This is a genomic window from Myroides sp. LJL116 (genome assembly GCF_054871685.1).
Genome location: NZ_JBTXLR010000006.1, coordinates 1 through 176,002, shown reverse-complemented (window position 1 = coordinate 176,002; position 176,002 = coordinate 1). Strand labels below are relative to the sequence as shown.

140 protein-coding genes, 3 tRNA genes and 1 other RNA gene are annotated in these 176,002 nt (G+C 32.8%); 86 read left to right on the top strand and 58 right to left on the bottom strand.

The window, feature by feature from the left end; translation table 11 throughout:
* Window positions 1-142: 142 nt before the first annotated feature.
* On the bottom strand, window positions 143-1,657 hold the full coding sequence (gene gltX, locus ACYSNM_RS07125; protein WP_461756253.1) for a glutamate--tRNA ligase: 1,515 nt from the start codon (window positions 1,655-1,657) through the stop codon (window positions 143-145).
* Window positions 1,658-3,868: 2,211 nt separating this feature from the next.
* On the opposite strand from gltX, the gene ybeY reads away from it, so the two are divergent.
* From ybeY to ACYSNM_RS07100, 5 genes are all read left to right on the top strand, one after another.
* Window positions 3,869-4,288 (top strand): rRNA maturation RNase YbeY, encoded by a 420-nt coding sequence (ybeY, locus tag ACYSNM_RS07120; protein WP_461756252.1) that lies wholly within the window; start codon window positions 3,869-3,871, stop codon window positions 4,286-4,288.
* Window positions 4,289-4,328: 40 nt separating this feature from the next.
* Window positions 4,329-6,206 carry a tRNA uridine-5-carboxymethylaminomethyl(34) synthesis enzyme MnmG gene (gene mnmG, locus ACYSNM_RS07115; protein WP_461756251.1) on the top strand — a complete coding sequence of 626 codons (1,878 nt, stop codon included), beginning with the start codon at window positions 4,329-4,331 and terminating at the stop codon, window positions 6,204-6,206.
* Window positions 6,207-8,276: 2,070 nt separating this feature from the next.
* Window positions 8,277-9,137, top strand: a complete 861-nt coding sequence (locus ACYSNM_RS07110; protein ID WP_461756250.1) for a class I SAM-dependent methyltransferase — start codon at window positions 8,277-8,279, stop codon at window positions 9,135-9,137.
* Between the two features lie 243 nt (window positions 9,138-9,380).
* Complete coding sequence (locus tag ACYSNM_RS07105; protein WP_461756249.1) at window positions 9,381-9,944, top strand: OmpH/Skp family outer membrane protein; 564 nt, start codon at window positions 9,381-9,383, stop codon at window positions 9,942-9,944.
* Between the two features lie 121 nt (window positions 9,945-10,065).
* The gene (locus tag ACYSNM_RS07100; RefSeq protein WP_461756248.1) at window positions 10,066-12,342 is read left to right on the top strand and encodes a helix-turn-helix domain-containing protein; all 2,277 of its coding nucleotides are present in this window, start codon (window positions 10,066-10,068) and stop codon (window positions 12,340-12,342) included.
* A gap of 50 nt (window positions 12,343-12,392) precedes the next feature.
* On the opposite strand, the gene ACYSNM_RS07095 is transcribed toward ACYSNM_RS07100, so the two are convergent.
* Window positions 12,393-13,535, bottom strand: coding sequence for a DNA polymerase III subunit (locus ACYSNM_RS07095; protein ID WP_461756247.1), 1,143 nt, complete (start codon window positions 13,533-13,535; stop codon window positions 12,393-12,395).
* Window positions 13,536-13,838: 303 nt separating this feature from the next.
* Here ACYSNM_RS07095 and ACYSNM_RS07090 point away from each other — a divergent pair, with 303 nt between their 5' ends.
* Window positions 13,839-15,029 (top strand): phosphoglycerate kinase, encoded by a 1,191-nt coding sequence (locus tag ACYSNM_RS07090; protein WP_461756246.1) that lies wholly within the window; start codon window positions 13,839-13,841, stop codon window positions 15,027-15,029.
* A 63-nt stretch (window positions 15,030-15,092) separates the two neighbouring features.
* Window positions 15,093-16,598 carry a lytic transglycosylase domain-containing protein gene (locus tag ACYSNM_RS07085; protein ID WP_461756245.1) on the top strand — a complete coding sequence of 502 codons (1,506 nt, stop codon included), beginning with the start codon at window positions 15,093-15,095 and terminating at the stop codon, window positions 16,596-16,598.
* A 65-nt stretch (window positions 16,599-16,663) separates the two neighbouring features.
* Here the strand turns inward: ACYSNM_RS07085 and ACYSNM_RS07080 are convergent, their stop codons facing one another.
* The 5 genes from ACYSNM_RS07080 to ACYSNM_RS07060 form a co-directional block, all read right to left on the bottom strand.
* Window positions 16,664-17,461 carry a tyrosine-protein phosphatase gene (locus ACYSNM_RS07080; RefSeq protein ID WP_461756244.1) on the bottom strand — a complete coding sequence of 266 codons (798 nt, stop codon included), beginning with the start codon at window positions 17,459-17,461 and terminating at the stop codon, window positions 16,664-16,666.
* Window positions 17,462-17,543: 82 nt separating this feature from the next.
* Entirely contained in the window at window positions 17,544-17,942 is a 399-nt protein-coding gene (gene rnpA / locus ACYSNM_RS07075) for a ribonuclease P protein component (protein ID WP_461756243.1), read from the bottom strand.
* 64 nt (window positions 17,943-18,006) lie between these two features.
* Complete coding sequence (locus ACYSNM_RS07070) at window positions 18,007-19,902, bottom strand: M1 family metallopeptidase (protein WP_461756242.1); 1,896 nt, start codon at window positions 19,900-19,902, stop codon at window positions 18,007-18,009.
* Window positions 19,903-19,967: 65 nt separating this feature from the next.
* Window positions 19,968-21,596, bottom strand: coding sequence for a S8 family peptidase (locus tag ACYSNM_RS07065; protein WP_461756241.1), 1,629 nt, complete (start codon window positions 21,594-21,596; stop codon window positions 19,968-19,970).
* Window positions 21,597-21,671: 75 nt separating this feature from the next.
* Window positions 21,672-22,532 (bottom strand): MBL fold metallo-hydrolase, encoded by an 861-nt coding sequence (locus ACYSNM_RS07060; protein WP_461756240.1) that lies wholly within the window; start codon window positions 22,530-22,532, stop codon window positions 21,672-21,674.
* A 414-nt stretch (window positions 22,533-22,946) separates the two neighbouring features.
* On the opposite strand from ACYSNM_RS07060, the gene ACYSNM_RS07055 reads away from it, so the two are divergent.
* The 4 genes from ACYSNM_RS07055 to sufD all read left to right on the top strand — a co-directional run bounded on the left by ACYSNM_RS07055 (window position 22,947) and on the right by sufD (window position 27,004).
* Entirely contained in the window at window positions 22,947-23,276 is a 330-nt protein-coding gene (locus tag ACYSNM_RS07055; protein ID WP_461754475.1) for a HesB/IscA family protein, read from the top strand.
* A 107-nt stretch (window positions 23,277-23,383) separates the two neighbouring features.
* The gene (gene sufB, locus ACYSNM_RS07050; protein WP_461754474.1) at window positions 23,384-24,832 is read left to right on the top strand and encodes a Fe-S cluster assembly protein SufB; all 1,449 of its coding nucleotides are present in this window, start codon (window positions 23,384-23,386) and stop codon (window positions 24,830-24,832) included.
* A 58-nt stretch (window positions 24,833-24,890) separates the two neighbouring features.
* The gene (gene sufC, locus ACYSNM_RS07045; protein WP_461756239.1) at window positions 24,891-25,637 is read left to right on the top strand and encodes a Fe-S cluster assembly ATPase SufC; all 747 of its coding nucleotides are present in this window, start codon (window positions 24,891-24,893) and stop codon (window positions 25,635-25,637) included.
* 47 nt (window positions 25,638-25,684) lie between these two features.
* The gene (sufD, locus tag ACYSNM_RS07040) at window positions 25,685-27,004 is read left to right on the top strand and encodes a Fe-S cluster assembly protein SufD (protein ID WP_461754472.1); all 1,320 of its coding nucleotides are present in this window, start codon (window positions 25,685-25,687) and stop codon (window positions 27,002-27,004) included.
* A 200-nt stretch (window positions 27,005-27,204) separates the two neighbouring features.
* Here the strand turns inward: sufD and ACYSNM_RS07035 are convergent, their stop codons facing one another.
* The 6 genes from ACYSNM_RS07035 to ACYSNM_RS07010 form a co-directional block, all read right to left on the bottom strand.
* A complete protein-coding gene (locus ACYSNM_RS07035; RefSeq protein ID WP_461754471.1) occupies window positions 27,205-28,896 on the bottom strand; it encodes a ribonucleoside-diphosphate reductase subunit alpha in 1,692 nt (563 codons plus the stop codon).
* A 34-nt stretch (window positions 28,897-28,930) separates the two neighbouring features.
* Window positions 28,931-29,908, bottom strand: coding sequence for a ribonucleotide-diphosphate reductase subunit beta (locus tag ACYSNM_RS07030; protein WP_461756238.1), 978 nt, complete (start codon window positions 29,906-29,908; stop codon window positions 28,931-28,933).
* A 353-nt stretch (window positions 29,909-30,261) separates the two neighbouring features.
* Window positions 30,262-31,302 carry a hemin-degrading factor gene (locus ACYSNM_RS07025; protein WP_461756237.1) on the bottom strand — a complete coding sequence of 347 codons (1,041 nt, stop codon included), beginning with the start codon at window positions 31,300-31,302 and terminating at the stop codon, window positions 30,262-30,264.
* Window positions 31,303-31,311: 9 nt separating this feature from the next.
* Window positions 31,312-32,088, bottom strand: a complete 777-nt coding sequence (locus ACYSNM_RS07020; protein WP_461756236.1) for a heme ABC transporter ATP-binding protein — start codon at window positions 32,086-32,088, stop codon at window positions 31,312-31,314.
* A 3-nt stretch (window positions 32,089-32,091) separates the two neighbouring features.
* Window positions 32,092-33,123: a FecCD family ABC transporter permease gene (locus ACYSNM_RS07015; protein ID WP_461756235.1), complete on the bottom strand. Its 1,032-nt coding sequence runs from the start codon at window positions 33,121-33,123 to the stop codon at window positions 32,092-32,094.
* Window positions 33,124-33,135: 12 nt separating this feature from the next.
* On the bottom strand, window positions 33,136-33,912 hold the full coding sequence (locus ACYSNM_RS07010) for a heme/hemin ABC transporter substrate-binding protein (protein WP_461756234.1): 777 nt from the start codon (window positions 33,910-33,912) through the stop codon (window positions 33,136-33,138).
* 252 nt (window positions 33,913-34,164) lie between these two features.
* Between ACYSNM_RS07010 and ACYSNM_RS07005 the strand changes: the two genes are divergently transcribed.
* Genes ACYSNM_RS07005 through ACYSNM_RS06985 form a run of 5 tightly spaced genes read left to right on the top strand, consistent with a single transcriptional unit; the run spans window position 34,165 to window position 37,592 of the window.
* Window positions 34,165-35,379, top strand: coding sequence for an aminotransferase class V-fold PLP-dependent enzyme (locus ACYSNM_RS07005; RefSeq protein WP_461756233.1), 1,215 nt, complete (start codon window positions 34,165-34,167; stop codon window positions 35,377-35,379).
* 33 nt (window positions 35,380-35,412) lie between these two features.
* Entirely contained in the window at window positions 35,413-35,832 is a 420-nt protein-coding gene (locus tag ACYSNM_RS07000) for a SufE family protein (RefSeq protein WP_461754464.1), read from the top strand.
* An 18-nt stretch (window positions 35,833-35,850) separates the two neighbouring features.
* A complete protein-coding gene (locus ACYSNM_RS06995; protein ID WP_461754463.1) occupies window positions 35,851-36,171 on the top strand; it encodes an iron-sulfur cluster assembly protein in 321 nt (106 codons plus the stop codon).
* A 2-nt stretch (window positions 36,172-36,173) separates the two neighbouring features.
* Window positions 36,174-36,689, top strand: a complete 516-nt coding sequence (locus ACYSNM_RS06990; protein ID WP_461756232.1) for a DUF2480 family protein — start codon at window positions 36,174-36,176, stop codon at window positions 36,687-36,689.
* A 57-nt stretch (window positions 36,690-36,746) separates the two neighbouring features.
* Complete coding sequence (locus tag ACYSNM_RS06985; RefSeq protein ID WP_461756231.1) at window positions 36,747-37,592, top strand: DUF3078 domain-containing protein; 846 nt, start codon at window positions 36,747-36,749, stop codon at window positions 37,590-37,592.
* Window positions 37,593-37,645: 53 nt separating this feature from the next.
* Here ACYSNM_RS06985 and asnA read toward each other — a convergent pair whose 3' ends face one another.
* On the bottom strand, window positions 37,646-38,650 hold the full coding sequence (asnA, locus tag ACYSNM_RS06980; protein ID WP_461756230.1) for an aspartate--ammonia ligase: 1,005 nt from the start codon (window positions 38,648-38,650) through the stop codon (window positions 37,646-37,648).
* Window positions 38,651-39,136: 486 nt separating this feature from the next.
* Window positions 39,137-40,378 carry a GTPase HflX gene (hflX, locus tag ACYSNM_RS06975; RefSeq protein ID WP_461756229.1) on the bottom strand — a complete coding sequence of 414 codons (1,242 nt, stop codon included), beginning with the start codon at window positions 40,376-40,378 and terminating at the stop codon, window positions 39,137-39,139.
* A 213-nt stretch (window positions 40,379-40,591) separates the two neighbouring features.
* Here hflX and ACYSNM_RS06970 point away from each other — a divergent pair, with 213 nt between their 5' ends.
* Window positions 40,592-41,923, top strand: a complete 1,332-nt coding sequence (locus tag ACYSNM_RS06970; RefSeq protein WP_461756228.1) for a hypothetical protein — start codon at window positions 40,592-40,594, stop codon at window positions 41,921-41,923.
* Between the two features lie 83 nt (window positions 41,924-42,006).
* Here ACYSNM_RS06970 and ACYSNM_RS06965 read toward each other — a convergent pair whose 3' ends face one another.
* From ACYSNM_RS06965 to trpS, 4 genes are all read right to left on the bottom strand, one after another.
* Window positions 42,007-42,801, bottom strand: coding sequence for a S1/P1 nuclease (locus ACYSNM_RS06965; protein ID WP_461756227.1), 795 nt, complete (start codon window positions 42,799-42,801; stop codon window positions 42,007-42,009).
* A 7-nt stretch (window positions 42,802-42,808) separates the two neighbouring features.
* Complete coding sequence (locus ACYSNM_RS06960; RefSeq protein ID WP_461753257.1) at window positions 42,809-43,324, bottom strand: acyl-CoA thioesterase; 516 nt, start codon at window positions 43,322-43,324, stop codon at window positions 42,809-42,811.
* 74 nt (window positions 43,325-43,398) lie between these two features.
* On the bottom strand, window positions 43,399-44,322 hold the full coding sequence (locus ACYSNM_RS06955) for an HU domain-containing protein (protein ID WP_461756226.1): 924 nt from the start codon (window positions 44,320-44,322) through the stop codon (window positions 43,399-43,401).
* Window positions 44,323-44,616: 294 nt separating this feature from the next.
* Window positions 44,617-45,603 (bottom strand): tryptophan--tRNA ligase, encoded by a 987-nt coding sequence (gene trpS / locus ACYSNM_RS06950; protein ID WP_461756225.1) that lies wholly within the window; start codon window positions 45,601-45,603, stop codon window positions 44,617-44,619.
* Window positions 45,604-45,740: 137 nt separating this feature from the next.
* On the opposite strand from trpS, the gene ACYSNM_RS06945 reads away from it, so the two are divergent.
* Window positions 45,741-46,508 (top strand): lysophospholipid acyltransferase family protein, encoded by a 768-nt coding sequence (locus ACYSNM_RS06945; protein ID WP_461756224.1) that lies wholly within the window; start codon window positions 45,741-45,743, stop codon window positions 46,506-46,508.
* Between the two features lie 64 nt (window positions 46,509-46,572).
* Here ACYSNM_RS06945 and recA read toward each other — a convergent pair whose 3' ends face one another.
* On the bottom strand, window positions 46,573-47,580 hold the full coding sequence (gene recA, locus ACYSNM_RS06940) for a recombinase RecA (protein WP_461756223.1): 1,008 nt from the start codon (window positions 47,578-47,580) through the stop codon (window positions 46,573-46,575).
* A 371-nt stretch (window positions 47,581-47,951) separates the two neighbouring features.
* On the opposite strand from recA, the gene trhO reads away from it, so the two are divergent.
* The 7 genes from trhO to ACYSNM_RS06905 all read left to right on the top strand — a co-directional run bounded on the left by trhO (window position 47,952) and on the right by ACYSNM_RS06905 (window position 55,098).
* On the top strand, window positions 47,952-49,310 hold the full coding sequence (trhO, locus tag ACYSNM_RS06935; RefSeq protein WP_461756222.1) for an oxygen-dependent tRNA uridine(34) hydroxylase TrhO: 1,359 nt from the start codon (window positions 47,952-47,954) through the stop codon (window positions 49,308-49,310).
* Between the two features lie 14 nt (window positions 49,311-49,324).
* Window positions 49,325-49,681 carry an arsenate reductase family protein gene (locus ACYSNM_RS06930; RefSeq protein ID WP_461756221.1) on the top strand — a complete coding sequence of 119 codons (357 nt, stop codon included), beginning with the start codon at window positions 49,325-49,327 and terminating at the stop codon, window positions 49,679-49,681.
* A 698-nt stretch (window positions 49,682-50,379) separates the two neighbouring features.
* Window positions 50,380-51,228, top strand: coding sequence for a YicC/YloC family endoribonuclease (locus ACYSNM_RS06925; protein WP_461756256.1), 849 nt, complete (start codon window positions 50,380-50,382; stop codon window positions 51,226-51,228).
* A 33-nt stretch (window positions 51,229-51,261) separates the two neighbouring features.
* On the top strand, window positions 51,262-51,834 hold the full coding sequence (gene gmk / locus ACYSNM_RS06920; protein ID WP_461753250.1) for a guanylate kinase: 573 nt from the start codon (window positions 51,262-51,264) through the stop codon (window positions 51,832-51,834).
* A 15-nt stretch (window positions 51,835-51,849) separates the two neighbouring features.
* Entirely contained in the window at window positions 51,850-52,437 is a 588-nt protein-coding gene (nadD, locus tag ACYSNM_RS06915; protein ID WP_461756220.1) for a nicotinate (nicotinamide) nucleotide adenylyltransferase, read from the top strand.
* Window positions 52,438-52,920: 483 nt separating this feature from the next.
* Window positions 52,921-53,916, top strand: coding sequence for an NAD(P)H-dependent glycerol-3-phosphate dehydrogenase (locus tag ACYSNM_RS06910; protein WP_461753248.1), 996 nt, complete (start codon window positions 52,921-52,923; stop codon window positions 53,914-53,916).
* 198 nt (window positions 53,917-54,114) lie between these two features.
* Entirely contained in the window at window positions 54,115-55,098 is a 984-nt protein-coding gene (locus ACYSNM_RS06905; RefSeq protein ID WP_461756219.1) for a TerC/Alx family metal homeostasis membrane protein, read from the top strand.
* Between the two features lie 177 nt (window positions 55,099-55,275).
* Here the strand turns inward: ACYSNM_RS06905 and ACYSNM_RS06900 are convergent, their stop codons facing one another.
* On the bottom strand, window positions 55,276-55,683 hold the full coding sequence (locus ACYSNM_RS06900; protein WP_461756218.1) for a hypothetical protein: 408 nt from the start codon (window positions 55,681-55,683) through the stop codon (window positions 55,276-55,278).
* Between the two features lie 354 nt (window positions 55,684-56,037).
* Between ACYSNM_RS06900 and porW the strand changes: the two genes are divergently transcribed.
* The 10 genes from porW (at window position 56,038) to atpG (ending at window position 65,036) form a co-directional block, all read left to right on the top strand.
* Entirely contained in the window at window positions 56,038-58,689 is a 2,652-nt protein-coding gene (gene porW / locus ACYSNM_RS06895) for a type IX secretion system periplasmic lipoprotein PorW/SprE (protein WP_461756217.1), read from the top strand.
* Window positions 58,690-58,710: 21 nt separating this feature from the next.
* Entirely contained in the window at window positions 58,711-59,163 is a 453-nt protein-coding gene (locus ACYSNM_RS06890; RefSeq protein ID WP_461756216.1) for a bactofilin family protein, read from the top strand.
* Window positions 59,164-59,173: 10 nt separating this feature from the next.
* Window positions 59,174-59,395, top strand: a complete 222-nt coding sequence (locus tag ACYSNM_RS06885; RefSeq protein ID WP_461753243.1) for an AtpZ/AtpI family protein — start codon at window positions 59,174-59,176, stop codon at window positions 59,393-59,395.
* Window positions 59,396-59,408: 13 nt separating this feature from the next.
* Window positions 59,409-59,798, top strand: a complete 390-nt coding sequence (locus tag ACYSNM_RS06880) for a hypothetical protein (RefSeq protein WP_461756215.1) — start codon at window positions 59,409-59,411, stop codon at window positions 59,796-59,798.
* A 114-nt stretch (window positions 59,799-59,912) separates the two neighbouring features.
* Window positions 59,913-61,094, top strand: coding sequence for a F0F1 ATP synthase subunit A (gene atpB, locus ACYSNM_RS06875; protein ID WP_461756214.1), 1,182 nt, complete (start codon window positions 59,913-59,915; stop codon window positions 61,092-61,094).
* A 53-nt stretch (window positions 61,095-61,147) separates the two neighbouring features.
* The gene (gene atpE, locus ACYSNM_RS06870) at window positions 61,148-61,342 is read left to right on the top strand and encodes an ATP synthase F0 subunit C (protein ID WP_461753240.1); all 195 of its coding nucleotides are present in this window, start codon (window positions 61,148-61,150) and stop codon (window positions 61,340-61,342) included.
* A gap of 95 nt (window positions 61,343-61,437) precedes the next feature.
* Window positions 61,438-61,938 (top strand): F0F1 ATP synthase subunit B, encoded by a 501-nt coding sequence (locus ACYSNM_RS06865; RefSeq protein WP_461753239.1) that lies wholly within the window; start codon window positions 61,438-61,440, stop codon window positions 61,936-61,938.
* 10 nt (window positions 61,939-61,948) lie between these two features.
* Window positions 61,949-62,485 (top strand): ATP synthase F1 subunit delta, encoded by a 537-nt coding sequence (gene atpH / locus ACYSNM_RS06860; RefSeq protein ID WP_461756213.1) that lies wholly within the window; start codon window positions 61,949-61,951, stop codon window positions 62,483-62,485.
* 42 nt (window positions 62,486-62,527) lie between these two features.
* Window positions 62,528-64,102 carry a F0F1 ATP synthase subunit alpha gene (atpA, locus tag ACYSNM_RS06855; RefSeq protein ID WP_461756212.1) on the top strand — a complete coding sequence of 525 codons (1,575 nt, stop codon included), beginning with the start codon at window positions 62,528-62,530 and terminating at the stop codon, window positions 64,100-64,102.
* 67 nt (window positions 64,103-64,169) lie between these two features.
* A complete protein-coding gene (gene atpG, locus ACYSNM_RS06850; RefSeq protein WP_461756211.1) occupies window positions 64,170-65,036 on the top strand; it encodes an ATP synthase F1 subunit gamma in 867 nt (288 codons plus the stop codon).
* Between the two features lie 212 nt (window positions 65,037-65,248).
* On the opposite strand, the gene ACYSNM_RS06845 is transcribed toward atpG, so the two are convergent.
* From ACYSNM_RS06845 to ACYSNM_RS06835, 3 genes are all read right to left on the bottom strand, one after another.
* Window positions 65,249-66,976 (bottom strand): thiamine pyrophosphate-dependent enzyme, encoded by a 1,728-nt coding sequence (locus ACYSNM_RS06845; protein ID WP_461756210.1) that lies wholly within the window; start codon window positions 66,974-66,976, stop codon window positions 65,249-65,251.
* Between the two features lie 129 nt (window positions 66,977-67,105).
* On the bottom strand, window positions 67,106-69,184 hold the full coding sequence (locus ACYSNM_RS06840) for a DUF5689 domain-containing protein (protein ID WP_461756209.1): 2,079 nt from the start codon (window positions 69,182-69,184) through the stop codon (window positions 67,106-67,108).
* Between the two features lie 14 nt (window positions 69,185-69,198).
* Window positions 69,199-71,973: a carboxypeptidase-like regulatory domain-containing protein gene (locus tag ACYSNM_RS06835; RefSeq protein WP_461756208.1), complete on the bottom strand. Its 2,775-nt coding sequence runs from the start codon at window positions 71,971-71,973 to the stop codon at window positions 69,199-69,201.
* Between the two features lie 128 nt (window positions 71,974-72,101).
* On the opposite strand from ACYSNM_RS06835, the gene ACYSNM_RS06830 reads away from it, so the two are divergent.
* Window positions 72,102-73,169, top strand: a complete 1,068-nt coding sequence (locus ACYSNM_RS06830; RefSeq protein ID WP_461756207.1) for an endonuclease/exonuclease/phosphatase family protein — start codon at window positions 72,102-72,104, stop codon at window positions 73,167-73,169.
* 68 nt (window positions 73,170-73,237) lie between these two features.
* Here ACYSNM_RS06830 and ACYSNM_RS06825 read toward each other — a convergent pair whose 3' ends face one another.
* Window positions 73,238-73,999 (bottom strand): 5'-methylthioadenosine/adenosylhomocysteine nucleosidase, encoded by a 762-nt coding sequence (locus ACYSNM_RS06825; RefSeq protein WP_461756206.1) that lies wholly within the window; start codon window positions 73,997-73,999, stop codon window positions 73,238-73,240.
* 265 nt (window positions 74,000-74,264) lie between these two features.
* Between ACYSNM_RS06825 and ACYSNM_RS06820 the strand changes: the two genes are divergently transcribed.
* From ACYSNM_RS06820 to ACYSNM_RS06800, 5 genes are all read left to right on the top strand, one after another.
* A complete protein-coding gene (locus ACYSNM_RS06820) occupies window positions 74,265-75,854 on the top strand; it encodes a PSP1 domain-containing protein (protein WP_461756205.1) in 1,590 nt (529 codons plus the stop codon).
* Window positions 75,826-76,335, top strand: coding sequence for a gliding motility lipoprotein GldH (locus ACYSNM_RS06815; RefSeq protein WP_461756204.1), 510 nt, complete (start codon window positions 75,826-75,828; stop codon window positions 76,333-76,335). Before ACYSNM_RS06820 ends, ACYSNM_RS06815 begins: the two co-directional genes overlap by 29 nt.
* Before the next feature lie 18 nt (window positions 76,336-76,353).
* Window positions 76,354-78,669, top strand: coding sequence for a penicillin-binding protein 1A (locus ACYSNM_RS06810; RefSeq protein ID WP_461756203.1), 2,316 nt, complete (start codon window positions 76,354-76,356; stop codon window positions 78,667-78,669).
* A 73-nt stretch (window positions 78,670-78,742) separates the two neighbouring features.
* The gene (locus ACYSNM_RS06805) at window positions 78,743-79,444 is read left to right on the top strand and encodes a CoA transferase subunit A (RefSeq protein WP_461753227.1); all 702 of its coding nucleotides are present in this window, start codon (window positions 78,743-78,745) and stop codon (window positions 79,442-79,444) included.
* A 20-nt stretch (window positions 79,445-79,464) separates the two neighbouring features.
* Complete coding sequence (locus ACYSNM_RS06800; RefSeq protein WP_461756202.1) at window positions 79,465-80,121, top strand: CoA transferase subunit B; 657 nt, start codon at window positions 79,465-79,467, stop codon at window positions 80,119-80,121.
* Window positions 80,122-80,158: 37 nt separating this feature from the next.
* Here the strand turns inward: ACYSNM_RS06800 and ACYSNM_RS06795 are convergent, their stop codons facing one another.
* The gene (locus ACYSNM_RS06795; protein WP_461756201.1) at window positions 80,159-81,031 is read right to left on the bottom strand and encodes a universal stress protein; all 873 of its coding nucleotides are present in this window, start codon (window positions 81,029-81,031) and stop codon (window positions 80,159-80,161) included.
* 86 nt (window positions 81,032-81,117) lie between these two features.
* Complete coding sequence (locus ACYSNM_RS06790; protein ID WP_461756200.1) at window positions 81,118-81,909, bottom strand: NAD-dependent epimerase/dehydratase family protein; 792 nt, start codon at window positions 81,907-81,909, stop codon at window positions 81,118-81,120.
* 99 nt (window positions 81,910-82,008) lie between these two features.
* On the opposite strand from ACYSNM_RS06790, the gene ACYSNM_RS06785 reads away from it, so the two are divergent.
* Complete coding sequence (locus ACYSNM_RS06785; protein ID WP_461756199.1) at window positions 82,009-83,277, top strand: alkaline phosphatase family protein; 1,269 nt, start codon at window positions 82,009-82,011, stop codon at window positions 83,275-83,277.
* Window positions 83,278-83,333: 56 nt separating this feature from the next.
* Here the strand turns inward: ACYSNM_RS06785 and ACYSNM_RS06780 are convergent, their stop codons facing one another.
* The 3 genes from ACYSNM_RS06780 to ACYSNM_RS06770 form a co-directional block, all read right to left on the bottom strand.
* A complete protein-coding gene (locus ACYSNM_RS06780) occupies window positions 83,334-84,113 on the bottom strand; it encodes an outer membrane beta-barrel protein (protein ID WP_461756198.1) in 780 nt (259 codons plus the stop codon).
* A gap of 11 nt (window positions 84,114-84,124) precedes the next feature.
* Window positions 84,125-85,294: a PCMD domain-containing protein gene (locus tag ACYSNM_RS06775; protein ID WP_461756197.1), complete on the bottom strand. Its 1,170-nt coding sequence runs from the start codon at window positions 85,292-85,294 to the stop codon at window positions 84,125-84,127.
* 275 nt (window positions 85,295-85,569) lie between these two features.
* Window positions 85,570-87,099, bottom strand: coding sequence for a bifunctional GNAT family N-acetyltransferase/carbon-nitrogen hydrolase family protein (locus tag ACYSNM_RS06770; RefSeq protein ID WP_461756196.1), 1,530 nt, complete (start codon window positions 87,097-87,099; stop codon window positions 85,570-85,572).
* 136 nt (window positions 87,100-87,235) lie between these two features.
* Between ACYSNM_RS06770 and ACYSNM_RS06765 the strand changes: the two genes are divergently transcribed.
* The 7 genes from ACYSNM_RS06765 to pafA all read left to right on the top strand — a co-directional run bounded on the left by ACYSNM_RS06765 (window position 87,236) and on the right by pafA (window position 97,658).
* A complete protein-coding gene (locus ACYSNM_RS06765) occupies window positions 87,236-87,922 on the top strand; it encodes a response regulator transcription factor (protein ID WP_461756195.1) in 687 nt (228 codons plus the stop codon).
* Window positions 87,912-89,279: a sensor histidine kinase gene (locus tag ACYSNM_RS06760; protein WP_461756194.1), complete on the top strand. Its 1,368-nt coding sequence runs from the start codon at window positions 87,912-87,914 to the stop codon at window positions 89,277-89,279. Before ACYSNM_RS06765 ends, ACYSNM_RS06760 begins: the two co-directional genes overlap by 11 nt.
* Window positions 89,280-89,553: 274 nt before the next feature.
* Window positions 89,554-90,672, top strand: coding sequence for an efflux RND transporter periplasmic adaptor subunit (locus ACYSNM_RS06755; RefSeq protein ID WP_461756193.1), 1,119 nt, complete (start codon window positions 89,554-89,556; stop codon window positions 90,670-90,672).
* A gap of 15 nt (window positions 90,673-90,687) precedes the next feature.
* Entirely contained in the window at window positions 90,688-93,798 is a 3,111-nt protein-coding gene (locus ACYSNM_RS06750; RefSeq protein ID WP_461753216.1) for an efflux RND transporter permease subunit, read from the top strand.
* A 4-nt stretch (window positions 93,799-93,802) separates the two neighbouring features.
* On the top strand, window positions 93,803-95,095 hold the full coding sequence (locus ACYSNM_RS06745) for a TolC family protein (RefSeq protein WP_461756192.1): 1,293 nt from the start codon (window positions 93,803-93,805) through the stop codon (window positions 95,093-95,095).
* Window positions 95,096-95,102: 7 nt separating this feature from the next.
* On the top strand, window positions 95,103-95,783 hold the full coding sequence (locus tag ACYSNM_RS06740) for a porin family protein (RefSeq protein WP_461756191.1): 681 nt from the start codon (window positions 95,103-95,105) through the stop codon (window positions 95,781-95,783).
* Between the two features lie 225 nt (window positions 95,784-96,008).
* Window positions 96,009-97,658, top strand: coding sequence for an alkaline phosphatase PafA (gene pafA / locus ACYSNM_RS06735; protein ID WP_461756190.1), 1,650 nt, complete (start codon window positions 96,009-96,011; stop codon window positions 97,656-97,658).
* 141 nt (window positions 97,659-97,799) lie between these two features.
* On the opposite strand, the gene ACYSNM_RS06730 is transcribed toward pafA, so the two are convergent.
* From ACYSNM_RS06730 to ACYSNM_RS06720, 3 genes are read right to left on the bottom strand one after another with little or no spacing between them, the layout of a single operon-like run.
* A complete protein-coding gene (locus ACYSNM_RS06730; protein ID WP_461756189.1) occupies window positions 97,800-98,492 on the bottom strand; it encodes an HAD family hydrolase in 693 nt (230 codons plus the stop codon).
* 33 nt (window positions 98,493-98,525) lie between these two features.
* Complete coding sequence (gene mfd / locus ACYSNM_RS06725; protein ID WP_461756188.1) at window positions 98,526-101,876, bottom strand: transcription-repair coupling factor; 3,351 nt, start codon at window positions 101,874-101,876, stop codon at window positions 98,526-98,528.
* Between the two features lie 16 nt (window positions 101,877-101,892).
* Window positions 101,893-102,477 carry a hypothetical protein gene (locus tag ACYSNM_RS06720; RefSeq protein ID WP_461756187.1) on the bottom strand — a complete coding sequence of 195 codons (585 nt, stop codon included), beginning with the start codon at window positions 102,475-102,477 and terminating at the stop codon, window positions 101,893-101,895.
* A 153-nt stretch (window positions 102,478-102,630) separates the two neighbouring features.
* On the opposite strand from ACYSNM_RS06720, the gene ACYSNM_RS06715 reads away from it, so the two are divergent.
* A complete protein-coding gene (locus ACYSNM_RS06715; protein ID WP_461756186.1) occupies window positions 102,631-103,584 on the top strand; it encodes an NAD-dependent epimerase/dehydratase family protein in 954 nt (317 codons plus the stop codon).
* Window positions 103,585-103,823: 239 nt separating this feature from the next.
* On the opposite strand, the gene ACYSNM_RS06710 is transcribed toward ACYSNM_RS06715, so the two are convergent.
* The gene (locus ACYSNM_RS06710) at window positions 103,824-103,994 is read right to left on the bottom strand and encodes a hypothetical protein (RefSeq protein ID WP_461753208.1); all 171 of its coding nucleotides are present in this window, start codon (window positions 103,992-103,994) and stop codon (window positions 103,824-103,826) included.
* 92 nt (window positions 103,995-104,086) lie between these two features.
* Between ACYSNM_RS06710 and ACYSNM_RS06705 the strand changes: the two genes are divergently transcribed.
* The 3 genes from ACYSNM_RS06705 to ACYSNM_RS06695 all read left to right on the top strand — a co-directional run bounded on the left by ACYSNM_RS06705 (window position 104,087) and on the right by ACYSNM_RS06695 (window position 106,206).
* On the top strand, window positions 104,087-105,379 hold the full coding sequence (locus ACYSNM_RS06705; RefSeq protein WP_461756185.1) for an NAD-dependent succinate-semialdehyde dehydrogenase: 1,293 nt from the start codon (window positions 104,087-104,089) through the stop codon (window positions 105,377-105,379).
* Window positions 105,380-105,406: 27 nt separating this feature from the next.
* Complete coding sequence (locus ACYSNM_RS06700) at window positions 105,407-106,045, top strand: trimeric intracellular cation channel family protein (protein ID WP_461756184.1); 639 nt, start codon at window positions 105,407-105,409, stop codon at window positions 106,043-106,045.
* A gap of 87 nt (window positions 106,046-106,132) precedes the next feature.
* Window positions 106,133-106,206 (top strand) — tRNA-Asn (locus ACYSNM_RS06695).
* Between the two features lie 165 nt (window positions 106,207-106,371).
* Here the strand turns inward: ACYSNM_RS06695 and ACYSNM_RS06690 are convergent.
* Genes ACYSNM_RS06690 through panC form a run of 3 tightly spaced genes read right to left on the bottom strand, consistent with a single transcriptional unit; the run spans window position 106,372 to window position 108,556 of the window.
* The gene (locus tag ACYSNM_RS06690) at window positions 106,372-107,334 is read right to left on the bottom strand and encodes a lysylphosphatidylglycerol synthase transmembrane domain-containing protein (RefSeq protein WP_461756183.1); all 963 of its coding nucleotides are present in this window, start codon (window positions 107,332-107,334) and stop codon (window positions 106,372-106,374) included.
* 10 nt (window positions 107,335-107,344) lie between these two features.
* Complete coding sequence (gene panD, locus ACYSNM_RS06685) at window positions 107,345-107,695, bottom strand: aspartate 1-decarboxylase (RefSeq protein ID WP_461753204.1); 351 nt, start codon at window positions 107,693-107,695, stop codon at window positions 107,345-107,347.
* Between the two features lie 12 nt (window positions 107,696-107,707).
* Entirely contained in the window at window positions 107,708-108,556 is an 849-nt protein-coding gene (panC, locus tag ACYSNM_RS06680; protein WP_461756182.1) for a pantoate--beta-alanine ligase, read from the bottom strand.
* A 110-nt stretch (window positions 108,557-108,666) separates the two neighbouring features.
* Between panC and ACYSNM_RS06675 the strand changes: the two genes are divergently transcribed.
* The 7 genes from ACYSNM_RS06675 (at window position 108,667) to ACYSNM_RS06645 (ending at window position 118,091) form a co-directional block, all read left to right on the top strand.
* Window positions 108,667-109,470 (top strand): glycogen/starch synthase, encoded by an 804-nt coding sequence (locus ACYSNM_RS06675; RefSeq protein ID WP_461756255.1) that lies wholly within the window; start codon window positions 108,667-108,669, stop codon window positions 109,468-109,470.
* A gap of 32 nt (window positions 109,471-109,502) precedes the next feature.
* Window positions 109,503-111,185, top strand: coding sequence for a DUF4270 domain-containing protein (locus tag ACYSNM_RS06670; RefSeq protein WP_461756181.1), 1,683 nt, complete (start codon window positions 109,503-109,505; stop codon window positions 111,183-111,185).
* Between the two features lie 12 nt (window positions 111,186-111,197).
* Window positions 111,198-113,042: a glutamine--fructose-6-phosphate transaminase (isomerizing) gene (gene glmS / locus ACYSNM_RS06665; protein WP_461756180.1), complete on the top strand. Its 1,845-nt coding sequence runs from the start codon at window positions 111,198-111,200 to the stop codon at window positions 113,040-113,042.
* A gap of 154 nt (window positions 113,043-113,196) precedes the next feature.
* Window positions 113,197-114,708 (top strand): F0F1 ATP synthase subunit beta, encoded by a 1,512-nt coding sequence (atpD, locus tag ACYSNM_RS06660; protein ID WP_461753199.1) that lies wholly within the window; start codon window positions 113,197-113,199, stop codon window positions 114,706-114,708.
* Between the two features lie 22 nt (window positions 114,709-114,730).
* A complete protein-coding gene (locus tag ACYSNM_RS06655) occupies window positions 114,731-115,012 on the top strand; it encodes a F0F1 ATP synthase subunit epsilon (RefSeq protein WP_461753198.1) in 282 nt (93 codons plus the stop codon).
* Window positions 115,013-115,108: 96 nt separating this feature from the next.
* Complete coding sequence (radA, locus tag ACYSNM_RS06650; RefSeq protein WP_461756179.1) at window positions 115,109-116,482, top strand: DNA repair protein RadA; 1,374 nt, start codon at window positions 115,109-115,111, stop codon at window positions 116,480-116,482.
* 10 nt (window positions 116,483-116,492) lie between these two features.
* Complete coding sequence (locus tag ACYSNM_RS06645) at window positions 116,493-118,091, top strand: DUF4139 domain-containing protein (protein ID WP_461756178.1); 1,599 nt, start codon at window positions 116,493-116,495, stop codon at window positions 118,089-118,091.
* A 56-nt stretch (window positions 118,092-118,147) separates the two neighbouring features.
* On the opposite strand, the gene ACYSNM_RS06640 is transcribed toward ACYSNM_RS06645, so the two are convergent.
* A complete protein-coding gene (locus ACYSNM_RS06640; protein ID WP_461756177.1) occupies window positions 118,148-119,608 on the bottom strand; it encodes a lipopolysaccharide biosynthesis protein in 1,461 nt (486 codons plus the stop codon).
* Window positions 119,609-119,642: 34 nt separating this feature from the next.
* Window positions 119,643-120,392 (bottom strand): PdaC/SigV domain-containing protein, encoded by a 750-nt coding sequence (locus tag ACYSNM_RS06635; protein WP_461756176.1) that lies wholly within the window; start codon window positions 120,390-120,392, stop codon window positions 119,643-119,645.
* A 276-nt stretch (window positions 120,393-120,668) separates the two neighbouring features.
* On the opposite strand from ACYSNM_RS06635, the gene recO reads away from it, so the two are divergent.
* The 4 genes from recO (at window position 120,669) to ACYSNM_RS06615 (ending at window position 125,953) form a co-directional block, all read left to right on the top strand.
* Window positions 120,669-121,382 carry a DNA repair protein RecO gene (gene recO / locus ACYSNM_RS06630; RefSeq protein WP_461756175.1) on the top strand — a complete coding sequence of 238 codons (714 nt, stop codon included), beginning with the start codon at window positions 120,669-120,671 and terminating at the stop codon, window positions 121,380-121,382.
* Between the two features lie 100 nt (window positions 121,383-121,482).
* A complete protein-coding gene (gene ileS / locus ACYSNM_RS06625) occupies window positions 121,483-124,884 on the top strand; it encodes an isoleucine--tRNA ligase (protein WP_461756174.1) in 3,402 nt (1,133 codons plus the stop codon).
* A 7-nt stretch (window positions 124,885-124,891) separates the two neighbouring features.
* Window positions 124,892-125,278: a TraR/DksA family transcriptional regulator gene (locus tag ACYSNM_RS06620; RefSeq protein ID WP_461753191.1), complete on the top strand. Its 387-nt coding sequence runs from the start codon at window positions 124,892-124,894 to the stop codon at window positions 125,276-125,278.
* An 81-nt stretch (window positions 125,279-125,359) separates the two neighbouring features.
* On the top strand, window positions 125,360-125,953 hold the full coding sequence (locus ACYSNM_RS06615) for a lipoprotein signal peptidase (protein ID WP_461756173.1): 594 nt from the start codon (window positions 125,360-125,362) through the stop codon (window positions 125,951-125,953).
* A 43-nt stretch (window positions 125,954-125,996) separates the two neighbouring features.
* On the opposite strand, the gene ACYSNM_RS06610 is transcribed toward ACYSNM_RS06615, so the two are convergent.
* The 3 genes from ACYSNM_RS06610 to ACYSNM_RS06600 all read right to left on the bottom strand — a co-directional run bounded on the left by ACYSNM_RS06610 (window position 125,997) and on the right by ACYSNM_RS06600 (window position 130,725).
* Entirely contained in the window at window positions 125,997-129,128 is a 3,132-nt protein-coding gene (locus ACYSNM_RS06610) for a S41 family peptidase (protein ID WP_461756172.1), read from the bottom strand.
* Window positions 129,129-129,209: 81 nt separating this feature from the next.
* Window positions 129,210-129,779 (bottom strand): 5-formyltetrahydrofolate cyclo-ligase, encoded by a 570-nt coding sequence (locus ACYSNM_RS06605; protein ID WP_461756171.1) that lies wholly within the window; start codon window positions 129,777-129,779, stop codon window positions 129,210-129,212.
* 1 nt (window position 129,780) lies between these two features.
* Window positions 129,781-130,725: a succinylglutamate desuccinylase/aspartoacylase family protein gene (locus tag ACYSNM_RS06600; RefSeq protein ID WP_461756170.1), complete on the bottom strand. Its 945-nt coding sequence runs from the start codon at window positions 130,723-130,725 to the stop codon at window positions 129,781-129,783.
* Between the two features lie 171 nt (window positions 130,726-130,896).
* On the opposite strand from ACYSNM_RS06600, the gene uvrC reads away from it, so the two are divergent.
* The 10 genes from uvrC (at window position 130,897) to ACYSNM_RS06550 (ending at window position 146,358) form a co-directional block, all read left to right on the top strand.
* Window positions 130,897-132,693 (top strand): excinuclease ABC subunit UvrC, encoded by a 1,797-nt coding sequence (gene uvrC / locus ACYSNM_RS06595; RefSeq protein WP_461756169.1) that lies wholly within the window; start codon window positions 130,897-130,899, stop codon window positions 132,691-132,693.
* A 22-nt stretch (window positions 132,694-132,715) separates the two neighbouring features.
* Window positions 132,716-134,953 (top strand): patatin-like phospholipase family protein, encoded by a 2,238-nt coding sequence (locus tag ACYSNM_RS06590; RefSeq protein ID WP_461756168.1) that lies wholly within the window; start codon window positions 132,716-132,718, stop codon window positions 134,951-134,953.
* A 206-nt stretch (window positions 134,954-135,159) separates the two neighbouring features.
* Entirely contained in the window at window positions 135,160-136,326 is a 1,167-nt protein-coding gene (locus ACYSNM_RS06585; protein WP_461756167.1) for a homogentisate 1,2-dioxygenase, read from the top strand.
* A 37-nt stretch (window positions 136,327-136,363) separates the two neighbouring features.
* Complete coding sequence (hppD, locus tag ACYSNM_RS06580) at window positions 136,364-137,524, top strand: 4-hydroxyphenylpyruvate dioxygenase (RefSeq protein ID WP_461756166.1); 1,161 nt, start codon at window positions 136,364-136,366, stop codon at window positions 137,522-137,524.
* Between the two features lie 261 nt (window positions 137,525-137,785).
* Entirely contained in the window at window positions 137,786-138,559 is a 774-nt protein-coding gene (locus ACYSNM_RS06575; protein WP_461756165.1) for a DUF3108 domain-containing protein, read from the top strand.
* A gap of 1 nt (window position 138,560) precedes the next feature.
* Window positions 138,561-139,472 (top strand): tryptophan 2,3-dioxygenase family protein, encoded by a 912-nt coding sequence (locus ACYSNM_RS06570; protein WP_461756164.1) that lies wholly within the window; start codon window positions 138,561-138,563, stop codon window positions 139,470-139,472.
* A 29-nt stretch (window positions 139,473-139,501) separates the two neighbouring features.
* A complete protein-coding gene (locus ACYSNM_RS06565) occupies window positions 139,502-140,743 on the top strand; it encodes a peptidoglycan DD-metalloendopeptidase family protein (RefSeq protein WP_461756163.1) in 1,242 nt (413 codons plus the stop codon).
* Window positions 140,744-140,746: 3 nt separating this feature from the next.
* A complete protein-coding gene (pgi, locus tag ACYSNM_RS06560; RefSeq protein WP_461756162.1) occupies window positions 140,747-142,357 on the top strand; it encodes a glucose-6-phosphate isomerase in 1,611 nt (536 codons plus the stop codon).
* A 120-nt stretch (window positions 142,358-142,477) separates the two neighbouring features.
* Window positions 142,478-145,303: a TonB-dependent receptor gene (locus tag ACYSNM_RS06555; RefSeq protein ID WP_461756161.1), complete on the top strand. Its 2,826-nt coding sequence runs from the start codon at window positions 142,478-142,480 to the stop codon at window positions 145,301-145,303.
* Between the two features lie 101 nt (window positions 145,304-145,404).
* Window positions 145,405-146,358 (top strand): aldo/keto reductase, encoded by a 954-nt coding sequence (locus ACYSNM_RS06550; RefSeq protein WP_461756160.1) that lies wholly within the window; start codon window positions 145,405-145,407, stop codon window positions 146,356-146,358.
* Window positions 146,359-146,395: 37 nt separating this feature from the next.
* Here the strand turns inward: ACYSNM_RS06550 and metG are convergent, their stop codons facing one another.
* The 5 genes from metG to ACYSNM_RS06525 all read right to left on the bottom strand — a co-directional run bounded on the left by metG (window position 146,396) and on the right by ACYSNM_RS06525 (window position 151,467).
* On the bottom strand, window positions 146,396-148,456 hold the full coding sequence (gene metG, locus ACYSNM_RS06545; protein WP_461756159.1) for a methionine--tRNA ligase: 2,061 nt from the start codon (window positions 148,454-148,456) through the stop codon (window positions 146,396-146,398).
* Between the two features lie 135 nt (window positions 148,457-148,591).
* Window positions 148,592-148,843 (bottom strand): hypothetical protein, encoded by a 252-nt coding sequence (locus ACYSNM_RS06540; RefSeq protein ID WP_461756158.1) that lies wholly within the window; start codon window positions 148,841-148,843, stop codon window positions 148,592-148,594.
* Window positions 148,844-148,855: 12 nt separating this feature from the next.
* Window positions 148,856-149,308 carry a hypothetical protein gene (locus tag ACYSNM_RS06535; protein ID WP_461756157.1) on the bottom strand — a complete coding sequence of 151 codons (453 nt, stop codon included), beginning with the start codon at window positions 149,306-149,308 and terminating at the stop codon, window positions 148,856-148,858.
* 3 nt (window positions 149,309-149,311) lie between these two features.
* Window positions 149,312-149,872 (bottom strand): hypothetical protein, encoded by a 561-nt coding sequence (locus ACYSNM_RS06530; protein ID WP_461756156.1) that lies wholly within the window; start codon window positions 149,870-149,872, stop codon window positions 149,312-149,314.
* A gap of 131 nt (window positions 149,873-150,003) precedes the next feature.
* Window positions 150,004-151,467, bottom strand: a complete 1,464-nt coding sequence (locus ACYSNM_RS06525; RefSeq protein ID WP_461756155.1) for a DUF5074 domain-containing protein — start codon at window positions 151,465-151,467, stop codon at window positions 150,004-150,006.
* Between the two features lie 243 nt (window positions 151,468-151,710).
* Between ACYSNM_RS06525 and ACYSNM_RS06520 the strand changes: the two genes are divergently transcribed.
* Window positions 151,711-152,820, top strand: a complete 1,110-nt coding sequence (locus ACYSNM_RS06520; RefSeq protein WP_461756154.1) for a DUF2891 domain-containing protein — start codon at window positions 151,711-151,713, stop codon at window positions 152,818-152,820.
* Window positions 152,821-152,886: 66 nt separating this feature from the next.
* Here ACYSNM_RS06520 and ACYSNM_RS06515 read toward each other — a convergent pair whose 3' ends face one another.
* The 7 genes from ACYSNM_RS06515 to ACYSNM_RS06485 form a co-directional block, all read right to left on the bottom strand.
* A complete protein-coding gene (locus ACYSNM_RS06515; RefSeq protein ID WP_461756153.1) occupies window positions 152,887-154,431 on the bottom strand; it encodes a glycine--tRNA ligase in 1,545 nt (514 codons plus the stop codon).
* 201 nt (window positions 154,432-154,632) lie between these two features.
* On the bottom strand, window positions 154,633-155,790 hold the full coding sequence (locus ACYSNM_RS06510; protein ID WP_461756152.1) for a pyridoxal phosphate-dependent aminotransferase: 1,158 nt from the start codon (window positions 155,788-155,790) through the stop codon (window positions 154,633-154,635).
* A 526-nt stretch (window positions 155,791-156,316) separates the two neighbouring features.
* A complete protein-coding gene (locus tag ACYSNM_RS06505) occupies window positions 156,317-157,858 on the bottom strand; it encodes an acyl-CoA carboxylase subunit beta (RefSeq protein ID WP_461756151.1) in 1,542 nt (513 codons plus the stop codon).
* Window positions 157,859-157,863: 5 nt separating this feature from the next.
* The gene (gene accC, locus ACYSNM_RS06500) at window positions 157,864-159,303 is read right to left on the bottom strand and encodes an acetyl-CoA carboxylase biotin carboxylase subunit (RefSeq protein WP_461756150.1); all 1,440 of its coding nucleotides are present in this window, start codon (window positions 159,301-159,303) and stop codon (window positions 157,864-157,866) included.
* A gap of 6 nt (window positions 159,304-159,309) precedes the next feature.
* The gene (locus ACYSNM_RS06495; protein ID WP_461756149.1) at window positions 159,310-159,795 is read right to left on the bottom strand and encodes an acyl-CoA carboxylase biotin carboxyl carrier protein subunit; all 486 of its coding nucleotides are present in this window, start codon (window positions 159,793-159,795) and stop codon (window positions 159,310-159,312) included.
* A 396-nt stretch (window positions 159,796-160,191) separates the two neighbouring features.
* Window positions 160,192-161,250: a thiamine-phosphate kinase gene (gene thiL, locus ACYSNM_RS06490; protein ID WP_461754136.1), complete on the bottom strand. Its 1,059-nt coding sequence runs from the start codon at window positions 161,248-161,250 to the stop codon at window positions 160,192-160,194.
* Window positions 161,251-161,327: 77 nt separating this feature from the next.
* Window positions 161,328-164,534 (bottom strand): glycosyltransferase family 117 protein, encoded by a 3,207-nt coding sequence (locus ACYSNM_RS06485; RefSeq protein WP_461756148.1) that lies wholly within the window; start codon window positions 164,532-164,534, stop codon window positions 161,328-161,330.
* A gap of 177 nt (window positions 164,535-164,711) precedes the next feature.
* On the opposite strand from ACYSNM_RS06485, the gene ACYSNM_RS06480 reads away from it, so the two are divergent.
* The 3 genes from ACYSNM_RS06480 to ffs all read left to right on the top strand — a co-directional run bounded on the left by ACYSNM_RS06480 (window position 164,712) and on the right by ffs (window position 165,427).
* A tRNA-Gln gene (locus tag ACYSNM_RS06480) sits at window positions 164,712-164,782 on the top strand.
* Window positions 164,783-165,011: 229 nt separating this feature from the next.
* Window positions 165,012-165,082: transfer RNA gene (locus ACYSNM_RS06475), tRNA-Gln, on the top strand.
* A gap of 246 nt (window positions 165,083-165,328) precedes the next feature.
* Window positions 165,329-165,427: signal recognition particle sRNA small type (ffs, locus tag ACYSNM_RS06470), an RNA gene on the top strand.
* Between the two features lie 82 nt (window positions 165,428-165,509).
* On the opposite strand, the gene ACYSNM_RS06465 is transcribed toward ffs, so the two are convergent.
* The 4 genes from ACYSNM_RS06465 to ACYSNM_RS06450 all read right to left on the bottom strand — a co-directional run bounded on the left by ACYSNM_RS06465 (window position 165,510) and on the right by ACYSNM_RS06450 (window position 168,912).
* Window positions 165,510-166,295, bottom strand: a complete 786-nt coding sequence (locus ACYSNM_RS06465) for an enoyl-CoA hydratase/isomerase family protein (RefSeq protein WP_461756254.1) — start codon at window positions 166,293-166,295, stop codon at window positions 165,510-165,512.
* A 177-nt stretch (window positions 166,296-166,472) separates the two neighbouring features.
* The gene (locus ACYSNM_RS06460) at window positions 166,473-167,018 is read right to left on the bottom strand and encodes a CopD family protein (RefSeq protein WP_461756147.1); all 546 of its coding nucleotides are present in this window, start codon (window positions 167,016-167,018) and stop codon (window positions 166,473-166,475) included.
* A 2-nt stretch (window positions 167,019-167,020) separates the two neighbouring features.
* On the bottom strand, window positions 167,021-168,037 hold the full coding sequence (gene hemH, locus ACYSNM_RS06455) for a ferrochelatase (protein WP_461756146.1): 1,017 nt from the start codon (window positions 168,035-168,037) through the stop codon (window positions 167,021-167,023).
* Between the two features lie 8 nt (window positions 168,038-168,045).
* Entirely contained in the window at window positions 168,046-168,912 is an 867-nt protein-coding gene (locus ACYSNM_RS06450; protein WP_461756145.1) for a helix-turn-helix domain-containing protein, read from the bottom strand.
* A gap of 230 nt (window positions 168,913-169,142) precedes the next feature.
* Between ACYSNM_RS06450 and hemA the strand changes: the two genes are divergently transcribed.
* Genes hemA through ACYSNM_RS06410 form a run of 8 tightly spaced genes read left to right on the top strand, consistent with a single transcriptional unit; the run spans window position 169,143 to window position 175,843 of the window.
* Window positions 169,143-170,402: a glutamyl-tRNA reductase gene (hemA, locus tag ACYSNM_RS06445; RefSeq protein WP_461756144.1), complete on the top strand. Its 1,260-nt coding sequence runs from the start codon at window positions 169,143-169,145 to the stop codon at window positions 170,400-170,402.
* A complete protein-coding gene (gene hemC, locus ACYSNM_RS06440) occupies window positions 170,395-171,324 on the top strand; it encodes a hydroxymethylbilane synthase (protein WP_461756143.1) in 930 nt (309 codons plus the stop codon). Before hemA ends, hemC begins: the two co-directional genes overlap by 8 nt.
* Before the next feature lie 3 nt (window positions 171,325-171,327).
* Window positions 171,328-171,990 (top strand): uroporphyrinogen-III synthase, encoded by a 663-nt coding sequence (locus ACYSNM_RS06435; protein ID WP_461756142.1) that lies wholly within the window; start codon window positions 171,328-171,330, stop codon window positions 171,988-171,990.
* A 38-nt stretch (window positions 171,991-172,028) separates the two neighbouring features.
* Window positions 172,029-173,057, top strand: a complete 1,029-nt coding sequence (hemE, locus tag ACYSNM_RS06430; RefSeq protein WP_461756141.1) for a uroporphyrinogen decarboxylase — start codon at window positions 172,029-172,031, stop codon at window positions 173,055-173,057.
* Between the two features lie 11 nt (window positions 173,058-173,068).
* Window positions 173,069-173,428: a hypothetical protein gene (locus ACYSNM_RS06425; protein ID WP_461756140.1), complete on the top strand. Its 360-nt coding sequence runs from the start codon at window positions 173,069-173,071 to the stop codon at window positions 173,426-173,428.
* 32 nt (window positions 173,429-173,460) lie between these two features.
* Complete coding sequence (gene hemF, locus ACYSNM_RS06420; RefSeq protein WP_461756139.1) at window positions 173,461-174,366, top strand: oxygen-dependent coproporphyrinogen oxidase; 906 nt, start codon at window positions 173,461-173,463, stop codon at window positions 174,364-174,366.
* A 54-nt stretch (window positions 174,367-174,420) separates the two neighbouring features.
* Window positions 174,421-175,413, top strand: a complete 993-nt coding sequence (hemB, locus tag ACYSNM_RS06415; RefSeq protein WP_461756138.1) for a porphobilinogen synthase — start codon at window positions 174,421-174,423, stop codon at window positions 175,411-175,413.
* Window positions 175,414-175,444: 31 nt separating this feature from the next.
* Window positions 175,445-175,843: a c-type cytochrome gene (locus tag ACYSNM_RS06410; RefSeq protein ID WP_461756137.1), complete on the top strand. Its 399-nt coding sequence runs from the start codon at window positions 175,445-175,447 to the stop codon at window positions 175,841-175,843.
* The last annotated feature ends 159 nt before the right edge of the window (window positions 175,844-176,002 follow it).

The following is a 176,002-nucleotide window of genomic DNA, read 5'->3' as shown; positions in this document are numbered from 1 at the left end:
CAGATGTTCGCAACTAGAAATCAAAAGTTTAAGACCTATAAAAAAATGGTAGTAAACTAAGATGTCTACTACCATTTTTTAGTATTTTTATAATATTAATCCTGTATCGTTATTTCAGGACTTGACAGATAAAGTAATAAGATTACTTTATTGTATTTATAGCATTTTGAATTCTTTGGATTGCTTTTTCTTTTCCAATCATTTCAATGATTTCAAATAAATCAGGTCCTTTTAATGCTCCAACCATACAAACTCTTAATGGTTGCATTACTTTCCCCATACCAATTCCTTGCTCACTAATCCATTGTTTTAAAGAAGCTTCTATATTTGTAGCTGAAAAGTCTTCAATATTTTGAATTTCATTGGCTACATTACCTAAAATATCAGGTGTATCCTCTTTCCAATTCTTTAAAGCTTTAGGATCATATGAGGTAGGATCTACAAAGAAAAAGTCAGATAATTCATAGAAATCACTTACAAAAGTAGCTCTTTCCTTAATTAGGGAAACTACTTTTTCTATATATTCTATAGATGGACTTAACTCTTTATCTTCTAATACTTTTAAAAACTCTTGAGCTAGATCCTTATCCGATTGTAACTTTAAATAGTGTTGATTGAACCATTTATTTTTCTCTGGATCAAATTTAGCTCCTGCTTTATGTACACGAGATAAATCAAATTTCTCCACTAATTCTTCTAGTGAAAAAATTTCTTGCTCACTTCCGTCATTCCAACCAAGTAATGCTAAAAAGTTTACCACTGCCTCTGGGTAATAGCCTTTTTCTCTATATCCACTAGATTGTTCCCCTGAAATTGGATCTTTCCAATCTAATGGGAATACAGGAAATCCTAATTTGTCTCCATCTCTTTTAGATAGCTTCCCATTTCCAACAGGCTTTAAAATCAATGGTAAATGAGCAAATTTTGGAGCTTCCCAACCAAAGGCTTTATAAAGTAATTCATGTAAAGGTAAAGAAGGTAACCATTCTTCCCCACGAATTACGTGAGAAGTTTCCATTAAATGATCATCTACAATATTAGCTAAATGGTAAGTAGGCATACCATCACTTTTATATAAAACCTTGTCATCCAACAAGCTAGTGTCAAATTTCACTTCACCTCTAATTAGATCATTTAAAACTAGAGTTTCTCCTACAGGCGTTTTGAAACGGATTACATAAGGTTCTCCCTTCTCAATTCTATTAGCAACTTCTTGAGAGTCTAACACTAGAGAAGTTTTTAAATTTTCTCTAACTGTGTGATTATAAATGAAGGTCTCTCCATTTTTTTCTTTTTCGCTACGCATAGCATCTAACTCCTGTGCAGTATCAAAAGCATAATATGCCCAACCTTTTTCAATTAACTCTTTGGCATATTTTGCATATAATTCTTTACGCTCACTTTGTCTATATGGTCCAAATTTTTCATTCAATCCAATAGTCTCGTCAGGAGAAATACCTAGCCAATTTAAAGCTTCCATAATATATTGTTCTGCGCCAGGAACAAATCTATTTTGGTCAGTATCTTCAATTCTTACATAAAAAATTCCATTATTTTGCTTAGCAAATAGGTAATTAAACAACGCAGTCCTAACTCCTCCTATATGTAAAGGTCCAGTTGGACTAGGTGCAAAACGCACACGAACTTGATTAGCCATCTTTTAAATTTTTACAAAGATAATATACAAAATAATTACAAGGACATTATTTCGAAAATTATCCTAAAATCTTTAATTCCAATAGTTTTAAATCAAAAGTAAAATAGAACCTACAAAAGAGAGGAAAAACACTTTTCAAATTCCAACTTAATATTAAAATACTCGTAAATATCGTCTCTAAAAAGGGTTGTTTTTATTTCCATTTTTTACATATACAGCCTTTTTTTAATCTAAAACTATTCAAAAGTTGATTTTTGAATTTTAATGCTATATAGTTGATTTAAAGCATTGTAACACTTATCAACAACTATGTTTGTCCAATTCTCTAAATGCTTAGTTTTCAAGCTTATAATAAATCAACAATTTTGTTGATAACTATGGAAACAAAACAATAACTATTTTTTGTTTTATTCAAAATTTTTGCAATACACTACATACAAGGACATTTCCAAATTTATTTACAAAAAAGAGTTGTGGAGATATCCATACTGTTATACACACTTATCCACAAAAAAAGGGGTAACAAATTATCAAAAAACACCTGTTGATAAGCTAAATAAGGCCTGTTAATAACTTATCTAAAGCACTGTTAGTCAAAAAACTAAAAAATGATAATCTGTTGATAAGATTTAATAATTAATATAAAGAAATTTTCAAAAAAAAGTTATTGTACATATTAACAAGCTATATATACCATACCATTTTTTTTATTTTTAAAAATCTTTTATTATTTATTATTAGTATTGTTGATAAGGTTAATAAGTGAAAAAAAACTTTTTCGCTAAAAAAAAAAATAAGCCCTTAGAAGGCCTTAAAAAGCTTTTTTTTTTTTTGGCTGTAGAAGTATAAATTTTGCCGGTTTCATACTACTTTTTTTTTAAAAAAAATAGCCGTTATAATTTCGTTATTTGGACATACACTTGGAGTAATTTTAAATATCGCAAGTATAAAGGCTTGTAGATTAAAAAAATTGCAAGAGTATACGTTTAGTTGTTTTAGTATTTTTTTTAAAAGGGAAAATGGAGCCCCATAATTTTGTTATCTGGCCACAAGGCTTACTTAATTTTTTATATGACAAACAAATGGGCTTGATTTTTTTTAAAAAAGGATAGATCTGTTGCCATCCAATGAAGAGAATTTTAAAACTTTGATATTTGATATTTGATATTTTTATTTTTAAAATTAGAAATATCAAAGTTGTGGAATGGAGTTTTTATTATATGGATCAAAGCAAATACTTATATGCTACTAGTAAGTAGTTCTTGTATCTATCATATTTGATTTTATTTCTCATAATTTTTTTTTTACGCGAAATATAAACGCTTACTTATCTTTTTTAAGTAGCTTCTATAAATGTCCTATTTAGTTTTTTTGTACAGTGGAATTTGTTTATTGAAATTACAAGCTGCAAAAATTTAGTGCGTTTGATTTATTTTTTTTTAAGACTGTCTGTAGTTTGGTTATTCTGTTTTTTTTTATAACCGGAGTGTTTTATAGAAAATACAGAGGGATTAGAAAACTAATTATATAATATAATTAGTTGGAAAAGATTATGTGGCTAATAACAGAGGTCTTATAGTTTTTTTTTTCTAGTTTATTGAAAACATGATGTGCTATTTAAATTAGGCCATTTAGATAAAATTACATTTTCCATTCCCTTACGTATAGTTAGCGTATTTCATTTTTTTTTTTTCTAAAACTTTTTTATGCAAAATAGGAGCAATAGAAAAATAAGTTTGGATTCTTTTTGGTAAATATTTTACCAGTTGGATCTTTTCGAACTTTGATTAATAAAATGATTAAACACATTTTAATTTCTGCACCTAGAGAATAGGGGAGAGGTTATTTTTTTTGGTGAAAATTCTTTTATTCATTTTTAAAAGACTAATTTTACCTTATGTCTACTAGTAGAAAGTTTATTTTTTGAAGGCTTTGAGAGTAGCATATTTATAATTTTTTTTTATTCGTTTCGAAATATGCAATTTTCAGGAAACTATTTTTTTAATTTAGTTTCCTCTGGAAGGAATTTGCATTCTGGTGAATCTAATCCAGGATATTTTTTTTATCTGTAAGACTGCAAAACTAAATATATTTAGTAGGCTGATTTACTTATGATTATGTTAAAGAATTCATTTTTAGTCTCTTTTTTATTCTCCTTTTTAATTTTCATCGTACCTTTGCATATATTATAATTTTAAGATAAAAATTCATATGATAATTTTTAACTACGAGTCTGATTTTCAATTGTTTAACGAAAATAAATATAGAGAGTGGATTTCAAAAATTATTTCTTCTGAGTCTTTTATAGAAGGAGATATCAGTTATATTTTTTGTGATGACGAATATTTACATAAAATAAATGTAGAGTATTTAGATCATGATACTTTAACGGATATAATTAGTTTTGACTATACGGACGGAGATACCATTTCTGGAGATATCTTTTTATCTGTAGAAAGAGTAATGGATAACGCGAAGGAATTTGATGTAGAATTTGAGCACGAATTACTTAGGGTGATGGCGCACGGAATTTTACATTATTGTGGGTATGGAGATAAAGATGCAGAGGAAGAGAGAATAATGCGTAGTAAAGAGGAAGAGAAAATAGCTATGTTCCACGTGGAACAATAGTATATTTTTAGTTTTTAATTTTAATGTTTCACGTGGAACAATGAGTATATTTCAAGATACATATGATGTAATAGTTGTAGGAGCTGGTCATGCTGGTTCGGAAGCTGCTGCGGCAGCTGCGAATATGGGATCAAAGACTCTTCTTATTACAATGAGTTTACAAAATATAGCACAGATGTCTTGTAATCCTGCTATGGGTGGGATTGCAAAAGGTCAAATTGTTAGAGAAATCGACGCTTTAGGAGGTTATTCTGGGATTGTATCCGATCAGACAGCTATACAGTTTAAAATGCTGAATAAATCTAAAGGACCTGCTATGTGGTCTCCAAGGGTTCAATCAGATCGCATGCGCTTTTCTGAAACTTGGAGACTAATGTTAGAGGGGACTCCTAACTTGGATTTTTATCAAGATATGGTGAAATCCATTTTGATCGAAGACAATAAAGTTAAAGGAGTTGTTACAAATTTAGGAATAGAAATTAAGGCCAAAACTGTAATTCTTACTAATGGTACTTTTCTAAATGGATTGATTCACATTGGTGAAAAACAATTTGGAGGGGGTAGAGCTGGAGAAGGAGCTGCCTTTGGTATTACGGAGGACTTAATTCAATCTGGTTTTGTTTCAGGTAGAATGAAGACAGGAACACCACCTAGAGTAGATGGTCGTTCTTTAGATTATTCTAAAATGGAAGTTCAACCAGGAGATGCTGTTCCGGCTAAGTTTTCTTATTTAGATGTAACTAGTCCATTAAAGCATCAAAGAGACTGTTATATGACTTATACTTCTCCTGAAGTACATGATTTATTAAGGGAGGGGTTTGACCGCTCTCCAATGTTTACAGGAAGAATTCAAAGTATAGGACCTCGTTATTGTCCGTCGATTGAAGATAAAATTAATCGTTTTGCCGATAAAGATAGACACCAAATTTTTGTAGAGCCAGAAGGTTGGAATACATGTGAGATTTATGTAAATGGTTTCTCTACTTCTTTACCAGAAGAAGTGCAATTTAAAGCCATTCGTTCTGTTGCAGGTTTTGAAAATGCAAAGATTTTTAGACCAGGATATGCTATAGAGTATGATTATTTTCCACCTACTCAATTAAAACATACTTTAGAAACGAAGCTTGTAGAAGGGTTATATTTTGCTGGGCAAATAAATGGAACTACGGGTTATGAAGAAGCAGCTGCTCAAGGTTTGATGGCTGGTATGAATGCTCACTTAAAAATCAACGATAAAGAACCTTTTATTCTTAGAAGAGACGAAGCTTATATAGGGGTACTTATTGATGATTTAATTACAAAAGGGACAGATGAACCTTATCGTATGTTCACTTCACGTGCTGAGTATAGAACTTTATTGCGTCAAGATAATGCTGACTTTAGGTTAACGCCTAAGAGTTATGAATTGGGACTTGCAAGCGAAGCTCGCTTAAGAAGAATGGAGCACAAGTTAAAAGAGTCTGAAAACTTCGTACAATTCTTTAAAGAGACTAGTGTGAAAATTCAAGAAGCAAATCCAATTCTTGAAGAAAAAGGTTCGTCTTTAATGGTTCAACCAGATAAAATGTTTAAAGTATTTTCAAGACCTCAAATAGAGTTAGAAGATATTTTGAAGTTCGAAAAGGTTAAACAATATATAGAAGAGAACAATCTAGATCAAGAAATTTTAGAGCAAGCTGAAATTCAAGTGAAGTATTCCGGATATATTGAAAAGGAAAAAAACAATGCGGATAAGCTTACTCGTTTAGAAGATGTAAAGATTCCAGAGAACTTTGATTATGATAAAATAGTTTCATTGTCATTTGAGTCTCGTGAGAAACTTAAAAATATTAGACCTGTAACTATATCTCAAGCATCTAGAATTAGTGGAGTAACTCCTACGGATATTTCGATTCTTTTGATTCATATGGGAAGATAAAATAAATAACATATTTTAGTTGAAGGGGTTTGTTCCACGTGGAACAAACCCCTTTTTTATATGCTGTAAATAAAGATCTTTCTTATATTATTTTTGGGAATGGATATACTCAGGTGTATAGTTACTGTGTTTTTTATTATTTTTTTTGCTCTCAAAATATAGGAAAGGGGGGACTTTTACTTCCTAATCTGAAGTAATCAGTAAGGGGTTTTAAGTATATTTTGTAGACTATTTCTAGTGAATTATATGCAGGGTTTTTAGTAGTATGTTCTAGGTGTATTTTAATAAGCTATATTACTTAGTTAGGATATCAAGTCTCAAAATATTTTGCTTATTGTAATTATAGATGAACTTTGGCAAGTTTTCCTTCTTCTACGTATCAAAATTTAATTCTCAGAAAATCTTATTTAGTAGATTGTATTTTTGTTTAAGGGTAGGAAGGATAGCCTTATTTGTAGTTTTAAACGGATAGAATTTATTCAAGATTATTCCAATAAGTAAACCTATTTACTAAACCATACTTGTCTTTCTAGCCAATCAGGTAAGATGTAAATTACCAAGATATACTTTAAGTCTAGTTGTAAGAAGGCTTGTTCTAAAGGTTTATTGATACTTATATTTTCTTGTCCTATAAGCCTATTTTTTATTCTTTATATTTTATTCGAATTGTAATTACACTAATTCGCTGGTATTATTATGTAGTATATTTACTTACCTAAAAGTGCCTATCTACATTTTCTTTTTTTATTTCTTTAGTAAAAAAGCTCATCTTTTAGGTATTGACCTATTGCTCCTTTAAAAGATTTATAGAACCATTTAGGCTGTTTTAAGGGATGGTTAGAGTTATGATGTAATAGATCCATTGGTTATATTTTAATCTATATTCTGGTTCTTTATAGGAGCTTCTTTGTTATTCTATTTTACAGTTTGAATTATGATGTAATAGATCCATTGGTTATGTTTTAATCTATATCCTGCTTCTTTAAAGGAGCTTCTTTGTTATTCTATTCTACAGTTTGAGTTATGATGCAATAGATCCATTGGTTATATTTTAATCTATATTCTGTTTCTTTAAAGAAGCTTCTTTGTTATTCTATACTATAGTTTGAATTATGAATCAATAGATGTGTTGTAGTATTTTAGTCTATGTTCTGTACCTTTGAAGTACTCTGTTTGTTTTTTATTCTATAGTTTGAATTATGAATCAATAGATGTGTTGGTAGTATTTCAATCTATCTTCCTGTACCATTGAAGTACTCTGTTTGTTTTTTTATCCTATGGTTAGAGTTATGATGCAATAGATCTATAGGTTATATTTTAATCTATCTCCTGTACCATTGAAGTACTCTGTTTGTTTTTTATTCTATAGTTTGAATTATGAAGCAATAGATGTGTTGGTAGTATTTCAATCTATCTTCCTGTACCATTGAAGTACTCTGTTTGTTTTTTTATCCTATGGTTAGAGTTATGATACAATAGATCTATAGGTTATATTTTAATCTATATCCTGGTTCTTTATAGGAGCTTTTTTGTTATTCTATTCTATAGTTTGAATTATGAATCAATAGATGTGTTGTAGTATTTTAGTCTATGCCCTGTACCTTTGAAGTACTCTGTTTGTTTTTTATCCTATGGTTAGAGTTATGAAGCAATAGATCTATAGGTTATATTTTAATCTATATCCTGGTTCTTTAAGGGAGCTTCTTTGTTATTTTATTCTATAGTTTGAATTATAAATCAATAGGTGCTTTGGTTCTATTTTTGTCTGTATCTAGATGCTTCAAAGAAGCCTCTTTATCTTTTAGATATAAATTATAGGATTGTTTTTTTATAATTTCTGGGAGTTATTTTACATCTAAAATAGTAGGCCTTGTTCTAGATTTATATAGAATAGATTCTTTAAAGAAGTTGTAGAAAGTAATTTATTATTAAGAGAACTATTTATTCTAGTAATATTTTATTGAGTGTGATATTGAATTAGGGTATCAAAATAAATTAGGACTCTCTCGCAATGGAGGATGTACTATTTGTTTTACTTCGTTATATTTGTTTTTCTTTTAAAGTAACAAAATGAATAAATTGGATGATAAGAAGTTTTTAGATGTAGAGGATTATAGTATATCTAAAGAAAAATTCAGTATCTATTTAGATAAAGAATTAAATATTTTAAAAACAATTCCTCAGCCAAAGGTGGAGGAAATGCATAGATACTACCAAAGTGAAAACTACATTTCTCATTCCGATAATTCACGTGGATTATTTAATCGCATTTACCAAGTAGTCAAAAAAAATGCAATTCAACGCAAACTTCAATTCATTCAAAGTTTACGTCCACAAGCAAAAAGTATTTTAGATATAGGTTGTGGTACAGGAGAGTTTCTACTACATGCTAAAAATAATGGTTGGAAAACTACTGGATTAGAACCTAGCGATCAAGCAAAGAATTTAGCTAAACAAAAAGGCCTGGAATTAGTGGAACATAGTAGTGAATTAAAAGATGCTTCTTTTGATGTTATTACCATGTGGCATGTTTTAGAACATGTTGCTGATTTAGATTTTCAAATAAAAGAACTCCGTAGACTTTTAAAAAAAGATGGAATAATTTTAATAGCTGTACCGAATCACGAATCTTATGATGCGCAATACTATAAACAATTTTGGGCAGCTTATGATGTACCTCGTCACTTATGGCATTTTTCTAGATCTTCAATAATTAATTTATTTGAGAAATATCATTTTTCAATTCAAGGTCTTTATCCATTAGTTTTTGATAGTTTTTATGTAAGTCTACTTTCTGAGGAATATAAAACGGGAAAGAAGAATTGGTGGAAAGCATTTTGCATTGGTTTAAAATCAAATGTAAAAGCTAAGCAAACATTAAATTACTCTTCTATCACTTATATATTTGAAAAACTAGAGAAAGGGGATTAATCTTTTATAATTTCATATTTCCAAGGTTAAAATTGATTTTAAAGGCTCCTATTTAGTTATTACATATCCACCGGCAAGTAATTATGGGGTTTTTTAGATAATGCATTAAAAGGCTTTAAAAAAGGTCATTAATAATAGCTTTTAATTATTTTTTATTTTGCAATCATAGATTTTTTTGATAGATAACTTTTTTTAACTTTCGTCTAAAACTTTTACTATTTTTACGTACTAAATAAAACGGAAATGAAAAAAGGTATTTTAATGTTAGGTTTAGCTGCAATGTTTGTAGCTTGTAATAATCCTAGTGCTACAAGTGAGTTTAAAACTGCTTATGTAGATTCAACTATTCTATTAAAGGAATATAACGAAGTAAAGAATATTGAAGCTGATTTTAAAGCAAAGTCTGAAGAAAAAGGAAAAGCTTTAGAAACTGAAATTGCAGCATTCCAAAAAGAGGTGCAAGATTTTCAAAAGAACGCAGCTGCAAAAGGACAAGCTTGGGCACAAAGTAAAGCAAATGAGCTTCAACAAAAAGAAGAAGAGTTACAGTATAAGCGTCAGTCTTTAATGCAAGCTTTACAACAAGAAAGCGGACAAGCAATGGAAGAGGTTATAACCAAAGTTAAAAACCATATAGCTGAATACGCTAAAACAAATAACTTAGATTACGTTTTTAATACCGAAGAAGCGTCTACAGTTCTTTTTGCTAAAGAGCAATATAACATTACAGATATTATTGTTAAGGAGTTAAATGCAAACTACAAGGGAGCAACTCCTGTAGAAGAAAATACAGAAACAGCAAAGTAGGAATACCTTGTATATATAAAGAGAGAAATATTATTTCTCTCTTTTTTTTTTGCTATTCTATAAATGGATAAAGTATTATAGTTGTGGATTTTTTTGTTGTACTTTGCTAAAAACTTTTACAATGACTACTTTCTCTGAAGAAGCACAATATGTTTTAGATTTCGTAAATCAAACAAATCGTAATATTTTCCTTACGGGTAAAGCTGGAACTGGAAAGACAACTCTTTTAAAGGAGATTATCAAAACCTCCCATAAAAATGCTGTTATTGTGGCGCCCACTGGTATTGCTGCTCTAAATGCAGGAGGGGTAACTATCCATTCATTTTTTCATCTTCCATTTGGAACCTTTATTCCAGATGTTGTTAATCCACCTATGTTTGACGATCGTATGAAGATTGAAAACAGAATTTCTTTAAAGAAGCATATGCGTATGAATAATGCTCGACGTTCTTTATTTAGAAATATGGATTTATTAGTTATAGATGAAGTAAGTATGTTGCGCTGTGACGTATTAGATGCAATGGACTTTATGCTTCAATCTATACGTAAAAATAAACAAGCTTTTGGGGGTGTTCAAGTTTTATTTATTGGTGATTTATTACAGTTGCCTCCTGTGGTTAAGAATGAGGAATGGGAAATTCTAAAACGTTATTACGATGGTGTTCACTTCTTTCATTCTGAGGCATTACGATCTAACTTACCTTTATATATTGAGTTAGAAACAATATATCGACAAAGTGACCAAGTTTTTATATCCATTTTAAATAATCTTAGAAATAACACTGTAACCCAAGGGGATTTACAAACTCTTAATACTTATATAAAGCCTGATTTTGATGTAATGAAGAATCCAGGTTATATTACTTTAAGTACACATAATGCTAAGGCCGATTCAATCAATGAACAAGCTTTAGAATCCTTAGATGGAAAACTGTTCTCTTATACACCTGAAATAGTAGGAGATTTTCCTGAAAAGATCTATCCTTTAGATGCTGTTTTATCTTTAAAAGTAGGAGCACAGGTTATTTTTATTAAGAATGATATTTCTGTAGAAAAGAATTTTTATAATGGAAAAATGGGTGTGATAAAGTCTTTGTCAAAAGATCAAATAATCGTTCATTTTCCCGAAGAGAATCTTAGTATTGAAGTAGAGAAATACGAATGGGAAAATATTAAATATTCGGTTTGTGAAAATACTAAGGAAATCAAGGAAGAGATATTAGGAACTTTTACCCAATATCCTATTAAATTAGCTTGGGCTATTACAGTACATAAAAGTCAAGGATTAACCTTTGATAAGGCTGTGTTAGATGTTTCAAGAGTATTTTTACCTGGCCAAGCTTATGTAGCATTATCTAGATTACGTAGTTTAAAAGGTTTAGTACTACTTTCAGCCATTCAAATGAATGGATTGACAAATGATATGGATGTTATGATGTTTGCCGGTAATAAGGCAACAAACGAGCAATTAGAAAGTGAATTGTCCCTTCATGCGAAAGAATTTTTAGAAGGATTTTTAAAGGATGCTTTTTCTTGGAACAGTTTATCGCATTTATGGCATACACATGCTAATACTTATTTTTCTGAAACCCAAAAAAGTCCTAAAAGTGCTTATAAGGCTTGGGCAGATAAGGCTATTGTAACAATTGATACGATGCTTGTACATTCTAATAAGTTTGTCATGCAATTACATGCTCTATTTAACAGCGAACCCTTTCGATTTGAGTATACTAAACAAAGGGTACAAAAAGCTTATGAATACTTTTTCCCTATGATGGACCATTTGGTTTTCGAACTACTTTTTACCATTGCTCAAGTTAAAGGGAAGAGAAATTTAAAAACTTTTTTTGATGAATTAGTCGTTTTAGAAGATGATTTATTAGCAAGGGTTTTAAAAATGAAAAAAGCTTTGAAGATGCTAGAGATTATCGACAGCGGGCAAAAAGTTTGTAAAGATACTTTACAAAGTGAAGATGTTGCTTCTTATAAAATGAATCATTTAGTAAACATCGCCTCTTTAATTCGTAGTACTCATTTAGACTTAGATCCTTCCGATGAAGATGATTTATCTTTATATAGCTCTAGTAAAAGCGAACCTAAGCAGAAGAAAAAGCCAACCGTAACTATAACCTACGACTATTATAAAGCTGGTAAAAGTATTGAAGAAATCGCGGAAATAAGAAAGTTAACTACAACTACTATTAACTCGCATATTGCTAAGTTGATAAAGGATGAAAAAATAGATATAAAAGAAGTCCTTAGCCCTGAGAAACTAGAGGCATTAGCCAAGGCGTTTGCTTCCAGACAAGAAATGAGTTTAACAGAGATTAAAGCTCAAGTTAAAGATGAATTTTCTTGGGAAGAATTAAGACTCTATCAAAGCTCTATTAAAGCCTAAGTGAAGATATTTCTACAATAAAAAGTAGTTAGAAATCAAGTTATTTCTAACTACTTTTTATGTATTAGTCTAGTTAGTTTTATAGATAAATCTGTAAATATCATTCTTGAACTACCATTTCTCTCTATATGGTAGATGGCCTGAGATAACTCATCATAAATAGAGATTATATTGGACCCGTTAACAAAGGGAGCAAATTTTTCTAGTTTGAAATTGTCAACTGTAGTTTGGTAGTATACTAAGTTGGGTGTTTGGTAATTTAATAATAAAGCTTGTCTGAATAACTCAATACAAAATTCTAAAAATTGTTTTTGTTGTTCTCTTCCCAAACTAGATAGTTCCTCACTCCATAGAATTAAATCTTGGATTACAGCAGCATTTCCTTTTGCTCTAAAGGCTGCTCTAACCCATTGAACAAACCATTTTTCAAAAGGTTCCACACTATCTTGACTTAATAAAAGTTTTAATGCTTTATTATAATTTCCTTGAGCCTGATGGGATAGCATTAAGGCCTGATTTTGGGGACAATTATGTTTTTGTATTAAAGCTTGTTCAATGTCTTTTTGACCAAGGCTATTAAAATTTACAATTTGGCATCTTGATAAAATGGTAGGAAGGATATTTTTTTGGTTTTCTGCAATTAGAATAAACAGTGTTTTAGCAGGCGGTTCTTCCAGTAGCTTTAGTAATTTATTAGAAGCTTCGATATTTAATTTATCTGCCATCCAAATGATGCAAATCTTATATCCACCTTCATAGGATTTTAATGCTAGTTTTTTTGAAATTTGAATTGCTTCATCTACACCTATTTGGCCTTGTTTATTTTGTATATCCATGTGAGTATACCAATCAAATAAATTTCCATAAGGCGTTTTATCTAAAAAGGTAATCCATTTAGATAAAAACAGATCGGATGTAGGATTCTTCTTAACCATATCCGTTGTACTTACTGGATATATAAAATGTAAATCAGGATGTGAAAGATTATCCACTTTTAGGCTACATGCATCAAAAGTTGCTGGGTCTAATTTTGAATTACACAATACATATTTTGCATAAGCAATAGCCATAGGCAAGGTTCCACTTCCATCAGGCCCAATGAAAAGTTGAGCATGAGGAATTCTACCTACTTGTGCGTTTTGCATTAATGCATTCTTTATGTGATCTTGACCAATTATATGTGAAAATTCCATAAAGCAAATATAAAGTAAATCCTCGTGGATTGTAAATAAATCTTTTAGTGCTGAATGTTTATTTATTTTGGACAGAGAGAACCTAATTTTTACTTAAAATATGTAATAAGTTTGTAATTGCTTGTTTTGGTTTTATTTTATAGTTGTAAAATAGGTTATATGTATACTGTTTTCCTTGTTATTTAACTAAAAAATAGAAAAAATAAAATTGCAAAACAATTGAGTATTAGCTTTGTGGAGTGTTTGGTGAATAAAAATAATTATATTTGTAAGCATTAATATAAAAGCAGAATATTTTAAGCAATGAAAACAGTAGATAATTTTAATTTCAAAGATAAGAAGGTTCTTGTTCGTGTTGATTTCAACGTTCCTTTAGATGACAATGGTAATGTTACTGATACAAATAGAATTGAAGCTGCTAAAGCGACAATCGAGAAAATCACTAAAGACGGTGGAATAGCTATTTTAATGTCTCATTTAGGACGTCCTAAAGGAGAAGTTAATCCAAAGTATTCTTTAAAGCAAATTGTTTCTAAAACAGAAGAAATCTTAGGTAAACCAGTAACATTTGTAGAAGATTGTATTGGAGATAAGGCACAAGATGCAATTAAGAATGCTAAAGCAGGGGATATTATCTTATTAGAAAATCTACGCTTTTATGCAGAGGAAGAAAAAGGAGATACAGATTTTGCAAAGCAATTAGCTGATTTAGCAGATTTCTATGTAAATGATGCTTTTGGAACTGCACATAGAGCACATGCTTCAACAACTGTTGTAGCTCAGTTTTTTAATGATGCTAAATGCTATGGTTATTTATTGGCTAAAGAAATAGAGAGTTTAAATAAAGTTTTAAATAGTACTTCCAAGCCTGTTACTGCAGTTTTAGGAGGGTCTAAAGTATCTTCAAAAATCACTATTATCGAGAATATCCTTGATAAGATTGATCATATGATTATTGGTGGAGGAATGACTTTTACTTTTATCAAAGCCTTAGGTGGTAATATTGGTAATTCATTGGTAGAAGATGATAAATTAGAATTAGCGTTAGATATTCTGCAAAAAGCTAAGGAGAAAAATGTACAAGTACATTTACCAATTGATATTATTGCTGCAGATGCTTTTTCTGCGGATGCAAATATTAAAATAGTTGATGCTAACGATATTCCAAATGGATGGATGGGATTAGATGTTGGTCCTAAAACATTAGAAGCTTTAAAACCTGTTATCATGGATTCTAAAATTATTCTTTGGAACGGACCTTTAGGAGTTTTTGAGATGGAAAAATTTGCTAATGGTACTATTACATTAGGTGAATTTATTGCTGAATCTACTAAAAATGGGGCTTTCTCTTTAGTAGGAGGAGGGGATTCAGTTGCAGCAGTAAAACAGTTTGACTTAGCAAATAAAATGAGCTATGTTTCAACTGGTGGTGGAGCTATGTTAGAGATGTTAGAAGGTAGAATTTTACCTGGAATAGCAGCAATCGAAAATTAATAATTACAATATAAAAGATGCTATAGTTTTATACTAGAGCATCTTTTTTTAATACATGCTAGTATGAACTACAAAGGACTCATTTTGTCGTTTATGAGCTTTTGCTCGGTACTTGTGTCGGCACAAAGTAATGATCAACAAGGAGAAATCCCAAATAAAATAACAATGGATTCTGAAGTTTATTTAGATTCTATTAAGCAAACTTTTGTGGAACACATTGCAGGAGCTGCTATTGAAAGAACTTGGCTAAATGAAATATTAAACCAAGATCTTTTCTTGGAAATGGAACAAGAACTTTCTCAGGCTGATTTTGACCATTCCGATGTTGTATACGAAGAGTTAACTACAGAGGTTTTAAAGCAAAGGTTAGAGGCAATGAATCAGAAGACGCCTTTTACTATTGAATACAACCCTGTTTTAGAAAAAGTAATTAAATCTTTTCTAAAAAATAGAAAGCGTTCTTTTGAAAGATTATTAGGATTATCTGAGTATTATTTTCCTCTATTTGAGGAAAAATTAGCTCAATATAATGTTCCATTAGAAGTTAAATACTTAGCTATTGTAGAATCTGCGTTAAACCCAGAAGCAAGAAGTAGAGTAGGTGCCACAGGTCTTTGGCAGTTTATGTATGCTACAGGTAAACAATACAATTTAGAAGTTAATTCATTTATTGATGAAAGAAGTGACCCTGTTAAATCCTCTATTGCTGCTGCACAGTTCTTATCTGATTTACATAATATGTTTGGAGATTGGGACTTAGTACTTGCTTCTTATAATGCTGGTCCTGGGAATGTAGCAAAAGCTATTCGCCGCTCCCAAGGACAAAAGAATTATTGGAATATACGACCTAATTTACCTAGGGAAACTCAAAACTATTTACCAGCATTTTATGCAACAATGTATATTTTTGAGTATGCTAAAGAACATGGATTATCAGCTAGCAATTCAACTTTTTATTCATTAGTGCAAACCGATACGGTTTCTTTAAAGAAAGTAATCAATTTTGAACAGCTATCCTCTATTTTAGATGTACCACAAAATGAAATTGAATTTTTAAACCCTACTTATAAGTTAAAAACTATACCATATATAGAAGGGCAAAAACACTTCATTCGTTTACCAATAGATAAAATAGGTATATTAACTAGTAATGAAGATAAAATATACGATTACTTAGCACTTGTAGAATCACAAAAAGAACAGCCAAACTACGAGATGGTTAGCAATATGGCTACAAGTTCTAGTGTGAATTCTAAATACCATACGATTCGAAAAGGTGAAAGCGTTGGTGTAATTGCAAAAAAATATGGTATTAGTGTGGCACAGTTAAAGACCATGAATAATCTAAAGAGTAATCTTATTTATCCAGGTAAAAAGTTAGTGGTAGGAAAGTCTATTATAGCTCAACCAACTGGTAATTCTTTTTATACTGTAAAGAAAGGAGATTCCTTATATTCTATCAGTAAGAAATTTAGTGGAGTTACTATAGCAAAGCTAAAGTCATGGAATAATATGATGGATTCTGATGCTTTACAACCGGGAATGAAATTACGCGTAAATGCTATATAAAAGTAAAAGGGTATACTGGAATAAAATCCAGTATACCCTTTTAACTTTTATAAATCTAGTTCTACTTAATCTTCTAAGTATTTTCTCTGTAATAAAGCTATATCCACATTGAGAATATTATGCAGGTAATTTTCTACACTAGTATAATGTTGGGTAATAGTTTCAAAAGCACATTGAAGATAGCCTTTCTTCACACTCATTAAATTAATAATAGTCTGAATTTGATCAGGCTGTTTTAAATTATGTTCTTCTATAATACCTTTTATAGTAGTCTGTACTCTTTTATTGGTTTGTAGATAATCATTATAGATTAACTCTCTATTGACATCCATAGCACTTAAAAACAAAGCAGCTGCAAATCCTGTTCTATCTTTTCCAGCTGTACAATTAAAAACCATTGGTATATTATGACCATGTTGTAAAAGCTCAAAAAACGCTCTGTATTGATCTTGATTATCTAAAACGAGTTGTTGATTGATATTCATTAAAAATTGCTCTGCGGCCTTTGCATTGCCTTGTGAGATGATCTGTTGTAGGTTATCAAAAGATAGGTTACCTGGATTGATACATAACTCTACTACTTCGGTTATACTAGTAGGCAGCTCATTCTTTTTATTTGCTATTTCTTGCTCACTTCTAAAATCTACATTGGTATGCAGATTTATGTCATTTAAGGTTTGAATATCTTTGGAAGTAAGATTGTCTAATTGACCTGAACGATAGATAAGTCCAGTTTTTATTTTCTTGTTCTTTTCATTTACATAACCACCTAAATCCCTAAAATTTGGTTGGCTTTGTAATAGAAAATCAGTAGTTGTATCTTCTATTTGTAAAGTATCAGAAGCATAATCTTGTTTTATCATAGTTACATCAAATTTTAGAAAAGAATAACCATGTTAAAATACGAATATTTTAGCTAAGATAAGGGGGTTTTACTGATAAATTTTATTTATTAGCGTTGTTTTGTTTTATTTGAATAGTGAATTTTTCAAAAAGCTTTACCATTTTGTCATTGATTTGCTCAAAAGTCAATCTGTCTTTGGATTGGTAAAAAAGCATCATTGCATAAGGTTGATCCAAATCCTGAATAAGCAAATGTTTATTTAAGCGATATGCTTCGCGCAACAATCTTTTGAAGTAATTTCTGTCTACTGCCTTCTTGAAATAACGTTTAGAAACAGATACACCAACCTTTAGAGGTAAATTCTCTTTGTTCTGTGCAGCTACATAAACGATCCTAAGCGGATATTTACTAACTGTTTTTCCATCTATAAATAAAGAGTCAATAACGTGGTGGCTCTTAAGTTTTTCTTGCTTAGGGTAGTTAAAACTTGTGTTTTCCATAATAGATGCAAAGGTAGAAAAACAAAACAATAAATATAAAAAAAAGCCACATACGTGGCTTTTTTTAATTTTGATAAATATTGTTTTCTTGATTTACATCGGCCATGAATTGGCTTGGATCAATCATGATAGATTTAATACTACTTTTCGGTTTATTAATTACAAACTTATATTGTGGTTGAGCCCATCCCCATGGTTCTAGGATTGTTCTTTCTAATTCTACATATTGGTTTGGTTTATTCCAAAACATTGAAGAGTAAGGTATATAGAAAGTTTCCATTGATCCATCTGTATAAGTAACTAAAATATCTAAAGGCATTCCAGCTCTTCCAATTCTTTCTAGTGTTACTAAAGATTGACCTTTTTGCAACTCTTCTACAAATTGAATAGCATAATCAACCGTATTGTTAGTTAAAGTATAATCAATCATATACCAGTCTAAGTTAGCCCCAGAAACTTTCTCAGCAGTACGCTTAAAGTCATTTGGAGTTGGGTGAGTCAATTTATAGTCTTTATAAAATTTTTGAAGTGTAGCCATCATATTGTCCCAACCTATGATATAAGAAAGTTGAGTCAAAAAGATAGATCCTCTACTGTATGCAGATGTAGAATAAGCACGATTTGTCAGATAATGATCCGAATGTGTCGATAAAGGTTCTTGCATACCTTTTGAAACTAAGTTGTAATAGCTTTTGTAAGTAGATCCAAATGGATTAGTATCCTCTTGTTGATCTTGCTGTAAGATTTCTACCATTGCTAAATCTGAAATAAAAGAAGTAAACCCTTCATCCATCCACTCGTGTTTAGTTTCATTGGTAGCTAAAGCATGTTGGAACCAGCTATGAGCAAGTTCGTGAGCAGTAACTCCAATTAAACTAGAAAGATTTCTTCCTCCTGTAATTAAAGTACACATAGAGTACTCCATTCCTCCATCTCCTCCTTGAATTACAGAATATTGAGGATAAGGATATAAACCTACATTGTTATTGAAAAAAGTCATTAAATCAGCTGTAATTGGCTGTAATTTTTTCCAATTTTCAATAATGTCAGCTTCATTCTTATATAAGAAATGAAGTTTAACTCCATTAGGACCAGGATAAATATCATGAATGTAATTATTATCAGCAGCCCAAGTAAAATCTAGAACATTTTGAGCTTTAAAATGCCATGTTAAGTTTTTATCTTTTGTTGTAGGTACTGGTTCTGACGGGTTATCTTGGTATCCGTGACCAATTTCATTATTGTTTACTAAAACTCCTGTTCCTCCTAATGTATAGTTCTTATCGATAGTAATTTTTACATCAAAATCTCCCCAAACACTATGGAACTCTCTTCCTAAATATTGTTCTACATGCCACCCCTCAAAGTCATATTCTGCCATTTTAGGAAACCATTGAGCCATAGATAAAGCGACTCCCTCTTTAGATTCTCTACCCGATCTTCTAATCATTTTAGGTGCTTGACCTTCGAAGTCTAAAGTAAATTCTGTACTTGAATGTGGTAGTATTGGGTGTTGTAAGAAAACTTCCAAAATAGTTCCAACTACTTTACTTTGTAGTGGTGTCCCATTTTGTTTTAGATTATTAATTTTTAAAAAACCAATTTCATCTGGTTTTAACTTTGTAATTCTACTCTCTTTTATTGTTCTTCCTCTTTGGGTTTTAGTATCTACCATTCTAGAGTCTGGATCAGCGATACTTGACAATAAAGCATCCATGTCACTATTTGGTTGGAAAGCATTATAGTACAAATGGAAGAACACCTTGCTTAAGGTATCATTCGAGTTATTGGTGTAAAGTAAAGTTTGATTTCCTGTGTAAGTAAATTTCTTAACATCTACTTTGACATCCATTTTGTAATCTACGTGTTGTTGCCAATATCCAGGATTAGGATTGTTTTGTGCTTGAGCAACTACAAAACTTACAATAGATATACTTAAGGATAGTAATATTTTTTTCATAATAAATAGTTTAAAAAACATAGCTAGTATAGCCATTTAGGATATACTAGCTAATGCTTGTTTATTTAATTTTTAAATAAAACTTTATTTTTAGCTAATTTATCAGCTAACAATAGTGCATTGTATGCATTTACTATAGAACCAGAAGTAGAAATTGTTTTAAAGTTTCTTACCTCTTTTTTTCCTCCTACAATTACATCCATGTCAATTTTTACTCCAGAGTCTTTTAAAATCTTCTTCACTTGAGAAGCTGTAAATTCAGGGTAGTATGCACGAATTAATGCAGCTACACCAGCTGTGTTAGGTGAAGCCATAGAAGTTCCTGAAAATTTATCATAGGTATTAAATGGGACAGTAGCATAGATTTGAACTCCAGGAGCAAATACATCTACATCATAATGTCCATAATTGGAAAAGCTTGCTACCATCTTATCTCCTAATTCTGGGCTTAAAGCACCAACAACTAAGAAGTTATCTGCAACTTCAGGTCCCATAGCAACATTGTCATTAGGGAATCGATCAACTCCTCCAGGTATGTTTAGGTCTTTTCCATCATTTCCAGCAGCAACAACAATTAGAACATCTTTCTCTTGGGCATAAACAATTGCATCGCGTACCCATTGGCTATTTTGCTCATAGTATTTACCAAAACTACCATTGATTACTTTTGCTCCATTGTCAGCTGCATAACGAATTGCTAAAGCAATATCTTTATCGTATTCGTCTCCATCTGGAACTGCTCTAATAGCCATTATCTCTGTAACATCTGAAGCTACACCATCTCCACCTAAGTCATTATGACGGCTTTGAGCAATGATTCCTGCAACGTGAGTTCCATGAGCTGCCTCTGATCTCTCAGGACCGATAACATTATTATTACCATAGAATCTATCGTTTATATCAGCTGGATCATCTCCAATGATTGCGCGACCATCAAAGTCTTTATTAAAATGATGGTTTAATTTACCATCAACGCTACTTTCGTAATTAGCAACCCATTTTAAAGATCTTCCATCTTTTAGAACTTTTTCAATTAACTCTTTCGCATGAGTAATATCTTCTGAAACACTTGTAGGAATTGCTTCCACTTGCTCTAAAGTATAATCCGGATTGTTAAAGTATTCTGCTAGGCGTAAATTTGCACGTTGAAGCATTTGTGCTCTAACTTTTATTTCTAATGCCTTATTTCTTTCTGTATTATATTCTTCTAATGCCTTTTTGTATTGTTCAGATCCATCATCTCCTCGTTTAACTATACGAGTTAATTCCACATTTTCATGTACTGCATCTCCTAAGAAGTTCCATCCATGAATATCATCAACAAAACCATTATTATCGTCATCTTTATTATTAGAAGCGATCTCTTTTGTATTGATCCAAATTTGATCTTTTAAATCATCATGATCAATTTCAATTCCTGAATCAATTACAGCAACAACTATTTTGCTTGGTAGAGGTTTATTTTGTAACAGAAGATTATAGGCCTTATCCACTGACATTCCAGGAACAGAATCGGTTTGAATATCTAAATGACTCCAACGATTAAAGTCAGTTTCACTTAACTTAGTATTTCTCTTAGTTAAAGTTCCAAAATCTGCGATTGGGGATACAGAAGTTGCTTGTTTTGTGGTACCACAGCTAGCTAATGCTATAGCAAGGGTAGCCGAAAGATAGATTGGTTTAATCAGTCTCATTATAGTTAGTTTTAATTTGTCTTGTAAAAGTGTTTTAAAAAATGGAAATACGGAGTCCTTTTATAAAACTTAACATTATATTAGTATATCCGTGGCTTTATAAACGTCTTTTAGCCTTACTCCTTTCTCGGTGTCCTGTACTGTAATAATTTCATTATGGGCATCGTGTTCCAAAAATAAATACCAATTGTTTTGTGCAGCTAATTGTAAGAATTTTTGTTTCTCTCCTAGGGTTAAAAGTGGTCTTGTATCATATCCCATAACATATGGAAGTGGAATATGGCCAGCAGTAGGAAGTAAATCTGCTGTATAAGCAATGGTTTTATCCTTGTACTTAATAATAGGAATCATTTGTTTTTCTGTATGTCCATCAGCGAAAAATATATCGAAGCCTAATTCTGAATTTTCAAGTAGATCTAATTCTGGGCGGTCGATAAAATGTAAAGCTCCACTTTCTTGGATAGGTAAAATGTTTTCAGATAAAAAAGAAGCTTTTTCTCTTGCATTTGGATTTGTTGCCCAATCCCAATGGGATTTATTAGTCCAATATTTTGCATTCTTAAATGCATTTTCATAGCCTGTTCTAGTAGCGTTGTGATTTACTGCGCCTCCTACATGGTCAAAATGTAAGTGAGTTAAAAAAACATCTGTAATATCATCTGTACTAAAACCATGTGCTTTTAGTGATTTTTCCAAAGTATGATCTCCCCATAGACTGTAATAACCAAAGAATTTCTCTGATTGTTTATTTCCCATTCCGGTATCGATTAAAGTAAGTTTATTTCCATCTTCTATCAATAATAAACGCGCTCCTAAATCAATTAAGTTATTGTTATCTGCTGGGTTTGTTTTGTTCCATATGCTTTTTGGGACAACGCCAAACATTGCTCCTCCGTCTAGTTTAAAGTTTCCACTCTCAACGCTATATAGTTTCATAAATTGGTGTTTTATAGTTTTGTATCGCAAAATAAACAATTAATACAAGTAGTCCAATATAAATCAGGTAGTTCAATAAAAAAACTCAACAAGCCCTTATTGTTTATCTAGTAGACTAAATCCATTGATTTATCTGTTTTTAATAGCTAAATTATATACTAGTGTAAAAGCAGCAATAAGTAGAAAAACACTAAAATTAACTTATTATTAGTTATATAAGTCACTAGAGAATAAATACTTAATCTAGTGTATTGAACAAAAATTATTGATTATTGCAAGCTTCTTACGATAGAAATTAATGATAATAGTATTAAAAGTTCCAATCGTTATAAATATGTTAGTTACTACCAGAAACCATTTTTTTATAATACCTTTGCATATAGATTTTTAGAATTAATCTAGATAAAACAACGTATGATAAAAGTTTCAGATTTAGCTAGAAAACGCGTAGCACTTCTTATGGAAGATGAAGGTTTTAATCCAACAGAAGATTATGTACGTGTCGGAGTAACCAGTGGTGGTTGTTCTGGACTTTCTTATCAATTAAAATTTGATAAAGAGACAAACGAAAACGACAAGGTTTTTGAAGACAACGGAGTTAAGATCGTTGTAGACAAGAAAAGCTTTTTATATTTAGTAGGTACAACTTTGGATTATTCTGGAGGACTAAATGGAAAAGGTTTTTACTTTGATAATCCCAACGCAAGTAGAACTTGTGGTTGTGGCGAAAGTTTTTCATTATAATAACAACAAGAAAAATGGAACAAACTCACACTCTTGTTCTATTACAAAGTAATTAAATAGTTTAACTAAGGGCACAATTACAAAAGATTGCTTTTAAGTATTAAAATATGAGCAAGTATACAGAAGAAGATTTAAAGAAAGAATTAGAAACTAAGGAATATGAGTATGGATTCTATACAGATATAGAGTCTGAGACATTTCCTGTAGGTTTGAATGAGGATATTATTAGAGCTATTTCTAAGAAGAAAGAGGAGCCAGAGTGGATGACGCAATGGCGCTTAGAGGCTTTTAAAGTTTGGCAAGGTATGACAGAGCCGGAATGGGCAAATGTGAACTACACTAAACCAGATTTTCAAGCTATTTCTTATTATTCAGCTCCAATGAAAAAGGATAAGTATAATAGTATTGATGAGGTTGATCCTGAATTAATCGATACTTTTAATAAATTGGGGATTTCTTTAGAAGAGCAAAAGAGATTAGCAGGAGTTGCAATGGATATTGTAATTGACTCGGTTTCTGTTGCTACAACTTTTAGAGATACTCTTGCTGAAAAAGGAATTATTTTCTGTTCTATTTCAGAAGCTATCCAGACTCATCCAGAATTAGTGAAAAAATATTTAGGTACAGTTGTTCCTCAAACAGATAACTTTTATGCTGCATTAAACTCTGCAGTATTCTCTGATGGATCATTCTGTTATATTCCAAAGGGAGTTAAATGTCCAATGGAATTATCTACTTATTTCCGTATTAACCAAGCAGGTACAGGTCAATTTGAGCGTACTTTAGTTATTGCAGATGAAGGTAGTTATGTTTCTTATTTAGAAGGATGTACTGCGCCTTCTCGTGATGAGAACCAATTACACGCTGCAGTTGTTGAGTTAATTGCTTTGGATGATGCTGAGATTAAATATTCTACAGTACAAAACTGGTTCCCTGGTGATTCTAACGGTACTGGTGGAGTTTTCAACTTTGTTACTAAGAGAGGTATTTGTGAGAAAAATGCAAAAATTTCTTGGACACAAGTTGAAACAGGTTCTGCAGTAACATGGAAATATCCATCTTGTATTCTTAAGGGGGATAATTCAATTGGAGAGTTTTACTCTATTGCAGTTACAAATAATTTCCAGCAAGCAGATACAGGTACTAAAATGATTCACTTAGGTAAGAATACTAAAAGTACTATTATCTCTAAGGGAATTTCTGCAGGAAAGTCACAAAATAGTTATAGAGGACTTGTCTCTATTGGACCAAGAGCGGAGAATGCTAGAAACTTCTCTCAATGTGACTCTCTTTTAATGGGTAATGAATGTGGAGCGCATACATTCCCTTACATTGACTCAAAAAATGCAACAGGTCAAATTGAGCATGAGGCAACAACTAGCAAAATTGGTGAAGATCAAATTTTTTACTGTAATCAAAGAGGAATTTCTACAGAGAAAGCAATTGCTTTAATTGTAAATGGATTCTCTAAAGAAGTATTAAATAAATTACCAATGGAGTTTGCTGTTGAAGCACAAAAGTTATTAGAAATTTCTTTAGAAGGAAGTGTTGGATAAGCCAACTCATTTTAATTAATTTCAAACTACATTCTCACAAATAAAAATATAAAATCTTATGTTACAGATAAAAAATTTACACGCAAGTGTTGACGATAAAGAAATATTAAAAGGAATTAACTTAGAAGTTAAACCAGGTGAAGTTCACGCTATTATGGGACCTAACGGTGCTGGAAAGAGTACATTATCTGCTGTTATTGCAGGAAATGAAGCTTTCGAAGTTACTCAAGGTGAAATCATTTTAGATAATGAAGAGTTAGTAGAGTTAGATCCAGAGGAAAGAGCTCACAAAGGAATCTTCTTATCGTTCCAATACCCTGTAGAGATTCCAGGTGTTTCTGTTACTAACTTTGTTAGAACAGCAATTAATGAAACAAGAAAAGCACAAGGATTAGAGGAAATGCCTGCTAATGAGATGCTTAAGAAAATTAAAGAAAAAGCAGAATTATTAGAAATCGATAGAAAATTCTTATCTCGTTCATTAAATGAGGGATTCTCAGGTGGTGAGAAAAAGAGAAACGAAATTTTCCAAATGGCTATGTTAGATCCAAAAATCGCTATTTTGGATGAAACAGATTCAGGATTAGATATTGATGCATTAAGAATTGTTGCAAACGGTGTAAATAAGCTAAAAAGCGAAGATAATGCTGTGATTTTAATTACGCACTACCAACGTCTATTAGACTATATTGTACCTGATTTTGTACACGTTTTATATGATGGAAAAATCGTTAAAACAGGTGGTAAAGAATTAGCGTTAGAATTAGAAGAAAAAGGATATGATTGGATTAAAGACTCTTTATAGTAGTTGAGATCTAAAATTTTTAATCATATTAATCTAATTGAAAAAACATGGAATTTAAAGATAAATTAATAACTTCTTTTGATGCTTTTGAAAAGTCATTAAGCGCTGAACATGCTGCTTTAAAAGATATTCGTTCTCAAGCATTAAAAACATTTAGTGATAAAGGCTTTCCAACAAAGAAAGTGGAAGCTTGGAAGTTTACTTCCTTAAACGCGACATTGAATAACGAATTTAACCTTTCTAAACAAGAAGTATCTATCGATTTAGAATTAGTTAAGCCATATGTATTACAAGATACAGATAGCCATAAACTAGTTTTTATTAATGGTGTTTATTGTAAAGAATTATCTGAAGTTTCAGAGCAAGAAGGTGTAGAGATTTGTTTGATGTCTGAGGCTTTAAGTCAAGATAAGTTTAAGCAAGAAATTGAAACATACTATAACACAACTACAGATAAACAAGACAGTTTAACTGCTTTAAATACTGCCTTTGCTAATGAAGGTGTATTTATTACTGTAGGTAAGAGCAAAGAAGTATCTAAGCCTATTCAAATCATTTATATTTCTACATCGGAAGATAGTGCTTTGTTTTTACAGCCTAGAAACTTAGTAATTGTAAAAGAAAATGCTTTCGTTCAAATCTATGAGCGTCATCAAAATATCGGTCAGTCTAACGTTGTAACTAACGCAGTAACTGAGATTTTTGCTGAAAAAAGAGCAAATGTAGATTACTATAAACTTCAAGATGATGCTTTAACAGGATCATTAATTGACAATACATTTATTGATCAAAAAGATGATACAAGAGTAAGTGTACATACATTTAGTTTTGGAGGTAAAGTAACTCGTAATAACTTAAACTATTACCAAAATGGAGAACATATTGATAGTACGTTAAAAGGAATTACTTTGATTGGTGGAAAACAACATGTTGACCATTATACTTTAGTTTCTCATAATCAACCAAATTGTGAGAGTCACCAAAATTATAAAGGGATATATGATGATAGCTCTGTTGGTGTTTTCAACGGTAAGATTTTTGTAGATAAGATTGCTCAGAAAACGGATGGTTTTCAGAAGAATAATAACATCTTACTTACAGATAAGGCTACTATTTACGCTAAACCACAGTTGGAAATTTTTGCAGATGATGTGAAATGTTCTCACGGTTGTACTATTGGACAATTAGATATGGATGCTTTATTCTATATGCGCCAACGTGGTATTGGTAAAAAAGAAGCTAAAGCTTTACTTATGTATGCATTTACAGAAGAGGTTTTAGAGTCAATTCGTATACCAGAACTTAAAACTAAAGTTTCTGCTATTATCGGAAAGAAATTAGGTGTTTCAATGGATTTAGATCTATAGGAAGCAAACCAATATATATAAAAAAAGGAACCATAATCATGGTTCCTTTTTTTATTCGATATATCTAGCTTTTAATGACTTTATTTTAATTCGCCATCCCTTTGGGTTTGTTGTTTTAAACAAGGCTTAAAACTTGCTTAAAAGGCTTTTAAAAGACAAAAGGTTATCTCTTTTAGAAATAACCTTTTGTCTTTTTTATTTTATGCTTCACAAGCTGAACAATTCACTAAGTTGGTAACCATTTCTTTAGAAACACTTTGACTACGTTGGTAGTATAGTGTTTTAACTCCAAGTTTCCATGCCTCGATCATTAACTTATTAACGTCTTTAATAGGTAAAGCCGATGGAATATTAAGGTTTAAACTTTGAGATTGATCAACGTATTTTTGTCGGATTGCAGCTTGTTGAATTAATTCCAACTGGCTGATTTCTTTAAATGTTTTGAAAACTGCTTTTTCTTCTTCCGTTAGTTCTGCTAATTGCTGAACACTTCCTCCAGATAACATAATGTTTCTCCATGTTTCCTCATTGTCAATACCTTTTTGCTCTAATAAAGCTGTTAGATATTTATTCTTTCTCATAAAGTTACCTTTAGCTAAACCAGCTTTGTAATAGTTACTACTGAAAGGTTCAATACCAGGGGAAGTTTGTCCTAAAATAGCCGAAGAGGATGTAGTAGGTGCAATAGCCATTGTAGTGGTATTTCTTCTACCATAACCTTTCAATAATTCAGGCTCTCCGTAAATTCTAGCTAAGTCCTGAGATGCTTTATCTGCTTTAGCGCTAATATCTGCAAAGATCTTATTTGTTAGCATTTTTGCTTCTAAACCTTCAAAAGGAATCATGTTCTTTTGTAAGTAAGAATGCCATCCTAACACACCTAATCCTAGTGCTCTATGTCTTTTAGCAAAGCGATTAGCTGAAGCTAAGTAGTAGTTACCTTCCGTTTTTTCAATAAATTCTTGTAAAACAGCATCTAAGAAATAAATAGCAAGTTTAACAGCTTCTGTATCTTTCCACTCATCATATAACTCAAGGTTCATAGAAGATAAACAACAAATGAAAGATTCATCTTCAGAGGATGGTAACATAATCTCAGAACATAAGTTACTAGCGTTCACACGCATGTTCAAGTCTTTATATACTTGAGGTTTATGTCCATTTACATTATCCGAGAAAAATAAATATGGCATTCCTTTTTGTTGTCTGCTTTCTAGAACTTTTGCCCATAAGCTTCTTTTTTCTTGGTCTCCATCTATCATTTCTTGCATCCAATAGTCAGGAATACAAACTCCATAGAACAAGTTTTGGATTGGATTACCAATATTTTTTATTTGTAAGAACTCCTCACAATCTGGATGATCAATATCTAAGTAAGCTGCAAAAGCTCCTCTTCTAACACCACCTTGTGAAATAGTATCCATTGCTGTATCAAATAACTTCATAAAGCTAACAGCTCCACTACTTTTTCCATTATCTGTTACTGCACTACCTCTTTCTCTTAAATTACCAAAATAACCTGATGTACCACCACCAATCTTAGTTTGCATAATTACTTCACCTAATTTATGCGTAATTCCTTCAATACTATCTGGAATATGTACATTAAAGCATGAAATAGGCAAACCTCTTTCTGTACCCATATTTGCCCAGATTGGAGAACTTAAACTCATCCAACCACGTTCAATCATTTCTTGGAAAGATTCTTTTAATTCTGGCTTATATAGTCGCTTAGCAGCTGCAGTACAAATTCGATCAATTGCACCTTCTACTGTTTCTCCTTTTAATAAATAACCACGGTTTAGAATTTGCTCACTTTCGGAGTTTTTCCACCATAGTTTTTCAAATTGAGAATTAGTGTTTTCTTGATCTATAAGAGGTAAAGTATTCATATTAGTATCGTTCAAAAGGTTAAAGAATTGTGGATTAAAATAAATCGTCTGCAGAGATTGATTTATCGTGTTTTGTATAATCAACTGGCCTTTTTGCAAAGAAATCGTCTAAGCTATTAGCAAATACTTCTTCTTCAAACCATGCCATTGGTTTATATTGTTCTTGAGTGATATGAAAGACTTTATCTAAACCAATCTTTAGCATGCTTTCATCTACTCTAAACTTCATAAAGTTCAATAGATCCTTTTTATTAACCGTTTCAATTTCTCCAGTTTCAAAGATCCAATCTAAAATTTCACTTTCAATTTCAATAGATTTTTTGATTACATCATTTACATGATCGATAAGCTCTTGATCAAAGAAATCTGGGAACTCTTCACGTATAATATTAATGATGTATATACCTGCATTGGCATGTACTTGTTCATCTACAGAAGTCCAAGCAATAATATTGCTTACGTTTTTCATTAATCCTTTAAATCTAGTAAAAGAAAGAATGATCGCGAATTGACTAAATAAAGAAACGTTTTCAATTAATAAGGAAAACAGAATAAGAGAAACTACGTATTTCTTTTTGTCTGTGTTATTAGAAGAATTTTCTAAAACACTCGATAAATAATCTACACGTTGTTTTATAACCGGTATTGTTAATAGCTCTTCAAACTCATCATTATAGCCTAAGACATCTAAAAGTCTTGAGTAAGCTTCTGAGTGTCTAAACTCACATTCGGCAAATGTACTTCCTAATCCATTGAATTCTGGCTTTGGAAAATGTAAATATAAGTTTCCCCAAAAAGTCTTTACTGCAACTTCAATTTGAGCGATTGCTAGTAAACTATGCTTTATTGCCTTTTGTTCTTGGGAAGTTAGATGGGAATGAAAATCTTGAGTGTCCGCTGTGAAATCTACTTCACTATGAACCCAAAAAGATTTGTTTATAGCCTCAGTGAATTGGTAAACACCTGGATATTCAAACGGTTTATAGTTAACTCTCTTATCAAAAATAGACATAGCAATTATTATGTTTTAAATTCTGTTTTTTCTTTAAGCTTAAACTTGTTTAAATAGGATATTGACTCTTGGTTTAATTATAAACACTTGATTAACATGTGTTTGATTTTTGCCAGTATCCCAAAGCTTATTTTAGCTAAGCTACAATTAGCTATTATCAATATCAAATTTTTTTTCAAATAAATCCGGATAGTTATCAAATAAATGTTAATAACTATTTTTGCTAATTCCAAAAATTCGCTTGTGCCAATGTGAATGGAGGTTATGGTTTTTTGAAAGGTATGTTTTTTACTAATTATATACTCTTGTTAGATGTAAATAAAAAAAAGCGGGTATAACCCGCTTTTTTATTTTTATACTAGTGTATCAACGATATCTTTCCATTGTTCTAACTCTGGAATACCTGGTTTTCTTTGACCAAAGAATTGTACAATTATCTCTCCTTCTTTGTCAAATACTTCGATAGAAGTAACTATTCCATCTACAGTTGGTTTTCTTACTACCCATACTTGGTGGATTTTATCCATTGCAAGATGCATATTAAAATCTGGATCCATGATGTTAAACCATTGTTGGTGCCACATTGTTTTAAAAATTTGTCCAGTGTGGATTTGGATGATTCCTTTATTGCCAACAAAAACCATAATAGGTGTTTTTGTATCAACTGCTTTTTCAAGCATTGTAACTATAGAATCTTTGTTTATTTGCTTTGCATAGTAGCTATCAGGAGCTAAGCGTAAAGCTTGAGTTCTTGTTACTTTAAACTTAGCAAGTAGCATATAAAAGTCGTGTGTATCTTTTAAGTCTTTCCATGCTTGAGCAAAAGCTTCTTGATCGATTTGTGCATCTGGGAACTCTCCTCGAGGTCCAGCAGCAGCCGTAAGTGGGAATACTTGGTATTGCTCTTTTGCCTTAAAAGTATTAACTAAGCTATCAAACTCTTGTGAGTTACTTTGTTCAGTTAAGTATATTTTATGTAATGCTTGACCTTGTTTTCCGAAAAACTGTAATGATTTTCTTTGTTTATCTGCTTCTCCTTCGATTACAGCAAAACCATAAGCCCATTGGCCAAGGAAAATTCTAAGATCTATATCTGGATTTACGAAAAGTCCTGCATGAGGGGAAGAGAAGTCAGGGTTTTCATAAATTCCTTTTCTTTCGTGTACACAATCATCATTTCTGGTTAATGCCATTACTTTTCCAAGTTTTTGTACTTGGGATAAAATAGCTTGGAATTCAGGATTTAAAACAATTACGTTTTCTCCAACTTGTGTTGCAATTAAGTCTAATTCACTTACACCTAATTGTTGAGCTGCATTTCTAATACGTAGATGTGGATTTTCGGTTTTAAGAGCTTCCCAACGTTTCTTTAATTCTAGAGTTTCTGTGTTCATATGAAAATTTTATGCGCCAAATAAAATTAGCGGGTTGTTATTTACTGGGTGTGAAATTACTTTACAAGGGAATTGGTATACTTTGGTAAGTAATTCCTCATTCAGCACCTTGTTTGGTTGATCAAAGCAAATCTTTTTTCCTTGATCTAAAAGTAATATTTTATCTGCAAATTGTCCAGCAATATTTAAATCATGGATAATAACAATTGCAGTGTTACCTAATGCGGTAAATTCTTTGATTAATTCTAAGATGCGATGTTGATGTAAAACATCTAAATTATTTAATGGTTCATCCAAGAACAGTAATTTATTATCAATGGAGTTATTTAGCTGAGCCAATACTCTTGCTAAATGTACTCGTTGTTTCTCACCTCCTGAGAGGTGATTGTATTGTCTGTCCTTAAATTTACAAATATCCAGACATTCCATGGTTTGTTGTACTACATGTAGGTCTTCCGGGGTTGGGTTACTATCAAAATAAGGATACCTACCCATTAAAACTACTTGTTGCACACTTAAAGGAATATCCTGGGTAAAAGACTGAGAAAATTTGGTCTTATGCTTAGATAACTCCTCGCTACACCACTTCTTATAAGGACAAGATTTGAAAAGGATTTTATTTCCTTGTTGTTCTATCTCATTGGACAGCAAATTCATAAAGGTGGATTTACCAGCTCCATTTGGGCCTATTACTGCAATAAATTCTCCTGGAGAACATTGAAAATCAATGTCCTTGATTAAAAAGGATTTCTTTGTTTTAAAGTTTATTTTATGTGCTTGAATCATACTTTATAGAGACTTTTTAAAACGAATTAGAATAGCAATAAAGACAGGAGCTCCAATCATTGAGGTTAATATACCAATTGGAATTTCAGATGGAGGTAATAAAGTACGACTTATCGTATCTGCAACAAGTACTAAAATTGCGCCACTAATCGCTGATAGTGGTAGTATAATATAATAATTTGACGAAAATAATAAACGTAAAATGTAAGGAATGATCAGACCTACAAAACCTATAGTACCTGTAAAAGCGACACATGTTCCTACCATTAAGGCGCTAAGAATAATGATTTGTTTTTTTACTTTTTCTACTTTTATTCCTAGATGAATAGCATCTTTTTCTCCAAGCATCATTGCATTTAGGGCTTTTCCCTTAGTAATCAATATCCCAACGCATGGTACTATTACTATAGTTAACATAGTTACTTTAGACCAAGTAGCTCCTGCCAGACTCCCTAAGGTCCAAAAAGTTAGGTTTCTTAGCTCTTCATCTGTGGAAATATAGGTAAGTAAACCAGTAATAGAACCACTAATTGCTCCGATAGCTACACCACTTAGTAGGAGTATGGAAATATTGGTTTTACCTTTATCGGTAGATATTTTATAGACAATACTCATAGTTATAATAGCACCAAGAAAGCTCATTATACTTAAGATTGAATAGCGTATTATTTCAGGTAGAAAGTCTTTAAAATAAGAACCTAATACAATTGTAACTGCTGCGAACAAGACTGCACCAGCCGTTACACCTATTAAATCTGGAGAGGCTAGAGGGTTTTTAAATAAACCTTGTAAGCTTGTACCACATATAGATAATGCTGAACCAATTAAAATAGCAGTAAGAACTCTTGGCAATCTAAGATCTACTAAAACATATTTGTCACTTACAGGTATATTTTGCTGATTTGAAACTATACTCCATATAGTATCCCAAATGCTATGTTCAAAATGATATACACCTAAAAACATACATAGTACGGTTAATACTAGTAAGGTAAGGGTTAAGATAATTATGTAATAAGTTAATTTAGTTTGCATGCTAGCTAATTTCTATTGGGCTAATTGTTGGTTTAATTCTAAAATAGCTTGACCTACTCTTGGTCCGAATCCACTTAATAATTGACCATCCATTACAATTATTTTATTATTCTTTCCTGCGTTAGTTTGTGAAATACCTTCTATTTGTAAAATACCTTGCTCACCACCTAGACTTTGTAAACCAGTAGAAAACATTAAAATGTAATCAGGATTTGCATTCAATAGAGATTCTGGAGTTAATGGTTTATAATTATCGAAACCTTGTACAGCGTTTTGACCACCTGCTAAAGTAATCATAGTATCTAAAGGAGTATTTTGCCCTGCAACCATTAGAGTACCTGCTCCACGAGCGTAAATAAAAAGTACTTTAGGCTGTGGCGATAGTGGAGTAATCCCTTTAACTTGAGTGTCAATATTAGCTAAAATATCATTATAAGATGTATTGTTTAAAGATCTAGCTACATCTTGGATCATTTGTTTTGTACCATCTAAAGAGAAATTTTGCTCGACAATTTCAACATGAATTCCAGCATTAGACAATTGTTCAATGGCTTGTTGATTTAAATCTGCTTTGGTTGCATAAAGAGTAGTAGGTTGTAAAGCCAGAATACTCTCTACACTAATCTTTGTTGCATGGCCTAAATCCTGTGCTTTCTCTTTTATTTTTTCTGGATAAGTACTTGTTACATCAACACCAACAATATTATCAGTTTGATCTAATTCTGCAAGGATTTCCGTTATAGCACCATTCAAAGAAACGATACGTTCTTGTGGTTGGTCTTGTGACATGTTTTTTTGTTGGCAACCTATAAATAATAGGGTACTAAAAAGAAGTAAACTAAGTTTTCTCATCGTTATTCTTATTTAATATAAATCTAAATTACTGCAAATGTAGAATCTTTTTGAAATCATGCAAAACATATTTAGATTAATTTTAAATTATAATTATGTAGTCTAAAGTTTACTTATCCTTATCTTTGCTATTAAATTTGTCTTTGTAATTATTTCCAGAGATGTTTTTCTAATTAAATGAAGAGTAATATGTTAGATATAGAAGCTATAAGAGAAGATTTTCCAATTCTAAAAGAAATGGTGAATGGAAAACCTTTAGTATATTTTGATAATGCAGCAACTTCTCAAAAGCCTTTAGTTGTTGAACAAGCAATTATAAATTACTATCAAACTATTAATGCAAATATTCATAGAGGAGTTCATACTTTAAGTCAACTTGCAACAGACGCCTATGAGCTTGCTAGAGAGAAGGTGAAAAATCATGTTAATGCAGAACATTTACATGAAGTTATTTTTACCTCTGGTACTACTTTTGGTATTAATTTAGTAGCAAATGGATTTGGTAGTATGCTAAAACCTGGCGATGAAATTTTGATTTCTTATTTAGAACACCATTCTAACATAGTTCCTTGGCAGTTTGCTGCTCAACGTTCTGGTGCTACTCTTAAAGTTATACCAATGAACCAAGAAGGAGAATTAGTATTAGATGATTTAGATACTTTGATAAACAGTAATACTAAGATTGTTGCTGTAACTCATATTTCCAATGCTTTAGGTACTGTTAACCCTATAAAACAAATCATTGAAAAAGCGCATTCACATGGTGCTGCTATTTTGATTGATGGTGCACAAGCAACACCACATTTAAAGCCCGATGTACAAGAATTAGATTGTGATTTTTATGTTTTCTCAGGCCATAAAGTATGTGGACCAACAGGAACAGGAGTCCTATATGGTAAAGAAAAATGGTTAAATTTGCTTCCTCCATACCAAGGGGGAGGGGAGATGATTAAAACAGTAACCTTTGAGCATACAACTTATGCTTGTTTACCTCATAAATTTGAAGCTGGTACCCCTAATATTTGTGGAGGTATTGCTCTTGGATATGCTTTAGACTATATGAATGAAATAGGATTTGATAATATTCATGCTTATGAGCAGGAACTTCTGGATTATGGAACAGAAAAGCTTTTAGAGATTCCAGGGCTGAAAATTTATGGAACAGCAAAACAAAAAGCATCGGTGATTTCTTTTAACTTAGAGGGTATTCACCCTTATGATGTTGGGGTAATTGTAGATAAATTAGGTATAGCTGTGCGTACAGGACATCATTGTACTCAGCCAATTATGGACTTTTTTAAAATTCCTGGTACTATTAGAGCTTCTTTTAGCTTTTATAATACTAAACATGAAATAGATCTTTTAGTAGAGGCAGTTAAGAAAGCACAGATGATGTTATCTTAATCGAAATAAGAATTATATTAAATTAAAAATATTATGACAATCAAAGAAACACAAGAAGAGATTATTGATGAATTCTCTATGTTTGAGGATTGGATGCAACGCTATGAATACATTATAGACTTAGGTAAAAATTTGCCTTTGATTGATCCCCAATACCAAGTAGATGAGAATTTGATCAAGGGGTGTCAAAGTCAAGTATGGATGCATGCAGAGCAAAAAGATGGTAAAATATTTTTTACCGCAAATAGTGATGCAATTTTAACCAAAGGGATCATTGCAATTTTAATTCGTGTATTTTCAGGACAATCTTCCCAAGATATATTAGATGCGAATCTTGATTTTATTGATGAAATTGGATTAAAAGAACACTTATCACCAACGCGTGCGAATGGTTTAGTTTCTATGATTAAGCAAATAAGAATGTATGCTTTAGCTTATCAAGCAAAGCAGTAATAAATAAAGAGAAAAGTTATGCAAGAATTAGATGTTCAGCAATTAGGAGAGAATATAGTATCTGTATTAAAAACCATATTTGATCCAGAGATTCCTGTTGATATTTATGAATTAGGATTAATCTATGATGTTTTTGTAAATGAAAATTACGACGTTAAAATATTAATGACTTTAACTTCTCCAAACTGTCCTGTGGCAGAGTCATTACCTGTAGAGGTAGAGGAAAAAGTAAAATCAATTGACCAAGTAAAAGAAGTAGAAGTAGAGTTAACTTTCGAACCTGCTTGGACAAAAGATCTTATGAGTGAAGAAGCTAAGTTAGAATTAGGGATGTTATAATTATGGAAACAGAAATCGTAAATAAGGTTGCCAATAGTATTCTAAAAGTTTTTGATTTAGAGGATTACTATCCGAAGAATCAACGTTTAGATATTGACATTTCTCAGTGGCTTTATGAAGGTTTTGTTCTAAGAGAAAAAGAATTCAGAGCCGTTTTGAAAGAAATGGATTGGTCCGTTTATAAAGACGCATTTGTAGGCCTATACTGCTCTACAGATGCTATTTTGCCACAATGGACCTATATGTTAATTGCTAGCCATTTAGAAGAAGTAGCAGCTAAGGTATTTTTAGGAACTAAAGATCAAATAGATGCTAAGGTGTATCAGGATATTATTGATGAATTAGATTTTAGTATTTATCAAGATCTGCCTGTTATAATCAAAGGTTGTTCTAAATTGCCTATTCCAGAAGAGGCTTATGTTTTAGCCACAAATAAAATGTGTAAATATGCGCGCTCTGTTATGTTCGGAGAGGCCTGTTCTGCAGTTCCTATTTTTAAAAGAAAAGTTAATAAGTAATTCTTAATTTTTGATTTGAAGGGTTTAGTTGTTATTTTTGCTAAAAAAATTAACACTATGAGAAAAATTATTTTTGGATTATTTAGCTTTTTAGCCTTTACTACTGTACAAGCACAGGAAGAGGTTGAATCAGAAATTGCAAAGCCATGGAAAAGTTCAGGGCATATTGGACTTTTAATGAATCAATCTAGTTTCTCTAATTGGCAAGCAGGAGGAGATAACTCTGTATCAGGTAATATTAATGTAAATTATGACCTAAATTATGCAAAAGAGGATTGGACATGGGATAATAAGCTTTTTGTTAATTATGGATTAACAAAGCTTAAAGGAGAAGAGCATAAGAAAACAGATGATAGATTAGAAATCAACTCTCTTTTAGGTAAAGAGATGAAAGGAAATTGGTATTATTCTGCATTTGCGAATTTTAAGACGCAAATGGATTCTGGTTTTGATAAAGAAGGAGTTAAGAATTCTCACTTTTTCTCACCTGCTTATTTGCAAATTGGACCTGGTTTACTTTGGAAAAAGTCAGAGAATTTAAAAGTGAATATTGCACCAGCTACTTCAAGATTTATCTTTGTAGATAAGCATTTTACAGAACTTCATGAGTCTTTTGGAGTTAAGCAAGGTAAATCAATGGCTTATCAATTAGGACTGTCTATTGGAGGATATTATAAGTTAGACTTAATGGAAAATGTTTCTATGGAGAATATCTTGAATCTATACTCTAACTATTTAGACAAGCCACAGAATGTAGTAATGGATTATCAGTTAAATATTGTAATGACAATTAATAAGTACTTATCTACTAATTTTACTTTTCAAACAATATATGATGACTTAGCATTTAGTGGATTTCAAGTTAGAGAAATGTTAGGAATTGGTGTGAATTACAAGTTCTAAGAAAAAATATTTAATAAAAAAAGGGTTCTAATTTAGAACCCTTTTTTTATTATCTATAATAGATGAATACCATTTGCTTTCGCCTCTTCTTTAATATGTTCCGGCCAAATACTTGCTTGTACTTCTCCAATATGTTGTTTCTTTAATAAGAACATGCAAATTCTAGATTGTCCTAATCCTCCACCAATGGATAATGGCAATTTATCTTCTAATAACAGATTATGATAAAAAAGGCTAGCACGATCTTGTAATCCTCCTAATTCTAATTGGTGTAATAAAGCTTTTTTGTCTACTCGTATTCCCATTGAAGATAGTTCTAATGACTTTCCATGAACATGATCCCAAACCAATAAGTCTCCGTTTAAACCTACATAACCATTTTCTGTTGGAGTTGTCCAGTCATCATAATCTGCAGAGCGTTTATCATGTGGTTGTCCATCTGATAGCTTATTTCCAATTCCAATGATAAATACAGCCCCAAATTTTTTAGCAACTGCATGTTCTCTATCTTTAGGACTTAAATCTGGGAACATCTTAAGAACCTCTTCTGCTTGAATGAAAGTTAGTTTCTTTGGTAAGACTGGTTCAATTTGAAATTCTTCAAATACGCGTTGTTCTGTAAAAAGCAAAGAGTCATATATACGACTTACAACATCATGAAGATAAGAAAGGTTTCTATCTGATGAATTAATTTTTAGTTCCCAATCCCATTGATCTACATAAATGGAGTGTATTGGACTTGTTTCTTCATCAGGTCTTAATGCTTTCATATCAGTTAAAATACCCTCATGAGCATCTAAATTTAACTCTTGAAGTCTGATGCGTTTCCATTTGGCTAAGGAATGAACAACTACAGCTCTATTATCATCTAAAAACTTAACTGGAAAAGATACTGCACGTTCTAAACCACTTAAATCGTCATTAATACCTGTACCTTCTCTTACAATCATTGGAGATGAAATAGGGTATAGGTTCAAAGCATCACATAACTTTGCTGAAAAGCTTTGTTTTACTAATGAAATTGATTTTTCTGTTTTTAAGACTTCTTTTTTACTCATGGTAATTAATTGTATTTTAAATTTTTGTTGTGTTTGTTGTAAAAAAAAAGCTCCTCATATTGAGGAGCTTTTAAACGGATAATGAAATAATATATAATTAACTTAAATCATAAACAATATAAAGCTCCTTCGAATCGAATACACAATTCAAATTATTATTATTAGAGTTATTATTGTTTAATGATTGATACATATAATCTTTTTATGATGTGGGTAAAAGTAATAAATTTTTTAGTACAACCCTTTAAAAAAATGATTTTTATTTCTTTTTCCTTCTTTAAGAAGGGGATTTTATGCTTAATTTTTAATTAAAAAATCCATTATAAGATCAAAATAGTTAATAAGTAATTGACGTAGTATTAGTTATGATTATATTTCATTTTTACGGTAATTTCATAACTACACATCAACTATCTACCTCTATTTTTGATCTGTTTTTAAGCTATTCGTTCTTTTAGTACGATCTAATAAAGGTAGCTTAACTATTTATTCTTCCTCTGATTCCTCTTCTGATTCTAGTAAATGATCATAATCTGGATAAAGGAAATTGTTATATGGGAATCTGGTAATATGAATTTCTCTTACTGTTTCATATACTTTTCTTTTAAATTCCTCGAAATTTTCCTTTTCCGTAGCAGAGATAAATACAGTATTATTTGGACCTAGTTTATTCATCCAGGTTTTTTTCCAATCTTCAATAGAATTATGTCTATTTGTTCTCTCTGTTACAAGATCATCTTCTTCTATATGTTCTGCTTGGTAAGCATCAATTTTATTAAAGACCATTAAAGTTGGCTTGTCCAAACTTTGAATATCTTTTAAGATCTGGTTTACTGATTCAATATGATTTTCAAAATCATGGTGAGAGATATCAACAACATGTATTAGTAAATCTGCTTCTCTAACTTCGTCTAGTGTACTTTTAAAAGATTCTACTAGTTGAGTAGGTAATTTACGAATGAATCCAACTGTGTCTGATAATAGGAAAGGTAGATTACCAATTACTATTTTTCTTACTGTGGTGTCTAAAGTGGCAAACAGTTTATTTTCTACAAACACTTCACTTTTACCTAAAGCATTCATTAAAGTCGATTTTCCTACGTTTGTATAGCCTACTAGCGCTACTCTAATCATAGAACCTCTGTTTCCTCTTTGAGAAGCCATCTGCTTGTCGATTACTTTTAGTTTCTCTCTCAACAAAGTAATTCTATCTCTAACAATCCTTCTATCTGTTTCAATTTCTGTTTCTCCAGGACCTCTCATTCCAATACCTCCTCGTTGGCGCTCTAAGTGCGTCCACATTCCAGATAATCTCGGAAGTAAGTATTGGAATTGCGCTAGTTCTACTTGAGTACGAGCATATGAAGTTTGTGCTCTTTGAGCAAAAATATCTAAAATAAGATTGGTTCTATCTAGTACTTTACAGTCTAGAATTTTCGATATGTTTTTCTGTTGTGCAGGAGTAAGCTCATCATCAAAAATTACAGTATGAATATTGTTTTCTACTATATAATTATGGATTTCTTCAATCTTTCCAGTCCCAACAAAAGTTTTTGGATTTGGTTTATCCATTTTTTGTGAAAACCTTTTGAAAACTTGACCTCCAGCTGTATAAGTTAGAAACTCCAACTCATCTAAGTACTCCTTTAGTTTTGATTCGTCTTGGTCTTGTGTAATGATTCCAACTATAATGGAACGTTCAAAATTCGTTTCTTCTCTTTCAATCATAGAACTATGTATATATTACAAAATTAGTAAAAAAGTCAGACTTTTTATCTAAGTTATGAAAATACTATTTAATTATGGCTTTTTAAGCTTTTTTAATAGATGACCAAGATTATTTAAGAATTGTTTATAATATTTTGAATAGTTTTTACTTAACTTGCTGATATTGTGGTATGTTTATTGCTAGTGTTATAGGTATAATTAAAAAGAATAAAAATGAAGAAATATATAGTAAGGTTGTTTTTGTTTTTGGGACTCCTTCCAGGGATTGCTCAGAATACAACAGTGACTGCAAATAGTTTTGATGTAAGTGATAACTTAGACTTACAAGCTGTAGCATCTATTTTTGGTGATTCTAAAAGTTTGGAGGATTTTGAATTTCGTTTAAATGACCCAAATGCACGGATTTCTAATTTAGACTTAAATGATGATGGTTATGTAGATTATTTGCGTGTTGTTGAGTTAGTAGACTCCAATACTCACTTAGTTGTTGTACAAGCCGTTCTTGGTGCAGATATGTATCAGGATGTAGCTACTATTGAAGTTGAAAAGACAAAGAAAAGAGGAGAGATAAATATTCAAGTGGTAGGAAATTCCTTTTTATATGGACCAAATTATATTTATGAACCTGTTTATGTAAGTACTCCTCCTATGTTTTCTTTGTGGTGGTCTAACTCTTATGTTCCATATTCATCTTCTTGGTATTGGGGATACTATCCAAGCTATTTTTATAGTTATAATCCCTTTGCAACAAATATTTATATAGGGCATATACACAACCAAATAAACTTTAATAATAATTATTTCTATCACCCATATAGATATAGCTCAAGAGCGCAACGTCTATATTATAGAAATCGCCATGATTATTATGAGCGTTTATATCCTAGTAGAGATTTTAGAAACAGGTATAAAGATTATAATTACGTTAATAGATATGATAGAAACAATGGTAAGTTTTCCAATGAAATTACTTACGACAGGGGATCTCCTAATTCTAATTTCTCCAATAGTAGTTATAACCGCCCTTCAAGTAATAAATATACTAAAGCGAGTAGTTCAAGTGGAACTTATATGCCAAGAAAAAATACAAATGATGTAAGTCGCCCAAGTAGCTCAAATAGTAGTTATAGCCGTCCAAGCAACTCTAATAGTAGTTATAACCGCCCAAGTAGCTCAAATAGTAGTTATAACCGCCCAAGCAACTCTAATAGTAATTACAACCGCCCAAGCAGCTCTAATAGTAATTACAACCGCCCAAGTAGCTCAAATAGTAGTTACAACCGCCCAAGTAGCTCAAATAGTAGTTATAACCGCCCAAGTAGCTCAAATAGTAGTTATAATCGCCCAAGTAGCTCAAATAGTAGTTATAACCGCCCAAGCAGCTCAAATAGTAGTTATAGCCGTCCAAGTAGCTCAAATAATAGTTATAACCGCCCAAGCAGCTCAAATAGTAGTTATAATCGTTCAAGTAGCTCTAATAGTAGCTATAATCGTTCAAGTAGCTCAAGTAGTAGCTCTTCTTCTTCGAGTGGATATTCTAGATAATAAATGAATAGTATAAGATATATAAAACAAAAGGCCCTAAGTTTAACTTAGGGCCTTTTGTTTAAGGTATAATCTATTGAATACTATTTAAAAATATCATTTAAGATTTCAGATAATCTTATTCCTCCTTTTAGTAAAGAGTCTTCTACAGTATCTTTATAATCGTAATGGTAACCAAAACTTAAAGAACTAGTATTATCTAAATCAACACTATTATATAATTGCTCTGCCATAGTGTAAGATTCATAAATCCAATCGTCTAACTCGCCTTTTGCAATTTCTTTATTGTATTTCTTCCCATGTACATCTAAAACAGTAGCATATTCTGTGTAGCTGTATTTATCAAAGTCTACTAGTGCTGCATCCCATAAGCTATGCAGATTCGTAGGTTTTCTAAACCACTCCACCTTGATTTTATTTCCACCAAGATCCTCTGGTCTTCCAACGTGCATTGGTTGGTGTAAGTCACCTATAATATGAATTAAGAAATAAAGCTTTTCTTGCTTTTGCTCTTTTGTAAGGTTTTTGTCTTTTAATTCTTCAATTAAAACTAAAGATCTTTTATAAGCATTTGCATCTGTAGATTCTTGTAGCTTTTGGTCAAATTCTGCTCTGTCCAATCCACTTGGCATATTTACATAATGCCAGCTATCTGCAAATTTAAAATTAGGATCTGATTTTACAAAATCAGGCCAGTTTGACCAATATGCAAGTTGTTGGTTCCCAATGATTTCTTTTAATTGTTTTTTTGCTTTTTTACTTAAATTTCTTTCTGCAATTTCAGCAACAACACGGTGACCTGTTGTACCCCAAGCAAAAACTTGGCTAGATTGTAAAAGAAATAATGAGGCAATTACAAGATATAAGACTTTCTTCATTTTAATATTATTGTTCGTTAAATAATGCTTTTAATTCAGTTGCTTCAGAAGGCAGCATTTTACCAGCAATCACTAAACTTAATTGCTTGCGTCTTAATGCTCCTAAGAATCTTTCTTTTTCTAATTTAGACTCTGGAATAATTTCAGGAACTACAACAGGGTGCCCTGTATCATCTACAGCTACGAATGTATAAATTGCTTCATTAGCTTTGATTTTATTACCTGACTCTCTATCTTCAATCCAAACGTCTAAATACACTTCCATTGAAGTTTTGAATGCACGAGATATTTTTGCTTCCACACTAACAACACTTCCTAAAGGAATTGGACGATTAAATGCAACGTGATTTACAGAAGCTGTTACACATACTCGACGAGAATGACGTCTAGCTGCAATACCAGCTGCACGATCCATGCGCGCTAATAATTCACCACCAAACATGTTATTTAAAGGATTAGTTTCACCTGGTAAAACTAAGTCGGTCATTAGGGTTGCCGATTCAGATACTAATTTAGCTTCCATCTTTTTTTTTACAAATATAAAGACATTAAATAAAAAATCCCTTAACTTTTGGTTAAGGGACTAATGTTTAACTTTTATTGTAGTAAAATCCAAGCATCTTTATTAAGGTTGCGATGAATTTTTCTTAATTCTTTCTGTGCAATGTCTTTATTTTCGTAGCCTCCATAAGAAACTGGAAACATACCGAACTTATTTTTATCTAAGACAATGGCATCTGTGTATCCACTCTTTTTTAACTTTTCAGCTTCTGATTTGGCTCCATCGAGGTTTCTAAATGCACTTGCAACTATATAATATGGCGTTGGAATCTTTTTATCTTTCTTTTCTATAACAGGAATCGAAATTGTATTCAGATTTGGTTCAATAAAAAAAGTTGCTTGCTGTATTTTGGTCTCTAATTGATTTTGTACACTTTTCTGAACGCTTAATAGCTGATGTTCTTTGTAAGACTCAACTGCGTTGGGAATAATAAAACTACTTACTCCTATCAAAATTGCTACGCTAGCTGCATAAGGTATAAATCGGCTAATAACTCTTTTAGAGTTAGTACTTTTAACAGTGGTAATAATAGGGGTATCTCTAACTAGGATAGGAGCTTCTACAGCACTAAGACCAAATGAGGTTTTAATAAAGGTACTGCTTCCACAAGGATAGAAAACAATATTATTTTCTTCCATCTTATGAAATTCACCTATCTGCGTTAGAAAAACTTTATTAGTATTTTCTAATGAATCTTTCCATACTTGCACTTGCTTTTTAATGGCTACTAAAGCATCATTATAGGAAATGTTTTCCATTGCAGCAATGTGCTGAGCTAAAAGCCCATCATTATAAATCAGATTGATATTGAAAGACAATCTTTTATGTGGAGGATAAAAAGCATTGGCTTTTTCATCATAATATGCGGACTGATTTTCACTTAAAAATGCTCCAAAGCTTGGCACAATCACACATTGATAACGAAACATTAAGGCCGATATGTATTTTTCAATCTTCATAGTTACAAAATTACGCTAAATCATCTCACTTTACAAATGTTTGATCTATACTGCTCATTATTATTTAATTATGAGTGCAGATTAGAACTAAAATACAAATTGTAAATGTAATACGCAATGTGAATTTTATAAAAATAAAGGTTTTATCGCCTTAATTGGAGTAAAAAACAACATCCCTTAATAGGTAAGGTTGGGAATAACCTTAGTTTACTAGGCTGGTTGGATAAGAAAATGTAAAATAAAAAACCCTTGAATTTTTCAATCCAAGGGTAAATATATTGATGTACTTATAGATTACATTCTAAAGCTTGGACCATAGCCTAGCTTTTCTCTTACCTTATTAAGGGTTTCATCTGCAACTACAGAAGCTTTTTTAGCACCTTCAAATAAAAGTCTATCTACTTCTTCTAAGTTATTGATATAGTAATCATATTTAGTTCTAATTTCAGAAAACTTTTCTACGATTAGTTCATACAGCGCTTGTTTTGCATGACCGTAGCCATAGTTACCTCCTTGGTAATTTGCTCTCATTTGCTCTATTTGCTCTGGAGTAGCTAATAGTTTATAAATTGTAAAAACATTACAGCTTTCAGGGTCTTTAGGCTCTTCTAAAGGTGTACTATCTGTTTCTATAGACATAACTTGCTTGCGCAAAGCTTTATCACTTTGAAATATATTGATAGTATTATTTCTAGACTTGCTCATCTTATTACCATCCGTACCAGGTACGATCATTACCTGCTCTGAAATTTTAGCCTCAGGTAAAACAAAGGTTTCTCCCATTTGGTTATTAAAACGAGAAGCAACATCTCTTGTAATTTCTAAATGTTGTAATTGATCTTTTCCAACTGGAACAAATTCTGCATTGTATAATAAAATGTCAGCAGCCATTAACATAGGATAATAAAACAATCCAGCATTAACATCTTGTAATACGGATGACTTATCTTTAAAAGAGTGAGCTAGAGTTAATCTTTGGTATGGGAAGAAACAACTCAGGTACCAAGTCAATTCTGTAGTTTGTGCAACATCACTTTGTCTATAAAAAGTCACATGGTTTACATCTAATCCACAAGCTAGCCAGGTTGCAGCAACACTATAGGTGTTTTCTTGTAATGTTTTTGCATCTTTAATCTGAGTAGCAGAGTGTAAGTTGGCAATAAAAAGAAAAGAAGTATTCTCTTTGTTATTGGCCATTTCCACTGCAGGAAGAATTGCCCCTAAAAGATTACCTAAGTGTGGAGTCCCCGTACTTTGTACTCCGGTTAGAATTTTAGCCATTGTATTTATAGTTATAATGATAAAATACAAAGATAATTTATTTGTACTAGATAACGAGGTGTTTTTAAAAGGATAATTATTCGATAATTAAGTGAAATGTTTAAATTTACTCTTTAACATGAGATAATTTATTTTTGATGAAAGTAATACAGGTGTTTTTTAATTCTCTTTGGCGAATTTGGTTTTACTTATGGATGGTTATTGTAATCCTTCTTCTAAGTCCTTTTTTACTAACAGTTATTTGGAGCGATAAGCAATACCCATATTTCTATAAAATAGCTAGATTATGGGCTATTTTGACCTTTTATGGGATAGGTATGCGTTATGTTGTATTAAAAAAACCCATTTTGGATAAGAAGCAAAGCTATATGTTTATTGCTAACCACACTTCTATGTTAGATATAATGATTATGCTTATTGTTATTAAAGACAATCCTTTTGTATTTGTAGGGAAGCAAGAATTAGCCTCTATTCCAGTATTTGGATTCTTCTATAAGAAAACTAGTATTTTAGTAGATCGAGCAGACTCTAAAAGTAGGTTAGGAGTATATAATAGTGCACAAAAGCGAATTGATAATGGTTTGAGTATTTGTATTTTTCCTGAAGGTGGAGTACCTGATGATCGTACTATTATTTTAGATAGATTTAAAGATGGCGCTTTTCGATTAGCTATCGATCATAAAATCCCTATTGTTCCTATATCTTTTGGTAAATTAAAATTTCACTTTCCGTTTGTTTGGGGGGTGGGATATCCAGGTAAGATACCAGTGATAATTCATGAACCAATAAATACACAGAGTGCAAGTAGTGACAAAAAAAGCAAAATTAAAGAACAAGCTTATATCACTATATTAAAACCTGTACAGAAATGGGAAGAAGAAGTATTGCTTTCCAAATCCATTTAATGTAAAAACAAAAAAAATCCCTGGAACTTAAATTTCAGGGATTTTTTTATGGAGTTATTATCTATTAAAGATTTTCATTTTCTTTAAGTAACTCTTTTATTTTGATCTCTAATTCTTCCATTAATTCTGGATTATCTTTAATTAGAGACTTCACAGCATCTCTTCCTTGACCTAATTTTGTATCTCCATAGCTAAACCAAGAACCTGCTTTTTTAACGATATCATACTCAACAGCTAAATCAAGTACCTCTCCAACTTTAGAAACACCTTCTCCGTACATAATATCAAACTCTGCAGTTCTAAAAGGAGGTGCAACTTTGTTTTTAACTACTTTAACTTTAGTTCTATTACCAATGATGTTTTCACCATCTTTAATTTGAGTAGAACGTCTAATATCTAAACGAACAGAAGCGTAGAATTTTAACGCATTTCCACCTGTAGTTGTTTCAGGATTACCGAACATAACACCAATTTTTTCACGTAATTGGTTAATGAAAAATACTGTACAGTTAGTTTTACTAATTGTTGAGGTTAACTTTCTTAATGCTTGAGACATTAATCTAGCATGAAGACCCATTTTTGAGTCACCCATTTCTCCCTCAATTTCACTCTTTGGTGTTAGAGCTGCAACTGAATCCACTACCACTAAATCAATAGCTCCTGAACGAATTAAGTTTTCTGTAATCTCTAATGCTTGCTCACCATTATCTGGTTGAGATATGATTAAGTTATCGATATCAACACCTAATTTTTGTGCATAAAAACGGTCAAAAGCATGCTCAGCATCTATAAATGCAGCAATACCTCCATTTTTCTGTGCCTCTGCAATTGCATGTAGAGTTAAAGTAGTCTTACCAGAAGACTCAGGTCCGTAGATTTCTATAATTCTTCCTTTTGGATATCCACCTACTCCTAAAGCTAAGTCAATACCTAGAGAGCCAGAAGGAATTACTTCAATTTCTTCTACTGCGGTATCTCCAAGTTTCATCACTGTTCCTTTACCGTAAGTTTTATCTAATTTGTCAAGCGTTAACTGTAATGCTTTTAATTTTGCTTCTTTATCTGCACTCATTTTATTGAAAAAATAGGTTCTTAATGAGGTAAAAGTAATACAATTTATTCAGCTTTCCATCTTTGAACGATTAATTGCTACAAAATTTAGCAATTTTAATAAGACTTTTGCTAAAGAATTATAAAAGTCTGTTTATTATGATTTTGTTAGAGTGTTGAGGTTAATTTTTTGTTCTGTTTTAGTAGCTTATAATGTTTAATGTTTGCGCTTTAGATGGTTTGGAAGGGAAAATTAATTTCTTTTTAAATGGCTTCTTTTAGATTTTTTAAATGATATATATCAGTTAATTTTAGTAGAAAAACTATATCTTTGCACCTTGAAATTCTTCCATATTAGAATTTTACGATATTAATGATTTAAATGTTTATAGCATGCAACTGTATAACACCCTAAGCGCAGAAGAAAGAGCTCTTTTAATTGAACAAACAGGAGAGAAGCGTCTTACACTTTCTTTTTATGCGTATGCAAAAATTCAAGACCCACAACAATTTAGAGATGACTTATTTTTGGCTTGGAACCAACTAGGTGCTTTAGGTCGTACCTATGTAGCTCATGAAGGAATTAACGCACAAATGTCTGTACCTGCTTCCAATTTTGAAGCATTCAGAGATACTTTAGAAAAGTATGACTTTATGAAGGGTATACGTCTAAATGTAGCTGTGGAACAAGATGATCTTTCTTTTTTAAAGTTAACAGTAAAAGTTAGAAAGAAGATTGTAGCTGATGGATTAAATGATGATACGTTTGATGTTACTAATAAAGGTATTCATTTAAGAGCAAAAGAGTTTAATGAATTATTAGAAGACCCCAATACAGTAGTAGTTGATTTTAGAAATCACTATGAGAGTGAAGTAGGACACTTCGTAGGAGCTATTACTCCAGATGTAGACACTTTCCGTGAGTCTTTACCTATTATTAAGGAGCAATTAGAAGACATTAAAGAAGAGAAAAATCTTTTAATGTATTGTACTGGAGGTATTCGTTGTGAGAAAGCATCTGCTTATTTTAAGCACCATGGTTTTAAAAATGTTTATCAACTAGAGGGAGGAATTATCGAATATACTCGTCAAATTAAAGAAGATGGATTAGAGAGTAAATTTATCGGTAAGAACTTTGTATTTGATCACCGTTTAGGAGAAAGAATTACCGATGACGTTATTGCTAATTGTCACCAATGTGGTGCACCTTGTGATACTCACGTGAATTGTGCAAATGAAGCTTGTCATTTATTGTTTATTCAATGTGATAATTGTGCTGAAACAATGCATGGTTGTTGTTCTAATGATTGTTTAGAAACAATACAACTGCCACTTGAGGAACAAAAAAGATTGCGTCAAGGTGTCCAAAAAGGAAATTTAGTATTTAAAAAAGGACGTTCAGAAACTTTAAAATTTCAAAAGGAAAGAAATATTTTTGATGAGATAAAGGCAGTAAAGGTTAGTGCAGTTACTCAAATCAGAAAGAAAAAGAATATTAGAAAAGTTCTTGTAGGTAGTGTTCAACACTATTTTACAAAGGCAAATATCGCTCAAATTGTTTTAGAGAAGGATCTTAAAATAGGCGATTCTATTAAGATTGAAGGACCTACAACTGGTGAGGAAGATGTAGTTTTACAACAAATGTTTGTAAACGGTGTTGAAAAGCAAGAAGCTAAAGCAGGTGAGCGTATAACAATTCAAGTTGATTTTAGAGTAAGAAAGAACGATAAGGTTCTTTTAGTAATCGAATAAATTATTCAAGTAAGATGAATCAAGTATATTATTTAAGTAGCTGTAGTACTTGCAAACGTATTATGGCAGAAATACCTCAATTGGATTCTTTTGAATTAAGAGAGATCAAGTCTAATCCTCTAACCTCAGAAGAACTAGAGCATTTATATAGCTTATCTAATAGCTACGAGGCTTTATTTAATAAGCGTGCTCAGTTATATAAAACACGTGAATTAAAAGATAAAGACTTACAAGAAAAAGACTATAGAGATTTGTTGTTAGAACATTACACATTTTTAAGCCGCCCAGTATTTGTTATTGACCAGCAAATATTTATTGGTAATAGTAAAAAGGTAATTGAACAAGTAAAAGATTATTTGTCAAGTAAATAATATTAAAAAAAAGAGCTGCAATTTATTGTAGCTCTTTTTTAATTTATTAGATTTTTTCTTAAAACTGCACCAAATAGAGTTTTTAAAGTGTAATTAACATTATGAGTCAATTTTTGATCGGTAAAGTTTTAAAATAATGTAAAATGTATTATATTAGGTGTTTATTTACCTATTTACATAAGTTTATAGAGAAATAAAAAAAAATTTCTTTTTAGATGTGACCAAATGGGGGTTTGGTTGTCTAAAGAGAGTATACGAAAGGGAGAAATTGCTATGAAACCTTTTATTCACAATAAGTTTTTAGCAAAGATGATGTAAAAGATTACGCCTTTGATGTCAAAATAGGGGAAAGATGTCGATAAAGAGTAACTCTATCTTTCTTTGCAGTTTTAAAGAGTATTAAACCTTTAAGACAATAAAGACTTATTATTGTTTTGGTTTACTTTCAACAGTTTCGTTGAAAAGAGATGAAAGTAAAAAAAATGTAAAAAAGGGAAGTTTTTAGCTTCCCTTTTTCTATTTTAAAAAAATGAGTTGGGAATTTAAATGGATAAATTTCCCTTAAAATATGTATTTAATATTGACCTAAAAAGGTAATAATCACATAAAAACGATAGTATTTTAAACTATTATTGATTTAGTATGTTGAGTTTTTAGTACCTTTGTAGCTATTATTTTTTTGGATTATGATACAATCAATGACCGGTTTTGGTAAAGCAAGTGTACAGCTGCCTACTAAAAAGATTACAGTAGAGGTAAAGTCTTTAAATAGTAAAAATTTAGACTTAAACGTTCGTTTACCTCAAAGTTATAGAGAAAAGGAATTGCCTCTACGCAACATTATTGCCCAAACTTTAGAAAGAGGGAAAGTTGACTTTTCTTTATTTTGTGAAGTAACAGCAGAAGAAACTACAAGTAAAATTAATGGTCCGATTGTCTTGGCTTATATTAATCAAATGAAAGCTATCCTTGGGCAAGCTGATGAAACTGAGTTGATGAAAATGGCTGTTCGTATGCCAGACGCACTAAAAGTAGAACGTCATGAGCTAGATGAAAATGAATGGCAACAAATTCAGGTTGTAATAGAGCAAGCCTTAGAAAATATTAAAGAATTTCGTCTAAGCGAGGGAGCTAGTTTAGAGAAGGACTTCGTAGTTCGTATTAAGAATATCGAGAAATATATGCAGGAGATTATCACTTTAGATGTAGAGCGTATAATTACTGTAAAAGAAAGGTTACGTGCCAACTTAGTCGAATTACAATTGAATGTAGATGAAAATCGATTTGAACAAGAGGTTATTTACTATCTTGAAAAAATGGATATTACAGAAGAAAAAGTACGTCTACAAAAGCATTTAGACTATTTCTTAGAGACTATTCAAGGTGAACAGGCTAATGGTAGAAAATTAGGCTTTATCGCTCAGGAGATGGGAAGAGAAATCAATACTATGGGATCTAAGAGTAACCATGCTGAAATGCAAAAGCTAGTGGTTATGATGAAAGATGAGTTAGAAAAGATAAAGGAACAGGTACTAAACGTTCTTTAAATCTTACAAAATACAATACAACGATTTTAATTTATGAAACAAGGTAAACTGATTGTTTTTTCAGCCCCTTCGGGCTCTGGTAAAACTACCATTGTTAGACACTTATTAAGTAACGAAGATTTGAACTTAGAGTTTTCAATATCTTGTACCTCTCGTGGGCCTAGACCAGAAGAGGTAGACGGTAAAGACTACTATTTTTTATCTTTGGAAGATTTCAAAAAACACATTAAAGCAGAAGACTTTATCGAGTGGGAAGAAGTTTATAGAGATAACTTTTATGGTACACTAAAAAGTGAAATCGAAAGAATTTGGGCACAAGGAAAAAATGTTATTTTTGATATTGATGTTGCAGGTGGCTTGAGAATTAAGAAAAAATTCCCTGAACAAACTTTAGCAGTTTTTGTAAAACCTCCTAGTATAGATGAATTAAAAATTCGTTTAAAAAAGCGCTCTACAGAGAGCGAGGATAAAATTAATATGCGTATAGCGAAAGCTTCAGTAGAATTAGCTACTGCTCCTCAGTTTGATCTAATCATTAAAAACTATGATCTTGATACAGCTAAGCAAGAAGCTTACGAAATTGTAAAAAACTTTGTAAATAAGTAAATAAGTAAAGAAGTTATGAAGGTTGGCTTATATTTTGGTACATTCAATCCAGTGCATGTTGGGCATTTGATAATTGCCAATCATATGGTGCAGTATACAGATTTAGATCAAGTTTGGATGGTAGTTACTCCACATAGTCCTTTGAAGAAGAAGAAAGGACTATTAGAAGATTATCATCGTATTCATATGGTTAATTTAGCTTGTACAAACTATGATCATATAAGAAGCTCTGATATTGAGTTTTCTCTTAAGCAACCTAATTATACAATAAACACCATGGCGCATTTACATGAGCGCTATCCAAAATACGAGTTTTCTTTATTAATGGGAGAGGATAATTTAGACTCCTTACATAAATGGAAGAACTATGATATACTTTTACAACGTTATCAATTCTATATTTATCCACGTATATACCAAAGTAAGGATTTAGAAAATCCTTTGCGTAAGCATCCTAATATACATTTTGTGGAAAATGCTCCAATTATGGAAATATCTTCTACTTTTATACGAAATTCGATAAAGGAGGGGAAAAATATACGTCCATTAGTAGATGAAGAAGTATGGAAATATATAGATCATAATTTATTTTATAAAAAATAAATAGTAAGTAAAAAGGGAAATGCGAAAAGCATTTCCCTTTTTACTTTTAGGTATCTTTTTTTACTATATTATTCTATTAATTGCAGATGGTGGGGATCATTAAGCTTAAATGAGTGTTTAAACACAAAAAAATATTTAACTAAAGTAAAATTATTTAAATAGATAAATCCATATCTTTATGTAAATATATTTATTTTAAGCTTTTGATATTGTGATGATTGGTTGTGGAGAATATCGAAGTAATAGTTTAAATTAAAAAATATAAAGTCTATAAAAGAGGAAATACTTAAGCTATATTTTTATGAATTATTTCAATGTAATTTTTTAATTATAGTAAAGATTCATGTTAATATATTATTTATAAAAAACAATATATTGATGTTTTGTAATAATTGTGGTTATTTTTAAGAAAAAAAACATAATAGTTATAATTGCTTGCAATAGGTTTTTTATTTACTTTTGAGCCAGATACAATCTAAAAATATGAATGATTACCCAAAATTTGCGGTTATAGGTGGTGGAAGTTGGGCAACCGCTATTGTGAAAATGCTTAGTGAAAACCTGAGCAATATTGCTTGGTATATACGTAGTGAAGCAGCAATCCAGGAGATCAAGGTAAATCACCATAATCCTAATTACTTAAGTTCAGTAGAGTTTGATGTTGATAAACTTTATTTGACAAATGATATTAATAAAGCCATTTCTTATGCTGATTATGTAGTTTTTGCTATCCCTTCTGCTTTTTTAAGTAAAGAGATGGAGAAAGTTCATGTTAGTTTATTGGATAAAGTGGTAGTTTCGGCAATTAAGGGTATTATTCCAGAGACAAGTTTAATTGTAGGAGAACATTTTCACCAAAAATATAATATACCATATGATAACATCGCTGTTATTACTGGACCTTGCCATGCAGAAGAAGTTGCTTTAGAACGCTTGTCTTATTTGACCATTGCATGTAGAAGTGAGAAACATGGTAAGATTATTCAAGATTGCATAAGTAGTCATTATATCAAAGCAAAGTTAACGGATGATATCGTTGGAACGGAATATGCAGCGGTTTTAAAAAACATTTATGCTATTGCTTGTGGGATGGCCCATGGACTCGGCTATGGAGATAATTTTCAGGCCTTACTGATGAGTAACGCTATTCGAGAGATGAATAAAGTTATTAAGAAAGTATATAAAATGAAACGAAATATTAATAATTCTGCCTACTTGGGAGACTTATTAGTAACGGGGTATTCCTTATTCTCTCGAAATAGAATGTTTGGAAACATGATAGGTAAAGGGTATACAGTAAAGAGTGCTCAAATGGAAATGAATATGATCGCTGAGGGTTATTACGCTTCTAAGAGTGCTTATGAACTAACCCAGAAAGTAGGTGCTAAAACTCCTATAATCAATGCTGTATATGACATTTTATACAATGGAAAGGATCCTAAAAAAACTTTTAGAAAGTTGACAGAAAAATTAAATTAAATATTTTATTTTCTTCATCTTTTCTGTTTTAAGAAAATACATTACCCAACTATTTGTTTTACAGCTAGTTGGGTTTTTTTATAAAAATTATCACAAAAAAATTATTGATGTAACTTATTGTTAATCAATGTAATGATGTGTTTTGTCTTGGTGGGGTTTATTCTATTTATTTTTACAACCTGATAAAAAAAATAAACGATGGATCATTTAATTAATCACCCAGGGTTATTGGGTTTTTTTGGTATTGTAATTCTAGTAATGTTATTATTAGATTTAGGAGTTTTTAATAAAAATAGTCATGTTGTATCAACTAAAGAGGCATTAGCTTGGTCTATTGTATGGATTGGTTTAGCTATGTGCTTTAGTGGTGTAATATACTATTATATGGACTTAGAGAACTTTGTACGTTTTCAAAGTGCTTATTGGATTGAGAAAGCCTTATCTGTAGATAACCTATTTGTATTTATTTTGGTGTTTACTTTCTTTAAAGTACCTAAAGTTTTACACCATAGAGTTTTGTTTTGGGGTATTATAGGGGCTTTATTTTTTAGAGCAATATTTATTTTTGCTGGAGTTGAAATAATCAACCATACCTATCTACCTGCAATAAGTATGTTCGGTAAATCAGTAGAGATAAACGTAGTGCTTACAATTTTTGGTATCTTCTTATTGGTCTCAGGAATCAAGTCTTGGTTTGCTAAAGAAGATCATGATCAGCAAAGTGATTTATCTTCTAATTTTGCGGTGAGAATGGTACATAAATTTTTTAAAGTTAGCCCGGATTATGATGGTGAAAAGTTTTTTACTGTAAAAAATGGAGTAAAAATGGTGACACCGTTATTTGTTGCTTTAATTGTTATAGAATTTACAGACTTAATATTTGCTGTAGATAGTATACCTGCGATTTTTGCAATTGCTCCTGATGATCCATTTATATTATACACATCCAATATTTTTGCAATATTAGGTTTGCGTTCGCTTTATTTTTTATTGGCTAATTTCATGGATAAATTTAGCAAGTTAAAGTATGGATTAGCAATTATTCTTTCTTTTATAGGGGTTAAGATGATTATTTCTCCATTTATTCATATCCCATCAATGGTTTCTCTAATAGTAATAGGGGCTGTTTTAGTTTTATCGGTAGTAGCTTCTTTTTTGACTGCACCTAAAAAACATGTATAGTCTATAGTGGAATGTAGATGAGATTAAAATGATAGAAGAGCTTTGTTTAATAGTGAGATATAGATACTCTAATTTCACTATTTTTAGCCAAAGATGATATTAATACAAAAGGGCTGTAAAAGATTTCTTTTACAGCCCTTTTTAAGCTTTTATTGTAGTTTAAAATACAAAGTTGGGCTATTTTGCAAGAACCCCTTTTTTATCGCTGAATTCTAATGTTTTGATATTCTCATCAGAAATTGTGTTAGCTTTAAATACAAATGTCTTATCATATAATTTAGAATCTAAAAAATAAGTAAGCATAAAGTGATTATCAAGAGAAAAAACATTCTCATCTAATAATTCGATTTTCAAGGATTCTTTAGGCTGCAATACTGGAAATGCATGACGGAATAAACTAGATTGACGTTGATGTCCATCTATTTCACCTTTTGCCTGAGATACAATTAAAATTGCTTCAAGGGGTAAATCCGAATTATTAAATAAGTAGGCATACCAAGCATCTGAAAGAAAATCTTCGTTGTATTCTTTTACAATTGCTATTTCTACGTTTTCTACTACAGGAATTTCAATATCTTTTTTCATAATGAACTTATTTAGAGCAAAGATAAAAATTTTAATAGGGATTTTATTGCTAATGTAAGTAAAGTTGCATATTTGGGATACTGCTTAGTTTTATTTGCTTGTCTGAAATCTAGAACCTATTTTGTATGTTATTTTTGGAAAAACTATAAGTATATTTGTAGTCAGCTAGTTAGAAACCTTTAGGTAAGGTTGCATTATTATTGTGTTTATATTTAAAGAAAAACATTTTATTAGTTTGTTAACCAGCTCTATAGAGCGCTAGTTTGCTTAGTTTTTATAATTAGGCTGTTTTTTAATTCTATCCCATTTATACTAAAAGGATATTTTTATTGTTTTGTAATAAAGTAACATAAGTTGAAAAGAACATATCTATCTTATTTTTATGCAGTTATTGCAGTTGTATTGTGTTTTTCCTGTTCGGTTAAAAAGGATAAGTTAATGAACAGAGCTTTTAATGCAATGACAGCTAAGTATAACATTTTATTTAATGGGGATTTAGCTTATGATGAAGCTTTACTGGAGTTAGAGAATAATTACTTTGATAACTATTGGGAAATATTGCCTATAGAGCGTATTAATCTAGAAATTGATCCAACCAAAGAATTTCAAAAGGGAATGTCATTAGATTCTAAAAGTGGATCTGTTTTAGATAATTTCTCTCTCTCAGGGGGTAGTCCTTCCAAGGAAGAAGATCCATTAGATCAAGGTTCGGGATTTGCTAGGGCTGAAAATAAGGCTACTAAAGCAATTCAAAAGCACTCCATGTATATTAACGGGCGTGAGCGAAATTGGGAGATGGATAACGCTTACCTTCTTTTAGGGAAGGCTAGATACTACGACGGAAGGTATATTCCAGCATTAGAGGCTTTCAACTATATTATGTATAAATATCCAGATGGTCAATTAATTGATGAGGCCATCATTTGGAGAGAAAAGACAAACCTTCGTCTTTCTTATGAAGATATTGCTATTAAGAATTTAAATGAGTTTTTGGCAGAAAAAAAAGGCCGATTAACTAAAGAGAATCAAGCGGATGCTTATGCTATTTTAGCTCAAGCCTATATTAATATCGAGCAGGGGCAAAAGGCAATTGCTGCATTAAAAAAGGCAATAGAGTTTACTTCTGATAAGCCTGTTTTGGCTAGGTATTTATTTGTGTTAGGTCAGTTATATATACAAGAAAATAAAAAAGCAGAAGCATATAGTTGTTTTGAACAAATTCTAAGTTTTAATAGAAAGATCCCAAGAGTATATTTGATTCAATCTTTAGCTAAACAATTTGAAATTACACAACTTTCCGCTAGGGATTCTGTTGCTTTCTTAAAGCAATATAACAAGCTCATCGCAGATAGGGAAAATAGGCCCTACCTAGATGTTTTAAATCGTCAAGTGGGACTTTTTTACAAAGAGATTTCAAAAGATGAGCAAGCAATTAAGTATCTAAAGACCGCACTAAAGCATTTTAAAGTGGATACTCAATTAAAGGCAAACAACTACTTAAGTTTAGCCGATATTTATTTTAATAATGCTGGATATGCCCAGTCAGGTGCCTTTTACGATAGTGCATTAGCCATTTTACCAGAAAAATACCCAGATCGCTTTCGTTTAGAGAAACGTAGAGACGCATTAAAGGATGTTGTTTTCTATGAGAATATAGCTAAAGTAAATGACAGTATTTTAAGGTTAGTTGCAATGTCGCAAAATCAAAGGAATACTTTTTTTACAGAGTATATAGAAAATCTTAGAAAAGAAGACTTTAGAAAGTTACAAGCTAATTTAAAGAGTAAGAACAGAAATAGTAATGTAGATTATTTTAATATGGCGAGTTTTGGAGAGGCAGTAAACCAATCCGTTTCTGCTAATTCACAACCCCAAAATGCGACTTCATTCTATTTTTATTCTGCTCAAGCTAGTTCTTATGGTAAGGTGGAGTTTAAGAAAAAATGGGGAAACCGAGTACTAGAAGATAACTGGAAATGGGAGAGTTCTACAATTCAAAGAAAAGATAAGCAAAGCGATGCAGCTCCAACAGAGGAGCAAAGTATTGGAGAGCCTTTAGATAATCGATATAATTTGGAATATTATTTAAGCAATATTCCTACAGATTCAAGCCAAATCGCATCTTTGAAGACGGATAGAGATTTTGCTTATTTTCAATTGGGATCCATGTATAGTGACCGATTCAAAAAGTATGACTTAGCCATTTATCGCTTAGAAGCTCTTCTTGGATTTGAGCCAGCTCAGCGTTTGATACTACCTACAATGTATAAGTTGTATAAAATCTATTTAGAAACGGATCCAGCCAAAGCTATGGCATTAAAACAGAGGATTATTGATCTGTACCCGGATTCACGCTACGCTAAACTCTTACAAAATGTTCGTAGAGATTTAATAGATGATTTATCACCAGAGCAACGCTATACCAATGTGTATAGAATATATCAAAGCGGTGATTTAGACCGAGCATATGCAGAAATACAAGAGGTTTTAGAAAACTATGATAATGATTATATCAGTTTATTTGAGCTTTTAAAAGCTCAAATAATAGCACAAAAACAAGGACTTCAAGCCTATAAAGATGCTTTAAACTTTATTGCTTTAACCTACAGTTCTACACCTGAGGGTAAAAAAGCGGAGGAATTGCTAAATACTGTTGTCAAAGATTTAGAGCAACGAAGCTTTGGTGAGTCGTCCAATGATTCCTGGAAGATAGTGGTGCGTCAACCAAAAAATAGTAAGGACTCTTTTAATTTAATGCAAAGGAAAATGATTGACTTTGCAACACTTAATAAATCCATTGGTGTAAAGTATTCAGAAGATAAATATGATGACTCTAGTGACTTTATTGTACTCCATGGCTTTAATAGTAAACAAGATGCTTTGAAGATCATTGAGCGTTTAGACTTAGATCAAGCAGAAGTAATTAATACAGTAAATTATTCAACTGTATTGATAAATAAAAATTGGGAGTTATATTTACAGCAGCAAACAAACAAACAAAATTAATATAGACTCAAAACAAACAAAATGTTTCAAAAAACAAAGAACAAAGGACCTGGTGATCAACTAGGGCAAACTAATCGTATTGTTGATCAAACTGTAATTAAAGGAGATATTGAGGCAATAGCTGATTTGCGCTTCGATGGACACTTAGAGGGTAATATGAAAGTAAAAGGGAGAGTAGTTATCGGACCTTTAGCGCGTATTACAGGGAATATTATTTGCCAAAATGCCGATATAGAAGGACAAGTCTATGGGAGCTTATATGTAGAAGAATTATTATTAGTAAAGGAAAACGCTAAAATAAAAGGAGATCTAATTATAGGTAAATTAGCTGTTGAGCCAGGAGGTGATTTGGAGGTAACATGTAAAATGTTAGGAGATCACAAAACTGAGCCAGCCTTATTAGCTAATAAGAATGGACATGCAATAGGAGAAATCTCTTCTGAATCTAAAGGCACTGAAAAAAAGAAAAAATAAAATCTATATCTTGAGCGATCCTAAGAATAATAAACCAAATAAGTGGTTAGTTTTAGTCACAATGCCTATGCAGATGGGAGTAACTATTTATCTTTTTAGTATTTTAGGGCTCTGGTTAGATGATAAATACAATTTTGAGGAAGGTTTAGCAAATAAAGTTTGTACTTTGATTGGAGTAGGTTTAGCTTTGTACCAAGTTATTAAACAAGTAAATAAATTAAATCGAAATTAATTGAAATCATCGTATGGATAAAAATTTACTAAATATTGGATTTAAGGTTTTAGGTATCCTTCTAATCTGTTTTTGTGCACAATTTGCTGTTTTATATTTTACAGGATGGCACGAATCACTAAGTAAGTTAGAATATAGTTTAGTCGGGTTATATGGCTTTGAATTAATATTCTCTGTAGTCATTCTTTTTGCAATGATTGGTATCGCAAAAAGTCTCCCAGAACAATTAGGATTTGTATTCTTAGGATTCATAACTCTTAGATTAATAGGCAGTTATTTGTTCGCTGAGCAAGGATTAGATCACGTAGATACTCAAGATGTATTTAAGTATAATTTCGTAATAATTGTCCTAGTTTTCCTAGGTACAGATGCCTATACAGCTTACCGCGTTTTGAATAAGTAAGCCTACATAGAAAAAAGATATTAAAAAAAGTTTCGCATTAAGGTATGATTGTAAGAGATTTATTGTACTTTTGCACAAAATTTTAAGAACCATAAATATTTAAGAAGTTAAGGTATGGTGACTCTGAAGAAATCACTGAATTTATTAGCAGCTGTTATTTTTACAGCAACGTCTGTATTTTCTTACGCACAATCAAGTGATACACAACTTGATAAAAGAACTCAAGAACTTGAGCAATCTATCGATGAATCCTTACAGAATTCTGTAGCGGAGACATTAGAGGCTGCTGCTGGTCAAGAGGGTAACACTACGCAAGCTGAAAAAATTGCTGCACATATCCAACATCACTTGGCGGATGACTATTCGTTTATATTCTTTTCAGACGAAGCAACTGGTAAAAACTACGGATTTCCTTTACCTGTTATTTTGATTGACAACGGATTACACGTTTTTATGTCTTCTGAATTTGATTTTGGAGAAAAGCTAGTGGAAAAAGGTGGACAGTTTTATAGACTTTACCACGGGAAAATTTATAAAACCGATGCTGAAGGGCAAATTTTTTACGGTGAAAATGGATTTCCTAGCAATGAGAAACCTTTAGATTTCTCTATTACTAAGAACGTTGCAGCATTAATGTTCACTACGGTATTATTATTTATCATGTTCTTAGGTTTAGCTAAGACATATAAAAATGGGCCAAACAACTTACCAAAAGGATTTTCTAGAGCATTAGAGCCTTTAGTGATTTATGTACGTGATGAGATGGCAATTCCTAACATTGGAAAAGATAAGTATAAGAAGTTTATGCCTTATTTATTATCTGTGTTTTTCTTAATATTTTTATTAAACTTATTAGGTTTAACTCCACTTGGGTTTAACGTAACAGGAAGTATTACAGTAACAGCGTGTTTAGCGATATTTACTTTTATCATTACACAGATTTCAGGAAATAAAGATTACTGGAAACATATATTTTGGATGCCTGGTGTTCCAGCTCCAATGAAAATAATGTTAGCTCCTATTGAAGTTTTAGGTATGTTAATTAAACCTTTCTCTTTAATGGTTCGTTTATTCGCTAACATTACTGCAGGTCACTCTATCGTGTTTGGATTAATCTCGATTATCTTTATCATGAAAGAGGTATTAGGTACTGCTGGAGCTACTGGAATTGGATTTTTCCTTTCTACGTTTTTAGTTATCCTAGAGATATTAGTAGCTTTCTTACAAGCATTTATTTTTACAATGTTATCTTCTTTGTTTATTGGTGCTGCAGTTGCAGATCACGAGGAACACTAGAAGTAAAAAAAAAGAGAATTTAAAATTTGTTTAATTAATATAAATCAATCACTATGACATTACCAAACATTATTGGTGCAGGTATAATCGTAATCGGAGCTGGTTATGGTTTAGGAAAAATTGGATCTTCTGCAATGGACGCTATTGCTCGTCAACCAGAAGCTGCTGGAAAAATCCAAACTGCGATGATCATTATTGGAGCTTTATTAGAAGGTTTAGCATTCGGTGCTTTAGTTTTAGGTAAATAGTCCAAACAAAAGAAAAGAGTTTATCTGTAACGGTTGGTTACAGATAAACTTCTTAATTAAACAATATTAGGTATTAAAAAGTATAATTTTAGATAATGGATAAGTTAATTAACGATTTCAGTTTTGGATTATTTTTCTGGCAATTTATCATTTTAATTGTTATCATTTTCCTTTTAGGGAAATTTGCGTGGAAACCAATTGTTAACGCTTTAGAAGAGCGTGAAGAAGGAATTTCAGATGCTTTAGCAGCAGCTGACAACGCAAAGAGAGAATTAGCAAATTTACAAGCTGATAACGAAAAATTATTAATTGAGGCACGTGCAGAGCGCGATGCTTTAATGAAAGAAGCTCGTGAAATTAAAGAACAAATGTTAGCAGATGCTAAAAACGAAGCGGAAGCTCAAGGGCAAAAAATGATTGCTCAAGCTAAAGCTACAATTGAAAGCGAAAAAGCTGCTGCTGTTATCGAGTTAAAACAACAAGTTTCTGGTATTTCTATTGAAATTGCTGAGAAATTATTGAAAGATCAATTAGCTGATAAAGAAGCTCAATCTAAATTGGTTGAGAAGATGTTAGCAGATGTGAAATTAAACTAATTCATTCATTATGATAAGCACTAGAGCAGCTGCACGCTATGCAAAAGCAATGCTAGAGATTTCTGTTGAAAATGGAAATGCTGATGCTATAAATAATGATATGATCCTTATTTCTGAATCAGTTTCTCAAAGCAATGAGTTGAAAACCTTTCTTAATAACCCAGTTATTGGAGACAGCGTTAAGTTTAACGCTGTAGAAGAAGTATTCGCTGGTGCCAGTCAAGGTACTAAGGAATTGTTTAAATTGCTAAAGACTAATAGTCGATTTGAACTTTTAGCTGCTATTGCTGCGGATTACCAAAAGCAATACGAAGAGCATAAAGGTATAGAAAGAGTTACTGTTACTACAGCAATTCCTATGGATGCTGACTTAGAAGCTAAAGTTTTAGTGAAAGCTAAAGAAATAGTTCAAGGTAAAGAAGTTATTATTAGCAACGTGGTAGATTCATCTATCATTGGAGGGTTTATTCTTAAAATAGGGGATAAACAATATAATGCTTCGATAGCACATCAATTAGAAGTTTTAAAAAGAGAATTAACGAATTAAAAAATCACCGCACGAATTTTTCGTGTATAAACATAGATAAAAATGGCGGACATTAAACCAGCTGAGATATCAGCGATTTTAAAGAAACAGTTATCTGGATTTAACTCTGATGCTTCTTTAGAAGAAGTTGGAACTGTATTAGAAGTAGGAGATGGAGTTGCTCGTGTTTACGGGTTAACAAATGCTGAATACGGAGAGTTAGTTGTTGTAGACAACAAATTAGAAGCAATGGTACAGAATCTTGAAGAAGATAACGTAGGTATTGTATTATTAGGAAGCTCTGTAGGAGTAAAAGAAGGATCAGTTGTTAAAAGAACTGGACGTATCGCTTCTTTGAAAGTTGGAGAGAAAATGGTTGGTCGTGTTGTTAACACATTAGGTTTACCTATTGATGGAAAAGGACCAATTGAAGGTGATTTATACGAGATGCCACTTGAGCGTAAAGCACCTGGGGTTATTTACCGTCAGCCAGTAACTGAGCCATTACAGACTGGTATTAAATCTATCGATGCCATGATTCCAGTAGGACGTGGTCAACGTGAGCTAGTAATTGGTGACCGTCAAACAGGAAAAACAACTGTTTGTATTGATACGATTTTAAATCAAAAAGAATTTTACGATGCTGGTCAACCAGTTTATTGTATCTATGTTGCAATTGGACAAAAAGCTTCTACTGTAGCAGCTATTGCTAAAACTTTAGAAGATAAAGGTGCAATGGACTATACAATCATCGTTGCAGCTAACGCTTCTGAGCCTGCTCCAATGCAAGTTTACTCTGCAATGGCTGGTGCTGCTATCGGGGAGTATTTCCGTGATACAGGACGTCCTGCATTAATCATTTATGATGATTTATCTAAACAAGCGGTTGCTTACCGTGAGATGTCTTTAATTTTACGTCGTCCACCAGGACGTGAGGCGTACCCTGGAGACGTTTTCTACCTTCACTCAAGATTATTAGAGCGTGCTGCTCGTGTTATTGGTGATGATAATATTGCTAAAGAAATGAATGACTTACCTGAGTCATTAAGACCATTTGTTAAAGGTGGTGGTTCTTTAACTGCATTACCAATTATTGAAACACAAGCTGGTGACGTTTCTGCATATATTCCAACTAACGTAATTTCTATTACGGATGGTCAGATTTTCTTAGAATCAGATTTATTTAACTCAGGGGTTCGTCCAGCTATTAACGTTGGTATTTCTGTATCTCGTGTTGGAGGATCTGCTCAGATTAAATCAATGAAGAAAGTTGCAGGTACTTTAAAACTTGACCAAGCTCAGTTCCGTGAATTAGAAGCTTTCGCTAAATTCGGTTCGGATTTAGATGCTGCTACAATGAACGTAATTGAAAAAGGTAAACGTAACGTAGAGATCTTAAAACAAGCTGTTAATGATCCTTATTCAGTAGAAGATCAAGTTGCTATTATCTATGCTGGTTCTAAAAACTTATTAAGAAACGTTCCAGTTTCTAAAGTTAAAGAATTTGAAAGAGACTACTTAGAAGCTTTAAATACTCGTCACAGAGATACTTTAGACGCTTTAAAAGCTGGTAAATTCACAGACGAATTAACTAGTGTACTTGAGAAAGTAGCAAAAGAGATTTCTTCAAAATATTAAGAATTTGGTTTGAGAGAGAAAGATTAAGTATTTAATCTTTTTCTTTCAAATTATTATATATTAAAAAATGGCAAACCTTAAAGAAATACGTAATAGGATTTCATCGATTGGTTCAACAATGCAGATTACTTCTGCAATGAAGATGGTTTCCGCTGCTAAATTAAAAAAGGCAACGGATACAATTGAGGCAATGCGTCCTTATTCAGAAAAGTTGACAGAGATAATCCAAAATATTAGCGCTACTTTAGAAGGAGATAACCAAGGAGTTTACTCTCAAGAAAGAGAGATCAATAATGTTCTTTTGGTTGTTGTTACTTCTAATAGAGGATTATGTGGTGCTTTTAATGCAAATATCATCAAACAAGTTAATCTTTTAAAAGAGAGTACTTTTAAAGATGCTAATGTAGATATTTTAACTATAGGTAAGAAAGGGTACGATGCTTTAAGTAAAGTATTCAATGTTTTTGAAAACGATAGTGATTTTTACGATCATAATGATTTTGAACATTGTGCTGTTATTGCTGAAAAGTTAATGAGCGCATTTGTTGAACAAAAATATGATAGTATTCAAATTGTTTACAATCAATTCAAAAACGCTGCTACTCAAAATGTTGTTACAGAGCAATTTTTGCCATTATTGCCTATAGAAGTTGAGCAAAGCAATGCAGTGGCTATGGATTATATCTACGAACCTTCTAAAGAAGACATCTTAGATACTTTAATTCCTATGTCATTAAAAACGCAATTATTCAAAGCTGTATCTGATTCAGTAGCTTCTGAACATGGAGCTCGTATGACGGCGATGCATAAAGCAACGGATAATGCGAATGATTTAAGAAATGACTTGAAGCTAACGTACAACAAAGCACGTCAAGCTGCAATTACAAACGAAATATTAGAAATTGTTGGAGGGGCTGAAGCTCTAGGAAAATAATAGAAAGATATTAGTAAACTAAGATAATAGTAAACTAAGCTTTTTTAAGTGAGGTTATTATTATCCAATATATACAAGAGAGCCTGGTGAATAACCAGGCTCTTTTTGTTTTAGGTGTATTATCTTCGATTTAAAGCAATATCTTATTTTGCATAGTGATACTACTGTAAGTTTTTACTTTTGGCTTTTAATGACTTAAAAAGCCTCTATAGCTATAGGTCTTTTAGGTGTTTGTAGTTGGACTGGATAGTTTTATAAACTTCTTCCATCTTGCCGTTAAGCATTAGTTTGGCCATGCTTTTAGTCATGCCCATTAGTTGGTCTAATTCTACTTTTGGAGGCATTGCTAAAGCATTAGGGTTAGTAAAGATATTTACTAGTACTGGACCTTTATCTACTAGTGCTTGGCTAACTATTTCAGGTAATTGCTCTGGATCTCTAACTGTATAGCTTTTAATGCCCATGGCCTGTCCGATTAAGGCAAAGTCAGGGTTTTCCATATCCGTTTGGTTATCCATTAAACCTGCTACTTCCATTTCCAATTTTACCATGCCAAGTGATCTGTTGTTATAGACAAATATTTTAATGGGTAAATTATATTGTTTAATCGTTGCTAGATCTCCTAAAAGCATGGAAATTCCACCATCACCGCAAAGGGCAATTACTTGTTGGTGGGGGCGGGAGAGTTGTGAACCAATTGCCATAGGCATTGCATTAGCCATTGAGCCATGGTTAAATGAGCCAAGTAATTTTCTGTTTTTCTTGGCTGATATATACCTTGCTCCCCAAACACAACACATGCCTGTATCTACTGTAAAGATGGTATCTTCGTTAGCTAAAGAGTCAATAACATAGGTGGCATATTCTGGCTGTATGTTATCTAAAGTGCCACTTGAAGCTACATAGGTTTGTAGGTTTTTTTGAACATGGTTAAAATAATCAAGATGTAAATCTAGAAATTTTGTAGAAGGTTTTTGGCTTAGTAATGGAAGCAATGCTAGTAAGGTATCTTTTATATCTCCACAAAGACCCATGGTCAACTTAGCTCGTCTACCTAGGTACTCTATTGCCCTATCAATTTGAATAATTTTATTATTTGTCGGCATAAAATTATAATAAGGGAAATCGGTTCCTAATAATAATACCAAGTCACTATGGTGCATGGCGTGATATGCCGAGGGTAATCCCAATAAACCTGTTAATCCTATGTCATTAGGATTGTCATAGGCGATACCCATTTTTCCTCTAAAAGAATAGGCAACTGGTGCATGAAGTAATTGAGATAGTTCTACAATTTGATCATGTGCATTTATGGCTCCAATTCCGCAATATATCGTTATGTTTTTTGCCTGTTCTATATGCTGGGCTAAGTCAGCAATTTCTTTCTCATTTGGTCGAAGGGTAGGTTCAGGGAAATAGTTAGCTGTAGAAGTAGGAGATGGTATTGCTGGTTCTTCACTAAGGTCGCCAGGAAGACCAATAACTGCTACGCCTTTTTTAGCATAAGCATGTTGTATAGCAGTTTGTACCATTCTTGGTACTTGCTCCGGAGTTGTGAGCATTTGATTATACACGCTACAATCCTCAAAAAGTTTTATGGTATTTGTTTCTTGGAAATAGTCCATTCCCATCTGATTTGTATTTATAGCTGAAGCAATCGCTATTACAGGCAAATGACTCTTATTGGCTTCATATAAACCATTTATCAGATGAATATGCCCAGGTCCACAACTACCAGCACAACAGGCTAAGCCATCTAGTTCGGCTTCTGCAGCTGCTGCAAATGCTCCAGCTTCTTCATGACGTACATGGATCCATTGTATTTGACCATTTTTACGAACTGCATCATTCAAGTGATTTAGACTATCCCCTGTAACAGCATAAATTCTTTTTATCCCTGCCTCTACAAGCATTTCAACTATTTGTTCTGAAACATTCATAATTGTTTATTTTAAGTTGTTGCTTAAAGATACGTAAATTGTGGTTTTTAACATATTAAAAACAATATAAACAAAAATAGCCTAGCAGATGCTAGGCTATTTTTGTGTTTCAATCTAAAATAATAGATATTAAATATTATATTGAATATTGGTTATTTGTATGTTGTAGTCTGCAGTTTTTCCTACTTTAAAGGCAAATTGATTTCCTTTTCCAGTTGTATTATATGGAACACCTTTTAGATCTAATGTTATTTTAATCCATTTATTTGGTGAATCCACTTTTCCATATATATAGTCATTGTTACCATTAGCTGGGGTCCCACTTTGTTGACTTTTCGTTGGTGTCAGTACAATATCACTCGTTACAGTAGCTGTTTGTTTCGCTGCAATTTGTTCATCAGTTGCAATATTATACACTGCGTAGGTTCCATCTGCTCTATATACGTTTAGGGAGATACTTTTTTCTGATGTTCCTTTTATTAAGAAAGAAATAGTTTTAGCATCCTTAGGAGCTGGTTGATCTATTACTGTAAACAGATAGTCATTTCCTTTAGGCTTTCCTTTTATTACCATGGTGTTTTGGTTGTCAGGACCCATTTTTTCTCCTAGAGAAGCGTAGGATTGTAAACCAAATGAATTTAAAGTAGCTAAAAAGTCATCCCAATTATTAAAGTTGGTTAGATTAACTACTTTTTCAGAAGGATCTGTGTCTCCATCTTGATTGGTATCAAATATAATGTCAGAAACTAAAAGATCATAACTTGCATTTGAACCGATTTTTAGTGCAAAAGTAGATCCTTGACCGCTAGTATTGTAAGCTACATCCTTTAAATCTAATGTAATCTTAATCCATTTATTTGGTGAATCAATCTTTGCATAGATATAATCATTATTTCCATTAGCAGGATTGTTGGTTTGTTGACTTTTCGTTGGCGTAAGTACAATATCACTTGTGATAGTAGCTGTTTGTTTTGCTGCAATTTGTGCGTCCGTGGCTAAATTATATACTGCATAGGTTCCATCAGCTCTATACACATTTAAGGAAAGTGATTTTTGAGTTGTACCCTTAACATAAAATGAAATATTTTCAGCTCCCTTAGCAGCGCTCTGATTCTCTAAAGTAAATAGATACACATTGCCAGTAGGTGATCCTTTTATGCTTAATGCACCTTTATTATCCGGGCCTTGCCCTTTTGCTTCTTTTCCAAATGGCAGTAACCCAAATCTATTAGTAGATGCTATAAAGGATGTCCAGTTACTAAAATCAGCAACTATATTTGGTTTATTTTGGTTAACTCCATCTACATCTTTTCCTTCGATTTCTTCTGGAGGTGTTACTTCATCATCTGTGTCAAATGGCTCTTTATCTAGTCCATCTAAGTCTTTCATAGTACGAGGGTTGAACTGTGCATCACTTTGGAATAAAGTCATAATACCAGTCATGCTACCACTCTTAGCAGGAACTGTTTCATTTGCGAAACCACTAGTTTGAGTAACAACTCGGAAGAAAACATTAGATGTAGGGTTATTTGTTTTGCTTTCTATTTCGTTATTTGTAGCTTTATTTCGGTCCGAAACGATGTTGTTAGGATCAAAGAAGGTTTTACCCCAGAATTTCTTTGCAAACTGTACGTCTTGTATAGTAACTAGCTTTCCAATATTAATTGGCTTGATGGCATCTTGAAGGGATAATTGTTTTGTGTAGTTCTTTTCTATCTCCTCTGGAGTTAATCTTTCACACCCTCTTACGATATGTTTTTTATAAGTAGGTGCAGCAAGAACTTGTACAAAATCCGAGGTAGCATTCTTTCCTCCAATAGTTAAAATGGAGTTGTTCATTTGGATTTCTGTGCCTTTTAAGCGGATAAAAATTTGGGTACCTACAGGGTAGGAAGCATAGTAAGCTTGAATATCAGCTTTAAACACAGCGGAAAACGCATTGTTTTTATCTACAAAGTAAATACTCTGATATAAATTACCACCTTGGTCACTAGATACCACGTATCCGCTTATTATATCATCTTGCTCATAGGTTTTCATTGTCTCTGTAATGGTTTCATATAGTTGAGCAATGGTAATTGTTTCAGAGATATTAGAGTCACATTCCAAGTCTAAATTTGGTATCGTGAAATCATCATTTTTAGCACAGCTAACAAAAACTAGCGCTAGAAAACATACGTATAAAAAGGATTTAAATGTGTTTTTCATAGTTGTAAGAAGTTTTAGAAGTTGTAATAGATATTTACAAAGAAATTTCTACCATATCCATAGAAGTATTTGTTAGCAAAAGTATTTACCCCGCTTGCATTATTGGCTTTTTCACTAGCATAGTTAGCGTTTCTAGCTTGTTCAAAACCTCCAGTTTTATATTTTTTATTTAGTACGTTATTAATACTGGCATTTAGTCCAATAATATTTCTATTAGGTAATCTCCATGATTTTCCTCCACTAATATTTAATAAAGAAAAATCACTTATTTTTTCTTGTTTCCACATGTCTCGGATTATTTGATCGGTTAATCCTGGGAATATATCGCCACCAGCACTTGGATCTTTTACAAAGTTATCTGTCCTTCTTAAAGCAGTAACATCTGTATATAAGTCATCAAAGTAATTTATATTAGCCCCTAACCACCAATATTCAGGAGATCTATATTCTAATCCTAGGGATAAAGCAGTTTGCGGACCGTTAGATAAGCGGTAGTTTTTTAAATAAGCATGACCATAGTCAAAGGTCTGAGCAACATTATCTGAATTTAGTCGTATCTCTGGATTATTGGTATAAAAAGATTGTCCAAAGGATGCTGCTGCAGTTGCTTTTAAGGTTTGGGTAACCTGGTATTCTACTCCCATTTCTAGCCCAATATTTCTTTTATTAACTCCAGTAAGAATTTCTGAAACAAAGGCACCACCACTTTTTGTTAGTAGTTCTCCTTCAGCATTCATAATACCTGCCCCATCTGCATAGTAAAAAGAAATGTCTGTACCATTTTTAATTTCTGAAACATAACCTGTAAGAATACCTCTAAGTTTAGGTGAACGGTATATATAGCTAGCATCTATGGCTAAAATATCTACATTCTTTAAGTCTTGAGTAACTTTATTATTTACTCTAGCATTGGCAAATGTATTTCGTATTGTCGGTGCTTGGTTGTAAAGAGAAGCATTTAAATTTAGTGCATGTTTACCAGTTATATGATACGTTGCACCTGCTTTAAAACCAAAGTTATTAAAGTTTATGTTACTGCTTTTTCCATAGGAGTCTTCTGGATAAACTCCATTTTTATAAAGTCCTTCCCTTTGGTAATTGGTGTACCCAATATTCTGAGCTACATAAAAATTTACTTTTTTGTAATCAAATACAAATTGGGTAAATACACTAACTACATCAGCAAATACATTGTAATTGTATCCAAAATGGTCATCTTTTCCTATATATCTATTTGGATTATTCAAATCGTTTTCTCTAGCCTCTCCAGTTTGGTAGTTGTCTACATCTAAGTAGCGGTCACCTCCTAAAAGGTCAATAGCTTTTTTATAATTATGTGATTTTTGACGTCTGTAGTTAACTCCTGCATCAAAAGTTATATTATCTGTAAGTAAAGATTTAAAGCTAGTATTAAAACTAAAAGTTTGATCAGATTGTACATCTTCATATAGAATAATTTTGCTTTCTCCATCGTTGAAGCGGTTGATATTATAGATATTATCCCAATCAATTTGACCATGCTCTTTAAAGTATTGTGCTTTTTGCTCTGCTAATTCTAAGTTTGGTTCCCAAACTCCATTAGAATTATGGTAATTTAAAGCATAGCTTGGCATATTTCTATAATACGTAGGGTCTGGATTCATATTATCTTTATAGCCAAAGCGCGAATTAGCAATGATTCCGAATTGGTAGGCTACAGAAGTATTCAGGGTGTTTTTTTCATCTATTTTCCAATAATGGGTTAGCATAAAAATAGGCTCTTCTACTGTTTTGTATCTTGAATTTCGCTTGTCTCCGCCTTGGTAGCCCCAATAGGAATTATATTTATAGCTTTTCAAGTCTACTTGCTCTTGTGTTAAAGGAGAGTTTTTAGCCCTTTTGTTTTTAGCGTAAATTGCTGTGAAATTTAGACTGTGGTTATCATTAAACTTCTTTTCTATAGCAGCAAAAAAGGAAGGAGCATCATAATTAGTTCCTTCAAAGAAACCTTCTCTAGCTCCACGATAGGAAGCTGAAAAAACATAAGCCCATCCATTTTCATTAAGTCCTGAAGAGTAAATTGCATAAGGCCTCCAAGTGTAATTGGTATTGGATCCAGAAAATCCAACTTTTGCCCCTGTTCTAATATGGGAAGCTCTTGTGGAAATTTCTTGTGTTCCTAATATTGCACCAAAAGTATTGTCTGAGGGCGAAGTACTAGAGGAGTAAGTTTGATTTCTAGTAGCGTCATTTAGACCGCCCCAGTTAGACCATTGAGGTCTACCGTCATAAATTTTGTTCATTACAATGCCATTGATTAGAGCTAAGCCATATTCATTGTCTAGCCCTCTTAAACGGTAAAAAGCTTGTCCCCAATTATAAGCAGCTACTTGCTGGAATGGGTTTTTACTTGCTTGTAGTAAACTAGAGGAGGACTCCGAACTTGAATTATCTTCCCCTAAATCATTTTCCGATAGGGAAATTAACCCCATCTGTGTCATTGAAGCTACATCTTGTTCCAATTGGATGTTCCCTAAGTCAATGTTCTGGCCATCCAAAGTAAAAGAAAGTCTTTTTGTAAGATACCCCATATAGGAAATAACAATAGAGTGCTGTCCTTCTTTAAGATCAGAAAGAATAAAATCTCCACTATTATCCGTTAAAGTAGAAATGTTGGTCGCATTTACACTTACCAATACCGCATTGATAGGTGTCGAGGATTCAGCATCTACAACTTTTCCAGTTACCTGTTGAGCATAGCTTAAATGCACTTGTAAAACTAGAAATAAACCGAGTAAAAGTTTTCTCATAGATAAAATTTTTAAAATTACTTATGCATTATATTAAGATAATATTTACAATCAAATATACTGATTTTAAATAAAAATTAACTATTTTTGAATAGAATTAATTTGCTGTGTATTAAAAATCAATATATATGTTAAAAAGTACAATTAGCTATAAGGTTTTTTTACTGAGTCTTTTTCTTTCTTTGAGTGTTTTCTCACAAGAAAAGGAATATGAAATTCAGACTATCGCATTTTATAATGTCGAAAACCTCTTTGATACCAAAAGAGACACTACCATTTATGATCAAGAATGGACTCCCCAAGGAGCACAAAATTGGACTACTGAAAAGTACCAGAAGAAGATCCATAATTTGGCAAGAGTCATGTCAGAAATTGGAAGGTCAGAAAACCCTAAGATGCCAGCAGTGATTGGAGTTGCTGAGATTGAAAATCGTGGAGTTTTGGAAGATTTAGTCAATGATCCCTTACTTGTTCCTAATAATTATGGGATAGTGCATTATGATTCACCTGATAAACGAGGAATCGATGTTGGATTCTTGTATTCAAGAACTTATTTTCAGCCATTAAGTAGTCAAGTACATACCTTGTATATCTATGATAATAAAAAGCTAGATAGTAAAACAGGTGAGCCACAAAGGATATACACAAGAGATCAATTAGTAGTAAGTGGTTTATTAGAAGGGGAGCAAATACACTTTATTGTAAATCACTGGCCTTCTCGTTCGGGTGGTGAAAAAAGAAGTAGTCCTTTAAGGGAAGCTGCTGCAGCCTTGAATGTCACTATTATTGACTCTTTACAAAGTATCAACCCTAATGCTAAGATTATTACTATGGGGGATATGAATGATGGGCCTTATAACAATAGTATTAAAAAAGTATTAAATGCCAAAGACTCTAAGAGTAAAGTAGAAAAGTTCGGATTATATAATCCTTTTGAAAAATTGGCAAAAGAAGGTAATGGTACTCTTGCCTATAGAGATGCATGGGACGTATTTGATCAAATAATATTAAGTGAACCTTATTTGCAAGATGGGTATGATACTTGGAAATTTTGGAAGGCACAAATATTTAAGAAGCCATTTATGATTCAAACCTCTGGTAAATACAAAGGGTATCCTTTAAGAAATAGTAATGGTGAGCCTGGATTTAGCGATCACTTTCCTGTTTATATTTACTTAATAAGGGAAGCAAAATAAAAGTAATAGAATATTTAAAAAGCCCCGAAGATCTACTGTGTAGTGCTTCGGGGCTTTTTAAATATGGTCTATGCTAAAACTTTTTGAATTATTTCCTTACCGTAGATTAAAGAGACCTGTTCTACAAAAGATTGGAAACTAAAACTCGCATGTTGGTTTGCATTATCAGATATAGTTCGAATAACAGTAAAATCTACACCAAATTCAAAGCACACTTGGGCTACAGCTGCACCTTCCATTTCTACACACATTACCTGGGGTAGGGCCTGTTGAAGATTATCTTTTTGCTCCATAGTAGAGAAAAACTGATCACCACTAGCAATCATACCAAAATGTACTTTTGGACTTGAGATTTGAAATTTCTCTAAGTCTTCTTTACTGATTAGTGTATGCAGTACCTTTGGATCTAATATTTGTTGAATTTGCTCCACAAGTTGATTAGACCACTGTAAGTCTGTTTCAAAAAATGTTTTGCCTAATAATGGAATCTCAAATTTAGGTCTTAATGGAGATACATCCATATCATATTGCACTAAATTGCTAGCTACTACAACATCTCCAACTTGAACATCTTGGTGAATAGCACCTGCAACTCCAATAAAAATAACTTTGGATACATCAAAGTTTAATAATAAAGTGGTAACTGTAGTTGCCGCCGCAACTTTACCAATACGTGAATATACCACCACAACATCTTGATCGCCAATTGTTCCTTTGTAATAGATTCGATTTGCAATCTGAGTTTGTGTAACATTTTGTAGGGAGTCTATAATACCGTTAATTTCTTGAGGTATTGCCCCTATAATTCCAATGGTTTGTTTAGCAGTCATCTTTGAGTTTATAAAAAGAGTAAAGTGCAAAAGTACAAAAACTTGTTTGTAGGCTAAAATTAGGATTTTGCTAAAAATGTAAACATTATCAAATTACATTGCTAGTTCTAAAATAAAATAGAAGAAAACAAGTAAAGGCATTAGGTTAAGTGAGAATGATATAAGCTTTAAAAAAATGAAAAAGCGTCCTTTAAAAATACTATCTTTACAGCGACTTAGTTAAAATAATTTCCCTAAAAGGGAATCAATATATAAATAAAAATAAATGGCTTGTACAAATTGTTCAACAGATAAGAGTAGTAATGGAGTTCCAAGAGGATGTCAAAGTCGAGGAACATGCGGAACAGATAGTTGCAATAAATTAGCAGTATTTGACTGGTTAGCAAACATGGTTTATCCAAGTGGCACACCAGTATTCGATATAGTAGAGGTAAGATTTAAAAATGGAAGAAAAGATTTTTATCGTTACCCTAAAGAGTTAACTATAAGCATGGGGGATGTAGTTGCTACAGAGGCATCTCCAGGTCATGATATAGGGATTGTTTCTTTAACAGGTGAACTTGTAAAAGTTCAAATGAAAAAAAAGCATGTAGAAATTAATGGTGATGTTTTAAAAATTTACCGAAAAGCAACACAAAAGGATATCGACATCTGGCAACAAGCGAGAAGCAAAGAGGAGCCAGTTAGAATGAGAGCAAGGGAACTTGCTATTAGTTTAAACCTTGAAATGAAAATTTCTGATGTAGAATTTCAAGGAGATGGATCTAAAGCTACTTTTTATTATACCGCTAGCGAGAGAGTTGATTTTAGACAATTAATTAAAGATTTTGCTCGTGAATTCTCTATTAGAATTGAGATGAAGCAAGTAGGATTTAGACAAGAAGCAGCACGTTTAGGAGGTGTTGGTTCATGTGGACGTGAATTATGTTGTTCTACTTGGCTTACAGATTTTAGAAGTGTAAACACTGCAGCTGCACGTTATCAGCAATTATCACTTAACCCGCAAAAATTAGCAGGTCAGTGTGGTAAATTGAAATGTTGTTTAAACTATGAGTTAGATACTTATTTAGAGGCTATCAAAGATATGCCTGATACAGATACTAAACTTTTAACAGTTAAGGGATTAGCAATTTGTCAGAAGATTGACATTTTTAAAGGTCAAATGTGGTTTGCTTATGCAAATAACTCTGCCAATTGGTATGTTTTAACTGCAGAACAAGTAAAAGAGATTGTTGATTTAAATGCTAAAGATCAACGCGGTCAAGAATTAGAAAGTTATTCTTTAGAATTGGAAGATGAAGTAAATGTGAAAATCTCAGAAGAAGATAGTGTAACTCGCTTTGATCAACCAAAACGCAAGAAAAAACCAGCTAGAAAGAGAATTAAAGAGGAAGGTAAGAAGGAAGTAGATAACGCTAATCAAAAGCAAGAAACTACAGCAGCTAATAAAGGAAGAACAGATGCGAAAACAAATCGCCCTGCAAAAAAACCTAGAACTAGAGCTCCAAAGAAAGAAACGGATACAAGTGCTGCACCTACTAATGTGAATAACTCTACTGGAGAAAAGCAAACTAGAGAAAGAGTTCAACGCCCAACAAAAGATGGAGGTGAAGTAAAAGGACCTAGAGGACCAAAACCAACTAGAGCGCCAAAAGAATCTAAAGGAAATACAAATGCCAAGGAAGTAAGAGAGGTTAAGACACCTCGTGTAGATTCAAGCAATGGTAAACAGGATAATACTGCGGATGCTGAAGGGAAAAGCAATATAATAAAGCCAAAAAATAACCGTAATAGGAATAAACGAGCTAAAAATTCGAATAATCAAAATGATACACCAAGTACAGATAAAGAATAAGTTTATAGTTTTATTTTTTGTGGTATGTTTTTTGCTAATATCTTGTGAGCAAGATAATAACGTAGTATTTGATCAATACCATAAAACCCAAGGTTATTGGGCTAAAGAAGATGTAAAAACCTTTGTTTATCAGGTTCAAGATACCATCAGTCCTAGTAATTTATTTATTAATATCAGGGCTAATAACAACTATCCATATAGTAATCTATATGTGATTTTTAAGATGTATCAGCCGGATATGACAATTGTTGTGGATACTTTGCAATACCAAATGGCAAATGCTCAAGGAGAATTATTGGGTGATGGCTTTACGGATATTAAGCAAAGTAAATTATGGTTAAAACAAGATTATATTTTTAATCAAAGTGGAACCTATAAGTTTACCTTAGAGCAAGCCGTTCGCCAGTTAGGCGAAGTAAAAGGTATAGACCAATTACCTGGTATTTCAGAGGTAGGACTTAGAATTGAAAAAGAAAAATAAAAAGAGCGAATTAAGTTTATGAGTTCAAAAAAAGAGAATACAAAAAAAACAGCCCCTAAAAAGGAAAGTTTTAAAAGTTATGTAATAGCCTTCTGGCTAATTTTTATTGGTGGTTTTGCTGCCGTTGCACTTTTCTTTTTGTGTGCTTCTTGGGGAGTTTTTGGTGCAATGCCAACTTTCGATGAGTTAGAAAATCCGGCTAGTAACGTAGCTACAGAAATTATTTCCTCTGATGGTAAAACTATCGGGAAATTTTATTTAGAAAATAGAGTTCCTGTAAAATACGAAGAGATTCCAGAATCCCTTGTAAATGCCTTAATAGCAACAGAGGATGAACGTTTCTTAAACCATTCAGGTATTGATGCAAGAGGTACTCTACGTGCTGTTATCGCTGGAGGAAGTAATGGGGGAGCAAGTACAATCACCCAACAATTAGCCAAGTTACTTTTTCACGGAGAAGGTTCAAAAAGTCTTCCTAAGCGTATTATGCAAAAGGCCAAAGAATGGGTGATTGCTATAAAATTAGAAGAACAGTATACTAAGAGTGAGATTCTTACTATGTATTTAAACAAGGCAGATTTTGTGAACAATGCGGTAGGAATTCGTTCAGCTAGTAGAATTTATTTAGGTAAAGAACTGGCGGATTTAACTACGGATGAGTCTGCAATGTTTGTAGGAATGTTACAAAACCCTTCCTATTTTAATCCAGTAAGAAGACCTGAATTAGTACAAAGAAGGAGAAATGTAGTTTTGCATCAAATGGCAAAGAACGGCTATATTACACAAGAGCAAAGTGTAGAATTACAGCAACTGCCATTATCCATAAATTATACTCCAGAGAGTCATAGTGATGGGATAGCAACTTACTTCCGTGAGTATTTGAGAGATTTTATGAGACGTTGGGTGAAAGAAAACCCAAAGAAAGATGGTACAACTTATGACATTTATAGAGATGGATTAAAGATATTTGTAACCATTGATTCTCGTATGCAGAATTATGCAGAACAGGCTGTTACCTCACATATTGCTAACTTACAAGAACAGTTTTTTATTGAGCAAAAGAATAATAAAATGGCACCATTTTATGGAATTAGCTCTACAGAACAAGACGGTATTTTGAATAGAGCGATTAAAAATTCAGATCGCTATAGACAAATGAAAAAGCAAGGTAAATCAGAATCAGATATTCTTGCTTCATTTAAGGTAAAAACTCCTATGAAAATATTCACTTGGAAAGGAGATGTAGATACAATAATGACTCCAATGGATTCTATTGTGTATTACAAGCACTTTTTACAAGCAGGGATGATGTCTATGGAGCCGCAAACGGGTCATATTAAGGCTTGGGTTGGAGGTATTAATTACAAGCATTTCCAATACGATCACGTTGGTCAAGGAGCTAGACAAGTAGGTTCAGTTTTCAAACCTTTTGTTTATGCTACAGCCATTGAACAACTACACTACTCACCTTGTGATTCTATTATAGATTCTCCCTTTACAATGCCTAAAGGTAAGTATGGTATTAGCCAAGACTGGAGTCCACAAAATGCTTCTCGTTCTTATAAAGGGATTATGACTTTAAAACAAGGTCTAGCAGGATCAGTAAATACAATTACTGCTAAGTTAATGGATAAAGTAGGTCCTAAAGCCGTAATAGATTTAACCAGAGATCTAGGTATTTCCGCAGATATTCCAGAAAGTCCAGCTATTGCATTAGGAGCAGTGGATATTACTGTAAGTGATATGGTAGCAGCATATAGTACATTTGCTAACCAAGGAGTCTATGTTAAACCAGTTTTTATTGCTAAAATTCAAGATAAGAATGGAGTAGTATTATATAATGCTGTACCAGAAACCAAAGATGTCTTAAGTCCAGATATTGCTTATGCTATAATTAAGCTTTTAGAAGGGGTAACAGAAAGTGGTTCAGGGGTTCGTTTACGTACAACTTGGCAAGGTGCAGGTTACAAGAGGGTAACAGGACACCCTTATAAATTTACTAACCCAATTGCTGGAAAAACAGGAACAAGCCAGAATAATTCCGATGGATGGTTTATTGGAATGGTTCCAGATTTAGCAACTGGAGTTTGGGTAGGAAATGATGATAGAGCTGCCCATTTTAAAACAATGACTTATGGACAAGGTGCAACTTTAGCTCTTCCAATCTGGGGAGTTTATATGAATAAAGTTTACGCCGATAAAACATTACATGTTTCTAAAGGGGAATTCCCAAGACCTGATAATTTATCGATTCGAATTGACTGTAGTACATTGGAATCAGATAGTAGTCAGAATAATGAATCTGTACTTCAAACCGATGAGTTTGATTTTTAATAATATAAAACGCCTTTTTTAAAGGCGTTTTTTTTTGTATTTTTAAGAGCAATTAATTAACCTTAAAATTCTTATGATACTAAAAAATGTTATTAATGTTCAAGAAGCCTTGCGCGATGTAAGTGATGGTATGACCATTATGCTTGGCGGCTTTGGACTGTGTGGGATTCCAGAGAATTCCATTGAAGAATTGGTCAGAAGAAATGTAAAAGACTTAACCTGTATTTCTAATAATGCTGGGGTAGATGATTTTGGCCTAGGATTGTTACTTCATAAACATCAGATAAAGAAAATGATTAGTTCTTATGTTGGAGAGAATCATGAATTTGAGCGACAAATGCTAAGTGGAGAATTAGAAGTTGAACTTACCCCACAAGGAACTCTAGCTGAAAAATGTAGAGCTGCTCAAATGGGTATCCCTGCATTTTATACTCCAGCAGGCTTCGGAACAGAAGTAGCTAATGGTAAAGAAGTACGCTATTTTAAAGGAAAACCTCATATTCTAGAACTTGCCTTTGACGCCGATATAGCAATTGTAAAGGCTTGGAAGGGAGATAAGGCTGGAAACTTAGTCTTTAAAGGAACAGCGCGTAATTTTAACGCCTGTATGGCAGGTGCTGCTAAGATTACCATTGCTGAGGTAGAACACTTAGTAGAGGTGGGGGATTTGGATCCTAATGAAATCCATGTACCTGGAATTTTTGTAAAAAGAATTTTCCAAGGTAAAGACTACCAAAAAAGGATTGAGCAACTTACTGTAGTTCCAAGAAAATAATTCATTTTTAAATTTACATTATGTTAGATAAAGTAGGTATAGCTAAAAGGATAGCCCAAGAATTAAAGGAAGGTTACTATGTTAACCTTGGAATAGGCATCCCAACTCTTGTAGCCAATTATGTGCCAGAGGGTATGAATGTGGAATTTCAAAGTGAAAATGGTATATTAGGTATGGGACCATTTCCTTTTGAAGGAGAAGAGGATCCAGATCTAATTAATGCAGGAAAACAGACTATTACTGCCCTAAAGGGTGCATGTTATTTTGATTCAGCTACTAGCTTTGGTATGATAAGAGGTAAGCATGTAGATCTTACTATATTGGGAGCAATGGAAGTATCTGAAAAAGGGGATATTGCCAACTGGAAAATACCAGGAAAAATGGTAAAAGGTATGGGAGGAGCAATGGATCTTGTTGCATCTGCCGAGAATATTATTGTAGCAATGATGCATGTTAATAAATTAGGGGAGTCTAAGATTTTAAAAAATTGTACTCTACCATTGACAGGAGTAAATTGCGTCAAGAAAATTGTAACTGAATTAGCAGTTCTTCAAGTAACTGATAAGGGAATAGAGCTTCTAGAACGCGCTCCTGGAGTAAGTGTAGAGCAAATTATAAAAGCCACAGAGGTAGATTTAATCATCAATGGGGAGATCCCTGAAATGAAAATCGATTAGATTTTATAAGAAAAGCATCCTAATTAGGATGCTTTTTTTATAAATCTAAAATTTTCTCTAAGGAAGTTTGTTTGTTTTTCTTGTAAATAAAGACAGGTACTTTTAAGTGCTTAGCTAAATGCTCTGTAGTACTCTTGTAAAAAAGTTCCTCAAAAAAAGTTCTATCTTTTTTAATCATAGTAACCATACTAACAGGTTGCTCTATTTTTATAAAATCAAGCAAGGATTTCTCTACATTTTCATCACTAAATAAATGAAAGCTAATAGGTTTATCTTGATAGCGAACTTTCCACTGCTTATAAACTTCCATACAATCAGGACATTTTTTGGTTTTAATGTGTACGCATTTGATATGGGCTCCTATACTTTGGGCAATGTCCACTAGTTCATCCAATGTAGATTGTTCTTCTAGTTGAAGAGACGAAGTGAAAATAACATTATGCAGTTTAGAGAAGGTTGCTTCTTTAGGTATGATTAAAGTGGGTATTTCCACTTTTGAAATAGCATTTAATGCGTTACTTCCTAATAGTTTTTTATGAAAACTAGCATTGGTTCCTTCTGTACCCATGACTAAAAAGTCAATATTGTTTTGAGCAATAGCCTCAAAAATTTCTGGAAGTAATAAGCCCTCTTTAATTTGAAAATAGACTTGTACATTCTGCAAATCCTGCTCCTGTTGTATTTGTTTTAAAATAGGACTGTTTGCCTCTAATTGTTCTAATTTTAAAAAATTAGTTTTCTTAATAACTTTATCTACAAGACTTGGCGAAATACCTCCTGAAATCACCGGAGGATCATATACATGTAAAACATAAAGCTCCGAATTAGTATTATTAGCTAAATGTAATGCGTATTTAAAAGCATTATTGGCTGTTTCTGAGTAGTCTGTAGGAAATAGTATCTTTCTCATAAGAATATTTTTTCGTCTTCTCTACAAGATACAAAAAAAATGCAAATCAATCTTCTTATTTTACTGGTACCATTACATTTATGGATTTAAAAAGAGTAATCTCTCTGGGTAAAAGACACTATCTTTTGTCCACTTACTTTTTTATAGTCTTGTTGATTGTTCGAACCTAGCGCAGGTAGGATTAAGTTTTCTTGTTGTGCCCTTTTAGTGTAAAAGTCCTTTCTACTAAGGTGTTTATTACTTACTAGATTATAAACACAATTGGAATTATAACTTTCTTGGATAATCTTCAGTGTAAAGGCAATAATATCTTCTAAGTGAACCATATTGATTGGTAAATCTGGATTAGATAGTTCCGGTTTAGAACAAATATAACGTACCACATGGCGATCAGGTCCAAATAAACCTCCTAAACGTAAGATACAAGCATTAATATAAGAATCATTTAAAAACAGCTTTTCAGCCTCTAGGATTTGCTGAGCAGTTGGATCATTACTAAATGCATTGCTATGTTCATCAATAATTTCTTTTCCAGGTTGATATACAGAAACAGAACTCATAAAAATCACTTTATTGATTTTGTGTTTTTTAATTAGAGGAATCAAGCGAGTAAAATTTTGACAGTATGTTGGTAGCTCTTCCTCTCTTTTAGGGGGAATAGCTATAATTAAAAAGTCTAGATCCTGTAAAAAATAATCTATATAATCTAATTTATTCTCACTTAGATCTATATAGTAAGGCTTTATATCACAGTCTTGTAAGATACCCATCTTAGATAATGTAGTTGTTGTGCCTTTTACAATAAAATTGTTTTTTATTAGTTCTTGTGCAAGGGGAAGACCTAACCACCCACACCCTAGTACACCTATTTTTTTCATATTCTCAAAAAAGTAATTATAAATTTACTATAAATTTACACAATTACTTTGTATGGCTAAATTTATCTGTAGATATTTGACAAAAGTAAAAATATCACCATGACAAAAGCATTTTATTTAATGTGCACGCTACTATTTTTTACAAGTGTAGTAAAGGCACAAAACCATGAGAAAGAACATCAAATAGTTATAGAAAATCGCTTTAATGCTTCAGAGCAAGTGGATAAGCCGTATGTTATAATGATTTCTATTGATGGTTTTAGATATGATTATATTAAAAAGCACGATGCAAAATTCTTAGCACAACTAGCTCAGAAGGGTGTAGAAGCTGAATCTTTAATTCCTTCGTTTCCATCGGTAACTTTTCCAAATCACTATACTTTAGTAACTGGTCTATACCCAGCAAACCATGGTTTAACAGGAAATAATATTTATGATCAGAGTATTGATGAACGTTATTCATTAAGAAACGGAAAACAAGTAAGAAACCCTCAGTGGTATGGTGGAACCCCTTTATGGGTTTTAGCTGAAAAAGCAGGTTTATTAAGTGCATGTTACTATTGGCCAGGTTCAGAGGCAGCAATTCAAAATACTCTACCTACTTATTATTATGCTTATTCAGAGAAATCAGATATAGAAGATAGAATTCAAGCGGTAGAGCAATGGTTAAGCTTACCAGAGCAAACACGACCACACTTCATTACTTTTTATTTACCTCAAGTAGATCATGCAGGTCATGGATTTGGACCAGATGCTAAACAAACTTATGAAGCAGTTCAATATGTAGATAAAGCTTTAGAGCAATTAGTTACAAGAGTAAATAAAACAGGATTACCTATAAACTTTGTTATTGTATCTGATCATGGAATGTTAGATATTGATCAAGAGACCTTATTATCTTTTCCTATTAAGGCAGATGAAGAGCAATTAACTTTGGTTAGTAATGGAACATTAATGAGTGTGTTTGTGAAGAATAAACAAGACATAGACCTTTGGTACAATAAGATCCAAGAGGGATTAAATAAAGACCACATGACTGTTTATAAGAATGAAGACTTACCAAAGCACTTAAATTTTGGAGCAGGTACCGATAAATTTGATAGAGTAGGAGATATTGTTTTACTAGCTAAGGCACCGTATTACTTTACAAATAGAGCATTTCCAGCAAGTCATGGATACGATCCAAAACAGATTAAAGAAATGGATGGTATTTTTATAGGGCAGGGACCTAATTTTAAAGAGAATCATAAAGTTGAATCTTTTAAAAATGTGGATGTATATCCAATTGTCGCAAGAATATTAAATTTACCAATTACTCAAGAAATTGATGGGGAAGATAAAATCGCAGATAAGGTACTTCTTAATTAAGAGGTTTTGAAAAATAAAAAAGGGGTTTTCATTTTATGAAAACCCCTTTTTTATTTTTAGAATTGGTAAGCCATTCCAATATTTAAGTAGATATTATGCATAGTAAAAGAAATCGCATTAAAATCTTTCTTTAATACACCATTTATACCATAAGTAAGATCACTAAATACCTTAAAGTTTCTATCGATACTGTAGTCGAATCCTATTTGTGAACCCCAAGCGAACTTATTTACTTCTCTTGAATAATCATATTCACCAATTGCTTCACCTTCGAAATCAACGCGGAAACCTGTAGGAGTTCCTTCTCTTAGGTAACCATTGTAAACATAACCACTAAAGTTTCTGTCTACTGCAATGGAAGCGAACATACCCGCATAAATATTCCATTTATCAGCTACTTTATATACTACAGATACAGGTAGAGTTAAAAATGTATTTCTAACATCGGTTTTCACATCTCCTGTAAAATATCCTCTACTAGTGCTTTGACCTTGATTAATCTCAATAAGATAATCTTTTACTCTTGCATCTGTTTTCATTGCTTTATCCTCTAATTTAAAGCCAACTTTGATTCCCCATTTACTTTTATCAGAAAACCATTTAGTAGCGTTGAATTCTATACCAGTTACAAGGGTTGGGTCGTAACTTTTGATTTTTCTAATTTCTCTAGGTAAACCTAAAGGAGAAGAACCACCAACACTTACATGGGCACGGATCTGGTAATCCATATTATTAGTGAAAAACGATTTGTCTTGCTTTAAAGTAGCTTCTTGAGCTTGAGTAAAAGAGATTAATCCTAGAAAAGCAACAAGAGTTAATATATGTTTTAATTTCATTTTAAGTAGATTTATAGGGATTTTACACTGTTTGATTGAACAGTTAGGATTTCGATTTCATCTATACATAAAGTACTTCCAATAGCACCATTGTATTTATCTCCTTCTAAACTTGAAGTAAAGACAATTGCAATCATATATTGTTTTCCTTCTTCCATTTTACGATCTAAAATTCTATGGAAGTCTAGTTCGAAATATGTCCATTCTTGTGTAATTTGACGGTCTTCTGGATTAATTCTTGCATAAGATATGATGCGAGGATCATCCATTGGATTATCAATAAATCTAAAGTTATGGGTTGCTCTTAAATAGTCATTTGCTTTGGTTTTTTCAAAAAATACAGCATAGGCATCAAAAGTATCCTGTGTTAGATTAGTTTTACCATCAGAGGCATGCACTACAAATTCTTCTCCTGGTTGATATTTATAATAACCAGTCATCAAAGTAGGCTCTTCTTCTTGTGTATAAGGAATACCAAATCGTGGAGATTCTATTGGATTAAAAATATTAGTTGAAAACACTCCAGTAAAGATATTTCCAGCTGCAATTGGAGCAAATTGTTGACCAAATTCTCCTGTTTCTTGCGTTGACATTCTAATTCCTTTACCTATTTTTCCATTTGGCTCAATGGTAGTAATCATTTCATCTGCATTTGGCCTTTTATCCGGATCCATTAAGAAACTCAAGAAGAAACCTGAGTTTCCACTGTCCCATAATTTAACAGAAGCTTCTTCTTGGGAAGAATCTCGATTAACTTGCTCTGTTTCAAACCATTCATAAAAGCCACCATTTGAGTATAATTTTGGATTTTCAAAAGAGTACTTACCTTGAAGTTCTGCTTTGAACATACTCACTTTATAGGACTTAGTGTAGTTACCACTCTCCGAGGTTACAATATAATTAATTGGATGTGTAAAATCCTGTACACTTCCACTAGCTGGTGAAATAGTTGCTCCAGTGGTAATTTTGAATGCAGGAGCCATTTTTGTTATGTCAGCACTATCATTGATAAAGAAAGTAACCTCATTGTTAGTTAATTGTGACTGAAGTTTTTCTAGGGCAGGATCAATTTGTGCTTCAAGAATATCTGCTTCATTATTAAGTGCTTCTGATTTAATACATGAAACCATGGAAATAGCAATGAAGGTGATAATGGTGTAGAAAAAATATTTTATTTTCATTTTTTAAAATGTTATAATTTTACTTAACCTTCTTTAGTGTTTAAACTACTATAAACGCTAAGAGGGGTGCAAATTTACGCTTAAATTACTAGGTGTAGAAATTGTATACTGCCTTTATTCTCTAATGTAAAACAATTAATAATAATAAGCTGTTGATTTTAAGGGCATTGAGCTAGTTTGTTAGGAGGGTTTTCTTGTTTTTTTAGGAAAAATTTATAAAAAAAAACAGACTGAAATTCTTGTTTCAGCCTGTTTTATCTCTGTTTTAGGGTCTTTTACTGCTTTAATTTTTTCACTTCATATAGGTCTAACCTTCTGTCTTTTAGAATCTTCACGCTTCCATGTTCGTGTAATTCTTTTAAAAGATCTACATCCACATCTACTATCAAAGTCATTTCTGTATTAGGAGTAGCTTCTCCTTTGACTCCATTAGTTGGAAATGCAAAATCGGACGGAGTAAATACAGCAGCTTGAGCAAATTGTATATCCATATTATTTACTTTAGGTAAGTTCCCTACACAACCAGCTATTGCGACATAGCATTCATTTTCTATAGCTCTAGCTGCAGCACAGCTTCTAACCCTTGTATAACCATTTTGTGTATCTGTTAGGAAGGGTACAAATAATATATCCATACCTTCTTGTGCTAAAAGACGGGATAATTCTGGGAATTCTACATCATAACAAATCATAATACCAATTTTCCCACAATCTGTATCAAAGGTTTGTATCTTAGATCCACCTTGCATTCCCCAGTAAAATACCTCATTAGGGGTAATATGTATTTTGGAGTACATCTCATAGGTACCATCTCTTTTGCATAAAAAGCCTACATTGTATAATATACCGTCGATTAAATAAGGCATACTACCAGAAATGATATTTATATTATAAGAAATAGCAAACTCTTGGAATCTTTTTCGAATAGGATCAGTAAATCTTGCTAATTCTCTAATTGCATCAGCCTCTGATAAGTGATTATAATCTGCCATAAGAGGAGCAGTGAACAACTCAGGGAACATTGCAAAATCACTCTCATAATCAGAAACAGCATTGATGAAGAACTCAGCTTGATCAAAGAACTCTTCGAGATCATTCAGTGGTCTCATCTGCCATTGTATAAGTCCAAGGCGTATTACACTTTTTTTAGCATTAATAAGTTGAACTTCTTTCTCATAATAGATATTATTCCACTCCAATAAGATGGCATAGTCCTTAGAGCTTGTATCTCCTTCTAGGTAATTACGCATTAATCTTACCATATGGAAGTCATTGGCCATTTGAAAAGACATCACTGGGTCGTGGATCTCTTTGGACTTCACTTTTTCCATGTATTGTTTCGGAGTTAACTCGTCTGCAAATTTGGAATAATTAGGAATCCTCCCTGCAAATACAATGGATTTTAAATTTAATTGTTCACAAAGTTCTTTTCTTGCATCATAAAGTCTTCGTCCAAGTCTTAATCCTCTGTATTTAGGATGGATGAAAACATCAATTCCATATAATACATTACCTTTTTTATTATGGGTATTGAAGGTAGAATATCCTGTAATTTGATCGTAGGTGTGAGCTGACATAGCTTGTTTCTCATCAATTATCAGCGATAAAGCCGAGCCAACTACCACATCATCTACAAGAATCACTAATTGCCCTTCAGGGAAAACCTTTAAAAGCATCTTAAGTTCGTCTTTATCCCAATAGGGGTCACTTAATTCTGGATAAGATTCTAGCATAGACTTCTTCAATTCCATGTAATCATCAATATGAAGATTTCTTAATTTAATCTTGTTGATTGGGTTTTCCATTTTTTTTTATATGCAAGATACAAAGAATAACGATTTGTCAATGAGGTAAAAAGCATCCCTTTAGTTGGGATTTAAAATTTAACATTTTTGAAAAATACCGTATCTTGCAAGAGTATTAAAAGTAAATTTTTTAGTTGTGATTAAAATCTTAGTAATAGAAGATGATGTTAGGGTTGCAGAATTACTTCAACGAAGTCTTGTAGCCAAAAATTATCAAGTAGATGTAGCTTATGATGGCTATATGGGACGTAAGCTTGCTCTGCAAAATAATTACAACTTAGTTATCACAGATGTTATTTTGCCCAAAATCAATGGGGTAGATCTTTGTAAAGAATTAAAAAGCCAATTGCCTAGCCTTCCAATTATCATGTTAACAGCTTTAGGCACTACAGATGATAAAGTAGAAGGATTCGATGCAGGAGCGGATGATTATTTGGTAAAACCCTTTGAGTTAAGAGAGCTATATGTTCGTATTAGAGCTCTTTTAAAACGATTTGAAAGTGCCAAGAATACATCGAGTATATTATTGTATGCCGATCTTAAGATGGACATTAATCAAAAACAATTTTATAAAGAAGACAAAGAAATTCATTTGACTCCAAAGGAATTCAATTTAATGCAATATTTATTGCAAAATAAAGAGAGGGTTTTATCTAGAGCAGAAATTGCTCAAAACGTATGGGATACTCACTTTGATACAGGTACAAACTTTATAGATGTTTACATAAACTACTTGAGAAAAAAGGTGGATACCAATCCCGAAAATAAATTAATTCATACTAAAAGTGGTATGGGATTTATCTTGAAGAAAAATGAAGATTAAAGCTAGATTGCGTTTATGGTTTTCCATTTTGGTTGGGGCGATACTTTTAGTGTTTGCTACAGTGGTGTATTGGTCATCTGCAAAAAATAGAGAAGTTGAGTTTTTCCAAGAATTAGAAAAAGAAGCCATTACAAAGGCAAGACTTGTATTAGAGGCTAAGGTAAAACCCAATATCTTACAGCAGATTTATAAAAATAATAATCAGGAACTCAACGAGGTAGAGGTAGCAGTATATAGTAGTGATTTCCAACTAATATACCATGATGACTTATTGGTAGATAGAGTAAAGGAAACCCAGGAAATGATTGATTTAGTGCGTAGCCAAGGTAGTATGCATCTAAGACAGGAAGACTGGCAAATTATAGCTATTGTTTATCCTTATCAGGGGCAGGAGTTTATTATTACTGCAGTTTCCTATGATCAATACGGTTATACCAAATTACATAATCTTTTAGTGAGTATTATAGTAATGTCTGTAATTTCTTTAATTGTAATATTTTATATTGGAGGATTCTTTGCTGATCGTATATTAAGACCGATTCAAAGTATTAATAAACAAATAAAAAGTATTTCGGCAAGTAGTTTACACACTAGAGTAGTAAAGGATAGTAATAAAGATGAGCTTAGTGACTTAGCAAATAATTTTAATCTAATGTTAGATCGTTTAGAAGCTTCATTTACTGCTCAAAAAGATTTTGTTTCTAATATGTCCCATGAGCTAAGAACCCCTTTGGCTGCTGTAATCGCAGAGATTGAATTGGCATTAATTGAACCTCAAAACCCTAGGGACTATAAAGTGACTCTTACTAATATTTTACAAGACTCTAATAAATTAGTACACCTTTCCAATAGTTTATTAGATTTAGCTAAGGCAAGTTATGACCCCACCCAGATAGTTTTTAAACACATTAGAATAGATGAGGTAATTCTAGATTGTATTCACAAGATTCAAAGAAAGAATCCGCAAAGTAAATTTGACTTTATTCTAGACCCTTCCTTAAGTGAAGAGGGGTATTTGGAAGTTTTTGGAAATGCCTATCTTTTAGAAGTAGCTTTTTTAAACTTACTTGATAATGCCTGTAAGTTTTCAGAAAACCAATTGTGTACTATACATCTATCCTCTGAGTTAGGGTATTTAGTTATTAAGATCACAGATAAAGGGCCAGGAATTTGTCCAGAAGACTTACCACATATCTTTAAAGCTTTCTACAGAGGGACTTCTAGTTATCAAGTGTACGGAAGTGGCATTGGACTTGCATTAACACATAAAATCGTAGTATTACATAAAGCAGATTTACAAGTAGAGTCACAACTTGGTCAAGGTAGTTGTTTTACTTTACGTTTAAATTTAAAATAGAAAAGCAAAAGAGCGCCTAATTGGGCGCTCTTTTGCTTTTCTAATGGTTTTCTAATTTTTTTCTATAACCTTTCTAATGATAGCAAAGTGGTATAAGAAGTAATTTTGCGGTGTTGTTAAAAAAAGTTTGTCAACCGATCAGTCCTTTTTTAAAAGAATAAGGATAATTGATTGAAAAATAGACTGAAAAGGGAAATAAGTTTATTAACTTTATAGATAAAGTTAATGTTTTAATGAAAAACATATTTTTTAGGAATTAGTAAAATGTAATTGTATGAAAAGATTTGTATTCAAAGTAATGGTGGGGTTTTTAGGATTCTTTTTTACTTTTTGTTCTAAAAAACAGGAGCAAGTACAGGATTCTGTAGCCTTTACCATAGAGAATCAAATAATAAATGTACCAGAGGATTCTAACTTGCGTTCGCGTTTGAAAATGGACACTGTAATTCAAAAGGACTTTAGTTTCAATTTAGTCACTGCGGGTATTGTAAAGGCGATTCCCAATAAGTATGCAGAAGTAGCTTCTCCTTTTTCTGGTAGGATTTTGAAATCCTCTATTAAGTTAGGTCAAAAGGTAGAAGCAGGTACGGTACTCTTTGAGGTATCTTCTCCGGAGTTTTATCAAACACAGAAAGAATATTTAGATTCCCAGCAAGAATACAACCAAGCTGTTTTGGATTTTGATAGACAAAAGGACTTACTAGATAATGGTGTGGGAATTTTACAAGAGTTCGAGCAAGCTCAAACTCAGAAATCAATTGCTAGAGTGGCTTTTGATAATGCTATAGCGGCTATGAAAATTTATGATGTAGATGTTAAGAATCTTAGATTAGGGCAGCCTTTAAAGGTTAGTTCACCTATTCAAGGAGAAGTAATTGAGGATAATATTGTTATAGGGCAATATATTCAACAAGATTCTGAGCCTGTAGTTAAAGTAGCTTCTTTAAACAAGATATGGATAGTAGGTAAAATTAAGGAAAAAGACTTATTGCATTTAACTCGATTAAATAAAGTGCAAGTGGAGTTAGCAGCTATGCCTGATACTCCTTTAATAGGGGAGATTTATCATATCAGTGAAATAGTAGATGAGCAAACCAGAAGTATTGATGTTTTAATTGAAGTAGATAACGCACAAAGAATTTTGAAGCCAGGAATGTATGTTAGTGTTAGATTCATTGATAAGCCTCAAAAGGTTTTACTAGTACCAACGAGTGCTATTATGCAAGGAGAAAAAGACTCTTTTGTATTTGTAGAGATTGCTCCTTTTGAATTTGTGCGAAAAAATGTGATTATCGGTGGGGTAGATCAAGACAATACAGTGATTACTTCTGGTTTACTTCCAGAGGATGTTGTAGTTAGCCAAGGTGGTATTTATTTACCTAAGTTACATTAGGAAAAAAAAACAGAAATGAAAAAAAATATTATTGATATAGCCATTAACAAAAGATGGCTTATGGTAGCGTTGTTTTCTTTGTTATGTATTTTCGGATATTATTCTTGGAAACAACTTTCGATTGAGGCTTATCCTGATATTGCAGACACTACTTCACAAGTAGTTACCCAAGTTCCTGGTTTAGCCGCAGAGGAAATAGAATTGCAAATCACAATTCCCATCGAGAGAGCTTTGAACGGAATGCCTGGAATGCATGTAATGAGGAGTAATAGTACTTTTGGGCTATCAATGATTACTCTTGTTTTTGAAGATGGAATTGAAGATTATTTTGCTCGTCAACGTATTCAAGAGAGATTGAATCAAGTAGACTTACCCTATGAAGCTAAGCCAGAATTAGACCCTTTAACCTCTCCAATTGGAGAAGTTTATAGATATATTATCGAAGGAGATGGGTATAGTTTAAGGGAATTAACCGATTTACAAAACTTTGTAATTATACCTAAGTTAAACCAAGTTCCAGGTATTGCTGAGGTAACTAACTTTGGAGGGATTACAACTCAATTTCAAATAGAATTAGACCCTATAAAACTGGAGCAATACGATTTGTCATTAAGTGATGTCACACAGACAGTACAAGATAATAACGTTAATGCTGGAGGTAGTATTTTAAATAGAGGAGATTTAGGATATGTAGTAAGAGGTATTGGCCTGATCAAGGACTTAGAAGATCTAGGGAAAATTGTTGTAAAAGCTCAAGATGGTATTCCTATTTTTTTAAATGATGTAGGGATTCTAAAATATGGTAATCTAGAGCGTAAAGGTATTTTAGGCTATAGTGATAGAGAAAGAGATTACTCCGATAGTATAGAGGGAATAGTACTTTTATTAAAAGGAGAAAATCCTTCTGTGGTGTTAGAGAAAATTCATGCCTCTGTAGAGGAATTGAATCAAGATATTTTACCCCAAGGAGTTAGAATACATACTTTTTTAGATAGAACAGATTTAGTAGATACCACATTGCATACTGTTTCTACTACATTAATTGAGGGTATATCCTTGGTTGTTATCGTATTAATCGTGTTTTTAGGAAGTTGGAGAGGAGCTCTTTTAGTAGCTATAACCATTCCAATTTCTCTCCTCTTTGCCTTCATTATGATGCATTTTACTAATATTCCTGCCAATTTATTATCTCTAGGAGCAATCGATTTTGGGATTATAGTAGATGGGGCTATTGTGATGATGGAATCTATCTTGAAAAAAAGGGAAGAACAGCCTGAAGGAGAATTAAAAGAGAAAAGTATTGCAGAGAGGGCCAAACAAGTGGCTAGACCTGTGTTTTTTGCCACAATTATTATTATCACTGCTTATCTTCCACTGTTTGCTTTTGAAAGAGTGGAGAAAAAGCTATTCACTCCAATGGCATTTACAGTTGGTTATGCTTTAATAGGAGCACTTTTAGTGGCTCTTATTTTAATACCAGGACTTGCATATGCAGTTTATAGAAAGCCTAGAAAAATCTACCATAATAGATGGCTAGATAAACTAACACAACTCTATGACAAGAGAATTGTGAGTCTTATCAATAGACCTAAAAGGGTTTTCGCACCTATTGGTCTTATTTTGGTAGCTACTATAGCTTTATCGATTCATGTTGGTAAAGATTTTTTACCACCTTTAGATGAAGGTTCGATTTGGTTACAAGTTACTCTACCTCCAGGTATATCTTTAGATAAGTCCAAAGAGCTTAGCGATAGCTTAAGAGCTAGAACCATGAAATATGATGAGGTAACTTATATTATGGTACAAGCAGGAAGGAACGATGATGGTACAGATCCTTTTACCGCCTCCCATTTTGAATGTTCAATTGGTATTAAGCCATATAAAGAATGGCCACGAGGAAAAACCAAAGAAGATTTGATTGAGCAATTAGCTTTAGAATATGAAAGTCTTCCTGGGTTTAGTGTTGGTTTTGCACAACCTATGATTGATGGGGTTATGGATAAGATCTCTGGAGCACATAGTGAATTAGTAGTAAAAGTATATGGTGAAGATTTTCAAGAGACAAGACGAATTGCTGAGCAGGTTCTAGAAACACTTCAAGAGGTGGAAGGTGCAGTAGATTTAGCCATTGATCAAGAGCCTCCTTTACCTCAATTGCAAATACATGCCAATAGAGATAAAATAGCTCAATATGGATTAAATGTTGCTGATGTTGCTGAATTAATCGAAGTAGCTATCGGTGGTAAAGCTATTTCTCAGGTATTTATAGACAATAAAGTGTATGATATCAGTGCAAGATATACCGAAGAAACGAGAGATACACCAGAGAAGATTGCCAATTTGATGCTTACAAGTGCAACAGGAGCTAAGATTCCATTGTCTCAAGTTGCTACAGTAAGTACAAGTACTGGAGAAAGCACTATTACACGAGAAATGAATAAGAGGCATTTGACTGTAAAATTAAATGTTAGAAATAGAGATTTAAGCTCTCTAATTAGTGAGGCTCAAGCTAAAATAGAACAAAACATTAGCTATGATCACGATAAGTTTCACATTCAGTGGGGTGGTCAGTTTGAAAACCAAAATCGCGCTTACAGTAGATTATCGGTTATTATACCACTTACCCTATGTTTAATGTTTGTGTTACTTTATGGAGCTTTTGGTCAATTCCGTCAAGCAGGTATGCTTATGATTGTAGTACCATTAGCACTTTTTGGAGGTATGCTTGCTTTAAATATTCGTGGGATGTCTTTAAATGTTTCTTCTGCAGTTGGATTCATCGCTTTATTTGGGGTGGCCATTCAAAATGGAGTAATCATGATTTCCCATATTAATGATTTAAGGAAAAAAGGTTTTGCTTTGAAAAGAGCAGTGATAGAGGGAGCAGAACAGCGTTTTAGACCTGTATTAATGACGGCAACGGTTGCTATTTTAGGACTTTTTCCAGCTTCTTTGGCAACTGGAATCGGTTCAGATGTACAAAGACCTTTAGCAACAGTGATTGTTTATGGGTTGCTTTTTGCCACTATACTAACCTTATTCGTTCTACCTGCACTGTACTATATGGTAGAGCTAAAATGGGGTAAGGATAGCGACTTTATAAAGGATGAACAAGTTAAAGAGTAGAATAATGAAGTTAAAATATATTAAGTTATTAGTTTGTATAAGTGTGTTTTTGTTGAGTCCTCTTGGAAGGGCTCAACAAATAGAGCAAATAGTTACCACACCTATTACTTATCAAGAATTCTTGCAAAGAGTCTTATCGGATAACTTTTCACTTGCTGCTCAGCGCTTCGAAGTAGATATTGCTAATGCCCAAGTGGTAGCCTCTAAGATAATGCCAGATCCTGAGTTAAGTTTTGCTTGGTTTGATAATCAGCAAAAAAGGCTTGATATGGGATATGGATTCGAAGCGGAGGTATCTTGGGATTTAGAGTTAGGTGGAAAAAGAAAAGCAAGAAATCAATTGGCTTTAGTTCAATTAGAATTAACCCAGTTAGAACTCAGGGAGTTTTTTGAGAATTTACGTGCTCAAAGTACCATTAGTTATTTCCAGGCACTGCAAAACATGGAAATTGTTGCTATACAGAAAAGTTCTTATGAATCTATACTACAGGTTGCTCAAAGTGATAGTATTCGATATAGTTTAGGACAAATAAGTCAAGTTTCTGCTATACAAAGTAAACTTGAAGCTAGCAATATGTTACATGATTTAGAGGATGCTTTAGATGAGTTAAATACTAGTCTGCTTGATTTAAACACTCTTGTATCTAACACTAATACCAATGAATTATTTAGCCCACTAGGTGATTTTAGTCATTTTGAGCGTTTATTTTCTTTAGAAGAATTACTGCAAACAGCTCAATATAACAGAGTGGATTTAATGGTAGCTGAGCAAAGTATAAGTGTAGCGGATAAAGAAATAATATTGGCTAAAAAAGAAAAAGTCATAGATCTAGGTCTTACTTTGGGAATTGAGAGTAATTCTTATGCCCAAAACATCATTGCACCAACTCCGAGTCATACTGTAGTTAAAGCTGGTGTAAGTGTGCCTTTAAAATTTTCTAATAAAAGAGAAAGCGGGGTGAAATCTGCCCAATATGGCCATGAGATGGCTTTACTTGAATATAAAAATTTACTTATTCAAGCTAATACAGAAATACAGGGAGCCTTCAAAAATTACCTAACTAAACAAAAACAGATTTATCGTTATCAAAGCGGCATGCTAGTAGAAGCTAAGCAAGTTTTTGAAGGAATTAGATATAGTTATTTAAGAGGTTCAAGTAGCTTACTAGAAGTATTGGAAGCACAAAGAACTTATAATGATACTCAGGTATCCTATGCAAATACTTTATTGGAATATGCCATCTCATTGGTAGAGTTAGAAAGAGCTGCTGGAATTTGGGATATTGAATTTAAATAGAAAGAGTATGAACAAATATATTTTATGGCTTACTTTAAGTTTTACTCTGGCTTTAAGTGCGCAGAATCAAGATAATGTTTCTTTTGGGGTAAAAGCTGGATGGCTACAATCCACCTTGGTAGGAAAAGATAAAGAAGTTTTTGCCTCTAAAGGGAAGATTGAAGCTTCCAATAATTTCTTTGCAGGTTTACAAGTTGATAATCCTATTAATAGGCATATTGGTTTCAAACACGAAGTCTTTTATCAAAATTATGGAGCAAGCTTTGATGTAGAGCATCAAACATATGGGACAATAAAGTCAAAACTACAAATGCATAGTATCCGGATTAACCCTATTAGTTTTAGTGTTAAGAGTACAGGTTTTGATCTATATGTAGGGCCTTATATTAATGTGCTTTTAAATTCAAGTATAACTGGAGTGGATCAAAATGGAAATACCTATAAGGATTATTCCATTTATGGAGATAGTTCTAATGATCAAAGCAAAGGGGATTACCTTCAAAAGATGGACTATGGGCTAGTTTGTGGATTAAGCTATAATTTTGGTTTTGGCCTTAGTTTAGGAGCCCAATATACAAGAGGATTTGCTTCCCTATTAGATAATTCTAACGCATATGAAAATGACAACTGCGCTAAGAGTAGTGTTTATAATTCTAGTTTTGGAGTGTTTGTTAGCTATAATTTATAAGTAGAGTATTCTTTTAAATGTTAGTGTTGTGTTAAAATACCAATACTTAATACTTTAGTAAAGAAAGGTTAATTTATAGGTAATATGTTTTAATGAAAATAATCTCAATTTTGATTTGGTTATTTAGCGTTTTTATTACATTTGCTTTAATAGATTTATGAATGTTATATAATATGGTTCACTTTAAATAATAGGTGGGCTGTATTTGTATTAAAATCCAAAAAAATGAAATTCAGTTCAAGCATTTTTGCAGCAGTTTGCTGTTTGTTTTCTTTAGGAGGTTTAGCTAATTCTTCTACTAAGGATAAACCAAAATTAGTAGTGGGAGTTGTAGTAGATCAAATGCGTTGGGATTACCTATATCGCTATTATGATCGCTACCAAGACAATGGCTTTAAACGTCTTTTAAACGAAGGGTTTACTAGTGAAAATACCAATATTGATTACGTTCCTACTTTTACTGCTATTGGACACAGTACTCTTTATACTGGAAGTGTACCAGCAATTCATGGTATAGCAGGTAATGATTTTATTATTCAAGCTACAGGTGAGAGTATGTACTGTACCCAAGATGATAGTGTACAAGGAGTAGGAGGACAGGGTAGTGTAGGACAACAGTCTCCTAAGAACTTATTAGTTTCCACAGTAACGGATCAACTAAGGCTAGCGACTAATTTTCAGAGTAAGGTAATTGGAATTTCTATCAAAGATAGAGGTGGAATTTTACCGGCAGGTCATTTTGCCAATGCTGCTTATTGGTTAGACGGAAGTAGTGGCCATTGGATAACAAGTACTTATTATATGGAAGATTTACCTAAATGGGTAAAGAAGTTCAATGACCAAAAAAATGTGGATAAGTATTATAAGAAAGGATGGAATACATTATACGATATAGACACTTATGTTTTAAGTAATCCAGACAATAGCATATACGAAGGAAAATTTGATGGAGAAGATAAACCTGTTTTTCCTAGAAACTTAGTGAAATTGAAAAAACAAGGAGGTTATGAGTTAATTAAGGCAACCCCTTATGGTAATAGTTTAACTTTAGACTTTGCTGTTGCTGCTATTGAAGCAGAGAATTTGGGTAATAATCCTAAAAATGTAACAGACTTTTTAGCTGTTAGTTTATCTTCTACAGATTATATTGGACATCAGTTTGGGATCGAATCTGTTGAAATTGAAGATACTTATTTAAGGTTAGATCAAGACTTAGCAGCATTTTTAACTTATTTAGATAATAAAATAGGAAAAGGAGAGTATACATTGTTTTTAAGTGCAGACCACGGAGCAGCACATAACCCACGTTATTATAAGGATCAAAGCGGAAATGCAGGTTATTTTAATACCTCTGTTACTCGAAATATGCTAAATGAAAAATTAGAGAAAAAATTTGGGGAGTCTAAGCTTATAATAAGCATGAGTAACTACCAGGTTCATTTAGATAATAAGCTAATAGTAGAGAAAGATTTGGACGAATCTGCTATTCGTGAATTGATTGTAAAAGAGCTTAAAAAAGTGGATGGTATCGCTTTTGTAACAGATATGGATAACACTTCATCTTCAAGTATTCCTTCGCAAATTAAAGAAAGAATTATCAATGGATATAATTTAAAGCGAAGTGGTGTTGTTCAATTTATTCTAGAGCCACAATGGTATAGTGGACGTGAAAATAGTACAGGTACTACTCATGGTACTTGGGGATCATACGATGCACATATTCCTGCTGTATTTATGGGATGGGGAGTAAAACCAGGAAAGACTATTCGCCCTACAAATATGACAGATATTGCACCTACTATCGCAGAGATTTTAAAAATAGAAATGCCAAATGGTAACATAGGGACTCCTATTTTTGAAGCGATTCAAGATTAGTAATTTCAGTGGTTGAGTGAAGACTCAACAATTCTATAAAAGCAATTTTCTTTATAATAAGGAAATTGCTTTTTTTAATTTTAAAAAGAGTTGAGCTTTAGTATAAAAAAAGTCTTCCATTTAAATGGAAGACTTTTTATTTTATGGTAATAAGTCTATGACTTGAGAAAGCTGCTTAATTGTTTTAAAATTAGGATGTACCACCTCATGATCCACATGTTCATGTAACCAAGTAGTATGAAAAGGTACATGCACTGCATATCCTCCTAACTCTAGAACTGGTAGTACATCTGAGCGTAAAGAATTTCCAATCATAAGAAACTCTTCTGCTTTAATATCTAAGCGTTTTAGTAGTTGTACGTAATCTGTAGGTTCTTTGTCTGTCATTACCTCAATATGATGGAAGTATTTTCCAAGTCCTGATTTATGTAACTTCCTATGTTGGTCTTTTAAGTCACCTTTAGTAGCAACTACTAATTTATATTTACTTTGAAGTTCTTCAAGTACACCTTGTACATCATCTAAAAGTTCCACAGGTTTAGTAAGTAGTTCTTTACCTATTTGTATGATTTTCTGTGTCGTTTTAGCTGTGATATGTCCTTTGGATATGTAATTAGAAGCTTCTAACATAGAAAGAGTAAAACCTTTAATTCCATAACCATAAAGAGGAAGATTGTCAATTTGTGTTTTAAAAAGAACTTGTGAAATACTTTGATGGGTTAAGTAGTCTTCCATTAAAATGCAAAATTGTTTTTCTGCTTGGTTAAAAAAAGGCTCATTAATCCAAAGAGTATCATCCGCATCAAAAGCAATAACTTTTATAGTTGAATTCATTATTTTTTAAATATATAATTAGTTTTTCAATGCTTATTTTTGATTCAATAGCATTGTAAATTCTAAGGCTTGTTTTATAGATTTGACATGATCAAAAGTCAAAATCAAACGAAGTCCCTGTTTGGTTTGTTTTTCCTTTAATTTGCAAAGGTTAGCATGCTGTTGTACAAAAGTAAGTACTTTTGAAAAGGCAGTGGACTGGTAAAAACCAGAATCTTGAGCTGCAATAAAGTAGCATAACATCTTACCTTGTTTTAGTACAACTTTTTCAATCCCCACTTTACTTGCATACCATTTGATTCTAAGACTATTTAAAAGGGCAATAGCAGGTTGAGGTAATGGACCAAAACGGTCAATTAATCTTTTTTGATATTCTATTAATTGTTCTTCTGACTCTAACTGACTTAATTCATTATAAAGATTAAGCCTTTCGGTTATATTATTGATATACTCATCGGGAAATAGGATTTCAAAGTCAGTGTCAATTTGAGTTTCTTTTACAAAAGGAGTAGGACCTTGTTTATCTTCTTGGGCATATAAGTCTTTAAATTCGTCTTCTTTAAGCTCTTCGATAGCCTCTTGCATAATTTTTTGATAGGTTTCAAACCCGATTTCATTGATGAAACCACTTTGTTCTCCGCCAAGTATGTCTCCAGCTCCTCTAATTTCCAAGTCTTTCATTGCGATATTAAACCCACTACCTAAATCACTGAATTGTTCTAAAGCATGAATACGTTTTCTGGCTTCCTCTGTCATTACAGAAAAAGGTGGACATATAAAATAACAAAACGCCTTTTTATTACTTCTACCAACCCTACCTCTCATTTGATGTAAGTCAGATAATCCGAAATTATTTGCATTGTTGATTAAGATTGTATTTGCATTAGGTACATCTAGCCCACTTTCAATAATTGTTGTAGCTACTAGTACATCAAACTTCCCATCCATAAAAGATAGCATAAGCTCTTCTAATTTTTTACCATCGAGTTGTCCATGACCTATTCCCACTTTAGCATCAGGAACCAATCGTTGGATCATTCCGGCTACTTCTTTGATATTTTCAATCCTATTGTTGATGAAATAAACTTGACCTCCTCGTTGTATTTCATAGGTGATAGCATCTCTAATGATTTCTTCATTGAATCCGATAACCGATGTTTCAATAGGATATCGGTTTGGTGGAGGAGTTGAAATCACAGATAAGTCCCTAGCAGCCATAAGGGAGAACTGTAGAGTTCTAGGAATTGGAGTTGCTGTTAGAGTAAGGGTATCTACATTTTCAGAAATTGTTTTCAACTTATCTTTAACTGCCACGCCAAACTTTTGCTCTTCATCAATAATAAGCAAACCTAAGTCTTTAAATGAAACGCTTTTATTAACTATTTGATGGGTTCCAATCAAGATGTCGATTTTTCCTAGGGCTAGTTGTTGTAAAATTTCAGTTTTCTCTTTAGCTGTTCGAAAGCGATTTAGATAATCTACACGAACCGGCATGTCTTTTAACCTTTCGGTAAATGTTTTATAATGTTGGAAAGCTAGGATGGTAGTTGGTACAAGAATTGCAACTTGCTTACCATTTTCAACTGCTTTAAACGCTGCACGAATTGCAACCTCTGTTTTACCAAAACCAACATCTCCACAGATTAACCTATCCATTGGACGATCACTTTCCATATCATTTTTCACATCTTGTGTAGCTGTAATTTGATCTGGAGTATCTTCATAGATAAAGGAACTTTCTAATTCATGTTGCAGATAACTATCTGGTTGAAATACAAAACCTTTTTGTGCTTTTCTCTTTGCATACAACTGTATAAGATTAAAGGCAATATGCTTGACTCTTGCTTTTGTTTTATTTTTTAAATTCTTCCAAACATTTGAACCAAGTTTATGGACTTTTGGTGTAGTGGCATCCTTACCATTGTATTTTGCAATTTTATGTAAGGAATGTATACTTACATAGACAAGGTCATTATCCGCATAGACCAATTTAATAGCCTCTTGGGTTTTACCTTCTACCTGTATTTTTTGTAAGCCTCCAAACTTCCCAATACCATGATCGATATGAGTAACATAATCTCCTACAGCTAGGGAATTTAGTTCCTTTAGAGTAATATTTTGTTTTTTGGAAGTGGTATTTTTAATTGTGAATTTATGGTATCTCTCAAAAATTTGGTGATCCGTGTAACAAGCTATTTGATTTTCTTCGTCTATAAATCCTTCGTATAATGGAAATACAAGTGTTTTATAGGATTCAACAGCTGTGTTTTGTTGTTTTAGTGTACTAAAAATTTCTTTGAATCTCTTTGCTTGGTTGTCATTGGCGCAAAATAGATAGTTAGTTATACCATCTTGTGTGTTTTGGTTCAAGTTAGCTACCAAAAGATCAAACTGCTTATTAAAAGAAGGTTGTGGCTTTATATGGAACTCATAAGTTTTGGTATTATCAAAGCAACCACTAGAGGACAGTTCAATTGTTTTAAATAATTCTAGTTGTTTAGTAAACTCCTTAGAGTTGATAAACATATCACTAGGCTCACTATGCTTAATATCTTTAGAAAGTTGCTTAAAAGCATCATTTGCCTTGGAAAAGAAATTGTCTAATTGTTCTCTAATATGACTTAGATCCTGCGTAACCACTACTGTTGAAGGACTAATATAATCTAGAAAACTTTCTCTGGTTTGTTGTGTGAACTTGTTTTCTAAGTTAGGTATAATTGTTATCTTCTTTTGAAGCTCTAATGATAATTGAGTTTCTACATCAAAGGTTCTAATACTATCTACTTCATCTCCAAAAAACTCAAGACGATAAGGATGATCATTAGAGAAAGAGAATACATCTACTATTCCCCCACGTAAAGCAAACTCTCCAGGTTCAGAAACAAAATCTACTCTTTTGAAATTGTATTCAAATAGGGTTTCGTTTAGAAACTCTATATTTAATTTATCTTGAACCTTTACAGTTAGAGTGTTTTGTTCTAATGTTTTTTTAGTTACAACTTTTTCAAAGATTGCCTCTGGGTAGGATACAATAATTAATGGTTTTTTAGAAGTACTGATTCGGTTTAAAACCTCTGCCCTTAATAAAATATTTGCGTTATCTGTTTGTTCAATTTGATAAGGTCTTTTATAAGAGCTAGGATAAAAGAGTACCTCTTGTTTATTGATTAAGTTTTCTAAATCATTTAAATAATAGGCAGCCTGTTCCTTGTCATTTAGTAGAAATAGGAAGTTCTGTTTGTTTTGATTGAAAATACTTTCAATCAAGAAAGAAACAGAAGACCCAATCAGTCCTTTACAGTATAATTTTTGTGCGCTGTTTTGTAAGTCTTTTAAAATTTGTTGTGTTTTAGTTGACTTACCAAATATATTTTTAATTTCCATTTTGGGTCATTCACTTTTAATTCGTCGGATTAGCTCTTCTTACAGTATCTAAAAGTTGTTGAAAATCAACAGCAGAATTAGTATTTAGAGCCGGCTTACTAAGGTTGTTTTGCATTTGAGAAAGTAAGATGTCTAAATTCTCATTTACTTGATCTAAAGATTGTTGCACTTTGTCTATGTCAATTGGGTTCAATTGTAGAAACATATTTAAGTTCTTTATTGATGTAGACAAAACAGTCACCCTAGCTTTTATATCAGGTGTATCAAGTGCTTCAGGATATTTTAAGTAACTTAAAGAGGAAAGCTTATTATCTAAAACTTTAATTTTATTTTGATATGCTCCAATAGAAGTTACAGGTTTTATAGCCAATTCTTGAGCGAATTCTTGCCAAATTTTCCAATCATCTAGAATAGTTTGTAATTCTTGTGAATTTTGTTTGACTTGAAAATGCCAATTTGTCTCTAAAAAAGCAAAAACACTATCATTGTGTTGCATAACAGACTCGTTAAGCCTTTGTTGTGTATCGTCTTTTTGTTGACAAGAGAAAGCAGTCAAACAAAATAAAACTATTAGTAGGGTAAGAAATATTCCTTTTTTCATTGTAAAATAAATAATGATTCAAATTTACAAAGTTATAACTTAAGAAATGCTACAGAAAAACATAATATTACCTAAGTAAGAAAGTTAACGTAATTATTTTGATAATTAGGTTTTAGTTCTGTTATATTTGTAGGGAATAAAAACAGTAGTTTAATGGGAACCAAAATTCTAATCATTGGAGCATGCGGACAAATAGGGTCTGAGCTTACATTAAAATTAAGAGGGATATACGGAAATCAAAACGTAATAGCCTCTGATATTAGAGAAGGTAATGATAACTTAATGACATCAGGACCGTTTGAGATTATTAATGCGATGGACTTTGACGCGGTTGCTGCAGTTGTAGAAAAACACCAAATTGATGAGGTGTATTTAATGGCAGCGTTGCTTTCTGCTACAGCAGAAAAAAACCCAGCTTTTGCATGGGATTTAAACATGAACTCTTTGTTTCATGTATTAAATTTAGCTAAAGAAGGAAAAATAAAGAAAATCTTTTGGCCATCTTCTATTGCTGTTTTTGGTCCTACAACTCCTAGGTTTAATACTCCTCAATATACAGTGATGGAGCCTAGTACAGTGTATGGTATTTCAAAACAAGCAGGAGAGCGTTGGTGTGAATATTATTTTGAAAAATTTGGAGTGGATGTTAGAAGTATTCGTTATCCAGGTTTAATCTCTTGGACTACTCCTCCTGGAGGTGGTACTACTGATTATGCAGTAGATATTTTTTATAAAGCAATTCAAGATAAACATTATAATTGCTTCTTATCTAAAGATTCTGCCTTACCAATGATGTATATGGAAGATGCTTTAAATGCAACCGTTGGTATTATGCAAGCAAAGAAAGAGGATGTGAAAATTAGATCTTCTTATAACTTAGCGGGTGTTTCTTTTACACCAGAACAGATCTACAACGAGATAAAAAAACACATTGCTGATTTTACTATTTCCTATGAGCCTGATTTCCGTCAAGCTATTGCAGATAGTTGGCCAGCTAGTATTGATGACTCTCGCGCTTTTGAAGATTGGGGATGGAAGCATCATTACGACTTAGCAACCATGACGGATGTAATGTTGGAAAATTTAGAAAAAGTATTGAAAAAATAAATAAAAACCGGTATATTAACATACCGGTTTTTTTATTTTCTTAATTTTTTAAATACAAGGTTAAACAAAGGAATAACCGTTATAATAAGAGCTATTATTAAGCCAATCGAACTACCTGTTTGGTTTAAAATGTTTTGAGTTTGCAAAACAAGTGTTAAGGCAATCAGTATTAAACCTATCGTTAATAGAATAAGGTTTTTTTTCATTTATTTGTAAATTTACAATTAGTACTTTTGAAACTAGCCTGCTTTATTAAAAATATAGATTACAATTGGCATTGCAATCATTACCATACAAACGGATCCAAAAAAATACGCTGTTTGATCATTTAAAAAACCTAAAGCAAATAAGGTTATTGTAGCTATTAATAGTATAATACCAACAAGAAATATTTTTGTGTTTCTTTTCATAAGTGAGAATTTGAATCTGGACACTAAGGTAGTTTATAATCAATAATTGAACAAGAAAGTATGATAACTTTCTGGTCTATAAAAATTTATATATGCAAAAAGATATCCAAGCACTAGTGCAACAAGCAGATAACTCTTTTCTAAGTTGGAAGAAAGTTAATGTAGAAGAGCGAATTATTTATCTGAAAAAAGTTAAAGATAAGCTTTTAGAAAATTTGGAATACTACAGTGAATGTATGACAAAAGACATGTATAAGCCTATTTCTCAAAGTATTGCAGAGGTAAAGAAATGTGCTGTTTTAATTGATTATTACATAGAGAATTCTGTAGAAATTTTAAAGCCTAGAGATATTACTACCAATTGGTCCCAGACTTTTGTTTCTCATGAACCTTTAGGTGTTATTTTAGGGGTAATGCCTTGGAATTTTCCATTTTGGCAAGTATTTCGATTTGCTATTCCTACAATAGCCTCTGGAAATACTGTAGTTGTAAAACACGCAAGTAACGTTCCCTTATCTGCTGCGGCCTTAGAAGATTGCTTTACGATAGAGGGGTACCAACACCTTTATCAGAATTTACCTATTGCTGCAAGCCAAGTAGAACTGGTAATACAAAACGATAAAGTTAAAGGTGTTTCTTTAACAGGAAGTGAACATGCTGGTAGTTCAGTGGCGAAAAGTGCTGGGCAATATATCAAGCCAGTTGTGTTAGAGTTAGGAGGGAGTAATGCTTTTATTGTTCGTCAAGATGTAGACTTAGATGTTGTTGTTCCATTAGCTGTTGCAGCACGCTTTCAAAACACAGGACAAAGCTGTATAGCTGCTAAGCGTTTTATAGTACATAATTCAATTGTTGATGATTTTATCCAAAGGTTTTCAAAAGAGGTCAAATCCCTTAAAAAAGGCGATTTAATGGATAAGACAACTACAATAGGTTTAATGGCTAGAGAGGATTTGGCTATAGAACTAGAGCAAATAATGACTCAGTCTGTAAGTCAAGGAGCTAAAGTTGTTTTTGGAGGAAAGAGAGATAAAAATTGGTTTGAACCAACTTTATTAACAGACGTTACTTGTGAAATGCCTGCATTTACACAAGAAACATTTGGCCCTTTAGCAGTGGTAGTTGGGTTTGATGACTTTAAGCAGGCTATAAAGATGAGTAATGATTCTACTTTTGGATTAGGAGTTAGCGTTTTTTCTAAAGATGTAGACTTTTTAAAAAGCCAGGTTACTGAGTTTGAAGATGGGGCAGTTTTTATAAACGAAATGGTTATTTCTGATCCGAGAGTACCGTTTGGTGGGACAAAGCTCTCTGGAATAGGTAGAGAGATGTCTAAAGAAGGATTGCTTAATTTTGTTAACCAAAAGTCTGTTATTATAAAATAATTAAAGCTATAATAATGTGTTTTACTTATGTCTGATTCATTAATATATTTATGGGACTCTATCTATTTTGTAGATATAATAGAGTTTCTTGGTACTATTGCCTTTGCTATTTCGGGTGTTCGATTGGCTTCTGCTAAAAATGTAGATTGGTTTGGAGCTTTATTTATTGGTTTTGCCACCGCAACAGGTGGGGGGACTTTAAGGGATATTTTATTAGGACTAACTCCATTTTGGCTTCTGTCCTCTGTATATGTTTGGGGAACGATTATTGCTCTTCTTATTGTGGTGATTTTTTCTAAACAATTAATAAAGCTAAATAGTACATTTTTATGGTTTGATAGTATAGGGCTAGGTTTATTTGTAGTAGTAGGAACAGAAAAAACAATATTATTGGACTATCCTATTTGGGTAGTTATGATTATGGCAACCTGTACAGGAGTAGTAGGGGGTATTATTCGGGATATTCTAATCAATGAAGTTCCCGCTATATTTAGGCAGGAATGGTATGCAGTTACTTGTGTTTTGGGGGTATGTGTCTACTATCTCTTAACTTATTTGAGTGTAGACATCGTAATTGTACAAATTATTACAGCAACCTTTGTTTTTGTAATTCGCTTATTGGCAACTCGTTATAAATGGATGCTTCCAACTTTAAAACAAGAATGAAAAAATATGCATAATTGTTAGGTTTTTTCTTTGGCAAAGTAAAAAAAACGCCTATATTTGCATCGCAATAAAGGTAATACATCACCTTCCTCCTTAGCTCAGTTGGTTAGAGCATCTGACTGTTAATCAGAGGGTCCTTGGTTCGAGCCCAAGAGGGGGAGCAGAACAAAGCTAGACAGAAATGTCTAGCTTTTTTTTTGTCCAATAATTGGCTTTATATAGTATTGGATGAATTATTAAATACAATATAAAGAACCTCGTAGCCCAAGAAAGAGAGTTATCTTGGTCTATGAAATGTATGTAAATCGTTTAAAACTAATTTGTTTTTATTTCTTAGTATATACTAAGGGTAGAAGAAGAAAAGAAAGAGCACCTAAAATCACAACTATAGCGGTTTGCGTACTCCAAATTATCCATCCAAAAGAAGCAGCGTCTACTGCATCGATAGAGTAAAAGCGTAGTATTTCAGTAATTATTAAAGGGAAAGCTCCAATTCCTCCATTTGTAAAAGAAATGGCAAAACTACCTGCAACAAATGCTGCCATTACCGCTCCAATACTAAGGGAAGAGGTCTGCTCCAATGCATATGTAGCGCAATAGAAGGTTGCTATATAGCCTATCCATATTATACATGTAAGCAATATAAAGGCAAGCTTATTAGGCATAAGTAGTACACTTGAAACTCCCTCAATTAATCCGCTTATCTTTTTTTTAATAAAAGTGATTATTTTGTTTTCTATCCAGAAAAATAAGAACCACAATAATGCTATTATGAAAAATAATGCTCCGATGAGTAAGTAAATCTGCTCGTAGGAAATATATTTCCCCAAGAAAGATTTTAGTATATCAAATTGTAATAAAAGGGTAACACTTACACAAAGTAGTAAGCAAACTAAGTCGATGATTCGTTCTGCTATAATACTTCCGAATGCTTTGTCAAAGGGAACGGAATTGTATTTCTGCAATACTAATGCTCGAGATACTTCTCCTGATCTTGGAACAGTTAGATTAAGAAGGTAGCCAATACAGATGGCCATAAAGTTAGTGGAAGTAGAGCTAGTATAGCCCATGTGAGATAAAACGAATTTCCAACGATAAGATCTAGCCCATAAACTTAGTAAAGTAAATAAAGATGCTAATAGTATATAAAAATAATTCGCATGCTTAAAGTTGGATAAAATTTCCTTTAACTGTTGGTCAGTAAATTGGGTGTAGGCGTAAAAAACCAAAGACACTCCCAAAAGTAGTGGGAGTGTTATATTGGCTATTTTACTTAAATTCTTATTCAAAAAAATACGATTATCTTAGAGAATTATCCTCTTCATTAGGGAAAACGATAGCTGGTTTAAAGCTTTTAGCTTCCTCGAAGTCTAATATTCCATAAGAGATAATAATTATAATATCTCCTTTGTGTACTTTTCTAGCAGCTGGCCCATTAAGGCAAATCTCTCCACTGTTTCTGTTTCCAGGAATGATGTAAGTTTCAAAACGCTCTCCATTGTTCACATTAACAATAGAAACCTTTTCTCCCTCGATCATGTTAGCAGCTTCTAATAAAGCCTCATCAATGGTTATGCTACCAATGTAATTTAAATCAGCACCTGTAACTGTTACACGGTGAATTTTTGATTTTACTACTTCAACTTGCATTTCGCTATAGTTTTAGTTAAACTTTAAATTGTCAATTAAACGAATACCTTCAATATGTGCCACTAAAAAACCTCGGTAAGATTTACCTGTTTCTTTTTGGGTTGCAGTTAGTAAAGTTTCTTCCTCCGCTATTGTGAAGTATTCGAGCTCAAAGTTAGGATTATTTTTAAATTCATTGGCAACAAATAGGTTAACTTTATCAATACTTTCACTTTGGAAAATTTCTTTAGCTTTATTTAATACTTGATAAAGGAAAAGAGAAGAATCTAAGCCTTGTTTTGAAATTCGCTCGTTTCTTGAGCTCATTGCTAAACCTTCTGTGGTTCTAAAAATAGGTACACCTATGATATTTACAGGTATATTATAGTTTTTTACTAACTTTTTTATAATTAGTAATTGTTGAAAATCTTTTTCTCCAAAGTAAGCATTGGTAGGCTCAACTAATTCAAATAATTTTTTCACAATTGTTCCTACACCATCAAAATGTCCAGGGCGCTGAGCACCCTCCATTTGGCTTTCTAATCCGTCGAATGTAAAGTTTTGAGCCACAGCATTGTCGCTATACATTTCTTCAACACTAGGTGCGAAAATTACTATTTTATCAGATAAAGTAGCTATTGTTTGCATATCTCTATCCAATGTCCTTGGGTAATTTTCTAAATCCTCAGGATTATTAAACTGAGTAGGGTTAACAAAAATGCTTACAACTGTACAGTCGTTTTCAGCAATAGATTGTTGCATTAAAGATAGGTGACCTTGATGTATAGCCCCCATTGTAGGTACAAGACCTATTGTTTTTCTAGCCTGTCTGAAGGAGTTTAAATACTCCTGTAATTCGGCTTTTGTACTAAAAAGAAACATTAGCTTTCTGTTTAAAATAATGGCAAAATTAGTTATTTAGAAAATAACTCACTAAATTTTTGTAAATTTGCAACGTTTATTTATTTCACCCAAAGAAATTACGAATGAATATGAAAGAAAAGAGGATATTGTACGTATCATCTGAGGTGGTACCTTATTTAGCAGAGAATGAAGTTTCATTAATGTCTTATGATGCTCCAAAGATGATCAATGACCAAGGCGGGCAAATAAGAATTTTTATGCCTAGATACGGAAGTATAAACGAGCGTAGACATCAATTGCACGAAGTAATTAGATTATCAGGAATGAATTTAGTGGTTAATGACATGGATATGCCATTGATTATTAAAGTTGCTTCTATTCCTAAAGAAAGAATTCAAGTTTATTTTATCGATAACGACGAATACTTCAAACGTAAATCTACATTTACGGATGATGATGGAAATCTATTTCCAGATAATGACGAAAGAGCAATTTTCTTCACTAAGGGAGTGATTGAAACAGTTAAAAAGCTAAATTGGGTTCCAGATGTTATCCATGTACAAGGTTGGATGGCTTCCTTATTGCCAGTTTATTTAAAACATTACTATAAAGATGAAGCTATTTTTGGTGAAACAAAGATTGTTACATCTGTATTTGAGGAAGGTTTCGAAGGACAATTAAGTGATGAAATGAGAGCAAAAATTGCTTTTGATGGATTGTCAGAAGATATTATTGCTGATTTTGGCGAGCCTACTTATGAAAACATTATGAAAAATGCAATCATTAACTCAGATGGAGTTATTGTTGCTTCAGAAAAAATAGGTTCAAATTTAACAAAAATTATAGAATCTTCTGAAAAACCTTTTTTACCTTACGTGCCTAAAGAGGAGTTCGCAGAAGCTTATAGTGAGTTTTATAAGAAATTCCTTTAAAATTTTAACAAACCAATTTTGTATTAGAGTACATGAGCCAAAAAAATATATTTAAAGGTCTAGTCCTATCTCTAGGATTTTTTGCACTTCAGTCTTGTGATAGTGATTATACTAGTGCTGGTTCCGATATTATCGGAGGAGGGGATTATCCAGTGGAAACATATCTTGTAAAAGATATTAAAGCTTATAATCAGGCAACAGGTCCTGTAGAGGCAAATAAATTGCCAGAGTACAGTATAGGATCCTTAAGTGATGATTTTTTTGGGACAGTATCTAACAGCTTAGCCTTAGATTTATCTACAGACATTAGTGCTTTTACAAAATTGAATAATACCGCTGTATTTGATTCTGTTTACTTGTATATTCCTTTCTACAACGCTCTTCCAGAGAAGTTAGAGGAGGAAACTTACAATTATAAATTAGGAAGTGTGTATGGAGATGGTTCTTTTAATTTGAAAGTTTATCAAAATACTTATTTAATTTCCTTAGATAATCCAATTGCAGGAGGGTCTATCTATTTCTACAACAATGACTTTGGATTATTTGACAACAATAATACTGGGGTTGTTTTAAACGATTCTTATAAAGCTGTTCAAAACACACATGTTGAATTCAGTAAAGCCGCAATTAATATTTACAAATATGATAAGGACGGTAAGATTGAAAGAGATGAAGAAGGGAAAGAAATAGTTAAGGATAGACTTAGCCCTGGGTTTTGGATAGATTTAAATATGTCTTATTTCCAAAAATTCTTTATAGATAATCAAGCTAGCTTAGCTAATTCAGATTTACAGAAGAATGCCTTTAGAGGTTTATATTTGAAGGCTTCTAGTAATGGTTCTAAAGGAGCACTTGGATTATTGGCCTTAGGTCAAGGGTATTTAAGAGCTACTTATGAGCAAGAAGAAACTAAGACAGATGCGGAAGGGACAGAAACTAAAGAGAAAGTAAGAGGAGAAATAAAGTTTTCTCTAGCTAATTTTGCTGGATCTTCAAGTGGATCACTTGCTGCAACTAGTAATAATATTATCAGTTTAACCCAAAGTGAGAACGACCAATCTTACCAATCAAAGGTGGAGAATTCGAATAAAGACTTGGGAGATGATGCTATCTATTTAAAAGGTGGTGAAGGAAGTTTAGGAGTGATCGAATTATTTACAGAAGATGATTTTAGTGAGTTAAAGGCTCTACGTGACATGGATATCCTTGTTAATGATGCTTTTTTAACTGTTCATGTTAATCGAAATATCATGGAGAATTCTATAAATCCTCCAAGGTTATTTTTGTATAATTATGATGATTCTACAGTATTAGCAGATTTTGCTAGTGATAGTAGTAACGATAAGAGCTCCTACGGTGGTGAGTTTATTGCTGTGCAAGAAGTAGATGAAGAAAATCAAGATCAAGAAATTAGTAAAAGAGAGGTTTTTACTTATAGAATAAGAGTAAGGGAACATATTCAATATTTACTGCAAAGTAATATAGTGAGAAGCCCTAAGTTAGGATTGGTTGTAAGTAATGAATTTACGAAGACAGTAACTGAGTTTAAATTCATGAAAATAGAGACGCCAATCACTAATATCCCTCGTGATATCGCCACTATTCCTTCTTTTAGTATCACAACTCCTTTAGGAACAGTTTTACATGGAACGACAAATGGTGTGCCTGAAGAAAGTAAAATGCAATTAGAAATATTTTTTACCAAAATCAAATAACAACGACAATATATGTGTGGAATTGTTGGTTACATTGGGCATAGACAGGCTTATCCTGTTATCATCAAAGGCTTAACACGCTTGGAGTACCGTGGGTATGATAGCGCTGGATTAGCTGTATTTGATGGAGATAAAATTAATTTGTGTAAAACTAAGGGTAAAGTAGCTGATTTAGAACAAAAGTGTTCAGATCAAATCAAAAACGGTACTGTTGGTATAGGACACACACGTTGGGCTACTCATGGAGTTCCTAATGATATTAATTCACATCCACATTTTTCGAACTCAGGTGAATTAGTTCTAATTCACAATGGGATAATCGAAAACTACGATTCTTTAAAGCAAGAATTAATTAAAAGAGGGTATGTTTTTCATTCAGAGACTGATACAGAAGTGTTAATCAATCTAATTGAAGATGTACAAAAAACGCAAGATGTAAAGCTTGGAAAAGCTGTTCAGATTGCATTAAATCAAGTAGTAGGAGCTTATGCTATTGCTGTAATGGATATAAAGAAGCCAGATGAAATAATAGCTGCGCGACTTGGTAGTCCTTTAGCAATTGGTATTGGAGATAATGAATATTTCATTACCTCAGATGCTTCTCCATTTATTGAATATACAAATAATGCTATCTACCTTGAAGATGAGGAAATGGCTATTATTCGTTTACATAAGCCATTAATTATTAGAAAAATTAAAGATGATTCTTTAGTGGATCATTATGTTCAAGAGCTTCAGTTGAATTTGGAGCAAATCGAAAAGAATGGCTATGAGCATTTTATGCTTAAAGAGATTTTTGAACAACCAGAGGTAATTAAAGATACTTTTAGAGGTAGATTATTAGCCGATAAAGGGATCGTTAAGATGGCTGGGATTGAAGATAACATTGAGAAATTCCTTAATGCAAAAAGGATAATCATTGTTGCCTGTGGTACTTCTTGGCATGCTGGACTTGTCGCAGAATATATCATTGAGGAGTTTGCAAGAATTCCTGTAGAAGTGGAGTACGCTTCTGAATTTAGATATAGAAATCCGATTATAAATAGTGATGATGTAATTATTGCTATTTCTCAATCTGGGGAAACTGCTGATACATTAGCTGCTATTAAATTAGCAAAGAACAGAGGTGCTTTTGTTTTTGGGGTTTGTAATGTAGTAGGTTCTTCTATTTCAAGAGAAACTCATGCAGGGGCTTATACTCATGCTGGACCTGAGATTGGGGTTGCTTCTACTAAAGCATTCACTACTCAGATTACTATTTTGACCTTAATTGCTTTGCGCTTAGCTAAGGCTAAAGGTACATTGGCTAATTCAGAATATTTAAAATATCTACACGAACTGGAACTTATTCCAGAGAGAGTAGAAGAAGCTTTAACTCAAAATGAAGCTATATTAGAGATTTCTAAAGTATATAAGAACTCTAATAACTGTCTTTATTTAGGTAGAGGGTATAACTATCCAGTGGCTTTGGAAGGTGCTCTTAAATTAAAAGAGATCTCATATATTCACGCCGAAGGTTACCCTGCGGCTGAAATGAAACACGGTCCAATTGCTCTTATTGATGAGCATATGCCTGTTATTGTAATTGCTCCAGACCAGTTGCATTACGATAAAGTGGTAAGTAATATTCAAGAAATTAAAGCTAGAAATGGAAAAATTATAGCTGTAGTTACAAAAGGAGATACTCAAGTTCGCAATTTAGCGGATCATGTTATCGAGGTGCCTGGTATATCTGAGGCTTTAACGCCTATATTGGCAACTATTCCTTTACAGTTATTATCCTACCATATAGCAGTATTAAGAGAATGTAACGTGGACCAGCCGAGGAATTTGGCTAAGTCAGTTACTGTAGAATAAGAGGTATAAATGCGACCCTTTTTAAGGCGTCGCATTTTTTTATAAAAAATAAATTTTGAGGCTTTTTATATTACGATAAAAAAACTATCTTTGCACTCTGAAAAAGTAGTATTTTTCATTAAAGGTAAATAGCTGTTAAATAAATACATAAGCAATGTCTAAAGTTACAGGAAAAGTTGCGCAAGTCATCGGACCTGTTGTTGATGTAGTCTTCAACACAGAGAATTCCGAACTTCCGAGAATTTATGATTCATTAGAAATCACTAAACCAGATGGTTCTAAATTAGTACTTGAAGTACAATCACACATTGGAGAAGATACAGTTCGTACAATTTCAATGGACTCAACAGACGGATTAAGTAGAGGATATGAAGTTATCGCTACTGGATCTCCTATCCAAGTTCCTATTGGGAAAGAAGTATTTGGTAGATTGTTTAATGTTGTTGGTGACGCTATTGATGGTCTAGGAAACTTACCAAAAGACGGTGTTGCTGGTTTACCAATTCACCGTGAGGCTCCAAAATTTGAAGATTTATCTACTTCAACTGAAGTTCTTTTCACAGGAATTAAGGTAATCGACTTAATCGAACCTTATGCTAAAGGAGGAAAGATTGGATTATTCGGTGGTGCTGGAGTTGGTAAAACTGTATTAATTCAAGAATTAATTAATAATATCGCTAAAGGACACGGTGGACTTTCTGTATTCGCAGGAGTTGGTGAGCGTACTCGTGAGGGTAACGACTTATTACGTGAGATGTTAGAGTCAGGTATTATTAAATATGGTGATGATTTCATGACTTCTATGGAAAATGGAGGATGGGATCTATCTAAAGTAGATAGACCTGGAATGAAAGAATCTAAAGCTACATTCGTATTCGGTCAGATGAATGAGCCACCAGGAGCACGTGCACGTGTTGCTTTATCAGGATTAACTATTGCTGAATACTTCCGTGATGGTGCTGGTGATGACCAAGGTAAAGACGTTTTATTCTTCGTAGATAACATCTTCCGTTTTACACAAGCGGGTTCTGAGGTTTCTGCTTTATTAGGACGTATGCCATCTGCAGTAGGGTACCAACCTACATTAGCAACTGAGATGGGAGCGATGCAAGAGCGTATTACTTCAACTAAGAAAGGATCTATTACTTCAGTACAAGCGGTATACGTACCTGCGGATGACTTAACTGACCCGGCTCCTGCAACAACGTTTGCTCACTTAGATGCTACTACTGTATTATCTCGTAAAATTGCTGAGTTAGGTATTTATCCTGCAGTAGATCCATTAGATTCTACTTCAAGAATTTTATCTCCAGAAGTTTTAGGTGATGAGCACTATGATTGTGCACAAAGAGTAAAAGAAATCCTTCAGAAATACAAAGAATTACAAGATATTATTGCAATTCTAGGTATGGAAGAATTATCAGAAGAAGATAAATTAGCTGTACATAGAGCTCGTAGAGTTCAACGTTTCTTATCTCAACCATTCCACGTAGCGGAGCAGTTTACTGGTATCCCTGGTGTATTAGTTGATATTAAAGATACAATTAAAGGATTTAACATGATTATGGATGGTAAATTAGATCATTTACCAGAAGCTGCATTTAACTTAAAAGGTTCAATTGAAGAAGTAATTGAAGCTGGAGAGAAAATGAATGCTGAATTTTAATAATCACTAAAAAATATAGATCATGAAGTTAGAAATCGTATCGCCTGAGGCAACTTTATTTTCTGGAGAAGTTACTTCTGTATCTGTACCAGGAGCTGATGGAGAATTTCAGATGCTAAACAATCACGCTTCTATTGTATCTGTCTTAACTAAAGGTGAGATTAAGTTTACAGGAAGTAACATTTCTATAAAAGAAGCATTTAGTTCAAGATTTACTAAAGTTTCAAATGATACTTATCATTTACCAGTAAACTTTGGTACATTAGAATTAAACGATAATAAGATTATTATTTTAGCTAATTAATTAGTTAAAGACATATAATACAAAGCCGATTCATTTATGAATCGGCTTTTTTTTTTAAATTGCTTAAGAAAGTATAATCTATTAATATTTTAAGGGATGGCTAAAGTAAAAACAGCTTTTTTTTGCCAAAATTGTGGGTCTAAATATCCAAAATGGATGGGTCAATGTGGAGGATGTAAGGAATGGAACACCTTAGTAGAAGAAGTAGTTCAAAAAGAGCAGGCTAGTGGTTGGAAGGGAATTGCTACAGCAGGAAATAGTGGTAATAGGGTTGCTAAGCCAGTTTTAATACGTGAGATAGATGCAAGTGAAGAACAGCGCTTAGATACTTTAGATGGTGAACTAAACCGCGTTTTAGGAGGAGGAATTGTACCGGGGTCAATGATTTTATTAGGAGGTGAACCTGGTATTGGAAAAAGTACGCTTTTGCTACAAATTTCTCTAAAGTTACCCTACAAGGTTTTATATGTCTCTGGGGAAGAAAGTCAAAAGCAAATAAAAATGCGCGCAGAGAGAATTAATCCCAATAATGACAATTGCTTTATCCTTACTGAATCTAATACGCAGAATATATTTCGACAGATAGAGGAAATTAAGCCCGAAGTTCTTATTATTGACTCTATTCAAACTTTACATACCGATTATATTGAAGCTTCTTCTGGGACTGTCTCTCAGATTAAGGAGTGTACTGCAGAATTAACCAAGTTTGCAAAAGAAACGGGAACTCCTGTTTTAATAATTGGACATATAACTAAAGATGGAAGTATAGCTGGACCAAAAATGCTAGAGCATATGGTAGATACAGTCTTGCAGTTTGAAGGAGATCGTAATCATGTTTTTAGAATCTTAAGAGCAAACAAAAACCGTTTCGGTTCCACAGCTGAACTAGGTATTTATGAAATGCGTGGATCTGGTTTAAAGGAAGTTTCTAATCCGGCAGAAATTCTTTTATCTCATAAAGAAGAACAGTTATCTGGAACCGCAATTTCTGGGACTTTAGAAGGGATGCGACCATTAATGGTAGAAGTACAAGCATTGGTGAGTACTGCAGTTTATGGTACACCACAAAGAAGTAGTACAGGGTACAATCTGAAGCGTTTAAATATGATTTTAGCTGTTTTAGAGAAAAGAGCTGGTTTTCGTTTAGGACAAAAAGATGTGTTCTTAAACATCACTGGAGGTATTACTGTGGATGATCCCGCTATAGACTTAGGAGTTGTTGCTGCTGTTTTATCTTCGGATCAAGATATTCCTATAGGTCGAAATGTTGTATTTGCTGCTGAAGTTGGATTATCGGGTGAGATTAGACCTGTTAATCGGGTAGATCAACGAATTTTAGAAGCAGAGAAGTTAGGTTTCGAATATATTTTTATTTCAAAGTACAATAAAGTGAGTTATTCTGGGAAAGGAATAAAGCTTGTTTATGTTAGTAAAATTGAGGATGTAGTAAGTGCCTTATTTGGACGTTAATTATTTAGTTATGAGAAAGATTATTTTCACCTTTATAATGGTTTTATTAGGGCTACAAAGCGCAGTGGTTTTTGCCCAAAGCCAAGTAAAAGCTGTTGCATCTATACAGGATGTACGTGTCTATTTTAATGGTGCGGATTTACAGCATAGAGTCAAAGTTAAATTGCCTAAAGGTAAGAGCCAGGTGTTAATTAGTAATTTATCATCCTCCTTGAACCAAAACAGTATTCACATAGGTAGTAGTAAACCAGTTCATATTTTATCCAATGTATTTACAACTAATTATGATAAAGCTATAAAGCAAGGCTTAACAGGTAATACATTAACGGATAGTATTTATACTATTGGTCAAGAATTAGAACATTTGTCTATTTCAACGACTTCTGTAACAAATGCACTCAATATTTTAGATGCCAATCAGACTATTCCAAGTGGGAGTGGAACTAACTTTTCTGTAGAATTAGGAAACTTAGTGGATTTTTATACTAAAAAAAGAACCGAGCTTAGTTTAGAGTTAAATCAGAACATACAAAAGAAGATAGAGCTAGAACAATTGCTCTCAAGTTTGCAACTGCGATTAGAGGCAGGAAATGAACTAGGAAGTAATTATGGAAAAGGTCAAATCATTGTTCAAGTTGACAGTAGTATAGAACAAGAAGTTGTTTTTGATTTAAGATACTTTACTAATACAGCACAGTGGTTTGCGGCTTATGATTTAAATATTGAAGAGATAAACACTCCTATACAGGTAAATTATAAAGCAGGTATTAAACAAAATACAGGACTAGATTGGAATAATGTCAATCTTAGTTTAGTTAGTGGCTTTGCAAATCAAGATAACATTAAACCAGTTTTAGATACTTGGTTTATCGATTATAAAGAAAATATAGTAGAGGAAAAAGAATATTTTGTTGGTAGTTCTAATGCTTTTGCAAGGGCTAAAAGTGTAGTTAGTATGCCTGCAAATAATGTATTACAACCAAATGTAGCTATCAGCCAGAAGCAAATGAATATTGTTTTTGATATCAAGTCCTCTTCTAGCATTTTATCCGATTCTAAAACTCATTTTGTAAGTTTAGATACATTTGAGTTACAAGCTAACTACCAGTATTATAGTGCAGTAAAAGTTGACCCTAATGCTTATTTAGTAGCAAAAGTAAATGACTACCAGGACTATAACTTATTAAGTGGAAGTGCCAATGTAATTTTTGAAGGGTTTTATATTGGAAGTACCTTCTTAGATACCAATAATACTGAGCAGGCTTTAGAACTTAATTTGGGTAAAGACTCTCAAGTACAAGTTTCTAGAAGGTTAATCAGCGATAAGGCAAGTAATAGGGTGTTATCGAATCGCAAGAATGAAACTTTAGCGTATGAAATACTTGTTAAGAACAATAAAAAGCAAAGTATAGATATTTTAATTCAAGATCAAATTCCTGTGAGTAAGAATACGGATATTGAAGTAGATTTATTCAAAAGAGATCAAGCAGAAGTAGATGCGCAAAAAGGAATACTAAGTTGGAATTTGAATGTTAAGGCCAACCAAGTTTCTAAGGTGGATTTTGGTTATACTCTCAAATACAATATAGAAAAGGCTTTAAATAATTAAATCTTTACTTTTAAATACAAAAAAAGGACTCTAATTTAAGAGTCCTTTTTTTGTATTTATCTATTATTTACTTTTTTTCTCCATACAGGATATTGTTCCTTAAGGATAAGTAAGGTAAATAAAAGGATGAAAGTAATACCTATAAAATAATTTTCTCTGAAGAAATAAAAGTAGATAAAAGAAAAGCTAATCGAAGCAATTAAGTAACCACTTATAGCTTTTATATCATAGGGTATAGGATAGTACTTCTGACCTAGTAAGTAAGAAATGATCATCATCGCTCCATAGGCTATTAGAGTAGCTATTGCCGATCCAATATAACCAAGATAAGGAATCAATGCAAAGTTGAAAATAAGAGTTAATATGGCTCCTATAATAGAGATATATGCACCCATCATTGTCTTATCTTTTAACTTATACCAAACCGATAAGTTAGTATAAATTCCCATACATAAATTGGCTAGAATAATCAATGGTACAATGCTCATTGCCGCCCAGTATTCTGGATTTCTAATTACGAATATTTTTAATATATCTGAAAACACTACAATTACTAACATTATTAAACTTCCGAAAATGGTAAAGTATTTCGTAATTGTAGCGTATTTGATAGGAGCATCTGCGTTTTTGGCGTAGTTAAAGAAAAAAGGCTCAATACCAAGGGTGTAAGCTTGACGAAATAATACCATAAATAATCCAAGCTTATAGCAAGCTGCGTACTGACCAATTTGTGCTAATGCAACGTCTTTAGGTAAAAGTCTTTCCAATAATATTTTATCAAAACCTTCATTTGTAGCAAAAGCCAATCCTCCAATCATTATTGGAAAGGCATAGCGTAGCATTTTTTTAGTAAGGGTAATATCAATGGATAATTTTAGGCTAAAATATTCTTTAATAAAGAACAAAAAGGTCAATAAACTTGCAATTAGATTAGCTAAAAATAGGTAGGCAACTTGATAATCCTCTTTGTATATTTCTGTCCAAAAGGAAGCTGGGTTATTGGCAGCTACCTTTGGTAGTAGGTATAAAAAGAATACGTTTAATCCTGTGAATAATAGCACATTGATTATCTTTATACTACTATATACCATTGGCCTTTGGTTGGCTCTTAATTTAGCGAAAGGAATAATTACTAAGGTATCAAAGACTAGAATCCAAATAACATATTGAAATACTTGCTGGGATATATTTAATAAATCCGCCCAAAACTCCTGTGTAAATAAACAGATAGCTAAAAAGCAAAGTGTGGTGAAAAGTAGAAATAAAGTAGCTGTATTACTTACAGCTACTTTATTATCCTGCATGTTGTAAAACCTAAAAAAAGCTGTTTCCATTCCAAAAGCAAGAATCACATTGAAAAATGTAATAATCGCAAATACAACACTATATTGCCCATATGCTTGGTCGGGCATAAATTGTGTGTGAAATGGTACTAGGAAAAATCCTATTACCTTAGGAAAAACTGCCGCTAGGCCATATATAACGGTTTGTTTAAATATTTTTTTATAAATACTCACTTGCTCTAGGTATTTGGCTTTTTAAAAAATATAACTACTCTTGTTGAGTAGGAGTTAAATCATAAGTGATAAAAGGACTAATTTGCTCTATACTAAACTCTATATAGTCTACTTTTTCTTTAGTAGAAAATAGATCCTCATTGGTATAAGCTAATAGTACTTTATCTGGGAAAATGTAAACATTAGAAGGTAAAGCTAATACTCCGTGTTTATCTTTCAACTCTTGCGCATAGCTAAGTTTAGGTTCTATTAAAGTCATTAAATTACCCCAATTCTTAAAAAGCTTTTTAGTAGGGATTAATTCTCCTGTAGTAAAATCAAAAATAAGGCTGAATTTAGAACTATATCCGTGGGCTCCACCTGCGAAAGTATAGTATTCTACAGCGTTTGCATAAATAGTCTTATTAGTAAAAGTATTTTGTACCTCTACTTCTGCTTTCCATGGAATAGTATCATCTGGAAATTGAACGATAAACTGTTCATAGGTCTTTATAAAATCCTTAACTAAAGAATCATAGGAGGTAATATGGGTTAAATCTGCTTCAAAAGACATCAAATCAGCAATAGTATCTAATGTAATTGTATTGATGGCTGTATTGGCAATATTTTGCGGTGAGCTGATAATAGGTACATTAATGGATATACTTGTACATTCTAAATCTTGACAGCCAGTATTTGCCTTGGCTTTAAAGGATTGTTGTTCTATTACTAATCCTGGATCAACTTTGTTTTCACAACTCATAGCAAAAGCTGCAAAGACAATAAAAAGGAAAATCTTTTTCATAAAAATGGTTTTACTACAAAGCTATATAAATTAAAATCAATTATGGCTTATAAAACAAAGTTTAGAACATGAAGTGCCTTAGTTTTCTAGCTAAGAGAACAGGGAGATTATAAGAGAAAAATGTAAGAGGATTAGGTGGTGGTATTTATAAAATTTAAAAAGATAGACAACTTAGCTTTCAAATAGGAAAGTGATTCTAAAAAAGAGTAAATTTGCTATGTTTGAATAATAATCATAAGTTAGTTGAGTTCAAAGAACAAATAGAAGTAAAGCACAATGATAGTAAAGACTAAAGCAATCGTGTTAAGTGCTTTGAAATATCAAGAGAAAGGATTGATAGTAAAGTGCTTAACTAAAGAGGTTGGTGTACAGACCTTTTATGTGCCCAATGCGTTCTCAAAAGGTAAATCCACACAAAAAATTGCATATTTCCAACCATTGATGAATTTGGAAATTGAGTTTACTTTTAAAAATAAAGGAAGTATGGAATACTTTAAGGAAATTAAAGTAGGACATGTATATCAATCTATTTATTATGATTTTTATAAAAACAGCATTGCTATTTTTGTAGGAGAGATTTTGCATAACTCCATTACTCTTCAGGAGAAAGATTTGGCTTTCTTTGATTATATAGAAACAGCTTTACTATGGCTTGACACCCATGATAATCCAAGTAATTTTCACTTAATCCTACTCATAGAGCTATGTAGGCATTTTGGTTTCTATCCCGATAGATCTAGTGAAGATTTAGAATATTTTAATTGGAGGGAGGGAAATTTTACCTCTTTACAAGACCTAGAAACCTTTGATAAAGAACAAACATACTTATTAAAGCGTTTATTAAATTTGACTTTTCAAGTAGAACAAAATGTTTTTAATAGCAAGGATAGAAAAAAATTACTAAACTTGTTGCTAATCTACTTTGAAGAGCATTTAAGTTCGTTCAAAAAACCCAAGTCATTGGAGGTTTTGTACGAAGTTTTTGAATAATTATTTACATTAAAGATTTTCCTACCAATTAATTAGCTAATTATTAGAGGAAATTGTTTAAATTCGCGAAATTGATAAAAAAATATTATAGTTAATAACGATGAGCACTAAATTTACAGAATACAAAAATCTTGATTTGTCAGGAGTAGCGTCAGAGATGCGCGAATTTTGGAAAGAACAATCAATATTTGAAAAAAGTATTAGTACAAGAGACGATAATAAGCCATTTGTGTTTTTTGAGGGACCTCCTTCAGCAAACGGAAAACCGGGTATTCACCACGTGATGGCTCGTGCGATTAAAGATATTTTTTGTCGATATAAAACACAAAAAGGTTACCAAGTAAAAAGAAAAGCTGGGTGGGATACACATGGTCTACCAGTAGAATTAGGTACAGAAAAAGAATTAGGAATTACCAAAGAAGATATAGGTACAAAGATCTCTATTGAGGAATATAACCAAGCTTGTAAGCAAACAGTAATGCGTTATACAGACTTGTGGAATGAGTTAACAGAGCAAATGGGGTATTGGGTAGATATGGAAAATCCATATATTACTTATAAACCTAAGTACATGGAGTCTGTTTGGTGGTTATTAAAACAGATATATAATAAAAATTTAATTTATAAAGGATATACGATTCAACCTTACTCACCTAAGGCAGGAACTGGTTTGTCTTCCCATGAATTAAATCAACCAGGTTGTTACAAGGATGTTACCGATACTACAGTTGTAGCTCAGTTCCGCGCTGTTCAAGAAAGCCTTCCAGATTTCTTAAGTGAATTTTCTGATGTAGACTTTTTAGCATGGACTACTACACCTTGGACGTTACCTTCGAATACAGCATTAACAGTTGGACCAAAAATTGATTATACTTTAGTTAAAACGTATAATCAATATACAGGACTTCCAATTACTGTAATTTTAGCTAAACCTTTAATTGGTAAACAGTTTAGTGGAAAATTCCAAAAAGTAGAAACAGAGCAAGAATTAGAAGCTTACCAAAATGGAGATAAGAAAATCCCTTACTTAGTAGTTAAGGATTTCAAAGGAGCTGATCTTATTGGTATTAAATATGAACAACTTTTACCTTATACCTTACCATACGAAAATCCAGAAAATGCTTTCCGCGTAATTGCAGGAGATTTCGTTACTACAGAGGATGGAACAGGGATCGTGCATACTGCTCCAACATTTGGTGCAGATGATGCTAGAGTAGCAAAAGAGGCTACTCCTGAGGTTCCAGCTATGCTTATTTTAGATCAAGAAGGAAACGCAGTTCCTTTAGTAGATTTACAAGGGCGTTTTGTTTCTCAAATGGGAGACTTAGCAGGTAAGTATGTGAAAAACGAATACTATGATGAAGGTCAAGAGCCTGAGCGTTCTGTAGACGTGGAAATTGCTATCCGTTTAAAAGAAGAGAATAAAGCATTCAAAGTAGAAAAATATGTGCATAGTTATCCACATTGTTGGAGAACTAATAAGCCTGTTTTATATTATCCATTAGACTCTTGGTTCATTAAAGTTACGGAAGTGAAAGACCGTATGTTTGAATTAAACCAAGATATTAACTGGAAGCCAAAGGCTACAGGAGAAGGTCGTTTCGGAAATTGGTTGAAAAATGCCAACGATTGGAACTTATCCCGTTCTCGTTACTGGGGTATTCCACTTCCAATTTGGAGAACTGAAGACAACTCAGAAGAGATCTTAATTGGTTCTATGGAAGAATTGGTTAATGAGATACAAAAATCTATGCAGGCTGGTATTCAAAAAACAAATCCTTTTGAAGGTTTTGTAGTTGGAGATAACAGTGAAGAAAACTATGATAAAGTAGACTTACATAAAAATGTAGTGGATTCTATTGTTTTAGTATCTAGTACAGGTAAGCCTATGTATCGTGAAGCGGACTTAATTGACGTTTGGTTCGATTCTGGTTCTATGCCGTATGCTCAGTGGCATTATCCTTTTGAAAATAAAGAATTAATTGATCAAAATAAGAGTTATCCAGCTGATTTTATCGCTGAAGGAGTAGACCAAACGCGTGGATGGTTTTATACTCTACATGCTATATCAACTTTAGTATTTGACACGAATGCTTATAAAAATGTTGTATCTAATGGACTAGTATTGGATAAGAATGGCTTGAAAATGTCTAAGAGTTTGGGTAACACAGTAGATCCATTTGAGACACTTCAGGAACATGGACCTGATGCAACTCGTTGGTACATGATTTCAAATGCTAATCCATGGGATAACTTGAAATTTGATTTAGAAGGAATAGTTGAAGTAAGAAGAAAGTTCTTTGGAACGTTATACAATACGTATAATTTCTTTGCTTTATATGCTAATATTGATGGTTTCTCTTATAAAGAAGAAGACATTGCTATAGAAGATAGACCAGAGATAGACCGTTGGATTCTTTCTGAGCTAAATACTTTAGTACAAAGAGTTGATGAATTTTATAACGAATATGAGCCTACAAAAGCCGCTCGTGCTATTTCCGAGTTCGTTTCTGAGAACTTAAGTAACTGGTATGTTCGTTTATGTAGAAGAAGATTCTGGAAAGGGGAATATGGACCAGATAAAATTGCTGCTTACCAGACTTTATATACTTGTTTGTTAACAGTAACGAAACTTTCGGCTCCGATTGCGCCATTTTTCATGGATAAGCTTTACAAAGATTTAATCTCTGTAACGAATAAAGAATCTTTTGAATCTGTACATTTGGCTAACTTCCCTGAGTTCCAACCACAATTGGTAGATCTAGGGTTAGAGAGTAGAATGCATAAAGCGCAAATAATCTCCTCTTTAGTTTTATCTTTACGTAAGAAAGAGATGATTAAGGTTCGTCAACCATTACAAAGAGTAATGATTCCTATCTTAGATGAGAGCCAACGTCAAGAAATCTTGGCTGTTGCTGATCTTATCAAAGCAGAGGTTAACGTAAAACAGATAGAGTTATTAGACGATGATTCAGGTATCTTAGTGAAAAACATTAAACCTAACTTTAAGACTTTAGGGCCTAGATTTGGTAAAGATATGGGCTTGATTTCTAAGAAGATACAAGAATTTACTCCAGAGGATATTAGTTTAATTGAAAAAAATGGAGAAATTGTAGTTAATTTAACAGAAAAAAGTATTATCTTAACATTAGAAGATGTGGAAATCACTTCTCAAGATATAGAAGGATGGTTAGTTGCTAATGAAGCTGGTCTTACAGTGGCATTAGATATTACTATAACTCCTGAGTTAAGAGATGAAGGTATAGCACGTGAACTTGTTAATCGTATTCAAAATATTAGAAAAGATTCTGGTTTTGAAGTTACAGACAAGATTAAGATTACTTTAGAAGAACAAGAAGATATTAAAAAGGCGGTTTTAGCCAACCAAGAATACATAAAATCTGAGACGCTAACAAGTGAATTAGATTTTGTTCCAAGTCTGCAGGAAGGAATAGAATTAGAATTTGATGAGCTAAAAACGCGTGTAGTGGTTATTAAATAATTTAGTTATGAGAGAAGTTAATGAATTAGTTAGATACTCTGATGCGGAATTAGCAGATTTTAAAGAGCTGATTCAGGCAAAGATCTTGAAAGCACAAGCAGATTTAGAATTGATTAAAAGTGCCTACATGAATGATTTAAACAATGGGACGGATGATACCTCACCAACGTTTAAAGCTTTTGAAGAAGGTAGTGAAACTATGTCGAAAGAGGCAAATTCACAATTGGCAATCCGTCAAGAAAAATTCATCCGAGACTTGCGTAATGCATTGGTAAGGATTCAAAACAAAACCTATGGTATTTGTAAAGTAACAGGAAAATTGATCGATAAGGAACGTTTAAAACTTGTTCCTCACGCAACAATGAGTATTGAGGCAAAGAACCTACAACGTTAGTAAAATATAAAGACGCTCTTTTAAAGAGCGTTTTTTTTTTACCTTAAAATAATTTACATTTGCTTTTGTAAATAATCGAAAATGTCATTAAAAAGAGCTGTCCTACTTGTTGTTGTAGTATTGATATTAGATCAATGGTTGAAAATTTTTATAAAAACAAATTTCTTATTAGGGGAGGAGTACTATGTAGCGGATTGGTTTAGAATTCATTTTATTGAAAATGACGGTATGGCATGGGGAGTTGAGTTACCCGGTAATTATGGGAAATTAGCCTTAACTCTTTTTAGAATTGTTGCAGTATGTGGAATTGGTTGGTGGTTAGTAGACTCGGTTAAGAAGAAAATGTCTAATTATTTAATTATCGCTATTTCTCTTATTTTAGCTGGGGCGATTGGTAATATTATTGATTCTGTTTTTTATGGAATTATCTTCAATGATAGTACACATCAATTAGCAAGTATTTTTGCTCAAGATCCATATGGTACTGTATTTCATGGTAAGGTTGTAGATATGTTCTATTTTCCTATTTGGAAGGGGTATCTACCGCAATGGTTACCTATATGGGGAGGAAGTTATTTCACTTTTTTTAATGCAATATTTAATTTAGCAGATGTTGCTATTTCAGTGGGAGTCGGAATATTAATAGTCTTTAATAAAGTTATTTTTAAGAAATAAGCAAAAGGGGGTATCTACATTAGATACCCCCTTTTTTATGGAACTAATTTAATTGCTTTAGAATATGTTCAATTGCATAATCTAATTGTGGATCATCATCATTTAAACGATCCATAAATGTGTTTTTAATGTAAATGTCTGGGCTTACTCCAGTCTTCTCTAGATTGTCCCCCTCTAAGGTGTACGTACCCCATGCTGGTAAGCGATATGAGGAGCCATCTACAAGACCTTTTGCAGAAGTGAATATAATCCATCTATAGGTTTGTTGGCCAATGATTGTACCTAATTTTAAAGCCTTAAATCCTTGAGCTGTCATTTCTGCATCACTTAATGAATACTCATTAATTAATAGTACAATTGGTTTACCACTAGGTGCGAAATTACTTTGTGGAGTCATTTTTCCTTCTCTATACTTCCACTGTAAGTATGGTCTTTGAGAAAGGAAAGCTAAAACCTTATCATGGACATTTCCTCCTGTGTTAAATCTTAAATCAAGAATCACTGCTTCTTTTCTATGTTCTTGAGCTACCATGTCTAATAGGAAAGAATCTAATTGATCACTCGACATGTTTTTCATATAAGAATAAGCTATTCTATTATTACTTTTTTGATCTACTCTTTTTTGATTGTCATGAATCCACTGATCATATAATAAAGCTTTATTTTTCTCAAATGTAATAGGATGTAGCTTTACAGTAAATTCCTTATGATCTCTAGTAAAAGTTAAGCTGATTTCTTGTTGAGTAGAAGCGAAACTAAAATATTTATCTCTATTTTGTTTACTATCTATTGCTTGACCATTTACTTTTGTCAAAACATCTCCTTTTCGAATATCTTTATCCGAAGCAAATGCAGGTGATTTCCTTAAGATATAATCTACCTTATATGGATTGTTTTTATCAAAGACAATTCCAGTTTCAGAAGTAATAAAGTTATCACTTGTTTTTTCCTCTTCTCCTTTGGAATTAAAGCCTAAGTGAGAGGATCCTAACTCTCCAAGCATATCGTTTAATAATAGGCGTAGATCTTGTCTGTTATTTACATATGGCAAGTAAGTAGCAAAATGATTTTTGGTCTCAAGCCAATTAATACCATGGAAGTCTTCATCATAGAAGTTCTCTTCTACTCCAGCCCAAGTTTCATAATACATTTGATTAAACTCTTGTCCTAGGCTCTTGGTGAAAGAAAAATCTATATCAATAATTGTAGGAGTAGCATCTTTTAGATCAAAACGATAGATGTTTCTCCCTACCAATCCATATAGATCATTATCTCTTTGTTGTATATTATAAGCAGATTTGTCGAATACTTTTTGGCTTTTCGCCTCTTTAAAGTTCTCATAGGTCTTTTTATACAAGGCATATTTTCCATTATCCTGGTTAGAGGTATAAAAGACAATTTGCTTGTCATTTGTTTCAAAAACCGTCGGGGAATTTTGATTTCCAAATTGGTCACTCACTAATTCTATTCGATCTAAAATTCCATCCACATTAATGGTTATCATTTTTTGCGCAGTGGTGGTATTTTTATCTTTTTTAGAAGAAGTAACTTGAGCTGGGTTGTCTTTTGTTTGGAATAGATTATCAAACTTATCGGACTTGAAGTCTTGAGATAGCCAATCTACTGCAAAACGATAGATACTTGGTTTAACCATTCCCATTGGGTAAGAAGGATTTAATCGATCACTAGTAAAGTAAATATATTTTCCATCGGGAGAAAATATAGGATTACTTTCAGCCACACCTGTATTGGTTAGGTTGATTACTTGTTTTAAAGCAATATCATATACAAAAATATCTTCTTCGAAATTTCTTTTTGCAGTGTATAACACGTATTTACTATCTGGGGAAAAAGAAGGCTTTGAGTTTTGAAAAGCCCAAATTTCGTCTTCCACAATAGTAGTTGATTTAAAGGTAGTAAGGTCCATTAATACTACTCTGTCTCTTCCACTAAGATACACTGCTTTAGTAGCATCTGCATTTAAGCTTATATCTCGGTTATTTCGAAGATCAGAAGTGAGTTGAACTGGCTGACTATCCTTAGTAACATCTATTTTAAACCAATTTTGATACCCTTGATAGGTTTGGCTATAAAGTAGGGTTTGATTGTCCTTTAGCCATTTAACTTCCATTACTCTTTCACTTCCATCACTAATTTGCTTGGTGAACTCTCCCTTAATATCACTAACAAATAGTACGCCTCTTGAAACAAAGGCTATCTTTTTGTTATCTAATGCGACATCAAAATAACTTATTTGGTCTTTAGTGTTGTAGCTTTGTTGTTTGTCAATAGCTTTATTTTGATTTAACTTAATGGATAATGGTTCTACTTGTTTAGTTTGGGTATTCCAGATAAATAAGTCATAATCTTTTTCAAATATTATTTTAGAACCATCTGCACTTACAAATGGCCTACCTATAGAAGTATCAAAATTCGTTAAGGCAACGGACTTTCCATCTTTTAATTGAAATAGGTTATAATGCCCATTATTTTGATCTGAAATAAAGTAAATATTACCATATTTATCCACAGTTGGGTTAAAATCTTTTCCTTCATAAGTAGTTAAAGATTTAAAAGTATTAGTAGAAGGGTTATAAGAGTGAATATCTGGATTATTTTCTCCTTTATATCTTTTTCTCACCAATTGGTTTGCACTTTCTGTAGAATTAGTAAAGAGTAATTCTTTAGAAGGTGTTTCTATCATTGCGTTGGTATTATTAAAATAGTTTTCAAATAATGCAGTAGGAGTTGTACCTTCAATATCCACTTTATAAGAGGCAAAATTCTTATCTAAGTTAGAAGTAAAGTATACGCTATTACTATCCCAAGACCAGCTTTCTAATTGGTCATTGGCTTGGTGAAAGGTTAATTGCTGTATTGGACCTTGGGGAAGTGGCATAACAAATACATCGTTGTTGCCATATTGGTTAGAGTTAAATGCTAACCACTTTCCATCAGGGGAAACTCTAGGGTTTGTTTCCTCTGATGGAAGAGCCGTTAGGCGAGTTGCAATTCCCGTATCAAGTGGGGCTTGGTAGATATCTCCTTCAAAGCTAAAGTAAGCTGTTTTTCCATCTGGACTTAATGAAGGATTGGACATGAATTTAACTTGACTTTGGCCGAAAGAGGCTAAAGTCAAGGATAATGCCATTAGTGTTAGGGTGTTTTTTATCATTGGTTAATATTTTCACTAAACATAAAAATATTTTACATTAAAGTCTAGCCTTTAGCTAGTTATTTGATAAAAACTGCCTATCTATTTTTTAAAAATATAGGTTTGCTCTGGAGTAATACAATAATCTAAAGGAACGTCTAAATGAGAAACATCTTGAATACTCGGTTCGGCTTGGAAAAAGCTAAGGCCAACTTTTATTGTGTCTTTTGGGCATTGTTCTAAAAACTTATCATAGAAGCCCTTGCCATAGCCAATTCTATTTCCTTTTTGATCAAAGGCCAAAAGAGGGATAAATACTACTTCAATACTATCTTCTTTAACCTGTATACCATCTACAGGTTCTGGTATCCCATAAGAATTTTCCTTTATTCTTGTATTGTCTGTTAGAAGATAGTGCGATAAGGTAGAGTCTTGAAAATTGCTTTTGGATAGAATGACATTTTTGTCTTTTCCTGCTAATATTTGTAAAATATATTGGGTGTCTATTTCTTTTTTCTTTGCAATTGGCAAGAATAAGTGATAGTTGGTTTTATTCCAAATCGGTAGTTTTAGACTTTGATTTGCAATGTCTATACTTTGCTGCTCAATTTGATCTTGACTTAAATTTTCGCGTAATTCCTTGTATTTTAGACGTAATTGATCTTTTTGCATATTATATTATTTTAGATATATTGAAAATTGCATCCCCTTGGTATACAATAGGCGAATCATTGACATTGATAACATAACCACTAAAGGGTGCCTTTATTTTAAGGTTTTCCATACCATAAGGATCGGAAACCTCTGCTAATGTAGCACCTTTTTCTACATATGAGCCAATTTGTACTTGGTCATGTAGCAATCCAGACCTTTTACTTCTAACCCACTGTGCTTTTTCGATAATAATCATTTCAGTAGTATCTTTTTTAATAGTGAAGTGATCTGCTAACATATCGAAATGAGCTAAGAAGCGTTTTGTTCCTTCTACACCCATTTGTGAGACCTCATTATTAATATCTAAGGATTTACCTCCTTCAAAAAGGAGCATTTTCACACCTCGTTTGGCACACGCATTTCTAAATGAGCCTGCTATTTGGTTGGAATATAATAAGAAGGGAGGGTGAAAAATAGTTGCTAACTCTTCTAATTCTTTGTCTTGAGGAGCAATGCGTATTTGTGGTGCATTAAATCTACTTTGTCCACCTGCGTGGAAATCTATAGCATAGTCTACTAAAGGTAGAATAGATTTGAGTAAATGATAAGCAAACCTACCCGCTAAGGATCCATCCTTGCTACCTGGAAACACGCGATTCATATCTCTACCATCTGGAAACTCTCTAGATTTATTTATATAGCCAAATATGTTAATAACAGGAATACAGATAATAGTTCCTCTTTTAGGAATATTAATTTTTTTGTGAATAATCTGCCGAACTATATCTACTCCATTTAATTCATCTCCATGTAAACCTGCAGATAATAACACTGTAGGACCTTTGATTTTACTTCTAGAAACTATTACTGGAATTTCTAAGGAAGATGCAGTGTGTAGCTTAGCAATTTCCAAGTTAAGCTTTACAGTTTCACCTGGGGCTATGGAATGGTCTAATATCTTCATCGCTTTTTTAAGTGAAGATATAAAATCTAACTACATATAAGAATAGAAATAAAGGCTATTTCTTATTTTTTATTAGATAAATCTTCCTTTCTTTTCTGAATAAAACCACAAAAAGCTTATTTTGAAGAATAGAAAACTTGGGGTATTTTTGTGATAACTATTTTAATGATTATGGAACCATCACAAGCTTTAGCTCTTCAAATACAAACACTACCGAATGAACCTGGGGTTTATCAATACTATGATAAGGAGGATAAAATACTTTATGTTGGAAAAGCCAAGAATCTTAAAAAACGTGTAAGTTCTTATTTTAATAAAATCCACCAGGAAGGAAAGACAAATGTTTTAGTCAAGAAAATAGTATCTATTAAACACATTGTGGTTCCAACAGAAACGGATGCATTACTTTTAGAGAACAATTTAATTAAACGTTTACAGCCTCGTTATAACGTTTTATTGAAAGATGACAAATCTTATCCATGGATTTGTATAAAAAGAGAACCTTTTCCTAGGGTGTTTACTACTAGAAAGATGATTAAGGATGGTTCAGAGTATTTTGGACCCTATACAAATATAAAAACCGTTTATACCTTATTGGAGTTAATTAAAGAGTTATATCCTCTTCGTACTTGTAACTATGATTTGAGTATAGGCAATATTCGTTCCGAGAAATTTAAAGTGTGTTTAGAGTATCATATTGGAAATTGTAATGGACCTTGCCAAGGCTACGAAACAACTAGCCAATACGATCAAAAAATAACTCACATTAGAGATATTTTGAAAGGGAACTTTAAAGATAGTTTGAAGCAGTTTAGGACTCATATGCAAGAACTAGCTCAAAATATGGAATTTGAACAAGCTCAAAAGATAAAGGAGAAGATCGAGCTGTTGGAAAACTATCAATCTAAGAGTACCATTGTTAACCCTAAGATTAGTAATGTAGATGTCTTTAGTATTGTATCAGATAGTACAATGGCTTATGTGAATTTCTTACAAGTTTCCTATGGGGCTATTATCCGATCTCACACCATGGAGATAAAGAAAAAACTAGAAGAAACAGACACCGAACTACTAGAATTAGCTATTGTAGAGTTAAGAGAAAGATTCCAACTTAATTCTAAGGAAATCATTAGCCCAATTCCATTGGATTTAGGAGAAGCTTTAACGGTTACAATTCCAAAACTAGGGGACAAAAAAAGGCTACTTGAGTTATCTGAGCGAAATGCAAAGTTTTATCGAATTGATCAGCTAAAACAAATTAAGATTGTAGATCCCCAAAGGCATACTAATCGCATAATGGCGCAAATGAAAAAAGATTTGCGTATGAGTAAAGAGCCTAGACATATTGAGTGTTTTGATAACTCTAATATTCAGGGAACTAACCCTGTGGCTGCTTGTGTTGTCTTTAGAGATGGAAAGGCTAGTAAAAAAGAATATAGGCATTTTAATGTAAAGACAGTAGAAGGTCCTAATGACTACGATTCTATGCAAGAAATTGTTTACAGACGTTATAAAAGAGTTATAGAACAGGGATTAGACTTACCAGACTTAATTGTTATTGATGGAGGGAAAGGGCAATTAGGAGTGGCCTTAAAGAGTTTAGAGGAGCTAGGATTAAGAGGTAAGGTTGCCATTATAAGTTTAGCCGAACGTTTGGAGGAAATATTTTACCCAGGGGATAGTATTCCAATGTATTTAGATAAAAGAAGTGAAACGATGAAGGTTCTTATTCACTTAAGAGATGAGGCTCACCGATTCGGATTAAATTTTCATCGTGATCAACGAAGTAAGAATGCTATAACAAGTATACTTGATAATATTCCTGGAGTTGGTGAGAAGACAAAAATGACCTTAATGAATCATTTTGGTAGTGTGAAAAAGATAAAAGAGGCATCTTTAGAAGATTTAGAAAAAGTTATAGGAAAAGCAAGAAGTAAGTTGATTATCGATTTTTTTGAAGTAAATTAGAAGAAAATTAAAACTCTTTCCTGTGAGAATTCTTCTATTTTGTTTGTTTTTATGTATATCAACTAATATTAAAGCTTTTGGTCAAGATACTCTTGCTTTAAAAAAACCGAAAATTGGTCTTGTACTTAGTGGTGGAGGAGCAAAGGGTTTGGCACATATTGGTGTACTTAAAGTTTTAGAACAAAATGGAGTTGAAATTGATTATATAGCAGGAACAAGTATGGGGGCTATTATTGGAGGATTGTATGCTTCTGGTTATACGGCTCCCGAATTAGATTCCATTTTTAATGTTATTGAAGTTTCGGCTTTAATTAAAGATTATATTCCTAGAGTCTCTAAGTCTTTTTATGAAAAGAAGAACGATGAAATTTATGCATTAAGCTTACCATTTGAGAATTTTAAAATAGGCTTTCCCAAATCTCTTTCCCGTGGAATGTATAATTACAACCTGATGAATACATTACTTTCCCACGTAAGACACGTAAGAGATTTTAATGAGTTGAATATTCCTTTTTTATGTATTGCAACAGATTTAGAAAAGGGAGATGCGGTTATTTTAAATAGTGGTTATTTACCTCAAGCAATTCTTGCAAGTGGAGCTTTTCCAACTTTATTTGCTCCAGTAAAGATTAATGATGTAGACCTTTTAGATGGGGGAATTGTCAATAATTACCCTATTGAGGAGTTAAAAGCTATGGGGGCAGATATAATTATCGGAGTAGATGTTCAAGATGATTTAAAAACTGCCGATGAGATTGAAGGTGCTCAGGATGTATTATCTCAATTATCCAATTATTCTACTATCGCTCAAATGAAGGACAAATTTGCCTTAACAGATATTTATATCAAACCAAATATCTCCGGTTATTCTGTTGTTTCTTTTGGGGATGGAGCAGCTATTATTCAAACCGGTGAGGAAGCAGCCAATCAGGTTATAGATCAAATAAAACAGATAGGAACAAATAAAAGTATTTCTCAAACGCATTTTGTAGAAAAGACTTCTTTAGACTCAATTAATATCTCCGATATTAAAATTAGAGGACTTGAGCGCCTAACAAAACGCTATGTACACGGTAAATTAGGTTTTAAACCTAATTCTAAGATTACTTATACGGATTTAAGCGAAGGTATTACTCGTTTAAATGGAACAGAGAACTTTAGTAGTATTTCATATATTTTCGAACAAGATAAGGATAGTAGTAAAGATGTTTTAATCATGGATTTAGATGAAAATCCAATTAATACCTTTTTGCGTTTCGGAGTTCATTATGATGGACTCTATAAAACGGCAGCTTTGGTCAATCTTACAAAGAAGAATTTTCTTGCCAAAAGTGATGTGTTATCCTTAGATGTAGGGCTAGGAGATAATGTAAGGTATAATTTCAACTACTTTATCGATAATGGCTTTTACTGGAGCTTTGGAATCAATTCTAGACTAAGTAGTTTTGACAGGGAACTACCTTATGATTTATTGGTAAAAGCAATGGGTGGTAAATTAGATATTCCTAATGCTCCCCAAGACTTCTTTGTGAATTACTCTGATTTAGAAAATAGGCTTTTTGTGCAGTCTTCTTATGCACAGAAATATGTTTTGGGTATTGGGTTAGAGCATCGCTTCTTAGATCTTAGGAGCAAAACCCTAACGAGCTATAAACAACGTTTTGATTTTAGTCATTATTTAGGTGGTTTTTTAAATGTTATGATGGATTCTTATGATAATAAATATTTCCCTCGTAGTGGTTTTTTGGCTAAACTAGAATATAGAAACTTTTTTTACTCTAGTAATTATTTAGATGATTTTTCAAACTTTTCTACTATCAGTGGGCAGTTAGGAGTAGCAAGACGTGTTACAAGTAAGTTGAGTTTTGACTTTAAAGTGAGGATGGGTTCAATTATAGGACAACCACCAAGTATTGGTTTTGGGTATTATTTAGGAGGGTATGGTTTTGCAGACAAAGATAATATAATCCCTTTTTATGGTTATGACTTTTTAAGCTTAGGTGGGAATACCTATCTAATGTCCTCGTTGCAATTTGACTTTGAATTTTTAAAAAGGCATCATATTAACATGGCTGCCAATTTTGCCAATACTGGAGATGATATTTTTTCGGATTCGGGATGGAGTAACATCACAAAATATTCTGGTTATGCTATTGGGTATGGTATGCAAACCATAATAGGACCTATAGAAGCCAAGTTTACCTACTCTCCAGATACAGGGAGAACCTTCTTATTTTTCTCCGTAGGCTTTTGGTTTTAAGCCCAAGAAAACAGGGTGATTTTAGGAATATGTGAAAAATATTAGGCTAAAAATTTGGATAACTCAATATTATGTCTATTTTTGTTATGTTATGAAACTACAATGGGACGGTTTATTGGCTTATTTAAAGTTCCTCATCAAGAGAAATCCTGAATGAGGTAACATCTACTTATTATATTATTAACCAACCTTAATTATAAGTATTTATGCCTTTATATCATCACTTAGGGAAAATTCCCCCTAAACGTCATTCCGTATTCCGTAAGGAAAATGGGGAATTATATTATGAACAATTATTTGGAACAATTGGATTTGACGGAATGTCTACTAATATGTACCATATTCATCGGCCAACCCAGGTCAAAAAAATTCTGAAGCAATATAGTGTTGCACCAAAAATAGCTGTAGCTAACAATATCCAATCTTATCGTTTGAAAGGTTTCCAGATTAAACCTGAGAATGACTTTTTACAAAGCCGAAAACCAGTTTTAACCAATAGTGACTGTACCATTGTACTTGCGGCACCTAAAGAGTCTATGAAAGAGTATTTTTATAAAAATACAGATTGTGACGAATTGCTATTTATCCATAAAGGAGAAGGTACACTAAAAACAATGCTTGGTAACCTACCGTTTAAATACGGGGATTACTTATTAATTCCTAGAGGTATTATCTATCAAATAGAGTTTAGCACAACAGATAATAGGTTGTTTATAGTAGAAGCTACTAAACCTATTTACACACCTAAACGATACCGAAATTGGTTCGGCCAATTACAGGAACACTCTCCATTTTGTGAGAGAGATATTCGATTACCACAAGATTTAGAACCCATCGATCAAAAAGGGGATTTCTTAATCAAAGTTAAAAAACAAGGGGATATTTTCGATATGGTGTATGCTACCCATCCTTTTGATGTAGTTGGCTATGATGGTTATAATTACCCTTATGCTTTGTCTATTTTTGATTTCGAACCTATTACTGGTAGAATTCATCAACCACCTCCAGTTCATCAAACTTTTGAAAGCGATGGATTTGTAGTTTGTTCTTTTGTTCCAAGGCTTTACGATTATCATCCAGATGCTGTTCCAGCACCCTATAATCATAGTAATATTGATAGTGATGAGGTTCTCTATTATGTAGATGGAGACTTTATGAGTCGTAATGATATTGAGCAAGGGCATATCTCTTTGCATCCAGCTGGAATTCCTCACGGGCCTCACCCAGGGGCTGTAGAGAGGTCTATAGGGAAAAAAGAAACCCAGGAGCTAGCTGTAATGGTAGATACTTTTAAACCACTTATGGTATGTCAGGATGCTATGCAAATTGCAGACGATACTTATTATCAATCTTGGTTGGATCCTGAAAAGTAATTAACCACCCAAAAATTAACCATTTAAATTTAAAATTATGACTAGAGAAGTTAAATCCGTTGAGTTTGGCTTAGAAAAAATATTTGAGGGAGCACAAGATTTCTTACCCTTATTAGGAACAGATTATATAGAATTTATTGTTGGTAATGCTAAGCAAGCTGCTCATTTTTATAAAAGTGCTTTTGGTTTCCAATCTTTAGCTTATGCTGGATTAGAAACAGGAGTAAAAGATCGTGCTTCTTATGTGTTAGTTCAAGATAAAATACGAATTGTATTAACTACGCCTTTAACCGCTGAATCAGAGTTAAACGAGCATATTGTGCAGCATGGAGACGGTATTAAAGTTGTCGCTCTATGGGTAGAGGATGCTAGAGATGCTTATAAGCAAACAATTGCTCGTGGTGCCAAATCTTATATGGAACCTATTGAACAAGAGGATGAGTTTGGTAAAACTGTTCGTGCAGGTATATATACTTACGGAGAAACCGTACATATGTTTGTAGAAAGAAAAGATTATAAAGGAATCTTTCTACCTGGTTTTGTAAAATGGGAATCAGATTACAATCCAGAACCAGTTGGTTTAAAATACGTGGATCATATGGTAGGAAACGTAGGATGGAATCAGATGAACACATGGGTAAAATGGTATGAAGAGGTAATGGGGTTTGTTAACTTTCTATCTTTTGATGACAAACAAATTACTACAGAGTATTCTGCTTTGATGAGTAAGGTAATGTCTAATGGAAATGGTAGAATTAAGTTTCCTATTAATGAGCCTGCTCATGGAGTCAAAAAATCTCAAATTGAAGAGTATTTAGATTTTTATAACGGACCTGGTGTACAGCACGTAGCGGTTGCTACAGATGATATTATCAAGACTGTTTCTGCTATGAAAAATAGAGGAGTGGAATTTTTATCTGCTCCACCTCAAAGTTACTATGATGATATTCCAAGAAGACTTGGTGTACATATGGAAATAATGAAAGAAGACATCAAGGAATTGCAAAAGTTAGGTATTATGATTGATGCAGATGAAGAAGGTTATTTATTGCAAATCTTTACTAAACCCGTAGAGGATAGACCAACTTTATTTTTCGAAATAATCCAAAGAATGGGCGCAAGAGGATTTGGAGCTGGAAACTTTAAAGCACTTTTTGAGTCTATAGAACGTGAACAAGAAAAGAGAGGAACACTTTAATATTCAGTTAATTAAATATTAAAAACGGCTATTAAACAATCATTAATGTTAATTATCAGTTAAACACAAATGAGGGTTGTGATATTTTAAAAAAAGCTATACATTTGCACTCGCAAAAATAGGGTCGTCATAAGCTTTATTTGAGTGTAATAAATTTTTCATAATTTATAGTTTTTTGGTTGGTTAATAGCATAAAAACTCAGTCATTTGTTTGACTGGGTTTTTTTGTTTCTTACTTTTGAATAATTAATGCTACCAACTATGAAAAAATTTCTTACAATACTTTTTTTGGTGTGTTTTTCCTTACACACAAGTTTTGCACAAAATTCATTCAAGTCAGGGGAGTTTCTAAAATTCAAGATTAGCTACGGACTTCTAAACGCCGGTATAGCTACCCTAACTTTAAAAGATACTTTATTGGATGGTAGAAAATTAATTCATGCTGCTGGGCATGGATATACCACAGGTGTTCCCAAATTATTTTTCAAGGTAGAGGATGATTACCAAAGTTATTTTGAACAAGATAAGGTTACCCCATATCGTTTTGTTCGTAAAATTGACGAAGGAGGTTATACTAAAGACCAAGAGGGCTTCTTTAATTATTCTACAAATACTGTTCTTGTAAAAGATTATAAGAGCAATACAGAAAATATTTTCAATATTAACTACGGGGTACAAGATATTGTATCCGCTTTCTATTATCTTCGTGATCAACCAGAATTGAATCAACTTAAGAAAGGAGATTCTGTTGAAATTGATATGTTTTTCGATCAGGAAACATTTCGATTTAAACTTGAATTTTTAGGAGAAGACGTGATTAGAACACATTTTGGTAAAGTGAAGGCTTTGATGTTTCGTCCATATGTTATGGCCGGACGTGTTTTTAAAGCAAAAGAGAGCCTTACTATTTGGGTATCCAAAGATGCAAACAAAGTGCCTCTTCGAATTAAAGCTAGTTTAGCAGTTGGTTCTTTAAAGGCAGATTTAGTGGAATACGAAGGTTTAATGTCAGATTTAGAAATCGAATTAAAGTAAGATGGAAGAAAAAATATTAAGTGAGCTTAATGCTAAGTTTGATGCAATCGGTCAAAAGACCCAGACACATCTACAGGGACTATTGTATTCTACCCCTTTAACCTATTGGGATTATATTCAGGTCGATTCTTTATTGTCTTTACAAACCCAAAGGAGTACTTTACCTGATGAGATGGTCTTTATTGGCTATCATCAGATTAATGAGCTTCTGTTTAAAATGATATTATGGGAGATAGATCAATTAGCTGTTTTTGAAAAGGTTACTGCTGAGGTATTTATCGATAAGTTAGGACGTATATCTAGGTATTTTGATATGCTTACTTCTTCCTTTTCTATTATGGAAAATGGAATGGATAGGGAGCAATACCTTAAGTTTCGAGACACTCTAACTCCTGCGAGTGGCTTTCAAAGTGTGCAATATCGCTTAATTGAATTTGGATCAACAAATTGGAAAAATTTAATTGATAAGCGTTTTACTGATAGAATTGACTTAAATTGCAGTGCTGAACAAGGCTTTGATTATTTGTACTGGCAAGCTGCTGGAAAAAATTATCAAACGCAAGAAAAGTCTTTTATGCTTAGTTCTTTTGAAAAGAAGTATAAGAAAGTTCTGATTAATGCCATGAAAGATTATGAAAAAACAAATTTATGGCGGAAATTTGTGGAATTACCTCTAGAGGTTAGGCAAGATCCAAAGCTTATTGAAGCTATGAGGCATTATGATAAGACAGTGAATATTACTTGGGTTTTAGGACATTACAGGGCAGCTGTTAAATATTTGGAAGGACCGCAGGGACCAAAAGAAGCTACCGGAGGAAGTGATTGGAAAAAATATATGTTACCTAAATACCAAAAAAGAATTTTTTTTCCTGAATTATGGAGTGAAAAAGAGAAGGAGACCTGGGGGGAATAGAATAAAAATTTAAAAATAAAAGAAAAGTTTTGAAACAATTTATAATCGTATTTTTAGTGGCTCTTACCATTGTTTCATGTAAGAAACAAAATCAAGAAGATAGTACAGAATTAGAAATTGATATGGATCACTCTCCTGAAGTTGTAGCGGAAGTTTATGGCTTTAGTTTAAATGATTTTGAAATAGTAGAAGATACTATTAGAAATGGAGATAGTCTTGGAAAAATTTTTAGTCAAAATAATTTAAGTGCTGGGCAAATACATGCTATAGTTGAAAAGGTAAGTGATACAGTAAATGTGAAGAATATCCGTGTAGGAAAACCATATAGTATTGTAAAAAACAAAAAAGATAATAAATTGGCAGCATTTATCTACCATCCAAGTATTGCTGGCTACCAAGTAATCGACTTGAGAGATTCTATTACTGCTTATACAAAAACATACCCTGTTACTTATAAAAGACGTACTATTGCATCCAATATTGAAGGATCATTATCAATGAGCTTGAATAAGCAAGGGGCTGAAGAGGCATTAGCTGTTAGAATGTCTCAAATTTTCGCATGGTCTATTGACTTTTTTAAACTACAACCTGAAGATAGGTTTGCGGTTACTATTCAAGAAAAGTATATTAATGATACGGTTTATGTAGGTATTTCTAAGATTGAGGCTGCTTATTTTAATCACAGAGGTAAGGATTTGTATTCCTTCCCTTACCAAAGACCTAATACACAAGGATTAGAGTATTATGATGAGGAAGCTAGACCTATGAAAAGTATGTTTTTAAAAGCTCCATTAGAGTTTTTTAGGATTACATCACGTTATACCAAAAAACGTTTTCATCCTGTACAAAAAACATGGAAGGCTCATAATGGAACAGATTACGCAGCTCCAACAGGAACCCCAATTATGTCAACTGCTTCGGGAGTTGTAGAGCGTGCAGGGTATACAGCTGGAAATGGTAATTATGTAAAAGTGAGACATAACGGAACTTATTCTACTCAATATTTACATATGTCAAAAATATTAGTAAAGAAAGGACAATACGTTAACCAAGGCCAGACAATTGGTCTAGTAGGAAGTACTGGGTTAGCTACTGGTCCACATGTTTGCTATAGATTTTGGAAAAATGGAGTACAAGTAGATCCTTTGTCACAAGTTCTACCTAACTCTGATCCAATGGATAAAAAAGATATTCCTGCATATAAAGAGTATATTGCTCCTTTAAAGGTAGAATTAGATGAAGTTATTAAAACTAAATTTTCTCAAAAATAGATAATGTTGAAAAATATTAATCCATCCACAACAAGTGCTTGGAGTGAATTGCGTAAGCATTTTGGTGATATGGAGTTTATACAAATGCAAGATTTATTTGCATTAGACTCTGAAAGGACGCAAAAGTTTCATTTGCAAATGGATTCCTTTTTGTTAGATTATTCTAAGAATAAAATAACGGAGCAAACTTTAGATTTACTAATTCAGTTAGCAGATCAAGTTGGTCTTAAGGATGCAATTGAGAAGATGTTTAATGGCTCGAAGATTAATGTTACAGAAGATCGCGCGGTTCTACATACTGCTTTAAGAGATTTTTCAGGTATTTGTGATGTTACTGTAGATGGAGAAAATGTAGTAGAAGATGTATGTGAGGCAAGGCAGAAAATAAAGGAGTTTACTCAAAGTGTACTATCGGGAGAATATAAAAGTAGCACAGGTAAAAAATTTACAGATGTTGTAAACTTAGGAATTGGAGGATCTGATCTTGGACCTAAAATGATTGTAGAAGCATTAGCTAATTACAGGAATGATTTAGGTGTTCATTATATTTCAAACATAGATGACGATTATTTATATTCTGTCTTAAAGGGACTTAACCCTGAAACTACCTTAATTTTAATTGTTTCAAAAACCTTTACTACACAAGAAACAATTGCCAACGCCCAAAAACTAAAAAATTGGTTAGAATCCAATTTACAGGGAGATATTTCTGCTCATTATGTTGGTGTAAGTGCTGATATACAACAGGCTATTGACTTTGGTGTAAAACAAGAGAATATCTTTCCAATGTGGGATTATATTGGAGGGCGTTTTTCTTTATGGAGTTCCGTAGGTTTATCTATTTCTTTAGCAGTAGGATACGACAATTTTGAATCTCTTTTAAAAGGAGCATATAAAATGGATCAACATTTTAGAAATGCAGATTTTAGAGAGAATATGCCTGTTATTATGGGGCTTCTGAGTGTATGGTACAATAACTTCTATAATTATGAGACAGAAGGAGTAGTTCCTTATAGCGAATTATTAAGTAAGTTTCCTGCTCATTTACAGCAAATGATCATGGAGAGTAATGGTAAAGATAAAAACAGGGATGGTTTTCCAGTTAATTACCAAACAGGAACCTTAATTTGGGGTGAAGTAGGAGTTTCGGCACAACATGCTTTTTTTCAACTATTTCATCAGGGTACTAAGGTAGTTCCGGTGGATTTTATTGGCTTTATTGCTCCTTTTTATGCAGAAAATTCGAATCATGACATCTTAATGAGTAATTTTTTCGGACAAACTGAGGCATTACTCAACGGAAAACGTGGACATAAGGTAGATGAAAGTGAGTTGGAAATGTTAAAATATTTCAGAGACTTTGAAGGGAATAAGCCCTCAAATACCCTATTAATTGATGCTTTAACACCAGAGAATTTAGGGATGTTAATCGCACTTTATGAACACAAAACATATGTGCAAGGAATCATCTGGAATATATATAGTTTCGACCAATTTGGGGTGGAGTACGGTAAGGTTTTAGCAAAGAATATTCAAGAGGAAATCAAATCTAAAGTGGTAGGTAAACACGATGGTAGTACGGAGTTTTTACTTAATTATTACTTAAAGCGATAAAATGTTAATTTTTTTCACTGCTAGGACTGTTAAAAGTTAAAATTTAATATTGGCATAATATTAGCTAGGGGGTTTTTTGTACCTTTGCGGTGAAAATAATTTATCACTTACACTTTTACAATGAAAAACTTGAAGAACTGGATGATTACGGCAGTAATGGTTTTTACTACGGCATTCGCATTTTCACAAAACAAAGTTACTGGTGTTATTGTTGATGGGGAGTACCAAGAAGGTTTACCTGGAGCAACAATTCTAGTAAAAGGAACACAAATTGGAACTTCTACAGGGTTAGATGGGGAGTTTGAGTTAAATGTTTCTGAATCAAAGGGAGAGATCGTTATCTCTTTTGTTGGTTACAATTCTCGTACAGTTGCCTATACGGTAAATGCAGAGAAAATTGCTAATCTAGGTACTATTGTTCTTTCTACAGATGAGAACATGCTAGATGACATTGTTATTATGGGTGTTGCAGACGTTGCACAAGACCGTAAAACTCCTGTAGCTGTTTCTACAATTAGAGCTGCAGAGATTCAAGAAAAACTTGGTTCTCAAGAATTTCCTGAAATTTTAAACACAACTCCTTCTGTTTACGCTTCTAAAGGTGGTGGAGGATTTGGAGACTCAAACATTAATATTCGTGGTTTTGATCAAAGAAACATCGCTGTATTAGTTAACGGTATGCCAGTTAACGATATGGAAGGTGGAGCTGTTTATTGGTCTAACTGGGCTGGATTATCTGATGTTACATCAGCTATGCAAGTTCAAAGAGGATTAGGTTCTTCTAAAATTGCGATTTCTTCTGTTGGAGGAACAATCAATATTTTAACTAGAACTTCTGACGCTCGTGAGGGTGGTAGTATTTCAGCAGGTGTAGGTAACAATAATTACCTTAAAACAACTGCTTCTTATAATACAGGTATTTTAGAAAATGGACTTTCTGCTTCTGTTTTAATGGGGTATACTCAAGGAGATGGATATGTAGAGGGAACAGGTTTTGAGTCTATCAACTATTATTTAGGATTAGGATACAACTCTAAAGATGACCGTCACAAAGTTCAATTTACATTCACAGGTGCTAAGCAAAATCACGACCAACGTTCAACGTCTGTGTCTATCGCTAATCACAAAATGTGGAATAATGGTGGGATTAACAAACGTTTTAACCCAGATACTGGATTTTACGATGGAGACCGTTTTAACTTCAAAACGAACTACTACAATAAACCAGTAGCATCTATTAACTATGATTTCGCTATTAACGAAACATGGAACTTAGGAGCTGTAGTTTACGGATCTTGGGGACGTGGTGGAGGAACTGGAACTATTGGTGGTGGACCAAACGGTTACAGAGACTTCGGTACTGAAGTAAGAGATGCAAACGGACATATGCGTTTTGATGATATTGCTGCATGGAACAGAGGAGAAGTTATTGCTGATTGGAATAACACTTCTAATACTTACCGTTCTCCATATGCAGGAGCTGAAGAAGGTTACTATATTTCTGCTTTCAACAGTAAAGAATCTGCTACACAAGGTGGATGGGCTCGTCGTTCATCAATCAACTCTCATGACTGGTATGGAACAGTAATTAATATGAATGCTAAAGTAAATGAAAACTGGACAGTTGACTTTGGTTTAGATGGACGTATTTACAAAGGTTACCACTTCCAAACTTTAGATAATTTATTGGGAGGACAAGGATATGTTGTTAACAATAACAGAAACAACGGTGGTCAAAACTATATCGTAAGCAGTACTTACCCTGCTCACGCTACATTAAATCCATTTGCTCAATGGAATAACAGAGAGAAAGTTGGATACCATAATGATGGTAACGTTAAATGGTTAGGAGGATTCGGACAAGTAGAGTATTCTAAAGATGATATCTCTGTGTTTGCTCAAGGATCTATTTCTAATCAATGGATGCAAAGAATTGATTATTTCAACTACGACCGTTCAACAGCTAAAGGTGCTGAAGACTACAAAACAAACTGGAAAAGTATTTCTGGAGGTAGTATTAAAGGGGGAGTTAACTACAATATTACAGAGGTTCACAATGTATTTGTTAACGCTGGATACTTCTCTCGTCAACCATTTATGAACAATGGTGTTTACTTAAACAATACCAATACAGTTAACCCTAACTTAACGAATGAGAAAGTATTAGGATTTGAGTTTGGATATGGATTAAGAACAGACAGAGTTAGAGCTAACTTAAACTTATACCGTACTTCTTGGAAAGATAGAGTTACTCGTGCTACAGGACGTTTTGATACAGATGAAATCGGAAGTAATGGTAAACCAGTTCAAGTTAATGGTTATGCTACTTTAACAGGAGTAGAGCAAATCCACACTGGTATGGAGATGGATTTCTTATACAACCCAATCGATAGATTAAATATTACTGGATCATTCTCTTGGGGTGACTGGAAATATGCAAAAGACGTAACTGGTACTTATTATAACGAGGATGATAATACTCCAATTTATGATAAAGATGGTAACTTAGAAACTAAAACATTATATATTAACGGAGCAAAAGTTGGTGGTGCACCACAGTTAATTTTCAACTTAGGAGCTAACTACGAGATCGTTCAAGGATTAAAAGTAGATGCTAACTACCGTTATAATGATAACTTCTATGGAACGCTAAACGTTGACGGAGCTTCAGACAGAGGTAAATCTGGGTCAATGCAATTACCTGCATTCAACTTAGTAGATGCTGGAATGTCTTACCGTTTACCTGTAGGAAAAGATAGATCAAATTCTGTTGTAATGCGTGTTAACGTAAACAACGTATTTAACACTACTTATATTACTACTGCTCGTACTAATATTCAGGTAGATGAAAAAACAACTGCTACTTGGAAAGGTATTGACGAAAGAAATGAGGTTATGTTCGGTGTTGGAAGAACATGGAACTTCTCATTACGTTACAACTTCTAATAGTTTAAAAATATATTTTAAAGCGGAGACCTAAAAAGGTCTCCGCTTTTTTTTTGACTCATCTAAAGATGTATCTTTAATGTTTAAAGTTGAGAAACACTATGGATAAGTATAAATTTGGCCCTACCGAGTTAATGGTGCCTAAAGTATGTTTTGGTGGTAATGTTTTTGGTTGGACTCTTGATAGTAAGGAATCCTTGTATTTACTAGATGTTCTTTATGAAAAGGGTTTGATCTTTATAGATACTGCTAATAATTACTCCCATTGGGCAGAAGGCAATAGTGGTGGAGAGTCTGAAGCTATTATAGGGAAATGGCTTAAGCAGACTCATAAACGCGAAAAAATGGTTATCGCAACTAAGGTAGGAGGTAAACTTAAGGCAGTAGAGAGAGGCTTGAGTCCGCAGGATATTAAAACTAATTTAGAAGCTTCCTTACAGCGCTTAAAAACAGACTATATAGATATTTACTTTGCACATCACGATGATCCTTTGTGTAAGCAGGAGTTAACTATGCATGCTTTTAATGATTGTGTTGTACAAGGAAAAGTAAGTTATTTAGGGGCTTCTAATTTTAGTGCCCAAAGAGTACAATCGGCAAATGCTATTAGTTTTTCTAATGGCTGGCATTCCTATAGTGTGCTACAGCCCTTATATAACCTCTACGACAGGGAGAAATTCGAAACAGAGTACCTTTCTATGGTAAGAGAGCAGAACATGGCTGTAATGAGTTATTTTCCGTTAGCTAGTGGTTTTTTAGCTGGAAAATATCAAGATAAGCAAGAATTAGTTGGAAATAAGCGTGCTGATATGCTTTCTAGATTTTTTACCCCTAGAGGTACACAGATTTTAAACGCTTTAGCTAATGTTGCAAAAAGGCTTGATTGTTCCATGGCTGAAGTAGCAATTGCTTGGCAGTTTACTAGAGAGGGGATAACAGTGCCTATTGTAAGTGTAACCAATGAGAAGCAATTACAAAGTTTGATTAATGCTTGTAGTTTAGTTCTAGATCTAGGTGATTTAGAAGAATTAAACTTAGCAAGTTCTTATAAATAAATAAGGCTACCTTTTACAGAGGTAGCCTTATTGTATATTAATTGATAGTTGATCCGTTGTCTACGTTATCCTGGTCAGGATTTACAAAAACAAGTTTACCATCTTTATCTTCTGTCATTAAGATCATTCCCTGGCTTTCTACTCCTCTTAATTTTCTAGGAGCTAGATTTGCTAAAACAGTTACTTTTTTACCAATTACCTGTTCAGGTGTAAAATGTTCTGCGATTCCAGAAACAATTGTACGTACATCTAAACCAGTATCTACTTTTAAAACCAGTAGTTTGTTTGCTTTAGGCATTTTCTCTGCTTCAATAATAGTTCCTACTCTAAGGTCTAATTTAGTGAAATCATCGAAAGTAGCTGTTTCTTTTTGTGCCTCAGGTTGCTTTAATGCAGCTTCATTAGCTTTTTTAGAATCTTCTAATTTTTGTAATTGTTTTTGAATTTCTTCATCTTCAATTTTAGAAAATAAGAGCTGTGCCTCTCCAATGGTATGTCCTGGAGTAATTAAAGCTTTATCTATAGCTATTTCATTCCACTGTAATGGAGTCTGTAAACCTAGAATGTTTTTTAATTTTGCAGCCGTAAAAGGTAAGAAAGGCTCACATAATGTACTTAAAGCACTAGCAATTTGTAAAGCTACATACATTTGTGTCTGTACTCTTGCTGGGTCTTCTTTAATTAATTTCCACGGCTCCTCATCTGCTAAATATTTATTTCCTAAACGTGCAACGTTCATCATCTCCATTTGAGCTTCACGGAATCTATATCTTTGGATAGAACTTTCAATTACACTAGGGTATGCTCTAAGTTCTGTAAGAGTATCTATATCCACTTGAGAAAACTCATTTGGTGTAGGAACAACACCTTGGTAGTATTTATTAGTCAATACTACTACTCGGTTGATAAAGTTTCCAAAAACAGCAACTAATTCATTGTTGTTTCTTGCTTGGAAATCCTTCCATGTGAAATCATTATCTTTTGTTTCAGGAGCATTTGCTGTTAAAGCATAACGCAATACATCTTGTTGTCCTGGGAATTCTTCTAAGTACTCGTGTAACCATACTGCCCAGTTTTTAGAAGTAGATAATTTATGTCCTTCTAAGTTCAAGAATTCATTTGCTGGTACGTTATCTGGCAAGATGAAACTTCCTTCTGCTTTAAGCATAGAAGGGAATATAACACAATGGAATACAATATTGTCCTTTCCAATAAAGTGCACTAGTTTAGTGTCTTTATCTTTCCAATATGGTTCCCAATCAATTCCTTTTTTCTGAGCCCATTCTTTTGTAGAAGAAATATATCCAATTGGAGCGTCAAACCATACATAAAGTACTTTTCCTTCTGCTCCTGGAACAGGAACAGGAATTCCCCAATCTAAATCTCTAGTTACTGCTCTAGGCTTTAAACCATCTTCTACCCAAGACTTAACTTGTCCATAAACGTTAGTTTTCCAATCATTTTTATGACCTTCTAAGATCCATTCACGAATAAAAGAATCATATTGGTCTAATGGTAAAAACCAGTGTTTAGTAGATTTTAAAATAGGTTCAGATCCTGAAATAGTAGATTTAGGATTAATTAAATCTGTAGCATTTAAAGAAGTTCCACATTTTTCACATTGGTCTCCGTAAGCTTCTTCATTACCACATTTAGGACAAGTACCGATTACGAAGCGATCAGCTAAAAACTGTTGTGCTTCTTTGTCATATAGTTGTTCTGTTACTTCTTCTATAAATTTACCATCATTGTACATTTTGGTAAAGAAATCTGAAGCAGTTTGGTGGTGAATAGAAGATGAAGTACGTGAATAATTATCAAATGAAATACCAAAATCTTCAAAAGATTGTTTGATAATTCCATTGTATTTATCAATCACTTGTTGTGGAGTAATACCTTCTTTTTTTGCTTTCATAGAAATAGCAACTCCATGCTCATCGCTTCCGCATATAAAAGCTACGTCTTTGTCTTGTAAGCGTAAAAATCTAGCGTATATATCCGCTGGCACATATACCCCTGCTAAGTGGCCAATATGAATAGGACCATTAGTATAAGGTAATGCAGCTGTTAGTGTGTATCTTTTAGGATCTTGTATCATAAATCAATTAAAGTTTTTCAAAAAAAAGATTTCAATATTTATGCAAAAATACGCATATCCATTGGAATACGAGTATTTTATTTTATCTATACGCCTTTCTTTGATTATAGAAATACAACATTTCTTAATTAAGCATTATTTTTTGTTTATCCCTTGCGTAGAATCACTCTTTTCTTGCATTGCTGCTTTGAGTTTTTCTTGCTGCTCTTTAAAGCTTTCATTACTTGAAGAAGAACTGTTTTTCTTTGTTCCATGCATTGGAATACTTACACTCTTGGAGTTGGAGTTAGAATTAGAAGTTTTCTTAGTAGTAGTTGGGGTTTGTTGACATGATAATGTCAAAGTCAAACTTAATAAAGCCAATAGTTTATATATATAATGCATCATACTATAATTTATTTAACAAGCATCGGTTTGCTTATGTACTTGGTCTAATTTTTTTTGTGCGTTTGTTCTAAGGAACATGAATACAAAGGTACTTATTAAACCACTAATCCAAAAAAGATATATCCCAAGGTGAAAACTGCCTTTCATGTGCTTATGGGAGGTCTGAGTAAAGTCACTATAACTAGTATAACAACCAGCCAATAAGGCTAGGATAAATAGTAGATATACAGTAGTTCCTACTTTTCGAGGTAATGTTACTTTACATAAAAGTAAAAAAAGAATATATGCAAGTTGCACTGCAAATAACAATAGGGAAGTTTGCCATATTGTTCGAAAAATAATGTATTCTTTATAGAATAAGTGGATGCTTATCTTTCCGATAAAAGACATTTGCTTTATAAGACTAGCACTTATAAAGCTTAGTATAACTTGCGTTAGACTTAAAATAATAATGTTTTTGAACATAGTTTAAGGTACTACCTCCCAGGTTTGATCTTTGGTAAATTTCAACTTAAAATTTTTACTTATATAAGTATTATGTGGGGTCTTATCTACTTTAAAAACAGAAAAGGGAGTTTGTTCTTTAAAAAGTAGTGTGGAGACCTGAGCAGATCTTTTGTTTTTATCTATGATTTGTAGATTACTATCTGGGGTTAACTTATAAACTAAGGTTTTTACCAAAATACGGTTGTTTCTCAATTTAACTATATAGGGATTGGCCTTTGGTGTAAGGGCGATTGTTGCAGTCCAAATAGTATCTTTTCCAAGCCATTTTTTTCTTGAGTCCTGATTGGAGAAGCTTATGTAGCCTTGTTTTTGAAGATCTTCATAAGTTGTGATTAGCTCTTTATCTTTGGATACCTTTAATCTTGTTTTACCGACAACAAAACCTGTAGATTCGTATAAAGGCTTTTCCTCTAGGTAAGTTTCTACAGCCTGATATGCAGCATCTTTGCTTAGTGTTTTTGAAGAGCAATTTAAAAATATGACACTTAATAATACATAAAGAAGTAAACTCAATTTTTTCATAATGACCCTGTTTTTGTTGGTACTGCTAATTTAGAAATAGTTTTTGGTAAATCAGATAGGCGCAAAAAAAAACAACGAGTCTTTTAAAAAATAAAAAACTCGTTGTTTGAGAGGCAGAGAATTAAGTAAAATTACTTAATCCAAAGTTCAATCTCTTTTTCTGCTATTTTTCCATTAGAATTCACCTTGATTGTAAAAGATGTCCTTCCTTGGATTAAAGCAGTTGTGATAAATAGTTTACCTTGTTCTGCATATATTGTACCTATATCGCTAGGGAAACTTTTAATAGTTACCGTTGCTAAAGCAACAGGAGTATCTGGATCAGAAATAATTTTTTCTAAATCTATTTCATACTCTGTTTCTGGTTTTAATATTAATTGGTTTGTTAAAATTTCAGGGGCATTATTGTCTTGGAAGAATGCCATTGAAGGGAACCAATAGTAGCCATTTTCTGGATTGATATTAGCCTTTTTATCTCCGTCTTTTAAGAAAATATCTGGACGTAAAGAAACTCCTGTATTGTCTAAGATTCTAACGTAGTTATAGCTAGCATCTGTACCAAATCCTAAGAATAAATCTAAAATTAGATGATCAGTTACTGGATCTACTTTAAGCCCTGAAGCATAAAAAGATAATGGTTTACCATTTTTGTCACTTCCTAGGTCATGAATTTGTTCAAAAGTACCATTTTGCGTATCAAACTTGATTACTGTTTTTGCTTTTGTCCAGTATAAGTGATCGGTTTGCATACTACTACTTAGGGAACCTGGGTTCCAAGCAAACCATGTAGCATTAATTGGAGCTCCTGAGATATCAAAATCTTGTTTATCCTCAATATCATAAGGATTTATTTTTTGAATTGTATTACCCATTGCCGCCCAAACTTGACCATGTCTATCTAAAACAACTTGGGTATAATTACCAGCTAATTGTTCTAAAACTGTATCCGTTGTAGTGTCAATAACAAATAATCCTTTTCCTTGTACAACAGCAAATACTTTATTATTTATATATACCATATTCCCAGTTTGCCCACTTAATCCTGCAATTTGGGTTGTCGTATGTATATTGTTTTTATCGCTAATATCTAAAATGGTAATTCCATTTAAAGTTGATAAGTATACTTTATCTTCATTTACTCCAACAAAGCTTCTCCCGTCTCCACCTATATCAGTGATCTTTTTAACAAGCTTAAAATCTTTGTCTGTTACGATTAATCTGTTTCCTTGTTTGGATAAGATAAAGTAATAATTGTTATATGCTCCAGCAACAGTCGATGTTACCCCTAATCTGTGTACTTCTACTTTGCCATCAGGTGTTTTAGTTTCTTCTGGTAAATCAGGAAATATATGAGATAGCTCTAAGTTATAAGTAGTTCCGTAGTTTGCATCTATATGATTTATGGAACCATATGCATGCCCAAACCAATCTTCATTTATAAAATAAAAACCATCAGGTTGTATTAGTGGAGTTGGTACATCATCAGGGACTAATTTGAAGTCACCATCAATATTAAAGTTGTCTTCGTTGCTACAAGAGCTTAGGCCTAAAGCAGCTCCTAAGCAAAGAAGCGGTAAAATAAATTTAGTTTTCATTGTTTTTTAGGGTTGATATTTTTGTAGGGCTAAGGTATTAACAATAGTTGATTAAGCCAATTTTTATTAGAGTGTTTTCACCCTTAACTTAAATAGGAAATCTTTCAGAGTAGGGTAGTAATAGTGTCATTTTTAGGCAGTAAGATTTTGCTTTGTTACAATTATGTTGTTAAGATCATTAATAGATATTGAGTATAAAAGTATTTATGTATTTTTAGTATCTATTCACTAAACCCATTTTAAATGAGAAAAATTGTATATGTAGTTTTTTTAGGAACTATTGCTTTTTTCGGCTGTCAGAATAAAACTAGCCAACCCAATACCAATACTTTAGATTCAAAGAATATTGCCTCTTTAGAACTTAGTATAGAACAAGCCAATAAAATTATTGAGTTACCCTTAGGATGTATCGAGTTAGAGTATCCAAATAAACTTGGTCAAGTATTAGATAGTGATGCTGACTTAAAGTCGCCAAAAGAGTTGCGCCCTATTTTTTATGGCTGTTTTGATTGGCATTCCTCTGTTCATGGATTTTGGTCCATTGTTACTTTAATGCAGCAATTTCCAGAAATTGATCAAGATGGTAGTATACGTCAAAGGCTAAATGACATCATTACTCCTGAAAATTTACAGGTAGAAATGGCTTTTTTTCAACAACCTTATAATAAGAATTTTGAGCGTACTTATGGATGGGGTTGGTTTTTACAACTACATCAAAGCTTAGCAAAGTGGGAAGACAAGGATGCACAAAGATGGAGCGCTACCTTAAAACCACTAGCTGATTTATTTGTAGAAAAATATATCGAATATTTACCTAAAGTAAATTATCCTATTCGAACAGGTACCCATGATAATACTGCTTTTGGTCTTTCTTTAGCTTTAGAATATGCAAAACAGATGGACTTAAAAGATTTTGAGCAAGTATTATTACATACAGCAAAAAGGTTGTATAGTGAGGATGTAGACTGTAATTTAGCTTACGAGCCAAGTGGACATGATTTTTTATCTCCTTGTCTACAAGAAGCTAAGTTAATGAGTGAAGTCCTATCTTCAGAGGAGTACCCTGTATGGCTTGAACAATTTTTACCAGGTATTTTTACACCAGAATTTACCATTGAAGTTGCTAAGGTTAGCGACAGAACAGATGGACATCTAGTTCATTTAGATGGACTTAATTTCAGTCGAGCAAATGCTTTGTTTGTAATTGCAAAAAAGGTTCCAAGTATAGCTCCTAATTTGACTACTCTTGGGCAGAAATCTTTTCAAAGTGCTTTTGGCAATATAAGTGGGGATGATTATATGGGAAGCCATTGGTTAGGTACCTTTGCTTTATATACTCTAGTAAATCAGTAATATAGTAGATCATATATAAAATAAAAAGAGTCTCACTAGTGAGACTCTTTTTGTTATTAGGGAATGCTATTGCATTTTCTTTAACCAATTTTTCATTGAAACTTCATTTTCAATGATATCTTTTAGATCCTTGATGGCAACACGATCTTGTTTCATTGTGTCACGGTGACGAATAGTTACAGTATTGTCTTCTATTGTTTGGTGATCCACAGTAATACAGAAAGGTGTTCCTAATGCATCTTGTCTACGGTATCTTCTTCCAACTGCATCTTTCTCATCGTAAGCAACAGTGAAATCCCATTTTAACTCATCAATTATATTGCGAGCTATTTCTGGTAATCCATCTTTTTTAACAAGAGGTAAGATAGCTGCTTTAGTTGGCGCTAAAACAGATGGTAATCTTAATACTGTTCTAGTTGAACCGTCCTCTAGGGTCTCTTCTACTAAAGATTTAGAGAAAATAGATAAGAACATACGGTCTAAACCTACAGAAGTTTCAACTACATAAGGAACATAAGAAGTATTTGTTTCGTTGTCGAAGAACTGTAATTTCTTTCCTGAAAACTCTTCATGAGCTTTTAAGTCAAAATCTGTTCTTGAATGGATTCCTTCTAATTCTTTGAAGCCAAATGGGAAGTTAAACTCTATATCAGTTGCAGCATTAGCGTAATGTGCTAATTTTTCATGATCATGGAAACGGTAATTCTCTTCACCCATACCTAAAGATAAGTGCCATTTATAACGAGATTCTTTCCAGAATTCGTAGTACTCCATTTCTGTTCCAGGTTTAACGAAGTATTGCATTTCCATTTGTTCAAATTCACGCATTCTGAAAATGAATTGTCTTGCAACAATTTCATTACGGAAAGCTTTTCCTGTTTGAGCAATTCCAAAAGGAATCTTCATACGTCCTGTTTTTTGAACGTTTAAGAAGTTAACAAATATACCTTGAGCTGTTTCTGGACGTAAATATAAATCCATAGCAGTGTCTTGTGAAGCTCCTAGTTTTGTACCAAACATTAAGTTAAACTGACGTACTTCTGTCCAGTTTTTTGAACCTGTTTCCGGATCTGCAATTTCTAATTCTTCAATTAAAGCTTTTACATCTTGTAAGTCTCCTGAATCCAGTCCAGCAGCCATTCTTTCTAAGATTTGTTTTTTCTTAGCTAAATATTCTACTACTCTTGGATTTGTTTGAACAAATTGTTCTTGGTCAAAAGATTCTCCAAAGCGTTTCTTAGCTTTTTCAATTTCTTTTTGTGCTTTTTGATATAATTTTTCACAGTAATCTTCAATAAGAACATCAGCTCTATATCTTTTTTTACTGTCTTTATTATCAATTAAAGGGTCGTTAAATGCATCTACGTGACCAGAAGCCTTCCATGTGGTAGGATGCATAAAAATTGAGGCATCAATTCCTACAATATTTTCGTGCATTTGTACCATGGATTTCCACCAGTACTCGCGAATATTTCTTTTTAACTCTACACCGTTTTGAGCGTAGTCATATACTGCGCTTAAACCATCATAAATTTCGCTTGATGGAAAAATATATCCATACTCTTTAGCGTGCGAAATTACGTTTTTAAAAATATCATCTTGTTTTGCCATAATGCAAAAATAGTAAAAGAGTTTAAGATTAAAAATGTCTTGAGCTCATTTTGTTATATGTGAGAGTGAAGTTTTCCACAATGGACCTTTTTTGAGCCAAAAACCTAGTATTTGCCTCTATTTTGGGTGTTTAAGAAAAATAAAGCCTATTGAAAAGGACTTCAATAGGCTTTATTTTATCTATATTTTAGATACAAAGGACTAAATCCACCCTTTTTCTCTAAATTCTTTTAATACAGTAGTGTATTGTGTCATTTGTTCTGGTGTTCCAAAAGTAACTCTACACCATTGGTTATAAGGTGGGAAAGGACGCCCAACAATGATACCTGCTTCTTTCATTCTTTGGTTAAATACTGCTGGATCACCTTGTATTTTATGGAAAATAAAATTGGTATGTGAAGGTAAATATTCAATATCTAACTCATCTAAAGTAGCTAAAGTGATTTGTTTTGCTTTTGCATTACTCCCTAAGCTTTTTTCAATAAACTCTGTATCTTTTATGGAAGCTGTAGCTGCTACTGCTGAGGCTAAACTAATATTTAAGATTGTCATATAAGTGATAAGCTCTTGAGTGAATTTTTCTGTTGCTATACCATATCCTACACGCATACCAGCCATTGCAAATAATTTAGAAAAAGTACGAAGAACAATAACATTATTATAATCTTCTTTTACAAACTCTAAGCCACTTTCAAAAGTTGGATCATCGATATATTCTGCATATGCTTCATCAAAAATAAAGAAGTTGTTTTTTTGTTTAGCATTTTCTACCCAATCAGCCATAGTTTGACTTGAGGTAAGTGTACCCGTAGGGTTATTTGGATTACAGAAGTAAACAATAGAATAACCATTAAAGTTATCAGCATGTTTTTTCATCTGAGCAATATCCATCTTATACTCTTTGTCTAAAGGTACTCTAACTACTTTTATTCCTAATCCTTTTGCATGGTCTTCTGCCAAAGCAAACGTTGGGTCAGGAGTAATTAATTGAATTTTTTGCTTTTTATTTGAAGCATCTATTACTAACTTATTAATTACTGCTCGTATCAGATCCGAAGAACCTACACCTAAAGTAACTTCTGTAGATTTAACTTGGTAGTAATTTGCAATGGTTTGTTGTAATTCTTCTAAATATGGATCTGGGTAACGATTAGATAATGAAAGGGTATCTAAAATAGCCTGTTTAGCTTTTGGAGATAATCCTAACGCATTTTCGTTATAATGTAAATATAATGGGTCGTTAGATTGTAAAGGTAAATCAGTAAAAGTTTCTAAAACTTTACTTGCTGCATAACCTTGTGTTAAGATAGAACCTGCAAATAAGGTCCCCGTTAACTTTAAGAGATCACGTCTGTTCATAATTGATGGTTTTATATTTTATTTGTAGTTGTTGCGAACTGATTATTAAAAGTATAAAAATAGGTAATTGTTTCCTTATAAAATTACATTATTCGTAATTTTAAAAGATAAATGAGCTGTGGATTGTGGATAACTTTTAGGATTTTATCACCAATATGGAGGGGTAAGCAAAACAGGGTATTATTTGCTTTGTTTTTTAAAACATGATTTACAATGAGTTAACATAGTTTTGTTACTGCTATGTAAGTAAATATCTAGTGTTACTAGGGCTTATCAACGTTGTTGATAAGTATATAATAAAGTTTTATTTATCTGTGCTAAAGCTATTTATTCACTTCTAAATAGGTCAAAAAGCAGTGAGAAATTGGATATATAGGATGTTTTGTAGATTATTATTCCTTGCTTTAGACTTAAAAATCTATAATAAGGGATTTAAAAAGGAGGATTTTATAGTCTGTTTTAAAGAGGTAATAAAAAAAATGCCTTTATTTAAAAGGCATTTTTTCTCTGATTTTACTTTTGTTTTTTATAATGGAATATTGCCATGTTTTCTGTTTGGTATAGCAATTTCTTTATTCTCTAACATAGAGAAAGCTTTTAATAGTTTTCTTCTTGTTTCATGTGGTAGGATAACCTCATCGATAAAACCTCTTTGGGCAGCTCGGTAAGGGTTTGCAAACTTATCAGCATATTCTGCCTCTTTCTCTGCTAATTTTGCTTCTGGGTCATCTGCTTGAGAAATTTCTTTTTTGAATATGATTTCACTAGCACCTTTAGCTCCCATAACAGCAATTTCTGCATTTGGCCAAGCAAAATTCATGTCTGCCCCAATATGCTTAGAGTTCATTACATCATATGCACCTCCGTAGGCCTTTCTAGTAATTAAAGTTACTTTAGGTACAGATGCCTCACTTAAAGCATAAAGTAGTTTAGCTCCATGTACAATAATACCATTCCACTCTTGATCTGTTCCTGGTAAAAATCCTGGTACATCCACTAGAACTAATAATGGAATATTAAATGCATCACAAAAGCGTGTAAATCTTGCAGCCTTTATAGAGCTTTTTACATCTAAACAACCTGCTAAAAACATTGGATTGTTAGCGACAATACCGATACTTTTACCACCTAATCTAGCAAAACCTACTACAATGTTTTCTGCATAGTCTTTATGAATTTCAAAAAAGGAATCTTGGTCAATGATATGATCAATTACATGTTTCATATCATATGGTTTGTTTGCATTAGTTGGTACTATATCCGCTAGTTCTTCTCTGTATTCTTGTCCAAGTTCTACAGCTAAGTCTTGAGGTTTTTCCTTATTGTTTTGCGGCAAGTAGCTTAATAGCTTTTTAATATCTTCTAAACAAGCAATATCATTTGGCGCAGTAGTATGTGCAACTCCTGATTTAGTTGAGTGTGTACTTGCACCTCCTAGCTCCTCTGAAGTAACTTCTTCATTGGTTACTGTTTTTACTACACTAGGGCCAGTTACAAACATATAACTAGAGCCTTCCACCATCATTGTAAAGTCTGTCATGGCAGGAGAATAAACTGCACCTCCAGCACATGGCCCCATAATTGCAGAAATTTGTGGAATTACTCCTGAAGATTGTACGTTTCGGTAAAAGATATCTGCGTAACCTCCTAAAGATCTTACCCCTTCTTGAATTCTAGCTCCACCAGAGTCATTTAAACCTATCATTGGAGCTCCCATTTTCACTGCCATATCCATTACTTTACAGATTTTTTCTGCATGCGTTTCTGATAAAGCTCCTCCAAATACAGTAAAATCCTGTGCGAAAATATATACTAATCTTCCATTGATTGTTCCATATCCAGTAATAACCCCGTCTCCTGGATAGATTTCTTTATCCATTCCAAAATCGGTTGTTCTATGGGTTACTAGCATTCCAATTTCTTCAAAAGAACCTTCATCCATTAGGTATTGGATTCTTTCTCTTGCTGTTAGTTTTCCTTTTTTATGCTGTGTATCTATTCTTTTTTGACCTCCTCCTAGCTTAGCTTGGTCTTGAAGGTCTTTTAGTTTTTCTATTTTAGTATTCATGGTAATTAATTAGGTAAGCGTAATTGAGTTTGGTCTTCTAGATATTGCTTTAATGCAATATAGGCTGCAATTTCTTGTTCTTCTTTGTATTGCATTTTGATTAATTCCGGACTGTAGTAGTTCTTAACGAAATTAGTATCAAATTTTCCACTCAAAAAGCTTGGGTGTTGCATAACAAATTTTCCAAAAGGTAAAGTGGTAGAAATACCTTTCACTTTATATGCATCTATTGCTTGAAGCATCAATTGTATAGCTTCCTGTCTGGTCTTTCCGTAAGTAATCAATTTAGCAAGCATTGGATCATAATAGATAGGAACTTCCATATTTTGTTCGATTCCATTATCTACTCTAATTCCTTCCCCTTTAGGTAAAACATATTGGTGTAAGAAACCAACACTTGGTAAAAAGTCATTTAAAGGATCCTCTGCATAAATTCTTAGTTCTATAGCATGCCCTTTAATATGTAGGTCTTCTTGCTTAAATGGTAATGCTTCTCCTCTTGCAATTTTTATTTGAATTTCTACAAGATCTAATCCTGTTATTAATTCTGTAATAGGATGTTCTACTTGAAGACGTGTATTCATTTCTAAGAAATAGAAATTTAAATTTTCATCTAATAGGAATTCTACTGTTCCGGCACCTACATAATTACAAGATGCGGCAACTTTTACTGCTGCTTCTCCCATAGCTTGTCTTAGCTCATCGCTCAATACACAAGAAGGAGCTTCTTCTACTACTTTTTGGTGTCTTCTTTGAATACTACATTCTCTTTCGAATAAATGCACAATATTACCATGAGTATCTGCAAGAATTTGAATCTCAATATGGCGTGGTGAACCTATATATTTTTCAATAAATACCGATCCGTCACCAAAGGCATTAGTAGCCTCAGAAATGGCACGTTGCATTTGTCCTTCTAATTCTTCTAAATTTTCAACGACTCTCATCCCTTTACCACCTCCACCAGCGGAAGCTTTAATTAATATAGGGAAGCCAATTTCTTGTGCTATTTTTTTTGCGTGCTCAACATCCTCAATGGCTTGGTCTAGGCCAGGAATCATAGGAATATCATATTTCTTAACAGTTTCTTTGGCAGCAAGTTTACTTCCCATAATATCAATAGCGAAAGAATCTGGACCTATAAAAGTGATACCATTTTGCTTACATGCTAAGGCAAATTGTGAGTTCTCACTTAAGAAACCATAGCCAGGATGTATAGCGTCTACTTCTAATTCCTTTGCTATTTGTATGATTTTATCTCCTAATAAATAAGATTCACTTGATGGGGCAGGACCTATGCATATAGCTTGGTCTGCAAGTTTCACATGTGGAGCTAAGCGGTCTGCCTCTGAGAATACGGCTACCGTTTCAATACCCATTTTTTTGGCTGTTGAAATAACACGAACAGCAATTTCACCACGATTGGCAACTAGTATTTTTTTCATTTTTAGTTATTCAAATTCAATTAATATTAACCCTTTTTCTACCGTTTCTCCTTTTTTTACATGGACGCTCTTAATGACTCCATCTCTAGGGGAAGTTAGGTTGTTTTCCATTTTCATGGCTTCTAGAATTAGAAGGTTGTCTCCTTGGTTTACTTGTTGACCTACTTCTACATTGACCTCTAGAATTAGTCCAGGCATTGGAGATTTAATAGAATTGACTTGTTTGGCTAGATTTAATGAAAAACCTAATTGATGAATCAGCTCATCGAGTTGAGTTTGAATATTTATGTTATAAACATTATTGTTAACAACAACTTGATAGTTTTTATTGTTGAAATCCTTGGAAATAATTCTTGCTTGGTACGTCTTATTATCTTTGATAACATGAACATCTCCAGTTGGTGTTTTTGCAGTATTTATGCAAGAATCTTCTAAATCCTTACTTAAAAATACAGCATCATCATTTACTTTGAGTTGATACTTTTTAATCATTTTATTTTTTATAGTTTTTTGGTATCCGTAAATATAAATAATTGATTGCTATTTACATAGTATGCTGATGTTTTTTCAGTTAAAAGCGTTTATTTGGATAAAAATTGCAGTAATCACATAAAGGTTTACAATTTTATGTTAAAAACTTAAAAAATGCTTTTGTGTTATATTCTAATTATGCTAGTATAAAAGAGTATAAGTCCTTGGAGTAGGTGGTTTTTTAATAGCTATACAATTTACAGGAGTTACTAATGTATCAAGCTATAGATAATACAGAGGAAAGCTTGCTTGTTAAGTGCAAAAGAAATTAGGCTGTAGTAAAGCCTAGAAAAGATGAAAAATTAGATTTTTTAGGACAAAAAAAAGGTAGCCTTTTTAAAAGCTACCTTTGTGATCTTATTGTTCACTAGAATCATCTAGAGGATTCCATCCTCTAGCTTTTAGTGGTATTTTTGTATTTGCTCTTGTGATTAAATGAATGCCTTCACTAGGAGCTACCATATGACCGATAATACTTAGATTAGGGTTACCTTTTACTTTTTCAAAATCTTTCATAGGTATGGTAAATAATAACTCATAATCTTCTCCACCATTTATAGCAAGTGTAGTAGAATCAATATTAAATTCTTCACATGTAGCAATAAATTGTGGGTCTAGTGGTAATTTGTCTTCATATAAATTACACCCAAGATCAGATGCTTTACAAAGGTGGATTATTTCCGAAGAAAGTCCATCGCTTATGTCAATCATAGATGTTGGTTTAACATCTAGGTCTTTAAGCAATTGTTTAATATCTACGCGTGCCTCTGGCTTAAGTTGTCTTTCAATGATATAATCATATGTTTCTAAGTCAGGTTGGCTATTAGGATTAACTAAAAACACTTGTTTTTCTCTTTCTAACACTTGTAATCCCATATATGCAGAACCTATATCTCCTGTAACAACTAGAAGATCAGTTTCACTTGCTGTACTTCTATACACAATATCCTCTTCGTTAGCCTGACCAATAGCTGTAACACTTATAATTAAACCTTTTTGTGAAGAAGTAGTATCTCCTCCAATTAAGTCAACTTTATAGTGTTTACAAGCAAGAGCTATACCTTGGTAAAGTTCTTCTAAGGCTTCTAAAGGGAAGCGGTTAGAAACTGCTATAGATACCGTTATCTGTGTAGGTGTCGCATTCATAGCACAGATATCCGATAAGTTAACAACAACAGCCTTATAACCTAGGTGCTTTAAAGGCACATAAGCTAAATCAAAGTGAACTCCCTCAATTAATAGATCCGTTGATACTAATGTTTTTTGCTCCGAAAAATCTAACACAGCTGCATCATCTCCAATTCCTCTAATGGAAGTAGGTTGTTCTAAAGTAAAGTTATTAGTTAAATGTTCAATTAGTCCAAACTCTCCAAGCTGGTCTAATGTAGTTCTTGCTTGATTTTTATTCTCTATCATTATATATGTATGAATCTCTAATTTACAAAAATAAAACAAAATGCGATAACATTATTGTATCGCATTTTATAAGTGTTTTATTGTAATAAATCGTTTAAACTTTTAATTTCCATAATAGTTGTCATATACTGCTCGGTAAGTGGTTGACTTTCTTCTTTGTCGTATTCTACCACAATTTGCATTAACATGCCGTATAATTCCAATTCCTCTTTTAGATTTTGAGCATAATAGTATAGTTCTTCTACTGGAAGGGATTTATAGTAATTAATCTTTCCTTGCATTATGTCAATGGTCTGCTTAACTAATTCTCTGGCTTTCTCTGGTTGGTTAACTTGATAGTAACCTTCTACAAAAGATTGAGTGAAGCGGTGCTCATCAAAATATTTTAATGGCATATTCTCCATTGCGATATCAATAACATGATTGGCTTTCTCTAATTTGCCCTCTTGGATTAATTGTTCCATTAATCGGGCTAAGTTAATTCTATAATAATTAGAGTTTTTTCTTGTTTGCGGGTCATGGTATATAGCATCAGAGCCCATATTTCCCCAATCCCACTTTGACACGACATTATACATTCTATCACTGTCAATACTTCCCATATCAATTGGATGAGAAGAAGGGTTAGGTGATTTTATCGGAACTAATTGATAAGTTAAACCGTTAAGTTGTAAATAATCTTTCATCCATAGATAATCATCGTCATTATAACTACCACCTGAGAAATAAACAGGACGTTCCCAATTGTTATTCGCAATGATATCTAGCATCATTAAACGGTGTTTATATAAACCAGAATCGTTTATCACAACATTTATACTGTCTACAACTTGATCCATCAAATAGGGAGAAACGATATTGTTTTTAGCAATGATATCCTTGTTAACTGGAATGGTTATTTTATTAGTTGGAGCTATATAAGAAGTAGTTCCTGCTTGGGTTTTTGTTTGTAATCTTTTGTCTTCGGAACGGATAAAATCTAAAAATAAATTCACATTTAGACTTTTGTCTGTAATAGGTTGAATAACTATATAGTCTCTTTTGTTACCAACATATTGATCATGGGTGAATTTTATTGGAAGAGGCTCAGATTCATACGTTTTAGCCTTCATTTGATCGATATACCAATCTAGTGGAAGTAAGCTTGTACAAACTACACGTACATCGGTTCTATACCCTTCAATCTCCTGTAAATACCACAATGGGAAAGTGTCATTATCACCAATGGTAAATAAGATAGCATTAGGTTCACATGAATCTAGATAAGCTTTAGCATTAGCTAAGGCAGTATATCTGTTAGATCTATCGTGATCGTCCCAGTTTTGTTGAGCCATTAAAATAGGTGCAGCTAAAAGACAAGTTGTCAATACTAACGGAGCTGATATTTTTGGACTTAAAAATTTAGAAAGCCCTTCATAAATAGCATACACACCAAAGCCAAGCCAAATTGCAAATACAAAAAATGCTGGTACAACGGCATAATCTCTTTCTCTTGGCTCAAATGGACGTTCATTTAAGAAGACCTTTAAAGCTAAACTTGTAAATAGAAATAAAACTAATAGAACCCAAAAAGTTCTTTTGTCCTTTCTGAAATGGAAAATAAATCCAATTAATCCTAAAATGAATGGTAAGAAATAATAGGTGTTTCTACCTTTATTATCTAAAACAGTTTGAGGAAGGTTGCTTTGTGAGCCTAATCTTATCTCATCTAAAAAGGTAATACCACTTAGCCAGTTTCCATGGGCTAAGTCTCCTTGACCTTGGATGTCGTCTTGTCTACCAACGAAGTTCCACATCAAATAACGCCAAAACATATAACCAAATTGGTAGTCTACCATAAAAGACATATTGTCCATAAAAGTAGGTACACCAATGTCAAGGTATTGACTGTATTCACTTTGAAATACTTGATCTAATTCCTCAATACCTATTTGATTGGAAGCCATTTGTTCTTTGATATCCCTAACTAGTTGTTCTAATTCTGGGGTACCTGCATATTCCGCCTTTACTTTAAAATCTAAAGGACGTGTATATCTCATGTAATTTAAACGATGGCTAGCATCTGTACTCCATAAACGAGGTAGAAAACCTTTGTGTTCTTTATTGAAGTTATAACCTGCGTTTTTCCATTCATTTACAATGACATATTTTCCAGTATTATAATCCCTTTCATAGTTTGGTTTTTCATCCTTAAAGGGATCATTTCTATCTAGACCAACGTATGCTTTGGTAAAATAAGAATCATAATAAATACTTTCACTTCCGTATTGCTCTCTTTGGTAATATGCCAGTAATTCTGCGGCATCGGATGGAGTGTTTTCATTAATTACAACATTGGCATTAGCTCTAATTGGCAGCATAATCCAAGATGTTAATCCTACACAAACAAATAATAATGCAAGAATTGCAGTGTTTAGCTTTACATAGTTCTTTTTAGTAGTGTATTTTAAACCAAATACAAAGAAAGCTACGATTAGTAAAAAGGCGAAAATAGTTCCACTATTAAATGGCATTCCCATGCTATTTACCATAAAAATTTCCATTTTACCAAATAAAGCTAAGGTATAAGGGAATAAGAAGGCAAATAGGAAGAATAGTATTACTACAGCTGTTATATTGGCTATAATGAAGTTTTTGATTGTAATTTTAGAATGAGTTCTAAAGTAGTATAACAATACGATTGATGGAATTGCTAATAAGCCCATTAAGTGAATACCGAATGAACACCCTGCTACAAGAGCAATAAGTAGTACCCATTTGTCTCCTCTTGGATTATCTATATCATCTACCCATCTAAGACCTAAATATAAAAGTAGGGATATTAAAAACATTGCAGAAGCATATACTTCAGACTCTACAGCGTTGAACCAAAAGCTATCTGAAAAAGTAAATGCTAAAGCACCAATGGCAGAACTTCCTAAAACTACAATCGCGTTAGAATTTGTAATAGTTGAGGTTTTTTCCATTATCTTTTTTAAGATATTAGAAGAAATCCAAAACATAAATAAAATGGTAAATGCGCTTGAAACTACAGCAACCATATTCACCATTAATGCAACTTTTTCAGGTGAAGAAGCAAACATAGCGAAAAATGCTCCTAGCATTTGGTAAAAAGGTGCCCCTGGAGGGTGGCCTACTTGTAATTTTGCTGAAGTAGCTATATATTCTCCTGGATCCCAAAAACTAACTGTAGGCTCTACTGTAAGACTGTAGGTTACTAGAGCAATTAGAAAGCAAAGCCATCCACCGATTATATTCCACTTTTTGTAATTGAATGTCAACATATTTGTTACTGCTTGATATTTAAAAATATTGTACTTACAAAGAAAAGATTTTTTTTGAGTGAAACGATAAAAATAAAAATAATTAATTTTTTTTAGTAAAAAGTTTGCAGGTTTAAAAAATAGGTGTACTTTTGCACCGCAATACAGAAGTAATCACGCTTTGATTTGCAAGGTTAATGGCCTATGGTGTAATGGTAACACATCTGATTTTGGTTCAGTCGTTCTAGGTTCGAGTCCTAGTAGGCCAACAAAAAATCCCTCTGAAAATCAGAGGGATTTTTTTTTATACCTTACTCAAGTCCTTTGTTTTGGCCTTAAAACATAAAGAAATGTTAAAGTTTCAAATATTCTATTTGATAATGAATTAGTTATGTTTTGACTTTAAAAAAGGATGTAAATAGTTTTGGTATTTTGTATAAATGTGCTAGATTTGCAATCGCAATACAGAAGTAATCACGCTTTGATTTGCAAGGTTAATGGCCTATGGTGTAATGGTAACACATCTGATTTTGGTTCAGTCGTTCTAGGTTCGAGTCCTAGTAGGCCAACAAAAAATCCCTCTGATTTTCAGGGGGATTTTTTTTTGTATATAATTAAGGTGATTTTCAAATCTAATCCAAATTGTCTTTATTTACTGTGAGGATGGAGTGTAGAAGTGGGAAACTTAATATAGCTGAGGCAATGATTTTTTTTCAGCTTGTTTAAGTGTTGATTGTAAGTAGAGTAGGGGTTGAGAAAGTTTTCTTTGGGGAATAATTTTGTAAAGTCATTAAAAAGATTCTATATTTGCACTTAGGTAAGTCCTACACGACCAGCTCCTGTAGAATCCTCCAGGGTGGGAACGCAGCAAAGGTATACGGTTGTAGCGGTGCGATGTAGGTAGCTTACCTTTTTTTCTTGAAACAAAAGAAATTACTTTATCGTAATATCCTTAATATAAAAAAAGGTCAAGCAATTTTGCTTGACCTTTTTGTTTTATACAGTTCCTTTGAATTGTGGTTTTCTTTTTTCTAAGAATGCAGTAGTTCCTTCTTGGAAGTCTTCTGTTTCAAAACACTCGCCAAAAGCTTTTATTTCTTCATGATAACCATTAACTCCTTCTTTGTAGTTTGCATTGATGGCTTTGATTGCCTTTGCAATTGCTGTAGTGGAGTTCTTACTTATTTTTAAAGCTAACTCTTCAGTGAAGTTTAAAAGCTCTGTAAGGGGTTGTACATGGTTAACTAGGCCAATTTGTAATGCTTTATTAGCATCGATCATTTGAGCAGTCATGATTAATTCCATGGCTAATCCTTTTCCTACTAATTGTGCTAATCTTTGTGTTCCTCCATATCCTGGGATTAATCCCAAAGTTACCTCTGGTAAACCCATTTTTGCATTTTCACTTGCCACTCTAAAATGACATGCCATTGCTAGTTCTAGGCCTCCCCCTAATGCAAAGCCATTTACTGCTGCTATAATTGGTTTTGGGAAGTTTTGTACATAGTCAAATAACAACTCTTGACCTTTGGCAGCAAGTTGAGAACCTTCGCTTAGATTAAAATCAGAGAATTCTTTGATATCTGCTCCTGCAACAAATGCTTTTTCTCCACTACCAGTAACTATAATTACTTTAATTTCTTTATCGATTTCTAAAGTAGTTAATGCAGAATGTAATTCTTCAATTGTAGCTTTATTTAAGGCATTTAATTTACTAGGTCTATTAATAGTAATAGTCGAAATATGCCCATTGTTTTCAACTATAATGTTCTCATAAATCATATAATTTCTTCTTTGTTGTGTATTACCGAGTTTGTATATCGACATATAATACGCAAGTTAGTATGTGATAAAAATAAGTAATTTAATTAAGAGTAAATAATTTAAGTTTCTAATAAAGCTAGGGAGGTTTTCTTAAATTCACCTGCTTTGCTGAATTCACCTACAATGCAAGAGAAATTATTTGCTTTGTTTATTAGCTAGAATTGCCTTGTATAATCTGATCCCTAACATTAATAGGATTGCTAAGCCAAATAGGGCAAGCACCCCAAATATCCAATCCAGACTACTTTTTAATATTACAATAAACACAATGCTAAATAGTATTAAGGTTGCTCCTTCATTAAATATTCTAAAGTAAGAAGATTTTTTGGTGAGGGTTCTAGAGGCTATTTGTTTTACAAAAGTTTGACATCCTAAGTGATAGATCCAAAGTAAAATAACAAAGGCTAATTTTATATGCATCCAAGGTATGGTTAATAAACTTGGATTCAATACAAGCATTGTTACACCAAACACGGTGGTTAAAATCGCAGCGGGCCAGGTGATAATGTTGAAAAGTCTTTCAACCATTATCTGGTATTGGTTTTGAAGTATTACTTTTTGTTGCTGCTCCATATTATTTGCTTCACAATAATATACAAACAAGCGTACAATGTAAAAAAGACCAGCAAACCAACATACTACAAAAATAATATGTAGAGATTTTATATATAGGTATAACATGTTTAGTTATTTTTCCATTGATTTATCCACTCAACTAATGCCTCTACCCATTTAGGATCGTCATTTAAACAAGGAACGGTTTCAAAGTGTTCTCCACCTCTGTGTAGAAATTCCTCTTTAGCTTCCATGGCTATTTCTTCCAAGGTTTCTAAGCAGTCTGCCACAAAGGCTGGTGTGACTACTAGAAGCTTTTTAATTCCATTTTCAGCTAACTCATTTACGGTTTTATCTGTTGCAGGTTGTAGCCATTTATCAGGACCTAGTCTACTTTGAAAGCTATTGCTATATTTATTTGGATCTAAGCCTAATTTCTGTGCTACAGATTCTGTCGTTTGTAAACATTGGTGACGATAGCAAAACTCATGAGCCTTAGAGAAGGTAGAACAACAACTTTTGTCCATTTTACAATGGCTTTTTGTTATATCTGATTTTTTAATATGCCTTTGTGGTACCCCGTGGTAGGAGAAAAGTAAATGATCATAGTCTTTTGTCTTTAGGTACTTTTCTATAGAACTTGCTAAGGCGTCAATATATTGTGGTTTATTATAAAAGGCCGGTAGACTACTTAGTTGGATTTGCGGGTATTTTGCAGCAATTATATCTTTAGCTAAGACCTCTATTGTTTGTGTAGTAGCCATGGAATATTGTGGATATAAAGGGATCATTAAGATCTGCTTGACACCTTTTTTATGCAAGTTATCAATTCCTTGTTCAATACTTGGCTGTCCATAACGCATTGCTAGTTCAACAGGTATATCTACTTGTTCTTGTACTTTTTTAGTGAGCCTTTGTGAGATGACAATTAATGGAGAACCTTCTGGCCACCATATTTTTTTATAAGCCTCCGCTGATTTTTTAGGTCTTGTATTAAGTATAATTCCCTTTACAAGAAAGGCTCTAAATAGATAGGGTACATCTATTACTCTTTGGTCCATTAAAAACTCATCTAAGTAGGGTTTAACATCCTTAGCAGTAGGTGACTCAGGTGAGCCTAAATTCACAAGTAAAATACCTTTCATAACTCCTTTTATTTGGTTAAAGACATTAAATATTTTTTTGGAGTAGTCCCAAATTTCTTTTTAAATGCAGCAATAAAGTGGCTAGAGGAACTATATCCAATTTTACTACCCACTTCATTTACATTATAGTTAGAACTATCCAATAATTTTCTAGCGTATTCCATTTTATAATCAAAAAGAAAGCTGAAAACAGAATCTCCATAGATCTGTTTAAAACCTAGTTTCAATTTTTTAATATTCAGTCCAACTGTATCGGCTAGCTCTTGTAAAGTTGGAGGTTCAGCCATTTTAGAGATAATAATATCCTTGGCTCTTTTTATTTTTAATACATCATCCTCATCCGATAAAAAAGGACAGTTTTCAATATTTAAATCTTCATTATGGTTGAATAGCAAGCTTAAAAGCTCATAGGTTTTACCAGTGTAATAAAGAGTTTTAATCGATGGATTCATATAAAAATTAAACATCTGATTTAAAACAATGGACATGGAAGGGGTGATTTGTTCTTCTTGATAGTATTTTTTATTTCTATTCTCTTGGGTTAAAAAACCAATGAACTCAGCTTCCGATGAAAAAAGAGCATGAAATTTTTGAATCGATATTAATACACAAAGCATATGAGAATTTTCTCCCACCTCTAGATGTAAAGGAAGTGGCTTTTGTGGATTATATAAAAGTAAGGATTTGTCTTGTTGTAAGGGTAGGCAATAATTGCCTTGGTTAAAAATAAATTTACCATTTCCTTTTAAGCAAAAATAGAATTGAATAATATCGGTATCCATTTCTTTTTGGAAGGTTAGACCCTCCTTAGAGGTATTTTCCAGACGAATAATCGAAAACTGTTTATCGATACTTATCTCTTCAATGGGACTCATAGCGTTGTTTTTAGTATTTCTTAAAAATGGCGTTAAATGGTTTAGTTTAGAATCATTCTATACTGAATACGACTTAACCCCTGTTAATGTGACAAATTTAGACTAAAAATATTAAATTCATAGCCAAAAACTGCATTAACCACATATCGTTATAAATAGTCCTTCTAGCGTTGTTTTAGTTTAATCTTTAAAACTACATTTGTGTACTGTTTAGAAAAACTATTTTTAAAATGAATACTTTACAAGTCAAAAATTCTCTTGTTTTTTATGTTGTAGGAATAAGCTATAAGAAAGCCCAAGCTCAAGTAAGGGGGAAGTTTAGTTTAGATTCCCATGCGCAAAGAGAACTTTTAGATAAGGCAAAACAACAAGGTCTATCTAGTTTATTTGTTATTTCGACCTGTAATCGAACAGAAATATATGGTTGGGCTTGTCATCCTTTTGAGCTTATCAAATTGCTTTGTGATTATTCCAATGGTAGTGTAGATGAGTTCACAAGTTTTGCTTATGTACATAAAGGTAAACAAGCAGTTGAGCATTTATTTAATGTAGGCTGTGGTTTAGATAGTCAAATCTTAGGTGATTTTGAGATAATAAGTCAAATCAAAAATGGATTTAATTTATCCAAAGAAAAAGGACTAGCTAATCATTATTTGGAAAGGTTAGTTAACTGCGTGATTCAAGCCAGTAAACGAGTTAAAAATGAAACTAAACTATGTAGTGGAGCTACCTCGGTTTCCTTTGCAGCTGTTCAATATATTATGGATTGTGTAGAGCAAGTGGGTTCTAAAAACATTCTCTTATTTGGTACAGGTAAAATAGGCAGAAATACTTGTGAGAACTTAGTTAAACACACCAAAAACTCCCACATATCCTTAATTAATAGAACCAAGGAAAAAGCTTTAGAAATAGCAGGTAAATTTAATGTGGTTGTAAAGGATTATAAGGACTTGCCTGAGCAGGTGAGCCAAAGTGATATCTTAATTGTTGCTACAGGAGCTCTAAGGCCTACTATCGATAAAACAATGATTAACCCTAATAGAAAAATTTTAATTCTAGACTTATCTATGCCTGAAAATGTGGATAGCAATGTTAGAGAGTTGGAAAATGTGGAGTTAATTCATTTGGATTACCTATCTAAAGTTACAGATAGAACATTAGAACAGCGAAAACAATATATTCCACAGGCCAAAGCTATTATTATGGAAATGGTACAGGAATACTTTGAATGGTACAATCATAGAAAGTTTGCGCCAACCTTACATTCGTTAAAAAGTAAATTAGAGCAAATAAAAGATGGAGAATTAGATTACCATCGAAAAAAAATGGAGAACTTTAATGCCAATCAAGCTGAAATAATAACTGCTCGTATTATTCAGAAGATTACCACTCAGTTTGCAAATCATCTTAGGGAAGCAGAAACCCCTGTAGAACAGAGTATTGAGTGGATTGAACAAGTTTTTCAATTTCAAACCAATTATAATGAGTAAAGTAATTAGAATAGGTACACGTGATAGTGAATTAGCATTATGGCAAGCTAAGCGTGTAGCATCCCTTTTAGAAAAAAATGGATATAAAACCAAGTTAGTACCAGTTAAGTCCACAGGGGATTTAAACTTAGATAAGCCTCTTTATCAAATGGGTATAACAGGTATTTTCACTAAAACCCTCGATATTGCAATGCTTAATAATCAAATTGACATCGCAGTACACTCTATGAAAGATGTTCCAACGGCCTTGCCTCAAGGAATTGTTCAAGGAGCAGTTTTGCCAAGAGCAAATACTAAGGATATTTTAGTATACAAGGACAGTTTAGATTTCTTAGAGGATTCAAGTTCTTCTAGTATTGCAACAGGTAGCTTGAGAAGAAGAGCACAGTGGTTAAATAAGTTTCCAAGTGATAAGATGATGGAATTACGTGGAAATGTCAATACACGTATGCAAAAGCTAGAACAAAGTAATTGGCAGGGAGCCATTTTTGCAAGTGCTGGTTTAGATCGTATTGCTAAAAAACCAAAAAACTATATTGAGTTAGATTGGATGATTCCAGCTCCTGCCCAAGGTGCAATGATGGTAGTAGTAAATGCCAATGATGAGTACTCTTTACAAGCAGTGAGTGAACTGAATGATTACGAAGCAGAAATGACTACTCACATTGAAAGACAATTCCTTAAAACTATGGAAGGTGGTTGTACCGCTCCAATTGGTGCCTTAGCAACCTATAACCCTAAAGAAGAAACTATTGATTTTACAGGAGTTTTATTGTCTTTAGATGGTACACAAAGACATCTAATAGAGAAGAAAGTAGAATTAAACCAATGGAAGAAGTTAGGCTTTTTTGCCGCTAAAGAACTTTTAGAAAATGGCGCTGAAAAAACCATGGCAGAACTAAAAGAACAATTGAAAAAATAATTCATGATATCTCCAACTATTTTATCAACAAAAATATTAAGTCCAGAAAATCGAATTCTTCTTGAGAATTCTTCTTTACAGTGGATAGAAGAAGATTTTATTTGTACACAAAGTATTGATTTTGATTTAGAGGAGGTTTATGATTTTCTACTTTTTACAAGTCAAAATGCTATTAAAAGTGTTTTGGAAAGTAAAGGGCAAAGTTTTTTTATTGGAAAAAAGGCTTTCTGTGTTGGAATAAACACAAAAACTATGTTAGAAACTTTGGGTTGTGATGTACTGGCATGGGCTCACTATGCTAAAGATCTTGCCCCTACTTTACAACGAGATTTTTCCTTGTGTAGGATTAGTTTTTTCACAGGGAATATTCGAAGTGAGGTTCTACCAACTGCTTTTAAAAGTCATGGTATGATTTATCAAGAGATAAATGTCTATCACACTAAGGCATCAGGTAAACCAATTCCTTCTTTATTCCAAGGTGTTTGTTTTTATAGTCCATCGGCTGTGTATAGTTATTTACAGCATAATACACTAGAGGATAAAGTCTGTTTTAGTATAGGAAATACTACTAGTGAGGCATTAAAAAAGTATACCTCCAATATTGAATTGGCACAATATCCAACTATAGAGGCTACTATTAAAGCTTGTATTCGATATTATCAATAACTTCAATGCTAGGGCATTGACAACTAAATAAATGAGAAATGATAAAAAATGATTTATTCTTACGTGCATTAAAAGGAGAAACAGTGGAAAGACCACCTGTTTGGATGATGAGACAAGCTGGTAGGTACTTACCTGAATTTCGTGAGTTAAGGGATAAGTATGATTTTTTTACACGATGTAGAATGCCGGAAATTGCTGCGGAAATTACTGTACAGCCTATTCGTATTGTAAAGCCGGATGCAGCGATTTTATTCAGTGATATTTTAGTCATTCCCCAAGCAATGAATATTGAAGTGGAGATGAAGCCAGGTGTTGGACCGTGGTTACCAAATCCTATTCGAAGCCCTAGAGATGTGGATAATGTTATTGTTCCCAATATTGAGGAAACCCTTGGATATGTAATGGAAGCTATTAAATTAACCAAAGAAATGCTAGAGGATGAGGTGCCTTTAATTGGCTTTGCAGGTTCACCATGGACTATTTTATGCTATGCTGTACAAGGGCAAGGATCTAAGAATTTTGATTTAGCTAAAGCTTTTTGTTTTACAGAGCCAGAAGCGGCTCATCGTTTATTACAAAAGATTACAGATACTACTATTTTATATTTAAAAGAAAAGGTGAAAGCTGGTGTAGATGCTGTGCAAATATTTGATTCTTGGGGAGGAATGTTATCTCCTAAGGATTACCAAGAATTTTCTTGGAAGTATATTAACCAAATCGTGGAGGCATTAGCACCTTTAACTCCTGTTATTGTATTTGGAAAAGGATGCTGGTTTGCATTACCTGAAATGGCAAAAAGTAAAGCTAGTGCATTAGGAGTTGACTGGACATGTTCAGGTAAGAATGCTCGTTTATTCACTGGGGGAGAAATTACCCTTCAAGGAAATTTCGATCCAAGTAGATTGATGTCCCCTCCAAGTGAAATTAAAAAGATGGTCCACCAAATGATTGATGAATTTGGCAAGGATAAATACATTGTGAATTTAGGTCATGGAATATTACCATATATTCCTGTTGATAATGCCAAAGCATTTATTGAGGCAGTAAAGGAATATGAATTTAAATAATTTATCGAGTTATGCTTAATAAGTCAACCAAAAGTGAAGAGCAAAAAAGAATTGAGGCAATTGTTGAAAAGTTATCTAGTCTTGGTTTTGAACCGGAATCTTTAACGTTTAAACAACAATTGAATCAAGTTGTTGCAGCAATTGGATTAGAGTATGATATGCTTTATGCTATGCAGCCTTCTGTATTGGTAGAGCATTTACATAAATTCCATTTTGGATGGGATCAAATGGAGGCCTTTGCGGATATTTTAATGCAATGGCAAATCCAAGATAACAACTTTAAAGACAAAGCAAAGCACCTCTATCAATACATACAGGACAATAGTAAGGTTTTCTCTTTTGAGATAATGACCAAGTTAACCCGATTCTAAAGTCAGCATGCTACTATAGTAGACAATAAAAAATGAAGCAAAAGTTTTATAAATATATAGAATCTTTACAAGACACTATTTGTAAGGAATTAGAAAAATGTGATGCTAAAGCTACGTTTGTTCAAGATATTTGGGCAAGAGAACAAGGTGGAGGTGGAAGAACTCGTGTTTTAGAAAACGGAGGTGTTTTTGAGAAAGCAGGAGTAAATATTTCTAAGGTTTATGGGGCTTTACCCAAAGAGATGGAAAACTATTTTCAAGTAAAGGATGTAGATTTTTTTGCCTGTGGACTTAGTTTAGTTATTCATCCAAGAAGTCCTAAAGTTCCAACTGTACATGCCAATTGGCGTTATTTCGAAATGTATGATAAAAATGGAGAAATTCTTAAGAGTTGGTTCGGTGGAGGTCAAGATTTAACTCCCTATTACTTATTTGAGCAAGATGCTGTTCATTTTCACAATGTTTGTAAACAAGCTTGTGATAAGCATGGAGAGGATTTCTACGACTGTTTTAAAAAACAATGTGATCAATACTTCTGGAATACTCATCGAAATGAAGCAAGAGGAATTGGAGGGTTGTTTTTTGATCGATTGGAAAAATCGCCCAAGATGAGTATGGAAAATTGGTATGAATTTGTAACAGAAATAGGAGATAGCTTCCTAGAGGCTTATCTGCCAATTGTACATCGTACTAAAGATTTAGAGGTAACTCAAGAGAATATCAACTGGCAGCAAATTCGAAGAGGACGCTATGTTGAATTTAATTTAGTTCATGATAAAGGGACATTATTTGGTCTGAAAACAAATGGAAGAATAGAGTCTATTTTAATGAGCCTACCTCCAATTGTAAAATGGGTCTACGATTTCAATGCCCAAGAAGGAAGTCCAGAACAGGAATTAATAGAGGTTTTAAAGTACCCAAAATCTTGGGTTGTTTAATTAAGTTAAGTAATAATAGTTGGCTTATTGTTGATAAGCCTTAAAAAATAAGATATGTTTCCAATTCATCGTGGTAGAAGACTTCGTACAAGTGAGTCAATTAGAAGTTTAGTTCGTGAAACTATAGTAACTCCTTCTGATTTTATGTTTCCTATGTTTATCACAGAAGGACATAATATATGTGAGCCAATTCCTTCTATGCCTGGTATTTTTAGGAGGTCATTAGATTTGACAGTTAAAGAAGTAAAAGAGTTATTTGCTTTAGGAATTAAAGCAGTGAATATATATGTGAAAGTAGCAGACAATCTAAAGGATAATAATTGCTCAGAAGCCTATAATCCAAATGGCTTAATGCAACAAGCTATAAAAGCTATAAAGGATGCATGCCCACAAATGATTGTTATGCCTGATGTAGCATTAGATCCTTATTCTATTTATGGACATGATGGATTAATCCAAAATGGTAAGGTAATCAATGATCCTACTTTAGAGGTGTTAATGAAAATGAGTATTTCTCATGCACAGGCAGGGGCTGATTTTGTGGCACCTAGTGATATGATGGATGGTAGAGTACTAAGAATTCGACAAGCATTAGATAGTCAAGGTTTTTATGACGTAGGTATTATGAGTTATGCTGCAAAGTATGCTTCTAGTTTTTATGGACCTTTTAGAGATGCCTTAGACAGTGCTCCAAGAGATGATCAAGATATTCCAAAGGATAAAAAGACCTATCAAATGGATTATGCTAACCGTCTAGAGGCTATTAAAGAAGCTTTATATGATGTTGAAGAGGGAGCAGATATACTTATGGTAAAACCAGGTATCGCTTATTTAGATATAGTAAGAGAAGTTAAAGATAGAGTCAATGTACCTGTTTCTGTATTCCAGGTTTCTGGAGAGTATGCTATGGTAAAGGCTGCATCTGAAAGAGGCTGGTTGGACCATGATCAAGTGATGATGGAGCAGTTAACTTGTATTAAAAGAGCAGGAGCGGACTTAATTTCGACATATTTTGCCAAAGAAGCCGCTTTGTTTTTAAATAAGTAATACCTTTATATAAATTTAATAAAGCAAGATTATGTTTAACAGAAGTATTGCAGTATTAACTTTAATAATAGGATGCTTTTTGCTATTGAGTTGCGCAGAAAAGAGCTCTAAAAGTGATACTGAAAAACAACCACAACGTACCGTTCAAACACAGAAGCAAAAACTAGCCTTAGGCGAACAAATTTATAAAGGTAAGGGGAATTGCGCTTCTTGTCATTTAGCAAATAAAGCAGCAATTGGACCTAGTGTAAAAGAAATACTAGAGGTTTACGATAAGCATAACGCAGATATTGTTAGCTTCTTAAAAGGAGAAAGTCAGCCTATAGTTGATCCTTCTAAATTCGTTTTAATGCAACCTAATTTAGAGATTACAAAGAAAATGACGGATAATGAGTTAAGCGCTATAGTAAGCTATATGCGTACCTTATAAAAGGATAATGCTCTAAAAATTTACAAACAAAGAAGGGGCTGTCTCAAATGAGATAGCCCCTTTTTTGTATTTTTAAGTAAAAAACACCGTTATAATTATTTGAATTACAATCCAATATACTTAAATTAGTATAAGTAATTCAAGTAAATATGGCAAAAC

Excerpts from the sequence above, each read along its gene's own strand:
- gltX (WP_461756253.1), bottom strand. The coding sequence starts at position 1,657 with ATGGCTAATCAAGTTCGTGTGCGTTTTGCACCTAGTCCAACTGGACCT.
- ybeY (WP_461756252.1), top strand. The coding sequence starts at position 3,869 with ATGATAATTTTTAACTACGAGTCTGATTTTCAATTGTTTAACGAAAAT.
- mnmG (WP_461756251.1), top strand. The coding sequence starts at position 4,329 with ATGAGTATATTTCAAGATACATATGATGTAATAGTTGTAGGAGCTGGT.
- ACYSNM_RS07110 (WP_461756250.1), top strand. The coding sequence starts at position 8,277 with ATGAATAAATTGGATGATAAGAAGTTTTTAGATGTAGAGGATTATAGT.
- ACYSNM_RS07105 (WP_461756249.1), top strand. The coding sequence starts at position 9,381 with ATGAAAAAAGGTATTTTAATGTTAGGTTTAGCTGCAATGTTTGTAGCT.
- ACYSNM_RS07100 (WP_461756248.1), top strand. The coding sequence starts at position 10,066 with ATGACTACTTTCTCTGAAGAAGCACAATATGTTTTAGATTTCGTAAAT.
- ACYSNM_RS07095 (WP_461756247.1), bottom strand. The coding sequence starts at position 13,535 with ATGGAATTTTCACATATAATTGGTCAAGATCACATAAAGAATGCATTA.
- ACYSNM_RS07090 (WP_461756246.1), top strand. The coding sequence starts at position 13,839 with ATGAAAACAGTAGATAATTTTAATTTCAAAGATAAGAAGGTTCTTGTT.
- ACYSNM_RS07085 (WP_461756245.1), top strand. The coding sequence starts at position 15,093 with ATGAACTACAAAGGACTCATTTTGTCGTTTATGAGCTTTTGCTCGGTA.
- ACYSNM_RS07080 (WP_461756244.1), bottom strand. The coding sequence starts at position 17,461 with ATGATAAAACAAGATTATGCTTCTGATACTTTACAAATAGAAGATACA.
- rnpA (WP_461756243.1), bottom strand. The coding sequence starts at position 17,942 with ATGGAAAACACAAGTTTTAACTACCCTAAGCAAGAAAAACTTAAGAGC.
- ACYSNM_RS07070 (WP_461756242.1), bottom strand. The coding sequence starts at position 19,902 with ATGAAAAAAATATTACTATCCTTAAGTATATCTATTGTAAGTTTTGTA.
- ACYSNM_RS07065 (WP_461756241.1), bottom strand. The coding sequence starts at position 21,596 with ATGAGACTGATTAAACCAATCTATCTTTCGGCTACCCTTGCTATAGCA.
- ACYSNM_RS07060 (WP_461756240.1), bottom strand. The coding sequence starts at position 22,532 with ATGAAACTATATAGCGTTGAGAGTGGAAACTTTAAACTAGACGGAGGA.
- ACYSNM_RS07055 (WP_461754475.1), top strand. The coding sequence starts at position 22,947 with ATGATAAAAGTTTCAGATTTAGCTAGAAAACGCGTAGCACTTCTTATG.
- sufB (WP_461754474.1), top strand. The coding sequence starts at position 23,384 with ATGAGCAAGTATACAGAAGAAGATTTAAAGAAAGAATTAGAAACTAAG.
- sufC (WP_461756239.1), top strand. The coding sequence starts at position 24,891 with ATGTTACAGATAAAAAATTTACACGCAAGTGTTGACGATAAAGAAATA.
- sufD (WP_461754472.1), top strand. The coding sequence starts at position 25,685 with ATGGAATTTAAAGATAAATTAATAACTTCTTTTGATGCTTTTGAAAAG.
- ACYSNM_RS07035 (WP_461754471.1), bottom strand. The coding sequence starts at position 28,896 with ATGAATACTTTACCTCTTATAGATCAAGAAAACACTAATTCTCAATTT.
- ACYSNM_RS07030 (WP_461756238.1), bottom strand. The coding sequence starts at position 29,908 with ATGTCTATTTTTGATAAGAGAGTTAACTATAAACCGTTTGAATATCCA.
- ACYSNM_RS07025 (WP_461756237.1), bottom strand. The coding sequence starts at position 31,302 with ATGAACACAGAAACTCTAGAATTAAAGAAACGTTGGGAAGCTCTTAAA.
- ACYSNM_RS07020 (WP_461756236.1), bottom strand. The coding sequence starts at position 32,088 with ATGATTCAAGCACATAAAATAAACTTTAAAACAAAGAAATCCTTTTTA.
- ACYSNM_RS07015 (WP_461756235.1), bottom strand. The coding sequence starts at position 33,123 with ATGCAAACTAAATTAACTTATTACATAATTATCTTAACCCTTACCTTA.
- ACYSNM_RS07010 (WP_461756234.1), bottom strand. The coding sequence starts at position 33,912 with ATGTCACAAGACCAACCACAAGAACGTATCGTTTCTTTGAATGGTGCT.
- ACYSNM_RS07005 (WP_461756233.1), top strand. The coding sequence starts at position 34,165 with ATGTTAGATATAGAAGCTATAAGAGAAGATTTTCCAATTCTAAAAGAA.
- ACYSNM_RS07000 (WP_461754464.1), top strand. The coding sequence starts at position 35,413 with ATGACAATCAAAGAAACACAAGAAGAGATTATTGATGAATTCTCTATG.
- ACYSNM_RS06995 (WP_461754463.1), top strand. The coding sequence starts at position 35,851 with ATGCAAGAATTAGATGTTCAGCAATTAGGAGAGAATATAGTATCTGTA.
- ACYSNM_RS06990 (WP_461756232.1), top strand. The coding sequence starts at position 36,174 with ATGGAAACAGAAATCGTAAATAAGGTTGCCAATAGTATTCTAAAAGTT.
- ACYSNM_RS06985 (WP_461756231.1), top strand. The coding sequence starts at position 36,747 with ATGAGAAAAATTATTTTTGGATTATTTAGCTTTTTAGCCTTTACTACT.
- asnA (WP_461756230.1), bottom strand. The coding sequence starts at position 38,650 with ATGAGTAAAAAAGAAGTCTTAAAAACAGAAAAATCAATTTCATTAGTA.
- hflX (WP_461756229.1), bottom strand. The coding sequence starts at position 40,378 with ATGATTGAAAGAGAAGAAACGAATTTTGAACGTTCCATTATAGTTGGA.
- ACYSNM_RS06970 (WP_461756228.1), top strand. The coding sequence starts at position 40,592 with ATGAAGAAATATATAGTAAGGTTGTTTTTGTTTTTGGGACTCCTTCCA.
- ACYSNM_RS06965 (WP_461756227.1), bottom strand. The coding sequence starts at position 42,801 with ATGAAGAAAGTCTTATATCTTGTAATTGCCTCATTATTTCTTTTACAA.
- ACYSNM_RS06960 (WP_461753257.1), bottom strand. The coding sequence starts at position 43,324 with ATGGAAGCTAAATTAGTATCTGAATCGGCAACCCTAATGACCGACTTA.
- ACYSNM_RS06955 (WP_461756226.1), bottom strand. The coding sequence starts at position 44,322 with ATGAAGATTGAAAAATACATATCGGCCTTAATGTTTCGTTATCAATGT.
- trpS (WP_461756225.1), bottom strand. The coding sequence starts at position 45,603 with ATGGCTAAAATTCTAACCGGAGTACAAAGTACGGGGACTCCACACTTA.
- ACYSNM_RS06945 (WP_461756224.1), top strand. The coding sequence starts at position 45,741 with ATGAAAGTAATACAGGTGTTTTTTAATTCTCTTTGGCGAATTTGGTTT.
- recA (WP_461756223.1), bottom strand. The coding sequence starts at position 47,580 with ATGAGTGCAGATAAAGAAGCAAAATTAAAAGCATTACAGTTAACGCTT.
- trhO (WP_461756222.1), top strand. The coding sequence starts at position 47,952 with ATGCAACTGTATAACACCCTAAGCGCAGAAGAAAGAGCTCTTTTAATT.
- ACYSNM_RS06930 (WP_461756221.1), top strand. The coding sequence starts at position 49,325 with ATGAATCAAGTATATTATTTAAGTAGCTGTAGTACTTGCAAACGTATT.
- ACYSNM_RS06925 (WP_461756256.1), top strand. The coding sequence starts at position 50,380 with ATGACCGGTTTTGGTAAAGCAAGTGTACAGCTGCCTACTAAAAAGATT.
- gmk (WP_461753250.1), top strand. The coding sequence starts at position 51,262 with ATGAAACAAGGTAAACTGATTGTTTTTTCAGCCCCTTCGGGCTCTGGT.
- nadD (WP_461756220.1), top strand. The coding sequence starts at position 51,850 with ATGAAGGTTGGCTTATATTTTGGTACATTCAATCCAGTGCATGTTGGG.
- ACYSNM_RS06910 (WP_461753248.1), top strand. The coding sequence starts at position 52,921 with ATGAATGATTACCCAAAATTTGCGGTTATAGGTGGTGGAAGTTGGGCA.
- ACYSNM_RS06905 (WP_461756219.1), top strand. The coding sequence starts at position 54,115 with ATGGATCATTTAATTAATCACCCAGGGTTATTGGGTTTTTTTGGTATT.
- ACYSNM_RS06900 (WP_461756218.1), bottom strand. The coding sequence starts at position 55,683 with ATGAAAAAAGATATTGAAATTCCTGTAGTAGAAAACGTAGAAATAGCA.
- ACYSNM_RS06890 (WP_461756216.1), top strand. The coding sequence starts at position 58,711 with ATGTTTCAAAAAACAAAGAACAAAGGACCTGGTGATCAACTAGGGCAA.
- ACYSNM_RS06880 (WP_461756215.1), top strand. The coding sequence starts at position 59,409 with ATGGATAAAAATTTACTAAATATTGGATTTAAGGTTTTAGGTATCCTT.
- atpB (WP_461756214.1), top strand. The coding sequence starts at position 59,913 with ATGGTGACTCTGAAGAAATCACTGAATTTATTAGCAGCTGTTATTTTT.
- atpE (WP_461753240.1), top strand. The coding sequence starts at position 61,148 with ATGACATTACCAAACATTATTGGTGCAGGTATAATCGTAATCGGAGCT.
- ACYSNM_RS06865 (WP_461753239.1), top strand. The coding sequence starts at position 61,438 with ATGGATAAGTTAATTAACGATTTCAGTTTTGGATTATTTTTCTGGCAA.
- atpH (WP_461756213.1), top strand. The coding sequence starts at position 61,949 with ATGATAAGCACTAGAGCAGCTGCACGCTATGCAAAAGCAATGCTAGAG.
- atpA (WP_461756212.1), top strand. The coding sequence starts at position 62,528 with ATGGCGGACATTAAACCAGCTGAGATATCAGCGATTTTAAAGAAACAG.
- atpG (WP_461756211.1), top strand. The coding sequence starts at position 64,170 with ATGGCAAACCTTAAAGAAATACGTAATAGGATTTCATCGATTGGTTCA.
- ACYSNM_RS06845 (WP_461756210.1), bottom strand. The coding sequence starts at position 66,976 with ATGAATGTTTCAGAACAAATAGTTGAAATGCTTGTAGAGGCAGGGATA.
- ACYSNM_RS06840 (WP_461756209.1), bottom strand. The coding sequence starts at position 69,184 with ATGAAAAACACATTTAAATCCTTTTTATACGTATGTTTTCTAGCGCTA.
- ACYSNM_RS06835 (WP_461756208.1), bottom strand. The coding sequence starts at position 71,973 with ATGAGAAAACTTTTACTCGGTTTATTTCTAGTTTTACAAGTGCATTTA.
- ACYSNM_RS06830 (WP_461756207.1), top strand. The coding sequence starts at position 72,102 with ATGTTAAAAAGTACAATTAGCTATAAGGTTTTTTTACTGAGTCTTTTT.
- ACYSNM_RS06825 (WP_461756206.1), bottom strand. The coding sequence starts at position 73,999 with ATGACTGCTAAACAAACCATTGGAATTATAGGGGCAATACCTCAAGAA.
- ACYSNM_RS06820 (WP_461756205.1), top strand. The coding sequence starts at position 74,265 with ATGGCTTGTACAAATTGTTCAACAGATAAGAGTAGTAATGGAGTTCCA.
- ACYSNM_RS06815 (WP_461756204.1), top strand. The coding sequence starts at position 75,826 with ATGATACACCAAGTACAGATAAAGAATAAGTTTATAGTTTTATTTTTT.
- ACYSNM_RS06810 (WP_461756203.1), top strand. The coding sequence starts at position 76,354 with ATGAGTTCAAAAAAAGAGAATACAAAAAAAACAGCCCCTAAAAAGGAA.
- ACYSNM_RS06805 (WP_461753227.1), top strand. The coding sequence starts at position 78,743 with ATGATACTAAAAAATGTTATTAATGTTCAAGAAGCCTTGCGCGATGTA.
- ACYSNM_RS06800 (WP_461756202.1), top strand. The coding sequence starts at position 79,465 with ATGTTAGATAAAGTAGGTATAGCTAAAAGGATAGCCCAAGAATTAAAG.
- ACYSNM_RS06795 (WP_461756201.1), bottom strand. The coding sequence starts at position 81,031 with ATGAGAAAGATACTATTTCCTACAGACTACTCAGAAACAGCCAATAAT.
- ACYSNM_RS06790 (WP_461756200.1), bottom strand. The coding sequence starts at position 81,909 with ATGAAAAAAATAGGTGTACTAGGGTGTGGGTGGTTAGGTCTTCCCCTT.
- ACYSNM_RS06785 (WP_461756199.1), top strand. The coding sequence starts at position 82,009 with ATGACAAAAGCATTTTATTTAATGTGCACGCTACTATTTTTTACAAGT.
- ACYSNM_RS06780 (WP_461756198.1), bottom strand. The coding sequence starts at position 84,113 with ATGAAATTAAAACATATATTAACTCTTGTTGCTTTTCTAGGATTAATC.
- ACYSNM_RS06775 (WP_461756197.1), bottom strand. The coding sequence starts at position 85,294 with ATGAAAATAAAATATTTTTTCTACACCATTATCACCTTCATTGCTATT.
- ACYSNM_RS06770 (WP_461756196.1), bottom strand. The coding sequence starts at position 87,099 with ATGGAAAACCCAATCAACAAGATTAAATTAAGAAATCTTCATATTGAT.
- ACYSNM_RS06760 (WP_461756194.1), top strand. The coding sequence starts at position 87,912 with ATGAAGATTAAAGCTAGATTGCGTTTATGGTTTTCCATTTTGGTTGGG.
- ACYSNM_RS06755 (WP_461756193.1), top strand. The coding sequence starts at position 89,554 with ATGAAAAGATTTGTATTCAAAGTAATGGTGGGGTTTTTAGGATTCTTT.
- ACYSNM_RS06750 (WP_461753216.1), top strand. The coding sequence starts at position 90,688 with ATGAAAAAAAATATTATTGATATAGCCATTAACAAAAGATGGCTTATG.
- ACYSNM_RS06745 (WP_461756192.1), top strand. The coding sequence starts at position 93,803 with ATGAAGTTAAAATATATTAAGTTATTAGTTTGTATAAGTGTGTTTTTG.
- ACYSNM_RS06740 (WP_461756191.1), top strand. The coding sequence starts at position 95,103 with ATGAACAAATATATTTTATGGCTTACTTTAAGTTTTACTCTGGCTTTA.
- pafA (WP_461756190.1), top strand. The coding sequence starts at position 96,009 with ATGAAATTCAGTTCAAGCATTTTTGCAGCAGTTTGCTGTTTGTTTTCT.
- ACYSNM_RS06730 (WP_461756189.1), bottom strand. The coding sequence starts at position 98,492 with ATGAATTCAACTATAAAAGTTATTGCTTTTGATGCGGATGATACTCTT.
- mfd (WP_461756188.1), bottom strand. The coding sequence starts at position 101,876 with ATGGAAATTAAAAATATATTTGGTAAGTCAACTAAAACACAACAAATT.
- ACYSNM_RS06720 (WP_461756187.1), bottom strand. The coding sequence starts at position 102,477 with ATGAAAAAAGGAATATTTCTTACCCTACTAATAGTTTTATTTTGTTTG.
- ACYSNM_RS06715 (WP_461756186.1), top strand. The coding sequence starts at position 102,631 with ATGGGAACCAAAATTCTAATCATTGGAGCATGCGGACAAATAGGGTCT.
- ACYSNM_RS06710 (WP_461753208.1), bottom strand. The coding sequence starts at position 103,994 with ATGAAAAGAAACACAAAAATATTTCTTGTTGGTATTATACTATTAATA.
- ACYSNM_RS06705 (WP_461756185.1), top strand. The coding sequence starts at position 104,087 with ATGCAAAAAGATATCCAAGCACTAGTGCAACAAGCAGATAACTCTTTT.
- ACYSNM_RS06700 (WP_461756184.1), top strand. The coding sequence starts at position 105,407 with ATGTCTGATTCATTAATATATTTATGGGACTCTATCTATTTTGTAGAT.
- panD (WP_461753204.1), bottom strand. The coding sequence starts at position 107,695 with ATGCAAGTTGAAGTAGTAAAATCAAAAATTCACCGTGTAACAGTTACA.
- panC (WP_461756182.1), bottom strand. The coding sequence starts at position 108,556 with ATGTTTCTTTTTAGTACAAAAGCCGAATTACAGGAGTATTTAAACTCC.
- ACYSNM_RS06675 (WP_461756255.1), top strand. The coding sequence starts at position 108,667 with ATGAAAGAAAAGAGGATATTGTACGTATCATCTGAGGTGGTACCTTAT.
- ACYSNM_RS06670 (WP_461756181.1), top strand. The coding sequence starts at position 109,503 with ATGAGCCAAAAAAATATATTTAAAGGTCTAGTCCTATCTCTAGGATTT.
- glmS (WP_461756180.1), top strand. The coding sequence starts at position 111,198 with ATGTGTGGAATTGTTGGTTACATTGGGCATAGACAGGCTTATCCTGTT.
- atpD (WP_461753199.1), top strand. The coding sequence starts at position 113,197 with ATGTCTAAAGTTACAGGAAAAGTTGCGCAAGTCATCGGACCTGTTGTT.
- ACYSNM_RS06655 (WP_461753198.1), top strand. The coding sequence starts at position 114,731 with ATGAAGTTAGAAATCGTATCGCCTGAGGCAACTTTATTTTCTGGAGAA.
- radA (WP_461756179.1), top strand. The coding sequence starts at position 115,109 with ATGGCTAAAGTAAAAACAGCTTTTTTTTGCCAAAATTGTGGGTCTAAA.
- ACYSNM_RS06645 (WP_461756178.1), top strand. The coding sequence starts at position 116,493 with ATGAGAAAGATTATTTTCACCTTTATAATGGTTTTATTAGGGCTACAA.
- ACYSNM_RS06635 (WP_461756176.1), bottom strand. The coding sequence starts at position 120,392 with ATGAAAAAGATTTTCCTTTTTATTGTCTTTGCAGCTTTTGCTATGAGT.
- recO (WP_461756175.1), top strand. The coding sequence starts at position 120,669 with ATGATAGTAAAGACTAAAGCAATCGTGTTAAGTGCTTTGAAATATCAA.
- ileS (WP_461756174.1), top strand. The coding sequence starts at position 121,483 with ATGAGCACTAAATTTACAGAATACAAAAATCTTGATTTGTCAGGAGTA.
- ACYSNM_RS06620 (WP_461753191.1), top strand. The coding sequence starts at position 124,892 with ATGAGAGAAGTTAATGAATTAGTTAGATACTCTGATGCGGAATTAGCA.
- ACYSNM_RS06615 (WP_461756173.1), top strand. The coding sequence starts at position 125,360 with ATGTCATTAAAAAGAGCTGTCCTACTTGTTGTTGTAGTATTGATATTA.
- ACYSNM_RS06610 (WP_461756172.1), bottom strand. The coding sequence starts at position 129,128 with ATGATAAAAAACACCCTAACACTAATGGCATTATCCTTGACTTTAGCC.
- ACYSNM_RS06605 (WP_461756171.1), bottom strand. The coding sequence starts at position 129,779 with ATGCAAAAAGATCAATTACGTCTAAAATACAAGGAATTACGCGAAAAT.
- ACYSNM_RS06600 (WP_461756170.1), bottom strand. The coding sequence starts at position 130,725 with ATGAAGATATTAGACCATTCCATAGCCCCAGGTGAAACTGTAAAGCTT.
- uvrC (WP_461756169.1), top strand. The coding sequence starts at position 130,897 with ATGGAACCATCACAAGCTTTAGCTCTTCAAATACAAACACTACCGAAT.
- ACYSNM_RS06585 (WP_461756167.1), top strand. The coding sequence starts at position 135,160 with ATGCCTTTATATCATCACTTAGGGAAAATTCCCCCTAAACGTCATTCC.
- hppD (WP_461756166.1), top strand. The coding sequence starts at position 136,364 with ATGACTAGAGAAGTTAAATCCGTTGAGTTTGGCTTAGAAAAAATATTT.
- ACYSNM_RS06575 (WP_461756165.1), top strand. The coding sequence starts at position 137,786 with ATGAAAAAATTTCTTACAATACTTTTTTTGGTGTGTTTTTCCTTACAC.
- ACYSNM_RS06570 (WP_461756164.1), top strand. The coding sequence starts at position 138,561 with ATGGAAGAAAAAATATTAAGTGAGCTTAATGCTAAGTTTGATGCAATC.
- pgi (WP_461756162.1), top strand. The coding sequence starts at position 140,747 with ATGTTGAAAAATATTAATCCATCCACAACAAGTGCTTGGAGTGAATTG.
- ACYSNM_RS06555 (WP_461756161.1), top strand. The coding sequence starts at position 142,478 with ATGAAAAACTTGAAGAACTGGATGATTACGGCAGTAATGGTTTTTACT.
- ACYSNM_RS06550 (WP_461756160.1), top strand. The coding sequence starts at position 145,405 with ATGGATAAGTATAAATTTGGCCCTACCGAGTTAATGGTGCCTAAAGTA.
- metG (WP_461756159.1), bottom strand. The coding sequence starts at position 148,456 with ATGATACAAGATCCTAAAAGATACACACTAACAGCTGCATTACCTTAT.
- ACYSNM_RS06540 (WP_461756158.1), bottom strand. The coding sequence starts at position 148,843 with ATGATGCATTATATATATAAACTATTGGCTTTATTAAGTTTGACTTTG.
- ACYSNM_RS06535 (WP_461756157.1), bottom strand. The coding sequence starts at position 149,308 with ATGTTCAAAAACATTATTATTTTAAGTCTAACGCAAGTTATACTAAGC.
- ACYSNM_RS06530 (WP_461756156.1), bottom strand. The coding sequence starts at position 149,872 with ATGAAAAAATTGAGTTTACTTCTTTATGTATTATTAAGTGTCATATTT.
- ACYSNM_RS06525 (WP_461756155.1), bottom strand. The coding sequence starts at position 151,467 with ATGAAAACTAAATTTATTTTACCGCTTCTTTGCTTAGGAGCTGCTTTA.
- ACYSNM_RS06520 (WP_461756154.1), top strand. The coding sequence starts at position 151,711 with ATGAGAAAAATTGTATATGTAGTTTTTTTAGGAACTATTGCTTTTTTC.
- ACYSNM_RS06515 (WP_461756153.1), bottom strand. The coding sequence starts at position 154,431 with ATGGCAAAACAAGATGATATTTTTAAAAACGTAATTTCGCACGCTAAA.
- ACYSNM_RS06510 (WP_461756152.1), bottom strand. The coding sequence starts at position 155,790 with ATGAACAGACGTGATCTCTTAAAGTTAACGGGGACCTTATTTGCAGGT.
- ACYSNM_RS06505 (WP_461756151.1), bottom strand. The coding sequence starts at position 157,858 with ATGAATACTAAAATAGAAAAACTAAAAGACCTTCAAGACCAAGCTAAG.
- accC (WP_461756150.1), bottom strand. The coding sequence starts at position 159,303 with ATGAAAAAAATACTAGTTGCCAATCGTGGTGAAATTGCTGTTCGTGTT.
- ACYSNM_RS06495 (WP_461756149.1), bottom strand. The coding sequence starts at position 159,795 with ATGATTAAAAAGTATCAACTCAAAGTAAATGATGATGCTGTATTTTTA.
- thiL (WP_461754136.1), bottom strand. The coding sequence starts at position 161,250 with ATGATAGAGAATAAAAATCAAGCAAGAACTACATTAGACCAGCTTGGA.
- ACYSNM_RS06485 (WP_461756148.1), bottom strand. The coding sequence starts at position 164,534 with ATGTTGACATTCAATTACAAAAAGTGGAATATAATCGGTGGATGGCTT.
- ACYSNM_RS06465 (WP_461756254.1), bottom strand. The coding sequence starts at position 166,295 with ATGATTTATGAGAACATTATAGTTGAAAACAATGGGCATATTTCGACT.
- ACYSNM_RS06460 (WP_461756147.1), bottom strand. The coding sequence starts at position 167,018 with ATGTTATACCTATATATAAAATCTCTACATATTATTTTTGTAGTATGT.
- hemH (WP_461756146.1), bottom strand. The coding sequence starts at position 168,037 with ATGAAAGGTATTTTACTTGTGAATTTAGGCTCACCTGAGTCACCTACT.
- ACYSNM_RS06450 (WP_461756145.1), bottom strand. The coding sequence starts at position 168,912 with ATGAGTCCCATTGAAGAGATAAGTATCGATAAACAGTTTTCGATTATT.
- hemA (WP_461756144.1), top strand. The coding sequence starts at position 169,143 with ATGAATACTTTACAAGTCAAAAATTCTCTTGTTTTTTATGTTGTAGGA.
- hemC (WP_461756143.1), top strand. The coding sequence starts at position 170,395 with ATGAGTAAAGTAATTAGAATAGGTACACGTGATAGTGAATTAGCATTA.
- ACYSNM_RS06435 (WP_461756142.1), top strand. The coding sequence starts at position 171,328 with ATGATATCTCCAACTATTTTATCAACAAAAATATTAAGTCCAGAAAAT.
- hemE (WP_461756141.1), top strand. The coding sequence starts at position 172,029 with ATGATAAAAAATGATTTATTCTTACGTGCATTAAAAGGAGAAACAGTG.
- ACYSNM_RS06425 (WP_461756140.1), top strand. The coding sequence starts at position 173,069 with ATGCTTAATAAGTCAACCAAAAGTGAAGAGCAAAAAAGAATTGAGGCA.
- hemF (WP_461756139.1), top strand. The coding sequence starts at position 173,461 with ATGAAGCAAAAGTTTTATAAATATATAGAATCTTTACAAGACACTATT.
- hemB (WP_461756138.1), top strand. The coding sequence starts at position 174,421 with ATGTTTCCAATTCATCGTGGTAGAAGACTTCGTACAAGTGAGTCAATT.
- ACYSNM_RS06410 (WP_461756137.1), top strand. The coding sequence starts at position 175,445 with ATGTTTAACAGAAGTATTGCAGTATTAACTTTAATAATAGGATGCTTT.